The 194179-nt window shown below is 43.4% G+C and carries 187 protein-coding genes, 2 pseudogenes and 1 riboswitch; of the genes and pseudogenes, 155 read left to right on the top strand and 34 right to left on the bottom strand.

Translation table 11 applies throughout. From position 1 onward, the window contains the following. Positions 1-203, bottom strand: a 203-nt coding sequence (locus tag BUB66_RS04760) for an IS110 family transposase (protein ID WP_143156215.1), incomplete at its 3' end; no start/stop codon positions are given. Positions 204-506: 303 nt separating this feature from the next. On the opposite strand from BUB66_RS04760, the gene trxA reads away from it, so the two are divergent. The 12 genes from trxA (at position 507) to BUB66_RS04690 (ending at position 12477) form a co-directional block, all read left to right on the top strand. Further along, positions 507-821 (top strand): thioredoxin TrxA, encoded by a 315-nt coding sequence (gene trxA / locus BUB66_RS04755; RefSeq protein WP_073255440.1) that lies wholly within the window; start codon positions 507-509, stop codon positions 819-821. Positions 822-851: 30 nt separating this feature from the next. After that, on the top strand, positions 852-2135 hold the full coding sequence (locus tag BUB66_RS04750) for a glycine/sarcosine/betaine reductase component B subunit (RefSeq protein WP_073255437.1): 1284 nt from the start codon (positions 852-854) through the stop codon (positions 2133-2135). 22 nt (positions 2136-2157) lie between these two features. Continuing rightward, positions 2158-2628 carry a glycine/sarcosine/betaine reductase complex selenoprotein A gene (gene grdA / locus BUB66_RS04740; RefSeq protein WP_084098789.1) on the top strand — a complete coding sequence of 157 codons (471 nt, stop codon included), beginning with the start codon at positions 2158-2160 and terminating at the stop codon, positions 2626-2628. A gap of 43 nt (positions 2629-2671) precedes the next feature. Next, positions 2672-3982 (top strand): glycine reductase complex selenoprotein B, encoded by a 1311-nt coding sequence (grdB, locus tag BUB66_RS04735; RefSeq protein ID WP_084098787.1) that lies wholly within the window; start codon positions 2672-2674, stop codon positions 3980-3982. Between the two features lie 37 nt (positions 3983-4019). Further along, positions 4020-5564 (top strand): glycine/sarcosine/betaine reductase complex component C subunit beta, encoded by a 1545-nt coding sequence (gene grdC / locus BUB66_RS04725; RefSeq protein ID WP_073255423.1) that lies wholly within the window; start codon positions 4020-4022, stop codon positions 5562-5564. Between the two features lie 16 nt (positions 5565-5580). Beyond that, positions 5581-6699, top strand: a complete 1119-nt coding sequence (gene grdD / locus BUB66_RS04720; protein ID WP_073255498.1) for a glycine/sarcosine/betaine reductase complex component C subunit alpha — start codon at positions 5581-5583, stop codon at positions 6697-6699. A 142-nt stretch (positions 6700-6841) separates the two neighbouring features. Next, positions 6842-7924: an ABC transporter substrate-binding protein gene (locus tag BUB66_RS04715; RefSeq protein ID WP_073255419.1), complete on the top strand. Its 1083-nt coding sequence runs from the start codon at positions 6842-6844 to the stop codon at positions 7922-7924. A 98-nt stretch (positions 7925-8022) separates the two neighbouring features. Next, a complete protein-coding gene (locus tag BUB66_RS04710; protein ID WP_073255494.1) occupies positions 8023-8823 on the top strand; it encodes an ABC transporter permease in 801 nt (266 codons plus the stop codon). A gap of 13 nt (positions 8824-8836) precedes the next feature. Then, positions 8837-9613: an ABC transporter ATP-binding protein gene (locus BUB66_RS04705; protein ID WP_073255416.1), complete on the top strand. Its 777-nt coding sequence runs from the start codon at positions 8837-8839 to the stop codon at positions 9611-9613. Between the two features lie 21 nt (positions 9614-9634). Then, the gene (ytaF, locus tag BUB66_RS04700) at positions 9635-10249 is read left to right on the top strand and encodes a sporulation membrane protein YtaF (RefSeq protein WP_073255413.1); all 615 of its coding nucleotides are present in this window, start codon (positions 9635-9637) and stop codon (positions 10247-10249) included. A gap of 64 nt (positions 10250-10313) precedes the next feature. Further along, positions 10314-11591: a sensor histidine kinase gene (locus BUB66_RS04695; protein ID WP_159431504.1), complete on the top strand. Its 1278-nt coding sequence runs from the start codon at positions 10314-10316 to the stop codon at positions 11589-11591. 19 nt (positions 11592-11610) lie between these two features. Then, positions 11611-12477, top strand: coding sequence for a response regulator (locus BUB66_RS04690; RefSeq protein WP_084098780.1), 867 nt, complete (start codon positions 11611-11613; stop codon positions 12475-12477). A 36-nt stretch (positions 12478-12513) separates the two neighbouring features. Here BUB66_RS04690 and BUB66_RS04685 read toward each other — a convergent pair whose 3' ends face one another. The 7 genes from BUB66_RS04685 to BUB66_RS04655 form a co-directional block, all read right to left on the bottom strand. Further along, the gene (locus tag BUB66_RS04685) at positions 12514-14457 is read right to left on the bottom strand and encodes a TRAP transporter permease (protein ID WP_073255410.1); all 1944 of its coding nucleotides are present in this window, start codon (positions 14455-14457) and stop codon (positions 12514-12516) included. 30 nt (positions 14458-14487) lie between these two features. Continuing rightward, entirely contained in the window at positions 14488-14925 is a 438-nt protein-coding gene (locus BUB66_RS04680) for a DUF1850 domain-containing protein (RefSeq protein ID WP_159431503.1), read from the bottom strand. A 95-nt stretch (positions 14926-15020) separates the two neighbouring features. Further along, positions 15021-15989, bottom strand: coding sequence for a TAXI family TRAP transporter solute-binding subunit (locus BUB66_RS04675; protein ID WP_143156209.1), 969 nt, complete (start codon positions 15987-15989; stop codon positions 15021-15023). Positions 15990-16180: 191 nt separating this feature from the next. Then, a complete protein-coding gene (locus BUB66_RS04670) occupies positions 16181-17545 on the bottom strand; it encodes a PTS fructose transporter subunit IIC (protein ID WP_073255401.1) in 1365 nt (454 codons plus the stop codon). Positions 17546-17574: 29 nt separating this feature from the next. After that, positions 17575-18024, bottom strand: coding sequence for a PTS sugar transporter subunit IIA (locus BUB66_RS04665; protein ID WP_073255398.1), 450 nt, complete (start codon positions 18022-18024; stop codon positions 17575-17577). A 12-nt stretch (positions 18025-18036) separates the two neighbouring features. Further along, a complete protein-coding gene (gene pfkB, locus BUB66_RS04660; protein WP_159431502.1) occupies positions 18037-18978 on the bottom strand; it encodes a 1-phosphofructokinase in 942 nt (313 codons plus the stop codon). Then, positions 18975-19700 (bottom strand): DeoR/GlpR family DNA-binding transcription regulator, encoded by a 726-nt coding sequence (locus tag BUB66_RS04655; RefSeq protein ID WP_425291868.1) that lies wholly within the window; start codon positions 19698-19700, stop codon positions 18975-18977. Before BUB66_RS04655 ends, pfkB begins: the two co-directional genes overlap by 4 nt. A 247-nt stretch (positions 19701-19947) precedes the next feature. Here BUB66_RS04655 and BUB66_RS04650 point away from each other — a divergent pair, with 247 nt between their 5' ends. The 21 genes from BUB66_RS04650 (at position 19948) to istB (ending at position 41962) form a co-directional block, all read left to right on the top strand. Beyond that, positions 19948-20505 carry a LemA family protein gene (locus tag BUB66_RS04650; RefSeq protein WP_425291867.1) on the top strand — a complete coding sequence of 186 codons (558 nt, stop codon included), beginning with the start codon at positions 19948-19950 and terminating at the stop codon, positions 20503-20505. Positions 20506-20510: 5 nt separating this feature from the next. Continuing rightward, positions 20511-21356: a TPM domain-containing protein gene (locus tag BUB66_RS04645; RefSeq protein ID WP_073255386.1), complete on the top strand. Its 846-nt coding sequence runs from the start codon at positions 20511-20513 to the stop codon at positions 21354-21356. Between the two features lie 30 nt (positions 21357-21386). Beyond that, the gene (locus BUB66_RS04640; RefSeq protein WP_073255383.1) at positions 21387-23042 is read left to right on the top strand and encodes a nucleoside kinase; all 1656 of its coding nucleotides are present in this window, start codon (positions 21387-21389) and stop codon (positions 23040-23042) included. 80 nt (positions 23043-23122) lie between these two features. Then, positions 23123-23665 carry a ribosome hibernation-promoting factor, HPF/YfiA family gene (gene hpf, locus BUB66_RS04635; RefSeq protein ID WP_073255380.1) on the top strand — a complete coding sequence of 181 codons (543 nt, stop codon included), beginning with the start codon at positions 23123-23125 and terminating at the stop codon, positions 23663-23665. A 108-nt stretch (positions 23666-23773) separates the two neighbouring features. Then, positions 23774-24496 carry a ComF family protein gene (locus BUB66_RS04630; RefSeq protein WP_073255377.1) on the top strand — a complete coding sequence of 241 codons (723 nt, stop codon included), beginning with the start codon at positions 23774-23776 and terminating at the stop codon, positions 24494-24496. Between the two features lie 19 nt (positions 24497-24515). After that, a complete protein-coding gene (locus BUB66_RS04625) occupies positions 24516-24923 on the top strand; it encodes a TIGR03826 family flagellar region protein (RefSeq protein WP_073255372.1) in 408 nt (135 codons plus the stop codon). 130 nt (positions 24924-25053) lie between these two features. Beyond that, positions 25054-25350, top strand: coding sequence for a flagellar biosynthesis anti-sigma factor FlgM (flgM, locus tag BUB66_RS04620; protein ID WP_073255369.1), 297 nt, complete (start codon positions 25054-25056; stop codon positions 25348-25350). A gap of 12 nt (positions 25351-25362) precedes the next feature. Further along, a complete protein-coding gene (locus BUB66_RS04615) occupies positions 25363-25848 on the top strand; it encodes a flagellar protein FlgN (RefSeq protein ID WP_073255367.1) in 486 nt (161 codons plus the stop codon). 16 nt (positions 25849-25864) lie between these two features. Next, complete coding sequence (gene flgK / locus BUB66_RS04610) at positions 25865-27271, top strand: flagellar hook-associated protein FlgK (RefSeq protein WP_073255488.1); 1407 nt, start codon at positions 25865-25867, stop codon at positions 27269-27271. A gap of 10 nt (positions 27272-27281) precedes the next feature. Further along, on the top strand, positions 27282-28517 hold the full coding sequence (gene flgL, locus BUB66_RS04605; RefSeq protein ID WP_073255364.1) for a flagellar hook-associated protein FlgL: 1236 nt from the start codon (positions 27282-27284) through the stop codon (positions 28515-28517). A 220-nt stretch (positions 28518-28737) separates the two neighbouring features. Continuing rightward, entirely contained in the window at positions 28738-29316 is a 579-nt protein-coding gene (locus BUB66_RS04600; RefSeq protein ID WP_073255361.1) for a DUF6470 family protein, read from the top strand. Positions 29317-29358: 42 nt separating this feature from the next. After that, complete coding sequence (locus tag BUB66_RS04595) at positions 29359-29697, top strand: nucleotidyltransferase family protein (protein WP_073255358.1); 339 nt, start codon at positions 29359-29361, stop codon at positions 29695-29697. Continuing rightward, positions 29678-30073, top strand: a complete 396-nt coding sequence (locus tag BUB66_RS04590) for a nucleotidyltransferase substrate binding protein (protein ID WP_073255355.1) — start codon at positions 29678-29680, stop codon at positions 30071-30073. The genes BUB66_RS04595 and BUB66_RS04590 overlap by 20 nt, the downstream gene beginning before the upstream one ends. 24 nt (positions 30074-30097) lie before the next feature. Further along, a complete protein-coding gene (fliW, locus tag BUB66_RS04585) occupies positions 30098-30538 on the top strand; it encodes a flagellar assembly protein FliW (RefSeq protein ID WP_073255352.1) in 441 nt (146 codons plus the stop codon). Positions 30539-30540: 2 nt separating this feature from the next. After that, on the top strand, positions 30541-30783 hold the full coding sequence (csrA, locus tag BUB66_RS04580; protein ID WP_073255349.1) for a carbon storage regulator CsrA: 243 nt from the start codon (positions 30541-30543) through the stop codon (positions 30781-30783). 20 nt (positions 30784-30803) lie between these two features. After that, positions 30804-33755, top strand: coding sequence for a methyltransferase domain-containing protein (locus BUB66_RS04575; protein WP_073255346.1), 2952 nt, complete (start codon positions 30804-30806; stop codon positions 33753-33755). Positions 33756-33792: 37 nt separating this feature from the next. Continuing rightward, positions 33793-37572 (top strand): glycosyltransferase, encoded by a 3780-nt coding sequence (locus BUB66_RS04570; RefSeq protein ID WP_073255343.1) that lies wholly within the window; start codon positions 33793-33795, stop codon positions 37570-37572. 311 nt (positions 37573-37883) lie between these two features. Next, the gene (gene hag, locus BUB66_RS04565; protein ID WP_073255340.1) at positions 37884-38714 is read left to right on the top strand and encodes a flagellin Hag; all 831 of its coding nucleotides are present in this window, start codon (positions 37884-37886) and stop codon (positions 38712-38714) included. A gap of 221 nt (positions 38715-38935) precedes the next feature. After that, complete coding sequence (locus tag BUB66_RS04560) at positions 38936-40141, top strand: MBL fold metallo-hydrolase (protein WP_073255337.1); 1206 nt, start codon at positions 38936-38938, stop codon at positions 40139-40141. Positions 40142-41036: 895 nt separating this feature from the next. Beyond that, positions 41037-41237, top strand: a complete 201-nt coding sequence (locus tag BUB66_RS12505; protein ID WP_244269748.1) for a hypothetical protein — start codon at positions 41037-41039, stop codon at positions 41235-41237. Beyond that, a complete protein-coding gene (gene istB, locus BUB66_RS04550) occupies positions 41231-41962 on the top strand; it encodes an IS21-like element helper ATPase IstB (RefSeq protein WP_073255331.1) in 732 nt (243 codons plus the stop codon). Before BUB66_RS12505 ends, istB begins: the two co-directional genes overlap by 7 nt. A 163-nt stretch (positions 41963-42125) precedes the next feature. Here the strand turns inward: istB and BUB66_RS04545 are convergent, their stop codons facing one another. Beyond that, positions 42126-42464, bottom strand: a complete 339-nt coding sequence (locus tag BUB66_RS04545) for a type II toxin-antitoxin system PemK/MazF family toxin (protein WP_073255328.1) — start codon at positions 42462-42464, stop codon at positions 42126-42128. A gap of 2 nt (positions 42465-42466) precedes the next feature. After that, the gene (locus tag BUB66_RS04540; RefSeq protein WP_073255324.1) at positions 42467-42712 is read right to left on the bottom strand and encodes a CopG family transcriptional regulator; all 246 of its coding nucleotides are present in this window, start codon (positions 42710-42712) and stop codon (positions 42467-42469) included. Positions 42713-43181: 469 nt separating this feature from the next. Here BUB66_RS04540 and BUB66_RS04535 point away from each other — a divergent pair, with 469 nt between their 5' ends. Together BUB66_RS04535 and BUB66_RS04530 are read left to right on the top strand one after the other, a co-directional pair. After that, positions 43182-43751: a Uma2 family endonuclease gene (locus tag BUB66_RS04535; RefSeq protein ID WP_073255322.1), complete on the top strand. Its 570-nt coding sequence runs from the start codon at positions 43182-43184 to the stop codon at positions 43749-43751. A gap of 78 nt (positions 43752-43829) precedes the next feature. Next, complete coding sequence (locus BUB66_RS04530) at positions 43830-44456, top strand: DUF1847 domain-containing protein (RefSeq protein ID WP_073255320.1); 627 nt, start codon at positions 43830-43832, stop codon at positions 44454-44456. Between the two features lie 7 nt (positions 44457-44463). Here the strand turns inward: BUB66_RS04530 and BUB66_RS04525 are convergent, their stop codons facing one another. Beyond that, positions 44464-44844, bottom strand: a complete 381-nt coding sequence (locus BUB66_RS04525; RefSeq protein WP_073255318.1) for a sulfurtransferase — start codon at positions 44842-44844, stop codon at positions 44464-44466. A 186-nt stretch (positions 44845-45030) separates the two neighbouring features. Between BUB66_RS04525 and BUB66_RS04520 the strand changes: the two genes are divergently transcribed. Beyond that, positions 45031-46602, top strand: coding sequence for an MBL fold metallo-hydrolase (locus BUB66_RS04520; protein WP_073255315.1), 1572 nt, complete (start codon positions 45031-45033; stop codon positions 46600-46602). 100 nt (positions 46603-46702) lie between these two features. Here BUB66_RS04520 and mntA read toward each other — a convergent pair whose 3' ends face one another. Next, positions 46703-46933, bottom strand: a complete 231-nt coding sequence (mntA, locus tag BUB66_RS04515) for a type VII toxin-antitoxin system MntA family adenylyltransferase antitoxin (protein WP_198409356.1) — start codon at positions 46931-46933, stop codon at positions 46703-46705. Positions 46934-47125: 192 nt separating this feature from the next. Here mntA and BUB66_RS12705 point away from each other — a divergent pair. The 6 genes and pseudogenes from BUB66_RS12705 to BUB66_RS04490 all read left to right on the top strand — a co-directional run. After that, a pseudogene (locus BUB66_RS12705) lies at positions 47126-47383 on the top strand (SWIM zinc finger family protein); the annotation flags it as partial. Between the two features lie 174 nt (positions 47384-47557). Next, a complete protein-coding gene (locus BUB66_RS04510; RefSeq protein WP_425291866.1) occupies positions 47558-48985 on the top strand; it encodes an SNF2 helicase associated domain-containing protein in 1428 nt (475 codons plus the stop codon). Positions 48986-49102: 117 nt separating this feature from the next. Beyond that, entirely contained in the window at positions 49103-49903 is an 801-nt protein-coding gene (gene zupT, locus BUB66_RS04505) for a zinc transporter ZupT (protein ID WP_073255309.1), read from the top strand. Positions 49904-50043: 140 nt separating this feature from the next. Continuing rightward, the gene (locus tag BUB66_RS04500; protein WP_073255306.1) at positions 50044-51870 is read left to right on the top strand and encodes a phosphoenolpyruvate hydrolase family protein; all 1827 of its coding nucleotides are present in this window, start codon (positions 50044-50046) and stop codon (positions 51868-51870) included. 140 nt (positions 51871-52010) lie between these two features. Continuing rightward, complete coding sequence (locus BUB66_RS04495) at positions 52011-53234, top strand: Tm-1-like ATP-binding domain-containing protein (protein WP_073255303.1); 1224 nt, start codon at positions 52011-52013, stop codon at positions 53232-53234. After that, positions 53234-54061 (top strand): phosphoenolpyruvate hydrolase family protein, encoded by an 828-nt coding sequence (locus BUB66_RS04490; RefSeq protein ID WP_073255300.1) that lies wholly within the window; start codon positions 53234-53236, stop codon positions 54059-54061. Before BUB66_RS04495 ends, BUB66_RS04490 begins: the two co-directional genes overlap by 1 nt. A gap of 169 nt (positions 54062-54230) precedes the next feature. Here the strand turns inward: BUB66_RS04490 and vapC are convergent, their stop codons facing one another. Both vapC and BUB66_RS04480 read right to left on the bottom strand, forming a co-directional pair. Next, complete coding sequence (gene vapC / locus BUB66_RS04485; RefSeq protein WP_073255297.1) at positions 54231-54641, bottom strand: type II toxin-antitoxin system VapC family toxin; 411 nt, start codon at positions 54639-54641, stop codon at positions 54231-54233. Continuing rightward, the gene (locus BUB66_RS04480) at positions 54631-54837 is read right to left on the bottom strand and encodes a type II toxin-antitoxin system VapB family antitoxin (protein ID WP_073255294.1); all 207 of its coding nucleotides are present in this window, start codon (positions 54835-54837) and stop codon (positions 54631-54633) included. The genes vapC and BUB66_RS04480 overlap by 11 nt, the downstream gene beginning before the upstream one ends. A gap of 313 nt (positions 54838-55150) precedes the next feature. Here BUB66_RS04480 and BUB66_RS04475 point away from each other — a divergent pair, with 313 nt between their 5' ends. The 7 genes from BUB66_RS04475 to BUB66_RS04445 all read left to right on the top strand — a co-directional run bounded on the left by BUB66_RS04475 (position 55151) and on the right by BUB66_RS04445 (position 62912). Continuing rightward, positions 55151-57268 (top strand): PRD domain-containing protein, encoded by a 2118-nt coding sequence (locus BUB66_RS04475; RefSeq protein WP_073255291.1) that lies wholly within the window; start codon positions 55151-55153, stop codon positions 57266-57268. Positions 57269-57309: 41 nt separating this feature from the next. Then, the gene (locus BUB66_RS04470) at positions 57310-58584 is read left to right on the top strand and encodes a PTS ascorbate transporter subunit IIC (protein WP_073255288.1); all 1275 of its coding nucleotides are present in this window, start codon (positions 57310-57312) and stop codon (positions 58582-58584) included. Between the two features lie 28 nt (positions 58585-58612). Next, positions 58613-58906 carry a PTS sugar transporter subunit IIB gene (locus BUB66_RS04465; protein WP_073255285.1) on the top strand — a complete coding sequence of 98 codons (294 nt, stop codon included), beginning with the start codon at positions 58613-58615 and terminating at the stop codon, positions 58904-58906. A gap of 17 nt (positions 58907-58923) precedes the next feature. Continuing rightward, positions 58924-59664: an SIS domain-containing protein gene (locus BUB66_RS04460; protein ID WP_073255485.1), complete on the top strand. Its 741-nt coding sequence runs from the start codon at positions 58924-58926 to the stop codon at positions 59662-59664. A 245-nt stretch (positions 59665-59909) separates the two neighbouring features. Continuing rightward, complete coding sequence (locus BUB66_RS04455) at positions 59910-60998, top strand: TRAP transporter substrate-binding protein (protein WP_159431501.1); 1089 nt, start codon at positions 59910-59912, stop codon at positions 60996-60998. 124 nt (positions 60999-61122) lie between these two features. Then, entirely contained in the window at positions 61123-61614 is a 492-nt protein-coding gene (locus BUB66_RS04450) for a TRAP transporter small permease (RefSeq protein WP_073255278.1), read from the top strand. An 8-nt stretch (positions 61615-61622) separates the two neighbouring features. After that, complete coding sequence (locus tag BUB66_RS04445; protein ID WP_198409354.1) at positions 61623-62912, top strand: TRAP transporter large permease; 1290 nt, start codon at positions 61623-61625, stop codon at positions 62910-62912. Positions 62913-63060: 148 nt separating this feature from the next. Here the strand turns inward: BUB66_RS04445 and BUB66_RS04440 are convergent, their stop codons facing one another. The 5 genes from BUB66_RS04440 to BUB66_RS04420 form a co-directional block, all read right to left on the bottom strand. Continuing rightward, entirely contained in the window at positions 63061-64308 is a 1248-nt protein-coding gene (locus BUB66_RS04440) for an NAD(P)-dependent malic enzyme (protein ID WP_073255271.1), read from the bottom strand. A 19-nt stretch (positions 64309-64327) separates the two neighbouring features. Then, positions 64328-64879 (bottom strand): Fe-S-containing hydro-lyase, encoded by a 552-nt coding sequence (locus tag BUB66_RS04435; RefSeq protein WP_188092872.1) that lies wholly within the window; start codon positions 64877-64879, stop codon positions 64328-64330. A gap of 20 nt (positions 64880-64899) precedes the next feature. Next, complete coding sequence (locus tag BUB66_RS04430; RefSeq protein ID WP_073255268.1) at positions 64900-65745, bottom strand: fumarate hydratase; 846 nt, start codon at positions 65743-65745, stop codon at positions 64900-64902. A 126-nt stretch (positions 65746-65871) separates the two neighbouring features. After that, positions 65872-66783 carry a U32 family peptidase gene (locus tag BUB66_RS04425; RefSeq protein ID WP_073255265.1) on the bottom strand — a complete coding sequence of 304 codons (912 nt, stop codon included), beginning with the start codon at positions 66781-66783 and terminating at the stop codon, positions 65872-65874. A 20-nt stretch (positions 66784-66803) separates the two neighbouring features. After that, the gene (locus tag BUB66_RS04420; protein WP_084098775.1) at positions 66804-67847 is read right to left on the bottom strand and encodes an Ldh family oxidoreductase; all 1044 of its coding nucleotides are present in this window, start codon (positions 67845-67847) and stop codon (positions 66804-66806) included. Positions 67848-68062: 215 nt separating this feature from the next. Between BUB66_RS04420 and BUB66_RS04415 the strand changes: the two genes are divergently transcribed. The 13 genes from BUB66_RS04415 (at position 68063) to BUB66_RS04355 (ending at position 79799) form a co-directional block, all read left to right on the top strand. Further along, positions 68063-70012 carry a sigma-54-dependent Fis family transcriptional regulator gene (locus BUB66_RS04415; protein ID WP_073255262.1) on the top strand — a complete coding sequence of 650 codons (1950 nt, stop codon included), beginning with the start codon at positions 68063-68065 and terminating at the stop codon, positions 70010-70012. Positions 70013-70276: 264 nt separating this feature from the next. Further along, positions 70277-71233: a 3-dehydro-scyllo-inosose hydrolase gene (iolN, locus tag BUB66_RS04410; protein WP_073255259.1), complete on the top strand. Its 957-nt coding sequence runs from the start codon at positions 70277-70279 to the stop codon at positions 71231-71233. A 40-nt stretch (positions 71234-71273) separates the two neighbouring features. Beyond that, a complete protein-coding gene (locus BUB66_RS04405) occupies positions 71274-71930 on the top strand; it encodes a nitroreductase family protein (RefSeq protein ID WP_073255256.1) in 657 nt (218 codons plus the stop codon). 23 nt (positions 71931-71953) lie between these two features. Next, positions 71954-72397, top strand: coding sequence for a hypothetical protein (locus tag BUB66_RS04400; RefSeq protein ID WP_073255252.1), 444 nt, complete (start codon positions 71954-71956; stop codon positions 72395-72397). A 13-nt stretch (positions 72398-72410) separates the two neighbouring features. Then, positions 72411-73307 (top strand): CoA transferase subunit A, encoded by an 897-nt coding sequence (locus tag BUB66_RS04395; protein WP_159431500.1) that lies wholly within the window; start codon positions 72411-72413, stop codon positions 73305-73307. Between the two features lie 14 nt (positions 73308-73321). Then, entirely contained in the window at positions 73322-74089 is a 768-nt protein-coding gene (locus tag BUB66_RS04390) for a CoA-transferase subunit beta (protein WP_073255246.1), read from the top strand. A 13-nt stretch (positions 74090-74102) separates the two neighbouring features. Next, entirely contained in the window at positions 74103-75140 is a 1038-nt protein-coding gene (locus tag BUB66_RS04385) for a Bug family tripartite tricarboxylate transporter substrate binding protein (protein ID WP_073255243.1), read from the top strand. Positions 75141-75234: 94 nt separating this feature from the next. Then, the gene (locus tag BUB66_RS04380; protein WP_073255240.1) at positions 75235-75408 is read left to right on the top strand and encodes a 4Fe-4S binding protein; all 174 of its coding nucleotides are present in this window, start codon (positions 75235-75237) and stop codon (positions 75406-75408) included. A gap of 41 nt (positions 75409-75449) precedes the next feature. After that, positions 75450-75935 (top strand): tripartite tricarboxylate transporter TctB family protein, encoded by a 486-nt coding sequence (locus tag BUB66_RS04375; protein ID WP_073255237.1) that lies wholly within the window; start codon positions 75450-75452, stop codon positions 75933-75935. A 30-nt stretch (positions 75936-75965) separates the two neighbouring features. Further along, positions 75966-77426, top strand: a complete 1461-nt coding sequence (locus BUB66_RS04370; protein WP_073255233.1) for a tripartite tricarboxylate transporter permease — start codon at positions 75966-75968, stop codon at positions 77424-77426. Positions 77427-77452: 26 nt separating this feature from the next. After that, entirely contained in the window at positions 77453-79159 is a 1707-nt protein-coding gene (locus BUB66_RS04365; RefSeq protein WP_073255230.1) for an aldehyde ferredoxin oxidoreductase family protein, read from the top strand. Between the two features lie 15 nt (positions 79160-79174). Next, on the top strand, positions 79175-79408 hold the full coding sequence (locus BUB66_RS04360) for a MoaD/ThiS family protein (RefSeq protein WP_084098772.1): 234 nt from the start codon (positions 79175-79177) through the stop codon (positions 79406-79408). 28 nt (positions 79409-79436) lie between these two features. Next, positions 79437-79799 (top strand): cupin domain-containing protein, encoded by a 363-nt coding sequence (locus BUB66_RS04355; RefSeq protein ID WP_073255224.1) that lies wholly within the window; start codon positions 79437-79439, stop codon positions 79797-79799. A 57-nt stretch (positions 79800-79856) separates the two neighbouring features. Here BUB66_RS04355 and BUB66_RS04350 read toward each other — a convergent pair whose 3' ends face one another. Further along, the gene (locus BUB66_RS04350; protein WP_073255221.1) at positions 79857-81857 is read right to left on the bottom strand and encodes a PAS domain S-box protein; all 2001 of its coding nucleotides are present in this window, start codon (positions 81855-81857) and stop codon (positions 79857-79859) included. Between the two features lie 172 nt (positions 81858-82029). On the opposite strand from BUB66_RS04350, the gene BUB66_RS04345 reads away from it, so the two are divergent. From BUB66_RS04345 to BUB66_RS04290, 12 genes are all read left to right on the top strand, one after another. Continuing rightward, on the top strand, positions 82030-82365 hold the full coding sequence (locus BUB66_RS04345; RefSeq protein WP_073255218.1) for a LapA family protein: 336 nt from the start codon (positions 82030-82032) through the stop codon (positions 82363-82365). Between the two features lie 48 nt (positions 82366-82413). Then, positions 82414-83376, top strand: a complete 963-nt coding sequence (locus BUB66_RS04340) for an ABC transporter substrate-binding protein (protein ID WP_244269747.1) — start codon at positions 82414-82416, stop codon at positions 83374-83376. Between the two features lie 25 nt (positions 83377-83401). Continuing rightward, positions 83402-84118: a hypothetical protein gene (locus BUB66_RS04335; protein WP_073255215.1), complete on the top strand. Its 717-nt coding sequence runs from the start codon at positions 83402-83404 to the stop codon at positions 84116-84118. Between the two features lie 149 nt (positions 84119-84267). Further along, positions 84268-84642, top strand: coding sequence for a flagellar protein FlaG (locus tag BUB66_RS04330; protein WP_073255212.1), 375 nt, complete (start codon positions 84268-84270; stop codon positions 84640-84642). A gap of 31 nt (positions 84643-84673) precedes the next feature. Further along, positions 84674-86557 carry a flagellar filament capping protein FliD gene (fliD, locus tag BUB66_RS04325; RefSeq protein WP_073255209.1) on the top strand — a complete coding sequence of 628 codons (1884 nt, stop codon included), beginning with the start codon at positions 84674-84676 and terminating at the stop codon, positions 86555-86557. Between the two features lie 21 nt (positions 86558-86578). Continuing rightward, positions 86579-86965, top strand: a complete 387-nt coding sequence (gene fliS, locus BUB66_RS04320; RefSeq protein WP_073255206.1) for a flagellar export chaperone FliS — start codon at positions 86579-86581, stop codon at positions 86963-86965. A gap of 11 nt (positions 86966-86976) precedes the next feature. Continuing rightward, on the top strand, positions 86977-87408 hold the full coding sequence (locus tag BUB66_RS04315) for a hypothetical protein (RefSeq protein WP_143156206.1): 432 nt from the start codon (positions 86977-86979) through the stop codon (positions 87406-87408). A 25-nt stretch (positions 87409-87433) separates the two neighbouring features. Next, positions 87434-87991, top strand: coding sequence for a lytic transglycosylase domain-containing protein (locus BUB66_RS04310; RefSeq protein ID WP_073255474.1), 558 nt, complete (start codon positions 87434-87436; stop codon positions 87989-87991). A 409-nt stretch (positions 87992-88400) separates the two neighbouring features. Further along, positions 88401-88709, top strand: coding sequence for a zinc-ribbon domain containing protein (locus tag BUB66_RS04305; RefSeq protein WP_073255200.1), 309 nt, complete (start codon positions 88401-88403; stop codon positions 88707-88709). A gap of 136 nt (positions 88710-88845) precedes the next feature. Continuing rightward, on the top strand, positions 88846-89694 hold the full coding sequence (locus BUB66_RS04300; protein ID WP_159431499.1) for a basic amino acid ABC transporter substrate-binding protein: 849 nt from the start codon (positions 88846-88848) through the stop codon (positions 89692-89694). 27 nt (positions 89695-89721) lie between these two features. Beyond that, positions 89722-90384, top strand: coding sequence for an amino acid ABC transporter permease (locus BUB66_RS04295; protein WP_073255194.1), 663 nt, complete (start codon positions 89722-89724; stop codon positions 90382-90384). Continuing rightward, the gene (locus tag BUB66_RS04290; protein ID WP_073255191.1) at positions 90377-91099 is read left to right on the top strand and encodes an amino acid ABC transporter ATP-binding protein; all 723 of its coding nucleotides are present in this window, start codon (positions 90377-90379) and stop codon (positions 91097-91099) included. The genes BUB66_RS04295 and BUB66_RS04290 overlap by 8 nt, the downstream gene beginning before the upstream one ends. 72 nt (positions 91100-91171) lie before the next feature. Here the strand turns inward: BUB66_RS04290 and BUB66_RS04285 are convergent, their stop codons facing one another. Continuing rightward, positions 91172-91852: a hypothetical protein gene (locus tag BUB66_RS04285; RefSeq protein ID WP_073255188.1), complete on the bottom strand. Its 681-nt coding sequence runs from the start codon at positions 91850-91852 to the stop codon at positions 91172-91174. 101 nt (positions 91853-91953) lie between these two features. Here BUB66_RS04285 and BUB66_RS04280 point away from each other — a divergent pair, with 101 nt between their 5' ends. From BUB66_RS04280 to BUB66_RS04185, 22 genes are all read left to right on the top strand, one after another. Further along, on the top strand, positions 91954-93357 hold the full coding sequence (locus BUB66_RS04280) for a sigma-54 interaction domain-containing protein (protein WP_073255185.1): 1404 nt from the start codon (positions 91954-91956) through the stop codon (positions 93355-93357). A gap of 209 nt (positions 93358-93566) precedes the next feature. Next, positions 93567-94652, top strand: coding sequence for a Glu/Leu/Phe/Val dehydrogenase dimerization domain-containing protein (locus tag BUB66_RS04275; RefSeq protein WP_143156214.1), 1086 nt, complete (start codon positions 93567-93569; stop codon positions 94650-94652). Between the two features lie 13 nt (positions 94653-94665). Next, the gene (buk, locus tag BUB66_RS04270; protein WP_073255182.1) at positions 94666-95751 is read left to right on the top strand and encodes a butyrate kinase; all 1086 of its coding nucleotides are present in this window, start codon (positions 94666-94668) and stop codon (positions 95749-95751) included. After that, positions 95744-96652, top strand: a complete 909-nt coding sequence (locus BUB66_RS04265) for a bifunctional enoyl-CoA hydratase/phosphate acetyltransferase (RefSeq protein ID WP_073255179.1) — start codon at positions 95744-95746, stop codon at positions 96650-96652. Before buk ends, BUB66_RS04265 begins: the two co-directional genes overlap by 8 nt. Then, complete coding sequence (gene iorA, locus BUB66_RS04260) at positions 96649-98403, top strand: indolepyruvate ferredoxin oxidoreductase subunit alpha (RefSeq protein ID WP_073255176.1); 1755 nt, start codon at positions 96649-96651, stop codon at positions 98401-98403. Before BUB66_RS04265 ends, iorA begins: the two co-directional genes overlap by 4 nt. Next, on the top strand, positions 98403-98984 hold the full coding sequence (locus BUB66_RS04255; RefSeq protein WP_073255173.1) for an indolepyruvate oxidoreductase subunit beta: 582 nt from the start codon (positions 98403-98405) through the stop codon (positions 98982-98984). Before iorA ends, BUB66_RS04255 begins: the two co-directional genes overlap by 1 nt. Before the next feature lie 151 nt (positions 98985-99135). Further along, positions 99136-100716, top strand: a complete 1581-nt coding sequence (locus BUB66_RS04250; protein WP_073255169.1) for a sodium:neurotransmitter symporter family protein — start codon at positions 99136-99138, stop codon at positions 100714-100716. A gap of 20 nt (positions 100717-100736) precedes the next feature. Further along, the gene (locus BUB66_RS12005) at positions 100737-100838 is read left to right on the top strand and encodes a MetS family NSS transporter small subunit (RefSeq protein WP_143156205.1); all 102 of its coding nucleotides are present in this window, start codon (positions 100737-100739) and stop codon (positions 100836-100838) included. A gap of 84 nt (positions 100839-100922) precedes the next feature. Then, positions 100923-102524, top strand: coding sequence for a sigma 54-interacting transcriptional regulator (locus BUB66_RS04245; RefSeq protein ID WP_073255165.1), 1602 nt, complete (start codon positions 100923-100925; stop codon positions 102522-102524). A 145-nt stretch (positions 102525-102669) separates the two neighbouring features. Next, positions 102670-103857: a methionine gamma-lyase gene (gene megL, locus BUB66_RS04240; protein WP_073255162.1), complete on the top strand. Its 1188-nt coding sequence runs from the start codon at positions 102670-102672 to the stop codon at positions 103855-103857. Positions 103858-103883: 26 nt separating this feature from the next. Continuing rightward, on the top strand, positions 103884-105185 hold the full coding sequence (locus BUB66_RS04235; RefSeq protein WP_073255159.1) for a Na+/H+ antiporter NhaC family protein: 1302 nt from the start codon (positions 103884-103886) through the stop codon (positions 105183-105185). Positions 105186-105345: 160 nt separating this feature from the next. Beyond that, a complete protein-coding gene (locus BUB66_RS04230) occupies positions 105346-106170 on the top strand; it encodes a histidinol-phosphatase (protein WP_073255156.1) in 825 nt (274 codons plus the stop codon). 14 nt (positions 106171-106184) lie between these two features. After that, entirely contained in the window at positions 106185-106667 is a 483-nt protein-coding gene (gene trmL / locus BUB66_RS04225) for a tRNA (uridine(34)/cytosine(34)/5-carboxymethylaminomethyluridine(34)-2'-O)-methyltransferase TrmL (RefSeq protein WP_073255153.1), read from the top strand. Beyond that, positions 106664-108049 (top strand): 23S rRNA (uracil(1939)-C(5))-methyltransferase RlmD, encoded by a 1386-nt coding sequence (gene rlmD, locus BUB66_RS04220; RefSeq protein ID WP_244269746.1) that lies wholly within the window; start codon positions 106664-106666, stop codon positions 108047-108049. Before trmL ends, rlmD begins: the two co-directional genes overlap by 4 nt. Positions 108050-108459: 410 nt before the next feature. Next, entirely contained in the window at positions 108460-109701 is a 1242-nt protein-coding gene (locus BUB66_RS04215; protein WP_073255150.1) for a dicarboxylate/amino acid:cation symporter, read from the top strand. Positions 109702-109768: 67 nt separating this feature from the next. Beyond that, the gene (locus tag BUB66_RS04210) at positions 109769-110593 is read left to right on the top strand and encodes a GNAT family N-acetyltransferase (RefSeq protein WP_073255146.1); all 825 of its coding nucleotides are present in this window, start codon (positions 109769-109771) and stop codon (positions 110591-110593) included. Positions 110594-110679: 86 nt separating this feature from the next. Further along, positions 110680-110985 (top strand): carboxymuconolactone decarboxylase family protein, encoded by a 306-nt coding sequence (locus tag BUB66_RS04205; RefSeq protein WP_073255142.1) that lies wholly within the window; start codon positions 110680-110682, stop codon positions 110983-110985. A gap of 211 nt (positions 110986-111196) precedes the next feature. Then, complete coding sequence (locus tag BUB66_RS04200; protein WP_073255139.1) at positions 111197-111670, top strand: C-GCAxxG-C-C family protein; 474 nt, start codon at positions 111197-111199, stop codon at positions 111668-111670. 20 nt (positions 111671-111690) lie between these two features. Next, the gene (locus tag BUB66_RS12620; protein ID WP_198409353.1) at positions 111691-112209 is read left to right on the top strand and encodes an SLAC1 family transporter; all 519 of its coding nucleotides are present in this window, start codon (positions 111691-111693) and stop codon (positions 112207-112209) included. Beyond that, positions 112181-112630, top strand: a complete 450-nt coding sequence (locus BUB66_RS12615) for a TDT family transporter (protein WP_198409361.1) — start codon at positions 112181-112183, stop codon at positions 112628-112630. The genes BUB66_RS12620 and BUB66_RS12615 overlap by 29 nt, the downstream gene beginning before the upstream one ends. Positions 112631-112732: 102 nt before the next feature. Continuing rightward, the gene (ubiB, locus tag BUB66_RS04190) at positions 112733-114397 is read left to right on the top strand and encodes a 2-polyprenylphenol 6-hydroxylase (RefSeq protein WP_084098766.1); all 1665 of its coding nucleotides are present in this window, start codon (positions 112733-112735) and stop codon (positions 114395-114397) included. 27 nt (positions 114398-114424) lie between these two features. Next, complete coding sequence (locus tag BUB66_RS04185; protein ID WP_073255133.1) at positions 114425-115585, top strand: S41 family peptidase; 1161 nt, start codon at positions 114425-114427, stop codon at positions 115583-115585. Between the two features lie 127 nt (positions 115586-115712). On the opposite strand, the gene nikR is transcribed toward BUB66_RS04185, so the two are convergent. After that, positions 115713-116120, bottom strand: coding sequence for a nickel-responsive transcriptional regulator NikR (nikR, locus tag BUB66_RS04180; RefSeq protein ID WP_073255130.1), 408 nt, complete (start codon positions 116118-116120; stop codon positions 115713-115715). Positions 116121-116276: 156 nt separating this feature from the next. Beyond that, complete coding sequence (locus BUB66_RS04175; protein ID WP_073255127.1) at positions 116277-118478, bottom strand: alkaline phosphatase family protein; 2202 nt, start codon at positions 118476-118478, stop codon at positions 116277-116279. Positions 118479-118623: 145 nt separating this feature from the next. Between BUB66_RS04175 and BUB66_RS04170 the strand changes: the two genes are divergently transcribed. Then, positions 118624-119685, top strand: a complete 1062-nt coding sequence (locus BUB66_RS04170) for a tetraprenyl-beta-curcumene synthase family protein (protein WP_073255124.1) — start codon at positions 118624-118626, stop codon at positions 119683-119685. Positions 119686-119687: 2 nt separating this feature from the next. Here the strand turns inward: BUB66_RS04170 and BUB66_RS04165 are convergent, their stop codons facing one another. From BUB66_RS04165 to BUB66_RS04155, 3 genes are all read right to left on the bottom strand, one after another. After that, positions 119688-120608, bottom strand: a complete 921-nt coding sequence (locus BUB66_RS04165; protein ID WP_084098763.1) for a polyprenyl synthetase family protein — start codon at positions 120606-120608, stop codon at positions 119688-119690. A gap of 127 nt (positions 120609-120735) precedes the next feature. Then, on the bottom strand, positions 120736-122790 hold the full coding sequence (locus tag BUB66_RS04160) for a methyl-accepting chemotaxis protein (RefSeq protein ID WP_084098760.1): 2055 nt from the start codon (positions 122788-122790) through the stop codon (positions 120736-120738). A gap of 125 nt (positions 122791-122915) precedes the next feature. Beyond that, positions 122916-123821, bottom strand: a complete 906-nt coding sequence (locus BUB66_RS04155) for a LysR family transcriptional regulator (RefSeq protein WP_084098757.1) — start codon at positions 123819-123821, stop codon at positions 122916-122918. 202 nt (positions 123822-124023) lie between these two features. On the opposite strand from BUB66_RS04155, the gene BUB66_RS04150 reads away from it, so the two are divergent. Continuing rightward, positions 124024-125988, top strand: a complete 1965-nt coding sequence (locus BUB66_RS04150; RefSeq protein ID WP_073255117.1) for an NAD(P)/FAD-dependent oxidoreductase — start codon at positions 124024-124026, stop codon at positions 125986-125988. A 33-nt stretch (positions 125989-126021) separates the two neighbouring features. After that, positions 126022-127176, top strand: a complete 1155-nt coding sequence (locus BUB66_RS04145) for an iron-containing alcohol dehydrogenase (protein ID WP_073255114.1) — start codon at positions 126022-126024, stop codon at positions 127174-127176. A gap of 48 nt (positions 127177-127224) precedes the next feature. On the opposite strand, the gene BUB66_RS04140 is transcribed toward BUB66_RS04145, so the two are convergent. From BUB66_RS04140 to BUB66_RS04120, 4 genes are all read right to left on the bottom strand, one after another. Then, complete coding sequence (locus BUB66_RS04140; RefSeq protein WP_073255110.1) at positions 127225-127779, bottom strand: nitroreductase family protein; 555 nt, start codon at positions 127777-127779, stop codon at positions 127225-127227. Positions 127780-128735: 956 nt separating this feature from the next. Beyond that, the gene (locus BUB66_RS04130) at positions 128736-129515 is read right to left on the bottom strand and encodes a TRM11 family SAM-dependent methyltransferase (protein ID WP_073255107.1); all 780 of its coding nucleotides are present in this window, start codon (positions 129513-129515) and stop codon (positions 128736-128738) included. After that, positions 129503-130423, bottom strand: coding sequence for a type II restriction endonuclease (locus tag BUB66_RS04125; RefSeq protein WP_073255103.1), 921 nt, complete (start codon positions 130421-130423; stop codon positions 129503-129505). The genes BUB66_RS04130 and BUB66_RS04125 overlap by 13 nt, the downstream gene beginning before the upstream one ends. 11 nt (positions 130424-130434) lie before the next feature. Then, positions 130435-131400: a DNA adenine methylase gene (locus tag BUB66_RS04120; RefSeq protein WP_073255100.1), complete on the bottom strand. Its 966-nt coding sequence runs from the start codon at positions 131398-131400 to the stop codon at positions 130435-130437. Between the two features lie 157 nt (positions 131401-131557). Between BUB66_RS04120 and BUB66_RS04115 the strand changes: the two genes are divergently transcribed. The 15 genes from BUB66_RS04115 to purD all read left to right on the top strand — a co-directional run bounded on the left by BUB66_RS04115 (position 131558) and on the right by purD (position 147074). Continuing rightward, positions 131558-132550, top strand: coding sequence for a dipeptidase (locus BUB66_RS04115; protein ID WP_159431498.1), 993 nt, complete (start codon positions 131558-131560; stop codon positions 132548-132550). A 19-nt stretch (positions 132551-132569) separates the two neighbouring features. Then, entirely contained in the window at positions 132570-133400 is an 831-nt protein-coding gene (locus BUB66_RS04110) for a deoxyribonuclease IV (protein ID WP_084098791.1), read from the top strand. A gap of 11 nt (positions 133401-133411) precedes the next feature. After that, entirely contained in the window at positions 133412-134074 is a 663-nt protein-coding gene (gene nth / locus BUB66_RS04105; protein ID WP_073255097.1) for an endonuclease III, read from the top strand. A gap of 56 nt (positions 134075-134130) precedes the next feature. Next, entirely contained in the window at positions 134131-135294 is a 1164-nt protein-coding gene (locus BUB66_RS04100) for a pyridoxal phosphate-dependent aminotransferase (protein ID WP_073255094.1), read from the top strand. 96 nt (positions 135295-135390) lie between these two features. Continuing rightward, positions 135391-135493, top strand: a riboswitch (purine riboswitch). Positions 135494-135591: 98 nt separating this feature from the next. Further along, the gene (locus BUB66_RS04095) at positions 135592-136725 is read left to right on the top strand and encodes a 5-(carboxyamino)imidazole ribonucleotide synthase (RefSeq protein WP_073255457.1); all 1134 of its coding nucleotides are present in this window, start codon (positions 135592-135594) and stop codon (positions 136723-136725) included. 4 nt (positions 136726-136729) lie between these two features. Continuing rightward, the gene (gene purE / locus BUB66_RS04090) at positions 136730-137263 is read left to right on the top strand and encodes a 5-(carboxyamino)imidazole ribonucleotide mutase (RefSeq protein ID WP_073255091.1); all 534 of its coding nucleotides are present in this window, start codon (positions 136730-136732) and stop codon (positions 137261-137263) included. Continuing rightward, positions 137260-137970, top strand: coding sequence for a phosphoribosylaminoimidazolesuccinocarboxamide synthase (gene purC / locus BUB66_RS04085; protein ID WP_073255088.1), 711 nt, complete (start codon positions 137260-137262; stop codon positions 137968-137970). Before purE ends, purC begins: the two co-directional genes overlap by 4 nt. 27 nt (positions 137971-137997) lie before the next feature. Further along, positions 137998-138249, top strand: a complete 252-nt coding sequence (gene purS / locus BUB66_RS04080; RefSeq protein ID WP_073255085.1) for a phosphoribosylformylglycinamidine synthase subunit PurS — start codon at positions 137998-138000, stop codon at positions 138247-138249. After that, positions 138246-138971, top strand: coding sequence for a phosphoribosylformylglycinamidine synthase subunit PurQ (gene purQ / locus BUB66_RS04075; protein WP_073255082.1), 726 nt, complete (start codon positions 138246-138248; stop codon positions 138969-138971). The genes purS and purQ overlap by 4 nt, the downstream gene beginning before the upstream one ends. Continuing rightward, positions 138949-141162: a phosphoribosylformylglycinamidine synthase subunit PurL gene (gene purL / locus BUB66_RS04070; RefSeq protein WP_073255079.1), complete on the top strand. Its 2214-nt coding sequence runs from the start codon at positions 138949-138951 to the stop codon at positions 141160-141162. The genes purQ and purL overlap by 23 nt, the downstream gene beginning before the upstream one ends. After that, the gene (gene purF, locus BUB66_RS04065) at positions 141126-142565 is read left to right on the top strand and encodes an amidophosphoribosyltransferase (protein ID WP_244269744.1); all 1440 of its coding nucleotides are present in this window, start codon (positions 141126-141128) and stop codon (positions 142563-142565) included. The genes purL and purF overlap by 37 nt, the downstream gene beginning before the upstream one ends. A gap of 24 nt (positions 142566-142589) precedes the next feature. Next, positions 142590-143615 (top strand): phosphoribosylformylglycinamidine cyclo-ligase, encoded by a 1026-nt coding sequence (gene purM / locus BUB66_RS04060; RefSeq protein WP_073255449.1) that lies wholly within the window; start codon positions 142590-142592, stop codon positions 143613-143615. Further along, entirely contained in the window at positions 143603-144229 is a 627-nt protein-coding gene (gene purN / locus BUB66_RS04055; protein ID WP_073255076.1) for a phosphoribosylglycinamide formyltransferase, read from the top strand. Before purM ends, purN begins: the two co-directional genes overlap by 13 nt. 13 nt (positions 144230-144242) lie before the next feature. Further along, positions 144243-145799: a bifunctional phosphoribosylaminoimidazolecarboxamide formyltransferase/IMP cyclohydrolase gene (gene purH, locus BUB66_RS04050; protein WP_073255073.1), complete on the top strand. Its 1557-nt coding sequence runs from the start codon at positions 144243-144245 to the stop codon at positions 145797-145799. A gap of 15 nt (positions 145800-145814) precedes the next feature. Next, positions 145815-147074, top strand: coding sequence for a phosphoribosylamine--glycine ligase (gene purD / locus BUB66_RS04045; RefSeq protein ID WP_073255069.1), 1260 nt, complete (start codon positions 145815-145817; stop codon positions 147072-147074). 87 nt (positions 147075-147161) lie between these two features. On the opposite strand, the gene yfcE is transcribed toward purD, so the two are convergent. Both yfcE and BUB66_RS04035 read right to left on the bottom strand, forming a co-directional pair. Beyond that, on the bottom strand, positions 147162-147710 hold the full coding sequence (gene yfcE, locus BUB66_RS04040; RefSeq protein WP_073255066.1) for a phosphodiesterase: 549 nt from the start codon (positions 147708-147710) through the stop codon (positions 147162-147164). After that, positions 147701-149038, bottom strand: coding sequence for a CCA tRNA nucleotidyltransferase (locus BUB66_RS04035; protein ID WP_073255063.1), 1338 nt, complete (start codon positions 149036-149038; stop codon positions 147701-147703). Before BUB66_RS04035 ends, yfcE begins: the two co-directional genes overlap by 10 nt. 119 nt (positions 149039-149157) lie before the next feature. Between BUB66_RS04035 and BUB66_RS04030 the strand changes: the two genes are divergently transcribed. The 15 genes and pseudogenes from BUB66_RS04030 to BUB66_RS03960 all read left to right on the top strand — a co-directional run bounded on the left by BUB66_RS04030 (position 149158) and on the right by BUB66_RS03960 (position 165440). Continuing rightward, a complete protein-coding gene (locus tag BUB66_RS04030; protein WP_073255060.1) occupies positions 149158-149667 on the top strand; it encodes a thioredoxin family protein in 510 nt (169 codons plus the stop codon). Next, positions 149664-150059 carry a DUF1284 domain-containing protein gene (locus BUB66_RS04025; protein WP_244269743.1) on the top strand — a complete coding sequence of 132 codons (396 nt, stop codon included), beginning with the start codon at positions 149664-149666 and terminating at the stop codon, positions 150057-150059. Before BUB66_RS04030 ends, BUB66_RS04025 begins: the two co-directional genes overlap by 4 nt. Positions 150060-150083: 24 nt before the next feature. Then, on the top strand, positions 150084-151493 hold the full coding sequence (locus BUB66_RS04020; RefSeq protein WP_073255054.1) for a sigma-54 interaction domain-containing protein: 1410 nt from the start codon (positions 150084-150086) through the stop codon (positions 151491-151493). A gap of 263 nt (positions 151494-151756) precedes the next feature. Continuing rightward, on the top strand, positions 151757-152824 hold the full coding sequence (locus BUB66_RS04015) for an alanine/ornithine racemase family PLP-dependent enzyme (protein ID WP_073255051.1): 1068 nt from the start codon (positions 151757-151759) through the stop codon (positions 152822-152824). A 61-nt stretch (positions 152825-152885) separates the two neighbouring features. Beyond that, entirely contained in the window at positions 152886-154538 is a 1653-nt protein-coding gene (locus BUB66_RS04010; RefSeq protein ID WP_073255048.1) for a M20/M25/M40 family metallo-hydrolase, read from the top strand. 222 nt (positions 154539-154760) lie between these two features. Next, on the top strand, positions 154761-156149 hold the full coding sequence (gene nhaC / locus BUB66_RS04005) for a Na+/H+ antiporter NhaC (protein ID WP_073255045.1): 1389 nt from the start codon (positions 154761-154763) through the stop codon (positions 156147-156149). 175 nt (positions 156150-156324) lie between these two features. Further along, positions 156325-157377 (top strand): 2,4-diaminopentanoate dehydrogenase, encoded by a 1053-nt coding sequence (gene ord, locus BUB66_RS04000; RefSeq protein ID WP_073255446.1) that lies wholly within the window; start codon positions 156325-156327, stop codon positions 157375-157377. Next, positions 157370-157681 carry a 2-amino-4-oxopentanoate thiolase subunit OrtA gene (ortA, locus tag BUB66_RS03995; RefSeq protein ID WP_073255042.1) on the top strand — a complete coding sequence of 104 codons (312 nt, stop codon included), beginning with the start codon at positions 157370-157372 and terminating at the stop codon, positions 157679-157681. The genes ord and ortA overlap by 8 nt, the downstream gene beginning before the upstream one ends. Position 157682: 1 nt before the next feature. Then, positions 157683-159089, top strand: a complete 1407-nt coding sequence (ortB, locus tag BUB66_RS03990) for a 2-amino-4-oxopentanoate thiolase subunit OrtB (protein WP_073255039.1) — start codon at positions 157683-157685, stop codon at positions 159087-159089. An 11-nt stretch (positions 159090-159100) separates the two neighbouring features. Continuing rightward, positions 159101-159490 (top strand): ornithine aminomutase subunit alpha, encoded by a 390-nt coding sequence (locus tag BUB66_RS03985; protein ID WP_073255036.1) that lies wholly within the window; start codon positions 159101-159103, stop codon positions 159488-159490. Further along, the gene (gene oraE, locus BUB66_RS03980) at positions 159491-161692 is read left to right on the top strand and encodes a D-ornithine 4,5-aminomutase subunit OraE (protein ID WP_073255033.1); all 2202 of its coding nucleotides are present in this window, start codon (positions 159491-159493) and stop codon (positions 161690-161692) included. It abuts the gene before it with no gap. Positions 161693-161700: 8 nt separating this feature from the next. Next, a pseudogene (locus BUB66_RS03975) lies at positions 161701-163052 on the top strand (GlmL-related ornithine degradation protein). Between the two features lie 180 nt (positions 163053-163232). Beyond that, positions 163233-163811, top strand: coding sequence for a DUF6391 domain-containing protein (locus tag BUB66_RS03970; protein ID WP_244269742.1), 579 nt, complete (start codon positions 163233-163235; stop codon positions 163809-163811). A gap of 11 nt (positions 163812-163822) precedes the next feature. Next, positions 163823-164512 (top strand): DNA/RNA nuclease SfsA, encoded by a 690-nt coding sequence (gene sfsA, locus BUB66_RS03965; protein ID WP_073255024.1) that lies wholly within the window; start codon positions 163823-163825, stop codon positions 164510-164512. A 25-nt stretch (positions 164513-164537) separates the two neighbouring features. Further along, positions 164538-165440, top strand: a complete 903-nt coding sequence (locus BUB66_RS03960) for a selenium metabolism-associated LysR family transcriptional regulator (RefSeq protein WP_073255021.1) — start codon at positions 164538-164540, stop codon at positions 165438-165440. Here the strand turns inward: BUB66_RS03960 and BUB66_RS03955 are convergent. Then, on the bottom strand, positions 165418-166170 hold the full coding sequence (locus tag BUB66_RS03955) for an SIR2 family NAD-dependent protein deacylase (RefSeq protein WP_073255018.1): 753 nt from the start codon (positions 166168-166170) through the stop codon (positions 165418-165420). The genes BUB66_RS03960 and BUB66_RS03955 overlap by 23 nt on opposite strands. Before the next feature lie 218 nt (positions 166171-166388). Here BUB66_RS03955 and BUB66_RS03950 point away from each other — a divergent pair, with 218 nt between their 5' ends. The 5 genes from BUB66_RS03950 (at position 166389) to sspI (ending at position 171730) form a co-directional block, all read left to right on the top strand. Next, a complete protein-coding gene (locus tag BUB66_RS03950) occupies positions 166389-167558 on the top strand; it encodes a DUF3798 domain-containing protein (protein ID WP_073255015.1) in 1170 nt (389 codons plus the stop codon). Positions 167559-167651: 93 nt separating this feature from the next. Continuing rightward, positions 167652-169271, top strand: a complete 1620-nt coding sequence (locus BUB66_RS03945) for a sugar ABC transporter ATP-binding protein (RefSeq protein ID WP_073255012.1) — start codon at positions 167652-167654, stop codon at positions 169269-169271. Beyond that, entirely contained in the window at positions 169271-170308 is a 1038-nt protein-coding gene (locus BUB66_RS03940; protein ID WP_073255009.1) for an ABC transporter permease subunit, read from the top strand. The genes BUB66_RS03945 and BUB66_RS03940 overlap by 1 nt, the downstream gene beginning before the upstream one ends. A gap of 1 nt (position 170309) precedes the next feature. After that, the gene (locus tag BUB66_RS03935) at positions 170310-171401 is read left to right on the top strand and encodes an ABC transporter permease subunit (protein WP_073255006.1); all 1092 of its coding nucleotides are present in this window, start codon (positions 170310-170312) and stop codon (positions 171399-171401) included. A gap of 113 nt (positions 171402-171514) precedes the next feature. Beyond that, the gene (gene sspI / locus BUB66_RS03930) at positions 171515-171730 is read left to right on the top strand and encodes a small acid-soluble spore protein SspI (RefSeq protein WP_073255004.1); all 216 of its coding nucleotides are present in this window, start codon (positions 171515-171517) and stop codon (positions 171728-171730) included. A gap of 56 nt (positions 171731-171786) precedes the next feature. On the opposite strand, the gene BUB66_RS03925 is transcribed toward sspI, so the two are convergent. After that, on the bottom strand, positions 171787-172023 hold the full coding sequence (locus BUB66_RS03925; protein WP_198409346.1) for a peptidoglycan-binding domain-containing protein: 237 nt from the start codon (positions 172021-172023) through the stop codon (positions 171787-171789). A 258-nt stretch (positions 172024-172281) separates the two neighbouring features. On the opposite strand from BUB66_RS03925, the gene hutH reads away from it, so the two are divergent. The 21 genes from hutH to BUB66_RS03825 all read left to right on the top strand — a co-directional run. Beyond that, on the top strand, positions 172282-173814 hold the full coding sequence (gene hutH / locus BUB66_RS03920; protein WP_073255001.1) for a histidine ammonia-lyase: 1533 nt from the start codon (positions 172282-172284) through the stop codon (positions 173812-173814). A 154-nt stretch (positions 173815-173968) separates the two neighbouring features. Next, positions 173969-175618 (top strand): urocanate hydratase, encoded by a 1650-nt coding sequence (gene hutU / locus BUB66_RS03915; protein WP_073254998.1) that lies wholly within the window; start codon positions 173969-173971, stop codon positions 175616-175618. A gap of 18 nt (positions 175619-175636) precedes the next feature. After that, positions 175637-176539, top strand: a complete 903-nt coding sequence (gene ftcD / locus BUB66_RS03910) for a glutamate formimidoyltransferase (RefSeq protein ID WP_073254995.1) — start codon at positions 175637-175639, stop codon at positions 176537-176539. A gap of 14 nt (positions 176540-176553) precedes the next feature. Then, positions 176554-177834, top strand: a complete 1281-nt coding sequence (gene hutI, locus BUB66_RS03905; protein ID WP_073254992.1) for an imidazolonepropionase — start codon at positions 176554-176556, stop codon at positions 177832-177834. Continuing rightward, positions 177815-178471: a cyclodeaminase/cyclohydrolase family protein gene (locus BUB66_RS03900; protein ID WP_244269741.1), complete on the top strand. Its 657-nt coding sequence runs from the start codon at positions 177815-177817 to the stop codon at positions 178469-178471. Before hutI ends, BUB66_RS03900 begins: the two co-directional genes overlap by 20 nt. A 160-nt stretch (positions 178472-178631) precedes the next feature. Continuing rightward, positions 178632-179027 carry a 4Fe-4S binding protein gene (locus BUB66_RS03895; RefSeq protein ID WP_073254986.1) on the top strand — a complete coding sequence of 132 codons (396 nt, stop codon included), beginning with the start codon at positions 178632-178634 and terminating at the stop codon, positions 179025-179027. 26 nt (positions 179028-179053) lie between these two features. Further along, entirely contained in the window at positions 179054-181189 is a 2136-nt protein-coding gene (locus BUB66_RS03890; protein WP_073254983.1) for an aldehyde ferredoxin oxidoreductase family protein, read from the top strand. Between the two features lie 34 nt (positions 181190-181223). Continuing rightward, complete coding sequence (gene thiS, locus BUB66_RS03885; protein ID WP_073254980.1) at positions 181224-181424, top strand: sulfur carrier protein ThiS; 201 nt, start codon at positions 181224-181226, stop codon at positions 181422-181424. Between the two features lie 166 nt (positions 181425-181590). Then, on the top strand, positions 181591-181764 hold the full coding sequence (locus tag BUB66_RS12125) for a hypothetical protein (protein ID WP_159431497.1): 174 nt from the start codon (positions 181591-181593) through the stop codon (positions 181762-181764). A 69-nt stretch (positions 181765-181833) separates the two neighbouring features. Then, positions 181834-183120 (top strand): [Fe-Fe] hydrogenase large subunit C-terminal domain-containing protein, encoded by a 1287-nt coding sequence (locus tag BUB66_RS03880; protein WP_073254977.1) that lies wholly within the window; start codon positions 181834-181836, stop codon positions 183118-183120. A gap of 148 nt (positions 183121-183268) precedes the next feature. Further along, entirely contained in the window at positions 183269-183493 is a 225-nt protein-coding gene (locus tag BUB66_RS03875) for a 4Fe-4S binding protein (RefSeq protein WP_073254974.1), read from the top strand. Then, positions 183477-185528, top strand: a complete 2052-nt coding sequence (gene fdhF / locus BUB66_RS03870) for a formate dehydrogenase subunit alpha (RefSeq protein ID WP_084098731.1) — start codon at positions 183477-183479, stop codon at positions 185526-185528. Before BUB66_RS03875 ends, fdhF begins: the two co-directional genes overlap by 17 nt. Next, a complete protein-coding gene (locus tag BUB66_RS03865; protein WP_073254971.1) occupies positions 185515-186807 on the top strand; it encodes a [FeFe] hydrogenase, group A in 1293 nt (430 codons plus the stop codon). Before fdhF ends, BUB66_RS03865 begins: the two co-directional genes overlap by 14 nt. 86 nt (positions 186808-186893) lie before the next feature. Next, positions 186894-187310, top strand: coding sequence for a 4Fe-4S binding protein (locus tag BUB66_RS03860; protein ID WP_073254968.1), 417 nt, complete (start codon positions 186894-186896; stop codon positions 187308-187310). 12 nt (positions 187311-187322) lie between these two features. Further along, the gene (cooS, locus tag BUB66_RS03855; RefSeq protein ID WP_073254965.1) at positions 187323-189209 is read left to right on the top strand and encodes an anaerobic carbon-monoxide dehydrogenase catalytic subunit; all 1887 of its coding nucleotides are present in this window, start codon (positions 187323-187325) and stop codon (positions 189207-189209) included. A gap of 15 nt (positions 189210-189224) precedes the next feature. Beyond that, positions 189225-190013 (top strand): ATP-binding protein, encoded by a 789-nt coding sequence (locus BUB66_RS03850; protein ID WP_073254961.1) that lies wholly within the window; start codon positions 189225-189227, stop codon positions 190011-190013. Between the two features lie 36 nt (positions 190014-190049). Next, complete coding sequence (locus tag BUB66_RS03845) at positions 190050-190583, top strand: folate family ECF transporter S component (RefSeq protein WP_073254958.1); 534 nt, start codon at positions 190050-190052, stop codon at positions 190581-190583. Between the two features lie 29 nt (positions 190584-190612). After that, the gene (locus BUB66_RS03840) at positions 190613-192292 is read left to right on the top strand and encodes a formate--tetrahydrofolate ligase (protein WP_073254955.1); all 1680 of its coding nucleotides are present in this window, start codon (positions 190613-190615) and stop codon (positions 192290-192292) included. Between the two features lie 23 nt (positions 192293-192315). Next, the gene (locus BUB66_RS03835; protein WP_073254952.1) at positions 192316-193143 is read left to right on the top strand and encodes a DUF166 domain-containing protein; all 828 of its coding nucleotides are present in this window, start codon (positions 192316-192318) and stop codon (positions 193141-193143) included. Further along, positions 193140-193769 carry a cyclodeaminase/cyclohydrolase family protein gene (locus BUB66_RS03830; RefSeq protein ID WP_073254949.1) on the top strand — a complete coding sequence of 210 codons (630 nt, stop codon included), beginning with the start codon at positions 193140-193142 and terminating at the stop codon, positions 193767-193769. Before BUB66_RS03835 ends, BUB66_RS03830 begins: the two co-directional genes overlap by 4 nt. A gap of 36 nt (positions 193770-193805) precedes the next feature. Further along, on the top strand, positions 193806-194179 hold a 374-nt coding region (locus BUB66_RS03825), incomplete at its 3' end, for a tetrahydrofolate dehydrogenase/cyclohydrolase catalytic domain-containing protein (protein WP_280144537.1).

The raw sequence follows: 194179 nt of genomic DNA, 5'->3' as shown, positions 1-194179 counted from the left end.
ATAGGAAGCCAGTAATGTCCGGTGGCTTCTAAGCAGAACTTTACGTCATCAGGCCTTAAACCGAGCCTTTTTAATGCCTGCAAAAGTTTATTCATTCCTTTATGGTTATTATCTATATGTATCTTTAGGACTATATCTCCGGATTCATTTACTAGGCATACTTCGTGACTGTATTTAGCCACATCAATACCGCCATAGATCATATTTACATCCTCGCTTTCACTAAATTTTAGGCAGGGTTCCCACAGTCCTCTATAAGTCTCAACCTTGCGCGTAACTCGAGGCATGCAGCAAGCTGCATCCGCAACGTGCTCATTCGAGACATCTCATAGAGGAGGGGCTTCACTCTTAGTTTCGGGACAGCAAAAGGGCTTCCCAAGGAGGTAGATCGAAGTCCCCTGCCGCTACGAGAAATATTAGCTATGTTTTATCAGAATTCCTATGTGTTTGTCAAAAAAATTTATTAGTTAAAGGCTAACTATATTGTACAAAGGGAGGTGAAGGTTTTGCTGGAAGTGAACAGCGAAAATTTCGAACAAGAGGTATTAAAGTCGGAGAAACCCGTGCTTGTGGACTTCTGGGGGCCAAGGTGCGAGCCCTGCAAGGCCCTGATGCCCCAGGTGGAAAAGCTCGAGGAAATGTACGGCGACAGAATGAAGTTTTGCAAGCTTGATACTTCAAAAAATATGCGGCTCGCAATTAGCCAGAAAGTCATGGGTCTTCCAACAATAGCAATCTACAAGAACGGCGAAAAAGTAGACCAGGTCACAAAGGATGTCACCATCGAGATGGTTGAAGAGATGATTAAAAGGAACTTATAGGGGAGGATAACTTATAGGGGAGGATAGAAAATGAAACTGGAGCTCGGGTATTTTAACGTTAAGGATGTGGTGTTTGGCGATGTCACCCGGTACGAAAACGGCGTCCTCACCGTAAGCAAGAAAGAACTTTCCGAGCTCGTCCTCGAAGACCAGAGGATAAAAGACGTGGACTTTGATGTGGCAAAGCCGGGTGAAGAGGTAAGGATAATTCCGGTCAAAGACGTCATCGAGCCCCGCGTGAAGGTGACTGGCGGAACTATTTTCCCGGGTTTCCTTGGAAAACCCAGCACCGTGGGCGAGGGAAGGACCCACGTTTTGAAAGGAATGGCGGTAGTGACATGCGGTAGGATAGTGGGTTTCCAGGAAGGCATAATCGACATGAGCGGGCCCGGAGCCGAATACACCCCGTTTTCAAAACTTGTCAACCTTGTTGTCGTGGCAAATCCCGTAGAAGGCCTTTCCCAGCACGAGCACGAAGAAGCCCTTCGAATAGCGGGACTTAAAGTGGCGGCGTACGTTGCAGAAAGCGTGAAAGAAAAGAAGCCCGAAGAGATTAAGGTCTACGAGACAAAGCCGTTACCTCAGGCCTTAAAAGAATATCCGGACCTTCCCAAAGTGGCTTACGTTTACCAGCTTCAGAGCCAGGGACTTTTGCACGATACTTATGTCTACGGCGTCGATGCTAAAAAAATAATACCTACCTTCATATACCCCACCGAACTGATGGACGGAGCGATTGTGAGCGGCAACTGCGTTTCTGCCTGCGACAAGAACCCTACCTACGTACATCAAAACAATCCCGTGGTTGAAGAACTTTACAGGCGCCACGGCAAGGATATAAACTTCGTTGGCATAATAATAACCAATGAAAACGTTACCCTTGCCGACAAAGAGCGCTCCTCCGACTACACGGCAAAACTCGCCGAATACCTAGGCCTCGACGGCGTCATCATCACCGAAGAAGGCTTCGGCAATCCCGATACCGACCTCATAATGAACTGCAGGAAGATAGAGGACAAAGGGATAAAAACCGTGCTCATCACCGACGAATACGCTGGAAGGGATGGAGCATCCCAATCCCTGGCCGACGCCGATCCGAAGGCTGACGCGGTGGTAACGGCGGGCAACGCCAACGAGGTGATAGTGCTCCCGCCCATGAAGAAAGTGATAGGCCTGGTAGATACGGCCGCCGTCATAGCCGGCGGTTCTCAAAAAGCATTGAGGGAAGATGGAAGCATCGAAATAGAACTTCAGGCTATAACCGGAGCTACTTCGGAAGTCGGTTTTACGCGCTTGAGCGCGGTAACTCTTTAAATTTCAAAGGGAGGCGAATATCATGTTTGAAGGAAAAAAGATAGTGATAGTAGGGGACAGGGACGGCGTCCCCGGTCCAGCCATAGAAGCTTGCATGAAGACAACCCCAGGTGAAGTGGTGTTTTCGACCACTGAGTGTTTCGTCTGAACGGCTGCTGGCGCAATGGATCTGGAGATCCAAAAGAGAATCAAAGAACTAGCCGACGAGTACGGCCCGGAAAACGTCGTCGTGATATTGGGCGGAGCCGAGCCCGAAGCAGCCGGTATTGCGGCCGAAACCGTCACCAATGGCGATCCCACCTTTGCAGGGCCTTTAGCGGGCGTATCCTTAGGACTTGCAGTTTATCACATCGTAGAGCCCGAGGTTAAAGCGGCGGTGGACCCTGCCGTGTACGAGGAACAGGTCGGGGTAATGGAAATGGTTCTGGATGTAGAAGGGCTTGCAAGGGAGGTCAAAAAGTACCGCGAGCAGTACTCCAAGTACAGGGCGTAAAGTTTAACGTATCGTCCGAAAAGTCCGAAAGGAGGGCGGCACAATGGGTAAATTCAAGGTTGTCCACTATATAAACCAGTTTTTCGCCGGGCTGGGCGGTGAAGAAAAGGCCGATTTACCGCCTCAGGACAGGGAAGGCCCTGTGGGGCCGGGCATGGCCTTTAACGCTGCCTTTGCAGGGGAAGCGGAAATCGTAGGAACAGTCATCTGCGGGGATTCGTATTTCAACGAACACCAAGAGGAAGCGAAAGCGGATATTTTGGATCGGATAAAAAAATATAACCCTGATTTTGTAGTCGCGGGCCCTGCCTTCAATGCCGGGCGATACGGGATGGCCTGTGGCAGTGTGTGCAAGGCCGTAAAAGAGACGTTAAATATTCCCGCTGTCACCGGCATGTTTATGGAAAACCCCGGAGTAGAGGTATACAAAAAGGATGTATATATCGTGGAAACCGCCGGTTCGGCAGCAGGCATGCGGGAAGCGGTGCCGAAAATGGCAAAGCTCGCGTTGAAGCTTGCAAAAGGTGAAGCTTTGGGTACTCCTTCAGAAGAGGGCTATATACCGCGCGGAATAAGAAAGAACGTTTTCGTCGAAGAATACGGCGCGAAAAGGGCCGTCGACATGCTGGTGAAAAAGATAAAAGGCGAACCTTTTGCGACCGAATACCCAATGCCCAATTTTGACAGGGTCCCACCCGCACCGGCAGTAAAGGACCTCTCGAAGACCACCGTGGCCTTGGTGACATCGGGAGGTATCGTGCCTAAGGGCAATCCGGATAAGATAGAAGCTTCCAGCGCTTCTAGATTCGGCAAATACGACCTTGAGGGCGTAGATTATCTCACCCCGGAAAAGTTCCAGACGGCCCACGGAGGTTACGACCCCACCTACGCCAACCAGGACCCCAACCGGGTCTTGCCCGTGGACGTAATGCGCGAACTGGAAAGGGAAGGCGTAATAGGAAAACTCCACAGGTACTATTACGCCACGGTGGGCAACGGAACGTCGGTGGCAAGTGCCAGGAAATTTGCCCAGGAAATTGCAAAGGAACTTATCGCCGACGGCGTTCAGGCTGTAATCCTTACCTCCACCTGAGGGACCTGTACTCGTTGCGGTGCAACGATGGTAAAGGAACTTGAAAGGGCAGGTATTCCCACGACCCACGTGTGCACGATAGTGCCGATTTCGCTGACGGTAGGAGCAAACCGTATTGTTCCGGCTGTTGCAATACCGCACCCCCTTGGCAATCCTTCGCTTACAAAAGACCAGGAGAAAGCACTGAGAAGGCGGCTGGTACTGAAAGCTTTGAAAGCCTTGACGACGGACATTGACAGGCAGACGGTATTCGAAGATTAAAACCAGAAAGAAAAAGGCTGCCGAAGGAGGGCTAATTGTGAGCAATGCTGTGATTTCCGGTGCCAGCTACGTGCTGGTGCACGTGCCAAACCTCACGGTGGTAGCTGGCACCACCCAGCTTTTAGAAAGGGAAAACCCGGGTTCCGAATATATAAAAAGGGTAAGGGACCACTTGAGGACTTACGAGGAAGCCGTCGCTTATCCGCCGAACCAGACGTATATAGGGAATATATCGCCCGAAGACTTGAAGAATATAAAAAGGCCCTGGTACCAAAATCCGCTTGAAAATTCCTCGCGGTTCGGGCGTTACGGCGAAATAATGCCGGAAGACGAATTTTGCGGCCTTATGGCCATGTCCGACGTCTTCGGCCTTGTCATCCTGGAACGGGAGTTTGCGGAAGGCGTAAAGCAAAAGCTCCTCAACCATCCGCTCTTTTCAGCGGATGACATAAACCGCATAAAGAACGTTGCAGACGAAGATACGATAAAAAAGCATATTGGAGAGGGCGCCGTGGAACTGAGGTGTGACGGCAAGTTAGTGGGCTGCGTGCGGAAGGCCCACGACCGAGACGAAACCCTCTCGGCCCATGTAATGGCGGAGAATCTTGCCACAAAAACTTCGGCGGTTCTGGCTTTAAGGCACCTTTTTAAGGTCACCGGAATTTCACCGGGCGAGGTGGACTATATAATCGAATGTTCGGAAGAGGCCTGCGGCGATATGAACCAGAGGGGTGGTGGGAATTTCGCCAAAGCCATAGGGGAAATCGCTGGCTGCGGCAATGCGACGGGAGCCGACATGAGAGGCTTTTGCGCGGGCCCCACCCACGCCCTTATTAGCGCTGCGGCCCTGGTGAAGGCCGGAGTGTATAATAAGGTGGCGGTAGTCGCGGGAGGAGCTGCTGCAAAGCTAGGTATGAACGGCAGGGACCATGTGGCAAAGGGAATGCCGCTTTTAGAAGATGTGCTCGGCGGCTTTGCAGTGCTGGTGAGCAGCGACGACGGCGTAAACCCCGTTATAAGGCTCGATTCTGTCGGAAAGCACCCGATAGCAGCGGGTGCGGCACCTCAGGCTGTTATGCAGAGCATCGTATACGACCCCCTGGATAGGTTGAATCTAAAAGCTGCCGATGTAGACAAATACGCCCCTGAACTTCAAAACCCCGAGATAACGGAGCCCGCAGGGGCAGGGGACGTCCCGAAAGCCAACTACAAGATGATCGCCGCTATTGCCGTAAAGCGCGGGGAGCTCAAAAAAGAAGAAATGGAATCCTTCATAGAAAAGCACGGCGTGGTGGGATTTGCCCCGACCCAGGGCCACATCCCATCGGGGGTGCCCGTTATAGGCTATGCGAGAGACAGGATTTTGGCAGGAAACATGACAAGGGCCATGATAATAGGAAAGGGAAGCCTCTTCCTCGGACGCATGACCAACCTCTTCGACGGCATATCATTTCTAATGGAAAAGAACCCCGGGGAGAAAAAGGAAGAGAAATTGCCCGATATTTCGTCGTATCTGGCTGAAGCCTTCCGAGAATTTGCCGAATACTTGAAGACGAGGGGGGAGGCCGGTGCCCCTAAATAAGCCTGAAATCTTTGATATGCTTGCCGACGCTTTAGAAGGCCGCAGGACAAAAAAGATAAGGGTGGGATTGACCGTCCACGGCAGCGAGCATCCCCCCGAGATGCTGATAGGTGCGGCAAAGGAAGCGGCAAAGAGCCTCGATGGGGTAGAAGTAGTGCTTATCGGTGCCGGTGAGGAAGTAGAAGGGCGGGGGATTCAATGTGTAAAAGCCGGCACGCTGGAGGAAGCACACCGGATTATGGAAAAGATGCTCGACGGCGGTGAACTGGACGCCGTGGTCACCATGCATTACAACTTCCCGGTAGGTGTCTCTACAGTGGGAAGGGTGGTTACTCCTGCAAGGGGAAAGCCGATGCTAATAGCGACGACTACCGGTACCTCTGCTGTCAACCGGGTCGCAGCCATGGTGAAGAACGCTGTGTACGGAATCATAGCAGCAAAAACCCTGGGGATTGAAAACCCGAGCGTGGGCATACTCAACGTCGACGGTTCCCGGCAGGTGGAGAGGCTGCTGAAGCAGCTTTCAGAGCAAGGGTACGAAATAAATTTTGCGGGGTCTATGAGGGCAGACGGCGGGTGCATAATGAGAGGCAACGACCTCCTTGCGGGTTCCTGCGACGTCATGGTGACGGATACCCTGACAGGCAACATCCTAGTAAAAATACTTTCGGCCTACACCACGGGCGGCGATTACGAAGCATTAGGCTGGGGCTACGGTCCCGGCATCGGCGAGGGCTACAAGAGGATAATCCTCATCCTTTCCAGGGCCTCAGGAGCGCCGGTGGTGGAAGGGGCTATCCGGTACGCCGTAGAATTGGTGAGGGGAAGACTCCTCGAGAAGGCATCAGAAGAATTCGAAAAGTTAAGGAAGGCAGGATTTCACGAATTCTTGTCCGAACTGGAAAAGGCTGTAAAACCTGAAAAAGAAGCGGCTTTTGAGCCGCCCCCTAAGAAAGCTGTAACGGAAGAGATAGCAGGCATAGACGTGCTTCAGATGGAAGAGGCGGTAAGGATTTTATGGAAAAGCGGAATATATGCGGAAAGCGGTATGGGGTGCACGGGGCCGGTAATCATGGTAACCCATGAAGACCTGAAATCCGCTGTGGACATATTGAAGGCCGAGGGATATTTGTAGACGTATGAAAAATACGACAAAAAGCCCGAGTCTAATAAAGACCGGGCTTTTTTTATTTACCCTGAATCGTTAGTGTAACCATGACGTGTCTTAAAAAATATTATATCAAGAGATGAATTTTTAGCTGGAGGGAGTGGGAAATATGAGAAAAATAGCAATGCTTCTGGTGGTTATGCTACTTTTTTCGGTTTTTGCAGCGGGGTGCGGGAAGCAAGCGGCAAAACAGGAGCCTTCGGGTGAAGGCAAGGTAGAGGCCGGCAACTTCCCTGGAGTAGAGCCCCTTTTGCCCTCTGTAAAGGTTACCGTGGGGATGAAGCAGGTGGTATCCGATGCAGGAGTGCTCATAGGGATGGCAAAAGGGTACTACAAGGAACTGGGGATAGAAATCGAGCCAGTGCAGTTTAATACGGGTCAGGACATGATAAATGCCCTCGGAGCAGGACAGCTAGACGTCGGATGCACGGTTACTGCATCAGGCCTTTTTAACGCCATGCTGCGGGGAATTCCGATAAAAATCGTAGCAGACAAGGGTATAAATATACCGGGTAAGGGCTATTACAGACTGGTAATCAGGAAGGACCTGGTAGATCAAATAAATGATTACAATGACCTGAAAGGCAGGAAGCTTGCCATTGTAGGGACTGCGTCGCTGGACGAAATTGCCTTAGACCGGGTGCTCAATAAAGGCGGCATGACCACCGGTGACGTCGATCTGCAGGTTATAAGGTCGTTTCCGGATATAGTCGCTGCGATGAGCAACAAGAGCATCGATGGCGGAATGCTCATAGAGCCATTCATAGCAGCGGCTGTAGAAAAAGGCATTGGAGACCCGTGGAAAGACCCCTCAGAGTACGACCCGGATGCCCAGACTGCCCTTTTGGTATACGGAAAAAGCATGATAGAACGCCCCGAAGTCGCAAAGAGGTTCATGCTTGCCTATATAAAATCCCTGAGGGACTACAATGACGCATTTTTCAAGAACAAAAACAAGGACGAAATAATATCCATTCTTGCGGAATATTCTTCAGTGAAGGATAAGGCGCTTTACGAAAAGATGTTTCCGGTAGGGCTTAATCCCAACGGCTACGTTAGGATGAAGGGAATTCAGATGGACCTGGATTGGTACATCGAAAGAGGCCTGCTAAAAGGCCAACTCAAGGTCGAAGATGTGGTAGACAACAGCTACGTGGACTACGCTCTGAGCGTCCTCGGTAAGTATGAATAATATGAATAAACATGATATAGTATGTTTTTGTCCTACATTTTCTGAAAGGGGGAAATGACGTGAACGCGGTGCAAGAAAAGTTGAATCAGACAATTAAGATGGAAGATCTTGCCGATGATGCCGAAAATAATTCTAGGCAGAAAAAGGCCTTTTTACTGAGAACTTTCTCCTTCCTTTCCCCCTTGTTCTTGCTCTTTCTATGGGAAGCACTAGCCGCCTTAAAGCTGATAGACGTCAGGCTATTCTCGAGCCCCTCGAGAATTTTTGAAACACTAGTTCCCCTTGTCGCTTCGGGAGAACTCTTATACCACACCTTGGTAAGTACTTCGAGGATTGTATGTGGGTTCATCGTTGGTGCCGTGCCAGGAGTGATCCTGGGCCTTTCCATGGGGCTTTTCCCGCCGGTAAGGGCTCTGCTCATGCCCCTGGTTGCCGTGACTTTCCCAATACCCAAGCTGGCGATAATGCCTCTGATACTTATAGTTTTTGGCTTAGGAGAGAGCTCTAAAATATTCACCATTGCCATTGGAGTCTTTTATCTAGTGCTCATAAATACTATGGCTGGTGTCTTGAATATCGACTCCATTTACATCGACGTAGCAAAAAGCTTTGGTGCGAGCAAAATACAGTTTTACACCACTGTTGCTTTTCCAGGTGCCCTACCGATGATTTTCGCTGGGTTAAAACTAGGAATGGGGACCGCCCTCTTGCTGATTGTCGCCGCCGAGCTTTCGGCTGCCCGTGCTGGAGTGGGCTGGATGATATGGCGGGCCTACGACATGTTTGACATAGAAAGGATGTTTTGCGCCCTTATCGTTCTTGCGTTTTTGGGATACATCTTTTCCTACCTTCTCGATATTGTAGAGAAAATTGTAATCCCCTGGAAAAACTGCCAATAGAGGGGTGGTCTTTTTGGATAGAGAAATCATACGCATAGAAAACCTTACGAAAATATTTAGGTCGCGCAATAAAGAAGTAGTAGCATTGAAAGACCTAAACCTTTCGGTAAAAGAAGGAGAGTTTTTAGTTATAGTTGGGCCGTCAGGCTGCGGTAAGAGCACATTGCTCAGGATTCTCGCCGGGCTCGAAAAAAAGACTCATGGGGAAATTTATATAAAGTCTAAGCTTGAAAATAGACAAATTACGGCAGTAGTGTTTCAAGGAGATGCTATTTTCCCCTGGATGAAAGTTATAGATAATGTAGAGTACGGCCTTAAATTAAGGGGTGTACCTGTGGAGGAAAGGAAAAAGATTGCATACTTTTATCTTAAATTGATGGGGTTAGAAGATTTTGCCGATTATTATCCCCATCAGCTTTCCGGGGGGATGAAGCAAAGGGTAAACGTAGCGAGGGCCTTTGCGAGTAATCCGGAAATCCTCTTAATGGATGAACCTTTTGGAGCTTTAGATGAACAAAACCGTCTAATTCTTCAGCAGGAACTCCTGAAAATTTGGGAGGGGAGCGGGAAGACCGCGATATTTATAACTCATAGTATAGATGAGGCTATTTTTTTAGGGGACCGAATAGTGGTGATGACTGCCCAGCCTGGAAGGGTTAAGGCTGCTTTTGACGTGGGCTTCGAAAGGCCAAGGGAAATGCTGTCTTTAAAGTCCACCCCTCAGTTCATTGAACTTTACAGAAAAGTCTGGGAAGTTCTGAAAGAAGAAGTCTTGAAATCGCGAAAATAGAAAAATTGGAGGATGCTCATAATGGCAGATTTTTTTTCATGCCTTTTTCTTTCTATAGCCGTGAGTGTTGACAGCTTTTTTGCTGGGCTTACCTATGGCTTAAGAGGTATCAGAATTCCGATTTTATCCCAGTTTATTATTGCCTTTTCTACATCGGCAGCCTTCTTTCTTTCGATGACAATGGGGTGTATTATAGAAAGAGTTGTGCCTTTTGATTTATCTAGATATGCGGGAAGTGCTATCTTGATTTTACTAGGCTTTTTATCATTAAAAGAAACATTCAAACGAGAAGGTTTTAAAGAAAGAAAGAAAAAAACAAGCACGATCTTTTCCATAGTGGTAGATATAATGAGGGAACCCGAATCAGCAGATTTTGACGTATCGGGCATTATCGAGTCGAAAGAATCTTTTTTTCTAGGGGCGGCTCTTGCATTAGATGCTGTCGGAGCAGGGCTTGGGGCAGGGGCAATGGGGTTTAAAGTTATTCATGCGGTTTTATTAGTAGCTGTTTTTGAATTTGCATTGATGTCGGTAGGCCTTTACCTTGGTGGAAAAAACATAAGGAAAAAAGTCCTCACTCTTTCATGCCTACCTGGCATAATCCTCATACTTATCGGTATCTTTAGACTCATCTAGATTAGATTGAAAGGAAACTTTTTTGATATAATAGTCATGATATAGATTTTTTGGAGGCATGTTTGTGAAACTAAAAAAGGATCTGAAAGAATTAATGGTAACAGCGTTGCTCACTGCTGTAATAGGGGAGGTATATTTTTATCCCTTCGGCACCGCCTTCAGGTTTACAGCCGGAGTTATAGCTATTTCTTTTCTTTTGCTGTACTTCAAAGAAGTGCCAGAGATGATACTCGCAACTTTTTCGGGGGCTTTCGTTTTTTTGTTTCGCGTTGCTTTGTCTTTTTTGGTCAAAGGTTTGAGATTTGAACAAGCTGTAAGTCTGCATTATCCGGCGTTTTTTTACTACATTGTTTACGGGACTTTGCTAGGACTTTGGAGAATACGGAATTTAGTAAAAATGCCTGTGAATTTTATATCGGTTATGTCGCTTTCGGATATAGCGGCAAATCTAGTGGAACTTTCGGTGCGGCGCGAAATGAATTTTGTATACTTTCAACGGATTTTCCCTCCTCTTGTCGGCGTAGGCCTCATCCGCAGCATCGTAACTTATGCTTTTTATTGGATGTTAGAAAGGCAAAAATTAATAATATTAAAAGAAGAACATGAAAAGCGCTATGCGGAGCTTGTGGAGATTCTCTCCGAGCTCAAGGCAGAGCTCCTATTTTTAAAAAAGTCTACAGCCGACATGGAAGATGTAATGAAAGAGAGCTACGAAATTTATAGCAGCATTTCTGAAAATATGAGCGGTGATGAAATTTTAACGCTCAAAGAAAAAGCCCTTGACCTTGCGAGGAGGGTCCACGATATAAAAAAGGACTACTTAAGGATAAATGCAGGGTTTTCCCAGCTTATACCGGAGGAAAATGAGGGAGGGATGAAGATAAGCGCGATTTTGTCGTTATTGAGAAAAAATACGGAAAGATGGATGAAAAAGGAAGGAAAGAAGGTCGAATTAATAACTATTGGCGATGAAGATTTTATCGTGAAAAATTATTTTGACATTTTTTCTATATTGGGGAATTTAGTATACAATGCTTTAGAAGCGGTAAATGAGGATGGAGGATGGATAAGAGTAGTCGTGAAACGCAAAGGAGAAGAAATTATAATTTTGGTGGAAGACAACGGCTGCGGGATTGACTCAAGAGACCTTCCGTACATTTTCGAACCCGGATTCTCAACTAAAGTCATGTCGGATGGGTCTTTCTCGACGGGTCTTGGGCTTACACACGTAAAGAATTTGGTCGAAAAGATGGGAGGAAAGATAGAGGTTGAATCAGAGAAAGGCACTGGAAGCAGATTTTGCGTAAAGTTGCCCGCAGACAGTGTAGTGCTGAGAACATGAGGTGAGGAAGGATGATAAAGTGGATTACAGGATTATGATAATTGAAGACGACAGGGCAGTTAGGCGGATACTTGCAGGGATTATTGAAAACTACGACCTAGGAGAGGTCATAGCAGAAGCGGAAGACGGCGATGAAGCCGAAAAAAAATTGATTTCGCTCAATCCCGACATAGCCTTAATTGACCTTTTGTTGCCCAAAAAGGACGGGATTGAGGTGATAAAGAAAGTTAGAGCAAGGGGACTTGACACTTACTTTATAATGATATCTCAGGTAGAGGCGCAGAATATGATAAGCAAAGCTTATGAAGCCGGAATTGAGTTTTTCATTCATAAGCCTGTAAATGCCACCGAGACGGTGAGCGTCTTGAGCAAGGTTGGTGAAATGATAAGACTAAAGAGAGCCCTGGAAATGATAAAGGAAACCGTATCGGGGACATTAAACGAAAATGGGAATAAAAAGGAAGTGCGAAGGACTGAGAAGTTAGACTACATCTTGGCTGAGCTTGGAATTTTGGGGGATGCGGGGAGCGAGGATATAAAGGTACTTATTGAAAATTACGATGTGGTAAAGAAGAACACGGCGAACCTCCAGGAACTATATACTTTTTTGAAAGATTATTATGAGAAGGCAGGGATAAAAAAGTCGTCCGACATAAAAGCGATAGAAATGAGGATCCGGAGGGCTATAAATAAGGCCATGGACAATGTGGCTCTCATGGGCCTCGAGGATTACCACGGAGAACAGTTCATGAGGTATGCGCCAGTTCTCTTTGACTTTAAAGAGGTAAAAAAGCAGATGGACTTTTTGAGAAAGAAAACTCAAGAAGGCGGGAAAATAAACATGAGAAAATTCTTAGAAGGCCTTGCGTTTCTTTCAAAAGCATAAAAACCCCCGGAGAAAAATTCCGAGGGTTTGTTTATATTATTTTTTCGATTTTTTGACTCTTGTCATCTGGATGAAATGCCCCAATGCTAGTAACCCTGCTCCGATTACGTCGGTGTAAAGTCCAGGCGTTACAAGAAGTATGCCTCCTACGAAGAATATTACCCTCTCTATTATTGTCTGGGTTATAATTAAAAATCCGGATACAGAAGAGCTCACGGCTACTATACCTATTAGAGAAGTAGCGATTATCCATAAAATGTCAAGAGTGCTGTGGACGTTTAGCAGAAGAAGCGATGGATTGTAGACGAAGATGTATGGCACAAGGAATGCTGCTATTGCGAGTTTTGCCGCGTTGATGCCCGTCTTTAAGGGGTTTGCCTTTGCTATCCCGGCTCCGGCGAAGGCAGCGAGGGCAACGGGGGGCGTGACGTCTGCGATAATGCCAAAGTAAAACGCGAACATGTGGGCTGCAAGAACCGGGACGTTAAGCATCAACAGGGCCGGTGCTGCGATAGTAGATGTTATAACGTAGTTTGCAGTAGTAGGAACTCCCATTCCGAGTATGATCGAAGTAATCATCGTGAAAAAAAGCGTCAAGAAGAGGTTTCCGCCGGCAAGGCCTACGAGAGAACTTCCCATCTTGAGTCCTAGTCCGGTCAAGGTCACTACACCTATTATCACTCCTGCGCAGGCTGTTGCAGCTATGACTCCTAGGGCGTTTCGCGCACCTTGCTCAAGTCCTGCTATTATATCTGAAAAGCTAATTCGGGTATTCTTTCTGAGCATCGCCGTCGCAATCGAGAAAACAATAGCATAAAGCGCTGCCTTCATCGGCGTATATCCCGTGACGAGAAGGTACACAATCGCTATCAGGGGAAACATAAGGTGGCCGCGTTCCATCATGATGTTTTTTATCTTCGGGAGTTCATCTCTGCTGAGGCCTTTTAGGCCTAACCGCTTTGCTTCGAGGTGAACTCCTGTCCAGACTCCGAAATAATATAAAAGAGCAGGTATCGCGGCTGATAATATTATCTTGTTATAAGGTATCTGGGTAAATTCGGCCATTAGAAATGCGGCAGCGCCCATAATTGGGGGCATGAGCTGTCCACCTGTGGATGCGGTAGCTTCTACTGCGCCTGCGAATTCCGGCTTGTAACCCAGGCTTTTCATCATCGGGATTGTAAAGCTCCCGGTCCCTACTACGTTTGCCACTGAGCTACCGGAGACTGTGCCCATAAGGCCGCTTGAAAGGACTGCTACTTTGGCAGGGCCTCCAGAAGCCCAGCCTGCGATGGCATTGGCAAGGTCGATGAAAAATTGGCCCATTCCGGTTTTTTCAAGGTAGGCCCCAAAGAGTATGAAAAGAAATATGAAAGTAGAAGAAACTCCTATCGGTATTCCGAAGATGCCTTCAGTTGTGAAAAATAGGTGCTGAACCAGGGTAGGCAGGTCAGCTCCCCGGTGTGCCAACTGCCCCGGAATGTAAGGCCCGGCTAAGGCATATATTATAAAGAGGAATGCGATTGTAACTATGGGAAGGCCCACAACCCTCCTTGCAGCTTCAAGTACGAGCATTACCCCTATAAGGCCTGTGATGAAATCTGCCGTGGTTACTGTGCCTGCGCGGAGAACCAGGGTTTTGTAATTTGCAACTATATAAAGTGGAACGGCTGCTCCTGCTATGGCGGTTATAAAATCAATTGGATGAATCCTGTCCCTTGGCCAGCTTTTTCTTGCAGGGTAGAGCAGAAATATCAAGCAAAGGCCGAAAGCTAGGTGTATCGAGCGCTGAATCATTGCGTCTAAGACTCCGAAGACAGCGGTATAAAGCTGAAAGACTGAGAAAGTTATTGCAATAGCGGCTACGACTTTTGCCCAAAAACCTTCGAGCTTCCTGAAGTCGGACTCTTTATCGTATTTCCTCAAGATATCCTCTGCGTCAACTGCGGATAAAGCTTCATTTGTATGCTTTTCTGACATTTTATCTGCACTCCTTTCCCATAATAATTCTCATCTCCTTACAACAACCCACCTTTTTTGTGCCCGTATCTCAAGAAGGTCTTCACTTTCTGCAATTTCGAGAAAGTTTATCTTCCTTCCTTCGGCGATTAATGCATGGCCGGGGATTGGGGACACCCGAAGGAGCAGGCTAGGAAAGCTTTTCTTTTCCTTTATAACAAACTGCCCATTTTCATTTTTAAAAATTCCATCACTTGAAAAAGGAAGTCCTGTTCCCAGAGAGTAAAAACGCACTTCGTTCAGGATTATTTTTCCATCTTCGTCTATACTGTATATTTCAGATACGGGAGTCCTCTCTATAGAATGTACGAAAGTGATTGTAAAGTATTTACTATTTACCGGCACAGCAATTTTTTCATTTTTGCTTCTATTAAAAATCACAACCGACCATTCGTGCTCTATATGAAACCTGCAAAAGAAAATGGCCAATATTACTGCTAAAATCAATAAAAAATAGCTTCCTTTTGTATCCATAAAACGAGCATTGGAATAACTTCCAATGCTCGCAAATCCCCCCTTAACAATTATAAGCCTTTTTCTTTAAAATACTTTTCCGCTCCGGGGTGAAGCGGTATGGACATTCCTTCCTTTCCGGCTTCCGGAACTATCTTTTCGCCGACAGCGTGGGCAGTCTTTAATCTCTCGAGGTTTTCATACATGGTTTTTACCAGGTTGTAGGCAGTTTCCTCATCCATCTTGGAACTTACTGCCAACATAGATTTGACTGATACTGTCTTTACGTCTTCGGTCTGCCCGTTGTAAGTGTTGGCAGGAATAACTGTCTTTGTGTAGAAGGGATACTTTGATATCAATGCATCGGCTGTCTTGTCGTCAACGGGGATTATCACTATCTTGTGCTGGGCAGCAATATCTTGTACTGCTGCTGTCGGGAAGCCCGCCGTTACAAAGGCCGCATCTATGTTGCCATCTTTAAGGTTGTTGGCTGCTTCAGAAAAGCTTAAGTATTGAACCTGAATGTCCTTGTAGGTAATTCCTGCAGCTTCGAGTATTTGCCTTGCGTTGGCTTCGGTGCCGCTTCCTGCAGCGCCTACTGCTACCTTTTTACCTTTCAAGTCTAAAATGCTCTTTATTCCCTTATCGGCCCGTGTGACAATCTGGATGGTCTCGGGATAAAGTGTGGCAAGTCCCCGGATATCTTCGTATTTGTTGTCTTTAAACATTTCGGTGCCGTTTAACGCGTAATAGGCTATATCGTTTTGGACGAAAATCACTTCGGCCTTGCCGTCCTTCAATAGGTTTACGTTTGCCACGGATGCTCCTGTGCTCTGGGCTGTAGCATTTACTCCCTTAATATTCTTGTTCCAAATTTCAGCAAGAGCTCCTCCCAATGGGAAGTAGGTGCCGGAGGTTCCTCCGGTAGCAATGTTGATGAACTTCTGGCTGCCGCCAGTGTTCTGGCCGCCTCCGCTGCAGCCTGCTACAAGAACGGCCAAGAGCAAGACTGCAGTTACGAGTGCAAGTGCCTTCTTCATTTTCCAACCTCCCGTTTTCATTTTATTTTTTCTATTTTTATTTTAGTGTACAAGTAACGCAAGTTATAAGTTTTACTACAAAATCCTTCATAGCATGGATTAATGTATACAGTATTTTTAAGAGGCGGGGCCGTGAAACGGCTCATGCATACAGGTAAAAAAATAAGGGGTAGTTAACCCCTTATCTTAACTTAGGATGCTTTCTTTTTCAGCAACAACACCATAAAAGCCGTTACCACAGTGCCTGCTATTATCGAAATCACGTACATCGGCAGGTTTCCGACGGCATTAGGGATTGGGAGGACGAATATACCTCCATGGGGCACCCTCAAAGTTGCTCCGAAGAGCATGGACAGGGCGCCGGTCACCGCAGAACCCACCATGATCGAAGGAATGACCTTTAGAGGGTCGGCGGCTGCAAAAGGTATCGCTCCTTCGGTTATAAACGAGATACCCAGTACCCAGGCAGCTTTGCCCGCTTCTATTTCATCCTCTGTGAAGCGGTCTTTTGCGATTAGTGTGGCAAGGGCCAATCCTAACGGGGGAGTCATACCTGCGGCCATTACGGCGGCCATAGGTGTGTAAATTCCCGACGCCAAGAGGCCTGTGGCAAAGGTATAGGCGGCTTTGTTCACAGGACCTCCCATATCGAAGGCCATCATGAGACCCAATATGAGCCCCAGCAATACGGCGTTGGACTTGCTCATGCCCGTAAGCCAGTTGGTGAGGGCTGTCATTATTGATTTGATCGGGGTGCCTATAACGTAAATCATAAGAAGGCCGACTATGAGACATGATAATACTGGTAGCACAAGCACGGGCATTATGCCTTCTAAAGTCTTGGGAAGTTTAATACTCCTTTTTATGAAGTCTACGGTATAACCTGCAAGAAAACCGGAAATTATGCCACCCAGGAAACCTGCACCTGTACTGACTGCCAGCATACCGCCGACCATACCCGGCACGAGACCCGGTCTGTCGGCTATAGAATAGGCGATATACCCTGAGAGCACGGGCACCATGAGCGCAAAGGCCGAACCGCCACCTATCTGCATTAAAGCGGCCGGCAGGGTCCCCTCGTTCTTAAAGGCGTTTATGCCGAATGCAAAGGATATAGCGATAAGGATACCTCCAGCGACTACGAAGGGAATCATGTACGACACGCCTGTCATGAGGTGTTTATAAGCTCCTGTACGGGCTGCCGACCTTTTCCTGTGAATTTCTTCGACCCTTTCCAGGTAATCCGCGGATTTCTCCATTTTGAGAGCCTTTTCTACGAGCGATTTAGCATCCTTAATGGCCTGTTCCACAGGGACTTCTAGAATAGGTTTTCCATAAAATCTGCTTTTGTCTACCTTTGTGGCGGCGGCGATTATTACCGCATCCGCGTTTTTTATATCCTCTTCGGATAATTTGTTTTCAATGCCCACGGAGCCCTGGGTCTCCACTTTAATTTCTACTCCCAGTTCCTTAGCGGCTATAGATAAGTTCTCGGCGGCCATGTAAGTATGGGCTATGCCCGTCGGACAAGCCGTTACCGCTACTATTTTTTTCATGTAAAACCCTCCTCAAAATTGGTTTTGTGCTAATCAAAATTCAGAGCTTCCAATACTTTTTCCTCGGTATCGGCCTCGTAAAGCGCCTTTCTCACCTCCTCGTGCATCAGTTTTCTTGAAAGGGTGCTGATGAGCTTGAGGTGCAGGTCGTGAGATTCTTCCGGGACGGCTATAAGGAAGAACAAATAAGCGGGCTTGCCGTCGAGGGAATCAAAATCTATACCTCTTTCGGATTTGCCGAAAGCTATAGCAGCGCCCTTTACAGCTTTACTTTTGCCGTGGGGGATAGCAATGCCCATTCCGATACCGGTAGAATACGTTTTTTCTCTTTCCCAGACGGCCTCAAAGAACTCTTCTTTATCGGTAATCGAACCGGTTTTGGCAAGAAGGGAAATTAGCTCCTTTATTACCGATTCTTTGTCGGAACTTCTTAGATTAAGATTGATTCTATCCTTGCTCAGGATGTCACCGATTTTCATAAAAATCTCCTTTCAAAAAGGAATTTCGATTATGCTTACTTGGTTGATAAGGTTATTAAAGGATTCGGTGTCAATGGGTTGCGTACCTTCTCTGGTTACCGCACAGGATGCAGCGGCAGATGCCATTTTCACCGCCTGAATCGTGTCAAGGCCCTTATCTAGGGCTAGGGCGAAACCTGCCACCATTGCATCCCCTGCCCCAGCCGTGCTTCTAACTTTAACATCCAATGGTGGAACAAAGTAAGCCTTGTCCTGCGTGACCGTCAGGCTGCCCCGAGACCCCATGGATACTGCAACAATTTTTACGCCATTTTCAATAATTGGCAGTGCGGCCGAAATTATCTCTTCATCGGTTTTCAGATCCTTTCCCATTAGCCCGGAAAGCTCGTGGATATTGGGCTTTATAAGGTAAGGAGAGGCTTTTATGCCAAGTTTGAGTGCCTCGCCTTCGGCATCGAGAATTACCTTTGCCCCTGAACTTTTGGTGCTCAAAATAATTTCGTTGTAAAAATCATCCTTTACTCCTGGGGGCAGGCTGCCTGCCAGCACCACCACACGGGCCCTAAAAGCCCAGAATTTTATTTTTTCTATCAGGGATCTTGCTTCAAAAGAATCCACTTCGGGCCCGGGTTCGTTTATATCTGTAAAGGTCGACGAATCCTCTTCGATTAGTTTTATGTTTACCCTTATCGGGTTTTGTATGATTGTAAAGTCGGTGTATAATCCCAAATCTTCTAAATATTTTGCTGCAAAATCATCGCTGCGGCCCAGGAATCCGAGGCAAACTGCATCGCCGCCGAGAGCTTTAATGTTTTTAGCGACGTTTATACCTTTGCCGCCAACATCTACCCGGGACCTTAAGACCCTGTTTATCTTTCCGATTTTAAAATTTTTCAGTACAATGGTTCTGTCCAAAGCCGGATTGGCCGTAACTGTTATGATCAATGCCGTCACCCTTTCTGCGGATATATGATTTCCGTTCCCGCTTCCTCAATGGAACTTACCCATTTTAGGTCTACGTTCCGGTCGGTTATAATAGCGGCAATGTCCGATAGACTTGCAAATTTTACGAAGGCTGAAATACCGAATTTCGAATGGTCGGCCACTATGTAGGGTTGGGACGATATTTTGAGCATTACTTTTTTTGTTGCTGCCTCAATGATATTGGGGGTGGTAACGCCGTTGAGGTCGATGCCGTTTGCTCCGATGAAAGCCTTATCGACATTGAATTCTTTTAAGTTTTTCTCGGCAATGGGGCCCACGAGGGCCGCAGTTTCTTTTCTGAATATACCTCCGACCATGATTACTTCTATTTCCTTTTCAGAAAAAAGTTCCATGGCTATGACAGGGGAGTTGGTAACAACGGTTATTTTTTTTCCCTTGAGATTTTTTGCTACGCTTAAGGTAGTGGTTCCCGAATCAAGGAGAACCGTGTCGCCATCCTTTATCAACTCTGCTGCGAGCTTTCCGATTTCATGCTTTGAGGCGGCTTCTTTGGATTCCTTTTCCGAATATGTGGGCTCGTAATAGGAGTGCTGCAGGATTGCACCGCCGTGAGTTCGCTGGATGTAGCCCTTGTCTTCCAGAAACTGCAGGTCCCTCCTTATTGTGGATTCGGATACGTTAAAGGTCCTCGCCAGTTCCGAGACGGTTATACTTTTAATATTTTTTATCATATCGGCTATTTTTAATCTGCGCTCTTCTGCAAACAAGGTCATACCCCCAAAATGATCGTCTATGATGAAATTTTGCCGGTAATAGTGCACGAATACGATTAAATATGCTCAATTATGATTATACTGTCCTCGAATATTTTTGTCAATTAAAAATTCACAAAAAGTGAAATTGCCGATGATTATGTTATAATAAATGTAACAAAACTAATTTTTAGGGGGGTCTTTTTTGAATAATAAAGCTAGCGCGATTCTCGCTATAGTAGTAGTGGTTGCTTTTCTTTTATTATTTGCCTTTTCAAGCTACAACGGCCTAGTGGCTGCCGAGGAGAACGTGAACAGCAAGTGGAGCCAGGTGGAAAACCAGCTTCAAAGAAGGGCCGACCTCATACCCAATCTGGTGGAGACGGTAAAAGGTTACGCGGCCCACGAACAGGAGATATTCACCGAGGTTACGAGGGCCCGTGAAAAGCTAATTAGTGCCGGGTCCGTGGCAGAAAAAGCCCAGGCCGATGCCGAACTTACCAGTGCCCTTTCCAGGCTTTTGGCCATAGTGGAAAACTATCCCACGCTTAAAGCCGACGCCAACTTCAGGCAGCTGGCCGACGAGCTTGCAGGCACCGAAAACAGGATAGCCGTGGCCAGGATGGACTACAACAACGCTGTCCAGAGGTATAACAGCAGAATAAGGAGCTTCCCTACGGTTATAATCGCCAAGATTATGGGGTTTGAGAAAAAGGAGTATTTCAAAGCTGAAGAGGGGGCTTACGAGGCACCTAAGGTGGACTTCAGCGGTAAAGGAGAATAATCGGGATGAAAAAGAGAAAGCATTATGTTCTTTGGCTCGCAGCCGCAGTGGTTTTACTTATTTGCTTTTCAATATTTTTAAAAGAAGTCGCGGCGCAAGACCCGGTACCATCAAGGCCTTCGGAACTCGTCTACGTCTATGATTATGCAGGCCTTATCGATGAGGCTGATGAGGCGAAGATAAGGGCCTATGCAAAGGCTATCGACGATAGGACAGGTGCCCAGATAGTAGTTGTGACGGTAAACCATTTTTCGGGGAGGACGATAGAGGACTACGCATTAGAGCTCTTTCGAAGCTGGGGAATAGGAGACAGGGAGAAAAACAACGGCGTTTTAATACTGGTAAACAAGGAAAACCTGCTTTCCGGGAAAAGCGGCAGAATCCGCATCGAAGTGGGATACGGCCTTGAGGGAGCCATAACTGACGGGAAGGCGGGGTGGATATTGGATACCTATGCCCTTCCCGCCTTTGAAGAAGGGGAATATTCGAAAGGAATTACCGACACTTTCATGGCCGTCGCGGCGCAGGTAGCAGGGGAATACAACCTGGATCTTAAAGAAGGCGAATTTGCGGAACTTTCCGCTTACTCCGGCGAAGAGGGAATTCCGCTGGAATTGATACTCGCCATAATGTTCTTCATCGTTACGTGGATAATAATCTTATCCGGTCTGTGGCCGGGTATCTGGAGGAGGCCGCCTGGAGGAGGATTCGGCCCCTTCCGCGGTCCCTTCGGCGGCGGATTTTTCGGTGGAGGATTTGGCGGATTCGGTGGCGGCTTCGGCGGCGGTGGATTTAGCGGTAGAGGGGGATTCGGAGGAGGCTCCAGCGGCGGCGGTGGCGCGAGCAGGTAGGATTTTGCGCTTTCGGGAGGTGGAAACGCATTGAAGGTTTATATAAAGGGCATCGGTGAAAGGACTTACGAAAGCCCCGTAACTTTGCGCGAAATCGCCGAAGGAGTAAAGGATTCCTTTTCTTCTCCGGCGGTTGCAGCAGTGTTAAGAAACCGCGTCTACGACCTCAACCACGTCATAGAAGATGATGCTGACGTAGAATTTCTCGACCTTTCCAGCGAAACCGGCATGAGGATATACGTAAGGACCCTAGCTTTCATTTTCATAAAGGCGGCGAGCGACGTCCTCCCCGGCTGCAGGGTTATGGTGGAACACTCCATAGGAAACGGAATCTACTCTGAAATCCAGTGGAAAGAACCGATTGACTCAGACGACGTTAAGGCTGTAGAAATGAGGATGCGGGAACTCGTGGAAAGGGACCTTCCCATAATCAAAAAAAAGATCCCGACCGAAGAGGCGGCGGTATATTTCAAAAAAATAGGTTGGGACGACAAGGTAAGGCTGCTCAAGCACGTAAAGGAAGACCACATTGACGTATACGAGCTTGACGGATTGATGGACTACTTTGCAGGGATTTTGCTCCCCTCTACCGGATACGTGCGGTGGTTTGCACTTAAGTTTTACCTTCCCGGCGTCATCCTGCAGCACCCGGAGCCGGAGGCTCCGCTGGAGATCCCGCCCTTTGACGAACAGCCCAAACTTTTCAAAGTATTCCGGGAGTCCGAGCGCTGGGCTCACATACTGGGGATAGCCGATGCCGGTGCATTGAACGAATATATAGCATCGGGAAGGGCGGGAGAAATAATTAGGATAGCGGAAGCCCTGCATGAAAAAAAGATAGCTCAAATCGCCGATTTGATTTGCGAAAACAGGGATATGCTGAGGGTAATACTGATAGCAGGCCCGTCTTCCTCCGGCAAGACTACTTTCGCCCAGAGGCTTATGGTGCACCTCATGGTAAATGGGGCAAAGCCCCTTGCCATATCGCTGGACGACTATTTTGTGGACCGGGAAAAGACGCCTTTGGGAGAGGACGGAAAGCCCGACTTTGAAGCTTTAGAGGCCATAGACATCGAACTTTTCAACCGGCAGCTTGCGGCTTTGATACAGGGGAAAGAGGTATACCTGCCAAAGTACGATTTCATCACAGGCAAAAGGGAGTTTCGCAAGTACCCCGTAAAAATTGAAAAGGACCAGCCCATCATCATAGAAGGCATCCACGCGTTAAACGAAAATCTCACCTTTGCCATCCCCAAAAAGGATAAGTTCAAAATTTACGTGAGCGCCCTGACCCAGCTTTCCATAGATAACCACAACTATATTTCCACTGCCCATACAAGGCTTTTTAGGCGAATAGTGCGGGACAGCCGCACCCGAGGGGCGGATGCCTTAAAGACCATTGCTATGTGGCCTTCTGTGCAAAAGGGGTCGAAAAAATACGTCTTCCCCTTTCAGGAAGAGGCCGACGTCATGTTTAACTCCGCTCTGGTCTATGAATTTGCGGTATTAAAGAAATACGCAGAGCCACTTTTGAAGAAAATAGGCGAGGAATTTCCCGAACACGTGACGGCGAGGTACCTTTTAAAGCTCCTCGAGCACTTCGAGCCCCTCCAGGACGAACGGGAAATACCCGCGAATTCGATAATCCGTGAATTTATTGGAGGAAGCTGCTTCAAAGTAGGATAAAAAAACCCGGGCTGGATTTTGTCGGCAAATATTGGTATAATTGTAGACACACAACATTAATAAAGAAGGGGAGCTTGCTTATGAAAGTGTCAGTGAGCGGCAAAAACATCGAGGTAACCCCGGCTCTGAGGGAATACGCCGAGAAAAAAATCGGAAAATTGAGCAGGCATTTCAATTACTTAAATAACGACAACCTGGAGGCCCAGGTGACATTTCACGTTGAAAAGGGAAGGCACATAGTGGAAGTTACCATTCCGGTGAACGACATAATCTTAAGGGGCGAAGAGGAAACCCAGGACATGTATTCTTCCATTGACCTGGTGGTGGAAAAGTTAGAAAGGCAGATAGAAAAGTTTAAGACCAGGCTCACCAAGGCCTTGCGCAGAGAATCTCAGAAGGAAAGCGGCCTTACCCTCGATGAACAGGCAGAAGATGAAGAACTGAAGGTAGTAAAAGTGAAGCGGTTTGCTGTAAAGCCCATGAATGTTGACGAAGCGGTGCTTCAGATGAACCTCCTCGGGCACAACTTCTTCGTTTTCACCAACGCCGAAACCGACGAGATAAACGTGGTGTACAGAAGAAAGGATGGAAACTACGGGCTCATCGTCCCCGAAATGATGTAGCCTGCCCTGCCGGGCGGGCTTTATTTTTTAGAAAAAAGCAGGAAAAAAATAAACATACGTCGAACTATACCAAAAAATAGAAAGTTTTGCTAGAAAGGCTAAAAAGTTATGCTGCTTGGTGGAATAAATAAAATCGCCGGCTTTTTCATAGACGCCCTCTACCCGGAAAAGCCCTACTGTATACTTTGCGGCTCAAAGCTGAAAAGAGGCGAAAGTTTGATATGCTCTATCTGCCAGGGAAGGATGGAACCGTTGAGCCCTCCTTTGTGTTTGAAATGCGGAAGGCCTTTAGAGCGGGAAAATACGATTTGCGAAGACTGCAGGGGGAAAAACCGCCACTTCTTGGAAGCTAGGGCTTTTGGTCCTTACAGAGGGGTTTTAAAAGATATCATCCACCTTTACAAATACCGGGGAAAGTCCGGACTTTGCGAACTGATAGGCGAAAAAATGTGCGGAACTTTAAAAAATCAAAACTGGCCTTCCTTTGATTACTTGATCCCAGTCCCCCTGCACCCGGAAAGGGAAAGAGAAAGGGGCTTTAATCAGTCCCTCTTGCTTGCCGAGGAAATAAGCCAAAGGACTGGCATCCCTGTTTTCAAGGGACTTGTCAGGACAAGGCCCACCGAACACCAGAGCCTCCTCGAGAAAGGCCTAAGAGAGGTCAACGTGGCAGGAGCCTTTGCGGTAAAACACGGCCTTGCGATAAATGGAAAAACGCTCCTTTTAATTGACGACGTATATACCACCGGCAGCACGGCGGACGAATGCTCGAAGGTGCTGCTTTCTGCCGGGGCAGCCGGGGTTTACGTCCTTTGCGCAGCAAGAGGTTAATTTTTGGGAGGTGTGCAGGATGGAGCTCAGGAATTGTCCGGTATGCGGCAAGGTCTTCGTTTATGTCACGAGGAACCTTTGCCCCGAGTGCGCCGCCAAAGAGGAGGAGGAATTCCGAAAGGTAAGGGAATATCTATATGAAGTGCCTGGGGCCACCATGGAAGAGGTTTCCGAAAAGACCGGAGTCCCTCCCAAGAAGATCTTGGAGTTTTTGAGGGAAGGCAGGCTTATTTTAAAGAAAGAACACGTAAATATGATCCTTCAATGCGAGATGTGCGGCGCCCCCATTCTCACTGGTAGGTTGTGTGACAAATGCGCGAACGAAATGAAGAAAAAATTCGGCGTGGCCAAAGTACCTTTGCAGCAAAGGGAGGACATGAAGGGGAAAATCCACCTTTCGCGCTACCAGGACGAAAAATCAAGATAAAATGCCAAGAAAATCAAAGATTATGCAAAATATTATGAGAAAAAAGGGGCTTTTTTGCCCTTTTTACCTTTCATTTCCTGGGTAATAGATTCGATAAAATATTAGGAAAGCTTGCGAAAGGGGTAAAAACATGAACATCGAAAGGATTGGATTAGGGGGCATAGCTAAGGTATACGAAAACTTTACAAAGGGTGCCAATAAAAAACTGAAAGATAAGGGAGAAAGCCGTCCGGAAGACAGCGTGAGCCTTTCTGCTGATGCCGTTGAGATAAAGAAAGCCTTGGAATACGCGTCGAAGGTGGCTGAAGTAAGGCAGGACAAGGTGGCTGAGCTCAAAGAGAGGATACAAAAAGGCACGTATGATGTCGAAGGAAGGCTCATTGCTGAAAAGATAGTGGAGGATTATCTTAAGGGAATATTGATTTAGCGGGGGCTTTTTATGAAGTGTAACGGCTTTGCTGATGAACTCATAGGTAATTTAAAAAAACAGGCGAAACTCTACGGGGAGCTCCTTTTACTTTCCGAAAAAAAGACCGATGTGCTTATAAGAGGCGATGTTAAGGCATTAGAAGAGATAACCCGGGTTGAACAGGAAATGGTTTTAAAACTCGGGGAAATGGAAGGCGAAAGGGTTAAAATCACAGAGACTCTTTGCGGCGAAAATGTTACGGCCGAAAAGCTGAAAGACGTCCTACCAGTGGATAAAAAAAGCGAGCTTGAAGGCATTGTAGTAAAAATGAAGGATACCCTTTTAAAGCTCCAACGTCGGAATGAAATTAACGAAAAGCTTATCAGGCGGGCTTTAGAATACATTAACTTTTCCATAGAACTAATGACTTCAGCGGTTAAAAAACCTGCGGGCTATGATGCGGGGGGCAGAACTTCCGAAGATGAGACATTGAATATAATTGACAAAAAAGCATAAGACAGGCGGTGATACTTTGTATTCCAGCTTTTTTGGCATAGAAATAGCAAAGAGGGCACTCTTTGCCCAGCAGAGGGCCCTTGAAAATGTGTCTCATAACGTTGCCAATGCAAACACTCCTGGTTACTCCCGCCAGAGACCGGTGATGGAAGCTACTTTTATGAAGCCCTACGGTATGATTTCCACGGGAGTCGGAGTTTTCCAGCCCGGCACCGGCGTGAAAGTGGCCGATATAGTGAGGATAAGGGACGACTTTGCCGACATGCAGTACAGGGACGAAAACTCCTCCCTGGGCCAGTGGTCGGTGCAGGCCGACATCCTGCGGCAGGTAGAGGCGGTTTTCAACGAGCCCTCCGATATAGGCGTATCATCGGTGCTCACCCAATTCTGGCAAGCTCTTGAAGAGCTTTCGAAAAATCCTGAGGCCATAGAAATAAGGGAGACGGTGAAAGAACGGGCGGTGACCCTGGCAGATACGGTAAACCACACGGCAATACAATTAAGTGAAATTATCGATGATGTGAACTTTAAGATATCGGTGAAGGTAAATGAAATAAACACCCTTGCAAGGCAGATTGCTGCCTTGAATTCCGAAATCCAGCAGCTTGAGATAAAAGGCGTGACCGCATCCGACCTCAGGGATAAGCGTGACCTTTTGCTCGACCAGCTTTCGAAAATCGTGGATATCAAGACATACGAGGACGAAAACGGTATTTTTACTGTTAACGTAGGAGGGGCCATCCTGGTAAAGGGCAGCGAGACTTCTCCCGTAACTTTTGATGCGGCAAATCCCGATGATAGGCCCATCTGGAAGGACTACAACCTGCCGCTTTCGATGAAGTCCGGAGAACTAAAGGGACTTTTGGACTTGAGGGAGAAAGTATCGGGGTATTTCGAAAGCCTCAGGACCTTTGCTGAAGTTTTCGTCCAGAACTTCAACGAAATCCACAAAGAGGGCTACGACCTCTACGGCGAGCCGGGACGGGAATTTTTCATGTTGAGCCAAAGCGATGACGGCTCCCTCATGTTCGTAAGTCCGGACATATTAAACGATGTAAGGATGATAGCTGCAGCGGAGACTTCAACAGGTATTCCGGGGGACAACCGGAATGCCTTGAAGCTCGCTGATCTTAGGTATGCGTATCTGGAAAGACTAAACGGCACCATCGACGACTACTACGGCGCACTGATTTCGAAAATAGGCATAGATTCCCAGGAAGCTGCAAGAATGGCCGAAGCCCAGGAATACATGGTAAGCCAGCTCGGCGAAAGGAGAAAGGAAATTTCCTCCGTCTCCATCGACGAAGAAATGACAAAGATGATAATGTACCAGCACGCATATAACGCCGCCGCGAGGATGGTGACGGCCCTGGACGAGATGCTGGAAATCATCATAAACCGCATGGGAGTAGTAGGAAGGTAGGGATGAGTAGATGAGGATAACCCAGAATATGCTCGCTGAAGCCTTCATGAGGAACCTTTCGAACAACTTGAGAAGGCTAGGCGAAAAGCAGGACCAGCTTTCCTCCGGAAAGAGGGTGAGGCTTCCTTCCGACGACCCTGTTTCTGCAGTGCTTGCCATGCGCCTCAGGAATACCCTCCTTTCTATAGACCAGTATGCCAAGAACGTGGACGATGCTGTAACGTGGCTTCAGAATACCGAAACGGCCCTGCAGAATACAGGCGAAATCCTCCAGAGGATAAGGGAGCTGGTTGTGTACGGTGCCAACGGTACCCTGACGGAAAGCGATAGAAAAGCCATTCTAGATGAGATAACCCAGCTCAAGGAGCAGATATTGCAGGAAGCCAACGCATCTTATAATAACAAGTACCTCTTTGGCGGATACCGGACCGACATCAGGCCTTTTTCCTACGATGCAAGCGGAAAGATAGTTGCAAATCCGGCTTTCTCATACCTCACTAAGGTGGAAGTGCTGTCCGACACTGGCCAAGGAGGAAGCGGGCAAACCGGCTTTAAAGCGGCGTCGGTGGATGTGGCAAAGCTGGGAGAAAGTATCGGTTTTGGTAAGTATACGATAATAATTTCGAACTTCGACGATACAAATATGACTGCAGATATTGAAATAAAAGATGAGGGTGAGAATACAATTGCAAGGGCTTCAGGAGTCAACGTCGACGAAGATGGACAGGAAATATCCGGGGTGGATGACCTCGGGAATCCGGATGCCTCTCGGAATTTCTTCCTCAATTTCAAAAACTTCCCGTTGAAAGGCGACGGCACTGTAGTTTTAAGCCTTTACGCCGAAAGGAAAAATTCGTACAACCTGGGAAGGCTTAACACCATGGACGTTGCACTGTACGGCGATGAAGTTTTTGGCAGCATATTCGAAGTAGTGGAGAGCATTGAAAAAGACCTCCAAAATAACGACCCGGCCTCGCTTTCCTCGAGGCTTTCAGGTTTGGACGATGCCATAAATATACTTTTAAAATTTCGTTCCCAAGTCGGGGCAAAGATAAACCGCCTGGAAGCCACCAAAACCAGGATAGAAAACAACCGAATAGACTACACGGCCCTGCTTTCGAAGACCGAAGACATTGATATAGCTCAGGTAATAATGGACCTGAAGATGGAGGAAAACGTCTATAGGGCATCCCTTGCGGTGGGCGCGAGGATAATCCAGCCTACATTGGTGGATTTTTTGAGGTAGGTTTTGTCATAGTGTTTTCGCTATTTGTTATTTTATAATTGGCACCGAATATAAAAAGTGGCGTTATTTATAGGCGGCCTAAATTTAAGGCCGATTTTTGTCTCAAAAGTTTCTTTACGTTTTATTATTGCTTTCGTGCTTTATAACAGGTATTGTTCGCTTTGCGATTTTTAGACAGTAATACTTATTTTAGTCCATGTTTGCGGAAGGTGGAAATCTGATGCAACTTTACGCTCTGGACGTCCAATTTTCTTTCGGAAGGCTCGGCATAGAGTATAAAAGAGGGAATATGGAGATAAAAAATGACATTGCCGGAGGCTTCGACCTTGAGAAAAAAGCTCCTGAGCTAGAAGTTAAGGTCGAGCACCCGAGGATAGAAAAAATAGACCTTGAAGCCCCTTTTTCCGAAATAGGCCTTGCCGACATGCCTACCCTCGCGACAAAGTGGTATTACGAGGCAAAGGATTTAACCTGGCAGGCAGTGGAAAAGATAGTGCAGGAAGGCGATGCCCTCGGTGCCATCGAGAAAAGGATTTCTATAGCAGACATTGCGGAGCAAAACGCATTCCCCGAAAAGGACTTCAATGTGGATTTGATCCCCAAAACCCCGCCGGAGATTCACTTCAGCGAAGGAAAGGTGGATGTAAGCCTGAAGGAGGGCTACGTAGATGTGAGCGTAAAGCCTTTTCCCGTTGACATATCTTACGAATACGCAAGGGTAAGGCCTTATCTTGAGAAACCTCCTTACATAAAGATAACCGCCGTGAAAATAGGAGAGCATACCGATGTCAGGGTTTAAATATTGGATAAATATGGTAAGCTATACTAGGGTGGTATCTTGATGCTTTCTAATAATCAGGACAGTAAAGGAAAGGGTATCCATATTAACGAAAAGATACTAAATGAACTGCGGCGTATTTTTGAAAAATACCCGGTGCAAAAAGTTCTCCTTTTCGGCTCAAGGGCAAGGGGAGATTTCAAAAAAACGTCGGATGTGGATTTGGCCGTTTTTTCGAGAGATATATCGGAAAGAGAATTTAACCTTATGGTGGATGAGATAAATGAAATAGATACTGCACTCTCCTTTGATGTAGTCCATTTTGAAAAATTGAAAAAAGATTCGTTGAAAGAAAAAATAATTAGAGATGGGGTTCTAATTTATGAAAAAAAGGATAATTGAAAGGTTTAAAGATTTCGTAAATGCCTTAAAGAGGCTGAAAGAAGGTGTGAATATTGAACCTCCAAGCGAGATAATCATGGACGGAGTCTTCCAGAGGTTCGAGTTTACATTCGAACTTGCGTGGAAGCTCATAAAGGATATCCTCGAATATGAAGGAATTGAAGTGAAAAGCCCGAGAAGCACAATAAAAGAAGGTTTCAAGGCAGGGATAATAGCTGATGGAGAAGCGTGGATTGAGATGCTGGTTGATAGGAACAAGACCTCTTATATTTACGATGAAAAGGAAGCCCGGGCGATTTACAACAGGATAAAGTCTTTTTACGTGGATTTATTAAGAGAGCTAAAAAATTGTGCGAAAAAGTATATCGGAGAATAAACCAAAAAACCGGAGGAAAAAGTAATGAAGATAAAAACGAAATTTTTCAGTGAGGTCGAAGTGGAGGAAGAAAAGATAATAAACTTCCCAAACGGCATAATAGGCTTTGAGGATCTAAAAAGATTCGTACTCATAGACCACCCAGGAAGCGATGTTATAAAGTGGCTTCAGTCGGTGGATGAAGATGGCTTTGCCCTGCCCGTAATAGACCCCGTAAAATTCTTCCCCGATTATGCCCCTTCGCTTTGTGAAAGCGACCTTAAAAAGCTAAAGCTAAATTCAATAGAAGATGCTGTGGTGCTCTGCGTCCTTAGCGTCCCTCAGGAAGTGGAAAGGACGACGGTAAACCTCAAAGGCCCAATAGTACTCAATTCCCTCGAGCGATTAGGAGCCCAGCTCATCGCCGAAAACCCGGAATACATGATAAAGCATCCTGTCACGATTTTCCAAAAAAAGGAGACTTGAAAATGCTCGTCCTTTCTAGAAAGAAAGGAGAAAAGCTTTTAATAGGCGATGAGGTGGAGATAATCGTCATTGAGGTGGACGGGGAGAGGGTAAAGCTCGGCATAAAAGCTCCGAAGGGCGTAAAAATCTTAAGGACAGAGCTGATAGAAGAAATAAAAGGCGAAAATAAGGCGGCCTTTGATTTGTCATTAAAGGCTTTTGAGGAAATAGAAAAAAATATTAGAGAGAATAGAGATTTAAAATAAACGATATAGAGGTGTTTTTTATGCTCCAAGATGTGTTTAATTCTGGAAAGTATGAGGAAATAATTGATTACTTTTCGAACAATGCACCTGTTACGCAGAATGACTATTTAATGTTAGCTTTGTCCCATTATAATTTAGATAAGAGAAACAAAGCAATTAGTGTTTTGAAAGAGATGATGAAGAAATATCCTAATAATCCTGATGCCCTTTTTAATCTGTCGATAATATACTATCAAATGAAGAATTGGAATAAGGTTAAAGAGTATGCGGAGTTGTATTTTAGTATAGATCCGAATTCTTGGGAAATAAACGATATACTTTCGGATTTGTATGTGTTTGAGGGTAATTTTAAGAAAGCTTTAAGACATATAGAACTTGCACTTAAGAATGTTCCTGATAAATTGATAAGTGATTTAAAAGTTAAATTTCAATTATTAAAAGAAAAGATTCAAACATCCATTAAAAAAACTAGGTTAGCTTTTATTTGCATTGCTGGTGGTGATAAGTTCATAAATGATATAATAGAAAATTTATCGCAAGATTATTGGGTAAGAAAATTTACAGTTAAAACTGATAAAGAGATATATGAAGCGATAAATTGGGCAGATATTGTTTGGTTTGAGTGGGCAGATGAGGCTGCGATTTTGGGTACGAATTATCCAGCTATTATCGAAAAGAAGGTGCTTGTAAGATTACATAGATATGAAGCTTTTACCAATTTGATTGAAAGAATAAAATGGGATGTTGTTGATAAGTTAATTTTAGTAGCAAATTCAATGAAAGATGTGTTAGAAATATATCATAAAGAGAAATTTAACGAAATTAAGGACAAAATAGAGGTAATATATAATGGGATAAAAATAGACAATATTGATTATAAAAGGAGGAATCCTGGATTTAACATTGCCTGGGTTGCACTTTTAAATTCAAGAAAAAATATTGTTTTAGCTTTACAAATCATAGATAGACTGGTAAAAATTAATAAAGATTACAAACTTCATATAGCTGGAAAATTTGAAGAGCTGCTTCTGGAGCTCTACTTGAAATATATGGTAAATGAGATGGGGCTTGAAAACAATGTGATATTTTATGGTTGGGTAGATGATATCGATGAGTGGTTAGAAGATAAAAATTATTTATTGTCAACTAGTATACATGAGAGTTTTGGGTATAATATTGTGGAAGCGATGGCAAAAGGGATAAAACCGATAATACATAATTTTTATGGAGCTAAGGAATTTTATGCAGAAGAATTTATTTTTAACACAATAGATGAGGCAGTTGAAAAAATTGTTTCAGGTAATTATGAATCTATAAAATATAGAAACATTGTAAAGAGATATTCTTTAGATAAACAACTTGAAGAAATAAAAAAAATATTAGCAGTGTTACCTAAAAAAAAATTTGATTATAAGAAATATTGGGAGCAAAGATATTTATCGGGAGGAAATTCGGGAGCGGGCTCGTACGGTAAACTAGCAGAATTTAAAGCAGAAATTATTAATAATTTAATTAAAGAAAATGATATAAATACAGTTGTTGAATTTGGATGTGGAGATGGCAATCAACTTTCTTACATGAATTATACTAATTATATTGGTTTAGATGTTTCTCAAACAGCAATAGAAATTTGTAAGAATAAATTTAAGGGTGATCACTCAAAAAAGTTTCTAGTATATTCTCCTGGACAATTTAAGTTAAATATAAGAAATCCCGATTTAGTTGTTTGTCTTGATGTTTTATATCATATCATTGATGAAGATGATTTTGTAAAAACGTTAGATGATATATTTTCGTTGTCTCCGAAATTTGTAGTTTTATATACAATTATTGAGCAACCTAATATAAACTTTCCGCCACATATGAAATATAGGAATTTAGCTGATTATTTAAATAGATACGGAGACTACGCGATTTATAAAATCGTAAAGCAAAAGTATAAAGATTTATCATATTGTGATTTTGTAATTTTGAAGAAAAAAGAAGAATTAATTAAAGTAGAAACCATAAATGATGCTTTAGAGTTAGTTAATGACTTTTCATTACCTATTGTAGTTTTGATCGATAAATTTGATTTTTCAAATGCAACCGTATCTATAGGCAAGATAGAAATGTTAACTAATGAACATTTCCTTTTAGAATTCGTTTTAGAAAATTTATGCAGTAATTTAGTTTTAACAGGAATAGTATTTGATATTAAAAACAATAAAATAATTTACCCAGAATATATATGGAAATCTGAAAGGTTATATGAAATCGATTCTATAGTAAAGAAAATAATAGCAAAAGAAATGAAAAACGTTAAAAATTCATTTATATATGGATTTGTTTATAATGAAAGAATTATGAAAGATATAGAAACCAAAGAATTGACTTATAATTGGGAGAGAGGGATACCAGGGACAAGATTTATGTCCTTTTTAGGATTTTTGAATGTAATTTTAAGGTATAAGCTTGTTGGTATGTTTGCAAGAAAAACACATCATATATTAGATGCGGGTTGTGGTTTTGGATATGGAGCTGCTTATTTGTCGGGTTTATGTGATAAAGTTGATGCTTTAGATATAGCTAGTGATAGTATCGAGTTCGGAATGAAGGCTTATAATATTGATAATATAGCTTGGGTTAATGGCGATGTAACCGAATTACCATACGATGATCAGACGTTTGATATTTATGTATCATATGAAACACTTGAACATATAAAATTAGAACTTGTTGAAAAATATATTAACGAAGCATATAGAGTTTTAGTTCCTAATGGAAAATTTGTAATTTCTACACCTAATAGGGTGAATAGAAAAAATATTAACAATCCATTTCATGTAAAAGAATATGATGTTTTTGAATTTGATAATATATTAAGAAAGTATTTTAAGAATATTGATTACTATTCAATTGACGGAAATTCCTTAGTATGTGGGATTTCAAATACTTCAAAAGTAATGATTACCATAGCACATAAATCATAAAATTACTCTTAATATACGGATTAATGAGGTGAAGAAATTGATAGACAAATTAGTAAAAAAGCTACAAAAATTGAAGTTGGAGAATACTCCTAAAGATTTTCTTAATCTTGCATTATTAAACGTAGCTGTGGGAAACTTTGAAGTTTCTAAGCTATATTTGAGTGAATATATGAGGTTATCTGGAGATAGTGGGGAAATTATCGTCTCACCATGTATTTTACAGGCAATTATTGATTATAAATATCATTCTAAATGGATGAACTATAGGCGTAATCGGAGTCAAAGTGAGAAGAAAAAATTTACTGTTGTAGCGTCTCTATGTACTGGTGATGTTCTTGAGATTGGTTGTGGCAGTGGAGACTTATCATCTTATATTTCAATGTATGGCAACAGAGTATTTGGTATAGATATAGACCCTGTAGCTGTTGAAATAGCAAGATTTAAGGTTTGGCATTTTGGTTTAAGCGACTGCTTTTTTGATGTAATTGATGCAAATACAAATGACATTCCTATACCGGATAGTTCTTTTGATACAGTTGTTTTAGCGGAAGTGCTAGAACATGTAAAAGATCCACTAAAAGTTTTAATGGAGGCTAAGCGCCTTTGTAAAAGTGGAGGAAAAATTATTGTAAGTGTGCCCAATGGCTATAGAATTCTTTCGCCTGATTATTTGCACATTTTCAATTTAGATGTATTGAAAGAACTATTAAGCGAAATAGGAGTAAATGAGGACGATATAAATTGGGATGATAGAGTGCCCGATGAGTGGATATTGTGTTGGTTTAATAATAAAGAGGACATTAAAGAAAAAAAGGGTGAAGACTTAGCAAAATATTTTTTACCGCCTCATCCTCTTGAAGATTTAAAGGACGCGGGGAAGGTTTCTATCATATTGCCAACATATAATGGTGAAAAGTACATCCAGGAATCCATCGACAGCATATTGAACCAAACCTATAAAAATTTCGAAATAATAGTGGTAAATGACGGTTCTACCGATAAAACTTACGAAAAATTAAAGCCGTATATAGAAAGAGGACAGATAAAATACATATCTCAAGAAAATAAAGGCAAACCCTGTGCTATTAACACAGCTTTAGAGTTTGCGACAGGTGATTATATCTGGATTTTTGATGATGACGATACGGCATTACCGCGCAAATTGGAAGTGCAGATGAGGCATCTTATCAGAAAACCCCATTTAGATTTGATACATACTTCGTCGATTTACACGGATTCAAGTAATACAATTCCTCTACTCGTATGGGAGCCTTCAGAAATTGAGCAGAATGACCTATTGAAAAGCTTGCTGCACGGATGCATTTTTCACGGAAGTACGGTTTTGGTCAAAAAAGAAGCCTTTTTAAAAACTGGAAAATATGACGAACGATTAATAAGAGCTCAAGATTATGATATGTGGATAAGGCTTGTAAAAAATCAATGCAATGTTGAGAAAATATTTTTGCCTACTGTCACGTACAGGCAGCACAATAAGGTGAGAGGTTCTAAAGAAAATCCTATTCCGGTAGAAAAGATTGCCGAAGTTACTATGGAATATGAAAGAATTATCTTTGAAAAAGTTTATAACGAGATACCGCTTTCCGAGATTTTTCCCGAATTAAAAGAAGAAAACTGCAATAGCGGTTTGAGGGTTTCCGCTTTAATTGAAAGAGCCTATGCAATGGCAAAAAGAAGATTGTTCGATTATGCGCTAAATGACCTGAAAGAAGCCTTCGAACTGGCGCAAAAACATTATCCGGTGACCATAACTTTTCGAGGAATATATTTTATTAAAAAATTCAGCGAAATACTAACGCATATTGAAAACGAAGAGATTAAAAACATGGTGACATATTTTTCTCTTTTAATTGGAAATTACGATGTAAGAAATTTTGGTAAAAAGGGGAAAATTACTCTTTCTCTTTGCCTCATCACAAAGGACGAAGAAAAAAACATAGCGCGCTGCATAAACAGCGTCAAGGACATCGTAGACGAAATAGTGGTCGTGGATACGGGTTCTAAAGATAAAACGGTGGAAATCGCACAAAGCCTCGGCGCAAAGGTTATCCATGCGAAATGGGAAGATGATTACAGCAAGGCAAGAAATATTGCAATCGAGAACGCTACGTCGGATTGGATATTGTTCCTTGATGCTGATGAGGAGATTAAAAAGGAGGATGTAGGAAAAATACAGCCGCTTCTCAATGACGATACTGTGGAAGCGTACATGTTCAAAATAGTAAACTACGGTGGAGCGAGCGTTTCAAACAACCTTACCGAAGTACATTACAACTTTAGGCTATTCAGGAATAACGGCAAGCTAAAATACATATATCCGATACACGAAAATTTGAGAAATGTAGAAGAAAACCGCCCCCCTATATTTAAAAATGCGGATGTGACGATCCTTCATTACGGCTATCTCAGCGAAGTACGAGCCGAAAAAAATAAGACCAAAAGGTATATAAATATGCTTCTACAGTATCTAATGAAGCATCCCGAAGACAAATTTCAACATGGGAACCTAGGAGTAGAATATTATAATGCTGGCGACTATAAAAAAGCATTGAAGCACTTGATTACTGCTGTAAAGGGAATAGATTTGAATTCATTTTCTGCTCCCAGGCTTTTGAGGTATTTGATACAGACTTATACAATTCTTAAAGACTACGATACAGCATTAAAATTAATAAATGATGCGAAAGCTTATTACCAGGACATACCTGATTTCAAATTCCTCGAAGGAATGCTTTACATTGAACAAAAAAGGTATAAAAAAGCTATCGAAATGTTCAAAGAATGCATTGAAATGGGGGAATACCAAGGTCTACACGTTACGATGGGTGGGACAGGCAGTTATAGAGCTAGGCACATGATTGCATATTGCTATGAAAGGCTTGGCAAGCTTCACGATGCGGTAAGGGAGTATATAGAGATCTTGAAGACCTATCCAAATTATCGAGATGTTTTTATTAAGCTATTCGATATATTTGTCCGCAACGAGAAGCCGGAGAGTGTAAAAGGATTTTTTAATAAATACGTAGACCAGAAAAACCCTTACAACTTTGCAATACTAGCAAAGCTCTACATGAATGTAGGAAGATTTGATGTTGCTAAGGAATATTTAGATGAGATAAAAATGGATATAGCGGGTCTAAATACATTGAAGGGGATAGTGTATCTGGGGTTGAAAGATTATAATAGGGCAATGGAATTCTTCGAATCAGAGCACGAAAAAGCTAAAAATGATTCGATTTATCATAAGATATTGTGTTGTTTGGTTATGAACGATATTGAAAATGCGAAAAAAGCTCTATGGGAACTCGAAGATTCAGCAGATAAGAAGCTTTTCCTTACTATTTTTGGAGAATTTAAAGCAGCTTATGACGAAGTTAAAGACAGCTACTTTGGTCTTCTTGAGAAACTAATTAGTTTTGGTGAATTCGATTTATTTAATGAGATTTTGAAGCTATATACGCCGCTATTTACCAGAGAGGATTACGTAAGGTACGGACGAATGATGGAAAGCAAAAGTTTTTATGAACCCGCAATAACAGCGTATATAAAGGCGGCGGATCTTTATGCCGAAGATCCTCATATCTATAGATTCCTCGCCGAAAGAGCGCTAGAACAAAACTTATTTGATGATGCTCTTATCTTTGCTGCTAGGGCATTCAACCTGGACAGAAGAGATGTCGATAATTACACGTTGATGTATAAGATATATAAGAATATGGGACGAAATGATGAAGCTGAAGGGGTAAAGAAATCGATTAAAGAGATTTATCCGGAAATTGACCTAGAAGAGTTAGTATGACTCGTTTAGCGAATGTTTGATTTAAGAATTGAGATTTTAAGACTTAGCAATGTCAGATTCGATAACCGGAATATAGTGTTAAAGCAAGATGGTAAATAGGATAGAAAATAGTTTAAAATTAGACAAAAACCAAAGAAATATGGGTTAAAAACTAAAAAATAGCAGATAACAAGTCCTAAAACGCATTTATTGAAGTTAAGATTATGAAAAAACGAGTCGATAAAAGGAACGAAAACAAAATTCGGTCCGGCCGGCCGAAAAAATAATCCCCGCAGGGAAGCGGGAGAATGAAATCAGGGAGGAAGAGATTTATGAGGATTAACCACAACATAAGCGCACTTAATGCTTATAGGCAGCTCACGATTAACAATACATCTCTTCAGAAGTCGTTGGAAAAATTGTCTTCAGGTCTCAGGATCAATAGAGCTGGAGATGACGCTGCAGGTCTTGCAATTTCTGAAAAGATGAGGGCTCAAATTCGCGGTTTGAACCAAGCTTCTCGAAATGCCCAAGATGGTATTTCGTTAATTCAAACAGCCGAAGGGGCATTAACCGAAACTCATGCGATATTGCAGCGCATGCGCGAACTGGTTGTTCAAGCGGGCAATCTTGGTACGTATGAAACTGAAGATTTACAAGCTATTCAGGATGAAATTGATGCTCTGATAGAGGAAATTGACGGTATTGCTCAACGCACCGAATTTAACGGGAAAGTACTCTTAAGCGGTTCATTTGAGTCATCTGCTTTAGTTTTCCAAATAGGTGCAAATGAGAATCAGCAGTTAGAATTGTCTATTAGCGCGATGGATGCAGACGGCTTAAGTGTCAGTTCAATTGATGTGACTGGTTTTAGTAGTTCTACAGATATAAACAGCGCACTTTCTACGATTGATGCTGCAATTAATAAAGTTTCATCTCAGAGATCTGCACTTGGTGCTGTCCAGAATCGTCTAGAACACACTATTAATAATCTAGAAAATGCAGCAGAAAACCTGACCGCTGCCGAGTCCCGTATCCGCGACGTGGATATGGCAAAAGAGATGATGGAATTTACCAAACTGAACATTCTAAGCCAGGCAGCAACTGCAATGCTTGCACAGGCTAATATGGTACCGCAGTCGGTGCTTAAGCTTTTGGGGTAATTAGAAGTTAATATTTTCAAGTAATTTGAAATAGCCCCGGGTTACCGGGGCTTTTGAATATTGTGGGAGTATGATAGAGTATTAATAAAACTCAATTCCTTAAGGGAATACTGACGATCCTCGTTTTTATCGTCTTACCTATGTAATATTTGAGTTGTTGTGAAATTAAATTTCTAAAAAGTTTTTATTTTTATTAGCTTCCTTTTTAAGAGGTGAAAAGAATGAAGGATTGTTATCCGCGTTTTATTGCATTACCTGTGCGTCAAGGAGATGCTTTCTTCTTTAAAACACAGTATATTTCAATTCTCGTAGATGGTGGCAACTCTTCTGAATTCATTAATTACATCTTTAAAAGATATATAAAAAGAGAGAGTGTCGATATTTTGATATGCACTCATAATGATGCTGATCATGCAAATGGAGTTTTAGGCTTTATCGAATCTGGATTAGGTTGTGGCGAAATTTGGCTGCCTAGTCATTGGGCGGCTGTTTTGCCTCATCTAGAAAGACCTTTTGAGGAATTTATAAAAGAACTTTATAAACAGTCTACTTGGATAATGGAAAGAAAAAGCTTTTTTTTATATAATGAACCTAAGCTTAGGAAATCAATAATCGAAGCTTATGGGGACTTAATTGCAATGGAAAAGTCTAGTCAATTTGAGGATATAGATGAAGATAGTTATATGCCTTTTAAGGAAAGGGGATCTGAGGAATGGCATTCCAACTTAGAATTTGAAGAAACATGGCCAAATTTGGAAGGACTCAAATGGCAGATATCGAATTGGGTATTATTTTGGGAACTATTAGATTGGCAAAAAGAACTATTATGGCAAGCTATAGAAGCTGGTAAACGAATTCGTAAGATTGCTGAAGCAGCGTATCATCGAGGTATCCCTATTAGATGGTTTGAGTTCTGTCAAAATTCTTCAAGATCTTCATGTAATTATCATGAAATTATTTGTCCGCTGAATGCAAGAGAGGTTGTTCGAATAAAACCTTGTGAAAAAGAAAAATTGCTCGATTTTTTAGCACTAACTACATCCAACCGCGAAAGTTTAGTCTTTTTTATCCGATCAACAGATGAACATCCAGGGGTTCTCTTAACTGCAGAGTCAGATTTGAAAGGTATTGATCTACGAAATTTGGATCTAAAAAATGCGATTATTACGGCACCGCATCATGGATCAGAAGATAATGCATATGCATATAAACACGTAGTTAGTGCGGTAAGTCCTTACGAAAATTCTTTGATATGGGTAAGGAGTGATGCGCAATCAAAAAAGAGACCGGGGCAATCATTTTTAAAAGCACCTGGAAGGCGTTTTTGTACAATCTGTCGTGGATCAAGGCGGCAAAAACAACCAGTTAGATTTATAGCAATAAAAGGAAAATGGATACCGTGCTCTAATGAATGCATCTGTAAATAAATTTCATAAAAATATGATTTGAGTTACATAAAATTAATGATACACTAAAAAATAGTTTAATCATAGCGTAACACCTGATTTATGTTGTTTGACCAAAAACTAACGTTTAGGGAGTATAAAAATTGCTCGATGAGAATTTACTATGTCAGTTTTATTTTCATAATGTAGGACACATATAAAAAATGAACTTTCAGCAACAAGTTTATGTTTCATTCCTTATCATGGTTCAAAAAATTCCTGGAATCCAAAGACTCTGGAAGACGCAAAAAACTGTTTTTTTATGGGTAGCATCTTCTGGTATTTCTAATATAAATATATGGCTATCCTTGTGTAAGAGTTTATTATTGGTATGGAGAATTTTTTATTCAGTAAAATGAACTAAAAGGCTTATTTTTAACTTGTCGATAAAAAACCAATAAAGCAGGGGTGTACCGTAAACGCAGTAAGGATTTAAGACAGTCTTTGTGAACAATATTAAGGACAGTTTAACTGGTCTTACCGCATATTGGCAGACTACGTTACTAAGAGGGAAAAAGAAGTATATATTAATTAATGTGGAAAATAAAGTCGGATACCACCAACGCAGTTTATTGGTCCCAATCCCAAGTTTGATAACCTGGAGGATTTCAACTGAGAACTTTTATACCTTTGCGACCAGGACATGTACCGGAAACATTACAGGAAGGATGGGATACACGCCGAATTTTTCAATGACCGTAAAGTTCCGATCAAGCTCCTACCATCTCTTACGAAGTGGCCTATTCCATAACGGTCAAAACCAGCCTCCCAAAATATAGCTTAAACGGTGAAAAGCATATATACTTGACAACTACAAAATACGCCAATAATCGTATGCTGGTAAAAAACAGTCCATGAGATACGCTTTGAACAGGCCGTGAAGGCTGTAGCCGAAGCTCTCCTTTACGGGATGCAGGATTTAGACAGCCTCGTAGCCATCCATAACAGGATAACGAGTATAACTCCACAATTGGAGCCGGTGAAAATTCCGGAAGGGGTGCCTGAACTTACTCCATTCCGCTTCAATGCTGAGGACTATGACAAAGCCTTTCTGAAAGGCGGTGCTAATGTATGTTGAAGGACGAAATCGCCGCCTGTTGTAAAGCATTAAAACTTAGCCGAAATCTTGTGGAAAACTGCGACAAGATCGAAGCTGAAAGCCACGAAGAATACCTTCTGAAGCTGCTAAGACTAGAACTGGAGCATAGAGACGCAAACCGAAAGGATAGACTCTTGAAAAATGCAGGCTTTTACACTATAAAGACCTTTGCCGATTACATATTCGATGAAATTAAGCTCCCGCAGGGGCTTACGCCACAGGACCTAAAAGATTGCAAATTTCTTGAAGAAAAGAAAAACCTGATTCTTTACGGCAACGTTGGGACCGGTAAAACCCATCTTGCCACGGCCATAGGAGTGGAGGCCTGTAAAAAAGGCTACAACGTAAAGTTTTTCCGCACAGCAGCACTGGTAAACCGGCTTGTTGAAGCCAGGAAGGGAGGTGAACTTTCCGGGTTAATGAAACAGCTTTCCAAAGCGGATCTTCTGATCTGCGACGAATGGGGTTATGTTCCTTTAGACCGTGAAGGGGCGCAGCTGCTGTTTCAGGTGATTTCTGACTGCTATGAGCGCCGCAGTGTAGTAATTACCACTAACCTGGAATTCAGCCGCTGGGCGAGCATTTTCTACGACGAGCAGATGACAGCAGCAATGATTGACCGGCTAATACACCACAGTTACCTGTTGATCTTTGATGGCCAAAGCTACCGGGTGAGGCAATCACTTATGAGGCAGTTAAGTTAACATAAAAATTCCCCACCGGTGCCTAGGGAAAAATCTTTGCAAAAATGGGGAATTTCCTCTTGCAAAAAACACTTCAGGGTCAAAAAAGCCTCCTGTCCATTCAAGCATGGATTCATGTTCCGGATGGTGGGGGTTTCATTACACATTGCCATTATTTCTTTAATTACAATCCTAATAGTATTCTTATTTTTTCTTCAAGTTCATTTAATTTTTCTTTTGTTATTATACCAATTCTTTTAATTAACCTTTCTTTTGAAATAGACCTTATATCTTCCGGTTTTGCATACGATAATGTGTCAAGCCCACCTTCTTTGGGAGGTATTTCAACATGAAGCGGTATATTTTTATTTTTAGATGTAATAGGGACGACAATTACTAAATCTGCCGGACAGGAATTGAATTCATCGACTGAAATAACAATTGCCGGTCTAGTACCATGTTGTTCGTGGCCACGTGTAGGATTTAAATCTACCAGCCAGATTTCACCTCTTTTAGGATTCATCTTTATTCCTCCAGGTCTTCCAAAGTATTATCCCATAAATTTCTTTCTTCTATTTCTTCCTTCCAAAGCTCTTTATTAGATTTTAGGTTAGCAAAAGCTTTTGCTGTATTTTCTAATAGAATCTTTTTGTTATATTCTTTTATGGCTTTTTCAATTATGCTTTGCATGGATTCTTTGAGTTCTAGTGACAATTTTTTTATTACCTCATAAGTGGATTTATCGATTCTAACAGTAGTGGTCTTGTTCATACTTAACGCCCTCCTTTTGTAGATTATTATGTCTACATTATAGTATAACATGTTTTTAAACCATTTTGGAGTTTTTATTGCTAACATAGATAAGGTAAAATGAAGTTTATTTGCATAATGCAAATTGCATGCATTATGAATTTATGATATATGAATTTATGATATACTATCTATAAATGAAGGTGAAAGGGAGGAGGTCATAAAAATTAGAAAAATCCAGTAAGCACGTCGGAAATATCATATTCTTCTGAATTATCCTATTGATGATTTGCATCATAAGGTCAGGCATTCGATAGAAATAAAAGAATGCTATTTTAGATGCAGCTAAGAAATTAGATATTCCTGTGGCAACGATCGATTAACGCGTTGAGGTCTTGCATTCAAGATTATTTTAGGAAAAAAGTAACCAATTTTGTTGCAAAAGTTAGCAAGAGCGAAAAGATAATCTTTTAGAAAGTAAGGTGGAAGAATGCCCCTGCCGAAAGAAGATAAAATTTATACTTATGCGGATTATTTAGCCTGGCCGGAAAATGAGAGGATAGAATTGATTTATGGCCGGGTTTACCTGATGACGTCCCCTTCTAGAACCCATCAAAAGATCCTAGGGCAGCTTTTTTATCAATTCTTCGATTATCTAAAGGATAAATCTTGCGAAGTCTATATGTCACCTTTTGATGTGAGGTTTCCGGATGGAGATGAAAAGGACGAGAAAGAGATAAAGACTGTGGTTCAGCCCGATATAGTAGTTGTGTGCGATGAGTCCAAGCTTGATGAGAAGGGGTGTAAGGGGGCGCCCGATTTAATAGTGGAGATAACCTCGCCTTCGACCGCACAGAAGGATAAGCTCCACAAGTTTAACCTTTACGAAAAATACGGGGTGAAGGAATACTGGATAGTGGAACCGGAAAGTAAAATCTTGAGTGTGTTTGTTATACAGGAAGACAAAAGATACGGTCGACCTGAGTTATATACCCAGGATGACAAAGTAAGAGTTTCTATTTTCGAGGATCTTGAGATAGACTTAAAGTTTGTATTTTAAAATCACAACTTGCAAAGCGGCGTAAAACACGCCGCCGTATTTGTGGTTGAAAAATGCAAGCTAAAGGGGGCGACAAAAATGTACACCTGTGCTCAATGTGCTGCTTTTGCCTGCAGGTCCGGAGACCTTTCTAAAGCTCCCAAAAACTGTCCCTGCCTTGAAGAAGGCAAGGATGAAATATTGGAGAAATATTTTTCGAAAGAAAATCAAAAGTTGGCTCACAATTCAGCATTGGTCGAGAGCGAAGGTTACTGCAGGTGGACGAGGATAGAGGAGATAATGGAGTTTTCTTTTAAATGCGGGTTTAAGAATCTGGGATTGGCTTTCTGCATAGGCCTGAGGCAGGAAGCGAAAATGGTGGTCGAAATCTTTACCGCCAACGGCTTTACAGTAAATTCTGTGGTGTGCAAAAACTGCAGCATCCCCAAGGAGACCATAAACATAAAAGAGAGCGAGAAAGTGCGGCCTGGGACTTACGAGCCGATGTGTAACCCCATCGGGCAGGCCTTTTTCTTAAACAAGGCCGGGACAGATTTGAACATAATTCTGGGGCTCTGCGTCGGCCATGATTCGCTTTTCATCAAATACTCCAAGGCGCCGGTGACCGTGCTGGCAGTCAAGGATAGAGTTTTGGGGCACAATCCTTTAGCCGCCATCTACCTCGCTAACGGTTATTACAAAGACAAGCTTTTTCCGCAAAAATAGAAAAAGCTTAACAAACTTCAACAATTACTTCATTATCTTCATAAGTTATCCAATCGCTGAAGCTTCCTATGTACACCCTTGCTTTTATTCCAAGCTCATCCAAGGTGAAAAAGTTAAAAGTGGCATCTATACCGGAACCGCAGTAGATGATTATATCTTTCTTTCCTTTCAAAGGTGAAAATCTTTCTTTTATTTCTTCTATATCTTTTAATTCTCCGTTTTCCTTCAAGTTTTCTTTCCAGGAAAAGTTTACTGCGGAGGGAATATGGCCTTTTTTAAAATCGATGGGCTCTACCAAGCCTTTGAATCTTTCAGGCATCCTGGAATCGACGATAGCGGCATCCTCTTTGCCTATAGCCGCCCTTACGTCGTTTACATCGGCTACCAATTCTAGGTGAAACTCAGGGGAAAAATCGGATAAACCCTTATATTCATTATCACCGCCTCCTTGTTTTTACGTTTATTGCTTATTAAGAATATACCACATCACCTCACGATTTTAAAATAAAATTGCAAAGCGGTGTAAAACGCACCGTTGAAATATAGATCAAAAAGAAAGAATCGGGGTGATGGAATGTCCTTAAAAATTACCTTTTACGATGGTGTGGGCTGCATCGGGGGCAATAAGATCCTTCTGGAAGATGAAGAAAACGCTATTTTTCTGGACTTCGGCACCAACTTCAAAGCAGAGGGCATGTTCTTCGACGAATTTTTAGGCCCGAGGAGCGGCTTTGGATTTTACGACCTTCTCGCCCTGGACATTCTGCCGCCGCTGGAAGGCCTATACAGAACCGACCTCGAATATCCCGGCGTGTGGGAAAGATATTCTTCCCATCCGCGGTATCGAAAGACCGAAGTCCAGGGAATCTTCCTTTCCCACGCCCACTACGACCACTGCGGGCACCTTTCGTACGTCCGCGAGGACGTCCCGGTGATAACGAGCCTTACCGCCGCCGTTATTTGCAAAGCGTTGCAGGATACGGGAGGCGGAAACCGCCTGCAGGAGATATGCTACATAAATCCGCGGGAATACAAGGACGGCCTTTTGCAGACAGGCCATTACAAGTCCACAGCTTTCAAACAGAGGCGGTATAAAATCCTTGGAAAAGATTTTATTCCTGAGAGCGCCTGTACTTTTTGGGAAAATTACGACCACTCGAGGAAACTGGAGTGCTGCAAACTGGAAGCTGGAGGGAGCGAAGCAAAAATAGGTGATTTTACGGTAAGGATTTGGCCGGTGGACCATTCCATCCCCGGCGCAAGCGCTTTTGGCATAAAGACTTCTGAAGGGTGGATAATATACACCGGCGACCTCAGGCTCCACGGGAAGAATGCGGCGTTGACCAGGCGTTTTTTCGAAGAGGCGGCAAAGCTCGAGCCCATCGCCCTTATATGCGAGGGAACGCACCCCGAAACGAAAAAGCCCGTCACCGAAGGAGAGGTTGCTGCAAACTGCTTTGACGTGGTTTCAAAAGCAGGAGGGCTTGTTGTGGCGGATTTCGGCCCGAGGAACGTCGAGCGCCTGCTTTCGTTCCTCGAGATAGCCGGGAAGACGGGAAGGCAGCTGGTTCTTACTGCCAAGGACGTATACCTACTCGAGGCTTTGAAAGCGGCGGAAGAGGATGGGGTGCCCGACCCGCACGCTGACGGCAGGATAAGGATGTATGTAAAGCCGAAATCCCGCATGGACAAATGGGAAGCGGCCCTCCTCGAAAGGATGGCTCTTAATAAGACCGTTACGGCGGAGGACATAAAAAAAGACCCGGGAAGTTACATACTTTGTTTTTCATACTACGACTTTCACGCATTTTTGGACATACAGCCGGATGGCGGAACATACATATATTCTTCCAGCGAGGCCTTCGACGAAGAGATGCTGATAGACCACCAGCGGGTGAGGAACTGGATAGACTACTTCGGATTTGAGCTTTACGGGACATTGGGCCGGGACAGGGAAAGGTCGGGTTTTCACGCCAGCGGCCACATTCACGGTCCTGGGATAGAGGAGATGGTGGAGACCATAAAGCCGAAGGTTCTCATTCCCGTGCACGCCGAAGAAATGGAATTTTTCTCTTCTTTCGACAGCATCTGCAAAGTTACTTGGCCTGAAAAGGGAAAGACAATAGCGGTGCGTGCTAATTCTTGAAGGAAGCTGAGCTAGCGTTTTCAACTTTGACAAGCAGTCTTCTATTACCTTTATTTTATCAAGGGTCTTTTTGATGTCAATTTCATGCATATCTTTTTTTTCAGTCCTTCCATTCTATCGGCGCTTTGTTTAAGTTTACAATGTCGATGTCATCGCGTCCAAAGATCTGGCTTATATCGGATTCTATTTTGAGTTCTTCAGAAAGCGAAGGATTGTTTCTAAACAGCATCGCAAGGTCTATGTCGCTTGTGGGACGTTCTTTTTCCGTTCCGAAGGACCCGAATATGTATAAAGCTATTATATTTTTATTGCACCTTGCGTAATTTACCACTTTTTCTATTTGCTCTTTTATTCAGTGAAGGACCCTTTCCACTAAAATCACCACAGGCTTCGTTTTATTTATATTATACCAGACCCCTCTGGTAAATTAAACAAATTTTCTATAAAATACTTAGTCAATTTACAAACCTCTTAAAAACTGTTATCATGCAAATGAAAAGTAAATTCACCTGGAGGAAGTTCTATGGAAATAGCAAATTTGGATTATATTTTAAGCAACATACCGCCCGATGTAGTAAGTAGAGGCCTTGCGTATTATGAACTCGGGGCTGTGAAAAGTGTGGTCTTCCACGAAAACACATTTAAAGCTATTGTGAAGGGCACTCATTACTATGAGGTTTTGTTGAAGTTCAGAGGCAATACTTTGACGGCATACGGATGCACCTGCCCGTATGTAAGACAGTACAATAGTATGTGCAAACACGTGGTCGCAGCGCTCTTATATATTCATAAAAACAAGGGCGACCTTAAAAGGCCCTGGGCCATAAAAAGAAAAGATGTGGAGGCGGAAGTATTAAGCGAGCTTTTTTCGAAATCTGGCGAAAAAAAGCAGCCGGTGAAGGTAGAGTATATCTTTGAATTTTTCCCGCACGGCGGGTACGATTTTATTTCCAGGATGCATATGAAGATTGGGATAGACCGCATGTACATACTGAGGGAAGTAAAAAGGTTTTTTGACGCAATAGAGAGCGGACGCACCTTTGAATTTGGGAAGAAGTTTACGTTCAATCCCATGCTTCACGGTTTTTCCGAAGAAGATGAAAATGTATTTTCCATTTTAAAGGAGATCTATGAAATAGAAAAGAAAATGTACTGGCAATCTCCCAAGGTGTTTTTTAACGAACGATACGTGAACCTGACATACGGCTACCTGAAAAAGATAGCTGCGGCGCTAGGCCAAAGAAAATTTCGCATGACATTGCCGCATATAGAGATAGTAAGTTTCGAAACTCGAGAAAGGCCTTTTTCGGTGGCGGTGGGAAAGGAAGGGGATGGGATTTCGGTTAAGGCGACCGGAGATATCGGCCTTCCCCTTGATAGGGATTGTAGACTTGTATACAAAGATAAGAAAATCTACGTGCTCGATACGGATGACCCTGCCTTTCCCATTGTAAAGGGGATATTTCTAAAATACGGCGAGGAGCTCAGGTTTGAGGGCGAAAATCATAGGAAATTCATATCCCTGATTGACCAGTTCGAAAATGATAATTTTTTGGAAATATCTCCGGATTTAAAAGATGCCGTGGTGAAAAAGCCTCTGAAATTGAGCATAAAAATAGAAGGATACAAAAATGGAATTGCCGCGGATGTTAAGTTCGTCTACGGAGAGAAAATAATAGATCCCTTTGCAGAAGCCGTAGATGATTTAATTTTAAGGGACTACGAAAAAGAGGATTACGTCCTGAAGCTTTTCAGGGACAGCGGTTTTGAGCTAGATAGGGGAAGGCTTGTCCTCATCGATGAAGAAAAGCTATATACTTTCATCAAGGATGTAGCGCATCGCCTTGCCGGGATGGGTGAGGTTTACTACTCTTCCGACGTGAAACACCTTTTTTCGACGAAAGCTCCGAAAATAAGGACATCTGTCAGGTCACTTGCGGGCAATCTCCTTGAGATAAGGATGGATATGGAGGGCATCGACGAGAAGACCGCGGAGGAGATATTGCGGGCGATAAAGGAGAAGAAAAAGTACTTCAGGTTGAAAGACGGCTCTGATTTCAACAGCGGAAAGGGGCAGGCCTTCCTGCTTTCGCTCAAAGCTGGCGGAGTCGGCCTTAACCTTACTTCGGCAGATACAGTGATTCACTTTGACCCGTGGTGGAATCCCGCTGTGGAGGAACAGGCTGCCGATAGGGCATACAGAATAGGGCAGGAGAATAACGTGCAGGTCTTCAGGTTTATAACCCGGGGAACCATCGAGGAAAAGATAGACGAGCTCCAGAAAAGAAAAAAGGACCTCATAAGCTCCATAGTATCGGAAGGTGAGGTATTCATAAACGCACTTTCGAAGGATGAGATAATGGAGCTCTTCAGGGTGGGGTGATTTCGACCAGCAACAGGCCTTACAAGAAACCAAAATGGTGGTGCCGTCATATAATATAACATCTAGTCATCTACCTGAATTTGATCGAAGGTATATCAATCAAAAAGGGTGAAGATAATGAACAACGTTATAAGGGCTTTTTTATTGACTCTTTTTGCGGGGTTGAGCACTGGAATAGGAAGTGCCATAGCATTCTATGCCAAAAAGACCAACACGAAATTTCTGTCGGTTAGCCTAGGTCTTTCGGCGGGCGTTATGGTATACGTTTCTTTTGTTGAATTACTGTCAAAATCAATGGAAATTTTAAGTAATGCTTTGGGGGCAAAATTGGGCTCTTTTCTCAGTATCATTTCCTTTTTTGCCGGAGTTTTTCTCATAGCACTCATCGATAAACTTGTTCCCAGTGAGGGAAACCCCCACGAAATGCAGCGGGTGGAGAAAATAAGAGAAAGCGGGGAAGTAGAAGGAAAACTTCTGAGGACCGGATTTTTGACAGCAGTCGCGGTGGCAGTGCACAACTTTCCGGAAGGATTTGCGGCTTTCGCATCTGCCTTGCAGGAAGTATCCATCGCCATACCTGTCGTCGTTGCTATAGCCATTCACAATATACCTGAGGGCATAGCGGTATCGGTGCCGATTTTCTACGCCACCGGGGACAAGAAAAAGGCCTTCCTCTATTCCTTCCTTTCGGGCCTTTCGGAACCCCTTGGCGCCGCGATATTTTATCTGATACTGTTTCCCTTCGTGAACGACCTTGTTATAGGAGTGATATTTGCATGCATCGCGGGGATAATGGTTTTTATTTCCATTGATGAGCTTCTCCCCTCGGCCCGCGAATACGGTGAGCACCACCTTTCGGTTTACGGCTTCGTAACCGGTATGGCCGTCATGGCCTTTAGTTTATTGGCGTTTGTGTAAAATATTTATAGTTTTTTTGGTATTATGTCTATTTTTTATCTTTTTATCTTTTTCGTAAATTCATTAATCAGGGAAGGAAGGAATTTTCGTTTAAATATAGAAGTTTTTATAAAAAACTTCTTTTAAGAGGTGTCCTTGGATTGGCGGATTTAAGGGATAGAAATATTATAAATAAAAAGTTATGGAAGGTTGTCGAACAAGGCAGGCTAATTATTGGAGCGGGAGTTGGAAGTGGGTTTGCCGCTAAGTACGCTGAAGAAGGCGGGGCCGATCTTTTGTTCTTGTTTAATTCCGGAAGATTCCGTATGGCAGGAGTTCCCTCCCTTGCTGGATACCTTCCTTACGCCAATGCCAATGATATGGTAATTAGTTTTGGCGTGAGCGAAATTATACCCAAGGTAAAAAACGTTCCCGTTATTGCAGGACTTTGCGCCACAGATCCCAAATATTCGCATGAAGAACTTTTAGAAAAAATAAAAAATTACGGCTTCAGCGGGGTCGTAAATTATCCAACGCTTTCTATAATTGATGGAAATTTCAGATTAGTAGCAGAAGAGCAGGGACTGGGGTTTGAAAACGAGGTAAATTTGATAAAGCTTGCTGCACAAATGGGTATATTTACCGTGGCTTTTGTGCAAACGGAAATTGAAGCGGAAGAAATGCTGGAAGCTGGAGCCGATGTTATATGCGTGCATTTCGGATTTACAAGCGGCGGAGAAGGAAACATAAAAACCTTCATGCCCTTAGAAGATGCCGTAAATCTATACTGCAGAGTTTATAAAAAAATAGCGGCAAGAGAAAGCGACAAAATCTTAATGGTTTACGGTGGACCTTTGGGTTACCCCGAAAGTATAAGGGATTTTTTAAAAGGAATAAAGGCAAGGGGGACAAAGGTTCATGGTTATATCGGTGGTTCGGCAATAGACAGCAATTACGTGAGGGAAACCATTTCTAGCTTAACCCATCTTTTAAAGGGAATTAGTCAAAAGGAAATTACGAGATTGGGAAACCTTGTGGGCAGCTCACAGGCAATGCAAAATATCTACGAGATTATAAAGAAGGTGGCGCCGAGTGACATTACGGTGCTTGTAACCGGAGAAAGCGGCACTGGTAAAGAGTTGGTGGCGGAAGCTATACATGAGTTAAGCTTTAGAAGGGATAAACCTCTTATAAAAATAAATTGCGCGAGCCTTCCCGAAAACTTACTTGAAAGCGAGCTTTTCGGTCACGAAGCCGGTGCCTTTACGGGTGCGATTAAAAAACAAACGGGCAAATTTGAACTTGCAAACAGAGGAACTCTTGTTTTGGATGAAATAGGCGAAATCCCTTTAAGCCTTCAGGCTAAACTTTTAAGGGCGATAGAAAATCAAGAGTTTTACAGGGTAGGAGGAGAAAAGCTGATAAAGGTTAACGTGAGAATAATAGCTTGTACAAACAAAGATTTATCTGAAATGGTAAGGGAAGGCAAGTTTCGCGAAGATTTATTCTGGAGATTAAATGTTATAAATATAAATATGCCTCCTTTGAGGATGCATTTAGAAGACTTACCGGAAATTGTTGAAGAGATAGTAAAGCGCTACTGCCAAAAAAACGGCATACCGGTTCCCAAAATAGATCCAAAGCTTATTAAAAATCTTAAAAAGTATAGTTGGCCCGGAAATGTAAGGGAATTAGAAAATTTCATCCATGCATTGCTTGTCTTTTCTAATGAAAAAATGCTTACGTTTGGCGATAGGGCAGCAAATCTTTTAAGGGAAAAACTAATGTGGCGAAATGACCGTGAAAATTTTGACGAAAATAAAGTTTCAAAGCACTGTAATGGGGATGAAAGTAGGAAATTAATCGAGGTCTTAAGACAGTGCAATTTCAATAAGACAAGGGCAGCACAAATGCTTGGAATTAGCAGGCGCACGCTATATAACAGATTAAAAAAAATGGGTTACGATAATGCCTCGTTTGACCTGTAACTTTAAGGTTTACAAGTTGCACAGTATATTGTGAAATTACATTCACAATAATTAATCAATAGCACGTAAAAATCGAATAAATTTACTGGCACAAACCTTGCAACCTCCTGAAAGCAGACTATTTTCGGGAGGTGATTTTTTTGAGTAAAGTCGTGGCAATACTTGGAACCCTTGATACAAAGGGTGCGGAATTCAAGTACCTGAAAGAAAAGGTAGAAGAATTCGGGTGCAAGACGATTGTCATCGATGCCGGAATTTTGGATCCCCCTTATTTCGAGCCTGACATTAAACGCGATGAAGTTGCAGTGGCAGCAGGAGTGGATCTAAATTCCCTTCTTGAAAAAAGGGATAGAGGAGAATCCGTGACGGCAATGGCAACGGGAGCCTCTATCATAGTGAAGAGACTGTATGACGAGGGGAAAATAGACGGTATTGTATCCTTAGGAGGTTCTGCAGGTACATCCATAGCTACGGCTGCTATGAAAAAGCTCCCCGCGGGTTTTCCAAAGGTAATGGTTTCCACCCTTGCTTCCGGCGATACAAGACCCTACGTAGGAACTAAAGACATTACGATGATGTATTCGATTGTTGATGTTTCGGGTTTAAACAGGCTTTCAAAACAAATTATTGCAAATGCAGCTGGAGCGATTTGCGGAATGGTGAATGCGAAGTTGCAAACCGAAAACGAAAAACCGGTGATAGGTGCTACTATGTTTGGTGTAACTACGCCCTGCGTTACAAGGGTGAGGGAAATCCTTGAACAAAACGGCTACGAGGTTTTAGTATTCCATGCAACCGGGACGGGCGGACAAGCAATGGAAAGTTTAATTGAGGATGGAATAATTACAGCGGTTGCGGATATTACTACCACCGAGTGGGTAGACGAGCTTTGCGGCGGCGTACTCTCGGCGGGACCTCACAGATTGGAAGCTGCAGCAAAAAAGGGAATACCTCAAGTTGTATGCCCGGGAGCTCTTGACATGTGTAATTTCGGTCCGATAGATACGGTTCCCGAGAGCTATAAAAACAGAAAGCTTTATAAACACAATCCCACGGTAACCCTGATACGAACAACTCCTGAAGAATCAAAAAAGTTGGGAGAAATTATTGGTAAAAAGGTAAGCCAAGCGAAAGGCCCAACAGCAGTTATCATTCCCAAAAAGGGAGTTTCTGCGATTGATGCAGCAGGTAAGCCCTTTTACGATCCCGATGCTGATAAGGCTCTTTTTGAAGCATTGAAAGAGAATGTAAAACCGCCTGTGGAATTAATAGAGCTTGATTTACATATTAACGACCCCGAATATGCGGAGTTTGTTGCAAATAAATTATTAGAATTAATAAAAAAATGGGAGGGAAATAAATAATGATTACAAGAAAAGAAGCATTAGAAAGATTAAGAAAGCAGGTAGCCGAAGGAAAGCCTATAATTGGTGCAGGTGCTGGGACGGGGATATCTGCAAAGTGTGCCGAAGCGGGAGGAGTGGATTTAATTATAATATATAACTCTGGAAGGTATAGAATGGCAGGCAGGGGTTCTTTGGCAGGACTATTGCCATATGGAGATGCAAACGCTATAGTCATGGAAATGGGTAGGGAAGTGCTACCGATAGTAAAAAATACTCCCGTGCTTGCAGGAGTCTGCGGTACGGATCCTTTTAGAGTTATGAAGATTTTCTTAAGAGAGATAAAGGAAGCTGGTTTTACGGGAGTTCAAAACTTCCCCACAGTAGGTCTTTTTGATGGGAAATTCAGGCAAAACCTTGAAGAAACAGGTATGGGATACGATCTGGAAGTTGAGATGATAGCTATGGCCCACGAAATGGACCTGTTAACCTGCCCATACGTATTTACTCCGGAAGATGCGGAAAAGATGACAAAAGCTGGTGCGGATGTCATTGTTGCCCACATGGGACTTACTACAAGCGGCACCATAGGGGCAAAGACGGCCATTACCCTTGATGAATCCGTTGAAAGAATACAGGAAATTTGCGATGCTGCGAAAGCCATCAATCCTGACGTCATAGTTTTATGTCACGGAGGCCCGATAGCTGAACCCGAAGATGCACAGTACGTGCTTTCCAAAACCAAAAACGTTGTGGGATTTTTCGGAGCATCTTCTATGGAAAGGCTGCCGGCCGAAAGGGCGATTACGGAACAGGTAAGAAAATTCAAGTCCATCAATTGGAAATAACGAGGGAGCTTATTTTGAGCTCCCTTTTTTTAGGTTCCCCGGAGAATTTGTAATTATAAATTAAGTTCGATATTGATGAAAGCGTACTTTCGATTGGAACCACATTACTTGCCGCTTTTGCTGTGAATTGGCTGAAAGATCACCGTAGGGGGCTGATGTGCGAAGGTTTCTAATCGAGGAAATTTAGTGTTTTCAAATTACCTTCGACTTCTCTTATCATCTCATAATGCCTGTCCTGATGTACCAAAACACAATCGTATATTAAAGCCCATGTGCTAATTAAAACATCGGTCAGGGGTATATTAAACCCCTTTCGCCGGAGGGTAAAGTTCAGATTGGCGGTTTTTTCCCATACCTCGGGTTCCTTGCCCAAAACGGTTAGCGAATCAAGCTCCTCTTTAAGTTCGATAAACTGTTTTTCATTTACAGCACCGGATAAAATCTCGACTTTGATAATCGGAGCGATGACAACCCTTTCCTCCAACAATGCCCTTTTCATCCATTGTTGTATTTTTACGTCACCGTTTCTTTTCAAGCTTTCTATCCATATAGAAGTATCGACGAGATATTTATCTCTCATCCTTGCGCATTTCCTCCAAATCAGATTTGTCTAAAGTAAGTTCGGTATTGCCAATGCGGTTTGCTAGCCTCTCTAATTTACACCGGCGAACGAAATCCTCAAGAGCTTTATTTACAGCTTCGGTCATCTTGTTGGTCCCCAACAACCGCATAGCTTCTTCCAGCAGTTTTCTGTTGACATACAATGTGGTTTTCATTTATCATCACCTCTCGACATATATTATACCATAAAAAAGATGTCTTAATAACTGTGAACTTAGTTGGGAATCTAGAAAGGTCGCCCTGATTTCGGTGAGAAAGCTTTGGGAAGTATACGATTGCGGCAGGGATTTTGAAAAGGCGAAGGAGTTTGCCGGGCGAATGAATCGCGAGTTTGAGGAATATGGAATGGGAGCTTATATGCTCCCTTTTTATATTTAGTGCATACATTGCCACAAATGTATTGCAAAAGGTTGAGCTTTTAAGATGAATATTGTTGAAATAAAATAAAAATTGAAGAGGTGATTTGCTATTCCTCTCAATGAAAGATCTATTAAGATTCTCAAAAAACTTATAAACTCAAAAAGGCCGCTTAAAATAGCGGAACTTGCCGGAATGTTTCAGGTCAGCAAAAGGACTGTAAGGTATGATTTAGATGCGATCGATAATTTTTTAAAGGATAACAATTTGCCACAATTATTGCGAAAGCCGAATGTAGGAGTGAAATTTAGCCCAGCGTTGGAGGATGAAAAGAGACTTTTTTCTCTCTTAAATCAATCCAATTTTGCAGATTACGTCCTGTCCCAAAAGGAGAGAATTAATTTTATAATAAGTGAGCTCATACAGCAGAAAGATTATATCAATATAAATCAGCTTGCGGACATGCTCAAGGTTTCAAGGAGTACTGTTTTAAAGGACCTGAAAAAAGTAAGGAATTGGCTGAGCAGTCACGGCCTGGAACTAGTAGCACTGCCGAGGCGTGGGTTGAAGATAATAGGAGAGGAAAAACAACTGAGGCGAGCAGCAATCGAACTTTTAACGGAAACCGTCGATATATACAGGTTTTTAGAAGTGTTCAAAGAGAGCTTGTACTTTTCAAGAGAAGAGCTGTTCGATGGATATGGGGCAAAGCTTTTTAAAGATATAGACATAAAGTATATAGAAGAATGCTTGAAAGTTGCGGAAAGGGAACTGAACATAGTTTTTTCTGATGCTGCTTTTTCGGGGTTTGTGGTTCATATCGCAATGGCTATAAAGAGGATAAAATTGGGCAAGGACATAGTCATGCCGCAGGAGGAGCTGGAGTCATTAAAAATAACAAAGGAATTTGCGGTAGCTTCGAATATAGCAAAAATGCTGGAAGAATATTATAATGTTTCGATTCCAATTGAAGAGATTGGATATATAGCCGTTCACTTGCTTGGAAGTACGACAACAAAGACAAAAAATATACAAGACGAAAATTGGATGGAATATCAAATTTTGGTTCACCAAATTATTTCACTCGTAAGCAGTAATTTGAGTATAGATTTGTCTAAGGATAAGCAATTATTTGATGGCTTATTAGAGCACTTGAGACCCACAGTTTACAGGTTGAGGCACGACCTTGGGATAAAAAATCCCATACTGGACGAAATTAAGTTAAATTATAAAGAGCTTTTCGAGATTGTAAAAATATCGTTAAAGCCTTTAGAAGTCTACACCCAGAAAAGCGTACCCGACGAAGAAGTAGGTTATTTTGTGCTACATTTCGGTGCAGCTTTGGAAAGGCTAAAAAGTAAGGATATCGCAAAACCTAAAATTTTGGTAGTCTGCGGGACAGGAATAGGCACGGCAAAGCTTTTGTCGTCGAGATTGCAATCTATATTCGATATAGACATTGTCGATGCTGTCTCCTACAGACAGGCAAAGGAAGTTATAAAAGAAAAAAAGGTAGATTTGATAGTGTCAAGTATTCCTGTGCGAGAAGAAGATGTAAATGTCAGGGCGGTAGTTGTGAATCCTTTGCTAAAAGAAAGGGATATCCGACGGCTGGAAAATTATATTACTAGAGTCAAGCGGAAATACGATGAAGCAAATAAAGTTGAAGAAATAATTAAGGCAGTTGAAAAATACGCGGATATAAGGGAAAGAGAAAAACTAAAAGAAGAATTAATGAAATTCTTTGAAATACCGAGTATTCACAATTGCGAGAGAGGAGATGTTCAGCCTGTGTTAAAAGACGTCTTGGTAGAAGACACAATTGTGCTAAACGTAGAAGCAAAAGATTGGGAAGAGGCTATTAGGATAGGAGGTGAGCTTCTTGTAGAAAAAGGGTTTGCCACGCAAAATTATATTGAAGCAATGATTAATAATGTAAAAAAGACTGGGCCTTACATCGTAATTGCTCCGGGCATAGCTATGCCTCATGCAAGGCCAGAAGAAGGGGCAAAAGAAATTGGCATGAGTCTTATTACTTTAAAAAATCCGGTTAATTTTGGAAACAAAGAAAACGATCCAGTAAAGATAGTAGTCTGCCTTTGTGCTGTCGACCATTCGTCTCATTTGAAAGCATTATCAGAACTGGTGCAGCTTTTGGGAGATAAAGAAAAAGTAAAAAAGATATTGGAGGCTAAGGAGGCTAAAGAAATTATAAGCTTAATGAGTTAAGGATGATATTAAAAAAATAAATATATAGGGGGTAGAGTTTAATGGCATTTATAGATTTTTTAGTTAAAAATATTTTTAACCAGGTATCAGTTTTAATAGGCCTTGTAACCTTAATCGGACTTCTCTTGCAAAAGAAAAGCTTTGAAGAAACAATTTCTGGCACTATAAAGGCGATGGTAGGTATATTGATAATGATAGCGGGGACGGATGTATTCATAGCTGGACTTAATTCTTTTCAAACGATAGTATCTTCAGCATTTAGAATTGCACCGCCCGTTGCTAACAACACTTTGCAGGACTTCACGAGTAAATTCGGAAGCACTGCGGTTTCTATAATGGCACTAGGATTTTTAATCCACCTTATAGTAGTGAGATTGTTTAATACAAGGTTTGTCTATCTTACTGGACATTTGATGTGGTGGATTTCTCTTGTAATCACTGCCAGCTTACTTGAAGCATTTCCAGGCATAGGTCAGGGAACTTTAATACTTGTAGGTGCGATTTTGATAGCTCTATACTTTACCCTGCAGCCAGTTTACGTACACAAATACATGAGAAAAGTGACCAATAGCGACGAGATAGGATACGGCCATACTTCTTCTATTGCGGCCTATTTAGCAGGACGTTTTGGGCACATTTTCGGAAAACCTGAACAGAGTACGGAAAAAATAAAAATACCGAAGAAAATTGAATTTATGAAGGATATAACAGTTGGAACCGCGTTCATAATTACTATTATAATGTTAGTTGCGAGCTTCTTTGCAGAAAAAGCTGTGGTTGCAAAGCAGGCCGGGGACCTAAACTTTGTAGTGTGGTCCGTGATACAGGGCTTTAGATTTGCAGCGGGGATAACGATTTTACTCTACGGTGTGAGATTATTCCTTGCGGAAATTGTACCCGCTTTTAGGGGTATTTCCCAAAAGCTCATCCCAGGCGGAAAACCAGCCTTGGACGTTCCCGTAGTATTTCCCTACGCGCCAACGGCTGTTTTGATAGGATTTATCAGTTCTACGGTTGTGTTCTTGATCTTTATGATTATATTCGGTATTGCTGGTTTTGCTACAATCGTCCCATCTATGATAATGCTGTTTTTCCCGGCTGCAGGTGCTGCAGTTTTTGGAAATGCGGTTGGAGGCTGGAAGGGAGCAGTATTAGGAGGTGCGATAAACGGCCTGTTTTTAGCTTTCGGCCAAGCGTTGACCTGGCCGATGCTCAGCAATACAGCACCAGAGCTAGCGGTTCTCGCAGATCCCGACTGGTATATAATTACATGGTTGATAATAGGAGCTGGTAAATTGATAGGTTCTATTTTCTAACATCATTCTATCGTAGGAGGTACTGTTCATGGGCGAAAAAATAAAAATAGTTGCAGCATGTGGTGTAGGAATGGGCAGCAGCCTGATATTGAAAATGACGATAGAGGATATTATAAGGGAATTGGGCATCAATGCGGCTGTAGAACATGCGGATATTGGAAGTGTAAAAAGCGCAAATCCGGACATAGTGGTGGTTCAGACCTTTCATGAAGAAAAGGTAAGAGATGCTGCAAAGGCCGTAGTTGCAATCGATGACTTCTTCAATAAAGAAAAGCTAAAGGAAAAACTCATAGCCGCGTTTAACGAATTGAGAGGAATGTAAATGTGGGAGGCGATAATTTGCTATATAGCTACCTAGATGAGGTCGCAAAAAGGATAGAGAAAATCAGGACGACTCAGATTGAAAATGTAAAAAAGGCAGCGGAATTAATAGCAGGTTCACTAGAAAAAGAAGACAGCGTTTTTCACGTGTTCGGCTGCGGCCATTCGCATATAGCCGCAGAGGAACTCTTTTATAGGGCGGGCGGCCTCGCCTGCGTAAATCCCATATTGCCAGTAGAATTGATGCTCCATGAGGGTGCCCTGAAAAGTTCTCATTATGAGAGAAAGGAAGATGTAATAAGTTTAATTTTTGACAGGTATGACATGAGAGAAGGCGAATGCTTAATAATAGTATCCCATTCTGGCAGAAACGGTGCCCCGGTAGAAGCAGCTTATGAAGCAAAAAGAAGGGGCTTAAAAGTGGTGGCGGTGACTTCAAGGGAGTATAAGGGAAGAACATCTTCCAGGCATTCTTCGGGTAAATTTCTGGAAGATGTGGCTGACGTAGTAATAGACAACTGCGGCAATTACGGAGATGCATCGCTGAAAATAGAAAAAGAGGGCTTTAACACCTCCTTTGCTCCACTTTCGACCGTGCTTAATACGGTAATACTCAATATGTTGGTTGCTGAGGTAGTTTCCATAATGCTACAAAGGAGAATAGTTCCTCCAGTTTTCATGAGTGGAAACGTCGATGGTGCAGAAGAACACAACTTAAAATTGGTGGAAAGATATAGGAAAAGAGTAAAGCATCTGTAAAGTATACGGGCTGAAAAGCCCGTTTTTTTTTTTATATTGCGAGAATGGTAGAATAATTTCGAGATTTGTCCTAAATACGTTAAATATCTTTGTAAAATTTATTAAATTGCAGATTGAATGTAAAACAATTATATAATATAATTTTATAAAAAATAGCAATTATAATACAGGTTAATACAGGGGGTGGAATGGCTGAAAATAGAAATAATCAAATTCTAACGAAAACTTTGAAAGGTGGGGAAATGATGAAAGTAAGATATTTGCGCTTAGTTGCATTTTTATTAATTTTGTTCATAGTATCTTCAATCTTTACCGGCTGCGGCACAAAAAAGGAAGCTAGTTCCAACAACAACCAAAGCACAGGAGAAAAGAAAACGGTCGAGTTGGTAATGGGACATCCATTTTCGGCGCAACACCCGGTTAGCCAGCAGATATTAATACCGCTGGCAAAAGAACTAGAGGAAAAAAGCGGTGGCAGGATAAAGCTCACAATTCACCCTGGCGGTTCGGTTACTAGCGCGGCTACGATAAGGGATGACGTGGTGAGCGGTGCAATTGATATTGGATGGACCCTGCAAGGTTACACCCCGGGTAAATACCCCATAACAGATCTGCTGGAGCTGCCGTTTATGTTTGATTCAACGTTGCAGGCGTCTTACGTTTTGTGGAACCTTTACAAGAGGTCTCCTGAGTTCCAGCAGGAATACGGTGATGTGGTGGTACTCGGACTTTGGGTCACCGACCCGAGCGAATTTTTGACTAAAAAGCCGGTAAAAAAGCCTGATGACCTGAAGGGCATGAGGATTCGCGTCGGCGGTCCCTCGAGAGAAGCCATGATAAAGAAATTAGGCGGAACTCCTCTCGTAATCCCAATGCCTGATGTCTACGATGCCATGCAGCGAGGAATAATAGATGGCGACTGCAATGGTCCTTCTGTAGTGGAGTCCTATAAGTTACACGAAGTAATTAAATATGCAACACGAGGACTGAGGGCATTCCATTCGGCCCAAGTAATATTTATGAACAAGGATAAATGGAACAGCCTATCGCCCGAAGACCAGAAGCTTCTTGAAAGCCTGACAGGAGAAGTAATTTACAAAAAGGCGACTGAAATTTACAATGCAGGTTATGAGAAAGGAATGAACATGGCGGTAAAATCCAATGTGGTTATAACCGAGATAACTCCCGAGCAGCGGAAAGAATGGATGGAAAAGACCAAGGATTTGATTAATGAGTGGCTAAATGCTGCAAATCAAAAGGGCATTCCTGGACAGAAAATTCTCGACCTTGTTAACCAGTTAAAAGAGGAATTTAATTCCACTCAGAAGAGTTGATTATAAATTTAAAAAAATTACAAAATCCTAGTGGGAAAGCGCTGCGATTGCGAAGGCGATTGCAGCGCTAATCTCACTAAAAAGGTGCAATGTTCGCTGACTTTATACGTTGGGAGGACAAGATATGGAAAGGCGATTAATTTTTAAACTGAATACCATCTTGAACTATATAGGCATTGCCGTGATGCTTTTTGTCATGATGATAACTGTTATTGATATATCAGGACGCTATTTTTTTAATAGGCCCTTAGCCGGGACTATGGAATTGACGGAACTATCGCTGGTAATAATCGTATACTTGACTTTAGGATATGCGGAGCATTTTCATGAACATGTGGTGATTGATACAATTTACAACTTGATGCCGAGGAACATCCAAAAATTCATGTACATTTTGGGGTCGTTGATTTCGTTAGTTACAGCGGTGCTCTTATCTTATTATCTTTACCTCTATGCAGGTAAAGTAGTGGCAGGCGGTTACAAGACGGGTGTGCTTGGAATCCGTTATTATCCTGTTATATATATTGCCTCCGCGGGAGCTGCTTGTTATGCATTGGCGATAATTTCGAATCTATGCGAATTCATTAAAAAAGAAGGGAATGATAAGCAGTTATGAGTCCGGAAATGGTTGGAGTATTGGGCGTTGTAGTAATGCTTATTTTGATATCCATGAGAGTGCCTTTGGCGATTGCGATGATGGCCGTTTCTATAGTCGGTACTAGCATACTGGTTTCGCCTCAGGCTGCTCTGGCAAAGTTGGGTGCCGATGCGTTTGCAAATTCCAAGATATATTCCCTCAGCGTGATACCGCTTTTTGTAATGATGGGCTTTTTCCTATCTTATGCCGGAATGGGAAGCACGCTGTATAAGCTCTTCGATGCGATTTTAGGTAAGGTAAGGGCTGGCCTAGCGATGGCAACGATAGGTGCGAGTGCCCTTTTTGCAGCAGTTTGCGGGTCGGTAGTTGCTACAACCACTACTATAGCCAGCGTATCTGTAGAGGAGATGAAGAGGTATAATTATGACGAAGGCTTTGCAGCGGGATGCGCTGCAGTTGGAGGGACGCTCGGAATTTTGATACCGCCAAGCTCAACAATGGTAATGTACGGGGCGCTGACCGAAGAAACGATAGGAGGATGTTTGATTGCGGGCATCATACCGGGTATTTTAACTGCTATATTGCTTATGATAACTGCGTATGTTCTGGCCTTAAGAAATCCTAAGCTTGCACCTATTTCGATTGAAAGGGAAAAGACTCCCCTTACTTGGGATTTGATAAAAGAGGCGTGGATCATACCCACTATTTTCCTGATAAGTATTGGCGGCATATATGTCGGGGTATTTACCCCTACGGAAGGTGGAGCCGTAGGTGCATTTCTCGCACTGGTTATACTGGTCTTGCTCAAGAAAATGAACTGGGAGACATTTAAGAAAGCTATGAATCATTCGGCTAGGGTTAATGCCATGACGTTCTTCGTTTTGGTAGGGGGGCTTATGTTCGGACGTTTTATAACATTAAGCAGGCTTCCCCTTAATCTGACCCAATTTATTACAGGTTTAGATCTTAATAGATATGTAATACTTTCAATAATATTTTTGATATACCTGTTCTTGGGGACTATAATGGATGGTATGGCAATACTCGTGATAATGACGCCGATAATATATCCCATTATAAGGTCGTTAGGATTCGATGGAATATGGTTTGCGGTGCTTACAATATTGATGCTGAATATTGGTCTTTTAACGCCACCAATAGGGGTTATAAGTTTGATAACTGCAAATATTACAAAAGTGCCGGTCGGGAAGGTATTCCGAGGAGTTACTCCATTCTGGATAACTCTCATTATTTCCAGCATCATTATAATAATCTTCCCGCAGCTTGCGACCTTCCTGCCAAGCATGATGAAATAAAAATTTATTTTTAATCGCCACTGTTTAGCGCTCTTTTTTGGCAGGGGAAAATCAAAAATGCTGCCTAAAAAGAGTATTTTTGCACATTAAAAAGGCGCCAACCTAAAAGTGGTTGACGCTTTTTTTAAAGATTTAAAACTTGATTTTTCTATTTGCCAAAATAAGAATTTGCTTTTTTGACTAATTCTATTGTTCTCTTTTCTATTTCTTCCGGATCGACTTTCTTTCGTGCTACATTGCACTCTATAGCGGCTTTTGCGACCGCTTTTGCAACTGTCGGTGCCACTCTTGGGTCGAAAGGCTTGGGAATTATATAATCTTCTTTTAATTCACTGGAAGGAATAATATCTGCCAGGGCATAAGCGGCCGCCAATTTCATGTCGTCATTAATGTCTCTTGCCATGACGTCAAGGGCGCCTCTGAAAACGCCGGGGAATGCGAGGACGTTGTTTATCTGGTTGGGGTAGTCAGACCTGCCAGTTCCTACTATTTTCGCTCCAGCTTCAAAGGCATCTTTCGGGTTTATTTCCGGTACCGGGTTTGCCATTGCGAAAATTATGGGGTCTTTTTTCATGCTCTTTACCATTTCTTTGCTTACGATGTTGGCTGACGAAACTCCTATAAATACGTCGGCGTCTACCAATGCATCGGCAAGTTTCCCGGAACGTTTTTCTTTGTTTGTCAATTTTGCCATTTCTTCTTTTGCCCAGTTCATGCCCTCTTTTCTACCTTCATATATAATTCCTTCGCGGTCACAGAGCAGAATGTCTTTTACTCCTGCCTTCAACAGAATTTTTGCAATGGCGATGCCGGCAGCACCGGCTCCGTTTATGACTACTGTTATTTCGCTGATGTCTTTCTTTACCAATTTTAAAGCGTTTAAAAGGGCTGATAACGTTATTATGGCCGTGCCGTGCTGGTCGTCGTGAAATACCGGGATGGAAAGGCACTCTTTTAAGCGCCTTTCTATTTCAAAGCAGGAAGGAGCCGCAACGTCTTCCAGGTTGATTCCTCCGAAAACTGGTTCGATGAGTTTTACGGTCTCGACGATTGTGTCAATATCTGTAGAATCTATGCAAATCGGGAAGGCGTCCACGCCGGCAAAGCATTTAAAGAGAACAGCTTTTCCTTCCATTACCGGAAGTGCGGCCTTTGCCCCTATTTTCCCCAGACCCAGGACTGCGGTGCCGTCGGTTACTACGGCGACCATGTTTCCTTTTGCTGTATAGTCATATATCTTTTCAGGGTCTTGAAAAATTTCCTTGCACGGTTCGGCAACGCCGGGAGTGTAAGCTAGGCTGAGGTCTTCCTTGCTGCTCACCGGCACTTTGCTTATTACTTCAATTTTTCCTTTGTTTTCAAAATGAAGTTTTAATGCATCTTCTCTCAGCGACATCGTGAGACCTCCTTTAAATTTAAATTTCCCTGTATTTTTCGACGCCGATTTTATATAGGTCATCCCCCTCTTTGTCTATAATGACAATAGCGGGGAAGTTTTCAACTTTGAATTCGTATATGGCCTCAGGGCCCAGGTCCTCAAAAGCAACAATCTTAGAATCTTTTATGGAGTCCGCAAGAAGCGCCCCTGCACCGCCTATTGCACCGAAATAAACCGCACCGTATTTGACTATGGCATCGACCACTTCTTTGGACCTGAAGCCTTTGCCTATCATGCCTTTCAGGCCTTTTTCCAGGAGAAGGGGTGTGTAAGCGTCCATTCTGCCGCTGGTTGTGGGGCCAGCAGAGCCTATCACGGTTCCCGGCTTTGCAGGGCATGGGCCAACGTAATATATTATCTGTCCTTCTAATTCTATGGGGAGTTTTTCGCCTTTTTTTATCATTTCGGAAAGCCGCTTATGGGCAGCGTCTCTTGCTGAGTAAATTATGCCGCTTATTGACACTTTATCTCCCGCCTGAAGGGAGCTTATAATTTCCGGAGTTAAGGGGGTAGTTATGTGCTTTATCATTAACTTTCACCTCCTGAATACTAAATTTCAACTTCTTTATGTCTTGCCACGTGGCACTGTATATTTATGGCTACGGGAAGACTTGCAATGTGGGCCGGAAAGGTCTCTATGTTGACAGCAAGGGCAGTGGTTTTGCCTCCAAAACCTTGAGGCCCTATTCCCAGTTTGTTTACTTCCTCTAGCAATTCCTTTTCCAGTTCAGCTATTTCAGGCATGGGATGATGTTCGCCGATTGGCCTGAGCAGAGCTTTTTTTGCTATTAATGTAGCCACTTCGATAGTCCCACCGATGCCTACGCCAACAATTATAGGTGGGCACGGATTGGGGCCGGCCTGTCTTACTGTTTCTAACACAAATTTCTTTAGGCCGTCTACTCCATCGGATGGCTTTAGCATTCTAAGGGCGCTCATATTTTCGCTTCCGCCGCCTTTTGGAGCAAAAGTTATTTGAATCTTATCGCCCGGAACTATCTCGAGGTGAATTATAGCCGGAGTATTGTCTCCCGTATTTTTCCTGTAAATGAGCGGGTCATTTACTATGGATTTTCTCAAATACCCATTTTTATAGCCCCTGCGGACTCCCTCGTTGATGGCTTCGTTGAAATTGCCGCCTATAATCCTTACATCTTGCCCGAGCCTCACGAAAAATACTGCAAATCCCGTATCCTGGCATATTGCTAGGTCCTTTTCTTCAGCGATTTGGTAGTTCTTTATAATATCGTGTAATATTTCCCTGCCCAGAGGAGAGCTTTCTTTTTCTACTGCTTTGTTTAAAGCAGATTTAACGTCTTCAGGAAGTTTAATATTGGCTTCGATACACAGTTTTTCGACTGCAGCGATAATCTCATCGACGTGAACTTCCCGCATTTTGTTACCCCCTTTTTATTTGTTTTTACTTTCGAGTATATCAGAAAGTATAGGGAATGTGAAATAAAATAAATTCACGCCCCTACTAAATAAATAGTAGGGGCAATTTAGAGCATTCTTAATAATTTATTCTGGGATTGCCATATCGGGTGTGCCAGCTTTGCTCTGGACGGCCTGCGGATAGTACTTCTCCACCATTTCTTTTACAATAGCCGCCTGTTTGGCCATAGCCCTGCCATTTTCTGCGGTTGTTAACTCTCCGTGGCCAGAAACGACGGAGTTTCCGGTCTTGAGGTGGATAGGAGCGCCTATGCGGACCATTTCGGGAGCTTCATAGACTCTTATAAATCCGCCGGATCCCGGAGGATTGTCCGTATGGACATCGATGGGTACATCCACGGCAGCTCTCAGGGCTGCGATCATGGGCAGCGTCATGTCTCTCACAGGGTTGATGGAATCTGCGCCGAGGCTGGCGAGGAGCTTGAAGCTTGCCGGGTTTCCATGGCCAGCGTGGGCTGACATCTTGAAGTGCATATTTTTGGGTAATTCTCCGGCCTTCCGCATTTCGTTGAGGACCCAGAGCAATCCTTCGTCGTATACGAGCACTCCTCTGCCGCCAACTTCAGCGATGCGTTTTACGTCTTCAACAGCCCTTACTATCTGTTCCATGCCGCGCAGCCTGTATCCTATTCTCACGCCCTGCTGGCTGAGCCTTGTAGCGCTTGTGTCGTAAGTTGCCCTCGGGCCTACAGAGATGTTGAGCTCTACCCTGTAGTACTTGGCTATGGCGATGTATTCTTTGAGTTCTTCGAGGGTGTGGCGGAAGCATCCATAAGTTTCGTCTACCCGGTTGATGGTAATGCCAAGCCTTTCGGCTTCTTCCATGAGCGCTTTAAAAGCAGCAGCGCTGTTTACAGTGGGGACCTCCAACCTGTAGTCTGCGCCATCGGGGAACTTTTTGGTTGAGGTGGGTAAGTTGTAGAGGTCTCCTTCGGGCAAACCTAATTTTTTCATAAATTCTCTTGTCTTGTCAAACATTTTTAAATCCTCCTTACATTTTATAAAATTTTATTTAAATTGTATTTATCAGCAAGTTTATTCAATTCTTCCCTTACTTTGGGGTCAAGGATTATGCCTTCGCTTTTTGCCTTTTCTTCGGCGTTGTTTTCTATCTCGCCAGGCAGAAAGATTTCTGAGTTATTTACTGAAGGTAATGATTTTATCTTTTTTATAACCCTGTCTATGTCTCTTTTGAATTTGTTTACGTCATTGAAACAGCTGATGTCCAGTGCCATTATTATGTGACCCGTCTTGGAAGGACCGCTCATATCAGTGACATTTTTTACTTCTCCCGTAAAGGAAGAACCGGTTAATACGCCGCATATCAGGTCTATTACCAGGGAAAGCCCTGAGCCTTTCGGACCGCCGATGGGCAGAAGGCTTCCCTTCAGCGCCAGGTCTGGATCGTCTGTGTCCTTGCCATAGGGATCTAAAGCCCATCCGATCGGTATCTTTTCGTTCTTGAGTTTAGCGAGGCGTATTTTACCTCGAGCGACTACAGATGCAGACATGTCCAGCACGATGGGCTTTTTGGTTTTAGATGGTATTGATACTGCAAGGGGATTGGTGCCGAGCAGTGGAATATAGCTTCCAAAAGGTGCAATGGCAGGCGAAGAATTTGTTGAGACGATTCCTATCATGTCGTTATCAGATATGAGCATGGCATAATAAGAGGCTATTCCAAAATGGTTAGAGTTTTTTATGCCGACTACGCCGGTGCCGTATCTTTTAGCTAATGTCACTGCTAATTTAGAACCATAGTAGGCTGCGACCTGCCCGAAACCGTTATCGGCGTCAAGGAGGGCAGCAGCGCCTTTTATTTTTTCGATCCTATAATTGGCATTCTTGTTAGTTGCTCCACATTCCATTCTGCTTACATAAGTTGAGACCCTCACAAGGCCGTGCGACTTTATACCCCTTGCTTCAGCGCAGATTAAAGAATCGGCTATAATTTCAGAATGAGCGGCGTTTAGACCTGCATTTTTAAAAATGTCTGCTACAAATTCCTTGACAGCATAAAACGGCATTCTTTCTTCCTTCAAAAACTCACCTCCTTTTTCCTGTCGTCCTTCTGTCCAGAGGTAATAGCAAGAATCGTACCAATTGAGTAAATTGTTAAGTTTTTAAGACAAGACTTGAAATCCGCATTGTTTTGTGTTTATAAATAGATAGAGAGAAAAATTTTGAAAATGTAATATTACATTATGAAATAAGTATTTAAAAATGAAATACATCAAAGTGTTTGGAGGTGAAGAAAATGGAGGAACTGAGGGGAAAGATTTCGCTTATTGCACCCAACTCATATATAGCTGAACTTGCCGAAAAAGTGTGCAAAGGCTATGAAGATATAGTCAGGATATACGAAGGGAATTTGGAAGAAGGGTTGAGGATTGCAAAAAGGGTTCTCTCGGAAGGATGTCGGGTGATAATAAGCAGGGGGGGGACAGCCCAAATTATAGAAAAGGAACTGGAGGTTACCGTTGTCCCGATACCAATAACTTTTAGCGACTTAGCCTCAACATTGGCGAAGATAAAAGAAAAAGACGTCGATGTAGGCGTGATAGGATATAAAAATTTAATCCAGGAAATCGAAGAAGTTGATAATTTGATGGGCTACAGGATATATTTTTCGGAGATTCAGAGCCGCGAAGAGATAGAAGAGAGAATAATAGAACTTTATAAGAGGTTCGGGATAAAGACGTTCCTCGGCGGCAATAAAGTGGTGAGAGCGGCGGAGGCCTTAGGGTTAAAAGGCATATTGCTTGGAAGCGGGAAGGGGGCGATAAAAAAAGCAATCCTTGAGGGCATGAGAATTGCCAGGATAATTTATGAACTCGACAAAGAGAGGATGCAGCTTAAGACTATTGCCGAGTACAGCAATGAAGGCATTATATTGATGGATGAACAGGACAAAGTCAAGTATGTCAGCCCTGCTGCTGTGAGGATATTGGGAATATCTTATGACGAAATAATTGGAGAAAATATTTTCAAATACGTAAAGCACACAATGAACATTTACGACTCGATAAAGAAAAAGATGGAGACCCGCGCGGAATACGACCAGATAAACAATACAAAGGTCATATTCAATTACGTGCCTTTATATATGGACCATAAGATGATAGGAAGCTTACTTTCGTTTGAGGATGTTTCTAAAATAGAAGAATTGGAAAAAAAGATAAGAAAAGAAATTTACAGCAAGGGGTATGTAGCGAAATATTCGTTTTCGGACATGTTGACTAACAATCGAAAGATGATGGGAATTATCGAGATGGCAAAAAAAATAGCAAAGGTGGATACTACTGTTCTGATAACTGGAGAATCTGGCACGGGGAAAGAGCTGATGGCGCAGAGCATCCACAACGAGAGCTTAAGGAGGAATGGACCTTTTATTGCGGTAAACTGTGCCTCTCTCCCTCAGAGTTTGCTGGAAAGCGAACTATTTGGCTATGCTGACGGAGCCTTTACCGGAGCGAAAAAGGGAGGAAAACCCGGGCTTTTCGAGTTAGCCCATACGGGGACCATATTCTTGGATGAAATTGCTGATATACCGTTGGACCTTCAGGCACATCTTTTGCGGGTAATCCAGGAAAAAGAAATATCGAGGATAGGAGATGACAAGGTAATTCCGGTAAATATAAGGATCATAGCTGCGACAAACAAAGACTTAATGAAATACGTGCAGGAAGGAAAATTCAGAGAAGATTTATATTATAGGTTGAACGTAATAAACATAAAGATGCCGCCGCTCAGAGAAAGGAAGGAAGATATACCGTTGCTTGTAAACCATTTCATATCGAGATTTTGCGCAAAATATGGTTTAAGTCATAAAAGAGTGACACCAGGGGCTATGGCTACATTTTCTGAGTATACTTGGCCTGGGAATATAAGAGAACTACAAAATGTAATTGAGAGGCTAGTATTGACGGTGGACGGAGAGTTAATAAGTGAAGACCATCTGATTGAAATATTAAAAATTGAGCAGTATAACCAGAATATAGAGCAATATAGCACAATAGACAAAATAAACAACCATTTCCTGCGAGATCCCGACCTCGAGGAAGGCGTTTTGGATAAAATGCAAAAGGAGTACATTGTAAAAGTGCTGAGAGAAGTTAATGGAAACAAGAAGAAAGCAGCAAAGATTTTGGGGATAAGTACAACGACTCTTTGGAGGAAGATAAAGCAATTAAACATCAACCTTTGAATATTTAAAATTTGAAATGAGAATTTCATTTTTAAATAATATAATTTTCATAATGAAATAAAAATAGTTTATTAATGGCAATCTCCTGCGAAAGAAACAGAGGTTTTTTTAAATGGCACAATTTTTGCAATAGAATTATGCTAGCAAAAGTTCAAAAAAGCCGTTAAATATTGTGCAAAAAGGGGGGGGACGAGCGGGGAAAATAAGTAAGTGCTTTGGCTTGACTACTTTAAATAAAAAATTTTTGTGGATGGAGGTAGTAAGATGAAATATAAGTACTCGACAGGTTCTATGGATAAAGCCGATGGCATATATTTTCAAAATATGACAGGTAAACAGGTAGAAGAGAGGCTGAAGCAAAACGACATAATAATAATTCCAGTAGGCAGTACGGAATACCACGGAAAAGGCCAGTGCTACGGGGAAGATACTTTCATTGTGACAAGGATTGCCGAGATAGTGGCGAGAGAGACGGGGTGCACCGTTTCGCAGCCTGTCTGGTTTGGTTCTCACCCGTGGAACCAGATGGGAATGCCGGGCACCATAGTAGTGCCTGAAGAGACTTTTGTGGCTTATTTGAGGGCTATCATCGCTGGCTACTGGAATGCGGGGTTTAGGAAGCAGATATTGATAAACGGACATGGCCAGGAATACGTTATCCCCAATGCTATTCAAGAATTTGGAAAGATGTACCAAGTGCCTGCGGTTATATGCATGGTGAACTGGCCGACCGTGATAGCTCAAGAGCTGAAAGACAAAGCCCACGGAGGGCCTTGGGAGACGCCATTCAGACATGCTGATGAAGTGGAAGCTTCTTTTGCGTTGGCGCTTTTCCCTGAAATGAACAACAAAGAGGACATGGAAGATTCTACTCCGGTTGGATTTATGCCCGAAGGCCATGTGGACAAAGGCGGAGACATATACCAATATCCCATACCGGGCCATGCTCAAATCGGAATGGGTGGTTTGGAAGTAATTCTCTACCCGCAGGGAGTAATAGGAAAACCCACATTAGCCGATGCCAAAAAGGCTGAAAAAGGGATCGAAATGATAATAGATTACTTGATAAAGCTTCACAACGATATAAGGGAAAAATTCCCGCCGGGAGTATTGCCGCCTATCGAGCTCGTGACAGAAAGAGACAGGGAGACTATCGAAGCTGTCATAAAGGGCCCGTTTAAAGGCGGAAGAAGCTTATATTCGCTGGGATACCCTGTATAATGAGGTTTTTGCAAAATAAAAAACGAGGAGGAGAGAAAAAATGGAGAAAAAGGATGTATTCTTCCAGGTCGTGGCCGATAGAAGAAGTATAAGGAACTTTACAAAGGACAAGATTTCTGAAGAAGACTTGAAACTAATCCTCGAGAGTGCGCGCCTTGCTCCCTCTGGCGAAAATGCCCAGCCGTGGAGATTCATAGTAGTAAAAGATGAGGAGAGGAAGAAGTTTTTGGCCAGAATCTCGAAAAACGGCAGCGGTAGGAGATTCACAGGAGAATTTCTCAGCAAGCAGATGCAAGAGAGGTTCAAAAGCCTCCAGGACGAAGAAAAAAAGTTGGCAGCCTTCAAGAAGCTCACATCTGGAGACGTTTCCGCGTTTGTTAGCGAAGGCGACGTGATAATAATTGTAATAGGGCGCAAAGATGTATGGGACCTTCCTTATGATACATCTGCTGCTATCGAAAATATGCTGCTTACAGTTACAAGCTTAGACCTTGGCGCGTGTTGGGTTATAGCTCCTTGCATCGATGTCCGGGATGAGGAAAAGCTAAGGGAATACTTTGAGATACCTGACGAATACAAAGTTGTAAGCATAATTTCTATAGGCAAACCCTCGAGGATACCAAATCCGCGGCCCAGGATACCTCTTAAAGACCTGGTCTTCAACGAAAAATTTGGCGAGCCGTATTACAACGAGTAAGAATTAAAAAAGGAGGGCATAAGATGAGCATCCTAGAAAATTTTAAAGACGAACTGATTTTCGAAGTCCAAAAGGAATTTTGGGATGAGAGAGGAAAAGGAGCCAGGTACAGACTTACAAGGCTGGGTGTGGCTTTTATTAAAGAGCAGTTGGGAGACAAGGTAAAAGACAAAGAAAATATAAAAAAATGGTTGGTAGAAAACGGCTTTTGCAAAGAGGTAACATTTATCGAAGACAAAGAAATTTCCCTCACCATGCTTGTCAAAGGCTGTTGCCTTAAACCGGTAAAGGAATCCTTCATAAAGAAGAATATCGCTCCGCTTTCATGTCCGATAGCAAACATGTTTATGTACAACCTAGAACTGGAGACAGGTCTTGCGCCGGAGCTTTTACCCATTGAAGAAGAGGATGGAGGTTGCAAAATAACCCTTGCCAAGATGGCCTCATCGGATGTCGTGAAGCCATAAAGAGGTGATTGATGTGAGCAAACTGAAAACCCTTAAAGAAGTAGTTGCAGAAATACCGGACGGCGCCCATATAGCTCTAGGAGGATTTGCAATAACAAGGTGTCCTGTAGCGTTTGTATTCGAAATGATAAGGCAAAAGAAGAAAGACCTAACTGTATCGCAAATAGTGGCGGGGATGGAGACCGATTTGCTGGTAGGCGCCGGCCTTGTAAAAAAGTTAGAGTATAGCGGCGGGTCATTGGATAGATTCGGCAGGCTCGAGAGGATAAACGATAAGATAGACAAAGGGCTGCTGGACATAAGGGAATACAGTGGGATGAGCATGTCGATGAGGTTTTTAGCAGGCTCTCTGGGCGTTCCTTTTATACCGACTAAGGCTTTATTGGGTACAGAAATGCTAAAGAATTTGCTTGCTAAAAACGATCCGGCAGTTAAAGTTTGCGAATCGCCATTTGATGGGGATAAGTATGTTTACTTAAAGGCATTAAGGCCTGATTATTCGGTGATACATGCTCAATATGCCGACGAAAAGGGCAACGTAATAATAGAAGGTCCTTATTGGGATGCTGAAACTGCAAAATCAGCAAGAAAACTTATCGTGACAGTAGAACAGGTCGTATCGACGAAATTTATAAAAAAGTTCCCCGAAAAAGTGATTATCCCGAGCGTTTATACTTACGCCGTTGTAGAAGTGCCTTACGGAGCCTATCCAACAGCTTGTTATAAGTTTTATGACTACGACAGAGAAATGTTAGAAAATTATGCAAAAATAAACAAAAGCGAAGAAGAGTTCAACAAGTTTTTGAATGAATACGTGTTTAGCACAAAAGATTTCACAGAATTTATAGAAAGGGTAGGGGGGGTGGATAGGGTTAACAAAATCAAAGCCGATCCGTCGTACGGATATTGATTAAGAGGTGATCGATGATGGTAGCTAAATATACCACGAATGAGCTGATGGCAGTTACGGCGTCAAGGCTTTTAAAAGATGGGGAAAATGTAGTGGTAGGATTGGGTTTGCCGCAAATAGCAGCTTTGCTTGCAAAAAGCACCCACGCACCTAGGCTGAATATCATTTACGAGATTGGAGTCGTAAATCCAGAAGCAGAGGAAATGGGAGTCGGTATTGCAGACCCAAGGCTCTGGAATGAAAGCGAATGTTTTACTAGTTTTGTTGGGACTCTCGGGAGCATCCTGCAAAAAGGCCTAATAGATGTGGGCTTTCTCGGCGGGTTGCAGGTCGACAAATACGGAAATATAAACAGCACTTTGATAAAGACGGAGAAAGGCTACCGGCATATAAATGGAAGCGGTGGAGCTGCGGATATCGCGACTTTTTCGAAAAGATTGATGATTATAATGAAGCATGAAAAGAGGAAAATTATTGAAAAAGTAGATTTTTTGACCAGCGTTGGATATCTAAATGGCCGAAACAGCAGGAGCGAAGCCGGTCTTCCGATGTGTCAGGATATAAAGATAATAACGAATTTATGCGTTTTTGGGTTTGATGAAGAGGAAAGGTCCCTGAAGCTCCTTTCGGTTCACCCAGGAATTGCTCTGGAAGAGGTTGTTGAAAACACGGGGGTAGAGTTCAAAATACCTGAAATGGTGAAATGTACTGAGGAACCTACTGAAAAAGAAGTAGACCTGCTCAGGAATTCGATTGATCCTTTGAAAATGTATATTAAGTAAGGGGGACATAGGAATGAAACGGTTTAAGGCTTTGGCCCTGCTGATAATCGCCAGTCTATTGGTTTTGAGCTTGGCAGGTTGCGGACAAAAGCAACAAAGCGGCGAAAACAAGGTGAAATATCCCGAAAAGTCTATTAACGTCATCGTAGGGTTTTCGGCTGGTGGACCAACCGATTTGATTGCAAGGGGTATAATGCCGATTGTTCAAGAGAAATTAGGGGTTGGTGTGGGTATTACCAATGTGCCTGGTGCGGCAAGCGCGACGGGTGCAAACCAGGTTCTTTCCCAACCTAAAGATGGATATACGCTCTTTTTTGGATCAGAAGCTATGTCCACGTGGCAGGTTATGGGGACGGCAGACATGAGTCCGACTAGAGATTTTGTGCCTGTGAAAGTTGTAGCTCAGGCGATTCCTGTGCTTGCGGTTCCGCCAAATTCAAAATTCAAGACGGTCGAAGAGTTTATAAATTATGCAAAACAAAATCCTGGAAAGCTAAGAATAAGCACTGCGGGTCCAGCGACAGTTCCGCACGTGTCAGGATTGTTGCTCGAAAAAGAATTGGGAGTTAAGTTCACTTACGTTCCCTATGAAGGAGGCCGACCTGCAATTACCGCTGCGATGGGCGGACAGGTGGACGCTACGATAGAAATGGTGCAGTCGATGGTAGAGGCGCACAGGTCTGGTCAGATAAGAATACTAGCCTCATTGACTAATGAACCTGTAGAAGGCCTTGAAGTCCCTGCGATCGGTGCTAAATATCCTGAATTGGCAAAGTACTTGCCTTATGGGCCTTACTTTGGCCTCTTCGTTCCCAAAGGAACGCCGGATGAAGTTGTTGACGTCTTAAAAAACGCCATGGATGAGGCTGTAAAAGACAGCAGATGGCTTGATTACTGCAAGAAGCTGTACCTTATACCAATAGACTACAGCGGCGATGAAGCAGTGAAATTTATCGATGATTGGACTGCAAAGGCAGCATGGATTTTGTACGATGCCGGAGTTGCCAAAGAGTCGCCGGAAAAATTCGGCATAAAAAGACCCAACCAATAAATTAGAATAGTGAAGTTTCGCCTCTATCTCATGAGGGGATAGAGGCGAAACAATAATAAAAAATATTGAAAACCAAGACAAAGGAGGAAATAAAATGCTTTATGTAAACAGGGAAAAATGCGAGGGATGCGAGGCTTGCGTAGCAGCTTGTGGAACTGGCGCAGCTAAAATAGTTGACGGCAAATGCCAGATAGACGTAAATGTTTGCGTTGAATGTTATGCATGCAAAGAGGTATGTCCATTCGAGGCCATTGAAGAAAAGGAATAAAGAAAAAGTCCCGGTATAAGGCCAGAAAGGATAGATATCCTATGGAAGATTCTAAATTGATGAATATAGCTGTCTTTGTTTTCCTTTTCTTGGTTATTTTAGGGGCCTACGCGAACATTTTTATGTACAATATTAACCAAAAAATCCCAGTACTCGATATAAACTCGCCATTGGTCGTTCCTTTTTTGCTCAATACATTATTACTCATTATGACAGCAATTATTTTGAAAAATGAAATAGGGAAATGGAGGCAAACAAAAAATGGCGACTCATCGGAAAAAGAGCTAGTAGATGAATTAAAAGGGGTGCTAGCGTATTTTGTAGGGTTGGTCATATATATTCTAGCCGTTAAAAAATTACATTTTGAAGTTGCTACATTCGTTGCAATGGTTTTTGGGATGTATATGCTGGCAAAGCATGGAAAAGAAGGCAGGGCACCAGTGTGGAGGATAATTTTTACATCATTGATATTAGTTGCATCTATTCGGTTTGTCTTTACAGGGGTATTTAAAATTATCCTCCCGTAAATCTGATCGGGGCAGAAAGGAGAAAAAAGCATGAGTTTTTTGTTACTCCTTATATACATGACAGTTGGGGCGATCATTGGATTATTCATGGGGGCACTGCCAGGCCTTACAGTTACGATGACGATTGCTTTGGTTGTGTCATTGACATTTGGGTGGCCGATGGTTGACGCTTTAGCATTTATAATAGGCGCGTTTTGCGGTGGCGTAATGGGTGGATCGATTTCTGCAATAACATTGAATATACCTGGAACAGCCGCCGCTGTTGCTACTATATTCGACGGTTTTCCCCTCAAGCAAAAAGGGGAAGCTGCGAATGCGTTAAGCCTTGCGCTTTTTGTGAGCCTTTTAGGTGGATTTTTCGGTATAATCTTTTTAGCAGTGCTCGGGCCTCTACTTGGAAGTATCGCTTTGAAATTTGGAAATCAGGAATATTTTCTGATTTGCCTTTGGGGCATAACATTAGTAGCCGTCCTCAGCAAAGAAAACCTGCTGAAAGGCTTGGCTGCCGCATCTCTAGGATTTTTGATATCTATGATTGGAATGGACCCTATTACTGGATTAATGAGATTTACCTTTGGTTCGAAGATATTGAGCGGAGGAATTAACTATATTGTGGCAATGATTGGCCTTTTTGGAATGAAAGAAGTTTTCGTGCAACTGAGCAATAAACGAGCATTTAAGGTGGATGACTTTACTTATAGAATAAGGGACTTGTTTCCAAAGTTAGATATAGTAAAAAAGAGCATTGTGACTTATCTTTGGTCTGCGCCGATAGGTGCAATCATAGGATTGCTGCCAGGGACTGGAGGGGATATTGCCTCACTGGTATCTTACGGCGTATCAAAACAAATAATTAAAAAACCGTCGAGGCCTTTTGGGGAAGGAGCTTATGAGGGTATTGCAGCTCCTGAGATAGCAAATGACGCAGCAATTGGGGGAGCTATAACAACCTTGCTTACACTGGGAATCCCCGGGGATTCTGTTACTGCGATAATGCTTGGTTCATTTTATCTTCACGGGTTGCTTCCGGGTCCAACCTTCATGATGACGGAGAAAAAGTATTTTTATATGATTTTGGTATTTTTGGCTATAAGTATATTCATAGCTTACTTTGTAGGCATATTTGGGAGCAATATAATGTTGAAGATGCTGAACCTCCCTAAATGGGTACTTCTACCTTTTATAAGCATCCTATGCATAGTCGGCTCTTACTCTCTACAAAACAATATAAATGACGTGATATTCATGATTATGTTCGGGTTAATTGGATACGTGCTGGAAAAAGCGGGATATCCGGTAAGTCCGATTGTACTTGCCATAATTTTAGGCCCGATGATAGAGACAAACTTTAGAAAGGCATTGATAAGTGCCGGAGGGTTTGGAAATGTCATAATCTCTTTCTTCACAAGACCTATAAGTTTAATATTGCTTGTCTTAATTGTTTTAACTTATGTTGCGCAATCAAAAGTAATGAAATTAGAACAACAATAAAAGGAAAGGGGAGAGGAGTAAGGGAAATGGGTAAAATTATAAGGATAAACATGAAAGCTAAGAGTGCTTCGCTCGAAGAAATAAAAATGGAATATAAGCTTTTAGGTGGGAGGGCTCTTACCTCGAGAATAATATACGACGAGGTGCCTGCTGACTGCGACCCGCTTGGAGAAAAGAACAAACTGGTAATCGCTCCTGGTTTGCTAGGCGGGACGGCAGTCTCGAGTGCAAGCAGGATCTCAGTAGGATGTAAAAGCCCTCTTACAAATGGAATAAAGGAGTCAAATAGCGGAGGGCTGGTGGCCACATACCTTGCAAGAGAAGGGATAAAGGCGATAATAATTGAAGGCCAGCCGGAAGATGACAAAATGTACGTCATCGAGATTGAAAAAGAGAAGGTCAATATAATCCCTGCGGACGAAAGCTTAAAAAATGCAGGAACTTACGAGACGACCGAAAGGCTTATTAAAAAATACGGTAAAGATGCAGCAATAATGTGTATAGGTCCTGCGGGAGAAAACAAAATGAGGGCAGCCAGTATTATAGTGACCGATCACAATGGTGAGCTAAAATTCTGTGCAAGAGGTGGCACCGGCGCCGTAATGGGGAGCAAAGGCGTAAAGGCTATCGTCGTGAAGAATTCCAGGGGGAGCATAACGTATTTTGACAGAGAAGGATTTTTGAACGTTGCTCGGAGAGTAAATAAGGAATTGATGGCTGATCCTAAGACAGGCGATGCATATAAAAAGTATGGAACTGCTCAGATAGTTAATGCTGTAAATGCAATTGGTGCTCTGCCAACGAAAAATTTTAGATTCGGGGCTTTTGAACACGCTTCAAATCTCTCAGGAGAAAAGCTGTACGAGCGGGTGCAGGAACGAAAAGGTGAAGGCAAAACTGGAGTCCCGTGCATGCCTGGATGCGTAATCCAATGCGGGAATATTTATCCGGATAAAGAAGGAAATAAAATAGTCTCAAATTTGCAGTATGAGACGATTGCACTTGTAGGTTCCAACCTGGGGTTTGAAGACCTGGATTCGGTGGCAAAGCTAAACAAAGAAATCAACGACCTTGGACTTGACACTATCGAGATGGGTTGTGTATTGGGAGTTGCAATTGATGCAGGATTGGCAAAATTTGGCGATGAAGAAAGCTGTTTAGCACTTTTGAATGAGATTAGAAAGAACAGTATCTTAGGCAGAGTTCTTGGAAACGGCGTTGAAATAACCGGTAAGGTTTTAGGTGCAAAGAGGATTCCCGAGGCGAAAGGTCAAGGGATTCCCGGATATGATCCAAGGGCATTGAAAGGAAATGGAGTGCTATACGCTACTTCGCCGATGGGAGCGGATCATACTGCGGGCAACGCCTTTGGATCGAGAAATGAGGTGAATCCGCTGGGCAGGGAAAAGCAAGGAGACCTGTCGAGAAATCTCCAGATTAGGATGACGACTTTAGACAGCCTGGGATTCTGTATATTTGCAAGAGGGCCGCTATTTAAGGATACATCTACGCTGACTGACATGATATATTACCTCACGGGGGAAAAGCTCACGATAGATCAGGTTTGGGAAATAGGTATAAACACCTTGAAGATTGAAAGGGAATTTAACATTAAAGCTGGGGTAAGCCCATACAGAGATAAATTAAACGAATTTTTCTACAGCGAGGCTCTGCCGCCCACAGGAGCCACTTTTGACGTGCCTGAGAACGAAGTGGAAAAAGCCATAATTTAATGAGGATGACTTATAATGATTAAGGTAAAAGTTCATCTTTTTTTCAAAAAGTATGTGGGAAACGATGGCGTTGTAGAATTAGAAGGTCCTTTTTGCGATGATTTTGATGTGGAAAAACTTATAGAAAAGCTAGGCATACCCAAAGAAGAAGTAGGAATGGTCATAATTAACGGAAAGTGGCAAGACTTTAAAAGCAGGTTAAGCGATGGAGATTCAATAGAAATATTTCCCCAATATTTAGGGGGTTAAGATTATATTTTCGAAAGGAGATGGCAAAATGGAAAAATTTACTGTTCATGAAAGTGAAATTGAGGGTGAAAGGAGAATACCACCTCGGGTTTCAAAGATATTGATTTGCAATAAGACAGTAGGAGCGACTAAAATTTCGATGGGTGTAAATGTAACCGAAGTTGGAAGCAAAATCCCCATGCACTGTCACGAGGATTCGGAAGAAGCGATGTTTATAGTTTCAGGAAGGGGAAAGCTGATTGTGGAAGGCGTGGGAGAATATGAGTTGACCCCCGGGACTGCTATTTTTGCTCCCTGCGGGGTAAAGCACGAAATAGTAAATACCGGGGATGAACCGATTAAAGTCATCTGGGCTTATGCCCCTCCGCTACCCCAGCATTTGGAGAAATAGATGAAGTAATTAATAAATGAGCCCCTTGTGCATAAAAAACACAAGGGGCAAAAATTTTTAAGTGTCGCTTATAACGCAATTCCTCCCCGCAGCTTTTCCTTTATACAAAAGCTCGTCAGCTCTAGAAATGATTGAGTCCACGTCATCCTCAGATCTACTTGAAGTGACGCCAAAGCTGGCCGTAATCCTGCCTATTTTTGGGAAAATTACCCCCTCTAATTTATCCTTCAATTCGTTTGCCAAAGATGTAGCATTTTCAATTGAAGTTTCGGGTAAAAGAATTATAAATTCCTCGCCACCCCAACGCCCTAATATATCAGTTTTTCTGATTCTTTTTTTAATTACATCTGCAATCTTTTTCAAAGTCATATCTCCGGCAGCGTGGCCGAAGGTATCGTTTATCTTTTTAAAATGATCCAGGTCAAATATAATAAGCGAAAAAGGTTTTCCAGTCCGTTTAAAGCGCAGGACTTCGTTTTCAATCATCTGTATTATATACCGACGGTTGTATATTCCTGTCAAAGGGTCTGTTATAGCCTGGAGAAAGAGAAGTCTCTCGTTTTTTTTCCTCTCGGTTATATCTCTGAAAATTGCTATGGCATGCCACTTTCCGTTTATTATTACAGTGGAAAGAGAAAGTTCCACTTCTATAGAACTCCCGTCTCGCCTTTTTGTCTCAAATTCAAACTTGCTAATTTGAGAAGATTGCCCGCTTTTATTTATAAGGCCTTTCAATTTTGAAAGGAACGAGTCGTTTAGGGCTAATAATTTTTGAAGTTCTGTTCCGATAGCTTCTTGCGACTTGTATCCGAACATCTGTTCTGCAGAGGGGTTCCAATATATAATAGAGCCACTTTCGTTTGTAATAACTATGGCATCTCCAGCGTGTTGCAAAATTGTATGCAGGATTTCTTCAGTTTCATGAAGCTCTCTTTCTAGGTTAAGACATTTTGTCTCATCGAAGGCAACAGATGAAAAGATTTTCTTTCCAGCGAATTCTTCGGCCATTATGTGAACTTCCACGGGATAGTGTGATCCGTCTTTTCTGTAATTATTTGTGGGGATTATAATTACCTCTTTTTCGCCCGTGTTGAGGGGTTCTAGAAGACTTCTGAAAGATTCTTCCGTCATTTCTTTATGGATATCAAGAGGGGTCTTTTCCTTAAGCTCATCCCAGCTATATCCACAGTTTTCCAAAAACTTTTTGTTTGCCGAGAAAAATTTAAAGGTATCAGGGTAGAAAATGAATTTTTCATAAGGTGAAAATTCGAATAAATCTTTGTAGAGTTTAAGTTCGTTTTCTGCTTTTAGCTTATCTGTAACATCAAAAATTATCAGGTACAAACATTCTTTATTCTGATAGCTTATTAGCGATGAGTAGACCTCGACAAAGCGGACAGAGCCGTCAGAAATGCGTTGAGAGCAAAGGCAAGGGTTACATTCTTCTTTTAGGACCTCCAGACAATTTTTCTCGCAACTTTTCTTGCCTATATTTTTAGCAGAAATATCTTCTAGTTTCATCGATAATAATTTACTTTTTTCATAACCATAAAATTCAAGGGCTGATTTGTTTGCTTCGATTATTTTGCCGTTTTTTGGATTTACCAAGATCATCACTAGTTTATTAGTTTCGAACATGTTCCTGAAAAGTTCCTCACTTTGTCTAATCATCTTGTTTGCAGCGTGTAGTTTTAAGGCAGTTTCTACAGTATAAACTAGCACATTTTCATCAGAGCCTTTTTTTATGTAACCGTAACTAGTAACCGATTTAATTTTTTCCATAATTTCTCTGTTCACGTGGGATGTGAAGAATACTATCGGGATATCCGTGATTTTTTGGATTAGCAAAGCTGCGTCAATTCCATTGAGCTTACCTATGAGTTCGATGTCCATTAAAACGAGGATGTACTTATTGCCTCTTTTAATCCTCTCAAGAGCATCTTCACCGCTGCGCACAGTGTCCAGCTCAAAGCCGTATTTTTTAAGGATATCCTCGGTAATTTTTGCGCTCAATCTGCTGTCTTCAACCAGCAAGATTTTGCCAAGAGAATTTTCCATTTGGCATCCGCCTTTCCGCAAGTGGAAATTATATATATTTAAATTTTAGCACTTTTATCAAAAAATGATTATAGGATTTTTAAATCTCAAAATCCATTTAAGGAAGGAAAAAGTAAAGATAATGTAGAATTTACTGCGTAATAATAAGAAATTGGGGGGGGGGGGGAAACTAATGGGTGACAAAGTCCAGATTATTCTGGTATTGACTCTTATTTTTGCCCTGTTGGTAGCGGTCTTTGCGATTTCAAATGCCGGGAAAGTCGACATAAGGTTTTTCGGTACTGTATATAGTATCTCTCAAGCGGTTGTAATTTTTGGAGCAGCGGCATTTGGAGCGCTGGTAACCCTTCTTTTAGGTCTTATATCAAGGATACGAATGGCTTTTAAAATCAGGGAACTAAATGCAAAAGTATCAATATTGGAAAAACAACTGGAGGATGCAAAAATGGAGATTGAAATGTTAAAAGCTGCTGATGGTAGGCAGGGTAATGGAAATATAGAGCCATAGGCAAAGCAAAAAATTAAGATAATTGTCACTTTACATATTTTGAAATGTATGTTATATTTATTAAAGCGATATGCCGAAAAAGACATAACGGAGATGATGTGCGTGGTTAAAAGAAATGCTGTTTTATTGTCTATATTAATATGTCTGGTTGTTTTTGCTTTGATTTCCTGTGGAAACAAAAATAATAATTCAGATTCAAAGTTGGGCAGTCAAGGGAAAGGAGAAATAATCCTCGCTACTACCACAAGCACCCAGGATACGGGACTTTTAGATGTGCTCATCCCGCTTTTTGAACAAAAAACCGGTTACAAGGTTAAGACTATAGCGGTGGGGACTGGGCAAGCCCTCGCAATGGGAGAAAGAGGGGATGCCGACGTAATGCTGGTCCATGCGCCGGAAGCGGAGATGGAACTGGTTAAAAAAGGAGCTGCGATTAACCGGAAGTTGGTTATGCACAACGATTTCGTGGTGGTAGGACCCCCGGAAGACCCTGCGGGGATAGGAAAGGCTAAAAGCGCAGCGGAAGCCTTCAAATTGATTGCACAAAAGCAGGTTCTCTTCATATCGAGGGGCGACGATTCTGGTACTCACAGAAAGGAACTCCAGATATGGGAACTTGCTGGGATTGAAAATCCGGAGGATAGATGGTACCAATCGACGGGACAGGGAATGGGAACCACGCTCGATATAGCTTCAGAAAAAGTAGGCTACACCCTCACCGACAGGGGGACATACCTTGTAAAAAGGGATAACATTCGACTGGAAATATTGGTGGAAGGTGCGAAGGAGCTTCTCAATATATACCACGTCATGCAGACAAATCCTGAATACGTCAAAAAGACCAATCCGAATGCGGCAAGGATGATAAACTATGAAGGTGCAAAAGCTTTTGTGGATTTCATGGTAAGCGAAGAAGTTCAAAAAATTATTGGGGAATTCGGGAAGGATAAATTCGGACAACCCTTGTTTTTCCCCGACGCCGGAAAGGATGAAGGAGAGCTTTTAAAATAAAATAAATTCCCGGAGAGTGGTATTTTTGAAAGTATTTTCTGTGGTTGGTCTTGCCAAATATAGAAATAGGCTCATTAATAAAATCGCAAAAGAACTTAAGGTCAGGGGTTATACCGTAGGGGTTTTGAAGAACGAGAATAATTTTATCAATAATTACGAAAAAATAGATGATGCAGATATTGTTGCTTTCTTGGGCCGGGAAAGCACGGCAATTTGTTTTTCAAGGAAGTTATCTCTCAACGAAATTATGAGTTTTTACAAGCAGGATTTTGTGATATTGGAAGATGTGTCGGATGCCGCGGTTCCGAAACTGCTTTGCGCAGAAAGTGAGGAGGAAATAGAGAAGGTTTTGGACGGGACCGTTTTCGCGATTAGCGGCGCTTTTTCGATCAAGATGAAAAGATATGGTGATGTTCCCGTTATTAATGCCGAAGCAAACGCAAGAGAACTTGTAGACCTCATTGAGGAAAGAGTATTTGAGAAGCTTCCCGATCTGGAAGGGAAAGGTTGCGGAAGTTGTGGGAAAAGCTGCGGAATGATGGCCGAAGATATATTGAAAAAAAGGGCGTCCAGGGAGGATTGTCGGGCGAAGAATTCCGTAAATGTATGGATAAATGGCAGAGAAGTCCCGATGGTGCCTTTTGTCCAGAAAACTTTTGAAGCGATAATAACGGCTTTTCTGTCCCAATTGAAGGGCTTTGAAAAGGGAGATATAAAAATTGTTATTACAGTGAAGGAATGAAAATTTTGCAGAAAAATAATTAGCAAAGAAAATGAGGAATATGCCCTGATTTTAGAAAAAATTAAGCCGAAATTGCCTATATTTCGGCTTAATTTATTTATTTTTTTATTCGATATAAAAACAGAAGAAAATTAAAAAGGGTGAAGGTCATGCGTATCGAAAGTGTAAAAAGTAGTGATATTCACCTTGTAAATGCAAGTAATAGCACGTCAAAAGAGGCGGAGATTAGTAGGGATAACTTCAAAAAAAGCCCGGAAAGTCTAGAGACTGTTTCAGATGCCTCGATTAAAAAAATTACAGAAAATGACTTAAAAGACATCGCAGAGGATCTGGAAGATTTTGCAATAGAGATAAAAAACACCAGGTTCGAGTTTTCCATTCACGAAGAGACCAAGAGAGTCATAGTGCGGATCTACGATAAGGAAAGCAACGAGCTCATAAGCGAGATACCTCCGGAAAAGTTTTTGGACCTCATAGCGAACATCTGGAAACAAGTGGGATTAATTATAGATAAAAAGGTGTGATTGGTTTAAAATTAAGGCAGGTGGTGAAAATATGGCTTACAGCAACTTGAGGATAGGCGGCCTTGCCTCGGGAATTGATATTGACCAGATAATTTCGGACCTCATGAAAGTGGAGCGCACGCGTGTTGATAAGCTCTACCAGCAAAAACAGCTTTTGGAGTGGCAAAAGGAAGATTACCGGAACATTAATCTGAAGCTAAAGTCCCTTTACGATTTCGTATTTAACATGAAGCTTCAGGGCACGTATTTAAAGCACAAGACGATGGGTACGCTTCCTTCCGGACAATCGGCAGACACTTATTTTACTGCCAGTGCCGGAGCTTCCGCCATTCCGGGAGAGTATGCGGTAATTGTGAAAGAACTTGCAGAAAGCGCAAAGCTTGAAAGCGGAAGTCCTATTTCCAAACCGATAGTGGCTGGGACGATTAGCTTTCCTAGAGAGGTAACGTCCAATAAAAACAAATTTATCATGGTAGTAGATGGTGTTGAAAAGACTATTGAAATAGAGGCTAAAACGTACAATAACATAGACGAATTAAAAGCAGCTTTGCAAACTGCAATAAATAATGCTTTTGGAGGAGACAAAATATCTGTCAATATCGGACAAAACTCGAATTTGGTTATTGCGCCTACTGAAAATTACGATAAATCCATAACAATAACATTAAAAAGCTACCCTAATTCCGAAAATGACATTCTCTTAGAACTCGGATTTTCCGATGGCGCAACTTATAAGCAAATAGATCCTTCCAAATCCATAGCGGAGCAGCGAATGTATTTTGCAAACGACCCGTTCGGCGGAAACGATACATTGAGTGAATTTAAGTTTACCATCACGGCAAACGGAAAGTCCAAAACCTTCTCCTTCAAGACGACTGACTCTCTGAATTACATACTTTCCACAATATCATCAGACAGAGAAATCAACGTAACTGCGTATTACGATCCCATAACTGATAGGGTTATATTTAAGACCAGGGATACCGGGGCAAGTGCAAGTATCAGCATTGTAAATGAAAATGACGGCGGCAACCTGTTTGGAGAAACAGGTGCCTTTAAGACAAGTGGCTCAGATACAGGTAAAAACGCTGTTGTAGAGATAAATGGAATTACTATAGAAAAACCCTCCAACACCTTTACTATAAGTGGTATTACGTTCGAACTAAAAAAGGAGATGGCTACGGGGGAAAGCGCCACACTGAAGGTGGAGCGGGATATCGACGGTGTCATCGATACGATAAAAAAGTTTGTGGAGTTGTACAACGAAACCATAGACTACATAAACAAAGAGCTCAGCGAACAGCGCTATAGGGATTACCTTCCTCTTACCGAGGAGCAAAAAAAGGAACTAAAAGAAGATGAAATCAAAAAGTGGGAGGAAAGGGCAAGGAGCGGCATTTTGCGTTCAGACCAGCTTGTGATGTCCATACGGAATAAGATGAGAGAAATACTGTACACTCCGGTAAAAGGACTTCCTGCCGAATTCGATTCGCTTCTGGACATAGGCATAAAAACCGGGTCTTATTACGAAAAAGGAAAGCTGTACCTGGATGAGGCAAAATTGCGGGAAGCCCTGAGTAAGGACCCCGAAGCGGTAATGAGGCTATTTACGAACGCGGGTGACAGTTCTACCGGAAATGGGATAGCGGTAAGTCTTTACGATGCACTCAAAGCAGGGATTAAGAGCATTACAGATAAGGCAGGAGGCGGAGATTTTGAGGTTTTCGACAACAGTTTTCTCGCGCGGAGGATACGGGAAGTAGACGATAAAATTAAAGTAATGGAAGAAAAGCTCAAAGAAATTGAGGACCGCTACTGGCGGCAGTTTACGGAGATGGAAAAGGCCATAGCGGCCATGAATCAGCAGAGTCTCTGGCTCGCAAGCCAGTTGGGGCTTTATAGCTCAAATTCCTAAAGAAGAAAAGGGGGGTCTTCGGTGGTGAATCCGTACCAGCAGTATCAGGAAAATCAGGTAATGACGGCACCGCCGGAAAGGCTGGTGCTTATGCTTTATGAAGGTGCACTCAGGTTTTTGAGGCTTGCCAAAAATGCCGTAAAAGAAAAAAATTATGCCGATGCAAATAACTACATTGTGAAAGTGGAAGATATAATAATGGAACTCAACATGAGCCTCGACATGAATTACGAGCTTTCGAAAAATCTGAGAAGCCTTTACAACTTTATCTACGAGAAGCTCATAGAAGCGAATGTAAAGAAGGATTTAAGTAAATTGGAAGAAGTAGAAGGGTTGCTGGAAGGGCTAAAGGAAGCCTGGCAGGAAGCCTACGTAGAGGTCATAAAGGCAAAAAAGACGGCGTTATAATTTGTTATGATATGAAAAAACGGAAAAGAGACGATTGTATGGAAGTGATGTTTAACGAAAAGATAAAAAACTTGGAGAAAATTTTAGCCATTACCTTAAAAATGAAAGAAGCGGTAATTGCTGAGGACACATCATCATTATTGGAGTTGGTGGAAAAAAGAAGGCAGCTCATAGATATATCCGAGAAGATAGATGAGAAAATAAAAAGAGAATTTGCCGATATGGATGAGGGTATTGAACGCTTTAAGAGAAGTATAAGAGAAAAGCTTTTTGAAATAAAAATGCACGATGAAGAAGTCGTAAAGCTGGTAAAAAAACTTTATTCAGACATCGAGGGAAAAATCGTCGATTTAAACTTTGCTAAAAAAGTGACGCAACAATATACCGACCCCTTCGGTAAAGCGAATTTCGGTGAAGGTTTTTTTATCGATAGAAGGGAATAGTACTTTTTTGGGAGCGGGTTTTAAAATGGTTGATTTGACGGGCATACAGCGGGTAATCGCTCGAATAGAGGAGATAAAAGCGAGGTTTAACGTAAATAGAGAAAAAAGTTTCGGAGGAATTCTAGAAAATGCGATAAATGAATATGAGACAAAGCTAAACAAAGAGAAAGATAATGTACCGGAGGGAGATATCTCCGAAAAGAAGGCGAAGGAAATAATAAAGCGAACGGCAAGAGCGTTAGGTGTGGATGCGGATTTAGCCCTTGCGGTAGCTAAGGCGGAGTCCAATTTCAGACAGAATGCCGTGTCCAATAAAGGCGCAGTGGGAATAATGCAGCTCATGCCGACGACTGCAACAAGTCTAGGGGTGAATCCCTACGACATAAAAGAAAACGTGCTGGGAGGAGTTTTTTATCTAAAAAATCTCCTCGAACGTTACGACGGCGACGTTGTTAAAGCTTTAGCAGCATACAATGCCGGGCCTTTTAGTGTCGAGAAACATGGAGGAATTCCCCCCTTCAGGGAGACTCAGGAATATGTGGAAAAGGTAATGAAATATTACATGAGCATGAAGGAAAATTAATTTTTTCTTTGATTTCAAAGCCTGCTCTTTCCTTGAGCAGGCTGAAACTTTAAAAACATTGCTTCGAGTGGATTATAATTATATTACAAAGGCGGCTATTTAAACACCAGGAAGAGAACTCAGTAACGCACAAGTAATATATGAAGTGCAGAAACCATGGTGGAGCATAATTTCATCTAGAGCGACAGAATTGTTTTAGAGGCGAAAAACAAATTTTTCTTGCTTTTTTTCTTTTTAAGGTATATAATTAGCGTAAGGCATTGCTTAGGTCTGTGGTTGAAAGTCGAAGCCTGCCGCGGGCAAAGCGACTCCCTCGAGGGTATTAACACCCAGGGCGGCCAACGGAGGGGATGACCAGGTCAGCTAAGGAATGCCGGAAGAATCTAAATCAAAGTGAGGGGTTTTTTTAATGGCATTCCAGGACAAGGTATTAGTATGCAAAGACTGCGGGAAGGAGTTCGTCTTTACAGCAGGCGAACAGGAATTCTACGCGCAGAAGGGCTTCGAAAATGAGCCCAGCCGCTGCAAGGCATGCAGAGATGCGAGAAAGGCAAACAGGAGGGATTTTGGAGGGCGAAAACCAGCGCAGAGGACGCTATACGATGCGGTTTGCGCCGACTGCGGGGCACCGACAAAGGTTCCCTTCAAGCCAAGAAATGACAGGCCGGTGTACTGCAGCGAATGCTTCAGGAAGCACAGGGTTGCAAGCGAACTTTAAGCATGTTTAAAAGCCGACTTGCGCAAAATAGAGGTCCGGAATACCGGACCTTTTATTTTTTTAAAAACGTATTGAAATATTATTCCGAGCAATGTATAATTATACCCAAAAGCGTGAAAAAGGAGGCAAAATTGTAATGAAAAAAATCATCACAATACTGATGATCATAGTATTTACAGCGGTTCTTACTCTCGGGGCTGCGGGATGCGGGCAAAAACAGACAGCGAGCCAGCAAAATGCTAAAGAAAGTGCAAATACCCAAGAAAGCGCTCAAGATGAGGTAGAACGGATAAAGAAAGCGGGGAAGCTTGTAGTTGGCACCAGTGCTGATTATCCGCCTTTTGAATTTCACCAGGTGGTAAATGGAAAGGATCAAATAGTAGGTTTTGACATCGATTTAGCAAAAGCCATAGCGGATGAGCTGGGAGTTGAACTGGAAATAAAGGATATGGACTTTAAGAGCATAATTTCTGCGGTGCTTACAAAGACTGTTGATATCGGAATTGCAGGTTTTACCATAACAGAGGATAGGAAAGAGAGCGTAAATTTTTCTGAGCCATACCTAGAAGGAGGACAGCAAATTATAACTTATGTAGGAAGTGGCGTCAAAAGCAAAGAAGACCTTAAAGGCAAAACCATAGGGGTGCAGATAAGTACTACCGGTGAAGAAGAAGCAAAAAAGATAGAAGGTGCAAAACTGAAGCAGTTTGATACGGTAGATGCGGCAATGATGGACCTCTTAAATAAGCGCATCGAAGCAGTTATTATAGACTTTGCAGTAGCACAAGCTTATGCAGCTAACAATCCGGGGAAATTGGAACTCATCGGTGATATGTTGGACGACGCTGCAAAAGCTGTGGTATTGAGAAAAGAAGATGTAAAACTCCTCGAAGTGGTGAATAAGGTTATAAATGACCTCAAGGAAAGCGGGGAGCATGAAAAACTCGTTAAAAAATGGTTTGTAGATTTTAAGCCGTCAAATTAGTTCTAACACTGAAAGGAGAAAATTTAGTTGGACAAATTGAATTTTTCAATAGTCATACCTTACATTCACCTATTTTTCAGAGGAGCTCTTACAGCCTTTGAAATTACTCTGCTTGCGGTGCTCATTGGCATAGTCATAGGGACGTTTATGGGAATGGGGAAGATGTCCCGAATTTTCGCGGTGAGATTTTTGTGTAGCGCTTATGTGGAAATAATAAGGGGCACTCCCCTCCTTGTCCAATTACTCATATTCTATTTCGGCCTTCCGCAAATTTTAGGGTTTACCATACCCGAATTTCCGGCAGCAGTGCTGGCACTGGGTATTAACAGCGGGGGATATGTGGCCGAAATAGTAAGGGGAGGAATCCTCGCCGTAGACAAAGGTCAGATGGAAGCGGCAAGGTCTTTGGGGATGACATACAGTCAGGCTATGAGGTATATTATACTGCCGCAGGCGTTTAAGAAAATGATTCCTCCTTTGGGCAATGAGTTTGTGACGCTTTTAAAGAACTCATCTCTTGCCACAACTATAGGATTTCCAGAACTTACCAGGGCTGCCCAGATCGTAGCCGGAAATACCTACAGGCCTTTTGAGCCTTATTTGACGGCAGCGGCTTTTTACTTCGTCATGACGGTGAGTTTTTCGTGGCTTATGTCGATTGTCGAAAGGAGACTGGCGGCCAGTGATTGAAGTAAGAGACCTTCATAAAAATTTTGGAAAACTTGAAGTATTAAAGGGCATCAATACAAGGATACAAAAAGGAGAAGTTGTGGTTGTAATAGGCCCCAGCGGTTCGGGAAAGAGCACATTTTTGAGGTGTCTTAACCTATTGGAAAGACCTACGAGAGGAGAAGTAAAAATAGAGGGCAAGTCGCTACTCGATCCGTCTACAGATATAAACAAAATCAGGCAGGATGTGGGGATGGTTTTCCAGCATTTTAACCTTTTCCCCCATAAGACAGTAATAGAAAACATAACACTTGCGCCGATAAAAGTTAAGGGGATATCCCCCAACGACGCTAGAGAAAAAGCAATGGAATTGCTGGAAAGGGTGGGTCTTGCCGATAAGGCGGAATGTTTTCCCGCTTCCCTTTCAGGTGGGCAAAAACAGCGGGTCGCCATTGCAAGGGCCCTAGCTATGAATCCGAAAGTTATGCTGTTTGACGAGCCAACATCTGCCCTTGATCCGGAGATGATAAAGGAAGTTCTGGATGTAATGAAGGACCTGGCTTCGGATGGTATGACTATGGTGGTAGTTACCCACGAGATGAGGTTTGCGAGGGAAGTGGGAGACAGGGTGCTTTTCATGGATGAAGGAAAGATACTGGAAGAAGGTACCCCGAAAGAAATTTTCGAAAACCCGCAAAATACGAGGACAAAGGAGTTTTTAAGCAAGATACTTTAATATTGCTAAACCCCTCCCATTAAAAACCCCTGGGCATAATGCCTGGGGGTTTGATTTTTAATTATATTAAAATTATATTAACGCATCCCGCATTTTATATAGATTAATCATCATTAGACAAGCCGAAATAAGGAGCAAAAGCGAAAGCAGGGGCGGGATTGTAATCAAAAACCGAGCAATTTCAGGCGATTTTCCTGTTGCCTGCACAGTTTCAATAAGCACCTCGGAATAGTCTTTTAAAACCCGGTATCCGAACCTGAGCCAGAGCGTGGATACCACAAGGGAAACTGGAAATATAAACGAAGCCATAATGTAACCAAAGGAGCTCCTTTTCTTCAAAGCATTTAACCCCAAGAAAATTGGGAGCACCAAGACAAAGGAAAAAATTGCACCCAGAAATTGCGGTGAAAGGGCTATAAGTAGGGCTGAGGTTAGAGTAAAAAGTCTAATTCCCGTATTCAACGGTTCTAAGGAATTAGTAAAATCAAAATAGGCGGCATTGGCATACCGCAAATAAGAGTAAACATTATTCAAGTTGCTGCTGTTTTTTAGCAAATCTTTGCCTTTTTTCGTGAGAGATTCATAGACCTGTTTTTTAGTTTCTCCTTTTAACAAACTGGCATTAAAATTACAGTAACGACTTTTTGCCTTTGCAAGCTCCCTCGTCAGTGAAGCTCTAATTCTCGGAGAAATGGAGGAGGAATTTAACTTTTCCTCGATGGAAGTTAATATGGCTAAAATTTCATTTTCCAAGCTATAACCCCCAGCTTACCAAATTTTTTGTTTTAACTTTTCAGCCATATTAAATTATAATTAATTATAGCATATTAACACATCATATTGGAGGGGTATTTATGGCACCCTCTCTCAATGGCGAGGCAGAATATGTGATAGAGCTTTTAAAAAATATCATCGAAATGATTCCGGATGCCGTTATGGTGGCCGATAGAGAAGGAAAATGCATAATGGTGAACCAGGCTTATAAAAACTTAAGCGGTCTTTCGGAAGAAGATGTGGTGGGAAAACCAGCGGATGTCGACATTGCGGAAAGTGACAGCGTTCTCATCAAATCGATTCGCGAAAAAAGGGAATTTTCCAACCTCCTCCGTCGGGTGGGTCCAGATAAGCGAGAGGTCCTTTGCAGTGCAAAACCGATTTACATCAAAGGTGAACTGGTGGGAAGCGTAGGCGTAATGCACGACATTTCAGAGATTAAAAGGATGAGCAGGGAATTGGAACAAAAGACGAGGATGCTTCGCAATTTGGAGTCCAAGTATACTCTGGATGATATATTGGGAAACAGCGAAAAGATAGTGAAGGCAAAAGAGGAGGCTAAAGCCTGTGCCGGCGTGTCGGCAACGGTATTACTCGTTGGAGAGAGCGGAACCGGCAAGGAACTCTTCGCGCACGCCATTCATAATATGAGTCCAAGGGCTTCAGGACCGTTTGTAAGGGTTAACTGTGCTGCAATAAATAAAGAACTTTTGGAAAGCGAGCTTTTCGGATACGAAGGGGGTTCATTCACCGGTTCGCTTAGGTATGGGAAAAAAGGATTTTTTGAACAGGCTGACGGCGGGACGCTGTTTTTAGACGAGATAAGCGAATTCAGCCTTCCTGCTCAGGCAAAGCTTTTGCGGGTGCTTCAAGAGCAAGAAGTGATGAGGATAGGTAGCACCGTTCCGAAGAAAGTCGACGTTAGGATTATAGCGGCAACCAACCGTAATTTAGAAGAAGAAGTGCGAAAGGGAAATTTCAGACACGACCTTTATTACCGACTCAACGTAGTGAGGATAACAATACCGCCTTTGAGAGAAAGAAAGGAGGATATACCGCTCCTTTGTAAGAACATAATAAAAAAGTACAACCAAAAGTATGGAAGAGGGGTTAATTCTATATCAAAAAAAGCTTTGGAGGTTTTAATAGCCTATGATTGGCCCGGAAACGTGAGAGAGTTAGAAAATGTGATAAGCCGAGCAATGATAAACATGGATATTTCTGATAAGGAGATAAAACCCGAATACCTACCGGAGTTAGTGGAACAGCAAGGAATCATGAGCCAGCTCGAGGATGGCGAGATTATTATAAATTTGAATGGCAAGAATTGGGAGCAAGTGAAAAAAGAGTTTGAGACAAAGGTCATCAGTTATTTTCTGAGTAAGAAAAAGTCAAAAACAGAAGTGGCAAAAGACCTCGGAATAACAAGAAGGGCACTTTATAAAAAGTTAAAGTTATTAGAAAGTAACGAAACAAACGAATAAATGCGACGATTGCGAAAAAATGAGAATAATAGTATACATTAATTGTGTATCAATTCCCTGCAAAATAATCAATGAGAACAAAAGTATACATGAGTGAGAACAAAATTACACGGGAAACCCTCCCCTCAAGGTGTTTGGCCGATTGGTATATTTTTTGCTTTTTTTTATTTATTCAAAAAGAGAAAAGGGAGGGTTGATTGATTTTGAAGATAGATATTTTTAAAGAAATGGAAAAGCACGATTTCGAACAGATAATTTTCAATTACGATAAGACCACAGGACTTAAGGCAATTATAGCCATTCACGATACCACTTTAGGTCCCGCGCTCGGTGGATGCCGCATGTGGCCTTACGAATCGGAGAATGAAGCCCTGATCGATGCCATGCGGCTTGCAAAAGGCATGACATATAAGTGCGCCATATCGGACAACAATTTCGGAGGTGGAAAGACGGTAATCATAGGTGACCCGAAGAAAGACAAGTCGGAGGCGCTTTTTAGGGCATTGGGTAGGTTTGTTCAGACTTTAGGGGGGAGGTACTACACCGGTACCGATGTAGGAACTACAGGAATGGATTTCGTGTATGCCAGCAGAGAATCCGACTATATTGTGGGGTTGCCTGAGGAATATGGAGGTAGCGGAAATTCTGCTCTTCCGACGGCTTACGGTGTTTACAATGGAATGAAAGCTGCCGCCAAGGTAGTTTTTGGAACAGAATCTTTGAAAGACTTAAAAGTTACTATTCAAGGGGTGGGCAAGGTCGGGCAGATTTTAGCGGATTATCTCGCCGAAGAGGGAGCAAAGATAATAATAGCAGATATAATCGAGGAAAATGTTGAGAAGGTCAAGAGGAAGCATTCTCAAGTGGGAGTAGTAGAAACTGAAAAGATTTACGATGTAGAATGCGATATATTTGCTCCTTGTGCACTTGGTGGGATATTGAACGATGATACCATACCGAGATTAAAATGCAAAATAATAGCCGGTGCTGCCAACAACCAGCTACTAGAACCGCGCCATGGAGATATTCTTCACGAAAAAGGCATCTTATATGCCCCCGATTATGTAATAAACGCTGGAGGGTTAATACAGGTAGCCGACGAACTGGAATATAAGGATGATGAAAAAAGGCATGAGAGGGTAATGATGAAGGCTGCTGCCATTTATGATATACTCCTCAAGATATTCACAATAAGTAAGGAACAAAATATTCCTCCGCACAAGGTAGCTGATAGGCTTGCTGAAGAAAGAATAGAAGTTATTGGAAAACTTAAGACCAATTACGTAAAAAGATAGGCGGGATGGTTTTATGGGGTTATATATACTTGCAATAAATCCGGGCTCAACATCTACTAAGATATCGATATTTGATGGTGAAAACGAAGTTTTCACCGAGAATATAGTGCACAATTATGAAGAATTGAAGAAGTTCAAAAAAGTTATAGATCAACAGGACTACCGCTATAAAGCCGTAATAAATGCTTTAAAGGAAAGGAGATTTCCACTAGACAAAATAGATGTAATTGTAGCGCGTGGAGGAATAATGCGGCCTGTGAGAGCCGGGACGTACCGCATAAATGAAAAGATGCTCGAAGACTTAAAAAATGCAGTGGGAGGAGAGCACGCTTCTAACGTTTCGGCCTTCATCGCCCACCGCTTAGCAAAAGAAAAGGGCATCCCGGCGTACGTAGTTGACCCGGTTTCGGTTGATGAAATGGAAGATGTGGCGCGGATTTCTGGGCTATTCGGAATAGACAGAAAGAGCCTTTCCCATGCGCTCAATATCAGGCGCGTCGTGTATAAAATTGTCCAAGAGCTGGGGAAAACACCAACGGAGCTCAATTTCATAGTAGCCCACCTTGGGGGAGGAATTTCCATTGCTGCCATCGAAAAAGGGCGGATGGTGGATGTGGAGAGTTCAAACTGCCAAGGACCCTTTTCCCCTGAAAGATCAGGCGGGCTGCCCATACTGGAGCTGGTTGAATTGTGTTACAGCGGCAAATATACGAAAGAGGAGATAAAAAGAAAGTTAATCCAGGAAGGCGGTCTTTATTCGTACCTCGGCACGAAAGATGTAAAAGAAGTGGAAGAAAGGGCACAAAATGGCGATAAAAAATCCGCACTCCTTTTAGATGCCATGATATACCAGATAGCCAAAGGCATAGGAGAGATGGCGACAGTATTGAAAGGCGAAGTGGACTTTATAGTCCTCACAGGGGGTATTGCCAGGTCCGAGCGGATCTGTGACGCTATATCGGAAAGAGTAGAATTCATTGCGCCGGTAAGGAGGATTCCGGGCGAGGAGGAGATGAAGGCATTGGCAGAGGCGGTGTGCCGAGTGATGAAAGGTGAAGAGGAAGTTTTATGCTACGGGGAGGAATTTCAATATGTTTAAAAAATTTACCGATATGCTGGAAAAATTGAGAAACTTCCCCCCTTTGCGCATAAGTGTAGTACAGGCCGCCGATGCCGTAGTATTGGAAGCCATCAAGGATGCCTGTAACGAGGGGATAATCGAGCCGATTTTAGTCGGGGAAAAAGAAAAAATTCAAAGAGAGGCGCTGAGAGCAGGATTTTCTTTTGAAAATGTCGAAATTGTAGATTGTTCGGCGGAGGAAACTCCCTTTACCGGTGTTCGCTTGGTTCGGGAAAACAAAGCCGATGTGCTCATGAAGGGGGTGATTGATACTGCCGTTTTCATGAAGGCTGTCCTAAATCCCGATTTTGGTTTGAGGACTGGCGAGCTTCTAAGCCATCTGGCGGCCTTTGAAGTGCCCAATTTCGACAGGATAATTTTCGTGACCGATGGCGGCGTAAATATCGCGCCAAACCTCGAAGAAAAGATTTCCATCCTGAAAAATGCAATAAGAGCCTTAAGAGCTATCGGTTATTCCGAACCAAAAGTAGCCGTGCTCTCTGCGGTGGAGGCCGTTTCTTTTAAGATGCAGTCTTCGGTAGATGCCGCTATCATCGCGAAAATGGCGGAAAGAAACCAGATAAAAGGCGCTTTGATAGATGGCCCCTTGGCCTTAGACAACGCCGTAAGTGAGGAAGCGGCTTTGCACAAGGGTATAAAAAGCCCGGTAGCAGGCAAAGCCGACCTAATCCTGGTCCCCAATATTGAGACGGGCAATGCTTTGGGAAAATCCATGACATTTCTTGCAGGGGGTCTTATGGCGGGTATAGTCGTCGGAGCAAAGGCACCGATAGTCCTGCCGTCGCGTGCGGATTCACCCCTTTCCAAATTGATGTCAATAGTTTTAGCATGTCTTATTAAGCGAGGTGAAGATTTTTGAAGAAAGCATTTCTTACCGGAAACGAGGCGATAGCCAGAGGTGCTTATGAATTCGGAGTAAGTTTTGCATCTGCCTATCCGGGAACTCCCAGCACTGAAATATTGGAAAATATAGCAAAATACCCCGAAATATACGCTGAATGGGCTCCAAACGAAAAGGTGGCCCTCGAAGCTGCAGCAGGAGCTTCTATGGCCGGCGCAAGGGCTGTAGTTTCGATGAAGCACGTGGGTTTGAATGTGGCGGCTGATCCCCTTTTTACTCTGGCATACACTGGAGTTAATGGAGGTCTTGTCATTGTAACTGCCGATGACCCGGGTATGCACAGCTCCCAAAATGAACAGGACAACAGAAATTTTGCCCCCTTTGCGAAAATTCCCATGTTGGAACCTTCTGACAGTCAGGAGTCAAAAGACCTGATTGGCGAAGCTTTGAAAATAAGCGAGATGTTTGATACCCCGGTTCTTTTCAGGACAACAACGCGCATTTCGCACAGCAGAAGCGTTGTCCAGTTGGGGGAGAGAAGTTCTTTTGGTGTGAAGCCTTATTCCAAGAATCCGGGAAAATTTGCCATGATCCCCGGATTTGCAAGGAAAAGAAGAATTAATTTAAAGGAAAGACTTAAAGCACTCGAAGATTTTAGCGAACAGTTCCCTTACAACAAGGTAGAGTGGGGAAAAAATAGTGAAATAGGAATAATAACGAGCGGTATCAGTTACCAGTACGTAAAGGAAGTCTTTGGCAATGAAGTAAGTGTGCTGAAGCTCACGATGACCTTCCCCCTTCCCAAAAAACTCATCGCTGCTTTTGCAGAAAAGGTAAAGGAGCTCTATGTGGTTGAGGAGCTAGATCCGTACCTCGAAAACCTGATAGAGGCGATGGGATTCAAGGTAAAGGGCAAGGAGCTAATTCCGGAAATTGGTGAATTAACCTCTGAGATACTCAGGGAAAAACTTAAAGGGGAAAGGCAGAATAATGACCTCGGACTATATGCTCAACTGCCTCCAAGGCCTCCAGTGTTATGTCCAGGATGCCCGCATAGGGGTGTTTTCTACGTTCTAAAAAAGATGAAAGCGGTAGTGACCAGCGATATTGGGTGTTATAGCCTGGGTGTGCTTCCTCCATTGGAGTCCATCGACAGCATCCTGTGCATGGGTGCCAGCATAAGCATGGGGCACGGATTTAAAAAGGCTTTTGAGGTTAACGGAGAAGATGCTACAGTGATAACAGTCATCGGAGATTCCACTTTCCTGCATTCGGGCATTACGTCCCTAATGGATGCGGTATATAACCGGAGCAACACCATAAATATAATTGTAGATAACAGTATTACTGCAATGACCGGCCACCAGCACCATCCCGGCACGGGGTACAACGCAAAAGAAGAACCAGCTCCAGCGGTATCTCTGGAAGCAATTTGCAGGGCTATTGGCGTCGAAAAGGTGGTTGTGGTAGATTCTTACGATTTGAAAGCGGTAGAAGGCGCGGTAAAAGAGGCAATGAAATACAAAGACGGTCCGAGCGTGATAATAGCGAGAAGAGCCTGTGCGTTACTGAAAGGGAAAGGACCAAAGGGACTCTATGCTGTAAATGAGAAAAAGTGCAGGAAGTGCAAAATATGCTTGAGGCTTGGATGTCCTGCGATCCAGGTCAAAGACGAGAGGCTGTTCATTAGCCCCTTGAGCTGCGTTGGGTGCGCGGTATGCGCCCAGGTTTGTCCTTTCGGCGCAATAGAAAAGGCAGGTGATGAATAATGGCGGTAAAAAACATATTCATTTCAGGTGTTGGCGGGCAAGGGACGATTTTAGCTGGGAAGGTTATAACCACTGTTTTAGTTAATCTTGGCTACGATGTTAAGATGTCCGAGGTTCACGGGATGGCCCAAAGAGGAGGAAGTGTGGTAACTCAGATAAGATATGGCGAGAAGGTTTATTCGCCACTCATCGAAAAAGGAAAGGCGGATGTACTATTAGCTTTTGAAAAGCTCGAGGCGGTAAGGTACGTGGAGTATCTTGCACCGGAAGGCACTCTCATAGTCAATGACCTTGAGATGCCCCCGGCATCGGTATTGATAGGCAAGGAGGAGTATCCCGCTGATATCGTGGAGCGACTAAAGGAAAAAATAGAAAATATGATACTGGTAGATGCGGTTGGCATTGCAAAAGAATGCGGGGAGATGAGGGCTCAAAATATGGTATTAGTAGGTGTCTTGGCTAAAGTCATGGGATGGCCCAAAGATGCTTTAATAAGTGTAATAAGAGAGGTCGTACCTGAAAAATATGTCGATGTAAATATAACGGCTTTTGAAAGAGGGTGGGACATGGGTGTGATATGAATCGTTTGATATTTTTTTGGTAAAAAGTTATAGAATATTTTTAAAAGCAACCATTTTATTCAATTGTTCAAAGGTAAGATAATTGTCTTGAAAAGGGAATATTTCTTATGTATAATTTAACTCAAATATAATTTTTAAAGGGAGGGTTCGTATGGCAAATAACAGGGAAAATTGGGGTACAAAATTAGGACTCATCCTTGCAATGGCCGGGAACGCTATAGGCCTTGGCAACTTCTGGCGGTTTCCCTACCAGGTCGCCAAAAACGGCGGCGGCGCTTTCATGCTTCCTTACTTTGCTGCATTGCTCCTTCTTGGAATTCCTCTTATTTATGTAGAATGGATGCAGGGCCGGTTCGGTGGAAAATACGGCCACGGCACCGTAGGCTGCATGACCTACCTGCAGGCACGGGAGAAAGTAGGGCATGCAACTGCGGCCTTCTTGGGAGCGCTTGTAGGAATGCTTGTGTTTTCAGTGACAACTTTGGTAAATGCTTATTATACGCAGATAATAGGTTGGACTCTTGGGTATTCTTATCTTTCATTGACGGGCGGCTACATGGACGCGGCTAAGTCTACAGGAGAAGTTTTTGTAAGTTATATTCAAAATCCAGTGATGTCCCTTGGATTCTGGGCTTTGGCTCTGGCTATGCTTGCTTATGCCCTTGCTCGCGGAGTTCAAAAAGGTATTGAAGCATGGGCAAAAGTTATGATGCCGCTTCTTTACCTATTCGGACTAATCCTTATTGTAAGGGCTTTGACCTTAGGTTCGCCGGTAAACCCCGATTGGTCTCCCATAAAAGGACTCGACTATCTCTGGAGTCCGAAGTGGAATGAACTCAAATGGGAATCGGCATTGGCGGCTGCAGGTCAGATATTCTTCACCTTATCCCTTGGAATGGGAATAATCCAAAACTATGCATCTTACTTGAAACCCGATGACGACATAGTTCTTTCGGCAACTACTACGGTGTTTTTGAATGAATTTGCAGAAGTGATCCTGGGCGGTACCATCGCGATACCGATAGCCTTTACTTTTCTTGGCCCTGAAGGCATAGCGGGTGGCGTTGGGCTTTCGTTTATAGCGCTTCCAAACGTATTCAGGATGATGCCAGGGGGACAGTTTTTTGGCGCTTTCTGGTTTTTGGTATTGTTCTTTGCAGGTTTTACGTCGGCGATTGCGATGTACAACTACCTGATAACCATCCTTGAAGAAGACCTAAGCGTGCCGAGAAAATTGGCTGCTATATTGGTATTCGGTTTTTATATAGTGGTGGGACTGCCGTCAGCACTAGAACCGATCGTGACCAAAACTGCCGACCTTGCTTTCCTCACAGAACTGGACAACTGGGTGGGCAGCTATTTCCTTGTAGTGGTAGGCCTTTTGGAAGCAATAGTAGTTGGCTGGCTGTTCGGTGAGAAGAAGACCCTCCAGGAAATAAACTCCGGAAGCCATTGGAAATTGTCGTCTTCTTTCTTCAACTTGATGATAAAGTATATTACTCCTATTACAATTGCTGTGCTGCTAATTTTCTCGACAAAGAGTTATATCGAGAGCGGTTATTTCAAATGGGTACCTAGCTTTGTTGAAGGAACGCCAGTCCTTGTCCCGTGGGTTCAAGGAGCGCGCCTGCTGCTTGTTGGAATCCTAACTTTAGGATTCATCGAAGCGTATTACACTATACAGAGAAAGTACGGTAAGAGCGCTCAAGTGCAGAAGAGCATAAATGCTTAATGCCGAAGGAGGGCAAGAAAATGTCAGGCGGTGCTTTGTTTTTCATGATATTGGCATGGGCAGTGATACTTGGAGGTTGCTACATTACTCTGAGCAATCTAGTAAAGTATCAGGCGAAATAAATTTATTAATTTAAAAGGAGCTGCAAACGTGCAGCTCCTTTCTGCGTTTTACTTTCTCAAGACCTGCTTCCTTGAGGTGATAATATGGGCGAAACAATTTGTTTTGTGGTTAAGACCAAAGATAGGGTTGGTATGGCCCTCGACATTTTAAAAATACTTTACAGGCACAGCATAAACCTGAAGGCTATGGAAGTGGCACCCGGATTAGCCTTTTTGAAAATAGAAAAGGCCGAAGGCCTTTCTTACGACCTTTTGAAAGAGCAACTGCTTCAGGAAAAAGATGTGTTGGAAGTTGAAAAGATAAAAATGATGCCTCAGGAGAAAAAGGAAAGAGAAATAAAAGCCGTTTTGGATGCCACGGTTGAAGGCATAATCGCCATCGACAAGAACGGCATAATTACGGCGTTCAATCCGGCAGCAGAAAAAATACTAAAAATCAAGGCTAAAGAAGCCATCGGAAGGCCTGTCGCAGAAATACTTGCTCCGGACATACCTATGTTGAAAACTTTGCGGACTGGAGAAAGTTACGACAATGTGGAAATCGTTTTGAACAACCAAAAGACCAAAAGTCACTATATAACCTCGGGACGTCCCATCCTGGACCAGGACGGCAGTCCTGTGGGAGTTGTGGCGTCGCTTCAGGATATTGAAAACGTGATGGAACTAGTATATTCCTTTGCCCAGCCGGCGGTGATAACCTTCGAGGAAATTCTTGGGGAAAGCGAGAAGATGAGAAGAGTAAAGGAGATAGCAAAGATTGCCGCAAAAGGTAATTCTACCGTGCTAATAAGAGGCGAAAGCGGGACGGGCAAGGAACTTTTCGCCCGTTCCATTCACATGGCAAGTCCGAGGAAAAATAGGCCCTTCGTCGCCGTAAACTGTGCTGCGATTCCGGATACGCTTCTAGAGAGCGAACTATTTGGCTACGAGGAAGGCGCTTTTACGGGAGCAAAAAAAGGCGGAAAGCAGGGGCTTTTTAAATATGCCGACAAAGGTACTCTTTTTCTGGACGAGATAGGTGAACTTTCCACCTACCTGCAAGTGAAGCTCCTCCGGGTGCTCCAGGAGGGTAAAATTAGGCTGGTAGGCGGGAACGAAGAAATACCCGTGGACGTTCGCATCATTGCTGCTACCAACAGAGACTTAGAAAAGCTCATGAAGGAAGGCCAGTTCAGGGAGGACCTTTATTATAGGCTAAATGTCATTCCCATTTTCATACCGCCCCTCAGGGAACGGAAGGAAGACATTCCGATTTTGGCGAGGCATTTAATAAAGAAGCTGAGCCAAAAGGTGGGTAAAAGGATTAACGATATAAGCTCCGAAGCGATGAAAAAACTTATGGAGTACGACTGGCCAGGAAACGTGAGGGAGCTTTCAAACGTAGTAGAGAGGGCCATAAATCTGTGTGACGATGAAGTCATCGGAGTCGAACATTTAGTATTAAAAGAAGAAGAATTGAGTGACTCCCTTTACGTCAGAAAGCCGTGCGGTAAAACGCCCTGTAAGAATCTGAAAGAAGCGGTGGAGGAAGCCGAAAAAAGGGCAATTCTTGAAGCTCTCTCGAAGTCGAAAAGCATAAGGGAAGCTGCAAAGCTGCTCGGGGTGACCCATGCTACCGTCTTGAACAAGATGAAAAGGTACGGGATAAAGAAAGAAACCTACTGGTCGGAGGAAATGGTAAAATAAATAACCAAAGGTAATGATATTAACCAGAAAAATCGACAGAATGGTAAAAAAATTTACCGAAAAGGCCTAAATCAGGCCTCGGAAACGTTGGTACGGTTTTTGCGAGAGAGTTTTGTGTAGAAAATCACTCGGGAGGGAGTTTTTTATGGGTTTTAACACAAAGGCCATTCACGCCGGACAAAAGCATGACGCGGTGACCGGGGCCCATGTTACGCCGATTTACCAAACTTCGACCTTCGTTTTTGAAAATGTCGACCAGGGTGCGAGGCGCTTCGCCGGTGAAGAAGGAGGTTATATTTACACCAGGCTAGGCAATCCCACCGTTACTGAGCTGGAAGAAAAAATGGCGATTTTGGAAGGCGGTGAGGCAGCTATAGCCACTGCTTCCGGCATGGCAGCTATTTCTACGGTGCTCTTTACCCTGTTAAAGCAGGGGGAACACATAGTAGCAAACGACACCCTTTACGGGTGCACCCACAGCTTTTTGAGCCATATAGCTCCCAAATACGGGATAGAAGTTACGTTTACTGACCTTTCTGACCTTTCGAATCTCGAAAAAGCCATTAAGCCCAACACCAAAGTGGTATATGTGGAAACTCCGGCCAACCCCACATTGAAGCTGGTGGACCTCAAGGAGACGGCGGAAATAGCCCACCGGGCGGGTGCGAGGGTGGTCGTCGACAACACCTTTATGACGCCATACTTGCAAAGGCCCATCGAGCACGGGGTTGACATTGTGGTCCACAGCGCCACCAAGTATATAGGCGGCCACGGAGATGTAATTGCGGGTATAATCGTCGGACCGAAGGATTTGATAACCGAAATGAAGATGCCGTATCTTAAGGATATCGGGGGAGTAATCAGCCCCTTTGATGCATGGCTCCTTTTGAGGGGGATAAAGACTCTGGGCCTCAGGATGGACCGTCACTGCCAGAATGCTCAGAAGGTGGCGGAATATTTGGAGAACCATCCGATGATAGAAAAGGTATACTACCCAGGGCTTCCTTCCCACCCGCAGCATGAGCTGGCCAAAAGGCAGATGGATGGGTTCGGTGGAATGATAAGTTTCGAACTCAAAGGCGGAATAGAGGCAGGCAAGGTTTTAATGAACAGCGTTAAATTGATAACCCTTGCGGTGAGTTTGGGATGCGTGGATTCTTTGATTCAGCATCCGGCTTCAATGACGCATTCTCCAGTGCCGAGAGAGGAAAGGTTGAAAGCTGGTATTACAGATGGCCTTGTGAGGCTTTCAGTTGGTATTGAGGATGTGGAGGATATTATTGCGGACTTGGACCAGGCTTTAAGGCGGGTTCAAGAAAGCTTGCAAGCTTAATTTTTCGAAATAGAAAGGAGATGTAGATGAAGAAAAAGGAAAAGCCGATATCGCTTTTGCCTCTTTTGATATTCCTTGCAATTTTTTTGGGAAGCGGCCTTTATTTCAATAGCAAGGGCGTTGAATTTGCCTTTTACCAAATTCCTTCTCCGGTAGCGGCTATGGCTGGTATTGTCGTTGCATTTGTCATCTTCAAGGGTTCTTTGGATAAAAAGATGGAAAGCTTTATTAAAGGCGTAGGAGATTCAAACATCGTAATAATGTGTATGATTTACCTGCTTGCCGGGGCTTTTTCCACGGTAGCTAAAGCGATGGGAGGAGTCGACTCCACTGTCAACTTCGGGCTGTCGGTGATTCCGCCTAATATGATACTGCCCGGATTATTTTTAATAGCTGCTTTTGTTTCCACGGCTATGGGGACGTCCATGGGAACGATAGCTGCTATAGGTCCGATTGCCGTCGATATGGCTATAAAAGCTCAGATACCTTTGCCGGTAGCTGTGGGCACTGTGGTGGGCGGCGCCATGTTTGGCGACAACCTTTCAATGATTTCGGATACCACCATAGCCGCCACCCGTACTCAGGGTTGCGAGATGAAGGACAAATTCATAATGAATTTCAAAATAGCATTACCTGCAGCACTGCTGTCGATAGCAATACTTGCGCTTTCTGGTACAACGGGAAATATACCTCAAGGATTGGAGTACAATTTTGTAAAAATACTGCCGTATATTTTCGTGCTTGTGCTGGCATTGATGGGACTTAACGTGTTTCTCGTGCTTTTGATAGGAATTGTTTTGGCTGGTGCAATAGGCCTTGCCGATGGAAGCTTTACTTTGCTTGATTTTACCAAAAAAGTGTACGAGGGCTTTGGGTCCATGCAGGAGATATTCATCCTCTCGCTCTTGATAGGTGGCCTTGCAGCGATGATTGCTGAAGCAGGAGGCATTGATTACCTCTTAAATGTGATTAGCCGAAAAATCAAGAGCCGCAAAGGAGCGGAACTGGGCATAAGTGCCCTGGTATCGGTTGCGGACATTTGTACGGCCAACAACACCGTTGCGATCGTAATTACGGGCCCGATGGCGAAGAAATTGGCCGAAGAAAACGGCGTCGATCCGAGGAGGAGCGCGAGCTTGCTCGACATATTTTCGTGCGTATGGCAGGGCATCATCCCTTACGGAGCCCAGCTTCTCTTGGCAGGAAGCATAGCGAAACTGTCGCCGGTAGAGATTATACCTTATCTTTATTATCCTTACTTCCTTGGAATATTCGCCCTGGCAGCAATAGCTTTCGGTTTTCCCAAAGCAGCTCAAGCAAGGAGATAAGTAAAGAAAAATGGCTGTAGACTGTCGACAAACAAGTCGACGGTCTTTTTTATATTTTGAATAAAGTAACTTTTGCCACGGGCTTATCTTTTTAGGATGCAAAGTATGCTATAATAAAAATATCACAAAAAAACTACCGAAAGGGGCAAAGTGAAGGGAAATGACGGTACTTGGAGATTACCACGTTCACCTGGAACAAGGACCTTACACTATCGAATGGGTGAAAAAATTTTTAGAAGAGGGTAAAAAAAGGTCTGTAAAGGAAATCGGTTTTTCGGAACACTGCTACAGGTTTTACCAGGCAAAGCATCTTTGGAGAAGTGACGGACCGAGGGGAAGATGGCACGAAGAAAGGGCAACTGAAGATGTGGAGGAGTACATAAAATTGCTAGAAGATGCAAAAAAGCAGGGTTTTCCGGTAAAGCTCGGCGTTGAAGTGGACTATATTCCAGAATGGGAAGATGAAATAAAATATTTTGTTTCGTTTTACCCCTTTGACTACGTAATCGGAGCGGTTCACTGGCTGGGTGACTTTGGATTTGACAATCCGGATTTTATGAGAGAATGGGAATCAAGGGACATTTATAAGACCTATATCGAGTACTTCGAGGTGCTGACAAGCGCGGTATCTTCAGGGATTTTTGATATAATTGCCCATATTGATGTAATAAAAGTTTTCGGCCATAAAACCGAAGAGGACCTTTCTCCAGTATATGAAAAAGTAGCAAAAGCTATGAAAACGGCGAAAGTTTGCGCAGAAGTAAGCACTGCTGGTCTCAGGAAGCCGGTGGGAGAGATTTACCCAACGCCGGACATAATGTTGCAACTCAAAAAACACGAAATCCCCATAATCGTAAACTCCGATGCCCACAGACCTGAAGATGTGGGAAGGGATTTCGATAAAGCTTTGGAATATGTAAGGTCTTTTGGTTTTAAAAATCTATGCTATTTCGAAAAAAGGAAAAGGTTTTTCTACAAAATATAAAAGAGGCGGTATAAATGTTTCATATTGTCTTGGTAGAACCGGAAATACCTCAAAATACCGGAAATATCGCTCGCACCTGCGCGGCGACCGGATCGGTGCTCCATCTTGTAGGTCCCCTTGGCTTTTCCTTGGAAGACAAGTACCTCAAAAGAGCGGGGCTTGATTACTGGCATCTGGTGGATGTGAGGTACTACGAAAATTATAGGGAGTTTGAGGAGAAAAACCCCGGTATATCGGCTTACTTTCTCACGACAAAAGCGGAAAAATGTTATGCCGATGTGCACTACGAGCCGGGCACTTATCTTGTTTTCGGAAAGGAAACGGCGGGCCTTCCTTTGGAACTCTTAAAAGCCAACTGGGAAAGATGCGTAAGGATACCCATGCTGGAAGAAGCAAGGTCATTGAACCTTTCAAATTCCGTGGCCATAGTGCTTTATGAAGCGTTAAGGCAGAACGATTTTAGAGGTTTAAAAATCAAGGGTCCCTCGTCGAAATGAGAAAATTAAGCTTTGGCGGTGAAGTTATGCTTCAAATAGGGCAAAAAATTGAAATAGAAATAACAGGAATGGCTCATGAAGGACAGGGAGTAGGGAGAGTTAATGGCCTTGCAGTCTTTGTCGAAGGAGCTTTAAAAGGCGAGAAGGTTCTTGCGAGGATAGAGAAGGTATCTAAAAATTACGCCATTTCCCGGGTGGAAAAGATTATTGTGCCGTCGCCCGAAAGGGTTGAACCGCCCTGTCCTTATTCGGAAAAATGCGGCGGCTGCTCGCTGCAGCACCTTTCATACAAAGGACAGCTTGATTTCAAGACTCAAAAAGTCAAGGACAATTTGGAAAGGATAGGGCATATACATACTACGGTGCTCGAAACTATAGGAATGGACATTCCATTTAAATACAGAAATAAGGCCCAATATCCGGTGGGGAAAAAGGATGGCCGGGCTGTACTTGGATTTTACAAGAAAAGGAGCCATGAACTCGTGCCGATAAGAAGCTGTCTGATACAGCATGATTTGAGCTGGCAAGTGGCGGACCTGGTCGGAGAATGGGTGGAAAAATATCAAATACCAGTTTACGATGAGATAAAGCACGAAGGTCTTTTAAGGCACGTAGTAACAAGGATTGGGGCAAAGACCGGTGAAGTTATGGTTGTACTAGTAATTAATGGAAAAGAAATTCCTCGTTTAAAAGAGCTTGTAGACGCTTTGGAGAAAAATGTAGAGGGACTTACAAGCATTTATTTGAACATAAACACGAAGAAGACAAATGTGATTTTGGGCGAAGAAAATATACTGGTATATGGAAAAACCTATATAATAGATTTTATAGGTGAAATTAAATTCACCCTTTCTCCTAACTCCTTTTTCCAGGTAAATCCGGTGCAGGTGGAGGTGCTTTATAGCAAAGCTTTAGAATACTCGGCCCTTACCGGCCAAGAGACGGTTATCGATGCCTACTGTGGTATAGGCACCATAACACTTTTTTTGGCAAAAAAGGCAAAGAAGGTTTACGGCATAGAATTAGTCCCCGATGCGGTAAAAGATGCCCTAAAAAACGCGCGGTTAAACGGAATCGAGAATGTGGAATTCATAGAGGGAGCATCGGAAGAAGTAATGTTCCGGCTACTGAAGCAGGGTGTTAGGGCCGATGTTATAGTTATGGACCCTCCGAGAAGGGGGTGTGAAGAAGGGCTGCTCGAGGCTGCTGTCAAGATGAATCCTTCCAGGATGGTGTACGTCTCGTGCAACCCGGCCACACTTGCCAGGGACCTGCGTTTCCTGGAAGACAGGGGCTATAAAACCGAACTGGTGCAGCCCGTAGACATGTTTCCATTCACCCATCACGTCGAGTGCGTGGCGTTAATCCGTTTGATATATTAAGAGAAAGAAGTAAACCATAAAGAATTCGCAACGATTATATGAAAGAAAATAAAAAAAGGAAAAATAAAAAATATTCAAGAAGGAAATTAGTTTTTTTTGTAGTAATTTAAAAATAACAAATGACATGACCACAAAAGCAATTACCGCTAAGCTTATGTGGGCGTTGGGCCATAACAACAAATTTTAAAAAACCATTTCCTTTATGTTATTGAGGCACTGCCCTTTCCCGAGCATGATTCTAAACTGTACAAGGGAGGTGAGAGGAAACTTTTAAGTAAGTTGTCAGAAGGGGTCTTGTTTTGTCTAAAAAATCTAAGTTAAGCAGTGAAAACAGCAAAATCAAAGAAAAGCTAAAATTTTAAGAGTTTTATTTGGCTAACAAAAAAATATCGAGATAGGGGGCGTGAAATATGGGAGTGGAACGGACCTTAAAGCTTGGTAAAAGACCGTTATATTCTCTTATAGCGGTTATTATAGGTACTATTGTAGGATGGGTAGTTGGGCCAAATGTATCAGCCCTAAAGCCATTTGGTGATGTTTTGATAGCACTTTTGAAATTTATTGTGGGCCCGTTGATTTTTGTATCTATAGCTACAGCAGTGACTACGGTTCAAAGCTTTAAGAGACTCGGGAAAATATTTGCCGGTTTCATAGTCTATTGGTTTATTCTTGGTCTTATTGCAGCAATTGTAGGTTATACAATAGCCAATATGATTAAACCCGGTATGGGTGTTCAATTGGGAGCAAAGGAAATCGAATTAGCAAAAGTATCTGCAGCTCAGGTATTGCTTAGTTTCATACCGAGTAACCCAATTAAGGCATTTTTAGAACTTAATACTATGCAGATTATAATTATGGCATTGTTGACGGGGTTTGCTGTTGCTTTCCTGGGTAACATTGCTCCTGAAGAATACAATTTTCTCAAGAAAATGTTTGAATCATTGCAAGCATTGATATATAAAATTGTAGACATTATACTGTGGTATGCGCCGGTTGGTGTCTTTGCATTAATGGCAAACTTAGTAGGTACAGTAGGTACAATAGGGTTGGCGTCTCTTGGGAAGATGGTATTTACTCAATGGGTAGCATATCTTGCAATTCTATTAGTTATTCATCCCTTATTTATGTTGCTGTTCTTGAAGGTAAATCCAATAATATTTTGGAAAAAGGTATACCCTGCTATGCTAACGGCCTTTGTCACGCAGAGCAGCTCGGCTACATTACCTATTACTCTAAGAGTGACAAAGACTTTAGGAGTTCCAAGTGATGCAGCGGATGTTATAATACCCCTTGCTGCTACCATTAACATGCAGGCAGTGGCTGCAGAAATGCCAATATATGCTGTTTGGGTCGCACAAATGAATGGAGCACATTTAACTGTAGCTCACATTGCTGTTGCATTGATGATGGGAGTCTTTGGGGCAGCAGCTTGTGCAGGAGTTCCAGGTGGCGGTATTATGATTGCTGCCTTAACACTTCAGACATTGGGACTACCTTTAGACCCTGTAGGGTGGATAGCGGGCATTTATGTTGTTATTGATATGTTCAATACAATGCTTAACGTTACCGGTGACCCGTTGGGTGTTATGGCCGTTTCAAAATTTGTGTTGAAGGAATTCGATAGGCAAAAGTTCCAGGCTCCTTCTGAATAATCCGGACCTTTTCTTTCGGCATTACCTGGTCGTTAAATTGTACTGTAATTTAGGGGGGTAGTCTTGCTTGCTTAAATTATTAACCGAAAAAGATAGAGAAATTATGACGGAGTACATAAAAAAATACCCCTTTGAAACCACCTTTATCCAGGGAAATATTTCTAATTTCAGCATTGAAAATGATAGAAATATAAGAAGATGCGGGGATTACTACGGTTACTTTAAAAACGGCAGGCTGGTAGGCATTATTCCCTTCTACAACTTAGGAAGTTCGACACCGCATTATGAAGATGAGGAATGTATTGAGGCTTTTTCGGAACTGATAATAAAATACAATCTGGAGTTTTTGCTGGGAATGAAAAAAGTAATATCGCCTTTATTTGACAAAATTAAAGATGTGAAAAAAATAAAATTATGCGATGAAGATAGCTTTCAAGTTAATGAAAAATTAACACCCTATGAAAATTCGAAAATAAAAATCATGGATTTTTATGAACTTCCTTTAGAAGAAGCTGCGACCTTTGCTGTAGAAGCTTCAAAAAAGGGATTTGATACGGAGGTAAGTATTGAAGAAAAAATAAAAACTTTTAAGGAAAGGTCAAAAGAAGAGGATTACATATTTGCAATCTACAATGATGAAATCGTAGGGCAGGCATATATTCAGGTGTCAACGGATTTGGTAAACCAAATCGGCGGGGTATATACAAGGGAAAAATACAGAAACAAAGGAATATGTAAAACAATGGTAACAGAACTTTGTAAAAGGATTATAAAAAGGGGTAAAAAACCGGTACTTATGGTAAAAAAACATAATATTCCCGCTGTAAAAGCTTATGAAAGGCTTGGGTTTTCCCATTACGATGATTATATGATGGTTAGGTTTGATAAATAAAAAAATAAAGAATCTAAGATCCAAAACTATTTTAAAAGGTGTTGTGATATAATATTAGAACAAACCATTTAATGGGGAGGGGACATATGCCGTTACCGCCTTTTCTTGAGCCGGTAAGGAAAAACGACCCTGATTTTGGGAAGGCCATTGAAGACGTATATTCTTTGGCCATGGGAGAAGGGGCACTGGACCAGAAGACGAAGCTCTTGATTGCACTAGCCGTGGATGCTGCTCATGGAGCAACCCAGGGGGTAGCGAACATAGCAAGGCAGTTGAGGAGCATGGGAGTGACGGATGAAGAGATAAGAGAGGCGATTCGGATAGCTTATTTTGCCTTCGGGAATTCCATTTTGGCTTCGTACTCGGCGGCTTTTCATGAAGAAATGTTTTAAAAATCGTTATTTGACGACCTAAAATGGATTTTTTCGCATATATAAATTATGATTGTAGATAAATGACATGTTCCGGGAGAATTCCCGGAACTTTTTTATTGATTAAGGCAATAGTTTTTTAATATGAGATAGAAATGATTAATTTCCCTTGCGACAGTTATTCTAGTATAATCATCAACTGGAAATACCTTTTGTGGTAGGGGGAACTATCGTGGAAAAAAATCTTATAGTTGAATCGGTACGCAAGAAAGCCGAGGGTTATTTTGCCCGAGGAGAATTTTTTTGTTCGGAGGCGGTGGTTCACACAATCAATGAGCTGCTCGGCTGGCCCTTTCCTGAAGAAGTGGTAAAAATGGCATCGGGATTTCCGATAGGACTTGGAAAATCTGGATGCCTTTGCGGTGCGGTCAGCGGCGGCGCTATGGCTCTGGGGATGGCTTACGGTAGAAAACACGGCGAAACCATGAATGAGAAAATGTTTCAAATGTCCGCGGCTCTACACGACCATATCAAAAATATGTATAAAAGCACCTGCTGTCGCGTCCTCGTCAAAGATTACGAATTTTCCAGCCCCGAAAGGAAGGCGCATTGCGTAAAAATAACGGGTGAAGTTGCGGCATGGATAGCTGAAAAGCTGCTCGAAGATCCCCAAATTGCTCCTAGAATTAATGAGGCCTTTAATTAAATTTAACGCCGGTGAGAACAATGGACAGGATAGTTAAAAGTGTACCTATTCCGATATCCGGCCTCATGCTCGGTGTAGCTGCAGCGGGAAACTTGTTGTCGCAGTACGGTAGTGTATATAAAAATATTTTCGGGTTTCTGTCGGCAGTTATTCTCGTTTTAGTTGTTGCAAAAATAATAATGGTGCCGAAGTCGGTGCTAGAAAGTTTTGAGAACCTCGCGGTTGCAGGTGTGATGCCTACTTTTTCCATGGGGATAATAATCTTAGCAAATTATATAAAAGATTACCTTTACGAAGCAGCATATTTATTGTGGTTTTCGGGTTTATGCCTGCACCTTATAGTGATGTATTTTTTCACCAAAAAGTACATTTTGAACTTTAAAATAGAAAAAGTTTTCCCTAGCTATTTTGTAGTTTATGTTGGGATTGTTTGCGGAAAGCGTAACTTCCCCAACGTTTGGCTTTGTCAGCCTTGGACGGTTCTTGTTCTGGTTCGGATTTATTGCTTACTTGATTTTGCTTCCGTTGATATTGTATAGAGTTTTGGTTATAAAAAGACTGCCGGAACCGGCATTTCCGACGATTGCCATACTTTCGGCACCGGCTAGTTTATGTCTTGCGGGTTATCTTAGTTCGTTTCAAGATAAAAGTTTGAATTTGATCGTTTTCCTGAGCTTGCTTTCATTATCCATGTTTTTTTTAGCAATTATGTATATCCCCGGGATAATGAGATTAAAGTTTTATCCAAGCTATTCGGCTCTTACATTTCCCTTTGTGATAACAGCCGTTGCCTTGAAGGGTGCGTTTAATTTTTTGACAAAAACTTTTAAGTTATATCCGCAGTTTTTGTACTTTGTCAGGTTGCTGGAGTTATGGGCTATAGCGATGGTTATTTACGTATTCATCAGGTACGTCATTTTCATTCTGTCCGAAACCAGAACTCAAGATGTCTCACCCTGATTTTAAGGGTGATTTTTTTTGTAAGATTTAACGGGATAAATTGCATTTTCCAGTAAGCGGTGGTAACATAAAAGCTGAAGGATGATCGAGGAGGTTTTTCTCTTGCGGCTCAGTCAGCTCAATACCACTTATCTTCACGCGAAAAGGTACAGAGAAATAATAAACGTAATAGTCAAGTACGGTTTCGGATTCCTGGTGGAAAAGGTGGGACTCGTTCGCTTGATTAAAAGAGAAAAGTACCGAGAGCTCGGGAGATTGACTGCTCCGGAAAGAGTGAGATTGATGCTGGAAGAATTGGGGCCGACTTTCATCAAGTTCGGTCAGATCCTGGCGACAAGACCCGATTTAGTTCCTCAGGATTACATAGAAGAACTAAAAAAGCTGCACGACAGAATCCCCGGAGTCGGTTTCGAAAGAATAAAGAGGCAGGTTGAAAAGGAATTGGGAAAGGCCATAGAAGAGGTGTATTCTTTTTTTGACCCTCATCCCTTCGCCGCCGCCTCGATAGCTCAGGTCCACAGGGCTATATTAAAGGGAGAGCAGGAGGTGGTGGTAAAGGTACAAAGACCGGGTATAGAAAGGATAATCAGGGCGGACCTGGATATCCTGCATAACCTGGCAAAGCTTGCCGAGAAACATATACCCGAAAGCCGCTTATACGATCCGGTAAGTCTGGTATCGGAATTTGCCAGGGCCATACAGAAAGAACTTGACTTTACAAAAGAAGCATGGAACGTAGAAAAGTTCAGACGAAATTTCGAAGGTGACATAAGCGTTTACGTGCCGAAAGTATTTTGGGAATACACTACGAGAAAGGTTTTAACCATTGAATATGTGGAAGGTGTCAGGGTTGACCAGATAGAAAAGATTTCAAAAACAGGAATTTCTAAAAAGAAAATAGCGGAAAACGGTGCAAGGGCAATACTGAAGCAGATTTTCGTGCACGGATTTTTCCATGCAGATCCTCATCCCGGCAATATATTGGTGCGGCCAGACGGCAGTATAGCGTTTATCGACTTCGGAATGGTGGGCAGGATAGACCGCAACACAATGAGAAAGATGGCTGAAATAATGCTGGGAGTCATAAGTAAAGATGAGGAGAGAATCGTGAATCTCCTCCTGGAGATCGGGGCTTCTGAGAAGTGTGGCAATTTTGAGGAATTAATGCTCGACGTGCAAGATATTCTTGACCGGTATTACGGTAAAACCTTGAAGGAAATAAATATGCCGGAACTCATCAACGAAATTTTCCTTACCGCCGGAAGACATGGTATAAAAATACCTTCGAAATTTGCGCTGCTTTGCAAAGCCATATTGACCATTGATGGTATCGGAAGACAGCTTTATCCAGAGTTCGATTTTATAAAAGCGGCAAAGCCCTTTGTAAAGCAATTTATTAGGGAAAGATATAATCCAAAGTATTTTACAAAGGAAATCAGGAAAAATATAACAAATATTATGCGATCCTCTGCCATTTTGCCCGACCTGATTGATGAAATTTATAATAAAGTGAAGAGAGATAGTATAAAAATTGATTTTGAGTACAACGGCCTTGAAAAATTTGCATTCGAGCTCAACAGAATGGCCAACAGGCTTGTATTCAGCATGATAGTGGCATCGCTGATAATTGGTTCATCGCTGGTTGTCCGAGCTGGGATAGGTCCTATCGTCGGAGGGATGCCTCTAATGGGAATATTGGGGTTTGTCCTTGCCGGTTTGTTGGGGTTGGGATTGTTGATTTCCATATTAAGAACAGGTATAATGTGAGAAAATTGTATGATGGAGGAATGAGATATGAATAAGAAAAGATGCAGAGCATTTTTACTTGTTTTGATTATTTTACTTACTTCTTTGCCTGTGCTGTCGGCTAAAGCCGCTCTTCAGGAAAGCTCTGCCGAGGCAGAACTTATAATGAGTATTGTTGACTTCATCAACAACAATTTCGCCGGCGAAGTGGACAATGTGAAATTAATCCAGGGGGCCATTCGGGGGATGGTGGAATCGCTGGGTGATCCGTATACTGAATATTTAACTCCGGAAGAATTAAAAGATTTTCAGACAGAAGCTAAGGGGAGTTTCGGCGGCATAGGGATAGTGATAACATCGAGAGATAATTTTGCCACCGTAGTTTCGGTAATTGATAATTCCCCCGCTGCCAAAGCCGGTATGATGCCTGGGGATAGGATAGTGGAGATTGATGGAAAGGACGTGAGAAACTTAAGAATTTCGGAAATAGCATCTCGCTTGAGAGGTGCTGTGGGGACTAAAGTGAGCGTAGGTGTTCAAAGAGAAGGTAAAATGTTGAAATTTGTTATGACCCGGGAAATAATTACGATAAATCCCGTAGTTTTTAGGATTTTGGAAAAGGACATAGGATACATAAAGATTAGCGAGTTTAACGAGAATACAGCGGTAAACGTAAAAAAGGCACTGGATTTTTTTGAAAAAAACAAAGTACAGGGAATCATCCTGGATTTAAGAAATAATCCCGGCGGAATTCTTCAGCAGGCCGTGAAAGTGGCAGAATATTTTGTTCCCCAAGGACCGATTGTAAAGGTGGTTTTTAAAAACGGCAGAACCATAGTATACAATTCCGAATCGGGGCCTTTGCCTTTTAAGCTGGTGGTACTTGTAAATGGCGGTTCGGCCAGCGCTTCTGAAATAGTTGCCGGGGCCATAAAGGACAGAAAATCGGGGATACTAATAGGTGAGAGGACTTTCGGCAAGGCTACCGTCCAGCAAATTGTCGACCTGGGCCCCTTTGGCGGCATTAAGATAACAGTAGGAAGATATGTTACTCCCGGGGGAGTCGATATAAATAAAAGCGGCATATCCCCCGACATAGAGGTAAAGCAGGCAATGAGTGTTGACGAAGAACAGTATGATTTGCAGATTGAAATGGCTTTGGAAATTTTGAGGGAGCTAATGACTAGAAAGATGGATAATGCTGCATGAAAAGACCGGCAATTAAAGCCGGTTTTTCGTTTCTACAGGTATACTTGCTCCTAATTTTGCATAAATCATCCTCCTTTAAATGCTTTATGTCCAAAAAAACAGTAAAAAATTATAGATTTGCCATCGGTTAAATTATTGCGGTAACGGACAACTTCGAATGTTTTACGCCTTTCGGGGAAGAGACCTTTTCATAGAGCTTTTTTATATCCTGCGCCTTGCCCTTTACTATAAGTACTTCAAGGCAGTTTTTTTCGTCAAAATGCACATGGACTGTGGATATAATTAAATGGTGGAAACCGTGCTGTATGTGGGTGAGAGTATCGGTAATCCCGTGGGCGTCATGCTCGTAGATAATCGTGATAGTGCCGGCAAGGGTTCCACTTTCATTTTCCCACATATCTTCGATAAGAGCGTTTCTCACTAAATCTCTTAGAGCTTCCGAACGGCTGGTATAACCTTTTTTTTGTATCAACCTGTCGAATTTATCTAGCAACTCCTGGCTCATAGATATTCCAAACCTGATAGTATCCGACATAATTGTCCTCCCTGAATGTTACTTTTTTGAGTATCATGCTGCGAATATAATATCATAACGCTGAGGAAAGCTCAATAAAAAATTAACAAAATGGCGCTTCATGCCTCCTTCGGCGTCGCGGACGACTTCCAGCAGTTTAATTTTTTTCACGCTGATTCACCCTTTGAGGTACATTTCGCTTTTATCGTTAATATTCTCATCGGCTATAAATAGCAGGACGGGGAGGCCGAAAAAAATGGCCATTGTTCCCGAAGCTACGATGCCCGAATCGTTGAATATGAGGGCAAGGATGGAGCCTATGCTGGTTCCCGTAAAACCGGCATAAAAATTGGATTGCTTTTTAAATATCTTTTTCATAGTGTTGGGCGGCTTGAAGGAAAGGGAAATGAGAGCCACTATGGTCGTGACCAAGGCTCGGGTCCAGGGGGTGTATTTGAAAAGCCTGTAATTCATGGAAACTTTCCTTATTACTATCGAAACAGCGGGTTTCATTCCGCCTTCTCTTATAAGGTCCACCGTCTGGCTTATGTGGCTGGGCGGACCTGAGATAACAGAAAACAAGAACAAAAGCAAAGTAAAAAATGCGATAATGGCGAGGATACTTACAAAAGTCCTAAAATTAAGTTTTGAACCGGAAAGTAAAATCAAGGTCGTCAAATAAGCGCCGCAGGCGGTAATAGCGCCGCCGACGTTGCTTCCAAAAGAAGGTGAAGAAATAAGGTAAAAGGAAATGCTGAAAATTAAAATACTCATAGCTGTCAGGAGTCGCCGGTTTATTTTAAGATTGTCGAATACGGTTGTAACACCTACTACGGTTGAGCCGACTAGAACGCCCATATATTCGTTCCCCAGCCCGTAATAGCGGGCTCCCGCAATCGGGTCATGTCCCAGAACTGAACTTCCTAAAAGTTTTCCGCCGGTTAACAGGTCGGCGACTATTGCCAAGGCAGTTGATAAACTAATAAGGGAAACGGCACCGGCGGTGCTTTTTGCTTTCGATGCAATTATCACTGCTGCTATGGTAATTATGATGGTCCAAAAAAACATGTAAAATATATTTTCTCCAGGAATCAGCGCGAGTATCAGGAACGTCAGAGGCAGCGACATGCTGGCTAGTAAAAAAGGTCTTATAAAAACGAGATAATTTTTTCTATAATAGATAAAAAGCAGGAAAGTCAGCGAAACCAATATTTGCATGGCGACGTAGGATTTTATAAAATACGGCCTATAGGTGTATGTAAGGGTTGCTTTTTCGCTTAATTTCAGAAGATGGTCGTATGCATTGGTAAAGTATACGCTTTCGATGGGATGGCCCAACATTTCAACAGGCACCGGAATTTGAAAAAAGGAAAGTACGGTCGGTGCTATGTCCACGTTGGCTATTATACCGGCTCGTCGCGTTGTGGAAGATATGGCAAGACCCCGATTCAAATTAGGGCCGATAGCTATAAAAGGCGTGAGCAGTTTTTTCTCCCTGTATCCGTTAAAAGATGGGAAGGGTGTTACTACCAGCAACAGGTCCCTTCTGGTGTCCAAATTATCAACTATCTTCCCGATGAATTCGTCGCAATCTTTTAGAGCTTTAACCCTGTAATTTTCGTATAATTCAGTGGTTACAAAATTGACGATGTCATTAGCTCTTACGGTATCTCCCAGGTGTATTACGATGAAGCCCCCTTTTTTCTTAAGTTCCATAAATTTCCTATATAGTTTATCGTAATCAGTTTTTAAAAAGAAGGGACTGCTTTCATCTTGTGTGTTTATATCCCCGGCTACATAACCGGAATGAACTATCCCGTTTGAGTCCATAGCAATAAGGGCTGCCATTCTATTTTTTTCATAGTCGGTATCGGCATTTCCGAGGACGGCGACCGGTATGCCGTTATTTTTTAAAATTTCCCCCAAAAGGCCGGGTTTTACCTCGTAGTTTTGCCTTTTGCTTTCTTCGATAATTCGTGCTATATCAAGCTGAATAATGGCGCTGTCTGGCACCGGGCGCCCCGTGTACAATTTATACGCGGTGGCTGCTTCGGTGAATTCATACTTTTCGAAGGCCATCAGTGCATTTTTGCCTTTACCTCCAGTATGAGCCTTTGTGCCGGCTCCGATAGAAAGATAACAGCCGGCGGGGTCGTAGTTTCCGCCCGGTCTTGTATTCATGAGGCCTACGGCAGCCCCGGAAATGAGGTTTTTCAGGTTTGGGTAATCTCCTGCGAGGTCTTCGAGGTCAATCCGGTCTAAAACTATCATGACGGCAGTTTTAGGAAAATTATTGCCGTCGATGGTTAAGGCAAAACATTGAGTCTGCAATAAAATGAAAAAAAACGTAACAATTAAAATCGCTTTTTTTATTGTCATAGACTCACTCCCGTCTTTCCTTCGACTTACAATTAATATTATTGAATTTGAGGTGCGTTTTTATGTCGTGTTGATGGATTAATATAAAAGCTGTTATTGGCAAATAATAGTAGGAGAAAAAAATAGATTTTTCGGAGGTTCTGCCGTGCTAAAGCAAAGCTTTTACCGGATTGGAATTCTGCATAGATTTGTAAATAAGGTGTTTCCGCAGGTTGAAGCGGAATTGAAAAGGTACATGCGTATGGCAGAGAAAATCCCGGCCCCCGTGCTTAAAACACAGGCGGTTGAAAGCATAAAGAAAAAGAAATTTCATTGTCAAGGAGGCAGCGTATATGCTCTATATCCTGGTGTGCCTCAAAGGGATATGGTGCGCTTTATTGTGTCTTATCAGACCATCAGCGATTACCTTGACAATTTGTGCGACAGAGCCAAGGTAGAAGATGAAGAAGCTTTTAAAAGGCTTCACCTGGCGATGACCGACGCCCTCATGCCGGGGGAAGTGTTTAGCGATTATTACGAGCGCTATCCTTATAAGAATGATGGCGGTTATCTGAGATTGCTGGTGGCAGAATGCAAGGCGTTCATTTCCGATTTACCGTCTTATGCCATCGTAAGGGAAAAAATATTATTTCTAGCCAGGCTTTATTCGGAGCTGCAGACCTACAAGCATCTTGTGCCGGAGGTAAGGGAATGCCGTATGACTGGATGGTATGAAAATTATCTCGGGTACTTTCCGGAGATAAACGGGTGGGAATTTGCCGCAGCCGCTGGGTCTACGTTGGGGATTTTTATGCTGGTCGCTGCAGCGATGAACCCTGATTTGGAGGGGCTTGAAGCTTGGGAGATATTCCATTCTTACTTTCCATGGATATGCGGTTTGCACATACTGCTGGACTATTACATAGATTTAGATGAGGATGAAGCAAACGGCGATCTCAATTTCGTAAGTTATTACGCGAATCTGACAAATTGTCTCGAAAGACTTAAAGTATTTTACAAAAATTCCCAAAACGAAGCGACTAAATTAAGATATCCATTTTTCCATTCCACTGTAGTGGACGGCCTTATGGCCATGTACCTTTCGGACCCCAAAGCTTTTTACGGCGAGCGCAGTTTGGTCACGGAAGAGCTTTTGGACTATTGCGGTAAAAACACCAGGATGATGCATGGCTTTTGTTGCTGGCTGAGAAAGAAAAAAAGGATTTAAGATTATTTTTTCCTTTTGACAACTTCAAAAGAAAGCTCGACAAGGAGTTTTTTATATACCGACTCGGGTAATTCGCTCAATATATCCCTTGCCTTCTTGGAAAACTCTTCAGCTTTTGCATAAGAGATATTTACGGCTTCGGATTTTTTTAAATCAGAAATGAGCTGGGATTTTACTTTTAAAAGGCGGTATCTGTCGTTTAAAAATGGATGGTATTTCGAGCCCAGCGGACTTTCTCGCAAGAAATATATGTAGGGAAGTGATACCTTGCCCTCCTCCAAATCATGGCCCACCGGTTTTCCGACTTCCACCTCATCCCCTATCACGTCCAGAAGGTCGTCGACAATCTGGAAAGCACAGCCCAGGTAAAGGCCATAAAGGCCCATTTTTTCTACATCTTTTTCACTAGCTTTTCCGCAAACCGCTCCGGCTTTGCAGCATGCCGAGATGAGAGAGGCGGTCTTTTTTTCTATGATTTTAAAATAATATTTTTCATCAATGGATAGATTATCCACAGCCTGCATAACTTCACCGTGACACATTTCCTGGATTGCTGCGACAAAATAGTCTTTGCAGCGGTGCAGGTTGTGGACGGAAAGGACCTCAAAAGCCTTTGCAAAAGCATAGTCTCCGGCAAGAACCGCAATATGGTTTCCATGTATGTAATTTATAGTTGGTTGGTTTCTCCGGAAGCAGGATTCGTCTATTACATCGTCGTGGATGAGTGAAGCAGTGTGAATTAGTTCGGTGGCTACTGCGGAATAAATCATGTCCAGATTTACCGGTGAAAAGCAAAGACCTGAGAGAAGAACAAGCTTAGGCCTTAATCGTTTTCCACCGGTAAACATATTTTTAAGTATAGTGCTCAAAGGTTCTTTGCACTGTGATATTATGCGCATCAATTCTCTTTCGACGAGTATCATGGCCTCTGTTATCAGTTTGGTATCCCTCCTGATGTTTTCTCATTTTCAAGGATATTTTTTTCACGAGATTATTTTTTTATACAAATAAAATAAGCGGCGCAACGAAAATTGCGCCGCTTGCCTTTTTCTAAACCTTGAATTTGCTTACTGCTGAAGATAGGTTTTCCGCCAATTCAGCAAGTTTCCTTGCAAAAAATGCTATATTTTCCATGGCCGCTGTCTGTTCCTGTGTGGATGCAGTGACTTCTTCGCTTGCAGCAGCCGTTTCTTGGGATACAGAAGTTATGTCGGTTATTTTGTTGACGATCCTTTCGATATTTATGTACTGGGTACTTATTTCTTCCGAAATCTGCCTTGCAGCCGTTGCAGTGGCTTCTATGTCGGAAATGAGCCTGTTAAATGTTTCATTGGCATCGGCTATTATCTGAGTTCCGCTTTCTACTTCTCTTGAGCTTTTACCCATGGATTCCACGGCTATTTGGCTATTTTCCTGGATTTGCCTTACTATGTCCGAAATTTGCTTTGCGGCTTGGCCTGATTTTTCGGCGAGTTTCCTTATCTCCTGGGCTACCACAGCAAATCCCCGCCCCGATTCGCCCGCCCTTGCAGCTTCGATTGAGGCATTTAGTGCGAGTAGATTTGTCTGTTCTACTATGTCTTTTATGATATCTGATATCTTTCCTATTTCTTTTACACTTGCGTCCAAGTCAACGATTATATTTTTAGACTGGTCTACTGAGTATTTTATAGAATCCATACTGGAATTAGCTTCGTTCATCTTGACTTGTCCGTTTTTAGCACGTTTGAGCATTTCCTCCGCAGCTTGCGCTGTGGAACGGGCGTTATCATCAATTTTGCCGTTTGATATAACAAGGTCATTTATTACATCGGATATTTCGCTCAATTTTTGCGATTGATCCGATGCGCCTGCTGCTATTTGTTCCATGGCGGTAGAAATCTGTTCGGCGGCTTTTTTGCTGTTTTCTGCGTATTCGGCCTGGCTTTTTGTTGCCGTTGAAAGTTCTTCTGCGGTCTTTTTGATTTCAATAACAAGATTTTTTAGACCCGTAATCATAGAATTGAATGAGGAGGCTAAAAATCCTATTTCCGATGAATCTCTTATATCTATGGTTTCCGTTAAGTCGCCCGTGGATACCTGACTAGAAACCGTCACCATTTTGAGTATAGGTGATGAAATCCTGCTGCCAATATATAATCCCGCGGCAACACTTATTATGACAGTAAAAAGGCCGATCAAAGTGAAGACTCTGGTCACCTTGTAGATATTGGAATACGCTTCGGATACTGGTTGGCTTACGAAAATTCCCCATCCGGTGGCGGGTTGCGAACCATAAGCTACGAATATTTTATTTCCGTTTTCCGAGAAAGTTATGAAGCCTATTTTACCCGATAGGGCTTGCTTTACAAAATCGTACTTCATGTAGTTTTCTCTAGACCTTACTATTTTATAATCCTTATGGCCTATTACGTTGCCGTCACTGTCTGTTATAAAAGCATAACCTGATGTGCCAACTTTTAACTTTGAAATTATAGAAGTTAAGGATACGAGTGATATATCTGCTGATAAAACTCCTTTAATTTCCCCTTTATCTGAGAATATAGGTGAAGACATGGATATAATCATCGACCCTGAAGCAGGGTCTAATCTTGTCTTGGTAATATATACGTCCTTTTGATTAATGGCCCCTGTATACCAACTTTCGCTTAAGACGTTTGTTTCTTCTGATAAACTGGAATAAGGTATGCCGAAAACGTTTCCCTGGGTATCGGCGATAAAAACCCTGCTAATCTGCGGATACCGGGAAAGCATATCGTAAATGAATGTTTCTATGGCATATCTTTCCATAGAGCGGACGATATTGGTACTCGCAAGAAAAGATACCAAGTTTTTATTTTCGTTTATAAAAATATCTATATTGTCGTTCAACGAACTTACTATGAGGCTGGTCTTTTCTTTGACCTCGCTTTCCATTGAACTTTTAATGAAAAGATTTATTATACCGCTTAAAACTATAAGGGGCAGCAGTGCCATAATAATTAGATATACTACTAGGCGGGTCTTGAGGCTATGCTTAGTTTTTTTGGATATAGAAAATGATCTAAATGCAGATGATAGAAAATTGAGTTTTCCTAATCTTTCTGAAAACTTCAGCCACTTCACGACATTACCTCCTATATAAAATTGGCATTTTCCACTAATTATATCTAATTATGTCATTTTTAGCAATAAAGGAAAAAAGTCTCGCTATTTTGATTCAAAAGGTTCAAATTGCTTTGCCGGCAAAATTATGACTTGTTTTTGTATTTTTCTATAAAGTAGTCTATAAACTTTTTCGCAGCTTTGCTGATCTTTGTCCCTTTTTTTAGTATAAATCCGGCATCCCAGTAAGCTGTAGGATCATCGATGGGGATTATCTTAATATTTTTATATTCTTCTATGTGGGGATGCGTAAGTTTATCTACAAATATAAAAATGCCTTGGTTCAATTCCACAAAATCGTAAGCGACCTTCAAATCGTGACTTGATTTAAAGTAGACCTTAGGAGCAAAGCCAGCTTTCTCAAAATGTTCAAGGATGACTGGTTGGATCCGAAAAGTATCGCTCAACAGTATCAGTTTTTCGTTTTTAAGGTCCTCAAATCTTACACTCTTTTTATCTGAAAGAGGGTTGGCTTTATTGACTATAACGATTAATTTTTCCCTTATGAGATGATGATAAATAAAATTGCTCAGGTCTTTAGGTTTTACGGTCAAAGCTAGATCTAGAGTTCCGTTTAATACATTTGCTTCACAGTCTATATCGGAAAATTCTGCTATTTCAATGTGAATATCCCGGTTTTTTTGCTCGAATTCAATTATTGCCCTGACCCCTAAAATTTGGAGGGTGCCTGGGGCAAACCCTATTTTTATCGTTGTTTTTTCTTTGTCTATTTTACTTTTTACATCGGAAACGAATTCCTCATAGGTTTTGACAAGAAGTTCTGCCCTCGAAAGAACGTACCTCCCCGCTTCCGTAAGAGTGACGCCTCTGGGCGTACGTTCAAAAAGCTGTGTTCCTAACTGCTTCTCTAGCTTTTGGATGCGCTTACTTAAAGCCTGTTGAGTTATAAAAAGTTCCTCTGCAGTTTTAGAAAAGCTCTTATTTTTGCATATAAGCACGAAATATTTAAGAGAAGTCATATCAATTTCCATTTCATCACTCTCGCTTCTTGGTCTACTACTGAAATATTACAATATGGATCTAAAGGTATCAAGGCCTTTGAAAGGATATCTTTACGGTCAAAAAAAAATTGTAGCTAATACAACTGCTTTATGTTAGGCAAGGAGTTTTATGTTGGGTAAAATATATATTGAAATGGGATAGTTATAACATTAACAAATGGGAGGGAAAGGTATGTTTGAAAGCTTGTTTTCTCACGGCAAAATAGGGACTATGGAAACAAAAAACAGGGTCGTCTTTACAGCTATGGGAAACGCCCTCGCGAATTCCGACGGAACCATTTCGGAAAGAGACATCCAATTTTACGCGGCTAGGGCAAAAGGTGGAGTAGGGCTCATTATCACCGAATGTATGGTTGTGGATGAGAGAGGCAAAGGTAATACCAGACAGATGTGTGTGTTTGACGATAAATTTATACCCGGTCTTAGAGCTCTGGCCGATGAGGTGCACAAATACGGTACGAAGATCGTGGCTCAGATTTATCATCCGGGAAGGCAAGGAATTTCTGCGATAAACGGAAATGAGCCGATGGCGGCACCGAGCGAGGTAGAATGCAAAGTCGTGCATCAACCCGTGAGGGCGATGAGTACGGAAGAAGTCGAGGAAATGGTAAAAAAATTTGTAGATGCTGCAGTTCGAATAAAGAAAGCCGGATTTGACGGTGTTGAAGTCCATGGAGCGCACGGATATTTAATAAACCAGTTTTTAAGCCCGTATACAAATAAAAGGACAGACAAGTACGGCGGGAGTTTTGAAAACAGGATGAGGTTTTTAGAAGAAATAGTAGTTGGCATTAGAGAAAAGTGCGGAAAAGATTTTCCACTTCTTGTAAGATTGACGGTCGATGAATTTTTGGAAAAGGTTGGGCTTCCAAATGAAGGGCTTCATCTAGAAGATGGGGTAAAAATATCAAAGAGGCTTGAGGAGCTTGGCGTGGATGCACTGGATATAAGTTGCGGTATCTATGAAACAATGAATGTGTCCTGGGAACCGGCTTCTTACGAGCAGGGATGGAAGATATATCTTGCTGAAACGATAAAGAAAGCTGTGGACATCCCGGTGATAGGAGTTTCAGTGATAAGGGACCCCGAATTTGCAGACAGGATGATAAGGGAAGGCAAGATCGACTTTGCGGGTTCCGCAAGACAGCATTTTGCAGATCCTGAATGGGCAAACAAAGCAATGGAAGGAAGAGTGAATGAAATAAGGAAGTGCATATCTTGCCTTTATTGTATGGAAACATTAATAGGTGCCGATATAACGGGAATGACCTGTCAGTGCAGCATAAACATTCAAAGTGGCCGCGAATGGGAGTTAAATCAATTTAAGGAAAATGGGGAAGGTAGGATTGTAGCTATAATAGGCGCGGGGCCTGCGGGGCTTGAGGCAGCAAGAATACTGGCAAAACGGAAGTTCAGGCCGGTAATTTTTGAAAGGACTGATAAAATAGGCGGACAGTTAAACCTTGCAAGCAAGCCTCCCAAAAAGGAGAAAATAAATTGGCTCATTGATTATTATAAGTCTCAGATTGAAAAGGAGAATATAGAGGTAAGATTTAATGCGATGCCGACGGTTGATGAATTAAAGGCACTTAACCCCTATGCGGTGTTTGTGGCTCAAGGTTCAGAGCCCATAGTACCTAAAACGATTCCCGGCATCGGAAGCGAAAACGTATTCACAGCAGAAGACATACTGGCTGAGAAAGTATATATATCCGGTAAAAAAGTAGCAGTAGTTGGATCTGGAATGACAGGGCTTGAAACTGCTCATTACCTTGCTGAAAAAGGAAATGAGGTCAGTTTATTTGAAATGCTAGATGAAATCGGTCCCGGTTTATTTTTCCAGAATTTAATAGACGTGTTGGGCCACCTGCAAGCTTATGATGTGAAGCTAAATCCAAACCATAAACTTGTTGCGATAAATGGAAACGAAGTGGTTTTTGAGAACACTAAAACTCAAGGAAAAGTCGTTTACAACTTTGATTACGTGGTGCTGTCTCTTGGGAGGACACCGAATAAGAACTTGGTTGAAGAGATAAAAAGCAGTTTTGAAAAGGTCTTTATACTGGGAGATGCGGAAAAAGCAGGGAAAATAAGAAATGCTGTAGAGGCTGGCTTTTTAGCAGCGTATAATTTGTAAAATATCAATGAAGCTAAAAAGGGGGAATCCTAGATGTTGTTATCCTATTCGAGATACGCCCAATTGTGTCCAATCATTTACGGAAGAGGAACTGTAAATCTTTTGGGCGAAGAAGTCAAAAAATTTGGATGCTCCAAAGTGCTCCTTGTATCAGATAGAACTGTGTCAAAACTTGATATTTACGAAAAGTGCAAAAAGAGTCTAAGTAATGCTGGAATAAGTTTCGTAGAGTTTGATGAAATATTACCTGACCCTCCGGATTATGTAGTCAATAAAGGCGGAGAAGTGGCAAGAGAGCAGAAAGTTGACGGGATAGTAGCAGTAGGTGGAGGAAGTGTAATGGATGCGGCGAAAGGCATAAATATTCTTATAAATAATCCACCTCCTATAAACCAGTATTTTGGGAATCCCTTTTTTAAACCCGGCGTTCCTGTTGTGATGGTAGTGACGACAGCCGGTACCGGAAGCGAAAGCACAGGAGTTGCTGTAATAACAGATACTGTAAATAATGTTAAAAACTCTGTCTTTGGAGTAGCTTCCCTTGGAATATTAGATCCCGAAGCAACGATAAACTTGCCAAAGGATGCCACCGTCCATACGGGGATGGACGCATTTTCCCATGCAGCCGAAGCTATTACGGCAAAACTGCCTAATCCTAAATCGCAGCTTCTTGCCTTTGATGCTATTAATAAAATAATTAAGTATTTGCCGGTTGCTGCCGAAGATGGTGTCAACATCGAAGCAAGAGCAAATATGCTTCTTGCCAGCAATTTTGCAGGTATAGCCTTTAACGATGCCTTAGTACACTTAGGACATGCCATAGCTCACACCATAGGTGCGAAATTTCATGTAGTTCATGGCGAGGCGTGCGCTCTGGCCCTACCTGAAGTAATGAAATACGCCGCTACGGTGGATGCATCTAGGGTAAAGATCGTGGGCGAAGCTATGGGCCTTGATTTTTCAGGAAGGGAAAGTGGCGAAGAAATTGGCGAAAAGGTAGCCCAAGCCATAAGAAGGTTCATGAGGGAATTAGGAATAAGGCCGCTTAGAGAGCTTGGGATATCTAAAGAAGATTTATTGAGCACAGTTGATATGGTATTTAAAGATCCTTGCTACAGTTTTGTTCCGCGGCAACTGGAAAGAGAAGAAATTTTAAAGATATTAGGAAATATGTACGAAAATTATTAAGAAAAAAATCCACCCTCAAACTGACAAAGTTTGGGGGTGGATTTTTTATCACTTTATGTAATTTACTACATCCTTTTTCCTTTCTATGGGACGCGGCGGTTTTTCCAGGTCTGGGTAACCCAAGGCTACTGCAAAATAAGGCTCATAACCTTCTGGCAGCGAGAGTTTTTTCACCTCTTCTTCCATCTTAAATATCAAATTTATTAAGCCAATCCAGCACGCTCCGAGTCCCAGGCTGTGGGCTGCGAGCAGCATGTTTTGAGTGGCGGCGCTGCAATCGATAAGAGGTGAATAAGAACCTTTTTTGCCGGAGACCACTATTATGGTTGGCGCGTTGTAAAAAAGATGCAATTTCTCATTGTTTCCCATGGCGGCTATCCATGGAACTTCCGATTCCGCCATGGCCTTTTTTGTTACATTGCTGAAATGGTCGATGAGATTTTTATTCTGAATGACGGTAAAATGCCAGGGCTGCTCGTTGTGGCCGCTGGGAGCATGGATTGCCGCTTCTATAATGGCCTCTATTTCCTCATCCCTTACCTGTTCGGGCTTAAAACGCCTTATACTCCTTCGGGTTTTTATGGCGTTGATAACTTCGTTCAATGCAATCCCTCCTTTTGGTGAGTTAGATTTTTTCTATTTATAGGTTATTGCAAAACCCCAAATCTATTGAAAAATTAGGGGTTTTTACCTCTTAACAAGAAGGGTTCCCTCCAGTTCATGAAGAATATTTCATTTTGAAAACTATCAACCGGAGGTGGACCCTTTTGGAGAAATATAAACAAATAACTATTTTTGACCTGTAAGTCTAGAAATCGGATTAAATGGGTATGTCCTTTGACTAAACGAGGAAAAAGCGGTTACATCTGCACTTGCCCTAACCCCTGCACTAATTCCAAAAGTGGCCGAATGGTATACACTTATCCCGAGGATAATTACCGTAGAAATACCCCTATTCCAAGAAATTCAAAGTTGTGGGAAAAATTTATTCGCAACGTATTGCTGTGGAACAGTCGATCTCTAGATTAAAACTTCCATTAATGCTCGGCTGTCTTACTGTGACTGATTTTCGAAGTGTTTATTGTGAGTTTGTGTTAGCTGCAATTGCTCAGAATGTAGTGGCTTTAGTCGCATTAAGAGCGAAAAAACATGACAAGGTAAGGTCACTTCGGTGGCTTGTTGCTTAAAGTTGCAATCAAGCTTAGGGGGTGTCTTTTGCTTTTTATAAATGAGCTTTAAAACTAGAACAAAATATATTCCATAATCTGTCAAATTTGTGACCCGGACAGGTAGAGGGACTTTTTTAGTTTTTTATGGTAGCTTAGTTTTGCAAGCGCCTAATGAGTTAGATTCTTTCTATTTATTGAATGTGTCAGCAGAGAATATGAAAAGTGTACCACCTAATATTATGACTGGTTTCAGTGATTTCGAACTACATTAGATCTAACTGCGTCGTCGGGCTTTTCTTTGAAATATTTGAAATAATAGAAGAGAAATGGAAGAGGCTGGTCTGCCTTTTAGGGGAATGTGCTAAATATCATGATTTTCTGCTAATTTTATTAGTATAATCCTGTGCTATATTTTATTCTGTACAAGTTCTCATCTTTTTTAGGTTTTCTGAAAATAAATAAATGTTCATGCATAATCATGTAGAAGTTATATTTTTCTCCTCGTTTTTCCCAATAAGGTGTAGACCTGCAATTATGTTGGACTTTAATGATGTCTTCTTTTAGTACAAAGCCGTTTTTCAGGAATAGCCTCATTACATAGTATGCTAGTGGTACATAGTGTCCGTTCTTTCTTGTGTCTCCTATTAAAATTGCACAGTATTTGTCTTCTTTTAGGACTCTATAAAGTTCGACAATTCCTTTTTCTAACTCCGTGCAAAATTTTTTGACATCAGATATATTTGACAAATCACCTTCTATTCTCCCGTTTGAATATTTTATTATGTTTAAGTACGGTGGATGAGTTATTATTAGATCTACGCTGTTATCGAAGATCTCTTTTAAGTTTCTTACATCTCCTACTTTTACAAGCTGCTCATACTTATTATCTGTATCAAAATCTAAGTTTTTTCTAGTCAGCTCAACACTATCAGGATTGATATCAAAGCCTATACCTCGTCTATTTAATAATTTGGTTTCTATAAGTGTGGTACCACTCCCAACCATTGGATCCAGAACAATATCTCCTTCATTCGAGTATCTTAAGATAATATTCCTAGGAATTTGTGGGGCGAAATTGCCTCTGTAGTTGCCATTATGTGTTTTCCATTTTCCTCTTTCAGGAAATGACCATACTGTAGTGATTTCCTTTTTAAAGACTATATCCTGCATAATATTTCCTCCAATAAACCGATGCGAACAAAGTAAAGATTTAATAGATAATCTATTTTTTCAAATCCTTTATGAATTTGATTTTTTTGTCCTTTCCATCCCTCTCCATCTGTTATCCAAATAAATTCAAATCCGTTGTTTTTAAGTTCATTCTGTCTTTCTATATAGGAATCCACAATTTCTTGGGGTTTTGAACCAGTTCCTGAGAAAAAGTTTACTTCGATGTTGATGACTTTTTTATTGTTTTTGATTAAAATGAAATCAGCTTTTCTATTTTGAATTGAAGAATTAACTTTTATTTTATAATTGGTTTCTAAATATTCGAATGTTTTCTGAAATAATATTGTTTGAATGCCTTTTTTCTTTGCTATTTCTTCTATAATTGGCTTTAATAATAATTCCATAGCATCTCCACTTCTATTTTTTCGTGCATGGGAATCTAAACCTACTTCTACTCCGATTGCGTAATCATATATGTTTTTTGTAACCATATTAATAAGAAGATTTTTTAAACCCGTCTTATCAAAAAATTCTATAATATTATCAATATCTTCTGGTGTAAGATTTCTAATATTAAAGTCATAATTTACAACCTTTGGAACTTTTTCTGTGAAATCTTTAATCACTTTAAGATTGAGTTCTCTTATAGCTAGCAAGATTGGTATAGCTGGTAGTACTTGAGGATATTTTTGTAAAATTTCTTTTAAATCATCCTCAAATTGTTTACTTCCAACCAAACTATTTAATATATGAAATTCAATTTTATATTTGGTAATATTGTTTCTCACTTTGTCCCAATCAACAAAAAAATTATAACTTCTATTTGTATCTATGATTGTATCATGGAATTTTTCTATTACACTTTCTATATTTTCAACGTCTAAAAATTCTAAGTATAATTCCTTCATTCTTAAACCTCCTATTTATAGTTTCTTATAATCAATTCATTAATTTCACCCCGTTTATTTCCATAGCAGTTTATGTGCCTTTTTGCCTTTACTCTTTCTAAAATGAATCCAGAATACAATTCCTCAAAGAAATTATCATTTACATCTACATTCTTAGGGTCAGAATTGCTAAGTAATAGATAAGCACCTCTTTTATCCATTTCTTTAAAAAAATAAGCTAACCTTCTTTGGTCATCGTCATTAAACCCACTCTCGCTATAACTCGTAAAATTAGAAGTATCGCTTAAAGGGCGATAAGGAGGATCAAGGTACACTAAAGTGTTCTTATGTATGTATTTTTTGCTTTCTTCAAAATCTGCACAAATAATCTCCGTATCTTCTAATGCTCTATGTACTGCTATTAAATTTTCACTGTCACAAATGGTAGGATTTTTGTATTTCCCAAAAGGAACATTAAATTCGCCTTTTTTGTTCAATCTATATAATCCATTAAAACAGGTTTTATTTAAAAAAATTAAAGATGCTGCCCTTTTTATCCAGTCAAAATTGTAATTTGCGTAATCAAAATTATTCTTTTGTCTATTATACTCCTCTCTAATATTATAGTAAAAATGTTTCCTGTACTCTTCTGATAATTTCAAGTATCTTTCTTCAATATTTCTTAGCTCATCAATTAACTCATTCACATTATTCTGAATAACCTTATAACTTATCATAAGTTCCCTATTTATATCAAGTAGAAACGATTCTCTAACTTTAAAATTTCTCTTTATAAAGAAGAAAAAAGCACCTCCACCAACAAAGGGTTCAACGTATCTTTCTATTTCACCACTCTGAATAAAAGCTAACGGTAATCTCTTATATAATTCATCTAGTAATTGTGATTTTCCCCCTGCCCACTTTAAAAAAGGTTTAGCATTGTTTAATCTCATACATTGTTTTCCTTTAATCATTTCCATCGAATTCAGTGCTTGCATTTGCCATCACTTCCTTTTTGGCTTGCCTCTAGAATTATTATACCATCGAATTTTGATTAAGAGTGAAAAGTTTTAAAGTATAAGAGTGGAAAAATTAATGTGAATAAGCTACAATATAAAAAATAAAAAAACCTTGCACAGAAATGGAGGAAATAATGTGCTTCGGTTAAGTGAAGAACAAGAGCAGAGAGCCTTAAGGCTCCACAGAGAGAGCATCATTTTCGACGCCCACTGTGACACTGTCCTTCAAGTGTTAGAAGGGAAGCGAACTTTAGGCGAAAGGTCGGGGGAGGGACACGTAGACATACCAAGGCTTAAAGCAGGCGGAATAAAGGCTCAAGTATTCGCGGTATTCGTTAGGCCTGAATGGTACGGCGATGCGGTCCACGCGACGTTAAAGGGAATAGTCGTATTGACGCGTGAAATAAAAAAGAACGAGAAAGATATAATGCTTGCACAGTCTTTTGACGATGCGAAAAAGGCAATTAATCAAGGTAAAGTCGCGGCCTTCATAAGTATCGAAGGGGGAGAAGCCCTTCAGGGAGACCTGGACATGCTGGAAGTTTATGCTAAAATGGGGGTTTCCTCAATTATCCTCACCTGGAACAACAGAAACGCTATCGCCGATGGCGCCGGGGACATAAGGAGCAATGGAGGACTTTCAAGTTTCGGTGTTGAAGTGATAAAGGAGATGGAAAGGCTGGGAATGGTGGTAGACCTGGCTCACATCTCTCCTAAAGGTTTTTGGGACGCGCTGGAAGTTTGCGAAAAGCCGGTTATAGTCTCCCACGCCCTTCCGAGAAAATTCATGGATATTCCCCGGAACCTCGATGACGAACAGATAAAGGCCGTTGCCGAAAGGGGCGGGGTCATCGGGGTGAGCTTTTACTTTACAAGCTATGGAGGACCCAAAGGCAGTTTGGAAAAAGTGCTCGATGCCATAGATTACATTGTGGACAAAGCCGGTGTCGACTGCGTGGGAATCGGTTCCGATTTCGACGGCTTTGATGGTAAGGTGGAGGGGTTAGAGTCCTGCGAGAAATTTATCAACATCACCCGCGGATTAGTGCATAGAGGTTATTCTGATGAAGATATCGAAAAAATTTTGGGTGGGAATTTCATGAGGGTATATGAGAAGGTTCAAAGTTAATATGAAAGGAGAATGGATTTTGCTTATAGGTGCTCACATATCTATATCAAAAGGTTACGAAAAGGCTGTAAAAGACGCCCTTTCGATAGGGGCCAACACGATGCAGTTTTTTACCCGCAACCCCAGGGGTGGGGCCGTAAAAGCCCTGGATGAAAGTGATATTAAGAAGTTAAAGGAATTAAGAAAAAGAGAAAACTTCGGTCCTCTAGTCGCCCACGCACCTTACACTATGAATATGGCGACTAATAAAAAGGAAACGGCAGATTTTACCAAAATGGTAATAAGAGAGGATTTAGAAAAGCTCGAAAAAGTCGGCGCTGAATATCTCGTGATTCATCCGGGCAGTCATCTCGGTGACGGAGTCGAAGCCGGAATTGAAAGGATATCCGCTGTTTTAAAAGAAGTGGTAACCGGGAGGGAAAAGGTGATAGTGCTCCTGGAGGCCATGGCGGGAATGGGGAGTGAGGTGGGATACACTTTTGAGCAGCTTTACGATATTATGGACAAAACCGGCATCCCCGAGGCGTTTGGGGTGTGCGTGGATACCTGCCACCTTTACGGTGCGGGGTATGACGTAAAGGAGCATTTAGATGAGGTCTTGGAAGAGTTCGATAAAATTTTAGGGCTCGAAAGGTTGAAAGTTATTCATTTGAACGACAGCAAGTTTGGACTTGCCAGCCGAAAGGACAGGCACGCAAACCTGGGAGAAGGGGTGCTGGGACTGGAAACGATGAAAAAAGTGATAAACCACGAAGCCATAAAAGACAGGCCCTTTTTGCTGGAAACTCCCGGAGGGATAGAAAATTACAAAAAGGAAATTGAAATTTTAAAGAACATGCGAGCAAATTAAAATTTAAAGGGATGGTTATGAAGGGAAACTTCAAAGATGAAAAAGAGCGGGTTTTAAAAATCCTGAAGCTTCTCGAAGAACATTATCCGAATGCTACCACTGCCCTCCGGTATGAAAATCCATTTCAATTATTGGTGGCAACCATACTTTCCGCCCAGTGCACCGATAAGCGGGTAAACCAGGTGACCCAAAGACTTTTTGAAAAATATAAAGGACCTGAGGATTTTGCTAATTTGAAATTCGAGGAATTGGAAAATGAGATAAGAGAGTGCGGACTTTTTAAGAACAAAAGCAGAAATATCATCGGGTGTTCGAGGATAATTTTGGAAAAGTACGGTGGACGAGTGCCGGATGAGTTCGAAGAGCTAGTCAAACTCCCCGGTGTGGGCAGAAAGACGGCCAATGTGATACTTGCCAATGCTTTTGGGAAACCTGCTTTTGCGGTGGACACCCACGTGTTTAGAGTTTCGAGGCGGCTGGGGCTTTCCGATGGGAATGACCCGCTAAAAGTGGAAAAGGACCTCACCATGAAAATTCCCAAAGATTGCTGGAATAAAGCCCATCATTGGCTGATTTACCACGGGCGAAGGGTATGCACTGCGAGAAAACCCAAATGCGGAAACTGTTTTTTGAAAGATTTTTGTCGTTTTTGTTCAGAAAAAAGTGAAACCTAAGATTTTTGTTTGTAAAATAATTATAAAAATTTATTTCAAGGAAGGAGAGGGTTTTTGTGGAGTATAAAAAGTACGTGGCTGATAGAGTGAAAGAAGTGACTTTTTCTACAATAAGGTACTTTTTCAATGCTGTAAACCAGGTGCCCGATGCGATTTCGCTCTGCATAGGAGAGCCGGACTTCGTCACGCCGCTACATATAAGGGAGGCGGCAAAGAAAGCATTGGATGAGGGCAAAACTTCCTATACGCCGAATCCAGGCATTATAGAGCTGCGCGAGGAAATAGCAAAATATCTAGAAAGCCGTTTCAACGTTTCTTACAACCCATCAAAAGAAATAATAGTGACGATAGGAGCAAGTGAAGCCATTGATGTAGCAATGCGGACCCTGCTAAACCCGGGGGATGAAGTCCTTATTCCCGAACCCGCTTTCGTTGCGTATAAACCTTGCGTTGTCCTTGCCGGAGGAAGGCCTATTTCCGTGCCCACTTATATGAAGGATGGATTTGTCTTGAAGCCGGAAATCTTGGAAAAGTATATAACCCCAAAATCAAAAGCACTTATTTTATCTTACCCTAACAACCCGACCGGTGCTATTATGAGTCGAGATGAACTTATGGGTATTGCGAGAATTGCCGAAAAACACGATTTAATCGTGATATCCGATGAAATATATGCTGAACTCACTTATGGCGCGGAACATACAGCTTTTGCAGCTCTTCCAGGGATGAGAGAAAGAACAGTTACAATTAGCGGTTTTTCGAAAGCTTATTCAATGACGGGATGGAGACTTGGGTATCTAGCTGCTCCGGAAGGATTAGCAGAAGAACTTCTAAAAGTCCATCAGTATGGTGTTGCTTGTGCACCTTCTATGGCGCAGTATGCGGCAATCGAGGCATTAAAAAACGGAGAGGAGAATGTAAAGAGGATGAGAGAAGAATACGACAGGAGAAGGGTGTTTGTCTACAACAGCTTGAAAGACATGGGACTTGAGTGCTTTGAACCAAAAGGGGCATTTTACATCTTCCCGTCGGTCGAAAATACAGGCCTTTCGTGTGAAGAATTCGCAAATAAACTGCTTTTTGATAAAAAAGTTGCAGTAGTTCCTGGAATTGCCTTCGGTGAATGCGGTAAGGGTTTTGTGAGGATTTCTTATGCTGCTTCAATGGAAAACCTTGAAAAGGCGATGGAAAGGATTAATGAGTTTTTAAAAAAAATATAAACGTACGTTATTCAAAAAAATAAAGTGTATTGTTCGGAATTTTACTTGATTATTTAGTCAAAATGTAGTATTATGTATTTAGGTAAGCGAACAAAATGAATACTTTTCCGGTACCCTTATATAATTCCAGGAATATGGCCTGGAAGTCTCTACCGGGCGGCCGTAAACCGCCCTGGCTATAAGGGGTAGTTGGTTATTGCCAAAAACCCTTTGGGCTTTGAAGGTAGAGATTTCCTCTACCTTATTATTTTTATTATTATCGTGATTTGGAGGTCGGCCGCATTGAAAAAGGATGGGATGAAGGACTTTCCTAGAATTGGCATCATAGGCGGCGGGCAGCTGGGGAAGATGATGGCGCAAGAGGCCAAGAAAATGGGCCTTTTTGTAAGCGTATTAGATCCGACGCCAGGTTGCCCTGCATCTTCTGTTTCGGATATACAGATAGTCGGGGATTTTTACGACGAAGAAAAACTAGAAGAACTTGTAAAGCAAAGCGATGTGGCGACGTACGATATTGAGCATATAGCGACGGAACCGCTTAAAAGGCTACAGGACAGAGGATACAGTATACTTCCATCCCCTTACCTTTTGGAGGTCATTCAGGATAAATTAGCTCAAAAAGAGATACTGAAAAAAGCGGGAATTCCTGTTGCCAGATTTATGAAAATCGAACGAATAGCCGTCGAGGAATTTAAAAAGTTCGGATATCCGCTCGTCCAAAAAGCCAGGAAAGGCGGATACGACGGAAGAGGAGTGGCCGTTATTAGGTCCGAAGAAGATATGGCAAAGGCACTTCACACCGGCTCTTATGTGGAAGAATTGGTCGATATAGAAAAAGAACTGGCGGTTATGGTGGCAAGGAGTACCAAAGGGGAAATCAGATGCTATCCGGTCGTGGAGATGGTCTTCGATGAAAAAGCCAATATATGCGATATGGTAATAGCTCCTGCCAGAATAGAAAAAGATTTGGAAGAAAGAGCAACGGAAATTGCAAAAGAAGTTGTCAAAGTACTAGACGGTGTGGGTGTTTTTGGGGTGGAAATGTTTTTGGACAAAAAAGGAAGGATACTGGTAAACGAAATAGCTCCAAGGCCTCACAATTCCGGCCACTACACCATCGAAGCTTGTGCCACGAGCCAGTTCGAACAGCACATAAGGGCTATAAGCGGTCTGCCGCTAGGGTCTACCAAGCTGTTATCTCCTGCCGTGATGGTGAATCTGTTGGGCGAAGAGGGATATGAGGGGACGCCTTTGATTGAGGGATTTGAAGAAGCGCTTTCGATGGAGGGACTGTACTTTCACTTTTACGGCAAAAAGACCACCAGGCCTTATAGAAAGATGGGACATGTTACGGTAATCGACGATGATGTGGAAAAGGCCCTTGAAAAGGCCCAAAAGGCGAAGAGTATATTAAAGGTGAAAGCGAGGTAATTGTATGAAAAAAACGCTGGTAGGCATAATCATGGGGAGCGATTCCGATTTGCCTGTAATGCAGGAGGCAGCCAAGATTCTCGAAGAATTTGGCGTCGATTTTGAGATCACGATAGTTTCGGCCCACCGGACTCCTGAGAGAATGTTTGATTATGCCAAAAACTGCGACAAAAGGGGCATAGAAGTGATAATCGCCGGAGCGGGCGGGGCGGCTCATCTTCCGGGGATGGTGGCATCGATTACGCCTTTGCCGGTAATTGGCGTCCCAGTAAAGACGTCGTCGCTCGAGGGGATGGACTCCCTTTTGTCGATAGTTCAGATGCCGCCGGGAGTACCGGTGGCCACGGTGGCGATAAACAATGCAAGAAATGCTGGGATTTTGGCTGCAGAGATTCTGGGCATAAAGTACCCCGAAATTAAGAAAAAGGTTGCGGAATACAAGGAAAAGATGAAAAAAGAAGTGGAAGAGAAGGCAGCCAGGATGGAAAATATAGGGTATAGGGAATATTTAAAGGAAAGGGAAGTGAAAAATTTATGAAGAAGCTGGATATGATTTACGAAGGCAAGGCAAAGAGGATTTACCGCACCGAAAGTGAAGATTTATACGTGATGGAATTTAAAGATGACGCTACGGCGTTCAACGGGCAAAAAAGGGGGACAATAGAGGGCAAAGGTGAACTCAACAACAACATTTCTGCGGTTTTCTTTGAGATTTTAGAAGAAAAGGGAATCAAGACGCATTTTGTTAAGCTCTTAAGCGATAGAGAAATGCTGGTAAAAGCTGTGAAGATACTGCCACTGGAAGTTATAGTAAGGAATATAGCAGCGGGGAGCATGGCAAAAAGGCTCGGACTTCAGGAGGGAACGAAACTAAAAAGTCCTGTCTTGGAATTTTGCTTAAAAAGCGATGAACTGGGCGATCCGATGATAAACGCATACCATGCAATGGCAATGGATTTGGCTACCAAAGAGGAGATAGCTTTTATCGAGGAGACTTCCTTTAAAGTAAACGAGATACTGAGCCGATTCCTCATAGAGAAAAATATAATCCTGGTGGATTTCAAGCTGGAATTCGGGAGATTTAAAGGTGAAATTTTGGTTGCCGATGAGATTTCTCCTGATACATGCCGCTTCTGGGATGCAAAAACCATGGAAAAACTTGACAAGGACCGCTTCAGAAGGGACCTCGGCAATGTGGAAGAGGCGTATAAAGAAATACTGAGCCGAATTAAATCGCAAAATTAAAATATTAATAGTTTTGGGGGAATTGCAATGTTTAATGCAAAAATATGCATTCGATTCAAAAACGGTGTGCTCGACCCGCAGGGAGCCGCAATAAAGGGCGCTTTGAACCATCTTGGTTTTGAGGCTGAAGACGTTCGGGTTGGGAAATTGATAGAGGTGAGACTTAAAGCAGAAAGCTTTGACGACGCAAAGGCTAAGGTAAGGATGATGTGTGAAAAGCTCCTTGCAAACCCGGTTCTTGAAGATTTCAGCTTTGAAGTGGTGGAGGAAAGTATATGAGGTGTGCCGTAATAGTTTTTCCTGGATCTAATTGTGATGTGGACTGTTTTCATGTATGGAAGGATGTCCTCGGTCAGCCAACAGAATACGTATTCCACAAGGAAAAATTTTCTCCTGAGGATTTCGATTTCATCATCCTGCCGGGAGGATTTTCCTATGGCGATTATTTGAGGGCAGGGGCCATCGCGAGGTTCTCGCCAGCTATGGAAAGCGTCTATAAAGCTGCCGAAAAGGGGAAGCTTATCCTCGGCATATGTAACGGATTTCAGATCCTCCTTGAAGCAGGGCTCCTTCCGGGAGCGATGATGAAAAACAGAGACCTCAAGTTTCACTGCCATGACGTATACCTGAAAGTGGGTACAACTGATTCGCCTTTCACGAACATGTATCTGCCAGGAGAAGTGGTAAAAATGCCCATAGCCCACGGCGAGGGCAATTATTACGCCGATGCCTATACTATAGAGAGGTTAAAAAGAGAAGAGAGAATCGTATTTTACTATTCGGATGAAAAAGGAAATATTACAGATAAAGCGAATCCCAACGGTTCGTTGGAGAACATAGCGGGGATCTTAAACGAAGAAAGAAACGTCCTCGGGATGATGCCACATCCGGAGCGCTGCGCTGAAGAGATTTTGGGGAATACCGATGGAAAGAGGCTTTTTCTGTCCATTTTAGAATATCTCGAGGGGAGGGTAAAAATTGGGAAAAGCAGAAGAAGCTAAAAAGCTGGGACTTACGGACGAGGAGTACAACCTTATAGTCCAGACGCTCGGACGTGAACCTAACGATGTGGAGCTTGGAATGTACAGCGTAATGTGGTCGGAACACTGCAGCTACAAAAATTCAAAACCGCTTTTGAAGAGATTTCCAACAAAAGCACCTCACGTGCTCCAAGGGCCCGGTGAGAACGCAGGTATTGTCGATATAGGGGATAATCTGGCGGTGGTGCTCAAGATAGAGAGCCATAACCATCCATCCGCGGTGGAGCCTTATCAGGGGGCAGCTACCGGCGTAGGAGGCATAATCCGCGACATTTTTGCCATGGGTGCAAGGCCGATAGCGCTTTTGGATTCCCTGAGGTTTGGGGAACTGGATCATCCAAGGGTTAAGTACCTCTTGAGTGGGGTGGTTTCTGGGATAGCGGATTATGGAAACTGCATGGGGATACCCACAGTGGGTGGCGAAACCTATTTTAACGATGCGTATAAGGATAATCCTCTGGTCAATGCCTTATGCGTCGGAATAATCCGCCACGAGGATATAGTAAGGGGCAAAGCGCAAGGATTAGGAAATTCAGTAATGCTCGTTGGAGCTGCAACAGGAAGGGACGGGATTCACGGAGCTAGCTTTGCATCTGAAGAGCTGTCCGAAGAATCAGAATCAAAAAGGCCTTCGGTGCAGGTAGGGGACCCCTTCATGGAAAAATTGCTGCTTGAAGCGTGTTTGGAGCTTTTAAAGGAGAAATGGGTGGTGGGAATTCAGGACCTCGGGGCTGCTGGCCTAACATCTGCATGTTCCGAAACCGCCGCAAGGGCGGGTACTGGGATAGAGCTGGACGTCGCACTAGTTCCCAGGCGCGAGGAAGGGATGACTCCTTACGAGGTGATGCTTTCTGAATCCCAGGAGCGCATGTTGATTATAGTAGAAAAAGGTCATGAGGAAGATGTAAAGAGGATATTTGGAAAATGGGACCTGTACGCCGTCAAAATAGGCGAGGTAACTGGCGACGGAATGCTCAGGGTCCTGGAAAACGGCAAAATAGTGGCTGAGGTTCCGGCAAAGTCGCTGGCAGAAGGGGCCCCGGTGATAAAGCGTGAAGGCAAAAGGCCGGCGTACATGGATGTGCAGGATCTAGATTATTCAAAAATAGAAATTCCGGAAAATTTGAGTGAAGTGCTTCTCAGGCTTTTGGCATCTCCTAACATAGCGAGCAAAGCATGGGTTTACCAGCAGTACGACCATACCGTACGCACCGATACCGTGGTTACGCCGGGTTGCGATGCGGCAGTGTTGAGGATAAAAGGTACTAAAAAGGGGATAGCGCTCACTACCGATTGCAACGGCCTTTACTGCTATCTCGACCCTTACGAAGGCGGGAAACAGGCAGTGGCCGAAGCAGCAAGGAATCTTGTGGTAACTGGGGCAAAACCCCTTGCCATAACGGATTGCCTCAATTTCGGCAGCCCTGAAAATCCGGAGGTCTACTATCAATTTGAAAAATGCATAGACGGAATTTCGGAGGCCGCAAGGATTTTGGAAATTCCTGTTGTAAGCGGCAACGTTAGCTTTTACAATGAGAGCAGCAGCAGGGTAATATTCCCCACCCCGGTAATAGGAATGGTGGGGCTTTTAGAAGATGTGACAAAGCACTGCACAATGGCGTTTAAAAATCCGGGAGACATAGTTGTCCTTTTGGGTGAAAACAGCGATGAAATGGGCGCTTCGGAATATTTGAGGGTAATTTTTGGTATTCAGGGTGGAAAACCTCCCAGAGTCGATTTGGAACGCGAAAAGCGCCTTCATCTTTGTTGCCTGAAGGCAATAAAAAAGGGAATTTTAAGTTCAGCCCACGATGTGTCGGAAGGAGGACTTGCCGTAGCGATAGCAGAATCCTGCATTAGCGGGAATCTTGGCTTTGAAGGGGAGATAACGACTGACATAAGAGCTGATGCGCTGCTTTTCGGAGAAGGGCAATCCAGGATAGTAGTCAGTTTAAAAGAAGAAAACCTTACGGCTTTAATTGAGCTTGCAGATGAAACGGGCGTCAAAGCTATGGTGTTGGGTCGTGTCTTGCCGGAGTATTTTAGGATTAACGTTAAAGATGCAAAAGGCGGTTTTAAGAAAATCGAGCTTTCGGTTGGGGAGATGGCCGAATTATGGAGCAAATCTTTGGAGCGAAAGGTAGAGGGATAATGGAGGAAAAATTTAAAGAGGCGTGTGGTGTTATTGGGATATATTCTGAGATGGAAGATCCGGGCCTTGGGAGAACGCTGTATTACGGTCTTTATGCCCTTCAGCACCGGGGGCAGGAGAGCGCTGGCATCGCCGTGAGCTCCGGAAACGGTATCGACTACCATAAAGACCTCGGCCTTGTGTCAGAAGTATTTACGGAAAGAGTACTCGATAGACTCTCGGGGCACATCGGCATAGGACACGTGAGATACTCCACTACGGGTTCTAACAGTTTAAGCAATGCCCAGCCTCTAGTGGTGAGATATAAAAACGGCTATCTTGCTGTTGCCCATAACGGAAATCTGGTAAACGCCTATGAGTTGAGGTACGAGTTAGAACAAAAGGGGGCCGTGTTTCAAACAACGGTAGATAGCGAAATAATTGCATTTCTCATCGCGCGGGAAGCATCAAAAGACATAGTTGAAGCGATAAAAGGATGCATGGATAGGATAAAAGGAGCTTACGCGCTGGTTATAATGACAGAAAACAGCCTAATCGGCGTGAGGGATTCGAATGGCTTTAGACCCCTATGCCTCGGGAAATACAATGGTTCTTATGTGCTTGCTTCCGAGAGCTGCGCTTTCGACACCATAGGAGCGGAGTTCATAAGGGATGTAGAACCCGGCGAGATTGTGGTAATAAACCGCAACGGAGTAAAAAGCGTCAAGTACAGATCTCAAGAGGAAAATTCCCTTTGTATTTTCGAATTCGTTTACTTTGCGAGGCCCGACAGCAATATAGATGGCATAAACGTTTACAGGGCAAGGTGGGAAAGCGGCAGGATTTTAGCTTTAGAACATCCGGCAGATGCAGACCTAGTGGTGGGAGTTCCGGATTCAGGAACAGTTGCAGCCATGGGGTATTCAGCTCAGTCGGGTATACCCTTCGGCTTTGGACTTATAAAGAACCGCTATATAGGCAGGACTTTTATACAGCCAAGCCAAAAACTGAGGAGTTTGGGTGTAATGCTAAAGCTCAATGCCCTAAAATCCGAGGTGAAAGGAAAACGCTTGGTTCTGGTAGACGATTCAATAGTGAGGGGTACGACTAGCGGCCAGATAATAAAGATGCTAAAGGATGCGGGTGCAACTGAAGTTCACGTAAGGGTTAGTTCACCTCCTGTAACTTGTTCCTGCTATTTTGGAATAGATACTTCTTCCCAAAAAGAGTTGATCGCTGCAACCCATAATGTAGAAGAGATAAGAAAATATATCGGAGCAGACAGCCTCGGCTTTTTAAGCCTGGATGGCCTCATAAAATCTACTGGCTATAGCCGTGAAAAGTTTTGCACCGCCTGTTTTTCAGGAGAATATCCCTTGAAAGTTCCGGGAGAAAGGAAAAAATATCTTTTTGAGAAATGTTAGGGGAGATGTTTTGTGAAAGAGAAAATTACCTACCGGGATGCCGGCGTTGACGTGGATGCAGGGAATAGGGCTGTGGAGCTCATGAAATCCCATGTGCGCTCCACATACCGCAAAGGAGTTTTTGGCGATATAGGCGGCTTTGGTGGTTTTTTTGAGCTAGATCTAAAAAATTACACCCATCCCGTTTTGGTGTCGGGTGCTGACGGCGTTGGGACAAAGCTCAAGATAGCCTTCATGATGGACAGACACGATACGGTAGGGATAGACTGTGTTGCGATGTGCGTCAACGATATAGCAGTTCACGGCGCTGAGCCGCTCTTTTTCCTGGACTATATCGCTACAGGAAGGATTGTGCCGGAAAAGATAGAAGAAATTGTAAAGGGAGTGGCAGAAGGCTGCAAGATGGCAAACTGTGCCCTTATCGGCGGCGAAACCGCCGAAATGCCCGGATTTTACGAAGAAAGCGAATACGACCTGGCAGGTTTTGCAGTGGGGATTGTGGACAAGGAAAAAATAGTGGATGGTTCCAAGATAAAAGAAGGGGATGTGGTAATCGGCCTTTCTTCCTCGGGACTGCACAGCAACGGCTATTCCCTGGCAAGGAAAATATTTTTCGAAATAGGCAAATTGAGTGTAGAAAGCTATATAGAAGAATTCGGGAAGACTTTGGGGGAAGAACTTCTTACCCCTACCTGCATCTATGTAGGAGCCGTAAAAAAATTGTTAAGTCTTCAAATTCACGGAATGGCCCATATAACGGGTGGCGGATTTTTCGAAAACCTGCCCCGAATTTTACCTCAGGGACTGGAATTCAGAATTTACGAAGGCTCCTGGGATATCCCGCCGGTATTTTCGATACTTCAGAAAATGGGGAATGTAGATTATCGCGAGATGTACCGGACGTTCAACATGGGGATAGGTTTTGTGGTAGTTTTGTCTGAAGATGAGACGGAGGAGGCTTTGAAAATATGCAACGCTTCGGGCTTTAAAGCCTGGATTATCGGCAAAGTCGTAAAGGGCGAAGGCGGGGTGGTATTTTGCCGGCCTTGAAACTTGGAGTTCTGGTTTCAGGAAGTGGCACGAATCTTCAGGCAATAATCGACAGCATAAAAGCTGGGAAGTTAAATGCTTCCATTGAAATTGTAATATCCAGCAGAGAAGATGCTTACGCCCTAAAAAGGGCAAGGGACAACAATATCGAAAGTGTGGCAATTTGCCCGGAAAGATACCTTTCGAAAATGGAATACGAAGAGGCGATGATTAAAAAGCTAAAAGAAGCGAAGGTGGAGCTTGTGGTACTTGCGGGTTACATAAAAGTGCTTTCGCCACACTTCGTTAGGGCTTTTGCCGGCAGGATAATAAACATCCACCCTTCCCTCATACCCGCCTTTTGCGGCAAAGGTTATTACGGAATCCGCGTGCATGAGGCGGTTTTGGAGTACGGAGTAAAGGTTACAGGTGCAACAGTTCACTTTGTGGACGAAGGGACGGATACAGGTCCCATAATTTTACAAAAGGCCGTAGAAGTAAGGGATGATGATACTCCTGAGATTCTTGCAAAAAGGGTGCTTGAAGTGGAACACGAGCTCCTCCCCGAAGCCATAAGGCTTTTTGCAGAAGGAAAGCTGGAGGTTGTAGGGAGGCGAGTTTTAATAAAAAAATGAGGGGGAATCTTAGGTGATAAGACGGGCCTTGATTTCGGTTTCCGACAAAACCGGCATCGTAGAGTTTGCAAAAGCATTAAAGGAACTTGGGGTTGAGATAATTTCTACCGGAGGAACCGCAAAGCTCCTTTTGGAAAGCGGCGTAGATGTTATTCCCGTCTCGGAAATTACAGGTTTTCCGGAAATTTTGGACGGCAGGGTTAAAACCCTCCATCCCAAAATTCACGGCGGATTGCTGGCCTTAAAGGAAAACGAAGTTCACAAAAAACAAATTAGTGAGCTCGGTATAGAGCCGATAGATTTGGTGGCTGTCAACCTCTATCCGTTCAAACAGACCATCGAAAAACCAGGTGTCACCTTTGAAGAAGCTATTGAAAATATAGACATCGGCGGCCCGGCAATGCTCCGTTCTGCAGCTAAAAATCATGAAAACGTGATAGTGATTTGCGATCCTGAAGATTACGAAGTGGTGCTAAAAGAGCTTAAAAGTAAAGGTGATGTGAGTAGGGAACTGAGAAGGAGACTCGCGCTCAAGGTTTTCGAGCATACTGCTCATTACGATGCCATGATTTCCGATTATTTGAGAAGGACTGTTTTGGCAGAAGAAACTCAGGAAAAAGATATCTTTCCTAAAAACCTAACGCTGGCATTTGAAAAAGTCCAGGACCTCCGCTACGGCGAAAATCCTCACCAGAAGGCGGCCTTTTACAGGGAAATGGGGGATATATCGGGCACCATCGCCGGGGCAAGAAAGCTTTCGGGAAAAGAGCTTTCCTTTAACAACATAAACGATGCCGATGCAGCACTGTCGCTTGTGTTGGAATTTGACGAGCCCTGTGCGGTTGCCATAAAGCACACCAATCCCTGTGCCGTGGCGTGCGGTAAAGATTTACACGAGGCATTTTTAAAGGCTTATGAAGCGGATCCTGTTTCGATTTTCGGGGGGATAGTAGCATTAAATCGAACGGTGGATGTAAAAACCGCAGAAGAACTTTCTAAGATATTCCTAGAGATAGTGATAGCGCCGGGATTCGAGCCGGATGCATTAGAATTACTAAAAGCCAAAAAGAACTTGAGACTTCTCGAAGTCGAAATGGAAGGTAGAAAATATACACGATGGGACTTAAAGAGGGTAAGTGGCGGAGTTTTAGTACAGGAACCAGATGTAAAAGACTTCAACGAAAAGGACCTCAAAGTGGTGACGAGAAGGGCTCCTACCCCGGAGGAGATGAAGAATCTGCTATTTGCGTGGAAAGTAGTAAAGCACGTAAAGTCCAATGCGATAGTCCTTGCAAAAGATAAAGTTACTGTTGGAATAGGGATGGGACAGGTAAACAGACTATGGCCTACCCAGCAAAGCATAGCATGGGCAAGAGAAAGAGCAAAAGGTGCAGTGCTGGCTTCCGACGCTTTCTTCCCATTTTCAGACGTTGTAGAGACTGCAGCGGCGGCTGGAATTACCGCTATAATCCAGCCCGGAGGGTCAGTGCGCGATGAGGATTCTATAAAGGCTGCCGATGAAAATGGAATAGCCATGGTCTTCACAGGGATAAGGCACTTCAGGCATTAATAAGGAGGAAAATGTATGAAGGTACTTGTAGTTGGCAGCGGGGGAAGAGAACATGCCCTTGTCTGGAAGATAGCCCAGAGCCCTTATGTAAAAAAGATTTATTCAGCTCCCGGCAATGCAGGCATTTCGAAACTTGCTGAGTGTGTGGACATTAAAGCCGAAGATATCGAAAGAATTGCAGATTTTGCAGAAAAGGAAGGCATAGACCTTACTGTAGTGGGACCTGAAGCGCCGCTGGTGGAGGGCATCGTCGACGAGTTCGAAAAAAGAAAGCTCAAGATATTCGGACCGAATAAAACAGCAGCCCAAATCGAAGGGAGCAAGGTTTTTGCAAAAAATCTTATGAAAAGATACGGAATACCTACTGCTGAATATGAGGTATTTGACGATTATGAAAAAGCTCTCCGATATGTAGAAAATTCTAACATGCCCATTGTGGTCAAGGCGGAAGGCCTCGCGGCAGGAAAAGGGGTCGTAGTGGCAAGGACAAGTCAAGAAGCCCAAAATGCCATTAAGGCAATGATGAAGGATGGGGTTTTCGGAAAGGCCGGCAGGCGTGTAGTTATTGAAGAATTTCTAGAAGGCCGCGAAGTGACCGTAATGGCTTTCTGTGATGGGAAAACCGCAAAGATTATGGAGAGCAGCAGGGATTACAAAAGAGTATTTGATGGGGATGAAGGCCCCAATACGGGGGGTATGGGGGCCGTTTCCCCTGCATACTATTACACAGATGATGTTTCGGAATACGTGAGAGAAAATATAATCCGAAAAACCCTCGAAGCCATGGAAAAGGAAGGTGCTCTATTTAAAGGGGTGCTTTATGCAGGCCTCATGCTGACTTCGAAAGGGCCGAAGGTTCTTGAGTTCAACTGCCGCTTTGGCGATCCCGAAACCCAGTCGGTTTTGCCGAGGCTAAAGAGCGACCTTGTGGAGATAATTATAAAGGTTTTGGAGGGAAGGCTTTCCGAAGCCGACATCGAATGGAGCAAGGAAAAGGCGGTCTGTGTAGTCCTAGCATCAGGGGGTTATCCCGGTGCCTTTGAAAAAGGAAAGGAAGTAACAGGAATAGAGGATGTGGAAAAAGAAGGAGCCGTTGTTTTTCACGCGGGAACGGCTTTGCAGAATGGGAAAGTAGTCACCGCTGGCGGAAGGGTACTAGGTGTCACCGCTTTGGGCAAGACCGAAGAAGAGGCAAGAGATAAGGCATACAGGGCGGCGTCGAAGATTTACTTTGAAGGAATGCACTTTAGGAAGGATATAGGATTGACATCTTAAAAAATTAAAAAAAGAAGCCCCAACAGGGAGAAATGCATTTACTATGGAAGCTATCATAAATTATACCCAGTTGGGGCTTTTTCTTTTTCAGTCGAGGCTTTCTGACTTTATGGATTGGCCCGTATTCAGGTCTATGAGATGAACCTCTTTACTATCTATCAATGCTACCGATGGCACGCCGTCCTTGGGGAGCGAGCACGAGCCGGGATTTACGTGTAAAAGTCCCGGCAGTATTTTTATATCCTTCACGTGCGTATGACCGGTGACCAGTATATCTACCTTCCACCTCATTGCAAGCTCTTCAAGAGCTTTTTCCTCCATATTATGGCCATGGGTCAAAAGGAGCTTTTTACCGTCAAAGCAGAGCATAGAATACGGTGACTGAAGCGGAACGGAAATGAGCATCTGATCGATAGGGGCATCGCAGTTGCCGACAGAAATGAGCATCGGAATTTGTAAGCTATTTATAATTTCCGAGAGTTCTTTCGGATTATAACCTTCCGGCAGGGGATTTCGGGGACCGTGGTACAGCACATCTCCCGCGTGGAGTATGATATCGCACCGGCCTAGAATTTCCAGAGCTTTCCTGAAAGCAGTCAAGCTCCCGTGGGTATCGCTGATAATGCCTATTCGCATAAAATTCCTCCTTCCAGATTTTTTCTTGCAACTTCCAGCAGGATTTCCCTGCGGTTTAGCTCGGGATTTTCGAGGACTTTTTCTAAAAGCATGTTAAGGAGCTTTCCCACCAGCGGGCCCGGCCGGATTCCAAGCTCCTCTATCAGGTCTTTTCCGGAGATATCGAGGTCCTTTATCTGATAATCGGATTTTTCTTTTTTCAATTTTTCAAGGTCCGAAATAAGTTTTCTAAGTCCGGGCCCTACGGCCTCCTCAAAACCGCTGGCCAGGCGATCAGCTTTTCTAAGCTCGATTAAATTGTATATGTTTTCCCACCCCACTTTTGAAATGAGTCTTCTTGCTTCGGATAGAGGAGTATCAGGCGCGTAGATGAACATGTGATGTTCGATGAGCATAAGGACTTTTTTTGCGGTATAGTTGTCAAATCGCAGATTTTTCAATATGGCTTTTGCCATTTCCAGCGACGTAGTATGGTGACCAGGGAATTCCAGAATTCCTTCTTTTTCTACGGCACACCGGGGTTTCCCCACATCGTGGAGCAGAGCCGCGAGGCGAAGGTGAGGGGAATTTTTTACGTACTTGCAAGCAAGAAGGTTATGTTCGAGGACATCGTTCGGCTTGTTGTTGTGCTGCATTCCCATGCCTTCCAAAAGTTCTGGTATGATATGCTCCATGAGTCCGGTGATGACTAGGGTCACCAGGCCGTCGAAGGGGTGATCGGACGTTATAAGTTTCAAAAGCTCGTCCCTTATCCTTTCGCGGGAAATCGTGTCCAAAAGATGGGCGTGGGCTTTAAGGGCGTAAAGAGTGGAAGGTTCTATTGTAAAGCCCAATTGCGCCTGAAACCGCGCTGCCCTCAAGGCCCTGAGCGGGTCTTCCCAGATTCGCCTGGTATTTCCTGTGCATTTTATCACCCGGGATTTCAAATCCTGAAGTCCACCAAAAGGATCTATGAATTCCGAAGATATGGGGTCGTAAGCCATTGAATTTATGGTAAAATCCCGGCGGGCAAGGTCCGTATAGATTGTGCCTCCGAAAGAGTAGCAGGGCTTTCTACCCGGGGCGTCGTTACGAAAAGGGGTTATTTCTATTTTTGTATTTTCCGCCAAAAGAAGCACAGTGCCGAAGTTGCCGTAGGGAATAGCCTGAGGAAAGATTGACAAAATTTCTTCCGGCATGGCGTCGGTAGCGATGTCGTAGTCTGGGTTTTCTCTTTGCAGCAATGCATCCCTTATGGTACCGCCGACGACGAAAGCCTGGTAGCCCCGCGACTTAAATTTATGGCATATTTCTTTTACGACAGCCGGGATTTTTATGTTTAATTCCATGGCCAACTTTCTCCTTCACAAGGATATGTTTCACAATGGATATTATACACAAAATATATCAAAATTCCTACTTTGGAGAAAACAGTATGGTATAATAAATTGAGGCGGGAGGGATTTTTATGCTGCTTGCAGATTTATACGAAAAAGGTTTGAGTTACAACGAATTTTTGGCCAAAGCCGAACCGAACTACAAGGAAAAATTCGAGATGTTCTACAAAAATATGGTGCTTTCCGAAAATACCGTGGAGCGGATCAAAAAAATAGGGAAAAAAGTCAAAGTTTTAGTTTTTGCCGAGCCCTGGTGTCCGGACTGCATGGTAAGCCTGCCGGTAATGGCTAAAATGGCCGAAATCAACAATTTAATAGAATTTGCCATCTTGCCAAAGGAAGGACATGAGGATTTTCTCGAGAAATACAAATACGACGGGAAACCCCGTATACCAACCTTAATTTTTATGAACGAGGATTATGAGGAATTAGGGGCCTTTGTGGAGATTCCAAAGTTCATAAAAGAAATTTACGAAAGAGGATACCAGCCGGATATAATAGTGGCAAGGAGAAACTACCGGCAGGGCAAGTATCCGGAAGCTATCGCCGGGGACTTTCTTGAAATAATCGAAGGCAAATGAATGGGGGAAAGAAAACTATGATCCAGTTGAGGGGGCATCACCTCGTATGCCTGCACTTTTACCACGGCGAGGGTTATCCTGAGGAGTACATCGATAACCTGAGAAATATAATGGAGAAAGTTAAAAGCGGAGAAAAAATCAGGGTCGTTTGCGGGCCTGACGACGTGTGTGGTATGTGTCCTTATTTAAGTGAAGGCCGATGCGGCTATAAAGAAGGCATGGATGAAGAGGTTAGAAAGCTGGATATGAAAGCTTTAGAGCTTTTAAAAGTCAGCCCGGGGGAAAAGGTAAATTGGAGTGAAATAAAAGAAAAAGTCGCATCGGCCTCTAAAGATTGGTTTTTGTCCTTTTGCGAAGGGTGTGACTGGGAAAGATACTGCAGCAGGTCTTGAAGGATTGACAGGGGAGTGTTAAAAATGTCCGCCGGGCTTTTAGACGAATTTTATAGTGAGATATTGGAAAACTTGGATGTGGGAATTCATGTCGTGGACAGCAACGGCAAAACGGTGTTTTACAATTCGGCCATGGGCAAATTGGAAAGGCTAGAGCCGGAAAGCGTGGTGGGGAAAGGCCTATTTGAGATATTCCCCTCTTTAAGCGGGGAAACGAGTACCCTGTACCAGGTTTTAAAAACGGGGAAAGCTATCGTCGACCGCGTTCAGACTTATTTTAACTACAGGGGCCAGCGGATAACCACCATAAATACGACTTTGCCTTTGAAAAAAGATGGCGAAATCCTTGGCGCTGTAGAAATTGCCAAGGACATTACGGCTTTGCGGGAAATGTCAGAGAAGGTGATATTTCTACAGGATTCAACAAAAGGAAAAGTTTCACGGGAAAATCTTTCTCCTTTTACAAGATTCACCTTTGAAGATATAATAGGTGAAAGTCCTGCAATTAAAAAAGCCATTTATATGGCAAAGAAAGCAGCAATTACATCATCGGCGGTGCTGATTTTTGGAGAAACGGGGACCGGCAAGGAACTGTTTGCCCAGAGCATCCACAATGCCAGTCCAAGGAAGGGAAAACCTTTTATAGCCCAAAATTGTGCAGCCCTTCCGGAAACCTTGCTGGAGGGCATACTCTTCGGTACGGTAAAAGGGGGATTCACCGGCGCGGTGGACAGGCCCGGACTTTTTGAACAGGCGGATGGCGGCACCTTGCTGCTGGATGAAATAAACTCGATGGGGATAAATCTTCAGGCAAAGCTACTCCGGGTTCTGCAGGAAAGGGCCGTGAGGCGGGTGGGTGGCGCAAGCCTCATCCCCGTCGATGTAAGGGTTATAGCGACGACTAACGAAGACCCTATCGAAGGCACTAAAAAGGGCGCTATAAGAAAGGACTTGTTTTATAGACTTGGAGTGGTGTATATAAAAATACCGCCCCTTAGGGAAAGAAGGGAAGACATCCCGGTCCTTATTAAATATTTCATTGAAAAGTTTAACGAGAGATTTGGCAAAAAAGTAAAAGGAGTATCGGAGAAAGTCGGGAGAATATTTAGCGAATACGATTGGCCCGGCAACGTTAGGGAACTGGAAAATGCGATAGAAGGCGCCATGAATATGCTCGGAGATGAGAAATACATAGATGTGGAACATATTCCCTTTTATATTACGGAGAATTTTTGTAAAGCCAATGCAGACTTTAAAACTGAGCCTTCGTCGAAAAGCGAGCTGCCTCTGGAGGAAGCAATTGAGAGCCTCGAGAGAGAAATTATATTAAAGGCTTTAAAAGAATGCGAAGGAAATATCACCAAAGCTGCTGAGAGATTGAAAATAAAACGGCAGACCCTGCAGTATAAGATAAAAAAATATAAGTTGATATGAAGAAAAAAAACCGCCATTCACCAAATCCGTTAGGAAGGTGAATGGCGGGATTTTTTAAACACCATGATTTTCTGGTTCGTCAAAAAGCTTTATAGGTCAACCGGCCTCCCGATTAACCTGATTATACCGTATAAGGTTCCAGCTCCTGCTATCAGCGAAACCCATGCCGGTATACCAAACCCTGCAGGTATATACCCGATTAAAATGGCATGAAGTTTGCTAATTTTGCATGCATGAAAAACTTAAGGGAGAGGTGATTATAAATGAGAAGGCCTTGTGTTGAAATCAATATTGAAAAAATAAAGCACAACGCAAATCACCTTGTGAAGCAATGCGGTGAAAAGGGCATAGAAATATTGGGCGTGACGAAAGGAGTTTGTGCCTATTTGCCGGTTGTTCAGGCGATGCTGGAAGGCGGCGTGAAAAAGCTTGGGGATTCCCGTATGCAAAACATAATGTCTTTGAGAAAGGCAGGCGTAGAAAACCCGATTTATCTAATAAGAATTCCCATGATTTCGGAAACCCAAGACGTGGTATATTACGCCGATGGTAGCCTTAATTCAGAAATAGATGTAATTAAAGCTTTGGCAAGAGAGGCAAAAAAGATTGGGAAAGTCCACAAGGTAATTTTGATGGTGGATGTAGGAGATCTCAGGGAAGGGGTGATGCCGGAAGATGTATTAGATGTGGTTGGAGAAATTTTAAAATTAGAAGGCATAGAGTTTGAAGGCCTTGGCACCAATGTCGGTTGTTACGGGGCGATACTTCCAAGCTACGAAAACACGAAAATTCTGGTTGATTTGGCGGCTAATATCGAAAAAAAGTACGGTATTAAGGTTAAGACCATTTCAGGAGGCAATACTGCGACGTTGTCGCTCGTTGAAAGAGGCAAACTGCCTGAAGGGGTAAACCAGCTTAGAGTGGGTGAAGGTATTCTGCTGGGCACCGATGTTACTAATTTCAGAAAAGTGCCAGGAACCGTTCAGGATACAATGAAGCTTAAAACCGAAGTAATAGAAGTCAAGGTAAAGCCTTCATACCCCATCGGCGAAATAGGTCGGGACGCTTTCGGAAATATACCGGTGTATGAGGACAAAGGCCCCATGAAAAGAGCGATAGTCGCCTTGGGAAAGCAGGATTGCCGGATTGAAGGATTGAAACCAGTGGATGACAGAATGGAAATTCTAGGTGCGAGCAGCGATCATATGATACTGGATGTGACCGATTGTCCGGAAGTCAAGGTCGGCGACGTGATAGAATTTTTTGTGGATTACGCGGCAATGCTAAGTCTTATGACTTCCGGTTATGTGGAGAAAGTAGTGATTCATTAATGTTTAATGCAAGAGTGATTTACAACTTTAAAAACTTTAAATTTAATAAGGGGGATACAAAGTGATAAATAACAACAAAGATGGGCTTTTAGAGTTAACTCTCGAACTGGTAAAGGTTCCGAGTTTTTCTTGCTCGCAGGGTGAGATAGAGCTAGCAAATTTTATTTACGATAGATTGAAGGAACTAGAGTATTTTCGAAAAAATAAAGACAATCTTAAGTTGTTGGAAATAGCAAATGACGAATTAGGAAGAAGTCTGGTATTTGCACTGGTTAAGGCTATACCGCCGACTAGTAAAACAATAGTCTTTATTGGCCATTATGATGTTGTGGATGTAGAAAATTTCGGGGCATTGAAGGAACTAGCTTTCGACCCCATTAAGTACACTGATCGGATTCGAAATTTGCCTTTGAATGAAGATGCCGAAAGAGACTTGGAATCAGGGAATTATTTGTTTGGCAGGGGAATTATGGACATGAAGGCAGGTTTGGCCATTCAGATAGCTTTTCTGGCAGAAGCTTCAAAAAATCCAGCTTCTCTAAATGCAAATATAATGTTTTTGGCAGTTCCGGATGAAGAAAATAACTCGGCGGGGATGCGTGGAGCGATTCCCTATCTTGTCAAATTCCAGGAGGAAATGGGTTTAGACTATATAGCCGCTATCAATTGTGAACCTTCTAGCCCTGCGTTTTCTGGCGATACCAAAAGATATATTCATTTAGGCACTGTAGGGAAGATTATGCCTTTTTTTTACGTTGTGGGAAAAGAAACTCATGTTGTCGACTGGACTGATGGGTTCAATGCCAATCTATTACTTTCATACATAAATATCCTGTTGGAGGTAAAGACGAAGTTTATCGATGGAAAAGACAGGCAGTTTTTCTCCCCGCCGCTGTGTTTAAAACAGAAGGACCTGAGAGAAGCATATTCGGTTACCATTCCTGGAAAGGGAGTGGCCTATTATAACTATTTGACGGTTACTAAGTTGCCGAAGGAAATATTAATGGAGATGAAAAATATTGCCGAAGAAGCTTTTAATATGACTATAAGACATTTAAATGATTCCGCAAATGAATTTTACAAAATTTCGGGAAGGAAAGTAGATATTCCATGGAAAGTAAAAATTCTAACTTATCAAGAATTATTCGAGAGCGTCAAACAGAATTTTTCAGGAGATATAAATGAGTATGTGAAAAAATTTTTTAAAACCCTTCCTGACGACCTGGATGAACGCGAAAAGTGCATAACGTTAATGGGGGAATTGCTGAAATTATGCCCAGACCAAGACCCGAAAGTGATTATCGGATTTCTGCCGCCTTATTATCCTCATCGAGGGAATCTCAGGCAAACCACTAAAGAGAAAAACATTTTAGAAGTGGTAAATAAAATTATTGATTTTGCTCGGAAAGAATTCGCTGAGGAGTTGGAAATGGTTGAGTATATGGGGGGTATAACTGATCTGAGTTTTTTTGGGTTTCAAGGAAGTCGCGAAGAATTGGTTTTCCTTGCGGAAAATATGCCGGGGTGGGGAAATCTTTACGATATCCAAATCGATGAATTGGTTAGACTGGATGTACCTGTCCTGAATATCGGCCCCTCAGGAAAAGATGCCCATAAGAACACGGAGAGGTTAGAACTTGATTACTCATTTAGAGTTGTTCCAAAGCTTTTAAAATTATTTGTAGAAGAGCTGAGTCAAAAAGGGATAAAATGACTTATGCCAAAAATTTTTGCGCAAAGTAATTTGCGTGATCTTATTTACGATAATAACAATTATGAATAGGGTTTTTAACTCCGATATGAATAGGTGTTTAGAAAATAGCCGGATAATTTATCAAAGTTTGGTTTTATTCGATAATTAAAATATTTATGGCACAAAATTTGCTGAATAAATGTAGTTAAGTTGTAACAATAAAATAAGCAAAGGAGGAAAAAAATGCAACCGAGAAAACCTTATCTTTATGAAGCACTTTTTTCTGTTTTAGCACTAATTACAGTCATGGGAATAAGTTTGATTAAGTATCACACCGACCCCCACGTCCCAATGTTAATAGGTTCTTTTTTTGCTAGCATCGTAGCTGTAAGACTAGGCTATAAATGGAAAGACATCGAAAAAGGCATGATTGACGGTATTTCCCAGGCTCTGCAGGCGGTTATAATTTTGACAATAATTGGAATTTTGATAGGTGTGTGGATTTTAGCCGGAGTTGTTCCCACTATGATATATTATGGCCTCAATATTATTTCACCAAAGTTTTTTCTACTCGCTGCACTTCTTATATGTTCCATTACTTCCCTTGCTACTGGTACATCGTGGGGGACAGCAGGTACGATAGGTATTGCTCTGATGGGTATAGGCAAAGGGCTTGGAATACCGGCTCCGCTGGTGGCCGGAGCTGTCATATCGGGGGCGTATTTTGGGGACAAAATGTCGCCTCTTTCGGATACCACTAATCTTGCACCGGCTGTAGCTGGGACGGATATTTTTTCTCATATTAAGCACATGATTTATACAACAGGTGTAAGCTATACTATAGCCGCAATATTGTACCTTTTTTTGGGATTTCGTTTTGGTTCGGAGACTTTAGATATTTCGACTATTAAGGAAATACAGCGGATTCTTGCCGAACAGTTTAACATAAATCCTCTATTACTTATTCCTCCACTGGCTGTTATAACCTGTGTAGCTTTAAAAGTTCCAGCTATTCCCGGAATAACTTTAGGCATTTTTTTAGGAGCGATAGAGGCTTTCATATTTCAAAGTGCTGATTTGGGCCAGATTTTGAATGCTGGGTATTCTGGATTCGTAAGTGAAACTGGTAATCAAATGATAGACGAGCTCTTAACAGCAGGTGGAATGACCGCAATGATGTATTCTATTTCATTAACCATTACATCTATGATGTTCGGTGGTATAATGGAGAGGACCGGGCAACTGGAGGTTATTTTGGAGGCGCTTTTGAAGCGCGTAAGAAGTGCGGGCGGTTTGGTATGTTCCACAATTTTTACGTGCGTTGCCAGCAATATGCTGCTGCCTGAGCAGTATATCTCTATAGTTGTGCCTGGCAGGATGTACGCAAAAGCATATAGAGAAAAAGGGCTTCACCCAAAAAACCTTTCACGGGCGCTGGAAGACGCAGGCACCCTCACTTCTGCTTTGGTCCCATGGAATACATGCGGCGCTTTTATGAAGGGGGTTCTCGGGGTTTCGGCAACCGCCTATGCACCATGGGCATTTGTGAACTACATTAATCCTATCGTTTCTATTATTTATGGTTTTACAGGATTTACCATAGAAAGGCTCAAAGACGATGCTAAAAGCTGATATAAAAATAAAAAAATTTTGTGCGGCAGCCCTCCTTGATGAGGGTATTTTTTTGCAAAAAATTTTGCGGCAAGTAATTATAAATAAACCTTTTTTCAGGGACGAAATATTTGGCATAAAATTTGCTCTTGCAATAAAAATAACTGAATCAAAAAGTCACAAAGGAGTGTTCTGTATGAATAACATAAAAGTCATCGTCTGGGGCCTAGGAGCTATGGGCGGAGGCATGGCCAGGATGATTTTGCAAAAAAAGGGCATGGAGATAGTCGGAGCTATAGCTTCGCGGCAGGAAAAGGCCGGAAGGGACCTGGGAGAAGTACTGAATCTTGGCACTAAAGTCGGTGTGACTGTAACCGCCGAGTCAGAGAAAGCATTGAAAGAAGATGCTGATATCGTTCTTGTTGCCACTTCTTCTTTTACCAGGGAAGTTTTCCCGCAAATTAAGATGGCCGTTGAAAGCGGGAAAAATGTCATTACCATTGCCGAAGAGATGGCTTACCCCGCCTATCGAGAACCCGATATAGCAAAAGAAATAGACAAATTGGCGAAAGACCATAACGTAACGGTCCTTGGAACCGGCATAAATCCGGGCTTCGTACTGGATACCCTCATAATTGCCTTAAGCGGTGTGTGCATGGATATCAAGAAAATCACGGCAAGGAGGATAAACGACCTTTCGCCTTTCGGCACCACAGTAATGAGGACCCAAGGCGTGGGGACTACCGTGGAAGAATTCCACAGAGGCCTGGAGGAAGGCACGATAGTCGGCCACATCGGTTTTCCCGAGTCCATAAGCCTTATTTCCGAATCTCTGGGGCTTGAAATCGACGAAATAAAGCAGATAAGAGAACCCATAGTTTCGAAAGTCTACCGTGAAACTCCTTACGCCAAGGTTCAGCCGGGCATGGTGGCGGGCTGCAAGCATATCGGTATAGGCCTTAGGAAGGGTGAACCTGTTATAATCCTGGAACACCCCCAGCAGATAAGGCCGGAGCTGGAAAACGTCGAAACCGGCGATTATATCGAGATTGAAGGCACCCCCAATATTGATCTGGCAATAAAACCCGAAATTCCTGGTGGCATAGGCACTATTGCCATCGCTGTCAATATGATTCCGAAGGTTATTGAGGCAAAGCCGGGTTTAGTTACTATGAAAGACCTGCCGGTGCCTGCTGCTATCATGGGAGATGTGAGGAAACTTCTGAAGGATGGTGGGGAAAATGCCTGATGCTTTAAAAGGGACCTGGGTTCAGATTCATAAGGTTGTGTTAAAACCCGAGGAAAGGTCGGCACGCCTTCCGGACGATACGAAAAAAGTGCCGCTTGAATTCAGGCTGAAAGGCTTTCTCACACATGACGCCAATTTGGGCGATGAAGTGGAAATCGAGACTTTAATAGGCCGAAAGGTAAGAGGTAAGCTTGTAAAAATAAATCCCATGTATGACCATGGATTTGGAAGGCCTGTGCCTGAGCTTCTCTCAATAGGGATGGAGTTGAGGAAGATCCTGGGAGGTGAAGACAGTGTCTCGTGACATGAGCTACGATGCCGTAATGAAGAGAAAAAATGAAATAATGAAAAAGGCGGTTGGGATAGACTATCAAGTCTTTGAATCGGGCTGCATTGCTTTCGACTACGAGCGCATGATGCAGGAAGTGGGTTATACCATAGACGAAGTAAGGAAGATACAGGCAGAGACGGGGGTAGGGAATACTCCTTTGTTGGAACTTAAAAATCTTACGAAGCTAGCAAGAAAAGTTGCACCACCGGGTAAGGGAGCCCGGATTTTCGTAAAGGATGAAGCCTGCAACCCTTCGGGCAGCTTTAAGGACAGGAGAGCATCGGTTTCGGTATACAGGGCTCAAAAATTGGGGTATAAAGGAGTAATAGCCGCCACCAGCGGAAATTACGGTGCGGCGGTGGCATCGCAGGCTGCCATGAGGGGATTAAACTGCATTGTGGTTCAGGAGGTATTCGACAGTCGAGGGAGGGGACAGCCTGAAATACTGGAAAAGGGTAGAAAGTGCGAAGCTTTTGGCGCCGAAGTAATCCAGCTTACTGTGGGACCCGAATTATTTTACACCTTTTTGTGCCTGCTGGATGAAACGGGTTATTTCAATGCATCGCTTTATACCCCCTTTGCCATAGCCGGGATTGAGACGCTGGGATATGAGCTGGCGGAGCAGGTAAGGGCAATCGCAGGTAAGGACCCCGATGCGGTGGTTGTAACCCATGCGGGAGGGGGGAATGTCACCGGCACCGCAAGGGGACTTTTGAAGGCAGGTTGTAAAAATACGAAGATTATAGGAGCGAGTGTTGATCTTACTGGACTTCACATGGCAAGCGACAGGGACTTTAACAGGAAATCCTTTACCACCGGTCATACAGGCTTTGGCGTTCCCTTTGCCACATGGCCCGATAGGGCTGACGTGCCGAGAAATGCTGCAAGGCCCCTGCGCTACCTGGATAGATATGTGACCGTAAGTCAGGGCGAGGTCTTTTACATTACGGAGGCTTTAGCACAGCTCGAAGGCCTGGAACGGGGTCCTGCGGGCAACACATCTCTTGCGGCTGCTTTTGCGATAGCTCAGGAGATGGACGAAGATCAGGTTATCGTGGTGCAGGAAACGGAATATACGGGGGCCGGGAAACTGCCATCTGCTCAGCTTACTTTTGCAAAAGAAATGGGTGTAGAAGTGCGCCGAGGGGACCCTGCCGACGACAAGCCGGGCGAGAGGATAATAATCCCGGAGCATCCTTCTCAAATTAGGGTAAAGGAAGTTGACCTGAACGTCTTGAGGAAATCCTATATCAGCAACTGTTTAGAAAATTATAGAGTCGAAAAGGTGACGGAGGAAGACATAAAATTCCTGGCCGAAGATACGAAGACAGACGAGGAATATGTAAAGAACATATTAAAAGATCTGGGAGTTAAATTTTAGGAGGTGAGAAAATGCAGAGAAAAGATGACTTTGAAGAAAGGCGAAAGCACCTTGCAAATCTCACTGAGAAAGAATTAGAAAAAAGGTTCTGGGAGCTCACCGAAAAAATAGTAGACCCTCTGATTGAGCTTGCGCGAACCCATACATCTCCTTCTATAGAAAGGTCAGTGCTGCTCAGGATGGGTTTTGACAGCCTCACGGCGAAAGCTGTTGTGGAAAAGTGCGTGGAAAAAGGATTGCTCGGTAAGGGAGCGGGGCAAGTGGTTTTAAAATACGCCCTTTATAAAGGGATTTCCGTTAAAGAAGCCGGGAATCAATTGGCTCGAGGCGAGGGCTGGGATGAAATAGAAAAAGCCATGGCGTTAAAAATAGACGCATCTACTGTGGGGAAGGTGATGTAAATGGAACTTAAAAAAGATGAAAAGCTGAATATTGAAGAAATACTGAAGGACCTGGAGCACTACCGTCCCCACAGAAGGGGCTGGCACTGGCGTGAAAAGGTAGAAAACCAGAAAATAGGGCCTTTTGAGTACCTTGAAACATCAAAGAGCTTAAAAAACAGCATCCCGCTTCCAGCCGCCAAGTATTTCGGAAACATAGACCCGCAGCCGGATTTCGTCATCACCACGGAAATTGCTTCCGGCAGGTTTGAAGACGATATCCGCAGGATGCGCATGGCGGCTTGGCACGGCGCGGACCACATCATGGTTATCAGGACCGCGGGACAGAGCCACTTTGACGGCCTTATCGAGGGTACTCCAGAAGGTGTCGGGGGAGTTCCGATAACCAGAAAACAGCTTCGGGCTACAAGAAAAGCTCTTGATATGATAGAAGATGAGGTGGGGAGGCCGATAAACTTTCACTCTTATGTCAGTGGTGTGGCGGGACCCGAAGTGGCGGTGCTTTTTGCAGAAGAAGGAGTCAACGGCGCACACCAGGACCCGCAGTATAACGTGCTTTATAGGAACGTCAATATGGTGCGTTCCTTTGTCGATGCGGCGGTAGCAAAAAAGATAATGGCCTGGGCCGATATGATACAAATAGACGGCGCCCACAATGCCAACGCCACCGCCCGGGAAGCGTGGAAGGTAATGCCTGAGCTCATGGTGCAACATGCCATAAATGCTATGTATTCATTAAAGGTCGGCATGAAAAAAGAAAACATCTGCCTTTCGACAGTGCCGCCGACTGCGCCCCCGGCTCCGTGTTTGAGGCTTGACCTCCCCTATGCTGTGGCCCTGCGGGAACTCTTTAAAGGATTCAGGATGCGGGCCCAGATGAACACGAAGTACATCGAATCAAGCACGAGGGAGGCCACCGTAACTCACGTCCTTAACCTCCTCATATCGCGCCTCACCGGTGCAGATATACAGAGCACCATCACTCCAGATGAGGGGAGGAACGTGCCCTGGCATTACTTCAACATACAGGCTGTTGATACGGCAAAACAAGCTCTTGTGGGTATGGACGGTTTGTCCGAGATGGTCCAAATAAAAAGGGATGGCCCCCTCGGGGAAAAAGTGAGGGAATTAAAGGAGAGAGCTGTGCTCTTTCTCGAAGAAATCCTGGAGGTAGGTGGGTATTTCAAGGCCGTCGAAATGGGATTTTTCGTGGATTCGGGATTTTACCCCGAGCGTAACGGCGATGGAATCGTAAGAAAAATCGATGGCGGCGTTGGAGCCGGGACCGTGGTAAAAAGGGACGAAGACTACATGGCGCCCGTTTGCCACCATTTCGGCTACAATAACCTGCAGGAGGGACTGGAGCACCCCTGCGATTTGATAGGAGGGTGCACCCTTTGCAATCCGGATAAGATAGCTTATATCGATGAACTGGATGAAAAAGACAACGTCCACGTGAGGCTGGAAGAGACAAGACAGCTCAAAGAAAAAGGCCTTATAAAACCTGAAGTAGAGTGGTTTGCCGATGGAGTTGTTTGCTTGAACGTGTTCCTGCCTGTCAATGAAGAGGTGGCAGAAGCTGCGGGGCTGGAAATTGCAAAAAGGATGGGGCTCGAGGATGCCGAAATAATCCACCGCGAGATAATGCACCCCGCCGAAGGTACTTACCTTGAAATAAAGGGGAAAGTCCCATTTGCGATTGACCCCTCAACGCTTTCGATTCCTAAAAAACCGGAGGTGCTTACGGAAGAGGAAATAAGGAACTTCGTAAAAGAACATCCTATAAAAATCGTTGCGGCTACTGTTGGTGAGGATGAACATTCCGTGGGCCTAAGGGAAATTTTGGACATAAAGCACGGGGGCCTTGAAGGTTTCGGAATTGAATGCCATTACCTCGGAACATCGGTGCCGGTAGAAAAGGTGGTGGATGCCGCAATAGAAGTCGATGCCGATGCTATACTAATAAGCACCATTATAACCCATGCGGATATTCACAGGATAAATATGAGGAAATTACACGAACTGTGCGTAGAAAAAGGCATTAGGGATAAAGTTATTCTCGTAGGCGGTGGTACTCAGGTTACCGATGACATAGCAAAGGAGTCAGGGCTTGATGCGGGATTCGGAAGAGGTACTAAAGGGATACACGTTGCCAGTTTCCTGGTGAAAAAAATAAAGGAGAAGAAAGAAAAATGGGGGTAAGTTAGGTGATCGAGGCGGATGTGCTCGTAGCGGAAATAGGGAGCACCACTACTTTGGTCAATGCTTTTGCGGTATCGGCACCCCCTGTCCTCGATTTATGGGGCAGGGGGTTGCACCTACTACTGTGCTGCAGGGAGATGTTACCGTTGGTCTTGAAAAGGCCATAAAAGATTTGGAGAAAAAGCTGGGCGGTCCTTTAAAATGGCAGAGGATGATGGCCTCAAGCAGCGCGGCCGGCGGGCTTAAGATGACCGTTCACGGACTAGTTTACGACATGACGGCAAAGGCGGCCAGGGAAGCGGCTTTGGGCGCCGGAGCGGTCCTGTACATGACGACGGCAGGTGTTTTGGGCGATGCTGAGCTTGAGAGGATTAAAAAGATAAGGCCGAATATAATTCTCCTGGCAGGAGGAGTGGATTACGGAGAAAAGAAAACCGTCCTTGAAAACGCAAAAAAAATTGCAGGGTTGAACCTGAATACCCCAGTAATTTACGCAGGGAACGTGGCGGCAAGGGATGAAGTGGCTTCCATCTTTGAGGGAAAAAACAAAGTTTTTTTCGTGGAAAATGTCTACCCAAGAATTGACGAACTCAACGTGGAACCTGCGCGAAAGGTAATTCAGCAGGTTTTCGAAGAGCACATAGTGGTTGCGCCGGGCATGGAAAAAATCCGCGCCATGGTGGACGGGCCAATAGTGCCGACTCCAGGGGCCGTGATGATGGCTGCGGTACTTTTAAAAGAAGACATAGGGGATTTGATGGTAATAGATGTGGGCGGGGCCACGACGGATGTGCATTCGGTAACCGAAGGTTCGGAGGAGATAAATAGGATGTTACTATCCCCGGAACCCGTTGCCAAAAGGACGGTTGAAGGGGATTTGGGAGTTTATGTAAACAGGTACAACGTGATAGAAATAGTGGGTTTCGAAGAAGCAAAGAGGATTTACGGTGAAAATTTAAAAGAGGCCCTGAAAAATCAGCCGCCGGTGCCCGAAAATCCTGAGGAGATAAAACTCGCGGAATTCCTGGCGGAGATAGCTACCGTAACGGCGGTCAATCGCCATGCTGGAGAGATAAAGCATCTATATGGACCGACGGGAAGATACACCGTGGCTCAGGGGAAGGACCTGACCCAGGTAAAGTGGATAATCGGAACGGGCGGAGCTTTTACCCGGCTTCCTGGAGGGAAAAATATATTAGAAAAAATAAAGGCTAAAGCTGGGACAAAAAAGCTACTGCCCGGTGAAGATGCGAAAGTTTTGATAGATTGGGACTATATAATGGCTTCTGTGGGCGTGCTGTCAAAAGAATATCCTGCCGATGCAAAAGAACTACTCGAAAAAAGCCTCAGGCTGAAATAATTCTTTAATTCTTGCCAAAAGCAGGTCAAAAACGGTATACTATAACTGGGTGATGTTATGCCGTTTTTGATTTTTTTATTTTTACTCCTTTTGTTTTTCCCGTATCTCTTTTTACCAATTCTAGCTTTTTTCCTCATAGGCTTTATATTCCTGCTTCCGTATGTATTCGTTTTCCAGTCTTTGCTTAACATCGTAACCATTCCGTGGCAGCTTTTAAAAATCGCCACGGACAAGCGGGTAAGGAAGAATCACAGCCTTGAACACGCCACCATTAATGTGCTGGAAGAAAGGTATGGCAGGACGCTTCGCATAGGCGGCCTTGCTTACTCCGATGGATTTTCGATATCGGGGCCCGACCTTCCGCCGCCTTATGAAGTTTTGGATGCGGCAAGAGAAGCGCTATTTCGCATGAAAAACGGCGAAAGTCAGCTCGCTATCCACCCGCGGTGCGGGACTTCTATGGCGGGGGCGAATTTCCTCTTTTCGGCAGTATTCATATTAGTTCTGGTTTTTTACGACCATCTTTCCATCATCAATATTTTATTGGCGTTTTTGGTTGCGAACATGCTGGCGATTCCATTTGGCAAGGTGCTCCAAAAGTTTTTCACGACCTATCCGGACGTAAGAGATTTAATGATCGTAGATATTTACGGGAGAGGCTTTATTTTTGGTTTTCCGTTCGAAAATTTTTTTAACCCCAACAGAACTTATTATGTAAGAACTGAATTTGAATCCGGACAATTTAGATTGCTGCTTTAGGAGAAAGGATTATGAAAATCGATGGAGAAAAAGTCAACGGGGTTTTTGAAAAAAGGTTGAATAGGTTTGTCGCTTCCGTGAAAATAAACGAAAAGTCAGAGAATGTCCATGTTCCAAACAGCGGAAGGCTTAAAGAGCTTTTGACACCGGGTGCCCGAGTGATCCTGCAAAAAGCTCTAAATCCGCATAGAAAATACCCTTATGATTTGATAATGGTGTACAAGGGAAATACCCTCATATCCATAGATTCAACCTTGCCATCCCGGCTTCTAGCGAGCGAACTTTCAAAAAAGAAGTTGTTGAAGCTCGATTACGACTGCGTAAAGACAGAAGTATTTTACGGCAACAGCCGTTTTGACGTCGCGCTTGGAAACGATGGCGAAATTTTCTATTATATGGAAGTCAAGGGTGTAACCCTGGTTGAAGAAGGCAAGGCCCTCTTTCCCGATGCGCCGACGAGAAGAGGCGCAAAGCATTTGATTGAGCTTGCAAAAGCAAAGAAAGAGGGATTCGGCGCCGGCATATTTTTCGTGGTACAGAGAGACGACGCCGAAATTTTTTCACCCAATGATTCGATGGACGAAAATTTCGGGAAGGCTCTAAGGGTCGCCGCAAATGCCGGGGTTGAACTTTTTGCATACAGCTGCCGGGTAACTCAAGATGAAGTGGTACTGCTTCGGCCGTTGCCTGTAGAGTTGTGAACAAAGAATGACGGGGGTTTTCACGGTGGAATTCCATCAGTTAGAAGCTTTCGTAAAAGTAGCGGAAAATAAAAGCTTTTCAAAAGCTGCGGCTTCGCTTTTTTTGACTCAACCCACGGTAAGCTCCCATATAATTTCTCTGGAAAAAGAACTAAACGCAAAACTTTTCGACAGGCGGGGAAAGGAAGTAGAATTAACTCCGGCAGGCAGGATTTTGTACGAAAAAGCAAAACTCATCTTGGAAGAGAAAGTAAGGATTCTTGAAGAAATTAAGCATTTTTTGGGGACCGTGGAGGGGGAACTCAAGATTTGCGCAAGCTCCATTCCGGCGGTCTACATACTGCCATTTTTGATAAAAAAATTTAACGAACTGTATCCCGGGGTTAAGTTAAAGGCACACCAGGCCGATTCGGGAGAGGTTATAAGAATGGTTTCCGACGGGGAAGTTGAGATGGGTATTGTAGGCACCGCTTTGACGACCGACGAGCTGGTATTCGAATCTTTTATGACCGATGAACTGGTGCTGATAACGCCCGTTTGCTGGAAAAAAAAGAGGTTTGAAAAAGGGAAGTCGGTATCAATTGGCGATATTATTGAAGAAAGATTTGTATTGCGCGAAAAAACTTCCGGCACGAGAAAGGTTTTTGAAAAGGCATTGAGCGACAAGGGTATAAAACTCGAAGATTTAAATGTCGTTGCGGAGTTCGGCAGTTCCGAAGCGGTAAAACATGCTGTAAAAGAAGGTATGGGGATTTCCGTTATATCTCAAAAGGCCGTGTTGGATTACGAAAAGATGGGCTTTATAAATGTTTACCGCATCGGGGACCTGGACCTTCGCAGGAACTTTTACCTGGTGTACAAAAAAAGTAGAACCCTCTCGCCGAATGCCGCTACTTTTAAAGAATTTATTCTAAATTTAATTCCCTAGCTAATTTTGTGAAATACTCGCCCGCAGATGAGTGAAAAACTAAAGTGGCTTTTTTGTCCCATGGAGTGGGTTCCCTGTTTATTATTATTAGCTTTTCCGCGTATCCGGGCATATCGGCAACAGGATAAACCTGAAGGCTGCTTCCCACCACTATCAAAAGTTCGCATCCCCTTAAAGCCTCTAAAGCTCGATAATAATCCTTGCCCATTGGGTCTTCGAAGAGCACCACGTCGGGGCGAAGCATTCCGCTGCATTTCCTGCACCGAGGAGGATTTACGCCTTTTTCGTATTGCTCTTTTAATTCTGTGAAAGGATAGGACCTACCGCATTCCATGCAGTGGCATGTGCGAAGGTGTCCGTGGACTTCCCATACTTTTTTGGAACCCGCCTTTATGTGTAGCCCATCTATATTCTGGGTAATCACTCCATATATCAGTCCTTGCTCTTCCATCAAAGCTAGTACTTTGTGCGCTATGTTGGGTTTGGCGTCAATATAGCTGCTCCACCGCGGCAGGTTAAAATCGTAAAATTCTTTAGGATTATGCATAAGGGCGGATAAACTTGCTTTCTGGATAGGGTCGTATTTTTCCCAAAGACCTGTGCCTTTGCTTCGATAATCGGGAATCCCGCTTTCAGTGCTTATTCCCGCCCCTGTAAGAACTAGCGTATAGCGGGATTTTTTTATTATTTCCGCCGATTCTTTTATGATGTCCTTTTCTGATGTCGACATATATGATCACCTCAAGGATAATTATACAACTAACTTTTTATGTTGTTGAAGGATTTTTTGTTTTGAATGTCGAATAAGAAATACCATTGATTATCAAATCATAATTTATAATATTATTTACATCAAAAATATAAAATATTTTAAGGAAGGGGTGGATAAAGAAAAAATATAAATCATTAAAAACCATAACATTAAAATTATCAAAAGGGGGGTCTTCAGTGGTTAAAAAACTTATTTCTGTATTTTTAATCTTAGTGTTCTGCTTGAGCGTAGCAGGGTGCGGGAACACCGGAACGCAGAATTCCTCTTCGGGTGGAAATGCCTCTCAAGGTTCGGGCTATAAGATTGCCATCTACACCAATACTGTTTCTCAAAACGAAGAAGAATTCAGATCCGCTGAGCAGGCCCAGAAAAAGTACCCGGACATTATAGTGACCCAGACGATGCCTGACAACTTTATGAAAGAGCAGGAGACCCTTATAGCCAATGCTGTTGCCTTGGTTTCCGACAAGAATGTTAAGGCTCTGATTATGAACCAGGCGGTTCCCGGTGCGGCGGCGGCTTTCGAAAAAATAAAGCAACAGCGTCCAGACGTTCTTTTGATTGCCATAACCCCTGCCGAACAGGATGTCATCGGAGACAAGGCCGATATAGTTGTTCAGGCTGATGAACTTTCCATGGGCTACAAAATGGTGGAACAGGCCAAAAAATTTGGAGCTAAGACCTTTGTGCATTATTCATTCCCGAGGCATATGTCTTACCCGCTTCTTGCCAGAAGAAGAGACATATTGAAGCAGGAATGCGAAAAGGCGGGGATAAAATTCGTCGACGCTACTGCGCCTGACCCCACAGGTGATGCGGGATTGCCTGGTGCGCAGCAGTTCATCATCGAGGACATTCCCAGAAAGGTTGCCGAATACGGAAAGGATACCGTATTTTTCAGCACCAACTGCGGTATGCAGGAGCCTCTAATAAAAACAGCATTAGAACAAGGTGCCATGGTGGTGCAGCAGTGCTGTCCTAGCCCCTTCCACGGCTATCCTGGGGCCCTTGGCATAAACATTCCTCCTGACAAGGCCGGAGACGTGAATTACGTGATAGAGCAGATAAAGGCTAAAATTGCGGAAAAAGGAGGAACGGGCAGGTTCTCTACCTGGCCGATTCCAGCAGGAATGCTCTTTACTGCGGCTGCGGTGGAATACGCGAAACTTTACGCGGAAGGGAAATTAGCATCTAAAAACGACCCTGAAGCCTTTAAAAAGTGTTTGCAGGAAGTTGCCGGTGATACGAAGATTGAAATAAGCAATTACGTCGAAGTGGGTGCGGATGGGAAGGAAATAAAGCACGACAATTTCTATATGGTTCTGAGCGACTACATAACCTTCTAATTTAATTTTGGAAGCTTAGGGGATTGCCGCTTTTTAAGGGCAATCCCCTCATAAGTGATATTTTTTATTTTCTTCTAGAGGTGAAAGTTTGATATGGGAGAAAACAAAAATACCTACATTATAGAGCTGAGAGAAATAGAAAAGGAATACTACGGAAACAAAGTTTTAAAGGGAGTTAGCCTCGCCGTAAAGCCGGGAGAAATCCACGCACTGGTGGGAGAAAACGGTGCGGGGAAATCAACTCTCATGAACATCATTTTCGGAATGCCGGTAATCTTCAGCACGGGCGGATTTGCCGGCGAAATACTGTTTGAAGGAAGACCCGTTGAAATAAAATCGCCTAGAGAAGCTATGGAGCTAGGCATAGGAATGGTCCACCAAGAGTTCATGCTCCTGCCGGGGTTCACGATAACGGAAAACATAAAGTTAAACCGGGAGATACTGAAGGACAATATAGCTAGTAAAATTTTCGGACCTAAGCTTAAGACTTTAGATGTGGCCGCCATGAGAAAAGATGCAAAAAAAGCATTGAATGAGCTTGGGATGAATGTGGATGAGTGGCTTCCCGTTGCAGGGCTGCCTGTAGGATACATGCAGTTTGTGGAAATAGCCAGGGAAATAGACAAGAAGAATGTAAAACTGCTTATTTTCGATGAGCCTACCGCTGTGTTGGCCGAAAGCGAAGCCGAGAAATTGCTCGATGCCATGAAGATGCTGGCTAGAAAAGGGATAGGAATATTATTCATAACCCATAGATTAAATGAAGTATTGGCCGTAGCTGATAATATAACGGTTTTAAGAGACGGCGAAAAGGTAGGCACTATGAGAAAAGAAGAAGCATCGATTGAAAAAATGGCGCAGATGATGGTGGGAAGGAAAATAGAGAGAGTTGAAAAAAGTAAGGGCAGGGTAGAAAAAAATACCGAGGTTATTTTGTCGATAAGAAATCTTTACGTCGATATGCCGGGCGAACAGGTGAAAGGCGTAAATTTGGATGTTTACAGGGGAGAAATTTTAGGAATAGGAGGGCTTGCGGGCCAGGGAAAGATAGGCATCGCCAACGGAATAATGGGGCTTTACAGGGCAAAGGGGGAGGTATATAAAAACGGCAAAAAGATTGAATTGAACAATCCCAGAAAAGCGATGGAAAACGGTTTGGCCTTCGTGTCGGAGGATAGACGCGGCGTAGGTTTAATGCTTGACGAATCCATTGAATTAAATATAGCCATAGGGGCGATGCAGGTAAAAGGGATGTTTTTAAAGCCCCTTTTGGGCTTAAATTGGATAAAACTTCTTGATGAAAGAAAGGTGCGGGAGAATGCCTTAAAGTACATAAAGGAGCTGGATATAAGATGCACCGGTCCCACCCAAAAGACCAGGCAGCTGAGCGGCGGCAACCAGCAAAAGGTCTGCATAGCAAAGGCTCTTGTCCTTGAGCCGGACATATTGTTCGTTTCTGAACCCACGAGAGGTATCGATATAGGGGCAAAGAAACTGGTTTTGGATTTGCTGGTGAAACTCAATGTCGAAGAGGGCATGACCATAGTTATGACCTCCAGCGAATTGGGAGAACTGCGCTCGATTTGCGATAGAATTGCAATCGTCTACGACGGAAAAATCGAAGGCATCTTAAGTCCTCAGGATTCAGACACCGACTTCGGACTGATGATGGCCGGAGAATACAAATCCCATTCGAGGGAGGAGGCTTTGTAATGAAAAACCTGTGGCAAAAGCTCGTAGATAAGTACGGTTATCCTAAAGTTTTTATAACGATCCTGCTTATAATACTCCTAATTATAGCAATTATACAAAAGCAAAGCGTTTACGGACTTTTGAAGGACTCACTCGTAAGAATAGGCATGAATAGCGTCCTAGTGCTGGCGATGGTGCCGAGCATTGTATCGGGAACGGGACTCAATTTTGCACTTTCCATAGGAATCATAAGCGGTTTGATTGCCGGATGCATAACTATAGAAATGGACATCGTGGGATTGAAGGGTTTTTTGACGGCGGTTTTGATTTCCATTCCTCTTTCGGTAGTGGCGGGTTATTTGTATTCCATCTTGTTGAATAAGGTTAAAGGGGACGAGATGACTGTAGGGACATATATGGGTTTTTCAGTCGTGTCCTTGATGTGCATCGGGTGGTTGCTGCTTCCTTTTAGGAATCCCGAAATGGTGTGGGCAATAGGAGGAAGAGGTCTCAGAACCACCATAACCCTGGCAAATAAATACGATAAGGTGCTGGACCGGTTGATAACCCTGCCCAATGTTGACTTACCCATAGGTACTTTTTTGTTTTTTGCCGTCTGCTGTTTCTTCATCTGGCTTTTTTTGAGGTCCAAGACGGGAATCGCCATGATGGCTGCGGGGAGCAATCCCAGGTTTGCACAAGCTTCGGGAATTAATGTGGATAAATATAGGACCATAGGGACTATACTCTCCATGGTTTTGGGTGGAATCGGCATACTTGTGTATGCCCAAAGCTACGGATTTTTCCAGCTTTACACCGGCCCCTTGATGATGCCTTTCGCTGCGATTTCCGCAATATTAATTGGCGGGGCAACAGCGAGGAAGGCTTCAATTTCCAACGTAATAGCTGGAGTGATTTTATTTCAATCCCTCCTTACCATTTCGCTGCCGGTGATTAATAGAATGATGCCGGAAGGGAATCTGTCGGAGGTAGTGAGGATAATAGTAAGTAATGGAGTAATATTGTACGCATTAACCAGGGTAGGAGGGAATGAATGAGATGAAAGCTATGTTTTCGAAAAAAACACTGATAAAACTCGTAAGGACCAATATGGTTCCCCTATTGTTTTTCGTGATATGTCTGGGAGGGGTTGTGGCTTCAAAACTAAGCTTCCTTTACATCGTGAACGAGATTGTCAATAGATTGGACAGGAATCTTTTCCTGGTTTTGTCCCTTATAATCCCTGTGGTGGCAGGAATGGGACTGAATTTCGCTCTTGTTATAGGGGCTATGGCAGGGCAAATAGGCCTTATTGCAATAAAAGTGTGGAATATAGGCGGCATTTCGGGTCTTTTTCTTGCTATGTTAATTTCGGTTCCCTTTGCGCTGGTTTTCGGGTACGCCACCGGTATATTATTAAATAAAACCAAGGGCAAGGAAATGATTACCAGTTTGATTCTGGGCTTTTTTGCGATGGGATTGTACCAGTTAGTATTTTTACTGTTTGTAGGTACCATCATTCCTATAAAGAACCCGGAAATTGTGCTGCCGGGCGGCGTCGGTTTAAAGAACGCCATAGACCTTTCGCTTATCCAGTATGCATTGGATAATCTATTAAGCATAAATATGATGGGGGTAAAAATACCTGTCGCTTCTTTTATATTGATTGGGCTTTTGTGCCTTTTTACCGAATTTATCCTGAAGACTAAAATCGGACAGGATTTCAGGGCGGTAGGTCAGGATATGCATGTGGCGGAAGTGGCAGGGATTGACGTGGAAAGGACGAGACTGGTTGCTATTACGATATCCACACTTCTTGCAGCCTGGGGACAGATAATCTTTTTGCAGAACATAGGAACTCTTCAGACTTACAGCAGCCACGAACAGGTCGGGATGTTTGCCGTTGCGGCTATTTTAGTGGGTGGAGCTTCGGTTACAAAAGCTACTATAAGCAATGCCATAATAGGCACCATTTTGTTCCATACACTGTTCATAGTTTCGCCCAATGCCGGTAAAAACCTCTTCGGTGATCCGCAAATAGGGGAGTTTTTCAGGTCTTTCGTGGCTTATGGCGTAATTGCCCTTTCATTGGCATTGCACGCGATCCAGAAGAATTTTAATGCTAATATAGGAGCGGAATCAAACGATTAAAAAATTGCTTAAAACTTCAAGAGGCGTAACCGCCCCTTATTTTTTTAGTATTTTTAGCCTTAATTGAGGGAATTATTAAATTGAGAAAAACAAAATGAAGGAGGAAAGAAACGGTGGCATCGTTAGACATCAGGGAACTGGTATTGAAAAACCTAGCGGGAAGTAGGCGGGAGGAGGTGGAAGAATACATCAACGAGACCATACAAACTCGAGAGGAGCAGGCACTTCCTGGAATGGGGGTACTTTTTGAAGTAGTGTGGCAAAAATCAAATAGCAGCGAAAAAGAAAGCATGATGGATAAAATTATGGCGGCTATCGAAAGAACATAGCATTATTACCACTTAGAGTAATATGGGTAAGGGGTGGATTTCCACCCCTAAACAGTTTATGGTATAAGTTGTTCTAATACTGCATAAGTTTGAGGTCCAACTATGCCGTCGACTTTAATATTATTGTCACGCTGTAGTTGCCTTACTGCCCTCTCAGTTAAAGGGCCGAAGATGCCATCTATAGGACCTGTATAATATCCAAGGGATTGTAATTTCATCTGCAGCTCGGCAACATCTTTGCCGCACATACCCCGACGCAATATTCTAGAACCAAAGGCTTGGCGTGATTGCACGGTTAGGCCTCCTTTTCGGAAAGGTTTATGGGCAATATAAAATATGTCAATCACAAAAAATCTGTGCCTATTTTTATAAAAAAGAAGGAAAATCAAGAAGTTTGTAGAATAAAAATCTAATAAAAACAAATCTTTCGTTTTTGATTTTCGAGGGAACCTTCTTGAAGGAGGTTCCCTTGACGACTTTTTGGGGGTTTTTAGTGTATTAAACTATTATTGAACAAGAAGATTAAGCAGTTTCTGCGAAGGAGGACGGAAATGATAATAAGCGGCGAAAATCTAACCGTAGAAGATGTATTGAAAGTGGCACTTGAGGGTGAAAAGGTAGAACTTTCCGATGATGCTGCAGAAAAAATAAAACGTTCAAGGCAATATGTGAGAAAAATAGTAGAAAAAGGAGAAGTAATCTACGGCGTTACCACAGGTTTTGGTAAATTATGTAATGTTGTAATTTCGCCGGATGATAGCCGGGAATTGCAAATAAATTTAATAAGGAGCCATGCGGTGGGTGTGGGGGATTATCTTCCAGAAGAAGTAGTAAGGGCAATGATGCTTTTAAGGGTTAATGCCCTCGCAAAAGGCTACTCGGGAGTAAGGCTTTCTACGATAATGACTTTAATTGAAATGCTGAATAAAGGGGTTACACCGCTTGTGCCGTGTCAGGGGTCACTCGGGGCAAGCGGGGATCTAGTACCTCTTGCCCATATGGTTCTGGTAATGATAGGGGAGGGAGAGGCTGTTTATGAGGGTAAAAGATTGCCTGGCGGGAAAGCTTTGGAACGCGCCGGCATAAAACCCGTAGTTCTTGAGGCAAAGGAAGGCCTTGCGTTGATAAACGGAACTCAGGCCATGTCGGCGGTGGGAAGCCTTGCCCTCGCCTGCGCTGTGAACATATCAAAAGTCGCCGACATTTGTGGGGCTTTAAGCTTTGAAGCTTTGAACGGAGTAATCGACGCGTTAGATGAAAAGGTCCAAGCAGTGAGGCCTCATCCTGGGCAAGTCTCGTGCGCAAGAAATATGAGAAAGTTGTTAGAGGGAAGCGAGTTTGTTACTCGTCAGGGACAATTGAAAGTGCAGGATGCCTATGCATTAAGATGCTTACCTCAAGTGCACGGTGCTGTAAAAGATGCCATAAAGCATGTGAAAAAAGTAATGGAAATTGAGATTAATTCGGCTACAGACAATCCCCTTATATTTCCCGAAGAAGAAAGGGTAATTTCGGGAGGCAATTTCCACGGGGAGCCAGTGGCCATAAACATGGATTATCTCAGTATAGCCGTGTCGGAACTGGCAAATATTTCGGAGCGCCGCATAGAGCGACTTGTGAATCCACATCTCAATGAGGGATTGCCAGCCTTTTTGACAGAAAAGGGCGGGTTGAATTCTGGTCTGATGATAAGCCAGTACACTGCTGCTGCTTTAGTTTCTGAGAACAAAACCCTGTCCTTTCCGGCCAGCGTCGATTCGATACCTTCTTCTGCCAATCAAGAAGACCACGTAAGTATGGGTACAATCGCGGCCAGAAAAGCTTTGAAAATTGTCGAGAATACCACCAATGTATTGGCCATCGAGCTTTTGTGTGCCGCTCAGGCTTTAGATTTTAGGATGGAGAAAAACCGCTCGATTAAGTTGGGAAAGGGAACTGACGTGACCTACAAGATTGTGAGGGATATAGTGCCTAAAATTGTTGAAGACAGGGTGTTGAGCTTAGATGTAAAAAAACTTGCGAATATCATAAAAAGTGGCGAGTTAGTGAGAAAAATAGAAGGGGTGATTGGGGAATTGGAATAATATCCATCTTGTGATGAAAAGGGCAGTTGGCAGCGAGCATAGTAGTGTGTAGAAAATACAAAAAATTCCACATAATGAGGAATTTTTCCGAAGGGTAAAAGGAGTAAATTGAGAATTATATATAATAAAATAACTTTCAAGGAGGCATGATTTTATGAAAAGGGTTATAAGAGCCCCGAGGGGCAAGGAAATTTCCTGCAAGAGCTGGCAACAGGAAGCCGCTCTGAGGATGCTTATGAACAATCTAGACCCTGAAGTTGCCGAAAAACCCGATGAACTAATTGTTTACGGGGGTGCCGGTAAGGCTGCCAGAAACTGGGAGTGCTTTGACAAAATAGTAGAGGCATTGCGAAATTTGGAGAATGACGAGACGCTGCTCATCCAGTCGGGAAAGCCTGTAGGAATTTTTAAGACCCATCCTATGGCGCCCAGAGTATTAATATCGAACGCGATGCTTGTCCCTGCATGGGCTAGCTGGGAAAATTTCTGGGAACTTGAGAAAAAGGGTCTTACCATGTACGGCCAGATGACAGCCGGCAGTTGGATATATATAGGCACCCAGGGTATTTTGCAGGGTACCTACGAAACCTTTGCAGCTTGTGCTAATAAATATTTTGGTGGTACGCTCAAGGGCAAGCTGGTCCTGACTGCCGGTATGGGCGGAATGGGTGGAGCGCAGCCCCTTGCCATAACCATGAACGAAGGCGTGGCTTTGGTAGTAGAGGTAGATAGAAGCAGGATAGAAAAGAGGATAAAAACCAAGTACTGCGACGTAATAGTAGAAGACCTGGATGAGGCTATCAATATGGCTCTCAAGGCGAAGGAAGAGGGAAGGGCCATTTCCATAGGGCTCGTGGGCAATGCGGCTGAGGTGCATCCGGAACTGGCGAGAAGGGGTATAATACCCGATGTGGTGACCGATCAGACTTCCGCTCATGATCCTCTCAACGGTTACGTCCCCGCGGGGATGACTCTTGAACAGGCGATCAAGCTCAGGAAAACCAATCCTAAGGAGTATATAGCAAAGGCCAAAAAGAGCATAGCCAACCACGTAAGGGCGATGCTCGAGATGAAAAAACGCGGTGCCGTGGTATTCGAATACGGCAACAACATAAGGCGGCAGGCTTACGACGAAGGAGTAATCGATGCATTTAAAATTTTGGGTTATGTACCGGAGTTTATAAGAGACCTGTTCTGCGAGGGAAGCGGTCCTTTCCGTTGGGCTGCACTTTCCGGAGATCCGGAAGACATCTACAAGACCGACGAAAAGATCCTGGAACTTTTCCCCGAGGACAAACACCTTGCCCGCTGGATTAAATTAGCAAGGGAAAGGGTCGCCTTCCAGGGCCTTCCGGCAAGGATCTGCTGGCTGAGGTATGGAGAAAGAGCCAAAGCAGCTCTGGCTTTCAATGAGATGGTGAGAAAAGGAGAACTCTCTGCACCTATAGTTATAGGTAGGGACCACCACGATACAGGTTCTGTTGCGTCCCCCTATAGGGAAACCGAAGCCATGAAGGACGGCAGCGACGCCATAGCCGACTGGCCTATCTTGAATGCCTTGCTCAATGTGGCATCGGGAGCCACCTGGGTTTCTGTCCACCACGGCGGCGGCGTTGGTATCGGCTATTCAATTCACGCGGGCGTAGTGGTGGTAGCCGACGGGACGGATGATGCGGCCTACAGGATTTCAAGGGTGCTAAATAACGACCCCGGAACAGGTGTAATGCGCCATGCCGATGCCGGTTACGATATAGCCATAAGGACTGCCAAAGAACACGGGATAAAAATGCCGATGCTGAAGTAAAAGGAAGGAGGTTGGCCTGTGGCTAAGCTTGTTGAGTGCATTCCCAATTTTAGCGAGGGAAGAAGAAAAGAGGTAATAGAAGCAATAGCTGATGCCATCCGAGCCGTAAAAGGCGTGAGGCTCCTTGATTATTCTTACGATCAAAATCACAATCGAAGCGTTTTCACTTTCGTCGGCGACCCGGAGGGCGTAAAGGAGGCTGCCTTTGCTTCGGCGGCAAAGGCAGCAGAATTAATAGACATGACAAAACATAAAGGCGAGCATCCGAGGATGGGTGCTGTTGACGTCATACCCTTTGTTCCTGTAAAAGACGTAACTATGGAAGAATGTGTTGAAATATCTCGCCAGGTCGGGGAAAGAATTGCAAGAGAACTTTCGATACCCGTGTTTTTATACGAAGAGTCGGCGACGAGGCCAGAACGAAAAAGCCTGGCCGATATAAGGCGCGGCGAATTCGAGGGAATGGCAGAGAAAATAAAAGGCCCTGCATGGGCTCCCGATTTTGGAAAACCTGAAATACACCCGACGGCAGGCGCAGTAGCAGTGGGGGCGAGAATGCCGCTCATCGCCTTTAATGTGAACTTAAATACTTCTGATATAAATATTGCCAAAAACATAGCAAAAGTTATCAGGGAAAGCGGTGGAGGCCTGAAAAACGTCAGGGCCATAGGAGTTATGCTGGAGGACAAAAATATAGCACAGGTTTCCATGAACATGACGAATTACGAAAAAACTTCCCTCTACAGGGCATTTGAACTTATAAAAATAGAAGCCAAAAGATACGGTGTGAATGTCATTGGGAGCGAAATTGTCGGCATAACGCCCATGAAAGCTCTGATAGATGTGGCAAAGTATTACCTGCAACTTGAGAATTTCGATGACAAAAAGCAGATACTCGAGAATTATTTGATTCCCGAATAAGATGGAGGATGAACATGATTTGTAATTCTGATCTCTTGATAAAAAACATAGGAATGTTAGCTACTCCGGTTGGAAATAGCGCAAAAGGTGGCAAAGAGCAAGGTCATATTGAGCTTATCGAAGACGCTTTTATTGCGGTAAAGGATGGCGTTATCACCGACGTGGGAAAAGCAAATAATCTAATGGATTTTGAACCTAGTGAAAATACCAAATTAATTGACGCCGGGGGGAACCTGGTCACCCCTGGCCTTGTGGACCCCCATACCCATCTTGTTTTTTCTGGCTGGCGGCAGAAAGAGCTTTCACTGAAATTGAAGGGCGTAAAATACCTTGATATTCTCAAGATGGGGGGCGGGATACTCGAAACCGTCGAAAAAACCAGAAGAGCTTCTTTAGAAGAGCTGATTTCAAACGGAATGAAGGCTCTCGACTGCATGCTCGAATACGGAACGACCACCTGTGAAGCCAAGAGCGGATACGGACTTAACTTAGAGGATGAGATAAAGTCACTGGTGGCCATAAAGGAGCTGAACAGGCTTCACCCAGTGGATGTGGTGCCAACTTTTATGGGAGCCCACGCGGTTCCCGTGGAGTACAGGGAGAACAAAAAAGAATATATACGGCTGATTGTGGAGGAAATGATACCCACGGTGGCGCGGGAAGGACTTGCTGAGTTCTGCGATGTGTTTTGTGAGGAAGGAGTCTTTGAGATCGAAGAATCAAGATACATATTAGAATGCGCAAAAGTCCATGGCCTCGTACCTAAAATTCACGCCGATGAGATCACGCCAATTGGCGGCGCAAGGCTCGCAGCAGAAGTTGGTGCACTTTCGGCGGAGCACCTGATTTACGCAACCGATGACGGAATCAGGGCGATGGCTAAAGCGAGAACCATTGCTGTGCTATTGCCCGGCACATCTTTTTACCTAGGAGAATCCTTTGCCCGCGCAAGAACCATGATAGAAGAAGGGGTGCCGGTGGCACTTGCCACCGATTTCAACCCCGGTTCTTCGCCGACCGAATCGCTGCAACTTATTATGAACCTGGCCTGCCTTAAGTACAGAATGACGCCGGAAGAAGTTCTGACTGCTGTTACTTTGAATGCCGCAGCTTCCGTAAAAAGAGCCACAACTGTCGGCACCATCGAGGTCGGAAAGCAGGCCGACATAGTAATATGGGATGCGCCGGATCTGGATTTTATATTTTACCACTACGGAGTAAACCTTGTAAGAACCGTAATAAAGAAAGGAAAAGTTGTATTTCAAAGAAACGGGAATGAAAGAAAGGGGATATAAAATGCTGCTTTCGGAATACAGCATCAAAGAATTTGTGGATCAGCTAGCTTTTAAAAGTCCCGCTCCCGGTGGGGGTTCAGCTTCGGCACTCGTCGGCGCGATAGGGACGGCACTGGTATCGATGGTTTCGAACCTATCTTATGGAAAAGAGAAATTTAAGGATAAAGAAGGACTGTTAGTAGAGATTTTGGAGGAAGCGAGAAGAACAAAAGAGTCCCTTATAAATTTAATAGACAAAGACGCTGAAGCCTTTAATCAGGTGGCGGGATCCTTAAAAATGCCGCACACGACAGAAGAAGAGGAAAAATTAAGAAGTGAAGCTATGGAGCAGGCTTTAAAAGAAGCAACCCTTGTTCCGCTTTCTGTAATGGAAGAAAGCTTAAAGTCCCTCAAGTTGCACGAAAGAGCACTTGGAAATACAACTTCAGCTGCGATAAGCGATATAGGTGTGGGGATTCAATGCCTTAAAGCGGCGCTCTACGGCGGATGGCTGAATGTAAAGATAAATTTAAACTGGATTAAAGACGAGGATTTTGTTAAAGATGTAGAAAAAAAGGCCAGCTCCATTTTGGAGAAAGGTATTCGCCTCGCCGATGGATTGTTCAAAAAGGTGGAGGAAGAGCTTGAAAAAAAATAATAAAAACACCAATAAAAATGGGGCCCGAGGGCTCCTTTTTTATTGTATGTAAATTAAAAAAGGAAAAATCAGATAAGTGTAGTATAATATTAATAGATAGGGTATTTAAAAATTTTTGTACTGGGCTACTAAGTAGACTAAATAGGAAGGAGGAAATTGTATGAAAATAGTCAAGTCCAGACCGGACCTTTGTACCGGGTGCAGGGCATGTATGATAGCGTGCTCTAAAGTTCTTTACAAAGTTGAGGACCCAGATAAATCGGCAATCAGGATAAAAGAAAGGTCAGGAGCGGAAAGCGGTTACGATATCTTCGTTTGCAACCACTGCGGGAAATGCATATCGATTTGCAGCGTCGAGGCAATTTACAAAGCAAAAAATGGTGCGGTGAGAATCGATGCGGAAAAGTGCGTAGGATGTTATATGTGCGTGGGATTTTGTCCCGAGCAGGCGATGTTCGTCCACAAAGACATAAACGAGCCCATAAAATGCATAGCCTGCGGTGCCTGCGTGAGGGCCTGTCCCACGGGAGCAATTTATTTTGAGGAGCAAGATTAATTTCAAGAGTAAGGGGGTATGGGAAAATGGCGGGCAAAATATTGGCGACTTACGAATATACTCCTGCAAAAGTGGAAAAAGGATATGCCGGAAAGACCTTGTATATCAATTTATCGGAGATGACGATTAAGGAAAAGCCTGTCACGGAAAAGATGAAAGAAATTTTTGTAGGAGGAAGGGGATTTGGCCTTTGGTACTTATGGAATGCCGTCTCTAGTGACACGAAATGGAATGATCCGGAAAATGAAATAATAATTGCCGGGGGCCCTATTTGCGGAATTACCCAGTACCCGGGTTCGGGGAAAGCGGCAGTAGTGACCCTTTCACCTCTCACCGGATGTCCGATGGATAACAATGTAGGCGGCTATTTTGCGCCACTTCTGAAATTCTCTGGATGGGATGCTCTGGAGATTCAAGGAAAATCGGACAGGGACGTAATTGTATTCATCGATGGAAACAGAGGAAAAGTAGTTATAGAAGATGCTTCCGATGAACCTGCCGATACCCACCTTTTAGCGGAAAAATTAACGGAAAGGTATGCGGATTCCGAAGAAGACAAAAGGAACATTTCCGTTGTTTCGTCCGGCAAAGGGGCGGAGAACACTCTGATTGGTATGCTCAACGTATCCTTCTATGACGTCAAAAGAAGGGCCGTCAGGGTAAAACAAGCCGGAAGAGGCGGGTCAGGAACGGTCTTCAGGGACAAGAAGATAAAGGCCGTCGTTGTGAAGTACAAAGGAGTGACTGGCGATTCAAACAATCCTGCCGATAAGGAAAAGATCATCAATGCGGCGTTAAGGCTTCATAAAGAAATTTTTGAGCTCGATAAGCTGCAAAACAGGATGAGGGAAGTGGGGACGGCTAACCTGGTTGAAGTTATGAATGATTATGATTTACTACCTGTAATGAATTTCCAGTACGGTTCCCATCCGGATGCTGATAAAATAACATCCAAAGTCTTTAGAGAAAAATACTTTACTCAAAATGTGCCCGATAACTGCTGGTATGGTTGTTCGCTTTCGTGTGCAAAAGCGGTGGACAATTATGAGGTAAAAACAGGCCCTTACAAAGGGCAAAAGGTGTGCGTAGATGCAGCGGAATACGAGACCATCGCTGCGGTTGCCGCAAATTGCGGGATATTTGACCCGGAATACGTTATAGAGGCAAACTTTTACTGCGATACTTACGGGCTTGATACCATTTCCTTTGGGAACATTGTCGGCTTTGCTATGGAATGCTATGAGAGAGGCATAATAAATAAAGAAATTACTGGGGGACTTGAGCTCAAATTCGGAAATGCCGATGCGGCGTTGGAGCTTTTACACCAGATGGCAAGAGGAGAGGGGTTCGGAAAAATAGCCGGGCAGGGAGTAAAGAACCTTCGGGAATATATCCTTGAAAAAACAGGTGCTGATCCAAAATTGCTGCGGGATATAAGCATGGAAATAAAAGGCCTTGAAGTGTCCATGTACGTAAGCAAGGAATCCCTGGCCCAGCAGGGAGGTTATGCATTCGCCAACAAAGGACCGCAGCACGATGAAGCGTGGCTAATTTTCATGGATATGGTTAACAAGCAAATACCCACCTTCGAAGATAAAGCGGAAGCTCTCCATTACTTCCCGATTTTCCGCACCTGGTTCAGCCTCCAGGGATTGTGCAAACTTCCGTGGAACGACATTGTGCCTGCCGACAACGCGATGACCGATGAGCCGCATAAGATTCCGGCCCATGTCCAAAACTACGTAGACCTTTTCAACGGAGTGACGGGCAAAAACATAACGAAAGAAGAACTTTTGCTGCAGTCTGAGAGGGTATTTAATTTCCAGAGGATTTTTAACCTCAAAATGGGCAAGGGAACTCGGGAATACGACATGCCGCCGTTTAGGCTTTTAGGACCTGCGACAAAGGAAGAATACGAATCAAGAGCGGAAAGGTACGATAAACAGCTGAAAGAGTTAGGATACGATATTGAAGGCAAGGCCAAGGAAGAAAAGATGACTATGCTCAGGCAATACAGGGAAAGCCAATTCGAAAAGCTTATGGATGCGGTTTATAAGCGCAGGGGCTGGAACAAAAACGGAGTTCCGACCCTTGAAACCGCAAAAAAACTCGGAATAGATTTCCCCGATGTGGTGGAATTAATAGCCAAATACCAGGTGTAAAAAGAAGTACAAGCAAAAAGAGGAGGGGAGCTAAGTGATAAAAGTCAACAACGAAGATTTGGATTTTACAGATGGAATGACGGTTGAAGATGTATTGAGAATAAAAAAGTACTCCCATCCCATGATTACGGTTATAGTCAACGGAAAGGTAATTCCGGTGGATAGTTATTCCACTCATAAAATAAAAGATGGTGACGTAATTAATGTAATTCATTTTATGAGTGGGGGATGTTAAATCCCCTCCTCTTTTAAATTTTTTTCCGGAGGGAAAAATAAAGGTGAAAGCCGATTTATCCCCTTGGGCTAAAAATTACGTGAGGGAACGAGGAAAAGTAATGTATATCGAAAAAAGGCTTGGCGTTCACGGCTGATGAAATGCTTTTTATGCCCCATCAGGTCTGGTGGGGAAGCCTGAAAATGAAGAAAACTTTGAAGTGTTTACGGTCGACGGCGATATAAAAGTTTACGTCAAGAAGGAACTTCTAGAGGCGATGGAAGCCGGAGAAAAGGTATTTAGATTTCTGATTCCGGAATACGGCTGGCATTATCTTGTTTTTTTAAATAATGAAAAATGAATTGAGAAAGCCGGTAATGCCCCGCCGGCTTGTTTTTTTAAAAGTATGAGTTAGGGGAGTGGTAAGGATTTGAAAGAAAGCGTAAAAAAACTAAGACGGGAAATCTATAAGCTAATAGCTGAACATGCACGAAAGCTGGACAACCTGCAGGACGTATATGCGGCGGTTATGGAATCGATTGGGGACAAATTAAGCCGGGAAGAAGCAGAGGCCCGAGTTCGGGCGGCGCTTGGGACTTTTGAAAAAGGTGCGATCCCCGAAGTAGTAGATTTTCCGTTTATTTCGGTTATAGAAAAGGCTTGCACCAGATACGGCCAGGATTGCGGATGCAAAATTGCGTGCGAGCCGAAAGCTATAGAGGTAAAAGACGATAAAAGCCCAGCTATAGACCTGGAAAAATGTATATCCTGCGGACTTTGCATAATAGCCTGTCCTGAAGGTGCCATTGCCGACAAAACGGAGATAGCTCAGACCATCAATTTGATTAAGAAAAATCCAAGGGTCTATGCCGTGCTGGCACCAGCTTTTGCCGGGCAGTTTGGACCGGAAGTAAGTGAGGAGCAGGTGAAGTCGGGCTTACTCATGCTGGGGTTTTACGATGTCATCGAAGTTGCCCTAGGCGCAGATATGATAACAGTGAAGGAAGCCGAGGAGTTCATCCGGCGCATGGACAGAGGAGACGAATTTATGATAACGTCCTGCTGCTGTCCGCCTTTTGTGAGGCTGGCCAAAAGTTACCGGGGTAAAATAGAAGGCATGGTATCCGATTCGGTTTCGCCCATGGTAGCCATAGCCCGGTTTATCAAGGCCGAAGATAAAGACGCAAAAGTCGTGTTTATTGGTCCGTGCATAGCAAAAAAGACCGAGGCAAAATTGCCGGAACTCAAGGATGCGGTGGACTGCGTCCTGACGTTCGAGGAACTTTTCGCGATATTCGAAGGTTATAAAATAAACCTGGCGGAAATAAGCGTAAGAATGCCTATAATTGATGCATCGCACGACGGAAGAATATATGCCCACACAGGGGGTGTTACGTCGGCCATTATATCCAGCGTAAAATCTATGAGGCCCGACATGGAAGTGAAGGCCTGCCAGGGTGACGGAATAAAAGAATGCAAAAGAATACTCGATGCTATAGAAAAAGGTACTCTTGATTCGAATTTCGTGGAAGGAATGGCCTGCGTCGGCGGGTGCGTTGGAGGTCCGGGAGCGTTGATTTCGAAGGAGGAAGGTGCGAAAGCGGTAGACGCCTTTGCTGCAAAAAGCAGCGTCAAGGAAGCTATAAACAACGGCACTGCAAAGATACTGTACGGCAAACATAAAGATAAAGTAAAATTGGAATCCCGAAGGATGTAGATATAAAATGCCGGAGAATCGCCCTCCGGCATTTTTATTTGCTTAGGCGTTATAGAATGCCTCCGTAAGTTAAACAAGCAAAATTGACAAAAAAATAACAAATTAGTAAAATATAATTGTGAAATATTTAACAAAAGGGGGTTATAGGTTGCTAGTAATAGATAAGAATGAATGCATTGGATGCGGGACATGTTTCCATCTATGCCCTTTTAATGCAATTGAAGAAAAACATTATGGGGTGAAAGAGATTTATGAGGTCATAGAAGAAAGCTGTATGGAATGCTTGCTTTGCTTGAAAGCCTGCCCGCTTAGAGCAATAAATTGGAAGGAAGAAGATTTCGAAAGGTGGGATAGCGTTGACAAAGTATGTTAAAACGATTTGTCCATACTGCGGGTGTGGTTGTTCGATAATCCTTCACGTGAAAAATGGAAAAATTGTTCGAACTTCCCCGGCTGTAAATGATTCAATAAACAAAGGTACGCTTTGTATCAAAGGCATGCTGGCCCATGAGTTTGTACATTCTCCTGAAAGGCTGAAGATGCCACTTATTAGAGAAAACAGAAGTTTTAAAGAGGCCACTTGGGATGAAGCCCTTGGAATGGTCGCTGAAAAATTCCATAATATAAAGGAAAAATACGGCGGCTCAGCCTTTGGAGTTTTAAGTTCAGCTAGAGCCACATCTGAAGAGAATTACCTTATCTCGAAATTCTCGAGAGCTGTTTTGGCTACGAACAACATAGACCATTGTGCTCGGTTGTGACACGCCCCGACAGTGGCCGGTCTGGCCCAAACGATGGGTGCGGGAGCGATGACAAATTCGATAGACGAAATAACACAAACCCAGGTTTTATTCGTGATAGGCTCAAATACAACAGAGCAGCATCCTTTGATAGGCTCGCGGATAGTTGAGGCCATAAAAAAAGGAGCAAAATTGATAGTGGCGGATCCCAGGAAAACACACCTTGCAGAGAGGGCCTATGTCCACCTTTGCCTTTTGCCGGGAACCGATGCGGCTTTGATAAATGCCATGATGAATGTGATAATAAATGACGGCCTTATCAATGAAGAATTCATTAAAGAGCGAACAGAAGGTTTCGAACAGTTAAGACAAAACATCCTTCAGTGGACGCCGGAAAGGGCAGAAAGAATTACGGGAGTAAAAGCCGAGGATATCCGGCGGGCTGCCCGCATTTACGCCGGTGCTGAGAGGGCAATGATCCTTTACTGTATGGGTATAACACAGCACAACTGCAGTACCGACAACGTAATTGCTTTGTCGAATTTGGTATTGCTCACCGGCAATGTAGGAAAACCCGGTGCTGGTCTTTGCCCACTAAGAGGCCAGAATAACGTCCAGGGAGCCTGCGACATGGGGGCCCTTCCCGACGTTTTATCCGGTTACCAGAAAGTAAAAGATCCAAGAGTTCGCGAAAAATTTTCCAGGGCCTGGGGTGTTGAAATCCCAGAAATTCCGGGATTGACTGTGCCGGAAATGTTTGAAGCTGCAGAAAAAGGCATTATTAAGGCCATGTACATAATAGGCGAAAATCCTGTGGTGAGCGAAGCCCATCTTTCGCATGTAGAAAAAACCCTGCGAAACCTCGAATTTCTTGTGGTTCAAGACATATTCTTTACGGAAACCGCAAGATTTGCCGATGTGGTGCTGCCGGCTTGCTCCTTTGCCGAAAAGGACGGAACTTTCACCGGAACCGATCGCAGAGTTCAGAGGCTGCGAAAAGCCATTGAGCCTTTATGGAATTCCAAGCCTGACTGGCAGATTATATCAGAACTTGCCGCCCGCATGGGTTATCCCATGACTTACGCGGACCCTTCAGAAATAATGGATGAAATCGCAAGCTTTACTCCTTCCTACGGAGGAATATCCTACGACAGGTTGGAAGGACCGGGCATTCAGGTGCCATGTCCTCATAAAGACCATCCGGGAACACCTTATCTTCACAAAGGTTCTTTTGCAAGGGGGAAAGGTAAATTCATTCCTGTGGATTATACGCCACCCGCTGAAAGGACCGATGAAAAATATCCCCTTGTCCTTACTACAGGACGAGTACTTTTTCATTACCACACAGGTACTATGACCCGAAAAATAGATTTTCTCAACAAAAAATGTCCTGGGCCTTTTGTTGAAATAAATCCTGCTGATGCGCAAAAGCTGGGAATATCCGACGGCGACGAAGTTTACGTAAAATCGAGAAGGGGAAAGATAAAACTTCCTGCAAGAGTGACCGGAAAGATAAAGCAGGGTGTTGTGTTTGTGCCCTTCCACTTTGCGGAAGCTGCGGCCAATTACCTTACAATAGATGCACTGGACCCGGTAGCCAAGACACCGCAGTTAAAATTTTGTGCGGTAAATATTTTCACTAGGAGTGAAGAAAATGGCGATAGTTGAGATAAATAAGGAGCTTTGCAAAGGCTGTACTTTGTGTTCGCAGGTTTGTGGGACAGGTGCATGCTTTGGAGAGCCTTTGATACCGCATGAGATTGACGAACGTCGGTGTATCAACTGTGGCCAGTGCGTAGTCACCTGCCCTACAGGCGCTGCTAGCGACGTGTCGGAGCTTGAAAGGGTAAAAGAGGTCCTTGAGGATGATAGCGTAGTTAAAATCGCGCAGTGCGCTCCAGCTTTGAGAGTAAGCCTGGGGGAGGAATTCGGTATGGAAGCGGGTAGTATTGTCCCTGGAAAAATGGCTTCGGTCTTAAGAAAGCTGGGTTTTGACAGGGTGTATGATACTTGCTTTGCTGCGGACCTGACTGCCATGGAAGAGGGGCATGAATTCTTGGAAAGGCTGGAAAGAGGCGGACCTTTTCCCATGTTCACTTCGTGCTGTCCGGCGTGGGTGCTTTATATGGAAAAAAACTATCCTGAGCTCCTTTCCCTTTTATCTTCATGCAAATCGCCACAGCAAATGTTTGGAGCCCTGGTAAAGGCTTATATGGCAGAAAGAGAAGGTATAGATAAAGACAAAATTTTTCTGCTTTCGGCCATGCCGTGTACAGCCAAAAAATATGAGGCTAAAAGACCTGAAATGAATAAAGATGGATATAATGATGTGGATGCGGTATTGACAACAAGGGAGCTGGCGCAGTTGATAAAGGAAAAGCAAATCGAATTTACAGACTTGCCGGAAGAGAATTTCGATGTCCCGTTCGGAGTGTACACCGGAGCAGGCGTTCTCTTTGGGACAAGCGGGGGTGTAATGGAAGCGGCACTAAGGACTCTCGTGAAAAAACTCACAGGAAAACCCTTGAAAAACATAACTTTTGAGCCGGCTATGGGAGCGGAGGGCGTCAGAGAAGCAGTAATAGGAATTGAAAACAGGAAGATAAAAGTTGCGGTGGTAGGCGGCATCAAAAATGCTATGCCGCTCCTGGAAGATATAAGAAGGGGTTTTTCAGACTATCATTTTATAGAGGTGATGGCCTGCCCGGACGGGTGTATTGGTGGAGGAGGACAGCCGCGGATTCCAAAGAGGTCTTTGAGAAAAATGGTGCTGAAAAAAAGGGAAAAAGCCATATACTACTATGAACTCGGCCTGCCTCAAATTGCAGCGGTGGATAACCCTATTATAAAAGCTTTATATACAGAATTCTTGGGCGGTCCCCTGTCGGAAAAGTCGCACGAGCTCCTGCATACGGCATATTTTGATAAAAAGATATTTTTTCACTAGGTATTGACAAATATTTAACGAAGTAGTATTCTAAAATCGGAAGTTGTGAAAATATTAACAAACATATACGTGAGGAGAGATAAATAATGGTGAAAATCCTTTTCGAAAGGGATAAATGTCTGGGCTGCAAGACTTGTGAACTTGCTTGTGCTGCGGCACATTCAAAGACCAAAAGTTTGGTTGGAGCTATAAAAGAGAAAAAAGTTTCCCGTATTAGAATAAAAGTAAAAAACGGTAAACTCAATGCAGAACAATGTGCCCTCTGTAGTAAACCGAAATGTGTTGAAGTCTGTCCTGTCGGTGCACTTAGCAGAAGTAAAACCGGAACTATCAAAATAAATTATCTTACATGCACCCTATGCGGTCTGTGTCGGGAGGCCTGCCCCTTTGGAGCTATCGTTTTGAGCAGTTATCCAACTATTTGCGACCGCTGCAGCGAACAAGATGAACCTTTGTGTGCAAAGGCCTGCCCCACAAGAGCACTAAAGATAAAGGCTATTTAAGGAGGTATTGTCATGATAAACTGTGAATTATTCACCTGCGATGCGGCGACAAAAAAGTTATACGATAAGGCTAAAAAGGAGCGAATAGATACGGTATGGGACCGCGCCCTTGCTATGCAGCCCCAGTGCGGCTTTGGCGAGATGGGACTATGCTGTACCAATTGCTCCATGGGGCCGTGTCGTATTGTAAAAGTTTCGGACGATGGACCTAAAGCGGGTATATGCGGAGCGACCGAGGACACGATTGTATCGCGAAACTTTGCTAGGGCGGTCGCTGCCGGTTCCGCAGCCCATTCGGACCATGGAAGGGATATTGCCCTGGCCCTTTATCATGCGACCGGTAAAAGCTCTGTAAAAGATGAGGAAAAGCTTTTTAAAATAGCCGGCGAGTGGGGCATTAAGGTAGAGGGCAAGGATGCTTCGCGTATTGCCAGAGAAGTGGCGGAAAAAGCTCTATCGGAATTCGGTAAAATATTCGGCAAATTACTATTTTTAAAGAGAGCGCCGCATAAAAGGCAAAATTTATGGGATGAATTAGGGGTGGCCCCGGAGGCCATAGATAGAGAAATTGTAGAGGTTTTGCACTCCACCCATATGGGATGCGATGCCGACTACAGGAACATAATCAGGCAGGCGATAAGGGCGGCCTTGAGCGACGGATGGGGAGGCTCTATGATAGGCACTGAGCTGAGCGACGTGCTTTTTGGCACCCCTGCGCCCCGGAAGGTGGAGGCCAATCTCGGCGTCTTGAAGAAGGAATGCGTAAATATAGTGGTACACGGTCACGAGCCCACTCTGTCTGAGGCTATCGTAATGGCGGCAAAAGACTCGGAACTTTTGGAACTTGCGAAAAAACAGGGAGCAGAAGGCATAAACGTAGTGGGTATGTGCTGCACGGGCAACGAGATAGCCATGAGGCATGGAATTCCGATGGCAGGCGATTTCTTCCAGCAGGAACTGGCTATTGTGACCGGCGCCGTTGAGGCTATGATAGTTGACGTTCAATGCATAATGCCTTCCCTTGCCACAGTAGCAAAATGCTACCATACGAAGCTTATTACTACTTCTCCCAAGGCAAAAGTTCCTGGAGCAATTCATATAGAATTCGACGAACAAAAAGGTCTGGATATAGCAAAAAGGATAGTAAAAGAAGCGGTAATGAACTTCAAAAACAGGAAGGGAGAAATTTATATACCCGATGTAAAAAGCGAAGGGGAGATAGGTTATAGTTTCGAAGCCATAATCAAAATCCTCGACCGGGTTACAAATTCCTTCGCCCATCCTTCCGGGACCGTAAAACCCCTCGTTGACGCTATAAAATCGGGCGTGCTAAGGGGTGCGGTAGCGATAGTTGGCTGCAACAACCATAAGCAGCCGCACAACTCGTGCCACGTTACTCTTGCAAAGGAGCTTTTAAGGCGCGACATACTCGTTGTGACGACAGGGTGCGGTGCGCATTCCTGTATAAAGGCGGGGCTAATGAGCAAAGATGCCCGAAAATACTGCGGAAAAGGGCTTGCTACCGTTTGCGAACTGCTTGACATACCTCCCGTGCTCCATCTTGGGTCCTGTGTGGACATAAGCCGTATTCTGGTGCTACTTTCTGAAGTGGCCAATTACATGGGCGTGGACATCAGCGATTTGCCGGTAGCTGCTGCGGCGCCTGAATGGATGTCTGAGAAGGCTCAATCTATAGGTCTTTATGCTGTAGCCTCAGGTATATACGTAGTATTGGGTGTATCTCCCGCTGTCACCGGTTCGGAAAATGTAACAAACTATCTGACAAAAGACCTGGAAAGCGTCTTAGGTGGCAGGTTTGAAATAGAAAAAGACCCGGTCAAAGCTGCCGAAAAAATTGCAGTTCATATCGAAAATAAGCGTAAGCAACTGGGGATTTAAATGGAGGTTAAAGGTATGAAAATAGCTATTACCGGCAAGGGCGGGGTTGGTAAAACCACCCTTGCCGCAGTCCTCGCTAAATTGTATGCAGCGGAAGGTTACAGGGTGATGGCTGTAGATGCAGATCCGGATGCTAACCTTGCAGCCACCCTGGGATTTCCTGAGGATAAGCAAAGGAAAATCGCACCTCTTTCTGAGATGAGAGACCTCATAGCAGAAAGGACAGGAGCCCAACCCGGTCTTGTGGGCCAGATGTTTACGCTCAATCCAAAGGTCGAAGACATACCTGAGAGATTTTGCATTGAACACGAGGGCGTCCGGCTCTTGGTAATGGGCGGAATAAAAAAGGGCGGCTCAGGTTGTGCTTGCCCGGAACACACCTTTTTGCGGGCCATAATGCGGCATTTGCTTCTTGATAGCAAAGATGTGCTGATAGTGGATATGGAAGCTGGTATAGAACATTTAGGAAGAGCCACGGCGGATTGTGTTGATGCTTTCATAGTTGTAGTAGAACCTTCTTTAAAGAGCATAAACACCTATTATTCTATAAGGAAACTTGCAGCCGAGATAGGTGTAAATAAGGTCATCGTTGTGGGAAATAAGGTAAAAGACCGGGATGATGAAAATTTTATAAAAAACAACGTGGAAGCAAAAAATCTGCTGGGAATATTGAGCTACGATGTTACAGTAGAAAAAGCAGATAGGGAAGGCATCTCTCCCTTCTATGCCAGCAAGCAAACAAGAGACAAGATTGCCGTCATAAAGAATATGATTACCAGCTTTGTAATGGAAAATATTCTCTAATATCAAGAGCCAATTTTTGAGGAGGACACCAATTTTATGAAAATTAGCACAAAGAAAATTACCTACATGGCGATGTTCGTGGTGCTGAACATAATACTTACCCGAATTGCCAGCATAAGGATAGCGCTCGGTACGGTGGAAGCAATAAGAATAGGATTCGGAGGATTTCCCGTCATCATGGCCGGGATTACGATGGGCCCGGCAGCGGGAGGAATTGTAGGAGCCATCGGCGATTTGGTGGGCTACTGGATAAACCCGATGGGACCGTATATGCCTCATTTTACTTTTACCGCTGCATTGACCGGCATGATACCTGGTTTTATGATAAGACTTTTTGACAGCAAACAACCGAACATCTGGCAACTTGCCATAGCGATAGCTACCGGACAGATAATAACCTCGGTGTTACTCGTGCCCTATTTTCTCTACAAGCTCTTCGGTATACCGCTGGTCTACAAGATGACAAGTTCTTGTATCGTTCAAGCTGTTAATATTCTAATATACACCATTTTTGCCAGGCTAATTATGAAAAGGTTTAATATCGGCCTGGTTCCGCAAAAAATCAATTAAAAAGATTCCACAGAAAGGACGGGGTGTAAATGGCTTTCAAAAGCGACATAGAAATAGCCCAGGAGGCAAAACTAGAGCACATAAGGGACATTGCTGCAAAACTCGGGCTTTCCGAGGACGACATCGAATACTACGGCAAATATAAAGCGAAGGTAGATTACAATTTATTAAAACGCCTTGGAGACAGACCCGATGCCAAACTGATTCTGGTGACCGCCATAAACCCCACGCCCGCCGGTGAAGGAAAGACCACCACGACGGTAGGCCTAGGGGATGCCTTGAGAAGGCTCGGCAAAAATGCGGCCATAGCTTTAAGGGAGCCCTCTCTTGGCCCGGTCTTTGGCGTAAAAGGCGGAGCGGCCGGCGGCGGTTACGCTCAGGTAGTGCCCATGGAAGACATAAACCTGCACTTTACCGGAGACATTCACGCCATAGGAGCGGCCAACAACTTGCTGGCGGCCATGGTGGACAACCACATATACCAGGGCAACGAACTTGGCATTGACCCGCGGCGCGTAGTTTGGAGGCGCTGCATGGATATGAACGACAGGCAACTGAGGTTCATAGTCGACGGCCTTGGAGGTAAAGCCAACGGAGTTCCCAGGGAAGACGGCTTTGACATAACGGTAGCCTCAGAAGTTATGGCGGTATTCTGCCTGGCGACGGACCTGGAAGACCTCAAAAACCGCCTTTCCCGGATAGTGGTGGCCTATACCTATGACGGAAGGCCCGTAACCGCCGGCGACCTCAAGGCCCAGGGAGCGATGGCGGCACTGCTGAAAGATGCATTTAAGCCCAACCTGGTGCAGACGTTAGAAGGCACTCCAGCCTTTGTACACGGAGGGCCCTTTGCCAACATAGCCCACGGCTGCAACAGTGTAGTCGCCACGAAGATGGCCATGAAACTGGCGGACTACGTAGTAACCGAAGCCGGATTCGGAGCGGACCTGGGAGCAGAGAAATTTCTGGACATAAAATGCCGGGTAGCGGGCATAAAGCCCAACGCCGTAGTAATCGTGGCCTCAGTCCGGGCGTTGAAATACAATGGAGGGGTACCGAAAGAAAAGCTAAGTGAAGAAAACCTGGAAGCTCTGAAAAAAGGCATACCCAACCTGATGAAACACATAGAAAACATAACGCAAAAATTCGGCCTTCCGGCGGTAGTAGCCGTAAACCGCTTCCCCAGCGATACCGAAGCGGAACTCAATCTTATAAAAGAAGAATGCAAAGAGAAGGGAGTAAAAGCGGTAATCTCGGAAGTATGGGCAAAGGGCGGCGAAGGCGGAATTGGCCTGGCCGAAGAAGTGCTCAGGCTCATAGAAGAAGGGAAAAACAACTACAAGCCCCTGTATCCGCTGGAGATGGGCATAGCCGAGAAAATCGAGACCATAGCGAAGGAAATATACGGGGCCGACGGAGTGGACTTTACCGCTGCCGCGAAGAAAGAGATAGAGACCATAGAAAAGCTCGGGTTCAGGGACGTGCCGGTGTGCATAGCAAAGACCCAGTATTCATTGAGCGACAACCCGGCGTTATTGGGAAGGCCCACGGGCTTTAGGATAACCGTGAGAAATGTGCGGATATCCGCTGGTGCCGGGTTTGCCGTGGCCCTGACCGGTGAAATAATGACGATGCCGGGATTGCCAAAGAGGCCGGCCGCGGAGAACATAGACGTGGATTCAAACGGCAGAATAAGCGGGCTTTTCTAATAAAGAAAAGAGGGCGGGGAAAAATGAAGGGAAAATTTAAAATCTTGCTAGCTTCAGGTGATGACGAACTTTCTATCCCGGGTCCTTTTGAGGTTAGATTTGGCGGTGAATATGTTCACCGCAGACTGATATCACATCTGACAGATTACAAAAGGGGAAAGGGTATAGCAGACAAGAAATGTCTTGAGTACAGAAAAAGGTATGATCTCGATTATTCTCAGTATATAACCGGAATTATCGTTTTTCCAGCAGTTTTGCCGCAAATCGTGGATAATCCGGAGAACTACATACCTTCAAAAATTCCACAGCACAATGTTCTCATAGCAGCCGGACTTCATCCGGACTTAATGGAAGAGCTTATTAAAAAAGCAGCGACTAGAGGTTGCCGGGCCCTTATAGCTCCTAAAGAAAATCCTGCATGGTTCGATTCACATTTCGAAAAAAAGATAAAAAAACTTTGTATGACATACGGTATCGAGTGCGTTTTCCCCCGCCCTTTCTGTGCTCTGGAAAAAAGCGGTCAAGCCTTTATAGACGAATTTCTGAAAGCCTTTAGGCTTGGAAGGCCTCAATTTGAGATTAAGGTGAATCATCGCGGAATTATTGAGGATGTTTTGGTTGAGTCTTCGGCCCCCTGCGGAGCTACTTATCATGTAGCAGCCGGTCTTATCGGAGTGAAAAAAGAGGAAGCTGTAGAAGTAGCAAATAAGCTGTGGCACTGTTATGCATGCCTTGCAAGTAGCAAAATAGACATGGAAATAGGTGATTCGGTGATGCACCTGGCAGCCCGTATAAATCTGGCTGCTATAAAAAAAGCGGTGGAAAAAAGCGATTGGGAGGGTAACGAGTGATAAAAGAAAAAAGTGTTCGCGAATTTATTGAATTGCTCTCCTCCAAAGAGCCTGTCCCGGGAGGAGGGGGTGCAGCTGCCTTAGTTGGTGCCATAGGTGTTGCACTAGGCAGTATGGTTGGAAACCTCACCGTGGGAAAAGAAAAGTATAAAGATGTGGAAGCAGAGATAATCAAGATACTCGAGAAGGCCAGGAGCCTTCAAGCCGAATTGCTGGACCTGGTGGATGAGGATGCTAAGGTTTTCGGTAAGGTTGCCGGTGTATATAAAATGCCGAAAAATACCGAAGAGGAGAAGGCAAAAAGAAATGAGGCGATGGAGCAGGCATTAAAGGAAGCGTGCAAGGTGCCGATTAAAATCATGGAACTTTTATATGAAGCCATAAAACTCCACAGAAAGCTGGCGGATATAGGAAACAGACTTGCCATCAGCGACGTTGGCGTCGGTGTATTGTGCCTCAAGGCTGCATTATTAAGCAGCAGGATGAACGTAATTATAAATCTAAACGGCATCAAGGATGAAGGATTTGTCAGAAGCACTAGGGATGTGATGGAAAGAATCTGTGGTGAAGCTTTGACGATTGCCGATGACGTTTATGCAAAAGTAAAAGAGATTTTGGGTGATTGAGTCTCAAAATTTAAATGAAAGTTGGAGGCATGACAAATGGCAGATATCTTAAGCGGAAAAGAAGTGGCGGATGCATTAAAACAAAAACTAATAAGTGAGGTAGAGGTATTAAAGGCAGGCGGTGTTACCCCCGGCCTTGCCATAGTGATAGTAGGGGAAAGGCCCGACTCGGTGTCGTATGTAAAAGGAGCCCAAAAAAGATGTGCGGAGATCGGCATAGAAACCAGCGTAGTACAGATGCCCGAAAACACCCCGGAAGAAGAATTCGTAAAAAAGCTCCACCAACTGAACGAAGATGAAAAAGTCCACGGCATACTCGTCATGCGGCCGCTACCCGCTCACATTTCGGAAGACAGGGTAAAATACGAAATATCGCCCCGAAAAGACGTGGACTCATTCAACCCGGTAAA

The organism is Caldanaerovirga acetigignens (assembly GCF_900142995.1).
GTDB classification, from domain to species: domain Bacteria; phylum Bacillota; class Thermosediminibacteria; order Thermosediminibacterales; family Thermosediminibacteraceae; genus Fervidicola; species Fervidicola acetigignens.
The sequence above is the reverse complement of the archived record's forward strand: the minus strand, read 5'-3'. Positions and strand labels throughout refer to the sequence as shown.

Bases quoted from the DNA above. Each gene is read 5' to 3' on its own strand.
- BUB66_RS04245 (WP_073255165.1), top strand. From the start codon at position 100,923: ATGGGCGAAACAATTTGTTTTGTGGTTAAGACCAAAGATAGGGTTGGT.
- BUB66_RS04595 (WP_073255358.1), top strand. From the start codon at position 29,359: ATGCTTTCTAATAATCAGGACAGTAAAGGAAAGGGTATCCATATTAAC.
- istB (WP_073255331.1), top strand. From the start codon at position 41,231: ATGTTGAAGGACGAAATCGCCGCCTGTTGTAAAGCATTAAAACTTAGC.
- BUB66_RS04380 (WP_073255240.1), top strand. From the start codon at position 75,235: ATGCTTTATGTAAACAGGGAAAAATGCGAGGGATGCGAGGCTTGCGTA.
- flgM (WP_073255369.1), top strand. From the start codon at position 25,054: ATGAACATCGAAAGGATTGGATTAGGGGGCATAGCTAAGGTATACGAA.
- BUB66_RS04025 (WP_244269743.1), top strand. From the start codon at position 149,664: ATGAATGGGGGAAAGAAAACTATGATCCAGTTGAGGGGGCATCACCTC.
- BUB66_RS04375 (WP_073255237.1), top strand. From the start codon at position 75,450: ATGGAAGATTCTAAATTGATGAATATAGCTGTCTTTGTTTTCCTTTTC.
- BUB66_RS04625 (WP_073255372.1), top strand. From the start codon at position 24,516: ATGGAGCTCAGGAATTGTCCGGTATGCGGCAAGGTCTTCGTTTATGTC.
- BUB66_RS03940 (WP_073255009.1), top strand. From the start codon at position 169,271: ATGAAAAACCTGTGGCAAAAGCTCGTAGATAAGTACGGTTATCCTAAA.
- BUB66_RS12005 (WP_143156205.1), top strand. From the start codon at position 100,737: ATGTCAGGCGGTGCTTTGTTTTTCATGATATTGGCATGGGCAGTGATA.
- purF (WP_244269744.1), top strand. From the start codon at position 141,126: ATGGAGCAAATCTTTGGAGCGAAAGGTAGAGGGATAATGGAGGAAAAA.
- BUB66_RS04415 (WP_073255262.1), top strand. From the start codon at position 68,063: ATGGAGGAACTGAGGGGAAAGATTTCGCTTATTGCACCCAACTCATAT.
- ortA (WP_073255042.1), top strand. From the start codon at position 157,370: ATGCCTGATGCTTTAAAAGGGACCTGGGTTCAGATTCATAAGGTTGTG.
- vapC (WP_073255297.1), bottom strand. From the start codon at position 54,641: ATGAGAGATAAATATCTCGTCGATACTTCTATATGGATAGAAAGCTTG.
- BUB66_RS04330 (WP_073255212.1), top strand. From the start codon at position 84,268: ATGCGTATCGAAAGTGTAAAAAGTAGTGATATTCACCTTGTAAATGCA.
- BUB66_RS04215 (WP_073255150.1), top strand. From the start codon at position 108,460: ATGGGAGTGGAACGGACCTTAAAGCTTGGTAAAAGACCGTTATATTCT.
- BUB66_RS04355 (WP_073255224.1), top strand. From the start codon at position 79,437: ATGGAAAAATTTACTGTTCATGAAAGTGAAATTGAGGGTGAAAGGAGA.
- BUB66_RS04175 (WP_073255127.1), bottom strand. From the start codon at position 118,478: ATGACAATAAAAAAAGCGATTTTAATTGTTACGTTTTTTTTCATTTTA.
- fliD (WP_073255209.1), top strand. From the start codon at position 84,674: ATGGCTTACAGCAACTTGAGGATAGGCGGCCTTGCCTCGGGAATTGAT.
- BUB66_RS04340 (WP_244269747.1), top strand. From the start codon at position 82,414: ATGTTATATTTATTAAAGCGATATGCCGAAAAAGACATAACGGAGATG.
- BUB66_RS04480 (WP_073255294.1), bottom strand. From the start codon at position 54,837: ATGAAAACCACATTGTATGTCAACAGAAAACTGCTGGAAGAAGCTATG.
- BUB66_RS04445 (WP_198409354.1), top strand. From the start codon at position 61,623: ATGGTTGGAGTATTGGGCGTTGTAGTAATGCTTATTTTGATATCCATG.
- BUB66_RS04150 (WP_073255117.1), top strand. From the start codon at position 124,024: ATGTTTGAAAGCTTGTTTTCTCACGGCAAAATAGGGACTATGGAAACA.
- BUB66_RS04125 (WP_073255103.1), bottom strand. From the start codon at position 130,423: ATGAAGGAATTATACTTAGAATTTTTAGACGTTGAAAATATAGAAAGT.
- nth (WP_073255097.1), top strand. From the start codon at position 133,412: ATGGTTATGAAGGGAAACTTCAAAGATGAAAAAGAGCGGGTTTTAAAA.
- BUB66_RS04185 (WP_073255133.1), top strand. From the start codon at position 114,425: ATGAATAAGAAAAGATGCAGAGCATTTTTACTTGTTTTGATTATTTTA.
- nikR (WP_073255130.1), bottom strand. From the start codon at position 116,120: ATGTCGGATACTATCAGGTTTGGAATATCTATGAGCCAGGAGTTGCTA.
- BUB66_RS03850 (WP_073254961.1), top strand. From the start codon at position 189,225: ATGAAAATAGCTATTACCGGCAAGGGCGGGGTTGGTAAAACCACCCTT.
- BUB66_RS04530 (WP_073255320.1), top strand. From the start codon at position 43,830: ATGTACACCTGTGCTCAATGTGCTGCTTTTGCCTGCAGGTCCGGAGAC.
- BUB66_RS04155 (WP_084098757.1), bottom strand. From the start codon at position 123,821: ATGGAAATTGATATGACTTCTCTTAAATATTTCGTGCTTATATGCAAA.
- sfsA (WP_073255024.1), top strand. From the start codon at position 163,823: ATGAAAATCGATGGAGAAAAAGTCAACGGGGTTTTTGAAAAAAGGTTG.
- BUB66_RS04165 (WP_084098763.1), bottom strand. From the start codon at position 120,608: ATGATACTCGTCGAAAGAGAATTGATGCGCATAATATCACAGTGCAAA.
- BUB66_RS04405 (WP_073255256.1), top strand. From the start codon at position 71,274: ATGGAGAAAAAGGATGTATTCTTCCAGGTCGTGGCCGATAGAAGAAGT.
- csrA (WP_073255349.1), top strand. From the start codon at position 30,541: ATGCTCGTCCTTTCTAGAAAGAAAGGAGAAAAGCTTTTAATAGGCGAT.
- BUB66_RS04385 (WP_073255243.1), top strand. From the start codon at position 74,103: ATGAAACGGTTTAAGGCTTTGGCCCTGCTGATAATCGCCAGTCTATTG.
- BUB66_RS04120 (WP_073255100.1), bottom strand. From the start codon at position 131,400: ATGCAAGCACTGAATTCGATGGAAATGATTAAAGGAAAACAATGTATG.
- yfcE (WP_073255066.1), bottom strand. From the start codon at position 147,710: ATGCGAATAGGCATTATCAGCGATACCCACGGGAGCTTGACTGCTTTC.
- BUB66_RS03935 (WP_073255006.1), top strand. From the start codon at position 170,310: ATGAAAGCTATGTTTTCGAAAAAAACACTGATAAAACTCGTAAGGACC.
- hutU (WP_073254998.1), top strand. From the start codon at position 173,969: ATGAAAAGGGTTATAAGAGCCCCGAGGGGCAAGGAAATTTCCTGCAAG.
- hutI (WP_073254992.1), top strand. From the start codon at position 176,554: ATGATTTGTAATTCTGATCTCTTGATAAAAAACATAGGAATGTTAGCT.
- BUB66_RS04310 (WP_073255474.1), top strand. From the start codon at position 87,434: ATGGTTGATTTGACGGGCATACAGCGGGTAATCGCTCGAATAGAGGAG.
- BUB66_RS04600 (WP_073255361.1), top strand. From the start codon at position 28,738: ATGCAACTTTACGCTCTGGACGTCCAATTTTCTTTCGGAAGGCTCGGC.
- BUB66_RS03860 (WP_073254968.1), top strand. From the start codon at position 186,894: ATGGTGAAAATCCTTTTCGAAAGGGATAAATGTCTGGGCTGCAAGACT.
- BUB66_RS04470 (WP_073255288.1), top strand. From the start codon at position 57,310: ATGGCATTTATAGATTTTTTAGTTAAAAATATTTTTAACCAGGTATCA.
- BUB66_RS04360 (WP_084098772.1), top strand. From the start codon at position 79,175: ATGATTAAGGTAAAAGTTCATCTTTTTTTCAAAAAGTATGTGGGAAAC.
- BUB66_RS04035 (WP_073255063.1), bottom strand. From the start codon at position 149,038: ATGGAATTAAACATAAAAATCCCGGCTGTCGTAAAAGAAATATGCCAT.
- BUB66_RS04455 (WP_159431501.1), top strand. From the start codon at position 59,910: ATGAAAGTAAGATATTTGCGCTTAGTTGCATTTTTATTAATTTTGTTC.
- BUB66_RS04020 (WP_073255054.1), top strand. From the start codon at position 150,084: ATGTCCGCCGGGCTTTTAGACGAATTTTATAGTGAGATATTGGAAAAC.
- BUB66_RS03895 (WP_073254986.1), top strand. From the start codon at position 178,632: ATGAAAATAGTCAAGTCCAGACCGGACCTTTGTACCGGGTGCAGGGCA.
- BUB66_RS04545 (WP_073255328.1), bottom strand. From the start codon at position 42,464: ATGAATCCTAAAAGAGGTGAAATCTGGCTGGTAGATTTAAATCCTACA.
- nhaC (WP_073255045.1), top strand. From the start codon at position 154,761: ATGCAACCGAGAAAACCTTATCTTTATGAAGCACTTTTTTCTGTTTTA.
- iolN (WP_073255259.1), top strand. From the start codon at position 70,277: ATGAAATATAAGTACTCGACAGGTTCTATGGATAAAGCCGATGGCATA.
- hag (WP_073255340.1), top strand. From the start codon at position 37,884: ATGAGGATTAACCACAACATAAGCGCACTTAATGCTTATAGGCAGCTC.
- BUB66_RS04265 (WP_073255179.1), top strand. From the start codon at position 95,744: ATGTTTAAAAAATTTACCGATATGCTGGAAAAATTGAGAAACTTCCCC.
- megL (WP_073255162.1), top strand. From the start codon at position 102,670: ATGGGTTTTAACACAAAGGCCATTCACGCCGGACAAAAGCATGACGCG.
- BUB66_RS04205 (WP_073255142.1), top strand. From the start codon at position 110,680: ATGCCGTTACCGCCTTTTCTTGAGCCGGTAAGGAAAAACGACCCTGAT.
- oraE (WP_073255033.1), top strand. From the start codon at position 159,491: ATGGAACTTAAAAAAGATGAAAAGCTGAATATTGAAGAAATACTGAAG.
- purD (WP_073255069.1), top strand. From the start codon at position 145,815: ATGAAGGTACTTGTAGTTGGCAGCGGGGGAAGAGAACATGCCCTTGTC.
- BUB66_RS04510 (WP_425291866.1), top strand. From the start codon at position 47,558: ATGCATATGAAGATTGGGATAGACCGCATGTACATACTGAGGGAAGTA.
- BUB66_RS04540 (WP_073255324.1), bottom strand. From the start codon at position 42,712: ATGAACAAGACCACTACTGTTAGAATCGATAAATCCACTTATGAGGTA.
- BUB66_RS04365 (WP_073255230.1), top strand. From the start codon at position 77,453: ATGGGTAAAATTATAAGGATAAACATGAAAGCTAAGAGTGCTTCGCTC.
- BUB66_RS04425 (WP_073255265.1), bottom strand. From the start codon at position 66,783: ATGTTTGACAAGACAAGAGAATTTATGAAAAAATTAGGTTTGCCCGAA.
- BUB66_RS04685 (WP_073255410.1), bottom strand. From the start codon at position 14,457: ATGTCAGAAAAGCATACAAATGAAGCTTTATCCGCAGTTGACGCAGAG.
- BUB66_RS03900 (WP_244269741.1), top strand. From the start codon at position 177,815: ATGAAAGAAAGGGGATATAAAATGCTGCTTTCGGAATACAGCATCAAA.
- BUB66_RS04575 (WP_073255346.1), top strand. From the start codon at position 30,804: ATGCTCCAAGATGTGTTTAATTCTGGAAAGTATGAGGAAATAATTGAT.
- BUB66_RS04230 (WP_073255156.1), top strand. From the start codon at position 105,346: ATGACGGTACTTGGAGATTACCACGTTCACCTGGAACAAGGACCTTAC.
- BUB66_RS04255 (WP_073255173.1), top strand. From the start codon at position 98,403: ATGGCGGTAAAAAACATATTCATTTCAGGTGTTGGCGGGCAAGGGACG.
- BUB66_RS03985 (WP_073255036.1), top strand. From the start codon at position 159,101: ATGCAGAGAAAAGATGACTTTGAAGAAAGGCGAAAGCACCTTGCAAAT.
- BUB66_RS04235 (WP_073255159.1), top strand. From the start codon at position 103,884: ATGAAGAAAAAGGAAAAGCCGATATCGCTTTTGCCTCTTTTGATATTC.
- fliW (WP_073255352.1), top strand. From the start codon at position 30,098: ATGAAGATAAAAACGAAATTTTTCAGTGAGGTCGAAGTGGAGGAAGAA.
- BUB66_RS04615 (WP_073255367.1), top strand. From the start codon at position 25,363: ATGAAGTGTAACGGCTTTGCTGATGAACTCATAGGTAATTTAAAAAAA.
- BUB66_RS03845 (WP_073254958.1), top strand. From the start codon at position 190,050: ATGAAAATTAGCACAAAGAAAATTACCTACATGGCGATGTTCGTGGTG.
- BUB66_RS04435 (WP_188092872.1), bottom strand. From the start codon at position 64,879: ATGATAAAGCACATAACTACCCCCTTAACTCCGGAAATTATAAGCTCC.
- ortB (WP_073255039.1), top strand. From the start codon at position 157,683: ATGAGCTACGATGCCGTAATGAAGAGAAAAAATGAAATAATGAAAAAG.
- purQ (WP_073255082.1), top strand. From the start codon at position 138,246: ATGAGGTGTGCCGTAATAGTTTTTCCTGGATCTAATTGTGATGTGGAC.
- trmL (WP_073255153.1), top strand. From the start codon at position 106,185: ATGTTTCATATTGTCTTGGTAGAACCGGAAATACCTCAAAATACCGGA.
- BUB66_RS04710 (WP_073255494.1), top strand. From the start codon at position 8,023: ATGGAAGATCTTGCCGATGATGCCGAAAATAATTCTAGGCAGAAAAAG.
- ytaF (WP_073255413.1), top strand. From the start codon at position 9,635: ATGGCAGATTTTTTTTCATGCCTTTTTCTTTCTATAGCCGTGAGTGTT.
- BUB66_RS03835 (WP_073254952.1), top strand. From the start codon at position 192,316: ATGAAGGGAAAATTTAAAATCTTGCTAGCTTCAGGTGATGACGAACTT.
- BUB66_RS04670 (WP_073255401.1), bottom strand. From the start codon at position 17,545: ATGAAAAAAATAGTAGCGGTAACGGCTTGTCCGACGGGCATAGCCCAT.
- BUB66_RS04095 (WP_073255457.1), top strand. From the start codon at position 135,592: ATGAAGGACTTTCCTAGAATTGGCATCATAGGCGGCGGGCAGCTGGGG.
- zupT (WP_073255309.1), top strand. From the start codon at position 49,103: ATGAACAACGTTATAAGGGCTTTTTTATTGACTCTTTTTGCGGGGTTG.
- grdD (WP_073255498.1), top strand. From the start codon at position 5,581: ATGCTTGCCGACGCTTTAGAAGGCCGCAGGACAAAAAAGATAAGGGTG.
- BUB66_RS04305 (WP_073255200.1), top strand. From the start codon at position 88,401: ATGGCATTCCAGGACAAGGTATTAGTATGCAAAGACTGCGGGAAGGAG.
- BUB66_RS04145 (WP_073255114.1), top strand. From the start codon at position 126,022: ATGTTGTTATCCTATTCGAGATACGCCCAATTGTGTCCAATCATTTAC.
- BUB66_RS03955 (WP_073255018.1), bottom strand. From the start codon at position 166,170: ATGTCGACATCAGAAAAGGACATCATAAAAGAATCGGCGGAAATAATA.
- BUB66_RS04535 (WP_073255322.1), top strand. From the start codon at position 43,182: ATGCCCCTGCCGAAAGAAGATAAAATTTATACTTATGCGGATTATTTA.
- BUB66_RS04630 (WP_073255377.1), top strand. From the start codon at position 23,774: ATGCTGCTTGGTGGAATAAATAAAATCGCCGGCTTTTTCATAGACGCC.
- BUB66_RS04440 (WP_073255271.1), bottom strand. From the start codon at position 64,308: ATGTCGCTGAGAGAAGATGCATTAAAACTTCATTTTGAAAACAAAGGA.
- BUB66_RS04450 (WP_073255278.1), top strand. From the start codon at position 61,123: ATGGAAAGGCGATTAATTTTTAAACTGAATACCATCTTGAACTATATA.
- BUB66_RS12620 (WP_198409353.1), top strand. From the start codon at position 111,691: ATGGACAGGATAGTTAAAAGTGTACCTATTCCGATATCCGGCCTCATG.
- buk (WP_073255182.1), top strand. From the start codon at position 94,666: ATGGGGTTATATATACTTGCAATAAATCCGGGCTCAACATCTACTAAG.
- BUB66_RS04520 (WP_073255315.1), top strand. From the start codon at position 45,031: ATGTCCTTAAAAATTACCTTTTACGATGGTGTGGGCTGCATCGGGGGC.
- BUB66_RS04370 (WP_073255233.1), top strand. From the start codon at position 75,966: ATGAGTTTTTTGTTACTCCTTATATACATGACAGTTGGGGCGATCATT.
- BUB66_RS04300 (WP_159431499.1), top strand. From the start codon at position 88,846: ATGAAAAAAATCATCACAATACTGATGATCATAGTATTTACAGCGGTT.
- BUB66_RS04390 (WP_073255246.1), top strand. From the start codon at position 73,322: ATGATGGTAGCTAAATATACCACGAATGAGCTGATGGCAGTTACGGCG.
- BUB66_RS04665 (WP_073255398.1), bottom strand. From the start codon at position 18,024: ATGAAAATCGGTGACATCCTGAGCAAGGATAGAATCAATCTTAATCTA.
- BUB66_RS03945 (WP_073255012.1), top strand. From the start codon at position 167,652: ATGGGAGAAAACAAAAATACCTACATTATAGAGCTGAGAGAAATAGAA.
- purE (WP_073255091.1), top strand. From the start codon at position 136,730: ATGAAAAAAACGCTGGTAGGCATAATCATGGGGAGCGATTCCGATTTG.
- BUB66_RS03840 (WP_073254955.1), top strand. From the start codon at position 190,613: ATGGCTTTCAAAAGCGACATAGAAATAGCCCAGGAGGCAAAACTAGAG.
- rlmD (WP_244269746.1), top strand. From the start codon at position 106,664: ATGAGAAAATTAAGCTTTGGCGGTGAAGTTATGCTTCAAATAGGGCAA.
- hpf (WP_073255380.1), top strand. From the start codon at position 23,123: ATGAAAGTGTCAGTGAGCGGCAAAAACATCGAGGTAACCCCGGCTCTG.
- cooS (WP_073254965.1), top strand. From the start codon at position 187,323: ATGATAAACTGTGAATTATTCACCTGCGATGCGGCGACAAAAAAGTTA.
- BUB66_RS04715 (WP_073255419.1), top strand. From the start codon at position 6,842: ATGAGAAAAATAGCAATGCTTCTGGTGGTTATGCTACTTTTTTCGGTT.
- BUB66_RS04430 (WP_073255268.1), bottom strand. From the start codon at position 65,745: ATGCGGGAAGTTCACGTCGATGAGATTATCGCTGCAGTCGAAAAACTG.
- BUB66_RS04350 (WP_073255221.1), bottom strand. From the start codon at position 81,857: ATGGAAAATTCTCTTGGCAAAATCTTGCTGGTTGAAGACAGCAGATTG.
- BUB66_RS04560 (WP_073255337.1), top strand. From the start codon at position 38,936: ATGAAGGATTGTTATCCGCGTTTTATTGCATTACCTGTGCGTCAAGGA.
- BUB66_RS03890 (WP_073254983.1), top strand. From the start codon at position 179,054: ATGGCGGGCAAAATATTGGCGACTTACGAATATACTCCTGCAAAAGTG.
- hutH (WP_073255001.1), top strand. From the start codon at position 172,282: ATGATAATAAGCGGCGAAAATCTAACCGTAGAAGATGTATTGAAAGTG.
- BUB66_RS04675 (WP_143156209.1), bottom strand. From the start codon at position 15,989: ATGAAGAAGGCACTTGCACTCGTAACTGCAGTCTTGCTCTTGGCCGTT.
- BUB66_RS04345 (WP_073255218.1), top strand. From the start codon at position 82,030: ATGGGTGACAAAGTCCAGATTATTCTGGTATTGACTCTTATTTTTGCC.
- BUB66_RS04655 (WP_425291868.1), bottom strand. From the start codon at position 19,700: ATGATAAAAAATATTAAAAGTATAACCGTCTCGGAACTGGCGAGGACC.
- BUB66_RS04465 (WP_073255285.1), top strand. From the start codon at position 58,613: ATGGGCGAAAAAATAAAAATAGTTGCAGCATGTGGTGTAGGAATGGGC.
- purC (WP_073255088.1), top strand. From the start codon at position 137,260: ATGAAGAAGCTGGATATGATTTACGAAGGCAAGGCAAAGAGGATTTAC.
- BUB66_RS04315 (WP_143156206.1), top strand. From the start codon at position 86,977: ATGAAAAAACGGAAAAGAGACGATTGTATGGAAGTGATGTTTAACGAA.
- BUB66_RS04130 (WP_073255107.1), bottom strand. From the start codon at position 129,515: ATGCAGGATATAGTCTTTAAAAAGGAAATCACTACAGTATGGTCATTT.
- purS (WP_073255085.1), top strand. From the start codon at position 137,998: ATGTTTAATGCAAAAATATGCATTCGATTCAAAAACGGTGTGCTCGAC.
- BUB66_RS04645 (WP_073255386.1), top strand. From the start codon at position 20,511: ATGAAAAAGAGAAAGCATTATGTTCTTTGGCTCGCAGCCGCAGTGGTT.
- ord (WP_073255446.1), top strand. From the start codon at position 156,325: ATGAATAACATAAAAGTCATCGTCTGGGGCCTAGGAGCTATGGGCGGA.
- BUB66_RS04280 (WP_073255185.1), top strand. From the start codon at position 91,954: ATGGCACCCTCTCTCAATGGCGAGGCAGAATATGTGATAGAGCTTTTA.
- flgL (WP_073255364.1), top strand. From the start codon at position 27,282: ATGAGGATAACCCAGAATATGCTCGCTGAAGCCTTCATGAGGAACCTT.
- BUB66_RS03865 (WP_073254971.1), top strand. From the start codon at position 185,515: ATGGCGATAGTTGAGATAAATAAGGAGCTTTGCAAAGGCTGTACTTTG.
- BUB66_RS04030 (WP_073255060.1), top strand. From the start codon at position 149,158: ATGCTGCTTGCAGATTTATACGAAAAAGGTTTGAGTTACAACGAATTT.
- BUB66_RS04590 (WP_073255355.1), top strand. From the start codon at position 29,678: ATGAAAAAAAGGATAATTGAAAGGTTTAAAGATTTCGTAAATGCCTTA.
- BUB66_RS04750 (WP_073255437.1), top strand. From the start codon at position 852: ATGAAACTGGAGCTCGGGTATTTTAACGTTAAGGATGTGGTGTTTGGC.
- BUB66_RS04400 (WP_073255252.1), top strand. From the start codon at position 71,954: ATGAGCATCCTAGAAAATTTTAAAGACGAACTGATTTTCGAAGTCCAA.
- BUB66_RS04015 (WP_073255051.1), top strand. From the start codon at position 151,757: ATGAGAAGGCCTTGTGTTGAAATCAATATTGAAAAAATAAAGCACAAC.
- BUB66_RS04250 (WP_073255169.1), top strand. From the start codon at position 99,136: ATGGCAAATAACAGGGAAAATTGGGGTACAAAATTAGGACTCATCCTT.
- BUB66_RS04490 (WP_073255300.1), top strand. From the start codon at position 53,234: ATGATTACAAGAAAAGAAGCATTAGAAAGATTAAGAAAGCAGGTAGCC.